At 39.5% G+C, this 230,686-nt stretch carries 190 protein-coding genes (2 of these 190 only partly in view); 94 read left to right on the forward strand and 96 right to left on the reverse strand.

Annotated features, from left to right (window positions below; genetic code table 11):
• Positions 1–1,668, forward strand: the 3' portion of a protein-coding gene (locus tag FHS59_RS08975) for a beta-L-arabinofuranosidase domain-containing protein (RefSeq protein WP_184494811.1). It extends 441 nt beyond the left edge of the window; the window shows 1,668 of its 2,109 coding nt (coding positions 442–2,109); its start codon lies beyond the left edge, outside the window; its stop codon occupies positions 1,666–1,668.
• A gap of 81 nt (positions 1,669–1,749) precedes the next feature.
• Here FHS59_RS08975 and FHS59_RS08980 read toward each other — a convergent pair whose 3' ends face one another.
• The 7 genes from FHS59_RS08980 to accD all read right to left on the reverse strand — a co-directional run bounded on the left by FHS59_RS08980 (position 1,750) and on the right by accD (position 8,921).
• Positions 1,750–3,183 carry a pseudouridine synthase gene (locus FHS59_RS08980; RefSeq protein WP_184494812.1) on the reverse strand — a complete coding sequence of 478 codons (1,434 nt, stop codon included), beginning with the start codon at positions 3,181–3,183 and terminating at the stop codon, positions 1,750–1,752.
• A 126-nt stretch (positions 3,184–3,309) separates the two neighbouring features.
• Entirely contained in the window at positions 3,310–4,125 is an 816-nt protein-coding gene (gene murQ / locus FHS59_RS08985; protein WP_184494813.1) for an N-acetylmuramic acid 6-phosphate etherase, read from the reverse strand.
• A gap of 96 nt (positions 4,126–4,221) precedes the next feature.
• Positions 4,222–5,064, reverse strand: coding sequence for an N-acetylglucosamine kinase (locus tag FHS59_RS08990; RefSeq protein WP_184494814.1), 843 nt, complete (start codon positions 5,062–5,064; stop codon positions 4,222–4,224).
• Position 5,065: 1 nt separating this feature from the next.
• Positions 5,066–5,293, reverse strand: coding sequence for a cytochrome b5 domain-containing protein (locus tag FHS59_RS08995; RefSeq protein ID WP_184494815.1), 228 nt, complete (start codon positions 5,291–5,293; stop codon positions 5,066–5,068).
• The gene (locus FHS59_RS09000; protein WP_184494816.1) at positions 5,294–6,445 is read right to left on the reverse strand and encodes a formimidoylglutamase; all 1,152 of its coding nucleotides are present in this window, start codon (positions 6,443–6,445) and stop codon (positions 5,294–5,296) included.
• Positions 6,446–6,639: 194 nt separating this feature from the next.
• Entirely contained in the window at positions 6,640–7,944 is a 1,305-nt protein-coding gene (gene nqrF / locus FHS59_RS09005) for an NADH:ubiquinone reductase (Na(+)-transporting) subunit F (protein ID WP_184494817.1), read from the reverse strand.
• Between the two features lie 134 nt (positions 7,945–8,078).
• Positions 8,079–8,921: an acetyl-CoA carboxylase, carboxyltransferase subunit beta gene (gene accD / locus FHS59_RS09010; RefSeq protein ID WP_184494818.1), complete on the reverse strand. Its 843-nt coding sequence runs from the start codon at positions 8,919–8,921 to the stop codon at positions 8,079–8,081.
• Positions 8,922–9,149: 228 nt separating this feature from the next.
• Between accD and FHS59_RS09015 the strand changes: the two genes are divergently transcribed.
• A complete protein-coding gene (locus tag FHS59_RS09015; RefSeq protein ID WP_184494819.1) occupies positions 9,150–10,784 on the forward strand; it encodes a carbon starvation CstA family protein in 1,635 nt (544 codons plus the stop codon).
• Positions 10,785–10,794: 10 nt separating this feature from the next.
• On the opposite strand, the gene FHS59_RS09020 is transcribed toward FHS59_RS09015, so the two are convergent.
• From FHS59_RS09020 to FHS59_RS09050, 7 genes are all read right to left on the reverse strand, one after another.
• Positions 10,795–11,904 (reverse strand): hypothetical protein, encoded by a 1,110-nt coding sequence (locus FHS59_RS09020; protein ID WP_184494820.1) that lies wholly within the window; start codon positions 11,902–11,904, stop codon positions 10,795–10,797.
• A gap of 19 nt (positions 11,905–11,923) precedes the next feature.
• Positions 11,924–13,462, reverse strand: coding sequence for a phosphatase PAP2 family protein (locus FHS59_RS09025; protein ID WP_184494821.1), 1,539 nt, complete (start codon positions 13,460–13,462; stop codon positions 11,924–11,926).
• A 4-nt stretch (positions 13,463–13,466) separates the two neighbouring features.
• Complete coding sequence (locus FHS59_RS09030) at positions 13,467–14,408, reverse strand: transporter (protein WP_184494822.1); 942 nt, start codon at positions 14,406–14,408, stop codon at positions 13,467–13,469.
• 128 nt (positions 14,409–14,536) lie between these two features.
• On the reverse strand, positions 14,537–15,082 hold the full coding sequence (locus tag FHS59_RS09035; RefSeq protein ID WP_184494823.1) for a hypothetical protein: 546 nt from the start codon (positions 15,080–15,082) through the stop codon (positions 14,537–14,539).
• Positions 15,083–15,464: 382 nt separating this feature from the next.
• Positions 15,465–18,365 (reverse strand): translation initiation factor IF-2, encoded by a 2,901-nt coding sequence (gene infB, locus FHS59_RS09040; protein WP_184494824.1) that lies wholly within the window; start codon positions 18,363–18,365, stop codon positions 15,465–15,467.
• A 64-nt stretch (positions 18,366–18,429) separates the two neighbouring features.
• Positions 18,430–19,674 carry a transcription termination factor NusA gene (gene nusA / locus FHS59_RS09045; protein WP_184494825.1) on the reverse strand — a complete coding sequence of 415 codons (1,245 nt, stop codon included), beginning with the start codon at positions 19,672–19,674 and terminating at the stop codon, positions 18,430–18,432.
• Between the two features lie 5 nt (positions 19,675–19,679).
• Positions 19,680–20,153, reverse strand: a complete 474-nt coding sequence (locus tag FHS59_RS09050; protein ID WP_184494826.1) for a ribosome maturation factor RimP — start codon at positions 20,151–20,153, stop codon at positions 19,680–19,682.
• A 333-nt stretch (positions 20,154–20,486) separates the two neighbouring features.
• Between FHS59_RS09050 and FHS59_RS09055 the strand changes: the two genes are divergently transcribed.
• Genes FHS59_RS09055 through rodA form a run of 5 tightly spaced genes read left to right on the forward strand, consistent with a single transcriptional unit; the run spans position 20,487 to position 25,946 of the window.
• Positions 20,487–21,515, forward strand: coding sequence for a rod shape-determining protein (locus tag FHS59_RS09055; RefSeq protein WP_184494827.1), 1,029 nt, complete (start codon positions 20,487–20,489; stop codon positions 21,513–21,515).
• Positions 21,516–21,522: 7 nt separating this feature from the next.
• A complete protein-coding gene (mreC, locus tag FHS59_RS09060; RefSeq protein WP_184494828.1) occupies positions 21,523–22,359 on the forward strand; it encodes a rod shape-determining protein MreC in 837 nt (278 codons plus the stop codon).
• Positions 22,349–22,870: a rod shape-determining protein MreD gene (locus FHS59_RS09065; protein WP_184494829.1), complete on the forward strand. Its 522-nt coding sequence runs from the start codon at positions 22,349–22,351 to the stop codon at positions 22,868–22,870. Before mreC ends, FHS59_RS09065 begins: the two co-directional genes overlap by 11 nt.
• Entirely contained in the window at positions 22,870–24,672 is a 1,803-nt protein-coding gene (gene mrdA / locus FHS59_RS09070) for a penicillin-binding protein 2 (RefSeq protein ID WP_184494830.1), read from the forward strand. Before FHS59_RS09065 ends, mrdA begins: the two co-directional genes overlap by 1 nt.
• The gene (gene rodA / locus FHS59_RS09075; protein WP_184494831.1) at positions 24,672–25,946 is read left to right on the forward strand and encodes a rod shape-determining protein RodA; all 1,275 of its coding nucleotides are present in this window, start codon (positions 24,672–24,674) and stop codon (positions 25,944–25,946) included. The genes mrdA and rodA overlap by 1 nt, the downstream gene beginning before the upstream one ends.
• 1 nt (position 25,947) lies before the next feature.
• On the opposite strand, the gene FHS59_RS09080 is transcribed toward rodA, so the two are convergent.
• The 3 genes from FHS59_RS09080 to FHS59_RS09090 all read right to left on the reverse strand — a co-directional run bounded on the left by FHS59_RS09080 (position 25,948) and on the right by FHS59_RS09090 (position 28,368).
• A complete protein-coding gene (locus tag FHS59_RS09080; RefSeq protein WP_184494832.1) occupies positions 25,948–26,523 on the reverse strand; it encodes an HD domain-containing protein in 576 nt (191 codons plus the stop codon).
• Positions 26,524–26,539: 16 nt separating this feature from the next.
• The gene (locus FHS59_RS09085) at positions 26,540–27,106 is read right to left on the reverse strand and encodes a Pycsar system effector family protein (protein ID WP_184494833.1); all 567 of its coding nucleotides are present in this window, start codon (positions 27,104–27,106) and stop codon (positions 26,540–26,542) included.
• Positions 27,107–27,255: 149 nt separating this feature from the next.
• On the reverse strand, positions 27,256–28,368 hold the full coding sequence (locus FHS59_RS09090; RefSeq protein WP_184494834.1) for a hypothetical protein: 1,113 nt from the start codon (positions 28,366–28,368) through the stop codon (positions 27,256–27,258).
• Between the two features lie 32 nt (positions 28,369–28,400).
• Between FHS59_RS09090 and FHS59_RS09095 the strand changes: the two genes are divergently transcribed.
• The 7 genes from FHS59_RS09095 to FHS59_RS23435 all read left to right on the forward strand — a co-directional run bounded on the left by FHS59_RS09095 (position 28,401) and on the right by FHS59_RS23435 (position 44,020).
• Entirely contained in the window at positions 28,401–28,727 is a 327-nt protein-coding gene (locus FHS59_RS09095; protein ID WP_184494835.1) for a 2Fe-2S iron-sulfur cluster-binding protein, read from the forward strand.
• Positions 28,728–28,730: 3 nt separating this feature from the next.
• The gene (locus FHS59_RS09100; protein WP_184494836.1) at positions 28,731–29,315 is read left to right on the forward strand and encodes a thymidine kinase; all 585 of its coding nucleotides are present in this window, start codon (positions 28,731–28,733) and stop codon (positions 29,313–29,315) included.
• The gene (gene recO, locus FHS59_RS09105) at positions 29,315–30,004 is read left to right on the forward strand and encodes a DNA repair protein RecO (protein ID WP_184494837.1); all 690 of its coding nucleotides are present in this window, start codon (positions 29,315–29,317) and stop codon (positions 30,002–30,004) included. Before FHS59_RS09100 ends, recO begins: the two co-directional genes overlap by 1 nt.
• Before the next feature lie 206 nt (positions 30,005–30,210).
• Positions 30,211–31,968, forward strand: a complete 1,758-nt coding sequence (rho, locus tag FHS59_RS09110; RefSeq protein WP_184494838.1) for a transcription termination factor Rho — start codon at positions 30,211–30,213, stop codon at positions 31,966–31,968.
• 275 nt (positions 31,969–32,243) lie between these two features.
• Entirely contained in the window at positions 32,244–35,453 is a 3,210-nt protein-coding gene (locus FHS59_RS09115; RefSeq protein ID WP_184494839.1) for a beta strand repeat-containing protein, read from the forward strand.
• A gap of 199 nt (positions 35,454–35,652) precedes the next feature.
• A complete protein-coding gene (locus FHS59_RS09120; protein WP_184494840.1) occupies positions 35,653–37,293 on the forward strand; it encodes an LVIVD repeat-containing protein in 1,641 nt (546 codons plus the stop codon).
• Positions 37,294–37,552: 259 nt separating this feature from the next.
• Positions 37,553–44,020, forward strand: coding sequence for a glycine-rich domain-containing protein (locus FHS59_RS23435; RefSeq protein ID WP_184494841.1), 6,468 nt, complete (start codon positions 37,553–37,555; stop codon positions 44,018–44,020).
• A gap of 68 nt (positions 44,021–44,088) precedes the next feature.
• Here FHS59_RS23435 and FHS59_RS09130 read toward each other — a convergent pair whose 3' ends face one another.
• Together FHS59_RS09130 and FHS59_RS09135 are read right to left on the reverse strand one after the other, a co-directional pair.
• Complete coding sequence (locus FHS59_RS09130; RefSeq protein ID WP_184494842.1) at positions 44,089–48,312, reverse strand: hypothetical protein; 4,224 nt, start codon at positions 48,310–48,312, stop codon at positions 44,089–44,091.
• A gap of 1,233 nt (positions 48,313–49,545) precedes the next feature.
• Entirely contained in the window at positions 49,546–50,580 is a 1,035-nt protein-coding gene (locus tag FHS59_RS09135; RefSeq protein ID WP_184494843.1) for an RluA family pseudouridine synthase, read from the reverse strand.
• 56 nt (positions 50,581–50,636) lie between these two features.
• On the opposite strand from FHS59_RS09135, the gene FHS59_RS09140 reads away from it, so the two are divergent.
• The gene (locus FHS59_RS09140; RefSeq protein WP_184494844.1) at positions 50,637–51,560 is read left to right on the forward strand and encodes a 1-aminocyclopropane-1-carboxylate deaminase/D-cysteine desulfhydrase; all 924 of its coding nucleotides are present in this window, start codon (positions 50,637–50,639) and stop codon (positions 51,558–51,560) included.
• Here FHS59_RS09140 and FHS59_RS09145 read toward each other — a convergent pair.
• The 3 genes from FHS59_RS09145 to FHS59_RS09155 all read right to left on the reverse strand — a co-directional run bounded on the left by FHS59_RS09145 (position 51,535) and on the right by FHS59_RS09155 (position 55,444).
• Positions 51,535–52,179 carry an AlbA family DNA-binding domain-containing protein gene (locus FHS59_RS09145; RefSeq protein WP_184494845.1) on the reverse strand — a complete coding sequence of 215 codons (645 nt, stop codon included), beginning with the start codon at positions 52,177–52,179 and terminating at the stop codon, positions 51,535–51,537. The genes FHS59_RS09140 and FHS59_RS09145 overlap by 26 nt on opposite strands.
• An 11-nt stretch (positions 52,180–52,190) precedes the next feature.
• Positions 52,191–54,233, reverse strand: coding sequence for an excinuclease ABC subunit UvrB (gene uvrB / locus FHS59_RS09150; RefSeq protein WP_184494846.1), 2,043 nt, complete (start codon positions 54,231–54,233; stop codon positions 52,191–52,193).
• 62 nt (positions 54,234–54,295) lie between these two features.
• On the reverse strand, positions 54,296–55,444 hold the full coding sequence (locus FHS59_RS09155) for an Lnb N-terminal periplasmic domain-containing protein (RefSeq protein WP_184496082.1): 1,149 nt from the start codon (positions 55,442–55,444) through the stop codon (positions 54,296–54,298).
• A 155-nt stretch (positions 55,445–55,599) separates the two neighbouring features.
• Between FHS59_RS09155 and FHS59_RS09160 the strand changes: the two genes are divergently transcribed.
• The 3 genes from FHS59_RS09160 to FHS59_RS09170 all read left to right on the forward strand — a co-directional run bounded on the left by FHS59_RS09160 (position 55,600) and on the right by FHS59_RS09170 (position 59,708).
• On the forward strand, positions 55,600–57,819 hold the full coding sequence (locus FHS59_RS09160) for a T9SS type A sorting domain-containing protein (RefSeq protein ID WP_184494847.1): 2,220 nt from the start codon (positions 55,600–55,602) through the stop codon (positions 57,817–57,819).
• Positions 57,820–57,896: 77 nt separating this feature from the next.
• Complete coding sequence (locus FHS59_RS09165) at positions 57,897–59,210, forward strand: gluconate:H+ symporter (RefSeq protein WP_184494848.1); 1,314 nt, start codon at positions 57,897–57,899, stop codon at positions 59,208–59,210.
• A gap of 24 nt (positions 59,211–59,234) precedes the next feature.
• On the forward strand, positions 59,235–59,708 hold the full coding sequence (locus tag FHS59_RS09170) for a RidA family protein (protein ID WP_184494849.1): 474 nt from the start codon (positions 59,235–59,237) through the stop codon (positions 59,706–59,708).
• Here FHS59_RS09170 and FHS59_RS09175 read toward each other — a convergent pair.
• From FHS59_RS09175 to FHS59_RS09210, 8 genes are all read right to left on the reverse strand, one after another.
• Positions 59,705–61,099, reverse strand: a complete 1,395-nt coding sequence (locus FHS59_RS09175; protein WP_184494850.1) for an MltF family protein — start codon at positions 61,097–61,099, stop codon at positions 59,705–59,707. The two genes, FHS59_RS09170 and FHS59_RS09175, sit on opposite strands and share 4 nt — an antisense overlap.
• Before the next feature lie 136 nt (positions 61,100–61,235).
• Positions 61,236–62,582 (reverse strand): TolC family protein, encoded by a 1,347-nt coding sequence (locus FHS59_RS09180; protein WP_184494851.1) that lies wholly within the window; start codon positions 62,580–62,582, stop codon positions 61,236–61,238.
• Positions 62,582–65,644, reverse strand: a complete 3,063-nt coding sequence (locus FHS59_RS09185; protein ID WP_184494852.1) for an efflux RND transporter permease subunit — start codon at positions 65,642–65,644, stop codon at positions 62,582–62,584. The genes FHS59_RS09180 and FHS59_RS09185 overlap by 1 nt, the downstream gene beginning before the upstream one ends.
• A 1-nt stretch (position 65,645) precedes the next feature.
• Positions 65,646–66,728, reverse strand: a complete 1,083-nt coding sequence (locus FHS59_RS09190; protein WP_184494853.1) for an efflux RND transporter periplasmic adaptor subunit — start codon at positions 66,726–66,728, stop codon at positions 65,646–65,648.
• Positions 66,729–66,749: 21 nt separating this feature from the next.
• On the reverse strand, positions 66,750–67,532 hold the full coding sequence (locus FHS59_RS09195) for an alpha/beta fold hydrolase (protein WP_184494854.1): 783 nt from the start codon (positions 67,530–67,532) through the stop codon (positions 66,750–66,752).
• Between the two features lie 150 nt (positions 67,533–67,682).
• A complete protein-coding gene (locus FHS59_RS09200) occupies positions 67,683–68,756 on the reverse strand; it encodes a DUF481 domain-containing protein (protein ID WP_184494855.1) in 1,074 nt (357 codons plus the stop codon).
• Entirely contained in the window at positions 68,744–69,808 is a 1,065-nt protein-coding gene (locus FHS59_RS09205) for a DUF481 domain-containing protein (RefSeq protein ID WP_184494856.1), read from the reverse strand. Before FHS59_RS09205 ends, FHS59_RS09200 begins: the two co-directional genes overlap by 13 nt.
• An 88-nt stretch (positions 69,809–69,896) precedes the next feature.
• Complete coding sequence (locus tag FHS59_RS09210) at positions 69,897–73,166, reverse strand: TonB-dependent receptor (RefSeq protein WP_184494857.1); 3,270 nt, start codon at positions 73,164–73,166, stop codon at positions 69,897–69,899.
• Between the two features lie 343 nt (positions 73,167–73,509).
• Between FHS59_RS09210 and FHS59_RS09215 the strand changes: the two genes are divergently transcribed.
• Positions 73,510–74,202, forward strand: coding sequence for a lysoplasmalogenase (locus FHS59_RS09215; protein ID WP_184494858.1), 693 nt, complete (start codon positions 73,510–73,512; stop codon positions 74,200–74,202).
• A gap of 28 nt (positions 74,203–74,230) precedes the next feature.
• A complete protein-coding gene (locus FHS59_RS09220; protein WP_184494859.1) occupies positions 74,231–74,449 on the forward strand; it encodes a DUF3820 family protein in 219 nt (72 codons plus the stop codon).
• Positions 74,450–74,472: 23 nt separating this feature from the next.
• On the opposite strand, the gene aspS is transcribed toward FHS59_RS09220, so the two are convergent.
• Positions 74,473–76,227, reverse strand: coding sequence for an aspartate--tRNA ligase (aspS, locus tag FHS59_RS09225; RefSeq protein ID WP_184494860.1), 1,755 nt, complete (start codon positions 76,225–76,227; stop codon positions 74,473–74,475).
• Between the two features lie 383 nt (positions 76,228–76,610).
• Here aspS and FHS59_RS09230 point away from each other — a divergent pair, with 383 nt between their 5' ends.
• The 6 genes from FHS59_RS09230 (at position 76,611) to FHS59_RS09255 (ending at position 82,518) form a co-directional block, all read left to right on the forward strand.
• Complete coding sequence (locus FHS59_RS09230) at positions 76,611–77,930, forward strand: M23 family metallopeptidase (RefSeq protein ID WP_184494861.1); 1,320 nt, start codon at positions 76,611–76,613, stop codon at positions 77,928–77,930.
• Positions 77,931–78,077: 147 nt separating this feature from the next.
• Entirely contained in the window at positions 78,078–78,452 is a 375-nt protein-coding gene (locus FHS59_RS09235) for a hypothetical protein (RefSeq protein ID WP_184494862.1), read from the forward strand.
• Between the two features lie 44 nt (positions 78,453–78,496).
• A complete protein-coding gene (locus FHS59_RS09240; RefSeq protein ID WP_184494863.1) occupies positions 78,497–79,615 on the forward strand; it encodes a cytochrome-c peroxidase in 1,119 nt (372 codons plus the stop codon).
• A 24-nt stretch (positions 79,616–79,639) separates the two neighbouring features.
• A complete protein-coding gene (locus FHS59_RS09245) occupies positions 79,640–80,362 on the forward strand; it encodes an MbnP family protein (RefSeq protein WP_184494864.1) in 723 nt (240 codons plus the stop codon).
• Positions 80,363–80,404: 42 nt separating this feature from the next.
• Entirely contained in the window at positions 80,405–81,463 is a 1,059-nt protein-coding gene (locus FHS59_RS09250; RefSeq protein WP_184494865.1) for a cytochrome-c peroxidase, read from the forward strand.
• Positions 81,463–82,518, forward strand: a complete 1,056-nt coding sequence (locus FHS59_RS09255; protein ID WP_184494866.1) for a transporter family protein — start codon at positions 81,463–81,465, stop codon at positions 82,516–82,518. The genes FHS59_RS09250 and FHS59_RS09255 overlap by 1 nt, the downstream gene beginning before the upstream one ends.
• Before the next feature lie 80 nt (positions 82,519–82,598).
• Here the strand turns inward: FHS59_RS09255 and FHS59_RS09260 are convergent, their stop codons facing one another.
• Complete coding sequence (locus FHS59_RS09260; RefSeq protein WP_246388380.1) at positions 82,599–83,066, reverse strand: OmpA family protein; 468 nt, start codon at positions 83,064–83,066, stop codon at positions 82,599–82,601.
• Positions 83,067–83,498: 432 nt separating this feature from the next.
• Between FHS59_RS09260 and FHS59_RS09265 the strand changes: the two genes are divergently transcribed.
• Together FHS59_RS09265 and FHS59_RS09270 are read left to right on the forward strand one after the other, a co-directional pair.
• Entirely contained in the window at positions 83,499–84,929 is a 1,431-nt protein-coding gene (locus FHS59_RS09265; RefSeq protein WP_184494867.1) for an aldehyde dehydrogenase family protein, read from the forward strand.
• Positions 84,920–85,792 carry an alpha/beta hydrolase gene (locus FHS59_RS09270; protein WP_246388382.1) on the forward strand — a complete coding sequence of 291 codons (873 nt, stop codon included), beginning with the start codon at positions 84,920–84,922 and terminating at the stop codon, positions 85,790–85,792. Before FHS59_RS09265 ends, FHS59_RS09270 begins: the two co-directional genes overlap by 10 nt.
• A 32-nt stretch (positions 85,793–85,824) precedes the next feature.
• Here FHS59_RS09270 and FHS59_RS09275 read toward each other — a convergent pair whose 3' ends face one another.
• Both FHS59_RS09275 and FHS59_RS09280 read right to left on the reverse strand, forming a co-directional pair.
• A complete protein-coding gene (locus FHS59_RS09275; RefSeq protein WP_184494868.1) occupies positions 85,825–86,058 on the reverse strand; it encodes a hypothetical protein in 234 nt (77 codons plus the stop codon).
• Positions 86,033–86,635, reverse strand: coding sequence for an RNA polymerase sigma factor (locus tag FHS59_RS09280; RefSeq protein ID WP_184494869.1), 603 nt, complete (start codon positions 86,633–86,635; stop codon positions 86,033–86,035). The genes FHS59_RS09275 and FHS59_RS09280 overlap by 26 nt, the downstream gene beginning before the upstream one ends.
• A 350-nt stretch (positions 86,636–86,985) precedes the next feature.
• On the opposite strand from FHS59_RS09280, the gene FHS59_RS09285 reads away from it, so the two are divergent.
• Both FHS59_RS09285 and FHS59_RS09290 read left to right on the forward strand, forming a co-directional pair.
• Positions 86,986–87,339 (forward strand): DUF3127 domain-containing protein, encoded by a 354-nt coding sequence (locus FHS59_RS09285; protein WP_184494870.1) that lies wholly within the window; start codon positions 86,986–86,988, stop codon positions 87,337–87,339.
• A 16-nt stretch (positions 87,340–87,355) separates the two neighbouring features.
• Positions 87,356–87,811, forward strand: a complete 456-nt coding sequence (locus FHS59_RS09290) for a hypothetical protein (protein ID WP_184494871.1) — start codon at positions 87,356–87,358, stop codon at positions 87,809–87,811.
• Here FHS59_RS09290 and FHS59_RS09295 read toward each other — a convergent pair.
• The 4 genes from FHS59_RS09295 to FHS59_RS09310 are packed head-to-tail and all read right to left on the reverse strand — an operon-like array spanning position 87,808 to position 91,465.
• Entirely contained in the window at positions 87,808–87,957 is a 150-nt protein-coding gene (locus tag FHS59_RS09295) for a hypothetical protein (protein ID WP_184494872.1), read from the reverse strand. The genes FHS59_RS09290 and FHS59_RS09295 overlap by 4 nt on opposite strands.
• Positions 87,958–87,992: 35 nt before the next feature.
• Positions 87,993–88,508, reverse strand: a complete 516-nt coding sequence (gene purE / locus FHS59_RS09300; RefSeq protein WP_184494873.1) for a 5-(carboxyamino)imidazole ribonucleotide mutase — start codon at positions 88,506–88,508, stop codon at positions 87,993–87,995.
• Complete coding sequence (locus FHS59_RS09305; RefSeq protein ID WP_184494874.1) at positions 88,508–89,644, reverse strand: 5-(carboxyamino)imidazole ribonucleotide synthase; 1,137 nt, start codon at positions 89,642–89,644, stop codon at positions 88,508–88,510. Before FHS59_RS09305 ends, purE begins: the two co-directional genes overlap by 1 nt.
• 51 nt (positions 89,645–89,695) lie before the next feature.
• Entirely contained in the window at positions 89,696–91,465 is a 1,770-nt protein-coding gene (locus FHS59_RS09310) for a MutS-related protein (RefSeq protein ID WP_184494875.1), read from the reverse strand.
• 120 nt (positions 91,466–91,585) lie between these two features.
• Here FHS59_RS09310 and FHS59_RS09315 point away from each other — a divergent pair, with 120 nt between their 5' ends.
• From FHS59_RS09315 to FHS59_RS09325, 3 genes are all read left to right on the forward strand, one after another.
• Positions 91,586–91,780, forward strand: a complete 195-nt coding sequence (locus FHS59_RS09315; RefSeq protein WP_184494876.1) for a hypothetical protein — start codon at positions 91,586–91,588, stop codon at positions 91,778–91,780.
• Between the two features lie 90 nt (positions 91,781–91,870).
• On the forward strand, positions 91,871–92,737 hold the full coding sequence (locus FHS59_RS09320) for a hypothetical protein (RefSeq protein WP_184494877.1): 867 nt from the start codon (positions 91,871–91,873) through the stop codon (positions 92,735–92,737).
• A 55-nt stretch (positions 92,738–92,792) separates the two neighbouring features.
• Positions 92,793–93,470 (forward strand): nitroreductase family protein, encoded by a 678-nt coding sequence (locus FHS59_RS09325; protein WP_184494878.1) that lies wholly within the window; start codon positions 92,793–92,795, stop codon positions 93,468–93,470.
• Positions 93,471–93,503: 33 nt separating this feature from the next.
• Here the strand turns inward: FHS59_RS09325 and FHS59_RS09330 are convergent, their stop codons facing one another.
• Genes FHS59_RS09330 through FHS59_RS09340 form a run of 3 tightly spaced genes read right to left on the reverse strand, consistent with a single transcriptional unit; the run spans position 93,504 to position 96,173 of the window.
• A complete protein-coding gene (locus FHS59_RS09330) occupies positions 93,504–94,364 on the reverse strand; it encodes a mechanosensitive ion channel family protein (protein ID WP_221444478.1) in 861 nt (286 codons plus the stop codon).
• Between the two features lie 28 nt (positions 94,365–94,392).
• Positions 94,393–95,097 (reverse strand): methyltransferase domain-containing protein, encoded by a 705-nt coding sequence (locus FHS59_RS09335; protein ID WP_184494879.1) that lies wholly within the window; start codon positions 95,095–95,097, stop codon positions 94,393–94,395.
• Complete coding sequence (locus tag FHS59_RS09340) at positions 95,097–96,173, reverse strand: type III polyketide synthase (RefSeq protein ID WP_184494880.1); 1,077 nt, start codon at positions 96,171–96,173, stop codon at positions 95,097–95,099. Before FHS59_RS09340 ends, FHS59_RS09335 begins: the two co-directional genes overlap by 1 nt.
• Before the next feature lie 92 nt (positions 96,174–96,265).
• Between FHS59_RS09340 and FHS59_RS09345 the strand changes: the two genes are divergently transcribed.
• A complete protein-coding gene (locus FHS59_RS09345) occupies positions 96,266–97,162 on the forward strand; it encodes a UbiA family prenyltransferase (protein WP_184494881.1) in 897 nt (298 codons plus the stop codon).
• Here the strand turns inward: FHS59_RS09345 and FHS59_RS09350 are convergent.
• Positions 97,159–98,274, reverse strand: coding sequence for an NAD(P)/FAD-dependent oxidoreductase (locus FHS59_RS09350; RefSeq protein WP_184494882.1), 1,116 nt, complete (start codon positions 98,272–98,274; stop codon positions 97,159–97,161). The two genes, FHS59_RS09345 and FHS59_RS09350, sit on opposite strands and share 4 nt — an antisense overlap.
• A gap of 110 nt (positions 98,275–98,384) precedes the next feature.
• Between FHS59_RS09350 and FHS59_RS09355 the strand changes: the two genes are divergently transcribed.
• Together FHS59_RS09355 and FHS59_RS09360 are read left to right on the forward strand one after the other, a co-directional pair.
• Positions 98,385–100,916 carry a zinc-dependent metalloprotease gene (locus FHS59_RS09355; protein ID WP_184494883.1) on the forward strand — a complete coding sequence of 844 codons (2,532 nt, stop codon included), beginning with the start codon at positions 98,385–98,387 and terminating at the stop codon, positions 100,914–100,916.
• Positions 100,917–101,012: 96 nt separating this feature from the next.
• Complete coding sequence (locus tag FHS59_RS09360) at positions 101,013–101,423, forward strand: Fur family transcriptional regulator (RefSeq protein ID WP_184494884.1); 411 nt, start codon at positions 101,013–101,015, stop codon at positions 101,421–101,423.
• On the opposite strand, the gene FHS59_RS09365 is transcribed toward FHS59_RS09360, so the two are convergent.
• A complete protein-coding gene (locus FHS59_RS09365; RefSeq protein WP_184494885.1) occupies positions 101,420–101,647 on the reverse strand; it encodes a hypothetical protein in 228 nt (75 codons plus the stop codon). The genes FHS59_RS09360 and FHS59_RS09365 overlap by 4 nt on opposite strands.
• A gap of 148 nt (positions 101,648–101,795) precedes the next feature.
• Between FHS59_RS09365 and FHS59_RS09370 the strand changes: the two genes are divergently transcribed.
• Complete coding sequence (locus tag FHS59_RS09370) at positions 101,796–102,269, forward strand: YcxB family protein (protein WP_184494886.1); 474 nt, start codon at positions 101,796–101,798, stop codon at positions 102,267–102,269.
• Positions 102,270–102,332: 63 nt separating this feature from the next.
• On the opposite strand, the gene FHS59_RS09375 is transcribed toward FHS59_RS09370, so the two are convergent.
• From FHS59_RS09375 to FHS59_RS09385, 3 genes are all read right to left on the reverse strand, one after another.
• Positions 102,333–103,235: an NAD-dependent epimerase/dehydratase family protein gene (locus tag FHS59_RS09375; protein WP_184494887.1), complete on the reverse strand. Its 903-nt coding sequence runs from the start codon at positions 103,233–103,235 to the stop codon at positions 102,333–102,335.
• 26 nt (positions 103,236–103,261) lie between these two features.
• Positions 103,262–106,390 (reverse strand): S41 family peptidase, encoded by a 3,129-nt coding sequence (locus FHS59_RS09380; protein WP_184494888.1) that lies wholly within the window; start codon positions 106,388–106,390, stop codon positions 103,262–103,264.
• A gap of 107 nt (positions 106,391–106,497) precedes the next feature.
• Positions 106,498–107,004, reverse strand: coding sequence for a fasciclin domain-containing protein (locus FHS59_RS09385; RefSeq protein WP_184494889.1), 507 nt, complete (start codon positions 107,002–107,004; stop codon positions 106,498–106,500).
• Between the two features lie 164 nt (positions 107,005–107,168).
• Between FHS59_RS09385 and rlmH the strand changes: the two genes are divergently transcribed.
• Positions 107,169–107,642 (forward strand): 23S rRNA (pseudouridine(1915)-N(3))-methyltransferase RlmH, encoded by a 474-nt coding sequence (rlmH, locus tag FHS59_RS09390; protein ID WP_184494890.1) that lies wholly within the window; start codon positions 107,169–107,171, stop codon positions 107,640–107,642.
• A 169-nt stretch (positions 107,643–107,811) separates the two neighbouring features.
• Complete coding sequence (locus FHS59_RS09395) at positions 107,812–108,636, forward strand: hypothetical protein (protein WP_184494891.1); 825 nt, start codon at positions 107,812–107,814, stop codon at positions 108,634–108,636.
• Positions 108,637–108,888: 252 nt separating this feature from the next.
• On the opposite strand, the gene FHS59_RS09400 is transcribed toward FHS59_RS09395, so the two are convergent.
• Genes FHS59_RS09400 through FHS59_RS09410 form a run of 3 tightly spaced genes read right to left on the reverse strand, consistent with a single transcriptional unit; the run spans position 108,889 to position 111,788 of the window.
• Complete coding sequence (locus tag FHS59_RS09400; RefSeq protein WP_184494892.1) at positions 108,889–109,404, reverse strand: FKBP-type peptidyl-prolyl cis-trans isomerase; 516 nt, start codon at positions 109,402–109,404, stop codon at positions 108,889–108,891.
• Between the two features lie 10 nt (positions 109,405–109,414).
• A complete protein-coding gene (locus FHS59_RS09405; RefSeq protein ID WP_184494893.1) occupies positions 109,415–111,118 on the reverse strand; it encodes a capsule assembly Wzi family protein in 1,704 nt (567 codons plus the stop codon).
• Between the two features lie 4 nt (positions 111,119–111,122).
• A complete protein-coding gene (locus FHS59_RS09410; RefSeq protein WP_184494894.1) occupies positions 111,123–111,788 on the reverse strand; it encodes a hypothetical protein in 666 nt (221 codons plus the stop codon).
• 137 nt (positions 111,789–111,925) lie between these two features.
• Here FHS59_RS09410 and wecB point away from each other — a divergent pair, with 137 nt between their 5' ends.
• Both wecB and FHS59_RS09420 read left to right on the forward strand, forming a co-directional pair.
• The gene (wecB, locus tag FHS59_RS09415; protein ID WP_184494895.1) at positions 111,926–113,023 is read left to right on the forward strand and encodes a non-hydrolyzing UDP-N-acetylglucosamine 2-epimerase; all 1,098 of its coding nucleotides are present in this window, start codon (positions 111,926–111,928) and stop codon (positions 113,021–113,023) included.
• A 1-nt stretch (position 113,024) separates the two neighbouring features.
• Positions 113,025–113,510 carry a cupin domain-containing protein gene (locus FHS59_RS09420; RefSeq protein ID WP_184494896.1) on the forward strand — a complete coding sequence of 162 codons (486 nt, stop codon included), beginning with the start codon at positions 113,025–113,027 and terminating at the stop codon, positions 113,508–113,510.
• Here FHS59_RS09420 and FHS59_RS09425 read toward each other — a convergent pair whose 3' ends face one another.
• From FHS59_RS09425 to FHS59_RS09450, 6 genes are all read right to left on the reverse strand, one after another.
• Positions 113,511–113,993 carry a hypothetical protein gene (locus tag FHS59_RS09425; RefSeq protein WP_184494897.1) on the reverse strand — a complete coding sequence of 161 codons (483 nt, stop codon included), beginning with the start codon at positions 113,991–113,993 and terminating at the stop codon, positions 113,511–113,513. It lies immediately after the preceding gene.
• A gap of 81 nt (positions 113,994–114,074) precedes the next feature.
• Positions 114,075–116,954 (reverse strand): TonB-dependent receptor, encoded by a 2,880-nt coding sequence (locus FHS59_RS09430; protein WP_184494898.1) that lies wholly within the window; start codon positions 116,952–116,954, stop codon positions 114,075–114,077.
• A 109-nt stretch (positions 116,955–117,063) separates the two neighbouring features.
• Positions 117,064–118,299 (reverse strand): hypothetical protein, encoded by a 1,236-nt coding sequence (locus tag FHS59_RS09435; RefSeq protein ID WP_184494899.1) that lies wholly within the window; start codon positions 118,297–118,299, stop codon positions 117,064–117,066.
• 191 nt (positions 118,300–118,490) lie between these two features.
• On the reverse strand, positions 118,491–119,459 hold the full coding sequence (locus FHS59_RS09440; RefSeq protein WP_184494900.1) for an AAA family ATPase: 969 nt from the start codon (positions 119,457–119,459) through the stop codon (positions 118,491–118,493).
• Positions 119,460–119,574: 115 nt separating this feature from the next.
• Positions 119,575–120,204, reverse strand: a complete 630-nt coding sequence (locus FHS59_RS09445; protein ID WP_184494901.1) for a pseudouridine synthase — start codon at positions 120,202–120,204, stop codon at positions 119,575–119,577.
• A gap of 12 nt (positions 120,205–120,216) precedes the next feature.
• Positions 120,217–120,393 (reverse strand): hypothetical protein, encoded by a 177-nt coding sequence (locus FHS59_RS09450; protein ID WP_184494902.1) that lies wholly within the window; start codon positions 120,391–120,393, stop codon positions 120,217–120,219.
• Between the two features lie 143 nt (positions 120,394–120,536).
• Between FHS59_RS09450 and FHS59_RS09455 the strand changes: the two genes are divergently transcribed.
• Positions 120,537–121,661 carry an amidohydrolase gene (locus tag FHS59_RS09455; protein ID WP_184494903.1) on the forward strand — a complete coding sequence of 375 codons (1,125 nt, stop codon included), beginning with the start codon at positions 120,537–120,539 and terminating at the stop codon, positions 121,659–121,661.
• Positions 121,662–121,979: 318 nt separating this feature from the next.
• On the opposite strand, the gene FHS59_RS09460 is transcribed toward FHS59_RS09455, so the two are convergent.
• The 4 genes from FHS59_RS09460 to FHS59_RS09475 all read right to left on the reverse strand — a co-directional run bounded on the left by FHS59_RS09460 (position 121,980) and on the right by FHS59_RS09475 (position 126,977).
• The gene (locus tag FHS59_RS09460) at positions 121,980–122,684 is read right to left on the reverse strand and encodes a hypothetical protein (protein WP_184494904.1); all 705 of its coding nucleotides are present in this window, start codon (positions 122,682–122,684) and stop codon (positions 121,980–121,982) included.
• 247 nt (positions 122,685–122,931) lie between these two features.
• Positions 122,932–123,711 (reverse strand): NIPSNAP family protein, encoded by a 780-nt coding sequence (locus tag FHS59_RS09465; RefSeq protein WP_184494905.1) that lies wholly within the window; start codon positions 123,709–123,711, stop codon positions 122,932–122,934.
• 335 nt (positions 123,712–124,046) lie between these two features.
• Positions 124,047–126,350, reverse strand: coding sequence for a M1 family metallopeptidase (locus FHS59_RS09470; RefSeq protein ID WP_449355835.1), 2,304 nt, complete (start codon positions 126,348–126,350; stop codon positions 124,047–124,049).
• A 45-nt stretch (positions 126,351–126,395) separates the two neighbouring features.
• Positions 126,396–126,977, reverse strand: a complete 582-nt coding sequence (locus tag FHS59_RS09475) for a HupE/UreJ family protein (protein ID WP_184494907.1) — start codon at positions 126,975–126,977, stop codon at positions 126,396–126,398.
• A gap of 81 nt (positions 126,978–127,058) precedes the next feature.
• On the opposite strand from FHS59_RS09475, the gene FHS59_RS09480 reads away from it, so the two are divergent.
• The gene (locus FHS59_RS09480; RefSeq protein WP_184494908.1) at positions 127,059–127,550 is read left to right on the forward strand and encodes a DUF6702 family protein; all 492 of its coding nucleotides are present in this window, start codon (positions 127,059–127,061) and stop codon (positions 127,548–127,550) included.
• Between the two features lie 69 nt (positions 127,551–127,619).
• Positions 127,620–128,297 carry a CAP domain-containing protein gene (locus FHS59_RS09485; protein WP_184494909.1) on the forward strand — a complete coding sequence of 226 codons (678 nt, stop codon included), beginning with the start codon at positions 127,620–127,622 and terminating at the stop codon, positions 128,295–128,297.
• Between the two features lie 330 nt (positions 128,298–128,627).
• Here the strand turns inward: FHS59_RS09485 and FHS59_RS23145 are convergent, their stop codons facing one another.
• The 5 genes from FHS59_RS23145 to FHS59_RS09505 all read right to left on the reverse strand — a co-directional run bounded on the left by FHS59_RS23145 (position 128,628) and on the right by FHS59_RS09505 (position 136,548).
• Positions 128,628–128,879, reverse strand: coding sequence for a hypothetical protein (locus tag FHS59_RS23145; RefSeq protein WP_221444481.1), 252 nt, complete (start codon positions 128,877–128,879; stop codon positions 128,628–128,630).
• A 23-nt stretch (positions 128,880–128,902) separates the two neighbouring features.
• Entirely contained in the window at positions 128,903–130,615 is a 1,713-nt protein-coding gene (locus FHS59_RS09490; protein ID WP_221444482.1) for a M1 family metallopeptidase, read from the reverse strand.
• A gap of 247 nt (positions 130,616–130,862) precedes the next feature.
• Positions 130,863–132,383 (reverse strand): RagB/SusD family nutrient uptake outer membrane protein, encoded by a 1,521-nt coding sequence (locus tag FHS59_RS09495; RefSeq protein WP_184494910.1) that lies wholly within the window; start codon positions 132,381–132,383, stop codon positions 130,863–130,865.
• 29 nt (positions 132,384–132,412) lie between these two features.
• Complete coding sequence (locus tag FHS59_RS09500; protein ID WP_184494911.1) at positions 132,413–135,505, reverse strand: SusC/RagA family TonB-linked outer membrane protein; 3,093 nt, start codon at positions 135,503–135,505, stop codon at positions 132,413–132,415.
• Positions 135,506–135,981: 476 nt separating this feature from the next.
• Positions 135,982–136,548: a 2'-5' RNA ligase family protein gene (locus FHS59_RS09505; protein WP_184494912.1), complete on the reverse strand. Its 567-nt coding sequence runs from the start codon at positions 136,546–136,548 to the stop codon at positions 135,982–135,984.
• Positions 136,549–136,652: 104 nt separating this feature from the next.
• Here FHS59_RS09505 and FHS59_RS09510 point away from each other — a divergent pair, with 104 nt between their 5' ends.
• Positions 136,653–137,567, forward strand: coding sequence for a universal stress protein (locus FHS59_RS09510; protein WP_184494913.1), 915 nt, complete (start codon positions 136,653–136,655; stop codon positions 137,565–137,567).
• Here the strand turns inward: FHS59_RS09510 and FHS59_RS09515 are convergent.
• Entirely contained in the window at positions 137,564–138,499 is a 936-nt protein-coding gene (locus FHS59_RS09515; RefSeq protein ID WP_184494914.1) for a class I SAM-dependent methyltransferase, read from the reverse strand. The genes FHS59_RS09510 and FHS59_RS09515 overlap by 4 nt on opposite strands.
• A 238-nt stretch (positions 138,500–138,737) precedes the next feature.
• Here FHS59_RS09515 and FHS59_RS09520 point away from each other — a divergent pair, with 238 nt between their 5' ends.
• A complete protein-coding gene (locus tag FHS59_RS09520) occupies positions 138,738–139,409 on the forward strand; it encodes a class I SAM-dependent methyltransferase (protein ID WP_184494915.1) in 672 nt (223 codons plus the stop codon).
• 3 nt (positions 139,410–139,412) lie between these two features.
• Here the strand turns inward: FHS59_RS09520 and FHS59_RS09525 are convergent, their stop codons facing one another.
• From FHS59_RS09525 to rbfA, 6 genes are all read right to left on the reverse strand, one after another.
• Complete coding sequence (locus FHS59_RS09525; RefSeq protein ID WP_184494916.1) at positions 139,413–140,201, reverse strand: DUF3050 domain-containing protein; 789 nt, start codon at positions 140,199–140,201, stop codon at positions 139,413–139,415.
• Positions 140,202–140,255: 54 nt separating this feature from the next.
• Positions 140,256–142,046 (reverse strand): ABC transporter ATP-binding protein, encoded by a 1,791-nt coding sequence (locus FHS59_RS09530; RefSeq protein WP_184494917.1) that lies wholly within the window; start codon positions 142,044–142,046, stop codon positions 140,256–140,258.
• 91 nt (positions 142,047–142,137) lie between these two features.
• A complete protein-coding gene (solA, locus tag FHS59_RS09535; RefSeq protein WP_184494918.1) occupies positions 142,138–143,277 on the reverse strand; it encodes an N-methyl-L-tryptophan oxidase in 1,140 nt (379 codons plus the stop codon).
• Positions 143,278–143,384: 107 nt separating this feature from the next.
• Complete coding sequence (locus FHS59_RS09540) at positions 143,385–143,987, reverse strand: hypothetical protein (RefSeq protein ID WP_184494919.1); 603 nt, start codon at positions 143,985–143,987, stop codon at positions 143,385–143,387.
• A gap of 179 nt (positions 143,988–144,166) precedes the next feature.
• Positions 144,167–145,393 (reverse strand): FtsX-like permease family protein, encoded by a 1,227-nt coding sequence (locus FHS59_RS09545; RefSeq protein ID WP_184494920.1) that lies wholly within the window; start codon positions 145,391–145,393, stop codon positions 144,167–144,169.
• 12 nt (positions 145,394–145,405) lie between these two features.
• Positions 145,406–145,789, reverse strand: coding sequence for a 30S ribosome-binding factor RbfA (rbfA, locus tag FHS59_RS09550; RefSeq protein WP_184494921.1), 384 nt, complete (start codon positions 145,787–145,789; stop codon positions 145,406–145,408).
• Positions 145,790–145,883: 94 nt separating this feature from the next.
• Here rbfA and FHS59_RS09555 point away from each other — a divergent pair, with 94 nt between their 5' ends.
• The 32 genes from FHS59_RS09555 (at position 145,884) to FHS59_RS09710 (ending at position 189,412) form a co-directional block, all read left to right on the forward strand.
• Positions 145,884–147,269: a hypothetical protein gene (locus tag FHS59_RS09555; protein WP_184494922.1), complete on the forward strand. Its 1,386-nt coding sequence runs from the start codon at positions 145,884–145,886 to the stop codon at positions 147,267–147,269.
• A gap of 86 nt (positions 147,270–147,355) precedes the next feature.
• Positions 147,356–148,735 (forward strand): hypothetical protein, encoded by a 1,380-nt coding sequence (locus FHS59_RS09560; RefSeq protein ID WP_184494923.1) that lies wholly within the window; start codon positions 147,356–147,358, stop codon positions 148,733–148,735.
• A gap of 203 nt (positions 148,736–148,938) precedes the next feature.
• Positions 148,939–149,547, forward strand: a complete 609-nt coding sequence (locus tag FHS59_RS09565; protein WP_184494924.1) for a DUF4255 domain-containing protein — start codon at positions 148,939–148,941, stop codon at positions 149,545–149,547.
• The gene (locus FHS59_RS09570; protein ID WP_184494925.1) at positions 149,544–150,671 is read left to right on the forward strand and encodes a hypothetical protein; all 1,128 of its coding nucleotides are present in this window, start codon (positions 149,544–149,546) and stop codon (positions 150,669–150,671) included. The genes FHS59_RS09565 and FHS59_RS09570 overlap by 4 nt, the downstream gene beginning before the upstream one ends.
• 14 nt (positions 150,672–150,685) lie before the next feature.
• Positions 150,686–152,428 (forward strand): phage tail sheath C-terminal domain-containing protein, encoded by a 1,743-nt coding sequence (locus tag FHS59_RS09575; RefSeq protein WP_246388384.1) that lies wholly within the window; start codon positions 150,686–150,688, stop codon positions 152,426–152,428.
• Between the two features lie 26 nt (positions 152,429–152,454).
• The gene (locus FHS59_RS09580) at positions 152,455–153,939 is read left to right on the forward strand and encodes a phage tail sheath family protein (RefSeq protein ID WP_184494926.1); all 1,485 of its coding nucleotides are present in this window, start codon (positions 152,455–152,457) and stop codon (positions 153,937–153,939) included.
• 38 nt (positions 153,940–153,977) lie between these two features.
• Positions 153,978–154,412 carry a phage tail protein gene (locus FHS59_RS09585; protein ID WP_091696638.1) on the forward strand — a complete coding sequence of 145 codons (435 nt, stop codon included), beginning with the start codon at positions 153,978–153,980 and terminating at the stop codon, positions 154,410–154,412.
• Positions 154,413–154,416: 4 nt separating this feature from the next.
• On the forward strand, positions 154,417–154,887 hold the full coding sequence (locus FHS59_RS09590; RefSeq protein WP_091696636.1) for a phage tail protein: 471 nt from the start codon (positions 154,417–154,419) through the stop codon (positions 154,885–154,887).
• Between the two features lie 3 nt (positions 154,888–154,890).
• Positions 154,891–155,046, forward strand: a complete 156-nt coding sequence (locus FHS59_RS09595) for a DUF5908 family protein (RefSeq protein WP_170857118.1) — start codon at positions 154,891–154,893, stop codon at positions 155,044–155,046.
• 12 nt (positions 155,047–155,058) lie between these two features.
• Complete coding sequence (locus FHS59_RS09600) at positions 155,059–155,850, forward strand: CIS tube protein (protein ID WP_184494927.1); 792 nt, start codon at positions 155,059–155,061, stop codon at positions 155,848–155,850.
• Position 155,851: 1 nt separating this feature from the next.
• Entirely contained in the window at positions 155,852–157,606 is a 1,755-nt protein-coding gene (gene vgrG / locus FHS59_RS09605) for a type VI secretion system tip protein VgrG (protein WP_184494928.1), read from the forward strand.
• Between the two features lie 2 nt (positions 157,607–157,608).
• Positions 157,609–157,887: a PAAR domain-containing protein gene (locus FHS59_RS09610; protein ID WP_184494929.1), complete on the forward strand. Its 279-nt coding sequence runs from the start codon at positions 157,609–157,611 to the stop codon at positions 157,885–157,887.
• Position 157,888: 1 nt separating this feature from the next.
• The gene (locus tag FHS59_RS09615; protein WP_184494930.1) at positions 157,889–158,302 is read left to right on the forward strand and encodes a GPW/gp25 family protein; all 414 of its coding nucleotides are present in this window, start codon (positions 157,889–157,891) and stop codon (positions 158,300–158,302) included.
• Positions 158,299–161,679 carry a baseplate J/gp47 family protein gene (locus tag FHS59_RS09620; RefSeq protein WP_184494931.1) on the forward strand — a complete coding sequence of 1,127 codons (3,381 nt, stop codon included), beginning with the start codon at positions 158,299–158,301 and terminating at the stop codon, positions 161,677–161,679. The genes FHS59_RS09615 and FHS59_RS09620 overlap by 4 nt, the downstream gene beginning before the upstream one ends.
• Before the next feature lie 8 nt (positions 161,680–161,687).
• Complete coding sequence (locus FHS59_RS09625) at positions 161,688–165,923, forward strand: hypothetical protein (protein WP_184494932.1); 4,236 nt, start codon at positions 161,688–161,690, stop codon at positions 165,921–165,923.
• An 11-nt stretch (positions 165,924–165,934) separates the two neighbouring features.
• Positions 165,935–169,579 carry a carboxypeptidase-like regulatory domain-containing protein gene (locus FHS59_RS09630; protein ID WP_184494933.1) on the forward strand — a complete coding sequence of 1,215 codons (3,645 nt, stop codon included), beginning with the start codon at positions 165,935–165,937 and terminating at the stop codon, positions 169,577–169,579.
• Entirely contained in the window at positions 169,579–171,141 is a 1,563-nt protein-coding gene (locus FHS59_RS09635) for a contractile injection system tape measure protein (protein WP_184494934.1), read from the forward strand. Before FHS59_RS09630 ends, FHS59_RS09635 begins: the two co-directional genes overlap by 1 nt.
• Complete coding sequence (locus tag FHS59_RS09640; RefSeq protein ID WP_246388386.1) at positions 171,081–172,484, forward strand: ATP-binding protein; 1,404 nt, start codon at positions 171,081–171,083, stop codon at positions 172,482–172,484. Before FHS59_RS09635 ends, FHS59_RS09640 begins: the two co-directional genes overlap by 61 nt.
• A gap of 95 nt (positions 172,485–172,579) precedes the next feature.
• Positions 172,580–172,759 (forward strand): hypothetical protein, encoded by a 180-nt coding sequence (locus FHS59_RS09645; protein WP_184494935.1) that lies wholly within the window; start codon positions 172,580–172,582, stop codon positions 172,757–172,759.
• A 1-nt stretch (position 172,760) separates the two neighbouring features.
• Positions 172,761–176,321 carry an eCIS core domain-containing protein gene (locus FHS59_RS09650; RefSeq protein WP_184494936.1) on the forward strand — a complete coding sequence of 1,187 codons (3,561 nt, stop codon included), beginning with the start codon at positions 172,761–172,763 and terminating at the stop codon, positions 176,319–176,321.
• Positions 176,322–176,323: 2 nt separating this feature from the next.
• Positions 176,324–177,196, forward strand: coding sequence for a tetratricopeptide repeat protein (locus tag FHS59_RS09655; RefSeq protein ID WP_184494937.1), 873 nt, complete (start codon positions 176,324–176,326; stop codon positions 177,194–177,196).
• A gap of 329 nt (positions 177,197–177,525) precedes the next feature.
• Complete coding sequence (locus FHS59_RS09660) at positions 177,526–178,989, forward strand: serine hydrolase domain-containing protein (RefSeq protein ID WP_184494938.1); 1,464 nt, start codon at positions 177,526–177,528, stop codon at positions 178,987–178,989.
• An 814-nt stretch (positions 178,990–179,803) separates the two neighbouring features.
• Complete coding sequence (locus tag FHS59_RS09665; RefSeq protein ID WP_184494939.1) at positions 179,804–181,171, forward strand: ethanolamine ammonia-lyase subunit EutB; 1,368 nt, start codon at positions 179,804–179,806, stop codon at positions 181,169–181,171.
• Positions 181,168–181,929, forward strand: a complete 762-nt coding sequence (eutC, locus tag FHS59_RS09670; protein ID WP_184494940.1) for an ethanolamine ammonia-lyase subunit EutC — start codon at positions 181,168–181,170, stop codon at positions 181,927–181,929. The genes FHS59_RS09665 and eutC overlap by 4 nt, the downstream gene beginning before the upstream one ends.
• 25 nt (positions 181,930–181,954) lie before the next feature.
• Positions 181,955–183,223 (forward strand): ethanolamine permease, encoded by a 1,269-nt coding sequence (gene eat / locus FHS59_RS09675; RefSeq protein WP_246388451.1) that lies wholly within the window; start codon positions 181,955–181,957, stop codon positions 183,221–183,223.
• A gap of 157 nt (positions 183,224–183,380) precedes the next feature.
• Entirely contained in the window at positions 183,381–185,030 is a 1,650-nt protein-coding gene (locus tag FHS59_RS09680; protein WP_184494942.1) for a hypothetical protein, read from the forward strand.
• A 55-nt stretch (positions 185,031–185,085) separates the two neighbouring features.
• Positions 185,086–185,742 (forward strand): hypothetical protein, encoded by a 657-nt coding sequence (locus FHS59_RS09685; RefSeq protein ID WP_184494943.1) that lies wholly within the window; start codon positions 185,086–185,088, stop codon positions 185,740–185,742.
• 41 nt (positions 185,743–185,783) lie between these two features.
• A complete protein-coding gene (locus FHS59_RS09690; RefSeq protein ID WP_184494944.1) occupies positions 185,784–186,131 on the forward strand; it encodes a hypothetical protein in 348 nt (115 codons plus the stop codon).
• A gap of 100 nt (positions 186,132–186,231) precedes the next feature.
• Positions 186,232–186,699 carry a hypothetical protein gene (locus FHS59_RS09695; RefSeq protein ID WP_184494945.1) on the forward strand — a complete coding sequence of 156 codons (468 nt, stop codon included), beginning with the start codon at positions 186,232–186,234 and terminating at the stop codon, positions 186,697–186,699.
• 88 nt (positions 186,700–186,787) lie between these two features.
• Positions 186,788–187,366, forward strand: coding sequence for a hypothetical protein (locus FHS59_RS09700; protein ID WP_184494946.1), 579 nt, complete (start codon positions 186,788–186,790; stop codon positions 187,364–187,366).
• 625 nt (positions 187,367–187,991) lie between these two features.
• Positions 187,992–188,630 (forward strand): hypothetical protein, encoded by a 639-nt coding sequence (locus FHS59_RS09705; RefSeq protein ID WP_184494947.1) that lies wholly within the window; start codon positions 187,992–187,994, stop codon positions 188,628–188,630.
• Positions 188,631–188,824: 194 nt separating this feature from the next.
• The gene (locus tag FHS59_RS09710) at positions 188,825–189,412 is read left to right on the forward strand and encodes a porin family protein (RefSeq protein ID WP_184494948.1); all 588 of its coding nucleotides are present in this window, start codon (positions 188,825–188,827) and stop codon (positions 189,410–189,412) included.
• Positions 189,413–189,530: 118 nt separating this feature from the next.
• Here FHS59_RS09710 and FHS59_RS09715 read toward each other — a convergent pair whose 3' ends face one another.
• Positions 189,531–189,941, reverse strand: a complete 411-nt coding sequence (locus FHS59_RS09715; RefSeq protein WP_184494949.1) for a basic helix-loop-helix domain-containing protein — start codon at positions 189,939–189,941, stop codon at positions 189,531–189,533.
• A gap of 227 nt (positions 189,942–190,168) precedes the next feature.
• On the opposite strand from FHS59_RS09715, the gene FHS59_RS09720 reads away from it, so the two are divergent.
• The 6 genes from FHS59_RS09720 (at position 190,169) to FHS59_RS09745 (ending at position 198,082) form a co-directional block, all read left to right on the forward strand.
• Positions 190,169–190,438, forward strand: a complete 270-nt coding sequence (locus FHS59_RS09720) for a hypothetical protein (RefSeq protein ID WP_184494950.1) — start codon at positions 190,169–190,171, stop codon at positions 190,436–190,438.
• A gap of 249 nt (positions 190,439–190,687) precedes the next feature.
• Positions 190,688–191,332: a DUF6266 family protein gene (locus tag FHS59_RS09725; RefSeq protein ID WP_184494951.1), complete on the forward strand. Its 645-nt coding sequence runs from the start codon at positions 190,688–190,690 to the stop codon at positions 191,330–191,332.
• 724 nt (positions 191,333–192,056) lie between these two features.
• Positions 192,057–192,842, forward strand: a complete 786-nt coding sequence (locus FHS59_RS09730; protein ID WP_184494952.1) for a DUF1206 domain-containing protein — start codon at positions 192,057–192,059, stop codon at positions 192,840–192,842.
• Between the two features lie 157 nt (positions 192,843–192,999).
• The gene (locus FHS59_RS09735; protein ID WP_184494953.1) at positions 193,000–194,160 is read left to right on the forward strand and encodes an alpha/beta hydrolase-fold protein; all 1,161 of its coding nucleotides are present in this window, start codon (positions 193,000–193,002) and stop codon (positions 194,158–194,160) included.
• 131 nt (positions 194,161–194,291) lie between these two features.
• Positions 194,292–195,926: a S8 family peptidase gene (locus tag FHS59_RS09740; protein WP_184494954.1), complete on the forward strand. Its 1,635-nt coding sequence runs from the start codon at positions 194,292–194,294 to the stop codon at positions 195,924–195,926.
• Positions 195,927–196,252: 326 nt separating this feature from the next.
• The gene (locus tag FHS59_RS09745) at positions 196,253–198,082 is read left to right on the forward strand and encodes a serine hydrolase (protein WP_184494955.1); all 1,830 of its coding nucleotides are present in this window, start codon (positions 196,253–196,255) and stop codon (positions 198,080–198,082) included.
• A gap of 105 nt (positions 198,083–198,187) precedes the next feature.
• On the opposite strand, the gene rpiB is transcribed toward FHS59_RS09745, so the two are convergent.
• The 3 genes from rpiB to glyA all read right to left on the reverse strand — a co-directional run bounded on the left by rpiB (position 198,188) and on the right by glyA (position 200,924).
• Positions 198,188–198,625, reverse strand: a complete 438-nt coding sequence (gene rpiB, locus FHS59_RS09750; protein ID WP_184494956.1) for a ribose 5-phosphate isomerase B — start codon at positions 198,623–198,625, stop codon at positions 198,188–198,190.
• 163 nt (positions 198,626–198,788) lie between these two features.
• Positions 198,789–199,640, reverse strand: a complete 852-nt coding sequence (gene tatC, locus FHS59_RS09755; RefSeq protein WP_184494957.1) for a twin-arginine translocase subunit TatC — start codon at positions 199,638–199,640, stop codon at positions 198,789–198,791.
• Positions 199,641–199,655: 15 nt separating this feature from the next.
• A complete protein-coding gene (gene glyA / locus FHS59_RS09760; protein WP_184494958.1) occupies positions 199,656–200,924 on the reverse strand; it encodes a serine hydroxymethyltransferase in 1,269 nt (422 codons plus the stop codon).
• 160 nt (positions 200,925–201,084) lie between these two features.
• On the opposite strand from glyA, the gene FHS59_RS09765 reads away from it, so the two are divergent.
• Positions 201,085–201,459: a UDP-glucuronosyltransferase gene (locus tag FHS59_RS09765; protein WP_184494959.1), complete on the forward strand. Its 375-nt coding sequence runs from the start codon at positions 201,085–201,087 to the stop codon at positions 201,457–201,459.
• On the opposite strand, the gene FHS59_RS09770 is transcribed toward FHS59_RS09765, so the two are convergent.
• Complete coding sequence (locus FHS59_RS09770; protein ID WP_184494960.1) at positions 201,456–201,683, reverse strand: hypothetical protein; 228 nt, start codon at positions 201,681–201,683, stop codon at positions 201,456–201,458. The genes FHS59_RS09765 and FHS59_RS09770 overlap by 4 nt on opposite strands.
• 103 nt (positions 201,684–201,786) lie before the next feature.
• Between FHS59_RS09770 and FHS59_RS09775 the strand changes: the two genes are divergently transcribed.
• On the forward strand, positions 201,787–202,695 hold the full coding sequence (locus FHS59_RS09775) for an AEC family transporter (protein ID WP_184494961.1): 909 nt from the start codon (positions 201,787–201,789) through the stop codon (positions 202,693–202,695).
• Between the two features lies 1 nt (position 202,696).
• Here FHS59_RS09775 and FHS59_RS09780 read toward each other — a convergent pair whose 3' ends face one another.
• From FHS59_RS09780 to FHS59_RS09825, 10 genes are all read right to left on the reverse strand, one after another.
• Positions 202,697–203,500, reverse strand: a complete 804-nt coding sequence (locus tag FHS59_RS09780) for an inositol monophosphatase family protein (protein WP_184494962.1) — start codon at positions 203,498–203,500, stop codon at positions 202,697–202,699.
• A gap of 16 nt (positions 203,501–203,516) precedes the next feature.
• A complete protein-coding gene (gene rsmI, locus FHS59_RS09785; RefSeq protein WP_184494963.1) occupies positions 203,517–204,215 on the reverse strand; it encodes a 16S rRNA (cytidine(1402)-2'-O)-methyltransferase in 699 nt (232 codons plus the stop codon).
• A complete protein-coding gene (locus FHS59_RS09790) occupies positions 204,215–204,445 on the reverse strand; it encodes a 4a-hydroxytetrahydrobiopterin dehydratase (RefSeq protein WP_184494964.1) in 231 nt (76 codons plus the stop codon). The genes rsmI and FHS59_RS09790 overlap by 1 nt, the downstream gene beginning before the upstream one ends.
• 11 nt (positions 204,446–204,456) lie before the next feature.
• Positions 204,457–204,723, reverse strand: coding sequence for a DUF493 domain-containing protein (locus FHS59_RS09795; protein ID WP_184494965.1), 267 nt, complete (start codon positions 204,721–204,723; stop codon positions 204,457–204,459).
• 80 nt (positions 204,724–204,803) lie between these two features.
• Positions 204,804–206,912 (reverse strand): peptidylprolyl isomerase, encoded by a 2,109-nt coding sequence (locus FHS59_RS09800; RefSeq protein ID WP_184494966.1) that lies wholly within the window; start codon positions 206,910–206,912, stop codon positions 204,804–204,806.
• Positions 206,913–206,996: 84 nt separating this feature from the next.
• Positions 206,997–208,277 carry a hemolysin family protein gene (locus FHS59_RS09805; protein ID WP_184494967.1) on the reverse strand — a complete coding sequence of 427 codons (1,281 nt, stop codon included), beginning with the start codon at positions 208,275–208,277 and terminating at the stop codon, positions 206,997–206,999.
• 249 nt (positions 208,278–208,526) lie between these two features.
• Positions 208,527–209,069: an LPS export ABC transporter periplasmic protein LptC gene (lptC, locus tag FHS59_RS09810; protein ID WP_184494968.1), complete on the reverse strand. Its 543-nt coding sequence runs from the start codon at positions 209,067–209,069 to the stop codon at positions 208,527–208,529.
• A 91-nt stretch (positions 209,070–209,160) separates the two neighbouring features.
• Positions 209,161–210,462, reverse strand: coding sequence for a hypothetical protein (locus tag FHS59_RS09815; protein ID WP_184494969.1), 1,302 nt, complete (start codon positions 210,460–210,462; stop codon positions 209,161–209,163).
• A 12-nt stretch (positions 210,463–210,474) separates the two neighbouring features.
• Positions 210,475–211,758 carry a hypothetical protein gene (locus tag FHS59_RS09820; RefSeq protein WP_184494970.1) on the reverse strand — a complete coding sequence of 428 codons (1,284 nt, stop codon included), beginning with the start codon at positions 211,756–211,758 and terminating at the stop codon, positions 210,475–210,477.
• Positions 211,748–212,464 (reverse strand): type III pantothenate kinase, encoded by a 717-nt coding sequence (locus FHS59_RS09825; protein WP_184494971.1) that lies wholly within the window; start codon positions 212,462–212,464, stop codon positions 211,748–211,750. Before FHS59_RS09825 ends, FHS59_RS09820 begins: the two co-directional genes overlap by 11 nt.
• Before the next feature lie 102 nt (positions 212,465–212,566).
• Here FHS59_RS09825 and FHS59_RS09830 point away from each other — a divergent pair, with 102 nt between their 5' ends.
• From FHS59_RS09830 to FHS59_RS09840, 3 genes are all read left to right on the forward strand, one after another.
• Entirely contained in the window at positions 212,567–213,640 is a 1,074-nt protein-coding gene (locus FHS59_RS09830; RefSeq protein ID WP_184494972.1) for an anhydro-N-acetylmuramic acid kinase, read from the forward strand.
• A 71-nt stretch (positions 213,641–213,711) separates the two neighbouring features.
• Positions 213,712–214,938, forward strand: a complete 1,227-nt coding sequence (locus FHS59_RS09835; protein ID WP_184494973.1) for a Glu/Leu/Phe/Val dehydrogenase dimerization domain-containing protein — start codon at positions 213,712–213,714, stop codon at positions 214,936–214,938.
• A 183-nt stretch (positions 214,939–215,121) separates the two neighbouring features.
• The gene (locus tag FHS59_RS09840) at positions 215,122–216,648 is read left to right on the forward strand and encodes a sodium:proton antiporter (protein ID WP_184494974.1); all 1,527 of its coding nucleotides are present in this window, start codon (positions 215,122–215,124) and stop codon (positions 216,646–216,648) included.
• Here FHS59_RS09840 and FHS59_RS09845 read toward each other — a convergent pair.
• On the reverse strand, positions 216,645–217,223 hold the full coding sequence (locus tag FHS59_RS09845) for a DNA-3-methyladenine glycosylase I (RefSeq protein WP_184494975.1): 579 nt from the start codon (positions 217,221–217,223) through the stop codon (positions 216,645–216,647). The genes FHS59_RS09840 and FHS59_RS09845 overlap by 4 nt on opposite strands.
• A 95-nt stretch (positions 217,224–217,318) precedes the next feature.
• On the opposite strand from FHS59_RS09845, the gene alr reads away from it, so the two are divergent.
• A complete protein-coding gene (gene alr, locus FHS59_RS09850; protein WP_184494976.1) occupies positions 217,319–218,473 on the forward strand; it encodes an alanine racemase in 1,155 nt (384 codons plus the stop codon).
• On the opposite strand, the gene purU is transcribed toward alr, so the two are convergent.
• The 8 genes from purU to rfbC form a co-directional block, all read right to left on the reverse strand.
• On the reverse strand, positions 218,470–219,324 hold the full coding sequence (purU, locus tag FHS59_RS09855; protein ID WP_184494977.1) for a formyltetrahydrofolate deformylase: 855 nt from the start codon (positions 219,322–219,324) through the stop codon (positions 218,470–218,472). The two genes, alr and purU, sit on opposite strands and share 4 nt — an antisense overlap.
• Positions 219,325–219,333: 9 nt before the next feature.
• Positions 219,334–220,071, reverse strand: coding sequence for a shikimate dehydrogenase family protein (locus FHS59_RS09860; RefSeq protein WP_184494978.1), 738 nt, complete (start codon positions 220,069–220,071; stop codon positions 219,334–219,336).
• Complete coding sequence (locus FHS59_RS09865; protein ID WP_184494979.1) at positions 220,071–221,003, reverse strand: DUF368 domain-containing protein; 933 nt, start codon at positions 221,001–221,003, stop codon at positions 220,071–220,073. Before FHS59_RS09865 ends, FHS59_RS09860 begins: the two co-directional genes overlap by 1 nt.
• A gap of 60 nt (positions 221,004–221,063) precedes the next feature.
• Positions 221,064–221,834, reverse strand: a complete 771-nt coding sequence (locus FHS59_RS09870; RefSeq protein WP_184494980.1) for a phosphosulfolactate synthase — start codon at positions 221,832–221,834, stop codon at positions 221,064–221,066.
• A 19-nt stretch (positions 221,835–221,853) separates the two neighbouring features.
• Positions 221,854–223,269, reverse strand: coding sequence for a tetratricopeptide repeat protein (locus tag FHS59_RS09875; RefSeq protein ID WP_184494981.1), 1,416 nt, complete (start codon positions 223,267–223,269; stop codon positions 221,854–221,856).
• A 132-nt stretch (positions 223,270–223,401) separates the two neighbouring features.
• Positions 223,402–224,355, reverse strand: coding sequence for an NAD-dependent epimerase/dehydratase family protein (locus tag FHS59_RS09880; RefSeq protein ID WP_184494982.1), 954 nt, complete (start codon positions 224,353–224,355; stop codon positions 223,402–223,404).
• Between the two features lie 9 nt (positions 224,356–224,364).
• Positions 224,365–225,111: a tyrosine-protein phosphatase gene (locus FHS59_RS09885; protein WP_184494983.1), complete on the reverse strand. Its 747-nt coding sequence runs from the start codon at positions 225,109–225,111 to the stop codon at positions 224,365–224,367.
• Positions 225,111–225,665, reverse strand: coding sequence for a dTDP-4-dehydrorhamnose 3,5-epimerase (gene rfbC / locus FHS59_RS09890; protein ID WP_184494984.1), 555 nt, complete (start codon positions 225,663–225,665; stop codon positions 225,111–225,113). Before rfbC ends, FHS59_RS09885 begins: the two co-directional genes overlap by 1 nt.
• A gap of 200 nt (positions 225,666–225,865) precedes the next feature.
• On the opposite strand from rfbC, the gene hflX reads away from it, so the two are divergent.
• The 4 genes from hflX to FHS59_RS09910 all read left to right on the forward strand — a co-directional run bounded on the left by hflX (position 225,866) and on the right by FHS59_RS09910 (position 229,000).
• Positions 225,866–227,131: a GTPase HflX gene (gene hflX, locus FHS59_RS09895; RefSeq protein WP_184494985.1), complete on the forward strand. Its 1,266-nt coding sequence runs from the start codon at positions 225,866–225,868 to the stop codon at positions 227,129–227,131.
• Between the two features lie 78 nt (positions 227,132–227,209).
• Positions 227,210–228,271, forward strand: a complete 1,062-nt coding sequence (locus tag FHS59_RS09900; protein ID WP_184494986.1) for a sensor histidine kinase — start codon at positions 227,210–227,212, stop codon at positions 228,269–228,271.
• A gap of 16 nt (positions 228,272–228,287) precedes the next feature.
• The gene (locus tag FHS59_RS09905) at positions 228,288–228,662 is read left to right on the forward strand and encodes a DUF7793 family protein (protein WP_184494987.1); all 375 of its coding nucleotides are present in this window, start codon (positions 228,288–228,290) and stop codon (positions 228,660–228,662) included.
• 2 nt (positions 228,663–228,664) lie between these two features.
• The gene (locus FHS59_RS09910; RefSeq protein WP_184494988.1) at positions 228,665–229,000 is read left to right on the forward strand and encodes a n-acetylglutamate synthase; all 336 of its coding nucleotides are present in this window, start codon (positions 228,665–228,667) and stop codon (positions 228,998–229,000) included.
• A 35-nt stretch (positions 229,001–229,035) separates the two neighbouring features.
• Here the strand turns inward: FHS59_RS09910 and metE are convergent, their stop codons facing one another.
• Positions 229,036–230,686 carry the 3' portion of a 5-methyltetrahydropteroyltriglutamate--homocysteine S-methyltransferase gene (metE, locus tag FHS59_RS09915; protein WP_184494989.1) on the reverse strand. It continues 653 nt past the right edge of the window, so the window shows 1,651 of its 2,304 coding nt (coding positions 654–2,304); its start codon lies beyond the right edge, outside the window; it ends in the stop codon at positions 229,036–229,038.

The raw sequence follows: 230,686 nt of genomic DNA on the forward strand, positions 1-230,686 counted from the left end.
GGAATTCAAAAAGGTCCTCGTAAAGACTGGTGGCCCAAAATGGTCATGCTGAAAGTTCTTCAGCAATACTATCAGGCTACCGGTGACGAACGAGTGATTCAGGCATTGACAAACTATTTTCATTTCCAATTGAAGGAACTGCCCAATACACCTATGGATCATCTTTCCTTTTGGGCTAATCGTCGTGCAGGAGATAATCTACAAGTGGTTTTTTGGTTGTACAATATCACTGGAGATTCCAAATTAATCGAATTGGGAGACCTGATTCAGGAACAAACTTTTCCTTGGCAAACTGTTTACAAAAATCCTGAAAATGACAGTGTATTTGAAAATATCTGGCATTATAATCAGGTGAAAGGCTATCCTTTTGACCAGGAGGAAATAAAAAGTCTTTCCTTAACCCAAGTCCCAGGTCTCCATACCGTAAATGTTGCCCAAGGTCTCAAACAGCCTGGGATTTACTATCAAAAAAGTGGGGATCAAGCTGCCATAACTTCCATCAAAACTGCTTTGGCAACTTTGAAAAAACACCATGGACAGGCTCAGGGAATGTATGGTGGAGATGAGCCATTGCATGGAAATGCTCCAACACAAGGCATCGAATTTTGCTCCATTTCGGAGGAAATGTATTCTTTGGAGAGCCTGATAAAAATCTCGGGGGACATGGAGTTTGCCGATCTTTTAGAAAAAATCACTTTTAATGCCTTGCCTACTCAGGCCTCAGATGATTACAGTTCACGACAGTATTTCCAAGCAGCAAATCAAGTTTCCCTTTCAGACCGGATGGCTGTCTCTTATGAGACAGCGAATCATGGTGGGACTGATTTCGTATTTGGCACGTTGACAGGTTATCCTTGCTGCACCACGAATATGCACCAGAGTTGGCCTAAGTTTGTACAAAATCTTTTCTATGCTACACCGGATCGAGGCGTTGCTGCACTTCAATATGCCCCTAGCACTGTGGAATTACTTGTGGGAGATCAAGCAGAATTGACATTGAAAGAAAGTACCGGCTATCCATTCAGAGATCAGGTTTCTTTCGAAATGGAACTTTCGAAAAGCTCTGAATTCCCATTTCACCTTAGAATTCCTTCTTGGGTTGTTTCTCCATCTATTCAAATAAATGGTGAGGATGTGGAATTTCAAACTAGAAATGGAGTCGCAATTTTAAATCAAAAATGGAATGATGGTGACCAGATTACTTTGACACTGCCAAGTAATCCTCAAGTGTCAAGATGGTATCAGGGAATGGCCGCAATTGAAAAAGGCCCTCTAGTCTATAGTTTGAAAATTGAATCCCAATCCACAACCAAAGATAGAAATGACAGATTTAAGGCTTTCACAGAACATGAATCAACCAGTCCATGGAATTTTGCTCTGCCTCAATCTGCGCTCGATAATTTAGCTGCTTCTTTGGAGATTAAAGAAAATGAATGGGATGGATCTTATCCTTGGAATCTGGAAAATGTTCCAATAGAAATCACGATCAATGGTATCCAATTGGATGAATGGAAAACGGTAAATGGATCGCCAATTTTACCAGAAAATCTAAGATCTGAAATCTCTCATTCAGCATGGGAAAGTGAAAATCAGGTTCTTACCTTAATCCCTTATGGTTGTACTACTTTAAGAATCACAGAATTTCCAGTCGTTAAAATACTGGAATAAAAAGTGGATGGATGAAGATTTAATTGAAAATATGTGTTTATTATAAACCAAAAAAAGCTCCCAATTGGGAGCTTTTTCCTTTTATGCAAAATATTTTAATCGAATCACCTCCTGCTCAGTAAGGAATCGATAATGACCTCTTTTAAGATCCTTCTTATCCAATCCAGCATACATCACTCGGTCCAAAGCAGTCACTTCATATCCTAGATGCGCAAAAATCCTTCTGACAATTCTATTCCTTCCCACATGGATTTCCAACCCGAGAATCTTACGATCAACAGACAATACCTTCATATCATCTACCTGCACGTCTCCGTCTTCCAAGGTCAATCCTTCCAAAATATCCTTCTCATCATTATGAGTCAAAGGTTTGTCCAAAGTGACCTGATAGATCTTTTTGATTTGATTGGATGGATGAGAAAGTTTAGCCGCTAGTTCCCCATCATTAGTGAATAATAAAAGACCAGTGGTATTTCTATCCAATCGTCCAACAGGGAAAATTCGCTCATCGCAAGCATTTCCTACCAAGGCCATTACAGTCTTTCTTTCAAGCGGATCTTCAGTAGTTGTGATGAAATCTTTAGGCTTATTCAATAGCACATAAACCGGTTTTTCAGGATTGATTTTTCTTCCCTGATAAACGACTCTGTCAGTTCTACTTACTTTATGACCCAATTCTGTGACCACTTCGCCATTGACAGAAATTAGACCCTGAGCTATCAATTCATCTGCTTCTCTTCTACCGCAAATACCGGCATTGGCTATGTATTTATTCAATCGAAGCAATCCATCTTCTGACTTGCTTTTTGATTTTTTAGCAGGAAGCTGATCGAAGTTGTAATCGGGTCTTGAGTTTTGAGCTTCAGAGTCTATTTTGACTCTTTTTCTTCCAAATCCGGTAGCATCTGCTCTACCTTCAAATTTCTTTGGTTTTCCCGGAGCAAAAACCGGTTTTTGATCTCTTCCTCTTCCTTTGTAAACAAGTCCTTCATTAGAGTCCTTGGATCCAAATCCACTTCCTTTTCCATCTTTATTAAATGGTTTGTCAAATTTGGAACCTGGCTTTTTATCAAATTTCTTTGGGCCAAATTCGCCTTTTTGAAATTTATCAGAAGAAGAGAATTTGTCTGATTTACCTTTGTAACCTGGTTTTTTGGAGAAACCAGAATCATCTCTTTTTTCAAATTTATTTCCAGAAAAGCCTTCTTTTTTTCCTCCAAATGTAGGTTTCTTCCCAAAAGATCCTTCTTCGGATTTTTGAAATTTAGAACCAAACTTTTTCTCGCCTAGAGACTTTGGGGAATTAGATTTGAAGTCTTTCTTTTTGCCAAAGGATGGCTTACCGGCTTTTCCATCACGGGAATCAAATGATCTCTTTCCAAGATCAAATTCATGATCTGCCGAATCAGTTTTTCTACCTCTACCCTTCGAATCACCTCTTCCTGTATTTCTTTGAGGTTGAGATTCGGAGTTATCTCCTTTAAAAAACTGCTTTTTTGGATTATTTCCTTTCATAAGTATGCAGCATCACTGCTGGATTTTTGTTTAAAATAAGCAATTGACTATCAAATGCTTAATTGGGGTGCAAAGATACGTCCATTCCTGAAAACTATCCCTATCCCTTTCAAAAATAAATGGAAACTAGGATTTGATATTCTTGTAGAAATGCTCTGTTGCCATTCTCACAGAGCCTTGAGTGAGCAATAATTCTTTGGCTGTCGCCTCATCGACTCCTGTCGCTTCCATGATCATGTTGGTACCACGTTGCACAAGCTTTGCATTAGAAAGTTGCATATCCACCATCTTGTTTCCTTTAACCTTTCCAAGTTTGATCATGACAGTGGTAGAAATCATATTAAGAACCAGTTTTTGGGCTGTTCCTGATTTCATACGAGTACTTCCAGTGACAAATTCTGGTCCAACGACTACTTCTATTGGGTATTCCACTTCTTTCGAAAGCGGAGAATCCAGATTACAGGTTATGCAACCTGTCAACAAACCTTTTTCACGAGCTATCTTCACTCCTCCGATCACATATGGTGTCGTGCCCGAAGCAGCAATCCCTATTACTGTATCATCTGAATTAAAACCATATTTAAGGATATCATTCCAGGCCTGTTCTGGATCATCTTCTGCATTCTCGACCGCTTTTCTAATTGCTACATCTCCACCTGCAATAATTCCAATTACCCACTCATGAGGCACTCCATACGTCGGAGGACATTCTGATGCGTCTAATATTCCTAAGCGCCCACTGGTACCAGCCCCAATGTAGATCAGTCTTCCACCTGCTTCCATTCTTGGAACGATTTTCTCCACCAACTTAGAAATCTCAGGCAAAACAGTTTTGACCGCCACAGGAACGAGATGATCTTCTTTGTTGATGTTATGGAGAAGTTCCATAACGGTCATTTTTTCGAGGTTATCGTAATGGGAGGAACTTTCGGTTACTTTCATTGAATTAGGTTTTGAGTTCAAAGGCCTTTCAGCTACTGCTGATTTTAGTGGTTAAATTCATATTTCCAGCGTAGAATGCTTTCGGACTTTCTTGTTTTACAGTTTTTCCTGATGGTAAAGTGTCAATCCAGAAATAGGACTTTCGATGATAAGGTTCGTGGATATTTGTGAATCCAAAGCGGCTTTCCGAAGAATATCACTATTGTAATAGGCAATAGAACCGACGAAATTAACCTGCTTATCTCTATAATTTTTATACTTCATTACATGTACTTTAAAAAACTCCTGAAAGGAATTATAATAAAGCATGTAGCAGTATGGGTCAGACTTATGCTCTGTAATAAATCGGCAAAAGCTTGCCATATATCTATTAGGGAAAGGCTGTCTATACACATGCTCTTGAATAGAAGTTGGGGTCAATTTCAATTTCTCCTCCAATTCTTCCTTGATGGGGATCGGCATTTCTTCATTGATAAAATCCATGAGAAATTTCCTTCCCACATAACCTCCACCGCCTTGATCTCCTAAAATAAAGCCTGGCGCCGGTCGCGTATCGATGATATCATTTCCATCATAATCGCAACTATTGGAACCTGTTCCCAGAATGCATGCAATGCCTGCCTGATGTCCACAGGTAGCTTTTGCAGCAGCAGCTAAGTCATGATCCACATTGATAGTTGCTTTTGGGAAAATGGTTCTTAGTGCAATGGCAACTTCTTGCTTCCGGGAATCAACTGAACAGCCTGCACCATAATAATAGATCTCCTGAATCTCTGATTCCAAATTGATCAGAAATTCATGGCGCATTTGAGTAGCCATTTCCTCTGAAGTCTGGTAATAAGGGTTAAAACCAACTCCTCGGTACTGGCTGATTTTGCCATCTTTATGTATGACTCTCCAATCAGTTTTTGAAGATCCGCTGTCTGCTATTAAAATCATGTTATCCTAATTGGCCTATCGCAGTGAATTTTTTAAACACCTGATTGTTATGAGGGGCATCCACAAGTTCTTCAGTCAGATCTTGTCCAGCCCAGTGTTCATAATGTTTACCATTTCTCCACATTTTGGAATGTGTCACATCATAAATCACCCCTTGATAAGCAATCCATATTTCAGGTTTATCCTGTCCATTACGTAAGGCAAGCTGCTGTTTTGTATAAACTTTCATTTAAAGAAGTTTGATCTGAGCGTTTACCCAACGTTCCGGAATTTCTCCTTTTTGGGCCATCTGGTAGTCTGCATAACTACATGGCACCGTACTTCCTCTTTCAAACTTTTCGGTTTCATTTTGCGGAACTTCCATCCACCATTTCCCACTTTTTTTACTCTTATAAAAGACAATGGTGTTAGGTTTTGAATCCAGCGAAACCGTGTATTTAATATAATCATTACTCTTAAAGGACAAGCTATCCTTTCTGGAATAAAATCCTTCGATAAAGTACCAAATCATGACTGCTACCACTTTGGCAGTCTTATTATGAGCATCATCGTAGTACGGCTCGTACCCATAAATTCCGATAGAGCTCAGTTTTTCATTTGTCCCTGCAAACCAACAAATTTGGCAAGCCTCCTCAGCTGTCAATCCAAAAGGTTGTGCATCAACAGCTCCGGGAGCATCTGTAGACTGAATGGCTGCAAGGTCAAAGCTTAAAAAGTCAGCATTTCGAATGATTGGTTCTATTTCTTTAAACTCAGACCTAACTTGCCCCAATCGTACATGCTCAAAATAAAGCTTTTCCATCACATTGATCAAAGATGGATCAACCAGAAAACTCTGATAGGCAATGTGTGAATATGAAAATAGGAAATTGGGTTGGTGAAGGATAATTTCTTGGGTATGCTTATCTGCCATTGGACCGGTTTCCTCCATATCAACTTTGGCATCTACAGTTAATAGGCTCACCAACTTTTTCATGTTTTGGTAGGACAAATATTGCCCATAATCCAAGTCGTGCGTCCCTCCTATGTAAATAGGAAGAATCTGTTGTTTCATCAGAGCCTCCCCTACTTTTTGGATTCTTTGATACGTTTCTTCCAAAGTCTCTCCACAAATCAAATCTCCTAAATCTGCTACCCGTATAGCTCCGAAGCCTCTTTTCAACTCATAGAGTTTCTCTCTGATTTCTGAACTGGAGCGATCTAGGCTTTCATATTTCTTGATTCCTTTGGTCTCTTTAAGACCGACTATCGCTATCTGAACTCCTTTTAGATTTGGGAAAGTTTCTCCATAAAAGTGAATCTGATGGAAGAAGGTATTTTCAGGATATTTTTTTTGCCAGAGGAATTCTGCAACAGGGTCAAAAAGGGATTGAATATTCATAAGGCTGTGGTGTTGGGTAAAAATAATCAAAATATGATAGGGATTTGAGGAGAATTGAATTCCAATTTTCCCGGATCAATAAATTGAATGCATCAAAATCCCTGCCTTTCTGAAGGCAATAAAAAGAGAAAAAATCAAGCTTCTAATTGTCACATACATAAGCAAAAAAAATCCCGCCGAAGCGGGATTTAATATTAACCTCCGAAATCATCAAATCGGATATTTTCTTGTGGAATACCTAAATCATCCAGCAATTTCAGAACGGCAGCGTTCATCAATGGAGGACCGCAAAGGTAATATTCAACCTCATCTGGCTCAGGGTGATTTTTCAGGTAGTTATCATACAATACTTGGTGGATAAACCCTACATAACCATCACCTTCTTTATCGTCTAAAGACTTCTTGATTTTCCAATTGTCTTCAGGAAGCGGCTCGGAAAGACCGATATTGAACTGGAAGTTCGGGAAGTCTTCTTCGATAGCTCTGAAATGAGGAACATAGAACAATTCTTTCTTAGATCTACCTCCGTACCAGTAAGATACTTTTCTTGAAGTTTTTTCAGTGTGGAACAGATGGAAAATCTGAGCTCTCAAAGGAGCCATACCAGCACCACCACCGATATAAACCATTTCTCTCTGAGTTGGATTGATATGGAATTCACCATAAGGTCCGGAAATGGTTACTTTATCACCTGGTTTTCTAGAGAACACATAAGAAGAACAAACTCCTGGATTTACATCCATCCATTTGTTATTTGCTCTATCCCAAGGTGGAGTTGCGATACGAATCGTCAACATCACGATATTTCCTTCTGCTGGGTGGTTAGCCATGGAGTAAGCTCTGAAAAGCTCCTCATCATTTTTCATGACAAGATCCCAAAGACCAAATTTATCCCAATCGCTTTGATATACATCATTCGGGTGACCCAACTCAGGATGTGGAGTAATATCCATATCCTTGAAGTTCACAGTAATCACAGGAACGTCAATCTGGATGTATCCACCAGCTTCGAAGTTCAAAGTCTCTCCCTCAGGAAGTTTCACTTTAAATTCTTTGATGAAGGTAGAAACGTTGTAGTTGGAAATAACTTCGCAATCCCATTTCTTAATACCGAAGATTTCTTCCGGTACGCGGATCTTCATGTCATTTTTCACCTTCACCTGGCAAGCCAAACGGACATTTCCTTGCTGCTCTGCTCTGCTTAAGTGGCCAACTTCAGTAGGAAGAACTTCTCCTCCACCTTCTTCAACCACGCATTTACACATAGCACAAGTACCACCACCACCGCAAGCGGATGGAAGGAAGATTTTCTGTCCACCCAATGTTGAAAGCAAGGTTGTACCTGCTGCTGTTACAATTGGGGAACTTTCATCGCCATTGATGACAATGTTGACATCTCCGGAGTTTACCAGTTTAGACTGTGCAAACAGGAGGATAAATACCAGTAGCAAAATAATTACTGTAAATGCTACGATGGATGTAATAATTACTGAACCCATGAAATATTGGTTTTACTTTTTCGTCTGGATTGTTTCCGATTTTGGAACACAAATATATTTATTAATCCTATAAACAGGTCAAAACCAAAACCAAATTTGGCTTGAAACTGCAATTCATTTGATAGAATAACTGATTAATTATGCAAGAGGTTTAGCAAAGTGGTCAATCTACTTTTTAATTGACGTCTATCGATGATAAAATCTAGGAAACCATGCTCTAAAACGAACTCCGAACTCTGGAATCCTTTTGGCAAATCTTTTCCAATTGTTTCACGAATTACCCTTGGGCCAGCAAAACCGATTAATGCCTCTGGCTCAGCGATGTTAAAATCTCCAAGCATTGCATAAGAAGCGGTCACTCCACCAGTAGTTGGGTCTGTCAAAAGGGAAATAAAAGGAATTCCCGCCTGATCAAGGAGTGCTAATTTTGCTGAAGTCTTTGCCATTTGCATCAAAGAAAATCCTGCTTCCATCATTCTGGCTCCGCCAGATTTGGAAATCATAAGGAAAGGAACCTTATGTTTTAAAGAATAATCGATAGCTCTGGCGATCTTCTCCCCTACCACGGAACCCATGGAACCGCCGATAAAGTTAAAGTCCATACAAGAAACCACTAAATCCAGTCCGTTCATTTTGCCCACGGCAGACCTTACGGCATCATTTAGTTCTGTTTTCTTGATCGTCGCCTCGATTCTCGCTGTATAAGGTTTGGTGTCAGTAAATTTTAACGGGTCACCAGACTTCATATCCTTGTCTAACTCCGTGAATTTATTTCCATCAAACAGTATTTCGAAATATTCTTTAGATCCGATTTTTACGTGAAAATCATCGTCAGGACATACGTACGCGTTGTTTTTCAACTCACGAGTATGAATGATGTTCCCATTAGGGGTCTTAAACCAAAGGCCATCAGGAGTATCCTTTTTCTCCGCAGTCGAAGTTTTGATGCCTTTGTCAGTTCTTTTAAACCAAGCCATATTGTGATGTTAGGTCGTTGTTTTGACAATTCAAAGGTTACAAATTTAGTCCTAATCTCCATTAAATAAAACCGGTAATCATTTAGGCTTATTATAATTTAGGTCGAATTTGTCTCAGATTTCCTTTTTAAATTCTTTTTTCGGAGGTGAAATATTACGTTATTTTGATAAAACAATGCGTTAAACACCAAATAAGCAGTAATTTGTAATCTGCCAAAAACCCAAATTATGAGCCTCCCATTATTATTAATTTCATCTGGAATCATTCTTTTCCTCGCATATAAATTTTACGGGAACTACGTTTACAAAAAATTTGGGCTTTCTGATGACAAACCGGCTCCTTCCCATGAATTTAATGACGGAGTAGATTACGAGCCTAGCAAACCAATTGTGGTCTTAGGACACCATTTTGCATCAATAGCTGGTGCTGGCCCTATTGTCGGCCCGATCATCGCTGTAACATTTGGCTGGATTCCTGCTGTGATATGGATTCTAGTGGGCGGAATATTTTTCGGCGCTGTTCACGATCTGGGAAGTATGGCAGCATCCCTCAAAACGGATGGAAAATCGATTGGGGTTATCATCAGAAAACAAATTGGCCCTAAGGGTAAGCAACTCTTTATCCTTTTCTCATTTTCAACCTTAATCCTGGTAATCGGAGTTTTTGCAGATATTATCGCCAAAACATTTATCAGTAATCCTGGTGTCGCTTCGGCTTCAATTTCATTTATTTTCCTTGCCATGGCCTTTGGCGCTGTAAGCAAACTAGTTGGTAACAGGAAATTAGCTTTTATCTTATTAAGTGCAGTGGGAGTGATATTGATGTACCTGTTCGTATTTGTAGGAATTCAATTTCCGATAGTTTTAGATTACAAAATCTGGATTTTGGCTTTATTGGGGTATGCATTTATCGCATCGGTAACCCCTGTCAGTCTACTGCTTCAGCCGAGAGATTACCTTAATAGCTTCTTATTGTATGGGATGATCCTTGCTGCAGTCTTAGGGATTTTTGTAGCAAATCCTGAAGTAAAAATGAGCAATGAAATTATCGCCAGTTCAGAAAGCTTAGGCTATATTTTCCCTGTCTTATTTATAACAATAGCCTGTGGAGCCATTAGCGGATTTCACTCATTAGTTGCCTCAGGAACTACCTCGAAACAACTTGACAAAGCCAGTGATGCCAAAATTGTAGGGTTTGGAGGAATGCTAATCGAGTCTTTCCTTGCAATAATTTCTGTCTGTGCAGTCATTGTTTTAGAGCGAGGAGATTATTTAAACAAGCTAACTGGTGACGGCCCTGTTGCTTTATTTTCTTCTGGATTAGGAGGCATGATTTCCAGTTTGGGAATACCTGAAGATTTTGCAATTGCCTTTGTGGCTTTGACAGTTTCAGCCTTTGCTTTAACTACACTAGACACTTGTACCCGGTTAGCCAGATTTACCCTTCAGGAATACTTTGAAGACCTCCCTCAGCCTGCGGCTAAAAAAATAGCAACCAATAGATACCTTTCTACAAGCATTGTAGTTGGACTTTCTATTTTACTTTTAGTATCAGGCGAGTTCACTACGCTTTGGCCAATATTTGGATCCGCAAACCAATTACTAGCTGCCTTGGCTTTATTAACAATTGCAGTCTGGATGATTCGGGAAAAAGTAAACGCATGGTTTGTCACGATTCCCATGTTTTTCATGTTTACCGTTACATTGGCATCGCTAGGATTATTTGCTTGGAGAAACTTTCAGGATGAGGTATATGTGCTTTCTGCAATTGCCGCTGCCTTGTTTATTCTGGCAATTTCTTTGATGGTTTTGGCAACAAAAAGTCTAAAAAATGAGGTCAAAGAGCCAGCAAAAGCACTTTGACCTCAAAATTTTATAGTGATCCAAAAGGTGAAGTTATCTTTTTAGGAATTCGCACTGCCAATGTGAAATTGATCAGATAATCTGCAAATGCAGCATCTCCGTGAACAACATCGTCAGGAGTAGAATTTTCGATATCTGTCACACTTTGGGTTCTGTTTCTGATCAAAGCAAAAGGAACATTCAAAGTCCCGGTCACATTCCCTTTCATATAACTGATTCCAGGTTCAACAGAAACAATGTATCCTGGTCTTCTAAAACCTTCACTTCCTCCAATGGCATCATGAACAGGAATGCCTTCTACACGACCGCCAAGAGAAATTCCTAAACCATGAATATTGGTAAAGGATTTGAAAAGACCAGTTCTTAGCGCGTATTGATCCGGCACACTCATGATTGCCTCATTTTCACGTCTTCTGTTGGTTGGAGTACCATTGGTTTCCTTTGGACTAAACATATAAAATCCATCATAATACCAAAACAAGGTCCCTTTCAGATTCCAAAGACCTTGAAAATCAATGATGATTCCAGTACCTCCGTCTCCAAGTTGGATCGATTGATCCACAGTCTTCACTTCTGTACCTCCTTCAGTGCCTTGGTTATAAAACGTACTAGTAGCTGCATAATCTCCAGTCGGGAATTTCAATCCTAAGCCAATAGCGGTATTCCCCTTTTTCGCCTTTTCGCCAGAAAGCAACCAGTAACCTCCACCTATTCTCATATCCCCAAAACCCTTGGAGTAAGTTGTATGTCTCTCAGTTCTTCCGTGTTCGTATAGGGAACTTCTTTCATTGTATTGGAATGGCAAAGAAACAATCCCGTAGATTCTTTCATTAAAGGCATAGCTGATATTGATATCCAAACCATGTTGATGATTGATTACTTCGGTACCATCTTCGATTCGATTTGGCTCCTCATGAGAACCTCGAAAATGTCGAAAAGACTTAAAGTATCTGTAATTAGCAGAAACATTCCATTCTCCGGGCTCGAGCATATTACCCTGACCGACAGCATTTCCTAATCCTGAAAATTGTCGAATTGCCACACAACCTTGGGCATTTGCCGATAGGTATGAACAGATCAAAATGGCACTTGATATGATTATTTTGGTAAAATTATTCATGGGTTTGTTGTTTTAATTTTTAATTATCTGCGCCATCGATTTTGGCAGCGTTAATAGTGTACTCAGCCACATTTCTTCCTTGAGTTGTCCCAACTGTGGCATCAAAAGTCCAGTGAATTCCACCATAGACTCTTGAAATGGCGGCTTCTTCTGCCCACTCATTAAATATTTCTCCTTCTTGCGGAAAAATATAGGTTAAAACCGATGCGGCTGCAGCCGAAAAGACTGAGTGTCCAGAAGTATAACTTGGGAAATTTGGAGTACCGGCAATCGTTTCAAAATCCTTAATCATCTGAATCGGTCGCGGGTAGTAATAATAGTATTTGGCATCCCAGCAGCTAACACCACCATCCATGATGGCCATATTCATATAAGCAAAAGTTCTAGCAGTCCGGATGACATTCATCTTATACTTTAGAATGTATTCCCCAGCAATGTCATTCCAGTGGCCAGGAGGAGTATAAGTTCCCAAGCCATCTTGCCAATAATTAGCAATTCTTCTTCGCTCATTCGTTACGTTATCTGCATAATCCTCAAGGATTTTGATATCCTTCTGAAAAATTTCAGATCCTGGAGCCGGAGGAATTTCAGGACGTGTTGCTTCCACATTTGGCACATTCCACATTTTCACTTTTCCAAACAATGGAGTCAAACCAACCGGCCGAACAGGGCTTTCCAGATTTTCCCATTGCCAACCGAATCTTTCAAAAGCCGCTGCTCTTAAAGAATCTGAAACTGCTTTAGGTGCCTGAGCATTTTTCATCCCGTCATTCGCAGCTCTGCTTAATGCAATGGTCGCGATTTCCTCACCAATTTTAATCCCCGCTTCTAAATCACTTGGTACATTTTCACCTGCAAGGATCAAACTTTCCAAATGCTCTTGCTCCAATTTTGAAAGGTATTCTGCCTCCAAAGGGAACATGGCCGTTAAAATCTTTCTGGCTGTAGTTGCCAAAACCGCTCCTTCTGATGGATAAGACGGAAGACCGTTCGAAACATAGGTATTCGGAATTTCTGAATCGACCAGATAAGGTGCTGGGCGATTAAATTCAAACTTATAATGCCAAGCTGCAATCAGACCATCAAATTGTGCCACCGATAAATAAGCCAATGCACGACTAGCGTATGGTGGATGCGCAAAGGGAAATGGTGGTGGACCTGCAGGATTTGAAGGATCAGGAAGCGTATAAGATTCATCCTCATTCGGTCCCGGAATCAAGTTGTATTTAGCAATTAGACCCAATGCGATTTCATTCCATCTCAACACGGAATTGTTGGTCCAGAAGTCCACTTTTTTCTTTTGGTCCGGGGTCATGGAAGCAATTTTACTTTTGACTTCAGATAATTCTGCTTGGTACTCAGCAGAGTTGGTGGCTGCAGGAGCATCCACAGAAATATCACTACCGCTCGCTAGTAAGATAGGATTCCAATCTCCTGCATCTTCATCGATCCCGGCGAATTCATAACTCTCATAAGTCAATTCGGTATTCAAATCTTTGTTGCAAGAGACCAAAACGGATATCACAACTACTATTATGGATAATTTATATGATTTCATGCTTTCAATTTTTAGGTTTAAAAAGTCCAAACTGATAAGTAACACCAGCATTAAAAGCAGCCATTTCCGGCGCATTTCTTCCGTGGATTACCTGACTAAATGAGGCTACTACGCCCAGCCCTTTTGGCTTTTTGAAAAAATATTGAGCAAAAACTCCTACTCTATCCATGTCCACCTTATTGGTTGGCTGAGGAGCATTGTAAGCACGAATATCATCACCTGAAGTGGAGCGAGAGGAATTGTAACTTAACTCAACTCGCAAGCCTTTTGAAAAAAACCAATGACCGACCACTGCTTCATAGGTCCAGGCACTTGGTACATCCATCCATGAGGTGAAATAATTCCCTTCATTGTAATAGTATTCTCTTTCAGCTTGGGTATAACCTTTCCAGGTATAGCCTCCTGAGCCTCTTAGATACAATCCTGAATTGAATTCATACTCTGCCAAAGCTCTCCATGCCAACTGGGGAGCTCCGATACCCAAACTGTAAGGCTGGTAGTCAGAGAGATAGTTTGAAGCTGGAGTTGAAAAAACCAAGGAGCCGAAAACAGACCACTGACCCTTTTCTGTTTTAGAATTTAAGGCACGGTATTTAAGTCCTAAAGTCAGGTCTTGAATTCCTGATGCTCCCGCAAATTTACCTCCATTGGGAGTTGTGGAATTTGTACTGACATAAGGTAAGCCAATGTATGCATCCAGTTTATCAGTGATTCCATATGCTGCCATCGCTAGAACAGTTCTTCGTTGAACTTTTGCGATCGTACCATTTTTTCGAAGGGTTTCTCCTTCCCAGTAATGGTCAAACTGTCCGTACTCATAGCCGATTAAGAAACAAATGTCTCCTTTGGGCATCAACAATCCGTCAGTCGGAGTTTGCGCCAAACTTAAGTATGACATTCCCAATCCTCCGACAAGGAGAATGAGTTGTCGTAAATTTTTTTTCATTTTGAATAAATAGTGATTATCAATAGGTAAAGCAAATTGACTCAGGCCCTATCGAGCAGAGATCAATAAAGTATTCAGCATTCCTATTGACCTAAATAGATCAGGAAAACCAAAACATTAAAAAACTATTAGACTATCTGAGGAGGAGGGGAATCTATGGTAAACAATGGATTACTGTAAGATGAAAAAATAAACCCTAATAAAGACTTATGTAAATCGTTCTTAAATCCTGAAAAGGAAAATAAGTCCGTTTGGATATAATCTTTGACGAAATTTTTGTGCAGGGATTTCCCATTTTGATCCTGTGGCAATTCATCCCCTAAAATCGAAGAAATCCAAGTTTGAAAGGTTTGATCTAAAACAGCCCGTGAAGTATCCGGAACGTAGATAATCTGTAAAGTTTCCTTTGTATAGCGTTGCTTAATCGCACGATAATACTTTCCGTCTTTCTCAAATTTGGTGTTAGTGACTTGAAAATCCTCTTGATAAGACATATATGGAACTGCCAAAGGCACCTCTAACATCTTTTCTTCCAATTGAGATTCTTCCAAATCAAAAATCTGCTCTTCCCACTGTGCCTCAATATGAGTCTCGTAAGAAAAATAAAACGCATAGTAGCCAAACTGATAAATGGCAAAACATGCGAGAAGCAATATGGAAGAGATTTTTTTCAATTCGGTGGACTTGCAATTCGAAATGTATTAACATTTCAAATAAAGGCCAATAAAAATATGAAAAAGGTCACTTAAAAAAATGATATTTATCGTTATTGAAATTATTTACCGTTTTTTCAATGGTTTGCAGAATAATATTTTACTATTAAATATAGTATAGAAAATAGAATGGCAGAAAAGCCAAATACCTTAATAACTTTCAACCTGTTGAAACGATCCATGAACCATAAAACATAGACAGGGCGAATCAACCCTAGGACTATTTGAAGAAGGGATAGATAAATACCCAATTTTAGGAGGACCAGAATTGCCTTGATCATATTCAAAAATAAAAAAGGAACAGCAAGCTGTTCCTTTTACTAATAAGTATTTATAATTCGAATTATTTCTTTCGCTTTACTTCTTTCATCTCATAACCTTCAATGGTATCATCGATCTCGATGTTATTGAAGTTCTTGATAGAAATACCGCACTCATAACCCGCTTTTACTTCAGCTACATCGTCTTTGAATCGCTTCAATTGATCGATTTCACCATCGTGGATTACAATACCATCACGGATGACTCTGATCTTATTCTTACGAGTGATGAAACCATCCAATACATAAGAACCAGCAACAGTACCGATTTTAGAGATTTTGAATACCTCACGAACTTGAATGTTACCTGTAATAACCTCTTCAAATTCTGGCTCAAGCATTCCTTCGATTGCATCTTTGATCTGATTAATCGCATCGTAAATGATGGAGTAATGTCTGATCTCGATTTCTTCTTGCTCAGCCAATTTCTTAGCATTTGCCGAAGGTCTTACCTGGAATCCTAAGATGATCGCATCAGAAGCAGATGCCAAAAGAACATCTGATTCAGAGATTTGACCAACACCCTTATGGATGATGCTCACTTTCACTTCATCTTTAGACAGTTTCAATAGTGAATCAGAAAGTGCTTCAACAGAACCATCCACGTCACCTTTGATAATGATATTCAACTCTTTAAATGAACCGATTGCCAAACGACGGCCGATTTCATCCAAAGTAATATGCTTCTTAGTTCTCAAGCTTTGCTCTCTCTGAATTTGCTCTCTTGAGTTTGCAATTTCTCTAGCTTCACGCTCAGTGTCATAAACCTTAATGATATCACCTGCTTGAGGAGCTCCACTAAGACCTAGTAACTGAACAGGAGTAGATGGTCCAGCGGTTTTCAGTTTTTTACCTTTATGGTCAAACATCGCCTTCACTCTACCATAGTGCTTTCCAGCCAAAGTAATGTCGCCGATATTCAGTGTACCACTTTGAACCATGATGGTGGTCACATAACCACGACCTTTATCCAAAGATGCTTCGATTACAGTTCCGACAGCATTTTTATCAGGATTCGCTTTCAATTCCAATACCTCTGCTTCCAAAAGTACTTTCTCCAAAAGATCATCCACACCTTCACCGGTTTTGGCTGATAATTCCTGAGATTGGTATTTACCACCCCATTCTTCGATCAAGAGATTCATATTAGCCAACTCCTCCTTAATCTTATTCGGATTTGCATTTGGCTTATCAATTTTATTGATCGCAAAAATCATCGGTACACCAGCTACTTGAGCGTGGTTGATTGCTTCTTTGGTCTGAGGCATGATGCTATCATCCGCAGCAATCACAATAATAGCGACGTCAGTGATTTTCGCACCACGGGCACGCATCGCTGTAAACGCTTCGTGACCTGGAGTATCCAAGAATGCAATTTTATGTCCTGTTTTGGTAGTCACATCGTATGCACCAATGTGCTGTGTGATACCTCCAGCTTCATCTGCTGTTACTTTTGAAGTACGAATGTAATCCAACAAGGAAGTTTTACCATGATCGACGTGACCCATGATCGTTACGATCGGAGCTCTTTCGACTAGATCTTCTGGATCGTCCTCCACCTCTTCTACGATTTCATCCTCAATAGATTTGGTGAATTCAACATCGTATCCAAATTCATCAGCAATAATAGTAATTGCTTCCGCATCCAATCTTTGGTTGATCGAAACGAACATACCCAAAGACATACAAGTAGAAATAATCTGGTTGACAGAAACGTCTAAAAGTGCTGCTAAGTCATTTGCAGAAATAAATTCTGTGACTTTGAGCAATTTTGTTTCTTCATTTTCCTGATCAACTTCCCTTTCTCTTTCTGCTTTCTTATCTCTTCTTGATTTGGACTTTCCTCCTCCAGGCTTATTGCCTTGAAGTCTAGCGAGAGTCTGCTTGATTTGATCCTGAATTTCCTTTTGAGTAGGTTCTGCCTTTTGAACTCGGCCTTGACCTCCTCTATTTTGGTTATTTCCTCTTTGACCACCTTGACCTTGGTTTCTATTACCTCCGCCTTGGCCTTGATTTCTATTACCTCCAGAGTTAGGTCCATTTGAACCTCCCTTGTCAATTCTCTTACGAGGTCTCTTTTTATCTCTTCCTCTTTCGTCAGAAGAAGCGACAGGACCACCTTTCTTCTTAGGCTTGTCAGCAGGTAATTCGATTTTACCCAAAACCGTTAAGCCTTTTAATGAATCTGCTTTTGCAGAGATCACCTCACTTGGCTGCGGCTTTTGAGTTTCTTCAATTTTTGGCGCTGGAGAAGTAGGTTTTACTTCTGGCTTAGCTGAAGCTGCTGGTCTTTGCTGCTGTCCTTGAGGATTTTGTGGTTTTTTCTGCTCTTGAGCAGGTTTCTGGTGATGTTGTGGTTTTCTATTATCACCACCCTGATTTTTATTGCCTTTATAACCACCTTGTCTTTGGTTAGATGCAGGTTTTTGGCTCAAATCAATTTTACCCAAAACTTTTATGCCTTCTAGCTTAGGAGCTTCAGACTCCACTTTTGGAGCTTCTTCTTTTGCTGGAGCAGGTTTAGGGGTTTCAGCCTTCACTTCAGGTTTTACCTCAGGCTTCACTTCTTCTTTCGGCGTTGGCACAGGGGCCGGTTTTGACTCAACTACAGGCGCAGGCTTAGGAGCCTCAGCAGGAGCCGGTTTTGGTTCAGACTCAGGAGCCTTTTCTTGCTTAGGAGCTTCTGTCTCCATCGAAATAGGCTCATGGCGCTTCCCTATAGAAAGGTGGGAAGCCTCTTCTTTATCCAGGGCAGAAGATTTAAATTCCTTTCTCAGCATCTCAACTTGTTCCATACTGATCTTGGAATTCGGATTATTCTCCACCTCAAAGCCCTTTTTAGCCATTGACTCAACTATGGTCGCCGTTCCCACGTTGAGTTTTCTGGCTATCTGGCCTAATCGCATCATTTTTTCTTCTGACATAAGCAAAAACCTCTTTCGAAATCTTAAGTAAAATTAGGGTATTTAAATTAGTAAATCCCTTGTATTATTGTTCAAATTCTTGTCTGAGGATACGGAATATCTCATCGATCGTCTCTTCCTCAAGTTCTGTTCTTCGGAGTAAATCCTCCTTACTTAGAGTCAACACACTTTTTGCAGTGTCCAACCCTGTTTTTTTCAATTCTTCGATGATCCATCCTTCGATTTCATCTCCGAATTCTACTAGATCAACATCTTCTTCTTCGTATTCATTCAACTCTCGGAATACGTCGATTTCATAATCCACCAATTTGCTGGCCAATTTGATATTGAATCCACCTTTACCAATTGCTAGAGAAACCTGATCAGGCTTCAAGAAAACTGAAATTCTCTTCGTCTCCTGATTTACAGTGATGGAAGAAACCTTTGCAGGACTCAATGCTCTAGTCACATAAAGCTCCAAATTATCCGTGAAATTAATCACGTCGATATTTTCGTTTTGAAGCTCACGAACTACTGCATGAATTCTGGATCCTTTCATTCCGACACAAGCTCCTACTGGATCGATTCTGTCATCATAAGATTCCACAGCCACTTTCGCTCTCTCTCCTGGCTCACGCACGATTTTTACAATCGTGATCAACCCATCATAAACTTCAGGAACTTCGTTTTCAAATAATCTTTCCAAGAAAACCGGAGAAGTTCTAGAAAGGATGATCTTAGGATTACCATTCATCATATCGACACGATGGACGATAGCTTTTACTGTGTCCCCTTTTCTGAATCTATCCTTTGGAATCTGCTCACCCTTTGGAAGGATCAATTCGTTTCCTTCACCATCCATCAATAGAATTTCTCTACCTAATATCTGGTACACTTCTGCAGATACGATTTCTCCTACCTGCTCTTCATATTTATTATAAAGGATATCTTTTTCAAGATCCTTAATTCTCTGGATCAATGTCTGACGAGCCATCTGAACAGCACGTCTTCCAAATTCTTCCAGTTCTATTTTCTCATATACTTCCTCACCGATCTCAAAATCAGGTTCGATCTTTCTAGCGTCGGTCAAGCTGATTTTATCAAAATCCCAAATATCTTCAGAGTTGTCGTCGACAATTTCCCTGATTCTGAAAATCTCGAGGTCGCCCTTGTCTGCATTGATGGTTACGTCGAAGTTTTCATCAGATTCAAACTTCTTTCTAATCATTGCTCTGAACACATCTTCCAGGATACGGATCATGGTAGGTCGATCCACATTTTTAGATCTCGCAAACTCTGCGAAGGATTCTATTAAGATTTTGGCATCCATTTGAGTTATTTAAAAGATACTTGTACGATTGTTTTTTTCATCTCTTCAAAAGGAAGTACTACTTCCTCTTCCGTGGCTTTTTTGCCTTTTTCTTTTTTCTTTACCAGCATTTTCACACCGGCTGTATTTACTTCCAGTAATTTACCGACCAGTTCTTCGCCGCTGGTCTTCAAAACTTTCAGCTCCCTGCCGATATTTTTTTGATATTGTCTCCTGCTGCTCAGTGGATAATCCAAGCCCGGAGAAGAAACCTCCAAAATATAAGCACCCGGCATAATGTCCTTTGCTTCCAATTCTTCAGACACAGCTCTACTTACGTTTGCGCAGGTCTGAATATTTAAGCCTTCATCCGCATCAATCAAGATACTGAGGGTTGTTTTCCCCGTTTTTTCTGTCATTTTTACCTCCACGATAAAGTGATTTTCATCTGGAAGATGCTTCTCGACAATTTCTTCGATGGACTGTTTCAGTTCGGACATAGTATGCATAATGAAAGAGGGGACATTGGTGTCCCCTCCAGAAACTTTCGAATACGCGACAAAGGTAAAATAAATTTGATGCAAAAACAATTTGCGTAAAAAATCTACAAAAGGTCTCCGATGTTAACACCCAAAGTGTAGACTTGGCAGATAATCGGCTCTACCAACTAAAACCTCTGCAAGCCTTTTCAATAAATAGAGCAAAAAATATCGTGTTTCTTTCAGATTTCTCCATTTAAGGTAATAATTTTGCCGACCCCCGTTTAATAATGAGTACTCAACGTACTATATTGAACAATTAACTCCAACAAATAGTCAATCAAAAAGTCAAAAATGGGATTATTCGATTTTTTCTCAAGTGATATAGCCATCGATTTGGGTACTGCCAACACCTTGATTATCCATAAGGATAAAATTGTGGTGGATGAGCCCTCCATCATTGCCATAGACAAAACTACCAACCGTGTTTTAGCAGTGGGAAGGGAAGCGATGAATATGCATGAGAAAACTCATGAGAATATCAAAACCATCAGACCGCTAAAAGATGGAGTAATTGCGGATTTCTATGCAGCTGAACAAATGATCCGTGGCTTGATCAAAATGATCCCTGGTCAGAAAAAAGGATTATTCCCGCAGTCTCATAGAATGGTGATTTGTATTCCTTCAGGAATTACTGAAGTAGAAAAAAGAGCTGTAAGGGATTCTGCAGAGCATGCAGGAGCCAAAGAGGTCTATATGATTTTTGAACCGATTGCTGCGGCGATTGGTATCGGTATCGACATTGAGAAACCTATGGGTTCAATGATTGTTGATATCGGAGGGGGTACTACAGAGATTGCTTTGATCGCATTGTCAGGAATTGTAGCAGATCAGTCGATCCGAGTGGCTGGTGATACTTTTACCAAAGACATTCTTGATTACATGAGAAGACAGCATAACCTATTGATCGGTGAGCGCTCTGCAGAAAAAGTTAAAATTGCTATCGGATCTGCCTTAACGGAACTGGATGAGCCTCCGGAAGATCATGAAATCCGTGGTCGTGATTTGATGACTGGTATTCCTAAAGTAATCAAGGTTTCTTATTCCGAAATTGCTTTTGCATTGGACAAGTCTGTTTCCAAGATCGAAGAGGCTGTTTTGAAAGCATTGGAAATTGCTCCACCGGAGCTATCTGCTGACATCTACGATAACGGGATTCACTTGACTGGTGGTGGAGCTTTGCTGAAGGGTCTTGACAAGCGATTACATCAAAAAACCAAACTTCCAATTCACATTGCCGAAGATCCACTTCGAGCAGTAGTAAGAGGTACTGGTACCGCCTTGAAAAACGTACAAAATTTCAGAACAGTATTGATGACATAAACCCTGAATGCTACGCATCCTCCAATTCCTTTATAGTTTAAGGTCATTTCTTTTATTCGTTTTGCTCGAAGTGCTGGCAATCTGGCTCCTCGTCGCAAATAACTCCCCTCAGGGTGCCGCATTCTTTAACAGTTCCACCTCCATGGTGGGATCTATTTTGGAAACTCAATCTGACGTCAGAGATTTCTTTTCCCTTGCTGAAGCCAATGAAGCATTAGTGGGAGAAAATTCCAGACTGATGGAGCAATTGAAAAGTCTCAAGACGGATCCTGACTCAGTGGAATTAACATTGGATTCTGCTTTATCCTCTCAATTTGAATTTTTGGGAGCGAGAGTAATCAGTAATTCTCTTCGATATGCCCAAAATCACCTAACCTTAAACAAAGGCAGTGAGCAGGGAGTGAAACCTGGAATGGGGATTTTCAATGAAAGCGGTGTAGTAGGAAGAGTAAAGTCTGTTTCAAAAAATTATTCTGTAGGAATTTCGTTATTGAATAATGACTTACTGATCTCTTCCATCATCAAATCGACGGGAGATTTCGGATCCATCAACTGGGATGGGAAAAACTCTCAAACGGCAAAATTACTGTATGTCCCAAGACATGTGAATGCACAAGTTGGAGACACTATTGTCACTTCTGGTTATAGCGCGGTATTTCCAAGAAACATCAACATCGGAGTCATTTCCAATGTCATCCAATCTGGAGACCCAAATTACCTGGATATCGAAGTTGCCTTGACAACTGATTTCAGTAAAGTATCATACGTCTACCTAGTAGAAAACACAGAGATCGAAGAACTGGATTCTTTGTATCAACAATCTGAAATAACTAATGAATTTTAGGAACCTAATTTCATTTATTTTACTCATTCTGATCTTAGGACTATTTCAGATCCTATTTCTAAAAAACCTTGCCCTTTTCGGTATTGCATTTTGCTTTGTTTATCTCGTAGGCATTCTGAGTATTCCTCTTCAGATCCGGGCTGTTCCTTTACTTTTGATCAGTTTTGGAATCGGTTTAATCATTGATGTCTTTTATGATACTTTGGGTTTAAATGCAGCTGCAGCAACTTTCTTGGCATTTTTAAGACCTTATTGGCTAAAAATACTCAGACCAAATGGAGGCTATGATGACTCAACCCAACCTACGCTTCAAGAGATGGGAATTGGGTGGTTTATCAGTTATTCCCTGCCACTGATATTTGCGTTTTGTTTGATATTCTTCATCGCTGACCAGTGGGGAACAGGCACATTCATCGGAGTTGTAAACAAAAGTCTTTTCTCCTCGATTTTTACCTTGGTTTTGGCTATTATTGTACAACTACTGTTCTTCAAACGCAGGAGAGGAATCTAATGAACGACCAAAGACCCGTAGCAATAATAATCTTCATTTTCTTGATCGGTTTGGTGCTTTTGACCAAACTTTTTATGATCCAAGTAATGGATGACAGCTTTATGAAAAAAGCTGAAAGAAATGCTATACAGCGAGTAGTAGATCACCCCTACCGTGGATTGGTTTATGATAGAAACGGAAAGCTCTTGGTTTATAACAATCCGATTTTCGATTTGATGCTGGTACCAAAGGAATTTGAGGTAGGCGATACCACCAGATTCTTGGAACTTTTTAAAATCAGCAAAGAAGAACTTATTGAGGCTTACGAAGCAGCAAGAAAATATTCTTATGTAAAGCCCTCCCCTCTCATCAAGCAGATTTCGACTACTGAATTTGCCCGGATGCAGGATTATCTGATCGATTATCCTGGCCTATTTATTATGACTCGATCAGTAAGGTCTTACCCTCTACCCATCGCCGCGCATGCCTTGGGCTATATCGGTGAAATCAATGCCCGTCAGCTAGAGCGGGATACGACCAATTATTATGTTCAGGGAGATTATACGGGACTCAGTGGAATAGAAAGATTTTACGAAGACGATTTAAGAGGAAGAAAGGGCGTAAAATATAAAATGGTCAATGTCAGAGGAGTGGATAAAGGACCGTTTAAAGATGGTGAATATGACACTGCATCAGTTGCCGGAAAAAACATCACCTCGACAATCGATATGGAACTTCAGCGATACGGCGAAATGCTTATGGCTGGTAAAAAAGGTTCCGTAGTAGCGATTGAGCCGAAGACAGGTGAAATTCTCGCGATGATTTCCGCTCCTTTCTATGATCCTAATGATCTAACCGGTTCTGAATTCAGCAAGACCTACAGAAGCTTAAATTCTGACGAAAGTAAACCTCTATTTAATCGGCCTATTATGGCCACATATCCTCCGGGTTCTATTTTCAAAGTGGTTCAAAGTTTAATTGGTTTGCAAGAAGGGGTATTGACCCCAGAGACCACTTTTGCTTGTAATAAATCTTTGGTCGCCTGTCATAATCACCCTTCCCCAGTCAATCTTTTTGGTGCAATCAGAAACTCTTGCAACCCTTACTACCATCAGGCATTTAGACAAATTATTAACCGTGAGGTTTCCAGCAATACATACAAGGACACTGAGATTGGGTTGAATGCTTGGAGAGAAAATGTCCTGAAATTTGGATTGGGAGGTAGGTTGGGAGTAGATATGCCAAATGAAAAAGGAGGTGACGTGCCTTCCAGTAAATACTATGACAGATTCTATGGGGAAGGAAGATGGAAATACAGCACAATTTATTCCCTTTCAATTGGTCAGGGCGAAATGCTGGTAACTCCTCTCCAAATGGCTAATCTAGCTGCGATTTTTGCCAACAAAGGCTATTATTATACCCCTCACTTGGTCAAATCAATTGATGGAGATGCGAATCAAATCCCTGAAAAATATCGAATCAAGAATGAAGTGGGAGTTGAAGCTCGCCATTTTGATATGATACAGGATGCGATGGCAGAGGCTCTTTATGGTACAGCTACTAGAGCCATCATGAAAGATATTACCATCGCTGGTAAAACCGGTACTGCACAAAATCCACATGGAGAAGATCACTCGGTATTTGTGGCTTTCGCTCCAAAAGAGGATCCGAAAATTGCTATTGCCGTGTATGTGGAAAATGCTGGTTGGGGAGGAAGAGCTGCGGCAAGTACAGCTTCTTTGATGATTGAGAAATACATCAAAGGTGAAGTTCTACGAAAAGAACTTCAAGATTATGTGTTAGCTGGAAATTTCATTTACTAATGCGGGAGTCAGATATCAACATCAATCGGGTGGACTGGATCACCGTTATGATCTATTTTACTCTTGTTATAATTGGCTGGTTTAACATTTATGCAGCGGTTTATGATGGGCAGGCAGAAAAAAGTATTTTCGATTTTTCAATTAATTCCGGAAAGCAACTAGTTTGGATCGGCACAGCCATCGCAATTATCATCGTGGTAATGGCCGCCGATTATAGATTGTATGAAAACCTATCTATTTACTTATATCTGACTTTTCTGGTTTTGTTGGTCTTGACACCTTTTGTCGGAAAGGAAGTAAATGGACAAGTGCTTTCTATTGGAGTGGGATCTTTTAGGATCCAGCCAGGTGAATTTGCCAAATTTGCCACAGCACTGGCCCTCGCTAAGTTTATGGAAAGGCCCACATTTGACCTTTCAAAAAGAAGCTATCAGCTGAAAGCATTTGGGGTTTTAATGTTACCTGTGATTCTGATTCTTTTGCAACCAGATACTGGAACTGCAATGGTTTACTTTTCATTGCTGATTATGTTTTACCGTGAAGGTTTGCCTCAATATTATTATGTTTTGGCATTTGGAGGTATTGCGGTTACTCTTCTTGCTTTAGGGATTGAAAACAATCTTTACTTATCCGGAGCCATCATCGCAATTGTAATTTTACTTATCGTTCTTGGTAAAAAATCCTGGCAGAGAATCCTTGCTTTCAGTTTGATCGGTGTTGGGGTGATAATTTATATCTACAGTATTGATTTTGTCGTGTCAAAGCTTCCTGAGCACCAGCAAAATAGAATCATGGTGCTATTTAACCCTGACCTTGATCCCCTTGGTGTGGGATGGAATGTGACACAATCCAAAATCGCGATTGGTTCGGGTGGATTGGCCGGTAAAGGATACTTACAGGGTACTCAAACAAAGTTTGACTTTGTTCCTGAGCAACATACCGATTTTATCTTTTGTACCCTAGGTGAAGAGTTTGGCTGGCTGGGTAGTTTCGTCGTGATTTCCCTTTTTGTAGCGCTTTTATACCGTCTGATCATCATGGCTGAGCGCCAAAAAACCAGATTTACTAGAATATATGGGTATTGTGTGATATCGATTATTCTCTTTCACTTTATGATCAATATTGCCATGACCATTGGCTTATTTCCTGTTGTTGGTATTCCTCTTCCGTTTTTCAGTTATGGAGGGTCCTCACTATGGTCTTTCACCATCTTACTGTTTATTTTCATTAAGATGGATTCATCCCGCGCAATGCAGCTTGGAAGACTGGGTTAATTCAGGAGTTTAATAACTGGTTAAGCCAAAATTGCTTTTTAGGCTCTCTGTTTTTAATTGCAAATGGAGTGTGAAAATGATGGGCTTTTAAAAAGTTAATCTGAAGATTTTTCCATTGTTCTTCAGTTTCCAGAACTTTCATGTATTTCAGTTCTTTAAAAAGTAGGTTACTGATTTCAGGATAATCTGACCTGCCTAAATAATCAAGATCAGCATCACAGATGATCTTTTGGATTTCATTTAGTGGAGTCTGGGGGATTTTAGTAGCCATCACCAGACCTTTTACTTCTTGGATTTGATACTCGCTCATTCCGAGATCTCTCATAATTTCAGCTGCCATTCCTGAGCCTACTTCTTCATGATTGGCAGGACCCTTTAAAAATCCCATATCATGAACTATCGCACCTGTTCTTAGTAAATATCGCTGCTCTTCCGGTAAGTCTAGCCTTTTAATGTATTGCTCACAGACATTTATAACATCCATGGTATGATCCAATCCATGATAGGATAAATAGGATGGCAAGCCTGCATCCAATTTGCTCAAAACGATTTTTCTAAGTTTTAGGTAACCTTTCATTTTATATAAAAAGAATTCAGCCTTGAAACGCAGTTCTTAAGGCATAATACAAAATAAAAACAAACAACAAGCCAATATTGAAAGAAAGAAATCTAATCGAAAGGTTAACATTACGAAATTTTGCGGCAGTGATTTTGGCGTTGATATAGACTTGTTCTCCCAATTGATCCAAATAAGGTCTTCTTTTGATGCTTATTTCTTCTAGTTTTCTCACGTATTCCTTAATAGTCCCATAAGAATGGATAATATCACCAAAGAAGAATACACTTTTATCAAACTTACTCTCGATCTGTGGCATAAAACATCTGAAGCTATAATAAATAGATGTCACACTGAACATAAACCAAAGTGAAAGAAAAATATAAATAAAGGGATCAGAGCCAGCTACTTCTATCAAATGATCAGAAAACTGAAAAAAAACATTGATCAATAAACCATAAAATGATAATACCAATCCGGCTTTAATTTCTGAAGCTTTGATTAAATCTCTTAAATAATTGATCAGGTACCAATAGTTATCGACAATATCCAGTCCTTCGTCGAACACAGGAATATCATCAATCCCTTTTTCTTTTTTGACCATTTATGAATAGGGTTTACGAAAAATAAATTCCTTTAAATTCAAAATAATCTGTGATTTAAACAAATTCTTTAATTCAGAATAGAATTTTACATCTCAAAATGAAAAAAGGACACCAAAACGATGTCCTTTTTTCTAAAAACCAGAAAAGTTTATACTTCATCAAACTTTCTATATATCAACAGCAGGAACTCCTGAACTGGCTCTGTTTCAGTTTCCCAGTTTAATTCATTTACATATCTGGCATTAACCAAATTGATAGCTTCATTAAAGCTATTGCACTCATCAATCGATTTTAAGGCATGAGTCAGCAAATCGGAGTTACCATCAAATAATTCCTTTGTAAACATAAAGCGTTGGTTTATTGCCAAACTTTCTGACAATTCCCCAATTACTCCGCGCATCCCTTTGTAGGATTCTGAAGCAAATCTAGATTTTAAAGCCTGTGGATTTATTCCTTTACCATTTGCAGATGGCGCAACCGGCTCAGGAGTAGGCGAATGAATTTTGATTTCTTCCGGTTCTACTTTTTTCTCTTCAAATGTATGAGCTGCAGGCTCATTCTCTTCCATCTGATCAAAAAATGAAGTTTCTGACTCTTCTACTTTTTTGACGGGCTCAGAATAAGAGATCGCAGGTTCTGCCTTTTCAAAATAATGATCCAGATCAAACACCTTAACATCTCCAAAAGTCGCAAGCAACAAATTCTCTGACTCAAGAGAATCTTTCACCACCTGATAATTAGCGCTGATTGCCCGCTGATATTCTCCTTTATCCAAGCCAAAACCGGCTTTATCGATCAAGAAAGTAACAGCCCGGTCATGCCATTTATAATATTTTTTATTCTCCTTCAGATAATCATTTACTTTTCCATCTGGAGCCTTTGAAATTTCAGCCTGATAAAATGAAACAGGATCCGTTGCCAGCTGAACCGCCTGAGCTACTGCAGTCTCAACCAAAGGCTGAAGATGTTCTCTCTCCACCTTGATTCTTCTGGATAGTACGTTCATAAATTGGGTCAAAGCCTCATGAACGGCAATATCTCTATAATCAAAAAACGGGTTACTCTTCAATTTTGCCAGTTCATCCTGCCAAAGCTCGAAAAGGCGTTTGATTATAAAAAAATTCACCTGAGTACTACTTGTCAGCTGGATGATATCTTGACCAGTTATGTATTGCTTAGAAGAAAAAAAGCCGTCGCAGACGATGCTGGCGTATTCTTTGGCGTATTTTTCTAAATAATTGCTGTTAATTTGAATTGTCATTGAATAGTCTTGTTTAAAAAAACAACGTAAAAATGCCGCGAATAGTCATTCAAAATCTATTTAATCGAGAAATTTATTCGAAAGCAGTTCCTCGTAAAGTTATCGAAATAATTCATGAAAATGGCATTGATTGGATGCATGCTTGCGGGAAAAAAGGGCGATGCACCACCTGCAAAATAATTGTTTTGGAAGGAGAGGAAAATTTAAGCCCGCTCACTGAGGCTGAACAAAAATTTGCGGAGCAAGGAAGATTAAAAAAACAGGAACGGCTATCTTGCCAAGCGGAGTTGGGCTCTGGCGAACTAATCGTCAGAGTAGCAGAAATCAATAAATTTCCTCATTTAGAATACAGTCATTAAGGTATGTTTATCGAACCTTCGATAGGAAGGATTAAATCCCCAGAGCGAAAAGGGCAGATTGAAGTGATTTGCGGATCGATGTTTTCCGGAAAAACTGAGGAATTGATCCGGAGATTGAATCGAGCCAAGATTGCTAGGCAAAAGGTTGAAATTTTTAAACCTTCTATCGATAAAAGGTATAGTGATTCTGAAGTAATCTCCCATAACGAAAATGCAATCCGGTCTACCCCAGTGGATTTTGCAGGAGATATCTTATTACTTAGTGGCGATTGTGACGTAGTAGGAATCGATGAAGTTCAGTTTTTTGACCAGGAGATTGTCTCAGTTGCCCAGAATCTAGCCCGACAAGGAAAAAGAGTGATTCTGGCTGGCTTGGATATGGACTTTGAAGGTCAACCATTTGAACCCATGCCTCAGCTCATGGCGATAGCAGAATATGTCACGAAAGTGCATGCCATTTGCATGAAATGTGGTGATTTGGCGGCTTTTTCCTTTAGGCTTTCTGATGCAAAGCAAAAGGTCATGCTTGGAGAAAAAGAAGCCTATGAGGCCAGATGTAGAAAATGCTTTTTTGAGGATAAACGATAATGCTTCATAAGACCAAAGGAATCGTTTTAAGTTATATCCGATACAAGGAAACAAGCATCATTTGTAAAATTTTCACCCGTGAATTGGGCTTAAAATCCTATTTAGTCAACGGAGTAAGAAGTCAAAAAAGCAAGTCCACTATTGCCCTTTACCAGCCAATGAATGTCCTGGAAATGGTCGTTTACAATAAGGACAATTCCGGGCTTCAAAGAATATCAGAGGTAAAACTTCACCAAGCCAATCAATTAATTCCGTTTGATTTTAACAGGACAGGATTGGCCATGTTTATGACCGAAGTGATTTCAAAGTCTATTTTCGAAAATTATCAAAATGAATCATTATTTGATTTTTTGGAAGAGAGCATTTTCAAATTAGATCAGAAAGAAACCTCATTATTACACTTTCCACTCGTTTTTCTAATCGAGAATGCACGGTTTTTGGGCTTTGCCCCTGAAAGTGCTGAAGAATTTTTAACCGAAAATTTAGGACAACCTTTTGAAGTTACCGAGATCCCTTTGGCGGAGAATTTTATTGAAAAACTCATCCTCCATCAATATTCCTGTGAAGAAAAAGTGTCTTTGGGGTTAAGAAGGAAGGTTTTAGACCATTTGCTGGAATTTTATAATCAGCAACTGGAAAACAACCAAACTTGGAAATCAATGACTATATTAAGACAGTTATTGAGTTGAGTACAAATCATTTGGTGGGAAAAACATTCATTTAAAAATAAAATTTGCTTAATCCAACATGATCCTTTAATATTGTGTCGTAACGTGAATGTGCAAGTCAGCCCACTTTGACTTGAGTTTTTCCTGCAGAATTTTTTTTGCTCAGAAAATCAATCACGATCCCAAATACCGCATTTTACAATATCTTATTATTTCATACCCTCTTTATGTACAACATAGAAGAACTCAGAATCAGACTTCTGTCTGAGCTGAAGGAAATCGCTGAGGAACTTGGAGTTAAAAATCACAAAACTCTGAAAAAAGACGATCTAGTCTACGCGATCCTTGATCAGCAAGCAATCACCCCAGAAAAAGCTTTGCCGAAGAAAAAACCATCTGTAGCGGAAGCTAACCCTAAAGCGGAAGAAGTCACGAAAAGTGAAAATCCAAGTAAACCTTCTGCTGAGGAACCAGAGTTTAAACCTAAGTTCAAAAGGCAAAACGTAACGGAGATTCCTAAGGAAGCTCCAACGGAAAAAGCTTCTGTAGAAGAAGTGAAAAAGCCTGAACCAAGACCTGAAAGAGCTCCAAAACGCGAGCAACCAGCCAAAGCTGAAAAATCCGGAGCTGAGCCATCCAAAGAAGAGGATGCAAAAACCTTCAGACCAAGAAAAAGAGTTTTTGAAGAAAAGGGAAATGATGAAGTTCAGACCTCTCCTAGCCCAAGCAGCCCTTCAAGTGAAAAACCAGAGCAGGAAGTAGAATTACCAAAAAGAAAAAACTTCAAATCCCAAGACGAAGTTTTAGCTCCAGCCGCAGAAACAAGCCACCATTCCAACAGAAAACGTCCTTTTGTCAACGCAAGGGAATTTGATGGCGTAATCGTCAATGAAGGCGTTTTGGAAATGATGCAAGAAGGTTATGGTTTCCTTAGATCGCTTGATTATAACTATTTGGCATCTCCAGATGATATTTATGTTTCACCTAGCCAGGTGAAATTATTTGGTCTAAAAACAGGTGATCATATCAAAGGCTCTATTCGTCCTCCGAAAGAAGGAGAAAAGTATTTTGCCCTTTTGAAAATAGAAACTGTCAATGGAAAAACGACTGATGAAATCAGAGATCGGGTTCCATTTGAATACTTGACTCCACTTTTCCCGGAAGAAAGATTAAACCTTTCTACATCACCGGATAAGATGTCCACTAGAATTCTTGATTTGTTTGCTCCTATCGGAAAAGGACAAAGAGGGATGATTGTGGCGCAGCCAAAAACAGGTAAAACTGTCCTTTTGCAGCAGATTGCCAATGCCATTACTAAAAACCATCCTGAGGTTCATTTGATGATCTTATTGATCGACGAACGTCCGGAAGAAGTGACAGACATGGCACGTTCAGTGAATGCGGAAGTTATCTCTTCCACATTTGACGAAACTGCAGATCGACATGTGAAGGTTGCCAATATCGTTTTGGAAAAAGCGAAAAGAATGGTTGAGGTTGGTCATGATGTGGTGATTCTTCTAGATTCCATCACTCGACTTGCAAGAGCACATAATACTGTGGTGCCAAGTTCAGGTAAAATTCTTTCTGGTGGTGTCGATGCCAACGCATTGCATAAGCCTAAGAGATTCTTTGGTGCGGCAAGAAATGTTGAAAATGGAGGTTCATTGACCATCATTGCAACTGCTCTAGTCGAAACAGGTTCTAAAATGGATGAGGTAATCTTTGAAGAATTCAAAGGAACCGGTAACATGGAATTGGCTCTAGACCGTAAGCTTTCTAATAGAAGAATCTATCCTGCTATCGATGTATTGAGTTCAGGAACCAGAAGAGAGGATCTATTAATGGACAAAGAAGAGATGCAGAGAGTTTGGATCCTTCGTAAACTGATGAGCGATATGACTGCTCAGGAGTCTATGGAATTCCTACTTCAGAGAATGAAAGGAACCCGAGATAACGCTGAGTTTTTGATCAGTATGAATGGGTAATTTCTTATTTTAAAATTATTTCAAGCCCTTGAGTTGAACAATTCAAGGGCTTTTTTGTTTCGAATATTATCCAAATCTCCTGAAAAGTTCGTAGATCTTGGAAAAATCAATGGTATCATCAAATAATTTAAATAGCTTTTGCATTATATGAACTACAAATTTTTGTGTAAAGGTTTAAATATTGAATTAGGAATATTTACCTTTGCAATACCCTAAATTGCTTAATCACTAATTACTTGGGCCTACCCTAGCCCTTATTTCCAACAAACTATTTGATGAAGAATAGAATTCTGTTCGTTTTTCTGGTTTTCTGCTGTGCCCAGATGTTTTGGAGTGGAGAGGTTTGGGGTCAACAGTGCACAGGATGCAGTAGCACTAAAACTTATAATGGAAAGAATTCAGGGACAGTCACAAATGGTAGCTCTAATTGGACACCTACAGGAAAAATCAATAACGGATCGTCAATCCCTCGTTTTGATGGGACAAATGCTACCTATCATTGGGAAGAAAATGATTTAGAATTAGGGGGAGTAATATTGGCAAACGGAGCCGATTTAAGTTTAGATAGAGGAAATGAAGGAAATAACCCAGGCTTTAGCATCCAAGGAGGTTGTATTGTAATTGGAAGTGGTTCCACTTTAAGTTTGGTTTATATAACAGAATTAACAAACGTTACAATATGTGTAGAAGATGGAGGAAAGTTAATACTCGATTCGAGAGAATCGAGCCGAAATGATTTTACACTTTCTGGGGTTGAAATTAATCTACAAGGCCCCAACTCAGAATTAGTCATAGGTGAAGCTGATATTTTTATTGGTACTGGAGGGGTGAATATTACAGGTTGGACTGGAGATGCAACTGACCTTTGTCCAACTACTGTCTCTGGAGTCGCAGGTAGCTCAGGGAATATTTCTTGGACTTCCGATAGTGATGGTTCAGAAATATGTAAAATCTTAAATGCAAACGCTGGTTGTGGGCCCGCAGGATGTGATGTTATTGTAAATGGAAACACAATAACTGGAACGATCCAAAATGGGGCTACCATTTGCATTAGAGGCAATCGAAGCTATGCTATTGATCTTCAAAACAGAAGTGATCTAACTATCTGTGTTGCATCTGGAGTTACATTCTCAGGATTCTTTACCAATTATAATACATCTAATAAAATCACTGTCAATGTTTACGGAACTGTACAAGGTGATTTGACCTTAAACAATTCCCAAAGCTCTTTCAATGTATTTTCCAGCGGACGGTATAATAACTATGGAACCCTTAACATACAAAACGGTACGGCTTCCAATCAAGGAACGGTTTCGAATTCAATAAATGTGAACACAAATTCTTCTTATTTTAATTCAGGAACACAATCTGGTCAGGTAACTTTAAACAATTCCTCAGTATACACTAGTAATGGAACACAATCCGGACAAGTGATTGTTAATAACTCTTCCACCTTCACTAACTCCGGAAACTCTTCCAATACAATTACTCTTAACAATATCGGAAGTTATAATAATTCGGGTATTCAATCAGGAAATGTTACTATGAACCACCCAAATACCACCTTTTCGATTGCTAGTGGAGGGAGTCAAACAGGCGGAGTAGTTACTATTAATGATGGTTCATTTGTGAATAATGGATCCATCACAAGGCCTGTGACAGTTTCAGGTACAGGCTCTTATATCAATAATAATACTCATATAGGTAATTTATCTATAAATGGTAGTGGGTCAGTTACCAATAATGGAACGTTAAATATTTCCACCCTTAGCTTTGATACAAATGTGGCGACGATGACTTTTAACAATTCTTCATCTAGCACTTTAAATGTAACTAACTCAACCATAATGGCTGGCACGATTTCATTAAATGGGACCGCAACATTTAATAATGACGTAACTTTTTTTACAAATAATGATCCTACAAGTGTTATTCTAAATGGAAAAGCCACATTTAATAACAATTTAACGCTTCTAGCAAATAACGGGTCAAATGATGTAACATTAAATATTGGTGCAACAGGAGGAATTGAGGTAACCAATACTCTTAGTATTTCGAGAAATGGAATAATCAATCTGTCAAATGATTCTAATCTTACCCCTCTGCCTTATATTATTGCAGGAAACCTCACTTTTAGAGATGCCGGTGGTAGGGGAGGGATTTTAAATGCAAGAGAAAATACAGAAATATCTATTAATCAGACTTCTATAAATGGAGCTACAGGGGCTGAACTTAACATATATGGAAATTATACGACTAATTCAATAACATCTGGCGGTAGTGGTGGAAAGTTAAATTTAAGTGAAACTGGTAAATTATCTATTGCTACTAATCTAAATTTAGATGGAAATCTTACTGTGGATATTGCAGGTGAACTCTCGACAGGATCTATTACTTCAAATGGATCAGGAGGAAATTCTATAATTGTGAAAACCACAGGGAAAGTAACTACAACAGGTGATATTAATATAAATGGGTTTCCTTTCTCTTCAGAAGGAATGGCAAGTATTAGGGTCGGCAATGATTTAAAAGTTACAAGCTCTGGTCAATCCAAATTTTACGTAAATGACAATTCAGACATTTATGTTTCTGGGAATACCACAATCGATAATCTGTTTCAAATAAATGATGATGCTTTTGTCACATTTCAGGGAAGCGTCAATGTTGGTAGCTCAGGTTCTGCTTCCCTTACCCTAAATGACAATGCAGACATTCTTATCCAATCTAACCTAACTAAAACAAGCTATTGGAGTGGATCTGTAATTGTAAATGGCTCGAGTCAATTAGTAATATGCGATCAAAGGCGTCCTAGCGGCTCAATAACAGGAAGCTATCCTGAAGATTTATCAAATGATCAAATTTATGTTAATTCGAGCCCTGCCTACTACGGTGGCTGTCGAATTCTCCCTGTTGAATTCCTTAATTTTTCTGCAACTTATCAATCTTCAGAGCACCTAACTTCCTTGAATTGGTCTACAGGTAAAGAATGGGAAAATTCTCATTTCGAAATTGAGCGAGCTATTAATACTGTTAGAGAATGGGAAGTAATTGGTCGGGTAGAAGGCAATGGTTATTCAGATGGACCGGTTGAATATAGTTTCGAAGATCTTAACCTCCCTTTAAGTGGTGGATATGTCTTTTATAGAATAAAACAAGTAGACATTGACGGAAGCTATAGTTATTCCAATACTAGATCAATTAACATACCAAAGACTAATGCGGAAAGTATTTGGAAGATCTATCCAAATCCCACTTCAGGACAAGATTTCAATTTGCGCTTATTTAATTCAACTTACTATTCAGATGAGCTTATCCAAGTAAGGGTTGTTTCAGTATTGGGAAATTATAAGACGTTCTCCAGTTACAGCATTTCAGAATTATCAGTTCATATTGGAGATTATTTCAGTACAGCTTCAATAGGTATATATACCATTGAAATAACTTGGGGAAATCAAATAGAACTTCATAAAATCATTAGAAATTAATCAGTTGAGTTTTATTTTTTTAAAAAAATCTGAAAATTCATATTGATTTATTTAGTTTTTTACCCTCATTTGCACCAGTAAAATCAAATAAATTGAATTTTACTGATATAAACTTAAATATTTCAAACATTAAATCCACATCTGTGTATATAAAAAGCAGAATTTATTGTTTGACAAATAATTCACTCCTCTAAATAGAATGAAAAAACATGTACTTCTCTGGATTTGTTTGGCAATGGCAATTTTCTCATGTACCAATGAAACAGATCCTCTTCTTCAAGATTCGATTTTAATTAACAACGACTCAGAGTTATTGAGTCAAAGAATGTCCAGAGAAGGTTCCGGAGTTATAGGAATCACTGATCCAACACTGGAATCTGGAAGAATTTCGGAAGACGAAATCCCTGCATCTGAACTTCCATTGGTTTTAATTTCCCAAGTGACAGCTCCTGTGTATGATGGAAATACACTGAAGGCAACTCATGTCGATATTGATGGAAATTATGCCTTTGTTTCTTACAATACTGAAGGTCCTACCTATTTAGGTGCTATCGAAATTTTTGACATTTCTGATATTTATAATCCAAAAATCACTTCCCAAGCTATCTTTACCGATACTGATATAAGCTCTGTAGCTTATAAAAGCGGGAAATTATACTTGGCAGCAGCAGTTAATATTGATGCCAACTCAGAAGTGTCTTCACCAGCCAATTTAATTACCGTATCTGTTTCTGCAGGACAGTTCACTTCGGATTTTAATTATACTTCAGTTCCAGGTTTTGTAGCTACTGATGTCGCACATACAACAAATAACACTGCTTTAACCAGCGGAAACCCTGGAATTATTGGACTGTTTGATGTTTCCGATACTCCAGGGACTTCATCCGAAATGGAAGATCTGAGAGCGGTGGCATTTGGTAATGATAAATTGGCGGTATTGAGTGGCGTTTCAGGTGTTCATATTTTGGATCCAAATTCTCTTTCAGAAGTTCTTACGATTCCAATAAGCCTGGATGTGGCAGGAGCCAAAAGAACCATGGAAATCGAAAATAATCACCTATTTGTTTCTGAAGGAGCAAAAGGTGCAGGGATCTATGAAATGTCTGATGGTTCTTTGATCCAAAAACTTGCAATTCCAATCAATCCAGATGATGTAGAACCTGGAGATATTGTCACCAATGCAGTTTCTGTAGACGAAGGTCTATTATTTATGGCCAATGGAGCAGCTGGAATTTCCATTTCTGATGTTTCTGAAATCTCTTCTATCAAAGAATTCGGTGTACTGGACTTAGACGGATCCTCCAATTTTGTAAGAAATGAAGAAGAGTTTGTTTTTGTTGCCACCGGCTCCGGAGGATTACAAATCATGAAAATCAATGTTCAGGAAGAGACCCCTACTCCACCTACCGGATCTGGTATCAATTGCGAAGGTTTATCAGCTTATACCGGAAGCAGTAATCTTAATATCAATAGTAATGAGTCCCAAGCTTATACTGGAGCAGCATCACTGAAAAATGTCAATGTCGGCGGAACTTTCTTGTTTTGCGGATCTCTTGCTGTTGAACAAAATTTGAATATAAATAGCAATGGTTTAATGACTGTAAACGGTTCTTTCGCTTTTGGGCAGTATCGTAAAAATTCAACATTGAATATCAACAGCCAGTCGAAACTTCAACTTCATGGCAGCACTGTGATCTATGGTGATCTGAGACTGAATAGTGGAGCAACGCTTGAGTTTGTAGGTGAAGGGAATAGCATCACTGTATACGGAACGGTTACTGTCAATAGTGGGGCACAGATAACTGGAAGCTACACTGATACTGAAGGTAAACTAAATTAAACGAACTCCTTTCAATCCATCACGAAAGCCAATTTTTAATAGATTGGCTTTTTTTATCACCTAATTAAATAATTTTTATGAATTAATATGTAATACAGTCTATAAATACTATTTTCCCTCAAATTTTCAATATTTATTAAATGAGAACATATTTATTTTTAGCTAGTTACATGAAAATTTGGTAGAAATCTAATCAAAACCTGTTAAATTTGAAATGCAATTTTGTTTATACGAAATTTAATTTATGAATTAAGTTTTAATGAGTAGAATTCTATACCATTGTATATTATTATTCTTACTGATTTTTGTCGGGTGGGATGCGTATGGGCAATGCCCAACAGTCAATACATATACTTCGGGATCGAATACAATCATTATTCCCAGTGGGGTAACTTCAATTACGGTTGAAGCTTGGGGAGGAGGAGGAAGGGGCGGTTCTTGGTCTGGAACTGGTGCAGGAAATCAAGGTAAAGGTGGAGGTGGCGGAGGTGGAGCTTATTCACTATCTGTTCTAACTGTTACTCCAGGGGAAACTTATACTTATGTTGTCGGCTCAGGGAGCAACACCGCATCCTCTGGAGGAAATTCTAGATTCTATTTAACATCTTCCCCGGGTACAGACCTAGTTAGAGCAGTTGGTGGAAATTCAAGTGGTGATAACTCTTCTTTAGCTGGTGCTGGAGGAAGTGCAGCAAGCGGAGTAGGAACTATTAAATACTCTGGAGGAAATGGAGCTAATGGAACAAGTTCCTATGGCGGAGGTGGAGGGTCTTCATCAGGAACATCACTACCAGGTGTAACTGCCAACAATTTAAATGGGGCAACTGCTCCTTCAGGAGGAGGAAATGGCGGTAATGGTAGATCAGGATCAAGAGGTGCTGGTTCTAGTCCAGTTTCAGGTCCAGGAGGAGGTGGAGGTGGAGCATTTAAAGACAATAATACAAATCAACCAGGAGGATCAGGCGCGAATGGCCAAATAACTATTTCCTACTCACTTCCTGCAAATACCGCAATAAGCGCCGCCCCCAATCAGACACAATGCATTAATACAGCATTAACACCAATTACCTTCGCCACAACAGGGGCAACGGGCATAGGGGCTGCAACAGGTTTACCTGCCGGAGTTACCGCTAACTGGGCAAGTAATACAATTACAATTTCTGGAATACCTACAACAACAGGAGTATTTAGTTACTCTATCCCAATGACTGGTGGATGTATAACTGGTCAATCCCCAGCGACTGGAACCATCACTGTTACTCCAAACAATACAGTTTCAGCTGCATCTTCTACACCGACTCTGTGTATCAACGACCCATTAACCAATATCACACATACCACCACTGGAGCAACTGGAATCGGTGCTCCGACTGGATTGCCTGCTGGAGTAACAGCCGCCTGGGCAGGAAATACTATAACCATTTCGGGAACACCAACTGCTTCCGGTACCTTCAATTACTCCATCCCGCTTACCGGGGGATGTAACAATCCGGCCGTTAATGCTACTGGAACCATCACTGTTACTCCAAACAATACTGTTTCAGCTGCATCTTCTGCACCTACTCTATGTATCAACGAGCCATTAACCAATATCACACATACCACCACCGGAGCAACTGGAATCGGTGCTCCGACTGGATTGCCTGCTGGAGTAACAGCCGCCTGGGCAGGAAATACTATAACCATTTCGGGAACACCAACTGCTTCCGGTACCTTCAATTACTCCATCCCGCTTACCGGGGGATGTAACAATCCGGCCGTCAATGCTACTGGAACCATCACTGTTACTCCAAACAATACTGTTTCAGCTGCATCTTCTGCACCGACTCTGTGTATCAACGACCCATTGACCAATATCACACATACCACCACCGGAGCAACTGGAATCGGTGCTCCGACTGGATTGCCTGCTGGAGTAACAGCCGCCTGGGCAGGAAATACTATTACGATTTCAGGAACACCAACTGCTTCCGGTACCTTCAATTACTCCATCCCGCTTACCGGGGGATGTAACAATCCGGCCGTCAATGCTACTGGAACCATCACTGTTTCTCCAAATAATACTGTTTCAGCTGCATCTTCTGCACCGACTCTGTGTATCAACGACCCATTGACCAATATCACACATACCACCACCGGAGCAACTGGAATCGGTGCTCCGACTGGATTGCCTGCTGGAGTTACAGCCGCCTGGGCAGGAAATACTATAACCATTTCGGGAACACCAACTGCTTCCGGTACCTTCAATTACTCCATCCCGCTTACCGGGGGATGTAACAATCCGGCCGTCAATGCTACTGGTACGATTTTCGTCAATCCTAATGCATCAATTGATAATTTTGACATTAATCTTTGTACAGGGGGTTCATTTTCTATTACTCCTTCAAATGGTACAGATGGTATAATCCCGGCAGGAACCACTTATTCTTGGAATCCGCCGGCAGTAACAGGAGGGATAACTGGTGGAGCGTCAGGGACTGGAGCAAATAGTATTTCTGGTACTTTGGTTAACCCAACGGGTTCTTCCCAAACTGCAACTTATACTGTTACTCCACTCAGCGGAACATGTGCAGGAATGCCTTTTACTATTACTGTTACCGTAGATCCAATTACTGCGATTACAACTCAGCCAGATAATACTGACCGTGTTGAATGTTTTGGAGATGGTTTTAACCCATTAACAGTCGTAGCAGAAGGTGGAGACTTAAGTTACCAATGGTATTCTGTTCCAACACAAACAAATTCAGGTGGTACTGCAGTATCTGGAGCTACCTCTGACACATTTACTCCTCCCTCCACTACAGAAGGAATTTCCTTTTATTATGTTGTTGTTACAGGAAATTGTGGAATTGAAACCTCCACAGTTTCGGGAGAATTTAGAGTCAATCCTCCCATAACGGTCATTGATCTTGATCCATCCACTTCAGATGAAACAGAGTGTTTGGGAGATCCTTTTCCAACATTATCCGTTTTAGCGTCTGGTGAAGGAACTGTCACTTATCAATGGTACAGAAATACTTCAGATTCAAATACAGGAGGAACCTTAATATCAGGTGCCAATAGTGAGGATTATACCCCATTATCAGACGAAGTCGGAACATATTATTATTATGCAGTAGCTTCAAGTAATTGTGGAACGGTCCCATCGGCTGTATCCGGAGCATTCACAGTAACACCTCCAACTTCCATTGATAGTGAAGAATTAGGTGGACAGACAATTTGTGATGTTGATACGTTCGATCCTATCTCAGTTGATGCCATTGGAACTGGCACGCTGCATTATCAATGGTATAGCAACACCACAGCTTCCAAGACTGGACCAGATGTTACAGCTGTCGGAACAGATTCGGATACATTTACTCCCCTAACCACAGCCCAAGGAACCACCATGTATTATTTTGTTGAGGTTTCTAGTGCTTGTGGAACTAATGTGATTTCAAATCTATCTGGAGCATTTACAGTTAGTATTGATAATACTGCAGCCGCTCCATCTTCTGACCCAACAGTTTGTATTAATACTACTTTGCCAAGTGTTACTATTGCCACCACAGGAGCAACAGGTATTGCAAATGATGGCGACAATTCAGGTGTAAATGGACTTCCAGTAGGGGTTTCCGCAACATGGTCAGGTGATATAATTACCATCTCAGGTACACCATCAGAATCAGGAACATTTAATTATGCTATTCCTTTAACAGGAGGTTGTGGAATTGTTGAAGCAACAGGAACAATTACTATAACACCTGATAACACTGCTGCCGCACCTTCATCTAGTCCAACACTTTGTATAAATACTGCCTTGACTAGTATTACAATCGGAACTACTGGAGCAACAGGTATTTCAAATGATGGTGACAATACGGGCGTAAATGGTCTTCCAGCTGGGGTTTCTGCAACATGGGCCGGTAATACTATTACCATTTCTGGAACTCCTACAGTTTCTGGAACATTTAATTATTCCATTCCGATGACAGGAGGTTGTGGAACTGTGAATGCCACAGGAACCATCACAGTTACGCCGGATAATACTGCCGCTGCACCTTCTTCTAGTCCTACACTTTGCATTAATTCTCCTCTTTCAGCTATTACAATAGCTACGACAGGGGCAACGGGAATTGCAAATGATGGAGACAATACAGGCGTAAATGGTCTTCCAGCTGGAGTATCTGCAACATGGGCTGGTAATACTATTACCATTACTGGAACTCCAACCGAATCTGGAACATTTAATTATTCGATTCCAATGACAGGAGGATGTGGAACTGTCAATGCAACTGGTACAATTGAGGTTACTCCATTAGCTACAGTTAGCGCTCCTTCTGTATCATTCCCAAGTGTATGTATAAGTAGCCCAACACTTACACCATTTACTCAAACCACATCAGGAGTAACAGCTATTGATCAAGACGGAGTGCCTGGTGTAAATGGATTACCTCCCGGTATTTCTGCTACATTCTCTGGAAATACAATCACTTTTTCTGGAACAGCGACTACTACAGGGCTTTATACCTATAATATACCATTAACAGGAAGTTGTATTAATGGCCTGACAGCCACGGGAACAATAGATGTTACTCCCGATTATGAATTGACTTCAGTCTCCTCTGTATCTGCAACTGTGGCAGGAGGTTCTGCGAATATTACGATTAATGGAAATCTAGCTAAACTTCCCAATGGAATTTATGAAGTCACTTATATCCTTGATGATGGTATAAATCCTCCCGCCGAGTACACTTCTTCTTCATTTTCGGTATCAAATGGCAGGGGATCGTTCAACTCCATCCCACTTGATGATGAAGATGTAGATGTCTATACTCTTACTATAAAAAACATTAAAAAAGTAACAGACGTATGTACGATAGACTTGGATGTTAATGACCCAGTCAATACCACCTATTTCAGCGTTTGCGGCGCTCCGTTTAATTCAAACGGAACATTTTATGTCCCTGCAGGGATTTTAGAGGTGACTATTCAGGCTTTCGGAGCTGGAGCAAGTGGAGAATCCAAGTTAATTACGATTCCTGTGACTCCGGGTGAACCCCTAGGAGTTTTTGTTGGCCAAAATAATGGGTCCCTTGTTCCAAATGGGAGAAATACTTACGTTACCCGCGATTCTTCACTTCCAGACGCAGTAACAAGCAGCCTTATCTATGCCGCTGGTGGAGGTGGTGCCGGAGACAATGGACAGGTTCTGATATCTTATTCATGTCCTGACGCAAACTCCTTTGATTGTATTGAGGTCATTGATGATGGAGCTGTAAGTGGGATTGCTGTTATTGAATTTATTTGCGACACAGATTGGGATGCTCCTCAAGGCTTGACTGAATTTACGGTAACTTCTGTAGGTGGCGGTGGTGGTGGTGGAATGGGCAAAGCTGCTGGTGGAGGTGGAGCTGGCGGATTTGCTCAAACTACGGTAAATGTAAGTAACCCTTATGGCTTACCCGCAAGCAGTACATTTGATATAATTGTTGGTGATGGTGGTAGCGGAGCGACCTCAACTTCAATGAGAGGTTTTAATGGGGATAGTTCCTCTGTAACTGGAATTGTTGACGGTAATCCATTCATTCTTAGTGCAAAGGGTGGCGGCGGAGGTGGATCAGATAATTTACCTGCTGGAGGGTCCGGTGCTTCTGGCGGAGGAGGTGCCTTTAACGGAATTCTCACAGGAGCTGATGTAGTGAATAATAATGGAGGTAGTGGATCTACTGGTTTTAATGGAGGTGGAAGTGCAAAAAAAACCTTCACTAATGATCCAACTAAAGGTGCCGCAGCTGGTGGTGGTGGTGGAGGTGCAGCTTATACTCTTCAAAAAGACCTTGATGGCCAAGCTGCCGGAGCTGGAAATGCATTCGGTGGTGAGGGAGGAAATGGATCTTCTTTCACACTCGGTGGAATTACTTACTACTTTGGTGGTGGTGGTGGTGGAAATGGATTTAACTTTGAAGGTAATTCACAAATGCAATCTCCGGGTCCAGGTGGCGAAGCGCCAGACGGTAGTTTATTAGGTGGAAATGGTAGCGTCACAGGATCAGGAACCAACGGAGCATCTCGCACTGGATCTGGTGGCGGAAGCGGAACTGGTGGTGGAGGATACGGTGGAACAGGTCGCGTTTTTATTACTTATCCTGTTTTCCGCATCCTCCAAGTCGAATACCAATCTTTTGAAGCGAACTTCAATGATGAAAATCGAACTGGAGAACTAAATTGGAGAACCTCTAAAGAATGGGAGAACTCTCATTTTGAAATAGAGAGAGCTGTTAATACTACCAATCAGTGGCAGAAAATCGGTGAAGTCAAAGGTCAAGGCTATTCTGAATCTCCAACTGAATATGCATTTATAGATCAAACTCTGCCTACGACCGGTGGGAATGTATTCTATCGATTAAAGCAGGTGGACTATGATGAATCGTTCTCTTATAGTGTGACAAGATCTATTCAGGTTCCTGGACTCAAAGGAAAAACCAATTGGATCATTTATCCTAACCCAAGTGAAAACAGAACATCTGTGGTAGTAGGACTATTAAATACTGCCAAGTACAATGATGAACCAATCATTATTAGAATCTCGGATGTAAGAGGCGTGGTGCAAACCTATACAGCAGCAACACTTGAAGAAGTTAACACTGCAGTGAATTCGTATTTGGAAAATGCCATTTCTGGAATTTACATCGTCCAGTTTATTTGGGGAGATCATTCTGAACAAATCAAAATCGTCAGAAAATAAATACCCATTAAAAAACTAAGCCCTTTGAATATTTTTCAAAGGGCTTAGTTTTTTATATTTCTCGAATTCTATTCATCTTCTTCTTTCCTTCTGGGAGCCTTCGCTTGACCTAATCCCAAAGCACCTTTCAATCCACTAAATGTAGCTCGCCACCAACCACCAAAAATAAATTTCGACTGATCTCTCTCATAATAAATTCTAGAAATAACCCGCTTGTTCAAAAACTTTCTCGGATTATCATTTTTAACAATCGTATTAGCCAAAAATGTCAATAGGTTGAGTTTACCCGTTCCCCTTTCCAAAGTCAAACTATCTAAAAACTCAATTTTCAAATCTTCATATTGAAAATCCATATCCCCTCTGGCCACATCATCATCGACAGTAAAATTCCATTTTCCATCAGTCACTTTTCCGTCAAGAACTTTTACAAACACTCCTCTAGACACCATATTGTTAATTGAGGTAAGATCAAATTCTCCCATCTCTATCTGAACCTCCATTGGGTAAGGATCTTTATAAAACAATTTAGCATGAAGGTTGATTTCTCCCTCTCCCATCAACTTGGTATTGGCTTTCACCTGAGTAAACTCGTAAGGAAACTCTTCCTCTTCTTTAGTCATCACAAATGGAGACATGACCATATTTAAATCCCCAAAGTAAATTGCCCCTGGAAGCATTGATTTTGGACCAAACTCTTGGTAACGGATAATTCCATTTCTAATCTTGACAGAATCTATTTCCAAATCAAAAGAAGCATTCCTAAGCAAATCCTGAGGCATGGGCTTATAAACCCCTTCCTTTAAAGGAAGTCTTTTATCCCTAAAAACATCTAATTCCAAATTATCTAAAAAGATCTGTTGAGCTCTGATTTTTTTGTTTTCAAAGTACTCCTTGAAATCAATATTCTCCAAAGTGACTTTTTTAATCAATCCATCAATAGCATCAGATTGAAATCCTTGTTGGTTCAAATAATTATAACGCCCGACTGATGGACCAAAACTGATATTTTCTACAATCAGATCATTATCCAGAAAACTAATTTTCCCAATTTCCACCTTATTCAGACTATCCTCCGATAATAGATGATAATTTGACAAGGAAAGATTCAGATCTTTTTCAAGTAATAACTGCGGACTTATGCTTTGATTTTTACCAATTAAATCGAGGTTTAGATCATCCAACTCGAAATTTACACCATCAAAAGATAATCGATCAATTGGTCCTGTTTCTTTATTAAATAAAGAGATTTTGCCATTATTGATTAAAATATCCTGTAATAAAATAGACTGGATTAATCCGGGTTTATCTTTTGGTTTTGACTTCTTCTCAACCTTTTCTTTCTCTGCTGAATCCAAATAGATTTCAAAAACAGGATTTGTCAGAATAATTTTCGTCAAATCAAAAACTCCAGTTTCCTGAATCTCTTTCAGAGTATTATTCTGTAGAGATAAACTTTCAATTTTGGCAGAAATGATTGGAGATCCAGGCGCAATATTGGTTTCCTTTGGAATGACTTCAAAATTTGAAAATATAGTTGCGTCAAGTGTGTTGTCCACATCTACACTGGAAAACTTGATGGTATGCAAACTATCAGGCAAAGTAAACAAGAAGTCCTGCAGTGATAGATTTATCTGAGAAAACAAACCGGAAAGGTCTTCTCTGGTATTTGAGGCAGAATCAAAAGTAAATCCTTGGATCCCCAAGTCAAATTTTGTTTGAATAGACTGAGCTTCCCTGGTTCCTGATCGAAAATTGATACCCAAAGTGGAATTAACAGCTTCAATAGAATCTATCTTCAGAAATTCAATGGATTTTGGAAGCGCTTTTTTTACCTCCTTTTTTGATTCAGCCTCATCCTTTTTGAAATCCCTGTCAATTTCTATGTTGATTTCACCACCTGTCACTGAAAGATTTTCTAAATCCAACATATTTTCAAACAGGAAAGACTCAATATCCACTCCTTTAAATGCGACTTGCGGAAGGGAAAGAGATAGTGCAATTTTGCTGTCCAAATTAGCTCCTGGCATCAATTTCAAACTGTCAATAAGTATGGTTTGATCAAGAGAATTATAGCTCAAATTATTGGTAGTAGCCACATAATTGCCCCCGGCAAGATTAAATGCATAATTATCTAATATTAGATCAATCTCTTCCGAAAAGAATGTCTTGTTTTCGGAATTTGTCCCAGATCGATCTACATAGAAATTCAGGAGACTTAAAGAGAAATTATCCTCCTGAAAAGCTATATCCTTGGAACCAGAATAATTTTCATATTTTATTTTACCCTGAGAAAAGCTTAAAGAATCAATTTTGAGAACATTAAAATAGGATGTCAACAGATCAACGATTTCTCCGCTGGATTCTATTGAAGCAGTCCCTTTTGGATTTTGTTTCTTCCGGAACCTTGTCATTTCCAACTCCGGATTAGGGATTAGAATTTGTTTGATTTCTAACCTCTCCTCTTCAAAAGCTGCCTTCACATTAAATCCTTCTGCTCTAAACTCCGGTATATGGAAATCCAAAATCACACTTTTGCCATAAGCATCTAATACTTGTTGAACTTGATCTGGATTTTCCGGTTTGATAACCAATCCTTTGATGGACAATAGAGAATTTTTTGAATCAATGGTCACATTATCGGCCATGAAGTCATGTAAATTATCTCTAAGTTTTAGGTGATATTTATCCAAACTCAAAACCAGATCTTTAGCAAAGAATAATTCACTGATACTTTGAGAAGAATTTGGCTGAATAAAAACATCATCAAGCTCGAGACTAAAGCTTTCGAATCCAATATCATTGCTTCGCTCCCCAGCTTCATTCTTAAATTGGATCTTGCCATTATCCAAATCAAATTTGCCGATCTTGACTGTTGATAAATACCCTTCCAATAAGTCTTTAACTGTAACTCTCTTCTCAGAAGCACCTTCCTTTTTTCTCAATTCTGTGATCTCCACTTCTGGTGAATTGAGCATCAACACATCCATTTCAAAATCTCCTTCATTATAAAGGAGTTTTAAGTTGGCTTGAGTCAACTCCATTTTGGGAAGAGAAATTTTTATGACATGAGAGGGATCTTTACTTTCCACAGCGCCATCTCTGGGCTGTAAACTGACATTTTCGATCGCTATTTCATCTTTGAAAGAAGAAACGCTTATTCGTTCTCCATTGATCAAATGAACCTCATCAGACAAGTATAAACTTCCATTTCGGATTTCCATAGAAGCATCCTCTCCATAGAAAAATTGGTTTTGTTTTTTTTCTTCATCTCCACCCAGATAAAACTCAACCATTTTAAAATCAAGACCTTCTACATCTATCCTGTTTTTCAAAGTATCATAAGCATCTGAGGAAATAAATTTTCCATTATTAATTGCCAGTTCTTTGATAGAAATGGATTCTAACAAGCCCTCAATTAATTCATTAAGATCGCCTGTTCCAGCACTGTCTTTCTGGGTCTTTCCTAATTTTTCAACTTTGAAATGTGGATCATCTAAAACTATTTCATCTATCAAAACCCGAGAAGTCATAAAAGCCTGGTTCAAATCGACATTTCCGACTCTCAATTGGTTTAATTCTGCCGTATAATAAGACTTACTCTCTTTGTCTTTATTCGGGGACAATTTAAAATTCTCTAGATCCATTTGGTTATCCAGCGAACTGATAAATACTTTATCCGCAGTAATTTGATGTACATCATCTGGCAAAGGAAAATTGACATCCTCCAAATCAAATTCAAAGCCTCGGGCATTGAAGGGCGTTTCCCATTCTTCTTGAGTCGTAAGATTGATGTCCCGAACTAGCAACTTTGTGTTTTGGGCTTTAAGAGAATTTTGACTTAAGAAATTCAGGAAAAATAAATCTGCATGATTGATTTCCAACTCCCTAACAAACAAAGCATTCAGCTTAATTTTGGCTATACTTTTCTGAATTTCCTCCTCTAGTTTTTTGATTGGAGATTCTTTTTTAGTTCTCAAAGAATCTGACTCGGAAACCTCAGTATCAGCATTTTCCGGAAGATTCATGCTGATATTTGGGTTATCAAACTGAAGTCTTCCTATGTAAAATATATTATCAGAGAAACTATACCATAACCCTTTAAAGGCTAATTCATCAAGTGAAAAATCAAAAAGTGTCTGTCCGGGTTTCGCCCCAATTTCATCCGCAGGCTTCATAATTATCCCATCGAGATACACTCCTCTACGCAAAAGAGAAAAATTGATCCTGTTGAATTCTACGTTATAAACATCCGAAGTAGCGTCGTTGATTTTGGTTCTTGCCCAATTTGACAAAAAGAGATTAGATCCAAAATAAACTATAAATTCCAAAAATAGGAGTCCCAAAAAAGCGAACATAACCCATTTCAGAATTTTCTTTCGAAAGGGATGGGACGATTTAAATTGATGTTTTTGTTTTAACATTCGCTCTAAATTTAACCTAAATTACCCAATTTGAACAAAAAATATATTTTGGTAAAAGTGTCGGTAAACGAAAAAAAGCAACGTGGTAGCGTTGCTTTTTCTTGCTGTAGGAGAAGGATTCGAACCTCCACGGGGTAGTTAGGCAATAGTCCGGTTTGAATTACGCTTTGTTCAGTTCCAGTCCCGAAATGAATCGTGACGGATCCCCACCCCCGAGACAGGAGGGCTTGTCTGCCAATTTCAACATCCTACAATGAATTAGGTAAATAGGTTTGAGAGCGAATATATTTTTCGCCTTCTAGTAAATAACAACCCTTTATTAGGAATCAAAAATGAAAACAAATCCTTTCTGACCGAATATGAATTTTGGGTTTTTTGTATCAACTTCTTTTAATTGATGCACCAAAATTAGAAATACCATTGGTTTATTAAAATTTTGACAATAAAATATTTTATTTTTTACATTATTTTAAATGTATAGAATATTTTTTTATCAATTATAAAATTACAGTCCAGATTTAATATTGAAATTTACGAATTTGTTAATCTTTTACTATCTAATTGTTATGCCATATATTCTATCGCATAAGAACTCAAAAACCAAATAGTATTTACTTTGAAAAAATTTGGGCATAAAAAAAACCATGAAACAAAATTTCATGGTTTTAGTCAATTAACAATAAACCCAAAATAACCTGCTGTAGGAGAAGGATTCGAACCTCCACGGAGTAGTTAGGCAAATTTACGAGCTCGCTAAATGCTTTATCCCATGACCTCCACCCCCGAGACAGGAGGGCTTGTCTGCCAATTTCAACATCCTACAGTATAAATCGCTAGAGACCTTTTGTCTTTGTTGATGATTCAAATATAGGTACGCTTGACTTATTTTTGCAAATTATCTAAAAAATAAACTGAATATTTACAGTATTTTTAATGAAAACGATTGAAAAATATTATTTTGAAAATATAATAGCTAATTCATAGTACTATTTTACCGATTTTTCAATAGGAACGAACAAGATTGATTATTTAATTAAAAAACGATCCTTATTTTGAATATTCAGCAACAAAAATTACTTTTTATTAACGAATTGATCGACATAATTATTCAAAATTTACATATGCCCCCCATTTATCAAGCACAGATTGGAAATCTAATGGAAGCGGAACCTCATAATAAACCTTCTCTTTTGTAATTGGGTGGATAAATCCAAGTGACATTGCATGCAATGCTTGCCGGGGCATTAGATCAAAACAGTTCTGTACAAATGTCTTATACTTTGAAAACTGCGTTCCTTTCCGAATCTTATTTCCTCCATACATCTCATCATTAAAAAGTGGATGTCCAAGAAACTTCATATGTGCTCTAATCTGGTGGGTACGACCTGTTTCCAGATTGCATTGAATCAATGAGACATATCGAAGTCTTTTCAATACTTTCCAATGCGTTACGGCATGTTTCCCCTGACTTCCGTCTGGATAAACATCCATAACTTTTCTGTTTTTGGCACTTCTACCCACATGACCAGTAATAGTACCTTCGTCTTCTTCAGGCTCTCCCCATACTAATGCCAGGTAAGTTCGATCGATCGTATGATGAAAAAATTGCTCGGCAAGGTTCGTCATTGCCTCCTCGGTTTTGGCAATCACTAAAAGACCAGAGGTGTCCTTATCGATACGATGAACCAATCCAGGCCTACCCGTATTACCCTTCATTTCAGGTAAATTTTCGAAATAATAAACCAGCCCATTTACCAAAGTACCTGACCAATTGCCGTGAGCCGGATGCACCACCATGCCAGGAGGCTTATTGACAATCAAAAGATATGGGTCTTCAAAAATGATGTCAAGGGGAATGTTTTCAGAATATACCTCTGTCTCTTTTGGAGGACTGGCAAGCATCACTTGGATATCATCCTTGGGCTTAATCTTATAATTTGATTTGGTAGGCTTCCCATTTACCAAAATTGCTCCATTGTCTATTGCCTGTTGAATTTTATTCCGGGTAGCATTTGCAATCTTGTCGCTTAAAAATTTATCAATTCTGGTTAGCGCTTGACCTTTATCCACCAAAAGCCTAAAATGCTCAAACAATTCGACTTCTTCCTCTTCAAAGTCTTCTTCCCGATTTATATTCATGACACAAAAATAAGAGGTTCACACTTAACTTTGTCAAAATCCCAGAAATCAAGCAAATGCTAAACGCAAACCCTGTCCTCAACCAACCGATAAATGATCCTATTTTGGATGCGAAAGGGATAAAACTGGTTGTAAAACGCCTTGATTTGATCCATCCAGAAATCTCAGGAAACAAATTTTTTAAGCTCAAATACAACCTCGAAGAGGCTAAATCCCAAGGAAAAGACACCATTTTGACATTTGGAGGAGCTTATTCTAATCACATTTCTGCAACAGCATCAGGTGCGAAAGCAGAAAATCTAAATGCGATTGGAATTATTAGAGGGGACACAACCACTACCCTTAACCCTACTCTATTGGAAGCACAATCCAAGGGAATGGAACTTTATTTCGTCAGCCGAGAAGAGTATCGAAAGAAGGGAAACTTAGAGTTTATTGAGAATTTAAAAGAAAAATTCGGGGATTTCTTCTTGATTCCAGAAGGAGGAACAAACAAATTTGCCATTAAGGGAACTACCGAAATTTTGCAGAACCAAGATGAAGAATTCAGCCATGTCATCTGTTCCATCGGGACAGGAGGTACTTTTGCAGGACTAGCAGCTTCCATAAAACCTTCTCAAAAGTTGATTGGGATTTCTTCATTGAAAGGAGAATTTATCCATCAGGAAATAAAGAACTTACTGGATAAACACCATATTTCCCCGGCAGGTATAATGGAAATCAAAAGTACCTTCCATTTTGGGGGATACGCCAAATACAATGAGGAATTGATCGATTTTATTTGGGAGTTTTATCATAAAACCCAAATCGTTCTGGATCCGATTTACACGGGAAAATTAGCTTTTGCAGTTTGGGAGATGATTAAGAAAAATGAGCTCGAGAATGGAGCAAAAATTCTAATGATTCATTCAGGTGGTTTGCAGGGAAACAGAGGATTTACCGAAAGAACGGGAATCAAACTCCCTGTTCCCGTAATGTGAAATAATCCTCAGATTCTTGAGGATGAATTCTTAAAACGTTTGCTAAAACCAATCTGACCAATGTTTTGGATGCTAAAAATTTGGGGATTTTTGCCAGTTTGGAATATTCTTTAAGGGTTATTTTTTCGCTTTCAGCCAGATATTTCAATAAAACCTCCTCTTTCCTTCCGTAGGTAAAAACGGTGTCTTTTGGATTCTTACTTCTTTTGAGAATTTCCCAAACTTCGATACTTGCCTGCACACTTCGGTCTTCCACCCGAATAAAAGAATGCCTTTTTTTATCAACCTTCAAAAAATGTGGACGGTTAGAGCTCTTCTCAAGCTTAAAAACTGCAACTCCTTTTTTTGCATTTAGATCTATCCGAAACAGCTCATAATCCAGTTTTGGGAAAATCAGCTCCTGAATTGCTTTTTCCATCACATAAATCTCCTCCTCAATGAATTTCTGACCAGAAACTGTCCCATCATCATCTACACCAATCATCACCACACCTCCTGCCGTATTGGCCAGCGCAATGAATTCCTTCACAATCTTCTCAGGAAATGCAGCTTTCTTTTTGAATTCTATCTTCAAGCCCTCTCCCTGTGAAGCCAAATATTTTACCTCCTGAAGAGTCATTTTCTATTTCTTCAATTTCCTGGACCTCTAGATAATTCTTCCAGACGTTTTTTCTGAGATTGCCATTCATCTCTTAATCTAGCAGCTTCCATAAAGTTTAATTCTTTGGCAGCTTTCTCCATTTGTTTTTGAGTTTGCAAAATCAGCTTTTCCAACTTCTCCTTACTTAGGTATTGAACCACCGGATCAGCGGCCATTACTGCTTCGCCTGGCATAGGTTCGGCATAGATTTTTGCATTTCTCTTCGAATCAGCAACTTTCGTCTGACCCATGATTTTGTCTCTGGACTTGATAACGGTTGTTGGAGTGATTCCGTTTTCTTTATTGTATTCAATCTGAATTGCTCTCCTCCTTTTGGTCTCATCAATCGCCATTTTCATAGAAGGAGTAATCTTATCAGCATACATAATTACCCGGCCTTCTTGATTTCTCGCTGCCCTACCGATGGTCTGCACCAAGCTTCTTTCATTTCGAAGAAAACCCTCTTTGTCTGCATCCAAAATTGCTACCAAAGAAACTTCAGGTAAATCCAGCCCTTCTCTCAATAAATTTACTCCAACCAACACATCAAAAATCCCCAAACGAAGTTCTCTAAGAATTTCTACCCGATCTAGCGTTTTCACTTCTGAGTGAATATACCTGGATTTCACCCCTGCACGTTCCAGATATTTTTGGAGTTCTTCGGCCATCCTCTTTGTCAACGTCGTCACTAAAACACGCGCATCGGTTTTGATGGTTTGATCAATTTCTTCCAGCAAATCGTCAATCTGATTTTGGCTAGGTCGTACATCAATCGTAGGATCTAGCAGACCGGTAGGTCGGATAATTTGCTCCACAATCTCTCCTTCTGTCTGAGAAAGCTCATAATCAGCAGGCGTTGCAGAAACATAAACCACTTGATTGGTCAGGTCCTCGAATTCTTCAAATTTCAATGGTCGGTTATCCAAAGCTGAAGGCAATCGGAAGCCAAAATCAACCAAATTGACCTTTCTGGATCTATCTCCGCCCCACATGGCTCTTACTTGCGGGATCGTAACATGACTTTCATCAATCACTAATAAGTAATCATCCGGGAAATAATCCAGCAAACAGAATGGTCTTGTACCCGGAAGTCTTCTGTCAAAATATCTGGAATAATTCTCTACACCGGAACAATAACCCAATTCACGGATCATCTCAAGATCGAATTCAGTCCGCTCTTGAAGTCTCTTTGCTTCTAGAAATTTGCCTTCTTTTTCAAAGAAATTCACTTGGGCCACCATATCATCCTGAATCTCATGGATTGCAGTATTGATGGTATCTTTTCCTGTTACAAACAGGTTTGCAGGAAAAATAGAAATGATCTTCTCGTCATTCAATTTCTTCCCTGTGGCAGGATCAATCCGTTGAATCGCTTCAATTTCATCGCCCCAAAAGAAAATCCTATAACCCCAATCCGCGTAAGCAACAAAAATATCAACGGTATCGCCTTTCACCCGGAAAGTACCATGAGTCAAATCCTGCTGGGTTCGGCTATAGAGAATATCCACCAATTTGAAAAGCAATTGATTTCTTGGAATCCTATCTCCTTCCTGAAGTCGAATGACGCTTTTACCAAATTCCTCAGGGTTTCCGATACCATAAATACAAGAAACAGACGCAACTACTATCACATCTCTTCTTCCGGTCAATAAGCTCGAACTGGCACTTAATCGAAGTTTTTCGATCTCTTCATTGATCGAGAGATCTTTTTCTATGTAAGTTCCTGAACTGGGAATAAAGGCCTCCGGCTGATAGTAATCGTAGTAGGAAATAAAATACTCTACCGCATTTTCAGGAAAAAACTGCTTAAACTCTCCGTATAACTGAGCCGCCAAAGTCTTGTTATGGCTCAAAATCAACGTGGGTTTCTGAGTCTGTTGAATCAGATTGGCAATGGTAAAAGTCTTACCCGAGCCCGTAACACCAAGCAGCACTTGAGCTTTTTCTCCGGAATTGATTCCTTCGGTTAGCTTCTCAATTGCTTTTGGCTGATCACCGGTAGGTTGATAATCTGACGTTAATTTAAAATCCATAGCTCAATCTATCTTCTCCTAACACTTCTAAGTGCCCAAATAGTTTATCTAAAAAAAGATTTTCAGGCAGCGCCTAATTTATAACGGGCGACATTATAATAAAGGTAATTTGTCCTTAAAATAATGACCAACAAAAGCGGAATCAAACTTGGATGAAAGGACTGCCAACCTAAAATCCAAAACACCACTGCGGCATCTGCTAGTATCAATGCGAATAGCAAATACGGTCTTAGCCAAGGTTTCAAGGTTTTGGACAGCAATCCTGGAATCAAAATTAAATGGCCTGGAAATGCCCATAAAATATTCCAGTTCCATTTTGTGGAAGGGATATCTGACCCTAGCCAAAGTGCGGTCATCACGAGTCCGATGATTCCCAAAATCCCAAAAAACACCAGATCAAATCCGATATAAAGCTTCTTCTTTCGGAAGCCTATAAAGGTAATCGCTGTAAATACAATGGCAAGGATCCAGAAAAGCAAATAAGGATTTATGACACCCAATGACTCATTTGCTGGCTGAAAATCCAAAATCACCCGTTCATTCTTTACTAAAGGGCGGGTAGGTCCATCCCCTTCTATCATTGCTCTTGCAAAAGCTTCTTCCATATATTCTGGAAGAAATTGCTCTTCTCTAGGAGTGGCATCCCGATCCAACCGTGAACCCAAAGCCAAATCTATCCCCAAGTCTGACCAAGGCATGTAAAATACTTTTTCATCAATCAGCTGGCGAAAGGATTTATCCACTGCCTCCTGCTCCTCGTCATGCCATACCAATTGATTGCCTAAAATCTCCTCCATGACATCTCTGATTCTAGTCGCACAGTTGTCAAAGAAAAAATCGTAGCGATAATTTCTGTTTTCGGGAAGGTAATTGGTTTCCAGAAAGGCAATCAAAGCCAACTTCTGTTCCTGGTTTAAATCCAGTTCCTGCTCTCGCACGGAGCGATGGAAGTAATTGTATTCTGCAATAAACCGGTCAAAAGTAGACACCGAAAGAAAATAATCCAGTCGGCCTCCGGCAAAGTTCAGGACAAAATTAGGCGCCCCAAAGTCAAAAGTACCATAGTTATACACCCGATCCCTTCCGGTCTCCTGATCCAATACCCGAATGGCACTATGCCCAAAGGAACTATAGATCTCCTCACCTGGATCACAGGTCAGTAAGCTGACGCGGTATTGCTGGGCGAAAGAGTCAGTTAACCCAATGACCATCAATACAAAACCAAAAAATAAATGAATGAAAGTCTTCTTATTCAAAATTGATTTTATTATATTAGTTACACTTTTTCAATAGTTTTATTATGCTAGCAAAGGCTACATACCATCCTTTTAGGAGTTTTTTAATCTGCCGAATATACAAGTTTCTTTTGGCAGTTATAATCGTTATTGCCCATTGGCAAGATCTCCTTTCTCAAGAAGTAGGCGCTTATAAAACAGTTCAGAATGGAATTTTTTCGAATCCATTAACCTGGAATGTTTTTGATGGCAGCATTTGGATTCCTGCTTCAGTAAAACCTAATCTTCTAAACGATATTTATATTGATCAAACGCACACTTTGATTTTAACATCTAATGAATCGGCAAAAAATATATTCATTAATTCTGAAACTGGAGCTGGACAAAAATTAAATCTGAACGGATTTTCTTTGGAAGTATATGGTAGTTTAAATGCATTTTCCGGGCCAGCTCCTGGAACACCAACCGGCACTTGGAACAGTCAAAATTGGATTGGAAACTCGATCTCCAGTAAACTCATTTTTAGGGGGAATTCCCGGGTCATTATTCCTGCAAATGCCTGGAGCGGTTTTACCACAAACAGTAGATATTCCGTAGAATTTGACCCAGGACCTGGTATCATTTTACAGGTCAACGAAACATTCAAAGCCTTAAAATTCACTATTAAGTCGGGAACCGTTTTACAGACAATTGATACGAGTGTAATTCCAAATACATGCGCTTCTTTTTCATTTAATAATGAAGCAATGTTTGGTTCTAGCTCTTTTGGAGATTTTATTATCGAAAATGGAGGTACCTTAATTTCTCAATGTAATTCTGGGATTTTGTTCCGGTCAGGAACTTCTGGAACCCCAAATAGTGCATCTACTTTTATTATTGAAGATGGAGGAGAATTAATATTAGAAGGCGATAGCCCAAAAATCGAAGCCGCGACTTTCCAATTGGACGGAAAAGTGATTTTTAGAAATTATACTAATCCACAATCCTTCTTAGGAAGCACCTATGCGGGTTCAGTTACTCCAGACACTTTTCATGATTTGGAGCTCCAAGGATCCCAAAACTTGTCATTTCCATCTTATCTGAATATTTCAGGAGACATTGCTCAGACCGGAACTGGAACTTTTCTTGCCAATTCCACAGAAATTGAATTTTCTGGAGCTGAAGATCAAAGTGTTGAAGGCTTCCCAATGATTGTTGGCAACCTTACTCTTAATAAAGTATCCTCCAGCGTTTCCTTCGAACAAGACCTGATAGTCCTGAATGATTTGGAAATGATTTCAGGACAAATTGATTTACAGAATAATGACCTTTCAATTAACACATCTTTGACAGGAGAGCTAAAGTACACAAGTGGTTCTTGGAGCAATGTTAACAACTTCACCTATTTCGGTGTACCTACGACTTTAGATGCCACAAATGGTACCTTTCCATTTGCTGATCGGTACCATGGCGGGATCAGAAAAATTCAAATGCTGGGAACCTCCGCTGGAGGAAACTTACAAATCAACTTTACGGAATACCAAGGAGCAGAATACAACTCCTCCTTTTCTGATAACGATGCAACTCAAATACTTTATAGACTTTTCAGCTACTTCCAATTTTCTGGCTTGAATCCTAGTTCAAACCCTTTGGAATTAAGGATTTCAGCAGACAAATTGATTGTAGACCAAGTGGATGATTTAAGAATTGTAGGAACAGGGTATGCCGCCCCAGGAACTCATTTACCAGGCTTGGATCCGGGCCTTTGGGCAAGAAGGACATTGACTTTTGATGATTTAGCAGGAGTGAATTTTACCGTTGGTAGTTATAGAACTCTAAGTATACTTCCCATCAGATGGAGAAATGTAACTGTAAATTGGAAAAATGGTCTACCAAATATCAAGTGGGAAATGGAGGGATTAAATGAATGGTCGGTCCTAGATATTTTGAGAATTCATGGGACTGACACGACAAAAATCCTTTTAAAGTCTATGCCTTATCCTTTTCCAAATCCTGGTGAATATGTAGATTCTTTACCCTTACCACATGGAGAGACTTATTATCAACTAAGATTGACTGATTCACATGGAGTGACCTACAGTTCTGCCGTGCGACTTCCGAAATCGAAAGAATTCCAGGAAATGCTTTTTCCAAACCCAAGTCAGACCCATGAAAAACTATACTTAAAACTCCCAGCCGAAGCATTGAATTCCCCTATCCAAATATTCGGAATGGATGGAAAATTGATCTTGGAGAGCAAGTATGAAAATATTGAAATCACCTCTCTGACTGAAGGGCTAGGAACCGGATATTACATTTTAAGAGTCATCGGTAAGGATCAAGTTTTTGTTTTCAAACTAATTAGAAATTAAATCAGGCATATTTCCATTCTCAAAAACGGTCTTTCCCTCATTTTTTTTATCTTGGTCGTTAAACCCAACCTCAACCTATGACCATTTTACTTGTTCTGCTCAGTATTGCGATTTTGGTAATATTGATAGTCTGGGCGAAACTCAACCCCTTTTTAGCATTTATTATTTCGGCCATTTCTGCTGGATTCCTTTTGGGATTACCAGCTGATCAGATTGCCGGATCCATTCAAACGGGAATGGGCAATCTTCTCGGAGACCTTGTCATTGTCATCGTCATGGGCGCAATGCTCGGCAAATTGGTGGCAGAAAGCGGTGCCGCCCAACGAATCGCAGGGTTTCTGATGGGAATCTTCGGAGAGAAAAATATCACCTGGGCCATGTCCATTACGGGATTGGTTGTAGGGATTCCTCTTTTCTATAATGTAGGATTCGTATTGCTGGTACCTCTGGCTTTCACTGTCGCTTATCAATATAAAATCTCGGCAGTTTATGTGGGGATCCCTTTATTGGCAGCCTTATCTGTGACGCACGGGTTCTTACCTCCGCATCCTTCCCCTGCAGCTTTGGTAGCTCAGTTTGATGCCAACATGGGTCTGACCTTATTTTATGGTTTTCTTATTGCCATCCCCACGATAATTATTGCAGGACCGCTTTTTGCCAAAACTCTTAAAAACGTCCACGCAAATCCGCTCAAGACTTTCCAAGCTGAAACAAGACCTGAATCCGAATTGCCTGGTTCTTTCAATAGCTTTTTCACAGCACTTTTGCCGGTATTTCTTTTAGTCAGTACCACTGCGCTGAACTTAAATATTGCACCGGAAAGTGCAATGGCACCTTTGATCAAGTTTGTAGCCAACCCAGGCATAGTCATGCTGATTTCTGTACTTGTCGCTACGTATAGTTTGGGCTTGAGAAGAAAATATTCCATGACTCAGCTGATGGATATCTATACCGTAGCTACGAAAGACATTGCAATGATTCTTCTCATTGTTGCCGGTGCAGGCGCATTAAAACAGATTTTCACAGATACAGGTGTTAGTCAGGTTATCGCAGATGGACTGAGTACTTGGGATATTCCACCATTGATTCTAGCTTGGATCATCACTGCAATCATACGCGTCTGCGTAGGTTCGGCAACAGTAGCTGGTTTGACTACTGCAGGCATTATTGCTCCTTTGGTCACGACCATGAATGTGGATCCAAACCTTTTGGTATTATCCATCGGCGCAGGAAGCTTGATGTTTTCTCACTTCAATGACGGTGGATTCTGGATGTACAAAGAATTCTTCAATGTCAGTATCAAGGACACGATTAAAACCTGGTCACTTATGGAAACTTTGGTGGCAGTAATCGGATTGATTGGAGTCCTTATTTTAGATCTTTTTGTCTAATTTCACCTTTTTAAAAATCTCACTATGGATACTCCAGAAAGTAGCTTTGCAAAGCTAGGACTAACTTTGCCTCCCGCCCCTAAGCCATTGGGCGTTTACAAACCTTGTCTTATCGACGGCAAATATCTTTACCTCTCAGGACATGGAACGGTTCAGGAAGATGGCTCTTTGATCATTGGAAGAATAGGCGTGGATATGGATATGGAAGCTGGTAAACTTGCTGCAAGACAAGTTGGTCTGGCGATGCTTGCCACCATCAAAGCTAATCTTGGATCTCTAAATCGCGTAAAGCGGGTAATCAAAGTATTGGGAATGGTCAATTGTAAGGAGGATTTCTTGAAACATCCTTACATCATTAATGGCTGTAGCGAGTTATTTGCAGCGGTTTGGGGAGAAGAGCATGGCATCGGCGTGCGTTCTGCCGTAGGAATGGGTTCTTTACCAGACAATATCCCTGTTGAAGTTGAGGCGATGTTTGAATTGCACGAAGGAGCTTAAGGCTCCACCAAAGCTTTGTAGGAATCAAAAATACTCAAAACATCTTTGACATAATTGACTGCTAAATGGCCTTTGGCAAAGCCACTTTTCACAACAGGATCTTTGTAATATTTAGGATCTGATTTCAGTTCTAGGAATTCGGAAACAGCTTCCCAACTTTGGGTATTTCTGCCAAATTTCATTGCCAATCTCCAGGCATCCTCTACGTGACCATGGCCTATGTTATAGGATGCCAGGACAAATTTGATCCGTTCATTCGTCTCTGGAACTCTTTCCATCCAAAACTTATCGAGGTAGCGAAGATACCTGACTCCTCCAGTCAATGACTCGATTGGGTCATGAGGGTCTTCCACTCCAAATCGCTCTAAAGTAACAGGCATTAATTGTAACAAGCCAGTAGCGCCAGCATAGGAAGTAGCTGTCGTATCAAATCTGGACTCCTTATAAACCAAAGAAGCCAGAAGTCTCCAGTCCCAACCCAATTGTTCCGCACCATTTTTGATGATCTCATCAAACTGGGAAATACGGTTTCCGGCCAAGGATGAAAATGGGCTATTTGATCTGAAATAGCTGTTTTTTGAATTCAAAAAGTATTTGGCATATAAGTCTGGAATAAACCTTTTTTGTTTGTCTTCCAGCCAGTCATTTAGGTTGGACAACAATTTCGGAGAGTTATTTCTAACCACCCATGAAACTTCCCCTTCCTTTTCGACTTTCCAAGAAATATCCAGACCATCGTAATAGGTGGCATTTGCCTGCGCAATATTCTGATCTGCTACAGTCCATTTAATTTCATTTTTGACGACCTGATCTATTAAGCTTTCTTCATGCTCAGGTTTTTCAATGACAGTAAAAGAAACCTGCATGGAATCTTTAATAGCGCAAAGCTGTGATTTGTAGATGGATCCTTGGCGCACGGTAATGGTATCACCTTCGATATCCTGCCACGAAGTCACTCTACCTGAGGACTTTCTACCCACGAGAACTGTACTCATTTTCCCCAAAGGAGTAGAAAAAGTAGCACGTTCACTTCTTGTCAAGCTCTCCTCCAGATTCATCGCGATGATATCGACCTTCCCGTTTTCCAGATAGTCAAATGCTTTGTCGATGTCGGAAATCAGGACGAGATGTAGCTGAACATCGAGTCTTTTCGCCAAATCACGAAGCAACTCGTATTCATATCCCATTCTTCGGCCACGGTATATATAATAGCCAGTAGAGCTGTTATCAACTGCTGCACGGATAAATCCCCTGGCAGTAATTCCAGGCATATCCAAAATATATTCTTCCCTCTTATTCTTAATTCCGAACTGTTTTTCCAGAAAAGTACATTGTACTCCAAAGACCAAAACGGTTATAATCGAAAATAAAAGAATGACTGCTTTCTTCATGCAAATGGCCCTGTTTGGGGCCGGATGTTTCTCGATTGCAGGATTTGGCAAATGCTATGCCAAAAGAATAAATAGGGATTTCTTAAAAAAAGCAAATAAAAAAATGAGCCTGATCAAATCAGGCTCATTTCGTTTTTTAATCTTCTGTAGGCAGGTTTAAATCCTCAAAACTATTCTGGAAAAATATCCTTCCGGAAAGCCGCATCAATTCTATCTCCATCTCCTTAATATTGAAGATTGAGGTAATCAAACGATTCTCCGCAGTCAATAAATTGACCTGAGCATCACGGAATTCTAGGTATGAGGAAATACCCAACCTGAATCTTTCTAAAGCGATATCGGTGTTCTCTCTGGCTACTTCGTAGTTCTTTTTCTCAATCTCCAATAAGTCCCGATTTGTCTTATAAGTATTGAAAGCTCTGTGAATATCGGACTTCAACTGAATCTCATATTGATCCAAAGCATAACCTTGCAGCTTTTGCTGGACTCTCGCATTCTGAATTCTTCTGTTGAGTGTAAATCCACTAAAAAGATTCATTGTAATGTTCCCACCGAAATTAAAACCTTCTCTTTGGTTTTGAAGCAAGAAACCCGCATCTGAATTTGAAGTATTATTCACATAACTACCATTCAGATTGATTTGAGGCAAGCGTGAAGCTTGCAATTCTCTCATCTCAAGAAAGGCAACGTTTTCCTGACGCTGGGTGATCAGCAACTGTTTGTTATCGATAAAGGCATTTTCTTCCAGATCCATCAACATCAATGGCTCTCCCACTGTGATGGTATCATTGACTGCAAATTGGGTATCCGGACTCAATGCCATCAATTCATTCAAGTTAATTCTTGCTGCATTGATGATCTGTTCTTGATTAACCAATAATGTCAAATCCGAATTGTAATCTACTTCGGCAGTTAGAAAATCTCTTTTGCCTGCTCCACCCAACTGGTATTGAGCCTCAGCAATATCCAATCTAGACTGGCTGAGCTCCAAGGTTCTTTTTAACACCTCATACCTCTGAAGTTCCAGAACCAAACGATAATAAGCAGATGAAATAGATGCTACGGTATTTTCTACGGCAATCTTAGCATCTAATTCAGAGATCTCAGTCAACTGACCCAATCGCTTCATTGTCACGATGGATTCAGGTTGGAAGCCATAAATACCGACTACCGTAAAGTTCTCGTTTCTAGATTTTGCGTCATTGATAGTCCGAGGTTCTGGCTCATTTACAAAACGCTGCTCAACATCCTCCTTACTGAAATTCCTGGTATAAGTTGCATCCAATTGAGGAAGAAAAGATTCCCCAAATCCAATTTTTTCATTCCCTTCGGTGAAGCTGATATTCTCAACAGCAATTTTAATTTGAAGATTCTTCTCCAAACCGATCTGAATAGCTTTTTCCAGATCTAAAGCTTCTTCACCTTGGGCATAAACTACGGAACCTAGCATGCTCAAAAAGAGCACAGTAATCAATTTCTTCATCAAATTCTTGCTAATCTTCCTTCTTTGGAAGTGAGATATGTGTAAATGGCTGGGATAACAAACAGTGTCAAAATGGTGGCAAAAGTCAAACCTCCGATTACGGCTGCTCCCATTGGAACTCGGCTTTCTGCACCTGCTCCCAATCCCAAGGCAATTGGTAAAATACCTAGGATAGTGGATAAACTGGTCATTAAAATTGGTCTGAAACGAGCTACAGCAGCTCCATAAATCGCCTCATAAATTGACATTCCTGTAGCTTTCCTCTGATTGGCAAATTCCACGATAAGGATACCATTTTTCGTCACCAAACCTATCAACATAATAATACCGATCTGGCTAAAGATATTCAGCGTAAACCCTAAAGCCCAAAGTGTAAATAAGGCACCAAAAATTGCCAATGGAACAGTAAACATGATTGTTAATGGATCCATGAAACTTTCAAACTGGGCAGAAAGAACCAAATAGATCAGAATCAATGCAAATAAGAATGCAAAAAACAAACTATTAGAACTCTCTCTAAATTCTTTGGAAGGACCTGAAACATCTGTGGAAAAGGAATCATCTAAGACTTGGGCAGCAATTCTATCCATTTCCTCCAGTCCATCACCAATAGTATATCCTTCGGCAAGGTTAGCCGAAACTGTACCTGCCACAAATCGATTAAAACGGTATAATTGAGGTGGAGTACTTTTTTCTGTAACTGTAACCAGGTTATCCAACTGAACCAAGGAACCGTTTTCCGCACGCACATAAAGCATTCTCAGGTTCACCGGCTCATTTCTATCCTCCAATCGCATTTCACCTACTACTTGATATTGCTTTCCGTTTTTAATAAAGTAAGCGAATCGCTGACCAGAGTAGGATAGCTGTAATGTTCTGGCAATTTCCTGAACAGAAACTCCTATGTTTCTTGCTTTTGCTCTGTCGATCTCTATTTCCAATTCAGGTTTGGTGAATTTCAAATTGATATCAGAGAAAATAAATACAGGGCTTTTTCCTACTTCAGCCATAAATGTTGGAATTACTTCCTTCAATTTATCCATGGTTGGCGCCTGCAAAACATACTGAATAGGAAGACCTCCACGGCTATTACCGATCGACTGAGCCTGGGAAGCAAAAGCTTTCACCCCAGAATATTTCTTCAACTTCTGGTTTATTTCATTGAAATATTCACCCTGGGTTTTCTCCCTGTTTTCTGCATCTGTGAGAATAAAGCGAACAAATCCGGAATTTGTACTGGATGAGCCAAAACCTGGAGAAGTTACAGAGACCATTCCCCTAACTTCATCCTTTGGATAATCTGCTTTAAAATCCGTGACCATCTGATCAATAATCTGATCCATATAACTAAATGTCGCGCCCTCAGGTCCACTCATTCGGATTACAATTTCCCCACGATCTTCTGTAGGTGCAAGCTCCGTAGGAATTTGATTAAACAACCAATAGATCCCAAAACCCATAAAACCAATTAGAATAAATGAAACCCAACGGAATTTCATAAATCCACTAAGCATGCGGTCGTAGCCATCATTTAGCCAAACAAAAATCGGCTCTGTCAGATTGTAAAATTTGTTATGTTTTTCCCTCTTCTTAAGAAACTTGGAACTCAACATTGGCGTCATGGTCAAAGCCACAAAAGAAGAAATAATCACTGCCCCAGCTACGACAATTCCAAACTCACGAAAAAGTCGACCAGTGGTACCTGTAAGGAAGATCACAGGAAGAAATACAGCCGCCAGTGCAACGGTAGTAGCGATTACAGCAAAAAATATCTCCTCTGAACCTTTTTCTGCTGCTTCTTGAGGATTCTCGCCTTTTTCTATACGTGAATAGATATTTTCTAACACCACAATTGCATCATCTACCACCAGACCGATGGATAATACAATTCCCAAAAGCGTCAGGACATTGATAGAGAAATCCATCAGGTACATGACAAAAAACACCCCAATCAATGAGATAGGAATAGTTAAAACCGGAATAAAAGTGGTCCTCCAGTCTCTCAGGAAAAGGAAAATGATCGCAACTACAAGAATAAATGCCGTGATAATAGTTTCCTGGACTTCGGCAATAGAGCTTCGGATATAGCTGGTTTTATCAAATCCAATCTCCAAACCTACATCTGAAGGCAGGTCCTTCTCTATAAATTCCAGCCTTCTATAAAATTCGTCAGCAATCTCTATACTGTTTGAACCAGGAAGAGGTACCAAAACCACCCCTACCATCGGCACTCCGTCTCGCTTCAAAATACTTCTTTCGTTCAATGCTGCCAGCTCGGCCTTACCAATATCCTGAAAGCGAACAATATTGTTTTGATCTTCCTTGATAATTAGATCATTGAATTCCTGGGGAGTACTCAATCTACTTTTGGTACGAACCGATAACTCTATTGTCTCTCCCTCAATTTTCCCAGAAGGCAATTCCACATTTTCGCTTTGTACTTTTGACAATACGTCCAAAGGAGTTACTCCATAAGATGCCATTTTCAATGGATCCATTCTCAGACGGATCGCATATTCTTTTTCTCCCCAAATCTGTACTCTACTGACTCCTGGGATGGTCTGAAGCCTTTCTTTAAAAATATTCTCAGCTATATCAGAAAGATCCAAAAGGCTTCTTTCATCACTTTTCACATTTAAGAAAACGATCGGCTCAGAATCTGCATCTGCTTTGGAAACCACAGGCGGTTCAGCATCTGGCGGTAGATTCCGTTGCGCACCTGATACTTTATCCCTTACGTCATTTGCCGCTGCTTCCAAATCAGCTCCCACATCAAATTCAACAGTAATACTACTACCTCCGTCATTACTCGTCGATGTTAAAGATTTGATACCCTGGATCCCGTTTATAGCCTCTTCTAATGGCTCGGTGATTTGGGCTTCGATCACATCTGCATTTGCCCCAACGTAAGTGGTTCTTACGTTAATTACCGGAGGATCGACACTAGGGAACTCTCTAATTCCCAAAAGGGAAATCCCTATGGCACCAAAAAGCATGATGACCAAAGACATCACGATAGCCAGTACCGGTCTGTTTACACTAATATTTGATAAACTCGCCATGTTAGTTGATTTGGGTAAATTCTACAGGAGTGCCTGTAGCCGCTTGCAATACACCTGTGGTAAGCACCAGATCACCTTCATTTAAACCACTAAGGATTTGAACTTGAGTGTCTGTACGTGTACCGATTTCAACTGATCTCTCTTCAGCTTTGCTATCAGCACCAACGACAAAAACTTTGTATCCCTGAAGTTCAGGAATAATTGCCTCAGAAGGAACCATGAATGCATCTTCAGTCTCGCCTAATACGTAGCGAATACGAACGAACATTCCTGGCAAAAACTTTCTTCCTTTATTAGGACTTTCAGCTCTTAATTTCAATGTTCGGGTAGCCGCATCAATTTGATTTTCAAATGCATATACTTTTCCTTTTACTTCTTCCTGCGCCGCCTCATTGGAAAAGAAAATTTCAGATCCGGCAGTCACTTGATTGGCATATCTTTCAGGAATGGAAAACTCGATTTTAATCGGATCGATATTCACGAAGTTTGCAATGATATCACTGGTTCCAATTACACTTCCCTCACTGACCTGTCTTAATCCCAGTATACCATTAAACGGTGCTCTCACGATGGTTTTTGCCAATTGAGCCTCCACCAATTTCAGATCGGAAAGAGTCGTATTATATTGATTCAATACAATGTCATACTCTTCCTGGCTAATCGCTTCTCTGGCCAACAATTGCTTTTGTCTGTTTTCCTGGCTTTCAAAAAGCTTCTGGGTATACTCCAATCGCTGATGCTGCGCCTGCAGTTCATCATCATTTAAATAAAGTAATGGAGTTCCTTTGGTTACATACTGACCTTCGTTGAAAGTAATTCTAGTAACAAGGCCTGAAACCTCAGGTCGTAAATCCACTGATTCATTTGGAAGGATGGTACCTGTTACAGAAAGCTGATTTCTCAATGTTTCTTTTTGAATTTTCACCACTTTCACCGGCAAAACAGTAGGGGCACCCGGTCCTGCTCCTGAAGCAGCAACACTTGCCTCGTTGGAATTACGATTGTCCAGCCTTGGATATAAAAAAGCTGCAATAACGATGAGGATGATCCCGACAATCAGGATAATCTTGGTCTGGTTTTTCATAAATAATGAAAGTACTCCGGTTTAGGTTTGTCCTTTAATAAATGTCAAAGCATACTGATTAAATCGTTTTGGCTGCTCCACATTGACTACGTGGCCACATTTCTCTACAATTTTCAGTATAGAATTTTTATGAATTTCAACGATCTTCTTTACTGACTCTAAAAACATCACATCTTGATCTCCCATCACATACAGCGTAGGAATATCAATTGCTTTTTCCTTAAAGAATTTCAACAAAGGGTTGATATCCTTGGTCAGTTTAAACCAGCGGATAAATTCCTTTTGGCATAACTTTTTAGCCTCTCTAATAAATAGATTTCTGGATTCTTCGTGTTGCTTTTTTGGCATGATGATAAAAGCAAACAAGCTGTAAAGCCACATGTAAGGAATAAATCTCTTAAATGTATTGCCAAGAAAAACCAGAAATCTGGACTTGATATTCAACTTGGTAATGGCTCCAGCCAGCACCAATGATTTTACCCTTTGTGGTTCCATTTCTGCCAGATTTCTAGCCAGAATGGTTCCTAAAGATACACCAGCAAAATGGGCCGGAGGTATCTCTTTTTCATCCAACACTTCAATAATATCCCGGGTAATTTCCTGAAAAGTATATTCCTCGTTCCAGATGGCCTGGGGTAGATCCGATGACTTTCCATGGCCTCTAAGATCTATCAGCAACAAGTTGAAATGCTGTTTGAATTCTTTCAACTGTTTAAACCAAACTACCGAAGACCCGCCGGCACCATGAATGAAGACTACCCACTCCGAACTTTGAGGATGAATATAACTTTTACTATAAAGCATACAGTTCTAACACCCGAAGGATAATAAGGTTGTCGGAATTTAAATTTAGCGGGATAATTTTTGATTAATGGCAAAAAACATACTGGAGGCAAATCTTCACCATCAATGGAAAAAAAAGAGGATGTTTTATTTCGTAATTCTCCGAAAAACTTAAAATTTCCACCCAAGGGTACTTTGTATCACATAATCAAAATCTGTGGCGCCTTCGGCAGGCATATTATCATAGTTCATGGACACTCCTAATTTCAGAAAAAAGTCATCGATAAAGTTATAAGTCACATTGACTCTGGCATCAGTACGATATCTCCCTTTATCCGAAAAACTTTTATAACCTATCAAACTTCCTGTGAGGTTAAAAACTCCCACATCAAAAAAGTTTAAATCCGTGGCCAGAATAGCCTCAATACTTTGATTGGCCGGAAGTTCACTCTGAAATTTTTCGCTGTTGTTATTAACCCCAGCCTGCAAATTCCAATAGGAATGATTGGTATGAATCAGGTATTTACCTAAACCGACTACTGTGTTTGATCTGAGTTTCAACAACTGCTGGGTATTGCTCAATAAGTATTCAGATCCAAATAAGAACCAATCATTTGGAAGAAAAAACAAAACCATCCCACCTACTTCATATCTCTTAATCGCTGAGGTAGATTCCTGAATGGATCGAATGGCATTAAATGAAAAAATCCCAGCCCAGCTATTCCCATTATAATTTAAATGGCTTAAAACAGAAAATTGCCTGAGCTTATTAGAGCGGGCCAAGTTAAAGCCCAAACTGATGTCTCCATTTATTCTGCTGACTGATGATTCATTGATTTTATTCAAGAGAACCAGCTGATCTTTTTCCAGAACAATCTGATTTTGATCATCCAGATCTATCATTTTTTGAGCTCTGGAATTCGGGTTTATTGCTGTTATTTGAATGGAATCTTTCGAAATTGAATTCACCGACCCCTCTAACCTTTCCCCATTCTCTAATGAAATAAAAAATATATTGGGGCTTTTGATCGAGGAAACCTCTTTCCACTTAACCTGTATATCTACATTGGAATAAACTGTTTTGATGAAAACAATCCCCTTATCCAAATAAGAAATCTTTCCTACAATTATATCCTCATTAGAAAGTCGAAGGGTGTCATTCTGAGCTTGAAGTGAAAAGCTAAACCCTCCAATAAATCCTATTAAATAAAAGAAGGGGATTAACCTTCCTTTTACAAACTCCATCCGACCGTAGTTTGAAATATATAATCGAGTTGGGTGGCTCCTTCAATAGGTCTATTATCATAGTTCATGGTAGTGCCCAATTTTACATAGAAATCATCCAAAAACTCGTATTTAACATCTAGCCTGAAATCCGTTCTAAATCTGCCGGATTCGGAAAAGCTCGGATAGGCTATTACCTGACTGAATAAACTCAAATCACCAATGTCATACAAGTTTAACTCCGACCCAATAAATGCTTCCCCTGTCTTTCTGCTTGGAGTATCATCCAAGTAAGTTTCATTGTTAAAGTTGACCCCTGTCTGAAAACCAAAGTAAGTTCTATTGGTATGAACCACATATTTACCAATACCGACTTTATTACCTGTTCTAAGTTTGATCAACTGTTCGGTATTCGATAAAAAGGTGATGTTGTAAAGTAAAAACCAATCTTTAGGCAAAAAATAGTTAAAGGTAAAATCCGCATCGGTTCTTTTGACAGGATCTACTTCATCTTGGTTAGAACGAAGGGAATTGAAGGTGGCATTTGCTTTCCAACGATCAGCCAAATATCCCAATCCACTTCTGACGTTAAATTGTCTCAGATTATTTGCTCTGGTCAAGCTCCAACCCAAATCAATATTTGCTGAAAGTCGACTCCAAAAGCCATCATCAAGCGCATTTAAATAAACTACATCGGCAATTGGTACCGAAGCCTTTCCCCCACCGAGATCCTCCGTGTTTGATTTTTTTCTACGGAGTCTCAGAATATTTTCTGGATCATACGTATCTATTTCTATGGTCTCGGCATCGATACTATTAATGGTTCCATTATAACGCTTACCATTAGTCAGTGTAATCAAGTATTTGGTTTTTGAAAAAATATGAGAAATACCATCCCAGGAGATTTTAAAGTCAGAATCACTGTAATCTGTTTCAATAGTAAGGACACCTTTATCCATACTTTTGATTTCACCGATTATGACATCTTTATTTTTCAGAATTAAAGAGTCGGTTTGAGAATAGACTTGAATAGAAAAGCCAAAGGCCAAAAGCATCAGTAAAATTCTTCTCATAGTTGAATGGTTCTAAAAATTATAATGATAAAAATAAAAAAAAACACCTCTAAAAAGAGGTGTTTTTTAAAATTGTTTTGATTTTCAATTAGTTGAAAATGTATCTAACACCAACTTGCATTCTCCAGGTATCACCAATAGAAGTGGTATTTCGGAAAGTTTCAGTTGGGAAATCACTTGTCCCTGGAATTGTATTTAATCTATATTCTGGTTGACCAGCACTATTTACTCCTCTATAGTTAAGTAGGTTCTGCTGATAAGCGAATTTTTGGATTCCCCATGAGGAATTAAACATATTTCCAATGTTTAGGATATCAATAGAAAGTTGAAGCTTATTTTTTTGATCTTTAGATAAAACAATATCCTCTGTAATTCTTAAGTCAAATCTATTTACAAAAGGTCTAACAGCACCATTTCTTTCTGCGACTGAACCTCTGTTTTCGCTTAGGTATTCATCTTGATCAATATAATCATTCAGCAACTGAGCTTGCTCTGCTGCTGTCACAGTTCTACCTCCAACAGTAAATTCCTGAAAGTTCAACTCATTGGCATTGGTTGGAATGTACATCAGTCTGTTAGATGCGTCTCCAAAGTTTCCAGAATAAGTGTAAGAGAATCTTCCGGCATCCGATCCTTCATAGAAAATGGATATGGTTGTATTATCTGTCTGATAGGCCAAATTGGCGATAACTCTATTAGGAATATCAAATCCTGCAAAACTTAATTCAGGATCATTTCGGTCAGATTGTACTGTCGCTGGCCACAGAGAGATAGCTTGAGATCCACTGGATGCATCTAAATCTCTAGATCTTGATCTGGTATAAGCAACCATTGTAGAAAATCCATTTTCAAATTGCTTTTGAAGTTGTGCAGTTATAGAATAATAATCTGCTTTTCTCTGTGCATTTGTTAAATAGAATACATTTCTAAAATCATCATCATTGGAATAGTTACTTCCTTCCCAATAAGGTCTCTGATCTGGACCTGTGAAAGTTCCATCTGGAGTTCTTACTACAGGATTGTATGCAATTGGTGTAGAAACATCTTTAGAGTAAATGAATTCTAAAGTACCGATAATTCCGAAAGGCAATACCTGATCAACTGCAAGGTTGGATCTCCAAACTTGTGGAAGTTTGAAATTTTTATCAGTTAGGTTCAATTCATTAGATAATGATTGACCTGGGTTTTCCGGGTTACCGTAGGTAACGTCAGGATTGAAAACATAGTTAGGACCCAAAGCCTCTACTACATCGTCTCCTTCATATCCAAGACCGCCTCTCACTACACCTGAACCGTTTACTTGATTGGATAACCAAACAAAAGGAATTCTTCCTGAGAAAATACCTGTACCTCCACGAACTTGGGTTGTTCTATCACCTTTCACATCCCAGTTCACTCCCACTCTTGGAGACCAAAGAGGATTCACTTTTGGGAATTGACTTACATCTGGTGTAATAGTTCCATCAGGAGTTTCAAAAGTTTTGTTCAAATCATCCAACAAATCATTGGAAGGGATGTCAATTGGATAGAATGGGAAATCAATTCTCAAACCTCCAGTAACCTTTAAATTCTGAGTTACTTGATATTCATCCTGTACGTAGAATCCGATTTGACCAAAATTAGTATTATCCACTGGTGGAGTGGTGGAACCATCCAATGCATATCCTTTAGCAAACGCTTCTGGGTATGCACCAGGAGTTTTATTAATTACAGAAGCTACAAAATCATCATAGGAATTGAATCGGTAAAATCCATTAAACACAGGGTTGAAGGCATTTTTGAATGTCATATACTCAAAATTGACCCCAAAAGTGTAAGTATGATTTCCTTTATATAGAGAGAAATTATCAGTGAAATTGAAGATATTATTTTCCAACAAGTTACCAACAGTAAATAACTCATTTCCCATAGACATATAATATAGTAAGTTACCAGATGCATCTGGCTCCAATACTTCAATAAATGGAAAATCTTGTCCGCCTGGGATTCCTCTCTTTGGATCAGTAATAGATGTATATCCTACGTTGACTTGATTGGACATATTTACACCAATTCTAGAGTTAAGTTCTGCAACCCAAGACTGTACTTTTCTATCATTAGTATAGTTTGCATTCCTGAAATTCATTGCTTCAATTCCAGTTCTATCTGTATTTCTATATCTGGTAGATATATATCTTACTGAGTTACCGTTTGTTGGTACATCAGTAAATGCTGAGTAATTATTGTATCTAAGAGAAACCTTATGATTGTCATTAATATTCCAATCCAACCTTGCATTGAATCTTTCCTGCTCTGAAGCAAAAGAATAATTCTCATAAGGACCAGCTTCATACCCATACAACTGAGATAGGCTTTCTCTAACAAAGTCCAATTGAGAAGCTGGAACTCTTGAAACAGTCAAACCATCCGGTTCTAAACCTGGTCGAGAAGCAACTTTTGTAAAGCTAGGAACAGCTTCCGTCTCCTTTTCATAAGAGACAAAGAAGAATACTTTGTTTTTAATTATTGGTCCACCTAATCTAAATCCGGCAATTTCATTTTTTGAATCACCAACATTTAGTCTGGTATCCCCCACCTTATCACCGATCATTTGATCATTTCTTAAAAAATAATAGGCTGATCCTGAAAAATCATTTGTACCTGATTTAGTAATTGCGTTCACAGATGCTCCAGTAAAACCTGCTTGTCTAACATCAAATGGAGCCAGATTAACCTGCACTTCCTCAATTGCATCAAGAGATATTGGGTTAGCTCCTGCGAATTGACCGGATCCTAGTCCAAAGTTATTGTTGTAAATATTACCATCAATGGTGTAATTATTAAATCTGCTAGAAGTTCCCGCAAATGAAGTCCCATTAGATTGTGGAGTAAGGCGGGTGAAATCATTTATACTTCTGTTCACTGTTGGCAATGAATTGATCTTTTCATTGTTAAGGTTCAAAGATGCCCCTGTACGATCCGAATTCATAATCGCATCTTTACTAGCGATCACCTCAACAACGTCTAATTCCATTCCATCGTTTAACTGGACATTCAATGTATACGTTGATCCTAAACCTAATACAATGCCATCAAACGATCTTTCTTCATACCCTACAAAAGAAACAACCACATGGTATGGCCCACCTACTCTCATGTTTGGAAGAAAAAATCTTCCTTCTAAGTTACTAACTGCACCATAGCGCGTACCTGATGGTTCGTGTGTAGCTACAATATTAGCACCTGGGAGAGATTCCCCCGTTTCGTCAATGACAGATCCTTGAATGTTAGCTGTTGTAACGCCTTGGGAAAAAGCGGTACCATAACTCACCACAAGGAAAATAAATGACAACAAATTCCTCAGTAAATTTTGCCTCATAATTAATTTGTTTTGATATAAGTTGGTTTTGAAATGTAATTCAATGCAAAAGTAATTTTGTGAATCGGCAATCTTGGGTACTTACTGTTAAGTTTCACGGTACGAATTTCACACTTTTTAACATTAATTTAATATATGAAAGCAAATTATATTCTATAATTTTTAAATTTTCTGTCAATTTTTTATTGATTAGATCAATTTTTTACTGGAATATTGAAATAATCAATTGAAAATTGAAATTGTCCAAATGTAGAAAATATCCAAAAAACCAAAATACAATTTCGCGACAGGCCTCATTGCCAAAAATTTCAATTGAATACCCCGTAAAAACAAATCATCCTTCATGAAAAGAAATAAAAATTTTGCTTGGCTTTATATCTTTCTATTTGCCACATTAATTGACATGGTTTTTCTTCTTGAAGGGAAAAATGAGTTTAGATATTTTTCTAAGCCTCTGATTTTGGCGGGTTTAATTTTATATTTTTTTAAAATCACCAAACCGATTGCCAGCACTTTACTGACCAAAACCGTCTTGAGTGCTTTGATTTTTTCATGGATCGGTGACATTCTTTTATTGTGGCCACAGTTATTTGCTTTTGGCTTAGGTGCATTTCTAATCGCTCATGTATGCTACATCATTGCTTTTAAAGTCGCTCAGAAAAACCCAGGTCATATTGGCCAGGTAAATTTCATCAAAACATTCTTCTTCAACCTCCCCTTTTATATCCTTGCGGCATTTGTTTACTATCTGATCCAACCGAATCTGGGAGTATTAAAAATTCCAGTGATCATTTATGTAATTGCTATCGTATCGATGGTCACTACTGCCAGAGAGCGATTTGGAAAATCCCATCATTCAAGTTTTTGGCAAGTAATGATCGGTGCCGCTTTATTTTTTATCTCAGATGGAATTCTGGCGATTGATCGATTTTACATGGGATTTCCAGAAGCCGGGATATTAATTATGGGAAGTTATGCTGTTGCCCAGTTATTGATTGTGATGGGAATTCGAAGTCATTTAATTCAACCTCAATAAGAAAAATTGCATTTCCAGCTTTTATAAAATGGACAAACAAATCCTGATAGATTTAGTCACCAAGACCATGCCCTATGGCAAATACAAAGGAAGGCTTCTTTGTGATATCCCGGAACATTATCTGGTTTGGATGCATGGTCAAGGGTTCCCCGAAGGAAAACTTGGGATGTGGCTTCACACCCTTTATGAAATTCGACTGAATGGATTAGAAGATATTTTGAGAGAATTGAGGAAAAATTATAGATAAAAAAAGAGGCCGAAGCCTCTTTCTTAATTTTTCAGATTGACGAGAATCGAAAGCTCTTTCAATTGCTCATCGGCAATGGTACTTGGTGAATCAATCATCACGTCTCGTCCAGAATTATTTTTAGGGAAAGCGATGTAATCTCTAATGGAATCAGACCCTCCAAAAATTGCACAAAGGCGATCAAATCCAAAAGCAATTCCACCATGCGGAGGTGCTCCATATTCGAATGCTTCCATCAAAAACCCGAACTGCTTCTGCGCTTCTTCATCAGAAAAGCCAAGATGTTTGAACATCAACTGTTGGGTACCGCGGTCGTGAATTCTGATAGATCCTCCTCCTATTTCCACTCCGTTGATGACCAAATCATAGGCATTGGCACGAACAGCTCCTGGATCTGTATCCAAAAGCGGAATGTCTTCTTTCTTAGGTGAGGTAAATGGATGGTGCATGGCATGGAAACGGTTGGTTTCCTCGTCCCACTCCAAAAGAGGGAAATCTACCACCCAAAGTGGTTTGAAAACATTTCTATCTCTTAGTCCAAGGTCTTCACCCATTTTAAGACGAAGTTCGGAAAGTTGCTTTCTCACCTTATTTGCTTCACCACTTAGGATCAACATCAAGTCGCCCGGCTCAGCTGAAAAAGACTCTGCCCAAGCCTGAAGATCCTCGGCTGAATAGAATTTATCAACTGTTGACTTTATGCTACCATCAGCATTGTATTTGGCATAAACCATGCCTTTGGCTCCGATTTGAGGTCTTTTTACCCATTCCGTCAAAGCATCTAATTGCTTTCTGGTATACTCTGCAGCTCCTTTCGCACAAATCCCTACTACTAATTCAGCATCATCAAAAATACCGAATCCTTTTCCTTTAGCTACCTCATTCAGCTCTACAAATTTCATATCGAAACGAAGATCCGGTTTGTCATTACCGTAATATTTCATCGCATCAGCAAAGGTCATTCGCTTCACCTCTTCCAACTCCACTCCTTTCACATTTGCAAAAAGATGCTTGGTCAATCCTTCAAAAGTAGAAAGGATGTCTTCCTGCTCCACAAAAGCCATCTCGCAGTCAATCTGTGTAAATTCCGGCTGACGGTCCGCTCTCAAATCCTCATCTCTGAAGCATTTCACGATCTGGAAATACCTGTCAAATCCTGAAACCATCAACAATTGCTTGAAGGTCTGCGGAGATTGAGGCAATGCATAAAATTCTCCTGGATTCACACGGCTTGGAACAACAAAGTCTCTGGCTCCTTCCGGAGTGGATTTGATCAAAACCGGAGTTTCCACTTCAATGAAGTTTTGAGCGTCCATGTATTTACGGGTCTCCTGCATCATTTTATGACGCAGTTGTAGTTTTTCCCGAACGACATTCCTTCTCAAATCCAAATAACGGTATTTCATTCGCAGTTCATCACCCCCATCAGTCTCATCCTCAATGATAAAAGGAGGGACTTTGGCTGCGTTTAATACTTCAAGCTTAGAAACTTTAATTTCAATTGATCCAGTTGGAATCTTATCATTTTTGGAAGTTCGCTCAATGACAGTTCCAGTTGCCTGTACGACAAATTCACGTCCTAACTCGGCAGCTTTTTCAAGTAATTCTTTCTCACTGGAATCTTCTTCAAAAATCAACTGAGTCAATCCATAGCGATCTCTCAAATCAACCCAGATAAGGCCACCTTTATTTCTGACACGCTGAACCCAGCCAGCAAGTGTAACTTCTTGATCAACGTTTTCGAGGCGCAATTCGCCGCAAGTATGCGTTCTAAGCATGGTTTTAGTTTTTTTGGGAGGTCAAAGATAAAGAATTGAGGTTGAGTACACCATCATCTTTTTGGGATTCCTCATTTTTTTGGACAAAACTCTATGAAAAGCATTTTATTCCGGTGAATTCATTGAATTTTTTTTAATCTTTTTCAGATTAGGCAGGGAATTAGATAGGTGTAAACTGAAAATTTTAGATCGATCAGCCTAAGAAGTATCATCGACTGTAAAATTTATTTTTAGTGAATAATTAAAAATATTGCACAGTAGATTTTCGTTGGCATTATAGTTGGGCAAAAGGGGACACGAAGGAAATTGTCCCAAAACTTGGAAAATATTCCCTTTTTTCCTTGATTGAAGGTTATTCTATCATCCCAAAACTTTACAGATTAATGAACAAAAAATGGATCGTTGCTTCATCAGTGATTTTGACACTCGGTGCAGCGGCAATATTCCAATATTTAGGCTTTCCCTTAGAGAGTAAACCTGTATCGGTTCCTACCGAAGAATTGGTTGTAGAAGATGTTTCAAATGAAGTTTTTCTTTACGGAATCAATGTCACCGGACTCAATATTGTCGAGGGAACTGTCAGCAAAAACCAAACACTGGCTACCATTTTAGCCCCATTTAATGTTCCTTATCAAATCATCGATGAAATTGCCAAGAAATCAAAAGAGGTTTTTGATGTAAGGGGAATTGCTACCAATAAAAAATTCACGGTACTTACTCCTGCAGATACAGCTCAAGCACAGTTTTTTATTTATGAGCCAAATCCTGCAGAATATGTAGTATTCAATCTAGACTCCATGAATATCTACAAGGCTGAAAAGCCTGTGGAGTATGTACAAAAAGAAGTTGCTGGAATCATTGAAAGTAATCTTTCATCTGATATGTCAAAGCTAAATGTAGGCTATGATATTGTCGATCAGTTCGCGGATTTATATGGCTGGTCAGTAGATTTTGGAGCACTTCAGAAAGGCGATAAATTTAAAGTCGTTTATGAAGAGAAAATGATTGAGGGGAACGTAGTGGGTGTTGGTGATATCAAACTCGCTTACTTCGAACATCGTGGAGAACCTTTTCACGCCATCCCATTTGAGCAAAATGGAGAAATGAATTTCTTTGATCAGGACGGAAATAGTTTGAAAAAAGCGTTTTTGCGCGATCCTGTCAAATATACCCGAATCAGTTCCCGATACAATTTGAGAAGATTTCATCCAGTGCAAAAGAGATACAAAGCTCATTTAGGAACTGATTATGCTGCAGCAAAAGGCACAGAAATTCGTTCCGTTGGCGACGGAGTAGTCACTCATGCGACTTACACCTCTGCAAATGGAAATTATGTGAAAATCAAGCATAATGGAACTTACACCACTCAATATCTTCACATGTCAAAAATTGCTTCTGGTATGAAGCCTGGGCAGCGTGTTAAGCAAGGTCAGGTGATCGGATATGTGGGAAGCACGGGATTGGCGACAGGAAATCACCTTTGCTTTAGATTCTGGAAAAACGGCAAACAAGAGGATTGGTTGAGAGAAAAAATCCCACCTTCCGAGCCTATATTAGCTGCAAACAAAGCTGCTTTTGATAGCAAGAAGTTTGAATCCCTTCAGTTACTCGCCAATATCACTTATCCTGGTGAGGCTAAAAAGCTAGTGGCAAAAGCAGAGGAAATTCCTAGCATTCCTACTTTGAAAACGAAAACGGATTAAAATATTTTCCCAGAAGATTAAAAAAAGAGAAGCCTTTTGGCTTCTCTTTTTGTTTTAGAAAGAATCGGTTAAACTTTTTAAAGATTTTTTTAAAAAAATGATATCGGTCACATCTAACTGAAATTTTCTTCACTAGATTTGCGCCCAATGGTGAAAAGCACATTCTACATATGGCTTTGCGCTGTTCTAATGATGAATAGCATGGTGTATTCGGTGATCAAAGTGAGTTTCACGATGAACCAAAAATACATTATTGACAATTTCTGTGTCAATAAAGATAAGCCAATGATGAACTGTGATGGTAAGTGCTACCTTGCCACCAAGCTAAAAGAAGAGCAGGAAAGACAGGAAAATAAAACTGCCATCAGCTTTAGCCAGGATTTCGGGATTTACATCCAGCAACAATCCCTAACTTATCTTCATCCCACGAATTCCATTGAGCAGGTAGCTCATACATCTTTTTATCAAGACTGGTTTGGCCAAACCGAAAGCAAAGAAATCGACCATCCACCGCAAGTGTGATTTTTTGATCGAGTAACTGATTTCTTTTATAAAACCTTAAATACATGCGAATCCAAATTCCTGCTTGGCTGGGATTAGTCTGCGTGTGTGGCTTGATTTCCTGTGGAAATGAAATGGAAAGTCCTGTATCTGGACCAACTCAAATCTCCCTGAACTCACCGGATTATTTTCCGAACAATGTAGCCATGCCTGCTGACAATCCTTTGACGGAGCAAGGAGTACAGCTTGGGCGGATGCTTTTCTATGAGAAAAAGCTTTCTGCAGATGGCAGTATCTCCTGTGCCTCCTGTCACCAGCAACAAAAAGCCTTTTCAGATGGCAAACAATTTAGCTTTGGCGTCAATGAAGCTAAGGGTGATATGAATGCAATGTCGCTTTCCAATCTTCATTGGCAAAATCGATTCTTTTGGAATGGACGTGCAAAAACGCTTGAAGAGCAGGCTGTACAGCCCATTGAAGACGAAAGGGAAATGAATCTTCCAATTGAGGAAGCTGTCAAAAGGCTGGAAGCTGACACCAAATATCCCGCATTATTCAAAAATGCATTTGGCACTGAGGACATCAATGCTGAGTTGATTGGAAAGGCCTTGGCTCAGTTTGAACGAACGCTAATTTCTGCCAATTCAAAATTTGATGCCTGGATCAGAAATGAAGTTGAGCTTAGCCCTGAGGAAAAGCTGGGTATGGAGCTTTTCTTCACACATCCGGATCCTAAGTTGCAGCTTCGTGGTGGCAATTGTAGCGATTGTCATTTGGGTTTTCTAACTGCAGGAGATCCGAATGGATTTACAGGTTTTCACAATAATGGATTGGATGCTGAGGAGCATCTGGCCTCTGGTCTCCAGTCTGTAACTGGAAATCCATTTGACAAAGGAAAATTCAAAGCCCCAGGGTTAAGGAATATTGCATTGACCGCCCCTTATATGCACGATGGAAGATTTCAGACTTTGGAAGAAGTACTCGATCATTACAACGATCATATTCAAAACAGCCCTACACTGGACGTGTTGATTTTGGAAGCCAGCAATGAGCTTCCTGATGGAAGTGATGCCGTCAAACTGCATCTGAGCAAGGATGAAAGAAAGGCTATTATATCCTTTCTACACACCTTGACAGATCAGGAATTTATTACAAATCCAAAATTTTCAGACCCTTTTAATTAATTCTGATTTACAAAATTTAAACAAATGAAAAATCTATTTTATACAGCATTATTCGGTTCATTATTGATTTTCTCCTCATGTAAAGACGAGGAAATCCCAGCTACAATGGCTATAAATATTGAACTGGAGCATGTGCTAGCTGGCCAAACTTTAGAACTGAACGGAAAATCATTTACGCTTCCTTCAGGAGAAGACTTCACCCCCAAAAAGTTTAAATATTACATCTCCAATGTGGAATTAAAGAACTCAGCCACAGGAGAAACTTATGTAGAACCAGAAAGCTATCACCTGATTTCAGAAGATGGAAACAAAAGCATAGACTTGGGAATGGTACCCTCTTCTGACTATGACCAATTGGTTTTTTCCATTGGTGTAGACGAAGTAGCCAATGGAAAAACAGATCAAACAGGTGACTTAGATCCAAACTCTGATATGGCTTGGAACTGGAATACTGGTTACAAATTCCTAGTTCTGGAGGGTGAATTCACTAATAGCAAGACCAGCGAAAGACAAGGTCTGGTAATGCACATTGGTACCAATGCCAATTACAAAACCATCACCCAAAATCTGTCTGGGGTAAGAGCTGGAAAAAGCACCACTTTAATTCTAAGCTCAAATCTTGACGAACTATTCCTGGATCCAAATACTCTTCAATTGAGCGAATTGGAAAGCACCACAATCATGTTTGGTGAGATGGCCGGAAAAGTCGCAGAAAACTATTCTGATGGTTTTATTACTGTGAAATAATCAATATTGACATCCCGGGGATCATAGTCCCCGGGTTTTCTAATGAAAAATTACCTCAAACTTCTTTTGATTTCAGGGATATTGCTTGTTTCGGCTTGTTCTCAGGATGTAGATCCTGTTAAGAAAATCAACACGCTGAACTACTTTCTTCCTAAGATTTCTTCTACGCTTCAAGTGGCAGGATTTCCACAACCGGAAAGAAACCTTCTTTCCGAAGAGGGAGTCACTTTGGGGAAAAAACTGTTCTTCGACCCCAAATTATCAGCAAATGGACAGGTCTCCTGTGCCACTTGCCATAGCCCCTCATTGGCATTTACAGATGGGATTTCATTGGCAGATCATGGAGTATCAGGTAATAAATTACACCGAACTGCACCCTCGATTTTCAATTTGGCCTGGCAAAGAAATGGGCTCTTTTGGGATGGTGGAGCAAACGATTTAGAGTCTTTGAACTTTGGACCACTAACACATCCAGATGAGATGGGGGCTGATCTCGATGATGTAGTTACCTATCTGGAAAGTGATGCAGAATATAGGTCTCATTTCAATTTAGTCTTCGGAGAAGAACAAATCCAAAGTGCCCAAGTATCAAGGGCAATCAGTCAGTACGTGAGAACCTTGATTTCTCAAGATTCAAAATATGATTATTGGAAAAGAAATGATGCACAATTGACAGAGTTGGAACTCAAAGGTTATCAAGTTTATAAAAACAACTGTTCCAGCTGTCATGTCGAGGGACTTTTCACGGATGGTGACTTTCATAACAATGGGCTGGATAAAGAATATCCAAATCCACCAGAACTCGAAGGACTATATCAGGGAAGGTATAGAATCACTTCCAATCCTGAGGACTTGGGAGCATACAAAACCCCAACTTTAAGAAACATCTATTTGACTGCTCCTTATATGCATGACGGAAGATTCCAAACGATAGATGAGGTACTTGACCATTATCAAAACGGCGTTCAGGTCAATGAATCATTGGCTCCCGAATTAACTGAAGGTGTTGCCTTCAATTCTCTGGAAAGAGAAGCCCTCAAAGCCTTTCTGCACACTTTGACAGATTCGGTATTTCTTCAAAAACATCAACAAATAAACTGATGAAAGTTATTTACAATAAAATTTTCGTGTTGAGCCTTTTTTGCTTTTCCTTTCTATGTATTCAAAAGAGCTATGCATGTGACAGTTGCAATTTCTTCGAATATAGCTTGCTCCAAAACAAAAGTTACCTGGGAGTTTTCTATAGATATCGAGGGTTCAATGATTACAAAAGTTATACTTCTGTATCTCCTTCAGCGCAATCTATTCTGACTTACCCTCAACAACTTTCTACAAAGCTGCTTCCCGGAAATTATCCGATCGTAATGCATGAGCCCGAAGGGAATAATCTTTATGTGAAGAAATCCAAAGAGGATTTTGAAACTTATCAGACCATTGAAATAAGAGGAAATATAACGGTCAGAAATAAATGGAACTTCACTGCTGTTTTGCCATATGAGTTTAACAAAGTTTACTATGAAGAGTATCTAGACTTACCAAATCCAACAAGAGACACTACTCTTTTTGTCCAAGGTTGGGGAGATCTGACTTTAGCAGGGGATTATATTTGGTTGATTTATAAGCAAAAATCCCGGCATACTATTCGGCCTGGATTTGCTATTAATCTTCCCACTGGACAGGCATTGATCAAATCCAATAATGAATCGGATGCATATTTTGATCCTATCATTCAACCTGGAAAGAAAGCTTTCGCCTTTATACCAAGAATCAACTATCAATGGTTTTTAAACAATCAAGGGGTGAATGGTGGAGTAAGTTATCAATTGAGTACTGAGGGTGCCCAAAACTATCAGGCTGGAAATAGTTTCAATGCTTATGCGATTTATTTCCACCAGTTTCAGGCAGGTGAAAAGATACTTTTAGCTCCAAATGCTGGGTTCTATTATGAAGCTTCGCAAAAAGATTTGTGGCAAGGCTTAGAACAGAATCTGACAGGAGGAAAGATAGCATTTGCACAAATCGGGCTAGACCTTAACATGACCCAAACCACACTAAATCTGGTTTATCAGCATCCAATTTCCCAGAATCTTAATGGCAATCAAATTCTTCATTCGAGTAGATTAAGTGTGGGGATCATCCGAAATTTTAAGCTTTAAAATTGGAATTGAATCAAAACAAAAAAGGCCTCGATTGAGGCCTTTTCGTTTATTTTGTATTCTATGTAATCGGATGGATTTTACATCACGTCTACTTTTTTCTGTCTACCAGAGTAGGTAAACTGGGACTTGCCCACTCTCAGTTCGGTCCTTCTGTTCAGCTGGTGCATCGCAGGGGTACAGGTCACCTCGTTGCAGTCATGCACCGGTCTGGTCTCCCCGAACCAGGTCTCTTCCATCCTGTTCTCCTCGATTCCTCGCTTGGTCAGGTAGGCTTTCACTGCATCCGCTCTTCTTTCCGATAAGGCCTTGTTGTATTCCTCATCTCCCCGCTGGTCGGTATGCCCCTCGATGTACAGCATCAGGTTCGGCATGCGCTTCAGCATGATCGCCGTACGCTCCAGCTCCTTCTTGTGCACACTTCTCAGCATGCTCTTGTCAAAGTCAAAATAGCGAAGACTTGAGATTGGATACAATTGAAGATCGAGTAATTCAGCAAAAAATTCTAAATGTAAAAGGGCTTGCTTTACAATTTGATACCAAAACAATTCAACTAAACAAGAATTTTTGAAAATTAGGAATTTCCACAGGTAAATTCCATAAGAAAAAGAAATTAATACTTACAAATCTGCTTCTTGATTCAGGAAAATCTGTGCATGAGTTAGCCGTTCAGGTAAAGAATTTTCCATATTTTACTAGAAAGGAATTTAACCTGTAAATCTATGTCATTCTTAAAAAAATCAACTTCATATTTTTAAGATTTCATAAAAACACTACTTGGACATGCATTGTGTCCATCTATTTAAAAAATATCTTTTCACTCCTGAAACGCTCCTATTTAGAGTTGAAAAATCCCGATTTGATTTCTATCAAAAAAAATTATACCTATTCTCTTTATTACCTCTAAAAAATTAACTTTTACCAGAATAAATATCCGATTAGATAATTACCAAAAAATTAAAGGAGTGAAATAATGTAGCATGCCTGAAAAACAACATCCCACCTTGGAAGAACTACGAAATATCTTTGATCTACAATTAGAATCTTCTTTAAAATGGAGACAATCCACAGCCGCAGATCGAATTAAAAAACTCGAAACAATTCGCAAATGGATCTTTAAAAATCAGAAAAGGATAAAATCTGCGCTTTATGAAGATTTTAAAAAACCATTCCCAGAAACTGAACTCAGCGAGATATTCCCAATTACTATTGAGATAAATCATGCAATAAAAAATCTTAAGCATTGGATGAAACCAAAAAAAGTGGATTCCAGCCTATCAATGTTGGGTACCAAAGGCAAAATTTATTTTGAACCTAAAGGTGCTTCTTTGATTATCAGTCCATGGAACTATCCTTTTAATCTCGCGATTGGACCATTGGTTTCAGCTCTGGCTGCAGGATGTCCAGTAATACTAAAACCATCGGAGCTGACCCCCCATACATCAGGTTTGATCGAAAATATGATTGACGAGCTATTTGATAAATCTGAGGTTGCTGTTATTCAAGGAGGAGTTGAGGTTTCTCAAAGGCTTCTTGAATTACCTTTCGACCATATTTTTTTTACTGGTAGTCCAGCAGTTGGCAAAAAAATAATGGAGGCCGCTTCCAAGAACTTAAGTTCCGTGACTTTAGAATTGGGTGGAAAATCACCAACTATCGTGCATAATACAGCTGACATCAAAGATGCAGCAGAAAAAATTGTGTCGGGCAAATTTCTGAATTGTGGACAGACTTGTATCGCTCCGGATTATCTGCTTGTTCATGAAGAGGTAAAAGAACACTTCATGATGGAATTAAAAGTTGCTATCAAAAAGATGTACGATCCTGAAATGAAGGGTTTAGAACATTCTGAAGACTTGGCCAGAATCATCAATCTAAAAAACTATCAACGCCTGCTGACTTTATTAAATGACGCCAAAAATAAAGGAGCTAAGATTGAATTTGGAGGAAAAAGCGATCCGGAGACATTATATATAGAACCTACATTGGTTGGTGATTTAAACGACTCAATGACAATCCTTGATGAAGAAATTTTTGGTCCTATTCTTCCAATTCTAACTTATAAAAAACTCGAGAAAGCAATTTCACTTATCAATTCAAAACCAAAACCTCTGGCACTGTATTATTTTGGAAAGGACGATGAAGCATATAAAGAAGTGCTACATCAAACAAGTTCAGGCAATGTCATGCTAAATGACTGTGTACTTCATTTCCTTCACCCCAACCTTCCATTTGGAGGAGTCAATAATAGTGGCATAGGAAAATCACATGGGTATTTTGGATATCTTGCTTTTTCCAATGAAAAAGGTGTTTTGAAACAACGGGTTGGTTTAAATAATTCGACTCTCATCAAACCCCCTTATGATCTTAAAACAAAAAAAATTATTTCAACTTTAATCAAATGGCTATGAAGATCCATGTTTTTAAAATTCGCTTTTTACTGATTGCCTCACTTTCAATTCTCTTTTTTACATGTAACAATGATTCTGAATCCCCTTCCAAAGAATTAGAGGCAATTGATATCCTTAATGAATCTTATGGAACAGATGTGGCAAATTCAATGGATGTTTATCTTCCTGCTGGAAGAAGCACTTCCGAAACACCACTCTTTATATATATACATGGAGGCGGATGGAATAGTGGAGACAAAAGCGAAATCCTTGTTTTTAGAAGTTTAATCGAATCAGCCTTCCAAGGGTATGCAATTATCTCATTAAATTATAGTCTATACAACTTAAATACAGGTACGGGGCAGTTTCCAGCTCAGGAAAATGATGTCATGGACGCAATCAGCTATATCTTATCCAAAACCGATGAATGGAACGTTTCTAACAAAATCATCCTTGCCGGCGCTAGTGCAGGCGGACATTTAGCGCTACTTCATAGCTATAAACATCAGAATGTCGGAAACATCCAAGCTGTTTTGGCGCTTTTCCCGCCAACAGACTTAACAAGCCTATTCGAATTCAACACCCTTACTCAGCAGGGGCTTCAATTACTATTAAGTGGAACTCCTGAAAGTAATCCCGATGCTTATGCGATGTCAAGTCCAATTACTTATGTGACGCCAAACAGTATTCCTACTGCCTTTTTTCATGGATCTGCAGACGTCGTAGTACCTGTTTCACAAAGTGAGCTTCTGGCAGAAAAATTAGAGGAGAACAATGTCTCTTATTATTTTGAATCCTATCCTGGGGAGGGCCATGGTCTGGATTTTAAATCATATGCCGAGGCCATTCAAAAAGCCGCTGATTTTATTAATGAAGAGCTATAAAAAAACCCCGCTTTTTGCGGGGTTACCTTTTTTCAGACTCTTTCTAGTCCCGTAGACTTTGCCCTCGATTTGATGGCAGTTACTACTTTTTCCGAAGGTTGAAGCTTGATTTGGTCCAATTGTTCCAAAGTGCTCAGCATTTCCACATATTCTTGCATCAAAGACTCATCCTGATGCAAGGCTTGCACTAATTTCTCTTGTTCAACCTCCGTCATTTCCTGATAAATATATCTTATCAGGTCATTTGGGGTAAATAGTTTTATCATAGGCTACATTAAGGTGTTTCATCTTTTTTCTTAAATGTATCAAGGCATACCGCATTCTTCCTAAAGCGGTATTAATACTTACTCCTGTTTGATCTGCTATCTCCTGAAAACTCAAATCCAAGTAATGTCTCATTATGAGCACTTGTTTTTGAGCTTCTGGAAGTTCTTCGATCAGCCTCTTGACCAATTCGATGGTTTCATCTCTCATTTGCCGGTCTTCAAAAGTTTCTTCGGCAAATCTTAGAGAGTTGAAAATATTGGACCCATCTTCCATTTGGATCATCGGATACCTTTTAGCTTTTCTAAAATGGTCGATCGCCAAATTATGTGCGATTCGCATCACCCAAGGCTGGAACTTCCCTTCCTCATTGTATTTGTCTGAATTGAGTGTTTTCACAACTTTTACAAATACTTCCTGCAACAAATCTTCAGCAATTGCCTGATCCTTAACGATCAGGAAAATTGTGGTATATAACTTACTCTGGTACCTATCTACCAAAAGATCAAAGGCAGCTTCGTTTCCACTTCGATACTGAGCGATCAACTCGCTGTCTTGAGGTCCTTTTCTTTTACTCATCTTCAGTTGGTTTATGAACAACGTAGAAGTCTATACCATAGTATTTATTTAGTATGAAACATAATGAAACAGTTTTAAAAATATGATTTCAAAATCTTCCCTGCAAAGAAAGCCAAGTTTTTTACTCAAGCAATTTTCATAAAGGACTCAAACAAAATTTCCTTTTGAGAATTATCAAAAAGACACAATTATTTGCCTACTTCTTCGGGAATGGTTTTCACAATTACCCAATGACCATGCCAAAAAATGTTAAAATTTGGTCAAGATCTATACTAAATTCCCCTCCTTCAGTCGGGAGATTTACTGACCTTTGATTACCTTCGTGATTATTAAATAAAAAAATTTAGAAGATGGAATTAAGCGGAAAGATCATTCAAATATTACCAGAAGCAGGTGGTAATTCCAGAAATGGAAATGCATGGAGAAAGCAAGAATACATTTTAGAAACGGGTGGAAATTATCCTAAAAAAGTCTGCTTATCCATTTGGGGAGATAAAATTGATCAGTTCGCAATTCAAGTAGGTGAGCAAGTTACTTTGGGAGTTGATGTAGAAAGCCGTGAATACAATGGCAGATGGTATACAGATGTTAAAGCATATAAAGTAGACCGAACTGGCGCAGGAGCTCCTGCCCCATCACAGAATTCAATGCCTGAAGTCAGCAGTTTTCATTCTGATAGCGACGAGGACACTTTGCCATTTTAATTAATTAGAAGTACTCATGTGGGATGATTTTGATGAAAATTCGGACTGGGATGAAGATGGCGAAAGCTTTGAAGAGGAACAGAACCGAATTTACCGTCATCCTTTGATGGTAAAAGCAAAAGACATTGTAGGATTGACGCATGCCTTGGTAGGAAGTCTCGATGAAGCCAGAAAAGAGTTGTATGGCGGAATCATGATGGAGGATGCCACCTTGATGAGCTCCAAATTTGCCGGAGCAGAGGCAATCGATGATTATGTTGCCAAAATGGAAAATGCCACCATCATGAAAGTTCATGCAAAAAGCCTAAGAGCAATGACTTTTCAATTAGCAGTAGAATCCACACATGCAGAAGAGCATCTTCAGTTATTAAGAGATGCAATCGAGGATTATAGGAAACTGTTTGTGGATTGGGTAAGAGGATTTGACTCGACAGAAAAATACGATGATGGCTGGGGAATCTTTACTGATTAAATTTTCCCTCCACCGAAGCTAAATCCCATCCAAGCTCCAAATCCCATGAGGATTAATGTGATGGCCACAAATAGAATGAGGATATTTAAAGGGACTTCCCAATCTTCACCCCCAACTTTAAATCGAATTGGTTTTTTCCAGTTCATATGATAAAGAAAATGCGGCCTGAGAGCCGCATTTTTTATTTTTTCAAAATCTCTTTCCAGCCCTTTTCTTCGATTTGAGCTGCTGAAGCTTCTACTTTTTCTTTTAAAGTTGCTTTAAAAGAATCCATTTTAGCAGCTACTTCAGAATCAAATGCTCCGACTATTGAAGCTGCCAAAACCCCTGCGTTTTTGCCTCCATTCAAGGCCACAGTAGCCACTGGAATCCCAGATGGCATCTGGAGAATTGATAATATACTATCCCAGCCATCGATAGAGTTGGAACTTAAAATTGGGACTCCTATTACTGGAAGGCTTGTCAGAGATGCAACCATTCCAGGTAAATGTGCTGCTCCTCCAGCTCCTGCCACGATCACTTTTATGCCTCGCTCTCTGGCAGAACCAGCATAGTCTATCATTCTTTGCGGAGTTCTATGTGCAGACACTACTGTCAGCTCATATCCTACACCCAGTTCTTCCAAAAATTGAGCTGCTTCAGCCATGATAGGAAGATCAGACTGACTTCCCATAATTATTCCTACAGATGGTTTCATTAGTTGGATTTGATTTTAATAAGATCCTTTATTTTCATGGCTTTCGCCTTCAGCTTTGTTACATCTTCATCAAGAACAGTCACATGCCCCATTTTTCGAAAAGGCTTTGTCAATTTCTTTCCATATAAATGGATGTAAACACCCTTCTCTGCCAAAGCAGTTTCTTGACCTTCTACGATTGCGGGGCCAGTAAACCCTTCTTCTCCAAGCAAATTGATCATGGCTGCCGGGCATCTTAAATCAGGACTACCCAATGGCCAGTTCATCACTGAACGCAAATGCTGCTCAAACTGCGAGGTGAAATTTGCCTCAATCGTATGGTGCCCACTATTATGTGGACGCGGCGCAATTTCATTGACTAAAATCTCACCTTCTTTGGTGACAAACATTTCAACAGCCAGGATCCCAACCATTCCAAGTTTTAAAATGACATCTTTTGCTATTTCTTTGGCCTTTTCTTCAACCTCTTCAGAAATATCCGCTGGCGCAAAAAGGAATTCTACCAAGTTTGCTGTCGGGTGAAAAGCGCATTCCACTGCTGGGTATACTGTTAATTCTCCAGCAGCATTTCTAGCAACTGTCACCGCAATTTCTTTGTCAAAGTCAATCAACTTCTCCAATAACCCAGGAGCATCAAATGCATTATCCAAATCTGCTTCACTTCTCAATACTTGAACACCTCTTCCATCATACCCTTCTTTTCCTAGTTTATTCACAGCAGGAAGGAAGGATTTATTGTGGATAACTTCTTCTTTATTTTCAGTCAGAATAAATTCAGCAGTAGGTATTGCATGTTGTTGATAAAATTGCTTCTGCTCTCTTTTATCTTGAATAAGCTTTAGAATATGAGGCTGTGGATAAACTTGTTTTCCCTCAGACTCCAATTTCATAAGTGCTTCGGTATTAACACTTTCAATTTCGACAGTGATCACATCACAATCTTGTCCAAACGCATAAACCGTATCAAAATCCTTTAAAGAACCTACTGTAAATTTCTGACAAAGGTCTTTACAAGGAGCATTGGGATCCGGATCCAAAATGTGGATATCTTGGTTGTAATTGATTGCTGATTGGATCAACATTCTTCCTAATTGTCCTCCACCGAGAACACCTAAAATTTGAGATTGACTAGCCATACGAATTATTGAAGCCCAAAAATACGAGAATCTAGGCGAAGGAAAAACCCTTTATTGATCTTGGAATTTTATGCCCATCAATTCCATGAGTTTATGTGCGTTGAAACTCGGACATGGGCCTTGCTTTAATTTATAATCAAAGTTGATGGTATCGTCCAATATCTCCGAATGAAAACTCCGGTTTTCTACTACTTCAATTTTGCCTTCCAATGCTGATAATTCAATGTCATGGGTACTCACTATTCCAAAGCCCGGCGTTTTGGCAACTTGTCGGATCAGTGCCTCACTGCCGGCAATCCTGTCTTCAGTGTTGGTTCCTTTGAGAATCTCATCCAACAGGAAAAAGATCTTTTCTCCATTTTCCAACCGCTCAATCAACGTGTGAATTCTACTCAATTCTGCATAAAATGAACTGACACTTTCTCCAAGATTATCGGTATTTCTCATACTGGTATACAATTGGAAATTACCCATTGTAAAATTGGCATCATAGGGTTTCAATCCCATATTCACCATTACACAATTGATACCTAGAGTTCTCATGAAGGTTGTTTTGCCGCTCATATTTGCTCCAGTAAGCAGCACAAATCTTTTTAAATCGCCCAATCGAAAATCATTTGAAATAGCCTTATCCGGATTCAATAATGGATGTGAAATATTTTCGACAAAAAGGTTGGCATCATCTGTCCATGTTACTTGGCTTTGAAAACCAATCTCTTTTTCGAAAGCGCCTAAGGAGACAAGCAATTCCCAGTCTTCCAACAGTTCGGGAATTTTGGACATTTCTTCACCGTGTTGATTGATCCATAATTGAAGTTTCCTAGCTAAAAATAGATCTGTCCAGAGTAATAAGTTGAACGGTATGTAAAGAATGTTAATCCTATTATCTATCCACAGTCCTAATCTATCCAACTGATTAAATAACTGTGAAGCACTGATCTCATTTCTTAGAATATGATGTTGCTTCTCTTTCAATAAAGAGGAATCAAAATTCATTTTCTCCAATTCTCTTAGCCAAGTAGAAAATGCTTTAAGCTGACTTCGGGATGGCAGTTTATCTGATGCCTCTTTCAAACTTTTGAAAACAAAACCAAGCGGGATAAACCCAATTAAAACCCAAAGCCCAAGAAGTGCTGATGGAATTAGTCCTAAAGCGACCAAGATTATTACAGTTAGACCTCCTATTGAGCCAACAAAGGCAAGAACAGAGAGGATAGGTGAAATATCCTTTTTGTTTCCAAGCCAATTCTGCCAATTCAAATTCTTTTTATCTTCTGAATAAAAAGCCTTCCCGCTACTTTCAATTGCTCTTAAAAACCCCGGATTAAGAGAAAGTTCTTGACTGGCATCCTGAAGCTTTTTTGCCATTTCTTGATCAAATGGAGATTTCATCAAGTTGGAGAGCTTCACTCTCGCACCTTTGGTTACGGTATGATTGACCAGCTGGAAAAGTGAATGATCTCCGAAAAGATCCAAATCATTCGCAAAAGGATGGCTTTTATCCTGAAACTCAATGCCGTTTTCAATGGATTTAAGATTTCGAGCAATTCGTAATTCCTCCTTTGCAAGAATATCTATCAAAGCCTGATAAATGGCCTCCTGATCTTTCAAAAAATTGTACTTCTGGATAGAAACCACAAAAAAGCCAATAATGATTAGGAAAGGAATAGCCCAAACCAAAGTCTGGGAGATGCTCAGAATTCCTGTTATTCCAATTCCTACAAATAGCAAAAGCCTCAAAAATGACAGGCTTCCTGATTTTTTCTTTATTTCTGCAATCTTTCCGGATAAATCCTCCGTACCAAAATCAAATTCCTTCATGCCCAAAGATAGTCAACCCTACCGTTTTTAAATGAACCATTAGAAACAGGATTTTTCAACTTCAGATTCATTCTCCCGTACTAAATACTAGTTAAAGCGAATGTATTATTTCAAGAACTGATGAAGAAATCAAAAAAAACAAGTCCCAAAAAAGAACCAGAAAATGAAGCTTATTCTGAGGAATGGGAAATTGGTATTGGTATGGGCATTCTTCCAGAAGATATTCCTTTTACCCAAAACATAGGCTGTGTAGGTGGAAAGACAAAATCCTCCAAAGTCAAAAATGATGATCCTACTAAGGAAAAAGACAAGTAATTTCATTTAAGGTCGGATTTCATTACTTTTATCAAAATAATTCAATTTGCATTTCTGAATAAACCAGACGTGATTTTTATAGTCTAAGAAATGAATTCATTTTTCATCCCAAACCTCAAACTTTCTATGTATCGCTTTGTAAAATTTCCACCATTCCTATTGATTGCATTATCTGCTTTTATAGGATTTTCTTGTTCGTCAGGTGATGACGATGAACCAGTCGTAGCAGACACTACCATCGCTACTGAATTCTCTGAAGTCAATCAAAAATTTGAAGACCTAGATAATTTAACTCTTGCAGTTTTGGAGGAATCTGGACTTGGGGCAAGAAAAACTGAAACCAACAGTCCTGATTTTTGTGCATCCACAGAATTTGTAATGGATGAAGCCAATAAAACCATTGTGATTGATTTTGGAGATGGTTGTGTCAGCCCAAATGGCGTTTCCAGAAAAGGGAAAATCATGATCAAATACTCAGGAAACCTACTCATTCCAAGTGCCAATATTGTCACAACTTTTGATGGATATGAGGTAAATGGTTACAAAGTAGAGGGAACCAGAACCTTAACCAATATCGGTTTAGATTTAGTTTCTAGCACAGTGACCATCGCAGTTAAAATCGAAAATGGAAAGATTACTTGGCCTGACGGAGGTTTTGTAACGATCAATTCCAATGAAGTCAGAGAAGTAAAGTTGGGTAGTTCGGGTTATGAAGCTACTATTACCGGTACTGCCAGTGGAAATAGCAAAGAAGGAAGCGGTTATACTGCTGAGATTACTGAAGCATTGAAATTATCACAAAGCTGCATCGAATCAGGAGTTTATAATCCAACCAGCGGTTTGATTGAATTTACCTATAAAAGTGTCAAAATGACTTTGGATTACGGAACAGGAACTTGCGACAAATCTGCTACAATTTCCTATCCAGGTGGAGTTAAAGAAATCACCTTTGATTAAGGCTTGAAACATTCTTTTAAAAACGGCTATCTTTAACGGTAGCCGTTTTTTATTTATGGATAAAAAGAAAATAGACGGATTTGATCATGTCCGTTACCACAAAACCCAAGTAAGTCCTGATCAACTCGTCAAAAATTCTCAGGAATTTTTCCAAATGATGGATCAAAGAAGAACTGTCAGGGAGTTTGACCCTAGGCCTTTTCCAGAAGAGATAATGGAAAACATTATCAAAACAGCAAGCACAGCACCTTCTGGAGCACATAAACAACCATGGACTTTTTGTTTGATTTCCAACCCAGAAATCAAAAGAAAAATCAGGGAGGCCGCAGAAGAAGAAGAGAAAATCAGTTATTCAGGAAGGATGAGTGATACCTGGAAGGAGGACCTGAAACCATTAGGAACAAATTGGGAGAAACCATTTTTAGAAGAGGCTCCCTATCTTATCGTCGTCTTCAAGCAGTCCTACGGAATGGATCAAGGAGAAAAAGTACAACATTATTATGTCAGCGAATCCGTTGGAATAGCCTGTGGCTTTCTCATTGCAGCAATTCATCAAGCAGGTCTTGTTGCTGTGACTCACACACCAAGTCCGATGAACTTTTTAAGCCAGATCTTAGAAAGACCCTCAAATGAAAAACCCTACTTGCTTGTTCCAGTTGGGTATCCTAAGCATGAAACTTATGTTCCAGACATAGAGCGGAAAAAATTAAATGAAGTTTTGATCAGGTATTAAAAAAGGCGATCCAATTGGATCGCCTTATTGACTTTATTTCGATTCAGCCTCAGCTTCTGCTTTCATATTATGAACAACGCGCTGTGGGAAAGGAATCTCTATTCCATGTTTTTCAAATTCAGTATTGATAGCTTCCATTCCTGCGAAATACATAGGCCACATATCCGCAGACTTTGCCCATACACGCACCACCATATCCAATGAGCTATCTCCAAAATTGTTCAATGCAACAAAAGGAGCGGGATCTTTCAAGGCTCTAGGGTCATTTTCGAAGATGTTTAAGATTATTTCTTTGGCTTGTTTGATGTTGGTTCCGTAAGCTACACCCACATTGAGTTCCGCTCTTCTGGTCTCCTGCGTACTCATATTGACAATATCATTATTTGCCAAAGTCCCATTCGGAATAATTACTTCTTTATTATCAAAGGTCATCAAATGGGTATATAGAATCTGTACTCTAGCTACCGTCCCCGTATGCCCTTGAGCCACTATGACGTGTCCTACACGGAAAGGCTTGAAAGCCAGTATTAATATACCTCCTGCGAAATTGGAAAGTGAGCCTTGCAAAGCCAGACCAATAGCCAAACCAGCAGCACCAAAAATCGCTAAAAATGAAGTCGCATCGATACCCAACGTGACTGCAACGGCAATGAATAATGCGGAAAACAGCATTACTTTGGCGAAGCCTAAAAGGAAATCATTCAATGAAGGAGTATCTTCTCTTTTTTCTAATGTCTTCTTGATAAAATTGAGAAGCTTTTTAACAATAAAGCGGCCTATAAAATAGACAAAAGCGGCTGCAATAATTCTTAGAGCTACCTCTACTGCCAAACTAATCCCATCAGCATAGAGTCCGTCGATGGTTTCCTGAGAAATTCCTAATTGTTCAATCATATCAAATATTGGTTGGTTTGATTTGTTACTAAAATATAATGTTCACTTGCCACCGGAATGCCCAATGCCAACTGATGCTAAAATTTTTGATCCCAGCCTGGACCAAAATTCTCTCCCAATCTTTTCTGGAAAAACTTCTTAAAACTGATAATGAAGCGTCATTCCGTACCATTGCAGATTTGCTAAAAACTCGCGTTAGGATTTTGATACTATAAAAAGCAAACCAATGTCTATGTAGATCATTGATTACAATTCCCAATCGAGACTTCGATCGAAGGGACGTCAAAAGTCCTACTAATTCGCTATCCGTAAAATGATGTGTAAAGAGCGTGCAAGTAGAAATATCTACTTTATCGTCAGAAAAATCTGGATTAAAGACATTCTGAACTTTCCAGGAGACTTTGGGCAGGTCAGTTAATCTAACTCGAGCCAGGTCAATAATGTTCCTGTTTGCATCGATTCCTGTAAAATTAACAGGTTTTTTCTGATTTTTGGCCCATTCAGCCATTACTCTGATCATATCTCCACCCCCACATCCGATATCAGCTACGGAATAAGAATCCTGTGGATAAACTTTAAAAATCTTGTTTAAACCGGAGGTCGTGACATAATTTCCGCCCAGCCATTTGTTGATTGTTTTGAGCTCCTTGAGTGTTTGCAAAAGTTCCTCACCAGAGCAGTTCAAGTCATCCATCAACTCTTTCTCTGTACTTCGCTGCGAGAACTTACCCATTACTTTTCCAGATGAAGCGTTTCCAAAGTCAATCCAGGACCAAAGCCCAGAGACAAAATATCTCCATTCACCAATGGATCATGAAGCATTTTCTCAAGGACAAATAAAATAGTGGCCGAAGACATGTTCCCAAAATTCTTCAATACTTCCAGAGCATGAAAATTCACTTTTGGGGACAATCCAAACGCTTCTTGTACTTTAGAAAGTATTTGCTTTCCGCCTGGATGAATTGCAAAGTTTTGAATCTGCGACACTTTAAACCTCTTCTCAAAAAGCTCTCTCAATTGTTGAATCCCTCCATCTAGCAAGCTCGGAATGTATTTGCTCAGCTTCATTTCAAAGCCGAAATCACCGATTCCCCAAGCCATATCTTTCTCTCCCTCCCTTATCACCTGACTCATATAGGATTTGATTTTAAGACCTTTATTGGAGTTCTCTAATAAAGCTGCTGCAGCACCATCGCCAAAAAGTGAATTAGCAAGTATATTATCCTCCACGTATTCTTTCTGAAAATGGAGTGTACATAATTCCACCGAAACCATCAAAACCTTTGCCTGGGGTTCCGCTTTCAAAATTTTATCCGCCAATTTAATCCCTGTAAAAGCCGCATAACAGCCCATAAAATGGATGCAATAACGCTCTACGGTATCTGGCAATCCCAATAAACTCATCAATTCCAACTCAACCCCTGGTGCGACCATTCCAGTACAGGAAACCAAAATCAAATGCGTGATTTCCCCTGCATTCGTAGTGGCTTGATCTAGGCATTTTTTTGAGGCTTCAAAAGCGAGTTTAGGAGCTGCCTTCGTAAAAACCTCCATTCGGGATTTTGTCCTTGGGAAAGGCTTTAGTTCTTGATTGGCAGGAAAAAAAGTAAAATCAGAAGGATTCTCTTTCTCAAAATCCAATAGCACGCTGTGTCTCGTCTCGATCCCAGATTTCCTGTAAAGAAACCGAAGCTTTCTAGCCTCCACTTCATCAAGTTGATGGGCAAATTTCATAAAGCTTGCGATGGAAGCTTGCTTGATTGGCAAACCCGGATTAGCAAGACCAATGCTCACGATGCTAGAATTCATAAGATCAAGTTACAGGATAATTTCTAAATTGGATGCTAGCTTTAATAACCTTACCATTAAGATAAAGTTATTAGAAACAAACTACCTACGAAATGATCACTGCTTCCAGTTTAAGGCATCTTCGAATTCCATTTTCATTGTTTTTGATGCCGGTCTTCTTTTTTGCATTGGCATTGACACCTAACCACAACGAATCCAGGATTTTATGGGTCTTTCTAGCACTACATTTGTTTTTATATCCTTCCAGCAACAGTTACAATAGCTTCTATGATCGGGATGAGGAAAGCATTGGAGGATTAAAAACTCCTCCCAAAGTCACTCCAGATCTATTTTGGCTATCCATGGTGTTTCTAGGAATTGCAATTGGCCTAGGGTTACAGATAAATTGGGAGTTTGCAAGTATGATTTTGGTATACGCCCTTGTGAGCATGGCCTACAGCCACCCCAAAATCAGGATAAAAAAATACCCTTGGGGAAGTTGGTTCATCGCAGGTTTTTTTCAGGGATATTTCACTTTTGCGATGGCTTATGCAGGTCTAAGTAATCTGGACTGGTCGACCTTTGTAAAACCACATGTATTAATTCCAGGAATGTTGACAAGTTTGATGCTTTGGGGTTCCTATCCTCTCACACAAGTGTATCAGCACGGGGAAGATTCCAGACGTGGAGATCAAACTTTAAGTCTAAAACTAGGAATCAAAGGCACGTTCCTCTTTGCAAATGCATGTTTTTTGATCACGGGAATTGCTTTCGTTTGGTATTTTATTTCCCGAAACCAAGAACCAATAATCTGGGTCTACTTGGGTGCCATGGCCCCGATCATTTTGTATTTTCTGATCTGGTTTAGCTTTATTCGGACAAATCCTAAAAAATATGCTTCTTACAGTTGGGCAATGGGAATGAATACTATTTCAGCGCTTTTCTTGAATGCTTTTTTCATTTATTACTTTTTCGAAAACACTCAAATCCTTCAAGTATTTGGGTATTAGAATGGCGCTCCATGCGTGTTTTTCACAATAAACTCTGCCAGTTTCGGGAGGTTTTTAATTAATCTACCGGCCAAGACTGAACTGTTTTTTGTCCCAAAAAGTAGTTGGGCTTTTCTACCCACCCAAAGTCGTCTTTGAAACAGTTTTTCCCATTCTCGTCGGTATTTTTCCTCAACCAATTTTCTTTCTCCGCCAGCTAAGATGCATTCCGCAGCAAGTTTTCCAGATTGGATCGCCATTGCCATTCCATTTCCACAAAGTGGAGTAATCAAACCAGCAGCATCACCAGCCATCAACACATGGTTTTCAACAGGCTTTTTGGGTTCAAAATTTATCTCATTGATAACCTCAGGTCTTTCCAATAAAAATTCACTTTCTGAGAATAAGGACTTCAAATAAGGATTTCGCCAAAGGATTTCCTTTTCCATTTCCTCCAAAGAGCCGTATTCCCTCAACTGATCCCTACTTCCTAAATAGCAAATATTAAACTTCTCCTCCTCAATTGCATTAATTCCGCAATACCCTCCTTCGAAATTATGTAGGGCCACTGTATCTCTAAAAAAATCAGTTCTGACATGGTATTTCACTCCGATATAGGGACTCCTTTTTTCAATAAAAGGCCGATTCATAGCTTTGTCCAGCTTGGACCTTTTTCCAAAAGCCCCTATCACAAAATCAGAAACTAAGACAGTTCCGTCTGAAAGTTCGAGCTGAAACTGATTTTCACTTTCTTGAAAATTGATGTCAAAAACCTGAATCCCTGTTTTGATTTCAACTCCCACTTTTTTGGCTTTCTCAAACAAAAAATGGTCAAATTCATATCGGCTGACTCCAAACCCACCTAGGTCTAAAGGAAGAGTCACAGGATTTCCTAGGGTATCAGAAAACAAAAAATTCTTTATCTCCGGAAGGTTCAGATTCCCGGGAAACAATCCTTCTCTTTTTAGAAAACCTTTGGCTTCATTGGATATATATTCACCACAAACACGGTGAAATGGGTAGTTCTTTTTTTCGATCAGAAGCGTGGAATGTCCGCTTTTGGCTAGCAAAAAAGCTGAAACCAAGCCTGCCAAACCTCCTCCTACGATAGCCACTGATGATTTATTGCCCACTTGAATACCTTTAACTTTAGGATTAAACCGCTTATCAAATAGTATGTTTTGACAAGGACTCAATCGTGAAAATGAAGTTTATTTTTGACGGTTAATGAATGCTTAAACTAATGAAAATTATGCAACCCAAATTACTACGGAGATTTACCTTGTTGCTTTGCATCTTAGGAGTCTTTATGCATGCGGAGGATTCTTTTGGACAAAAGAAGAAAAAGAAAAACTCCAAAAATGCTCCAGCAGTAACTTCTGCACCTGCAAAACCCGCCAATGGCGGTCCAAAGAATGGTCCAAAACCTTATTCTGAGGTGATCACCAAAGAAGCAAAATCCAAAGATGGATTATTTAAAGTTCATCAGATCGAGGATAAATATTACTATGAGATTCCTGAATCCATGTTTGGAAAGGATATGCTCATGGTGACTACAATCGCCAAAACTGCTGATGGAATCGGCTATGGTGGCGAGCGTACCAACACCTTAATGCTTAGATGGGAGAAAAACGAAAATGATGTTTTACTGAAAGTAGTTTCCGTAAACAATTTTGCTGCTGATTCTTTACCGATCTCTATGGCAGTTAAAAACTCGAATTTTGAGCCTATCCTTCAGAAATTCGATGTGAAGTCAAAAGCAACTGATTCTACTGGTGTAGTCATCGAAGCAACGGATTTATTCAGTAAAGATGTTCAGGCTTTGGGTTTACCAAGAAATAGAAGAACTGGTTTCAAAGTATCCAGATTGGATAATGAAAGATCTTACATCAACCATATCCATACGTATCCAATCAACATTGAGGCAAGATATACTTTGACATATAATGCTGCTGAGCCTCCATCAAACAGTTCAACTGGTTTGATCACATTGGAGATGAATTCTTCTATGATTTTACTTCCAGAAGAGCCGATGATGCAAAGATTAGGCGACAGACGTGTTGGCTGGTTTAGCAGATCAATTGTGGATTATGGTTCTGATGCTCAAAAAGCTTCCAACAGAACTTTCCTTGACAGATGGAGACTGGAAGTGAAGGAAGAGGACATGGAGAAATTCAAAAGAGGAGAATTGGTTGAGCCGAAAAAACAAATTGTTTATTACATCGACCCGGCAACTCCTGAGAAGTGGGTTCCATATTTAATTGCAGGCGTAGAAGATTGGCAGGCAGCTTTTGAAGAAGCTGGCTTCAAAAATGCGATCGTAGCTAAAAGAGCTCCAAGCAAAGAAGAAGATCCTGATTGGAGTCCTGAAGATGCACGCTATTCAGTGATCAGATATTTCGCTTCTGACATTCAGAACGCCTATGGACCACACGTTTCTGATCCTAGAACAGGTGAAATCCTGGAATCAGATATCGGATGGTATCACAATGTGATGAACCTTTTGAGAAACTGGTTCTTTATCCAAACTGCTGCGATCAACCCAGATGCAAGAAGCGTCCAGTTCAAAGACGAAGTAATGGGTAGATTGATCCGATTTGTTTCTTCTCACGAAGTAGGTCACACCCTAGGTTTACCTCACAATTTCGCTTCTTCTCATGCTTATCCTGTAGAAAAGCTAAGAGATGCTGAATTTACCAAAGCAATGGGTACAGCTCCTTCTATCATGGATTATGCGAGATTTAACTACATCGCCCAGCCAGGAGATGAAGGTGTAAGCTTAATGCCAAATGTGGGCCCTTACGATAAATATGCTATCGCTTGGGGTTATAGACCTATTCCGGATGCCAAAACTCCAGAAGACGAGCAAAAAACTTTGGACGAATGGATTACTTCAAAAAATGGTGATCCTGTTTACAGATATGGACGTCAAGGAAATAGCTACGACCCATCTGCACAATCTGAAGATCTTGGAGACAACTCTATGAAAGCTTCTGAATATGGTATTGCCAACTTGAAAAGAATTGTTCCAAACTTGGAAGAATGGACTGCTGAAAAAGACAAGCCGTTTAAAGATTACGAAGACTTGGAAGAAATGTACGGTCAAGTGGTAACACAATTCAATCGCTACATGGGTCATGTGAGAACCAATGTTGGAGGTGTTTTGGAAGTATATAAGTCTTCTGGCCAGGATGAGGCTGTTTACACCCATGTATCTAAAGACATTCAAAAATCAGCTGTTGATTTCTTGAATAAGGAGCTTTTTGCGACACCAACTTGGTTGATGAATGATGCGATCTTTGCTAGAACTTCAGATTTCGGAGCATTGGAAAGAATCAGAGGAGTACAGGCAGGCACATTGAATGGAGTGCTTGATTGGGGCCGTCTTGGAAGAGTCATTGAAAATGAAGCTCTAAATGGCGCTGAAGCTTACAACATTATCCAATTATTTGATGATTTGAGAAAAGGTATCTGGACTGAATTACCAAGCGGTAAAACCATTGATGTACACAGAAGAGCATTGCAAAGAGCACATATCGAAAGACTTGAAACTTTGTTGAATGAAGATGAACCTAGTGTCCCAGCTGCATTCAGAAGATATGTAGGTCCACAGATCAACGCTTCTCAATCTGACATCAGACCTGTGGTAAGAGGGGAATTAAAAACTCTTCAAAGACAGATTAATGGTGCGATTGGAAGAACATCAGATTCCATGTCTAAGCTTCATTTGCAGGACCTTTCTGCAAGAATCGATGATATTTTGGATCCAAAATAAGATCAACTTAATGAATGGAAGAGGCTCCTTTTTGGAGCCTTTTTCATTTTAGCGCTTAGAATTTTTCTTGTAATTTAGCGCTGAAACAAAAAACCCATGAGTTCTCCACTTTCCATATTACAAAGTCATAAACTCCGGATCACCGATTGCAGGCTGGAAATCATCCGTGAATTTCTGGATAAGCAAGTTGCCTTATCTCATGCCGATTTGGAAGGAAGTCTCGACAATCAATTTGATCGGGTGACGATTTATAGATCTTTAAAGACATTTTTAGATAAAGATGTCATTCATAAAGTGCTTGATGATAGTGGCGGTGCTAAATATGCACTTTGCTCCCACGAAGAACATGAAGAGCACAGTCATGAACATGTGCATTTCAAATGTGAAGTTTGTGGAGAAACGACTTGTTTGGAATCAATTACCCTTCCTTCCATTAAACTTCCCAATGGATTTCAGAAAAAAGAAATGAGTTTATTAGTACAGGGGATTTGCGAAAAATGCCATTAAAGTTCAATCGGCTCAGGCCTTGAACTACGAGGCACATCAGAAGGCCAGATCACACCAGGAGGCAAATCAATTTTAGGCGGAGTCAAATTCTCCACTCCTCCATCTCCATCATCTCCGTTACTGTCCCGCTTTTTCAGAGAGTTGCGAGTCAGGGTGGCTACAAAGTAAATCAAGATCACATAAGCCAACCCGCAGAGCACCAGATCTATTACTAAACTACTCATGGCTAAAAATTTTATTTAAGATAATCCAATACATATTTTAAATCAATGCCTTTTGCAAATTGTTTCTTAGAAATCATGCTTTTATGATTTTATTCGACTTGTTTAATCCCTCGGATACTAGGATATTTGCGCACTGAAAATAAAAGTGATGATAGTAAAGACGAAAAAATACCAACTGGAAACAGGAACTTATATTAAAATGGGATTAGTCAGCATTCTCAAAGAGCAGTGGTGGGTAATCCTAATTGCTTTGGCGATCATGTGTGGCTATTTCTGGATTCCTTCTATTTGGTGGATTATAGGAGCATTGATAGCCTATGGATTGTATGTGTTGTTTTGGGCAATCCAATTTACCGGAGTCACCCAAATGGAGCAAAATAAGACCATCTTCGAAAAAATGGCTTATGAGATCGATAGCCGTCAGATTTTAATGAAAATTAATACCCGTCAGGGAATGCCTGTTCAGTGGAACATGATCAAAAAGGCTGAGATCAGAAAAGATGCTTATGTGCTTTATTTATCCAAAGCTCAATTTATACACCTCCCATTCCGTATTTTCAATTCTGAAAATGAACGAAAGTTTATGGAGACGATCTTGAAAAGAAAAGAATTAATCAAATAAGTCTCACCTAAGAGATCAAAAAAACTCCCGGTTTCCCGGGAGTTTTTTTGTTTTTAAGAAGATTCAATAACCTTTTACATATTTCCTCCAATAGTGCTGCTCTTTGAAGCCCAATACTTCTTTGATCTTTCGATTTGAAAATAACGCTTCATGCTGTCCCAATTCACGAGAGATCGGTACTCCTGGAAAGAAACGCTTAGCCAATTCTTTACTCGGAATAATCGCACCATTATGATCATTACCCGCGTTGAAGACCTGAAATCCCAAGCCATCTTTTTGAATACATAAATCTACTATCTGTCCCAGATCACGGGCATCTATGTAGCAAAAGGCATTTCTCCTTCGCACCTCAGGGTGCTTGAAGTAATGAGGAAATAGCTCCTCATATTCATGTGGCTCTATGACATTACCGATTCTGAGGGCATAAATGTCATAGCCTGACCTTCTCTGAAAGGTCCGAGCAGTCTTTTCATTGACTACTTTGGACAACCCATAACTATCCATCGGGTCCACATCGTAATCCTCTTCCAGTGGAAGCACTTTTGGATCTGTTTTACCATCTGAAAAGCAAACACCATAGGTGGTTTCAGAAGAGGCAATGATGATTTTCTTAATGCCCATCTTCACTGCTGCTTCAATCACATTGTAGGTTCCAACCGTATTTACCCGAAAAGTTTCATTATCTGGATTGATCAAAATTCTTGGAACTGCAGCGAAATGTACCACTGCATCAAACTTTGGTACACCATTTCCATATTCCAACTCATCTAAACCGGCATAAGTGCGCATGGCATTAAACATCTGTCCGGAATCAGTGATATCTGCGATTAAATTATCGACTCCTGGATGATCCAGAGGTTTCAAGTCTAGATTTAAAACCCTATATCCTTGATCCAATAAGTAAGGAACTACATGTTTTCCTGCCTTTCCTGACCCTCCTGTAAATAGTATTCTCTTCTGTGTCATTTAAATTAATACCCATCATGGGTTTTTTACTTCTTTAATTGTTCCATAATCACTTCAATAGCCTTATCCAACTGCTTTTGATTTCCTTCCATTCTATCCACAAAATTTTCATTCACTCTAATATCTGGACTTACGCCTTCTTTTTCCAGATTTCTACCATCTAAGGTATAACAGCCCCATGAAGGTAGCCTGTAAAAGGAACCATCCACCAAGCCTTGGCCTGAGGTGAAAATGATCCAACGATAGGTTTCTGTTCCCACAATTGTCCCTAATCCCAATTCTTTAAAACCAGCAGCAGTCATTTCTGCGTCGGAAAGTGATTGCTCGTTTATCAACAACACAATAGGCTTATCCGAAGGAGAAAAGTTTGGCTGGTTTGTTAACTCACCATCCCTGTATTTCCACTGCAAATACGCTCTTTGACTAAGGAATTGAAGGACTGGATCATGAACGTTTCCTCCAGTATTATAGCGAAGATCTAAGATCAAACCCTCACGATTTCCTTTATTGGAAACCATGTACTCCAAGAAATGTTGAAGTTCGCCTCCACCCATATTTTTCATATGGACATAAGAAATTTTATCTCCAGTTTTCTCATCCACATAGGCTTCGTTTTGATCCATCCATTCATCATAAAGCCAAGTTTTCAATGCTCCATAAGAAGTCGGGTGAACCTTCACTTTTACTTCTTCCCCTCCCCTTTTAAAAGTCATTTCCAATTCATTTGAAATCGTTGGTCCGACAAAAAATGAATTTCTGTTTTTGGACTTATCCACATTTTTACCATTTACAGCAATCAACTCATCACCGGGCAAAACTTCTGAAGTTTCTAAATCAAGTGGAGAGTCTTTTACCACTTTATCCACAATGAATGGATTGTCATTTTTAAAGACAATCCCAGTTTCCATAGAGCGGGTCCCTAAGTAAATATCATTTTCTGGACCATTGCTATTAAAACCAAAATGTGAGGTATTCAATTCTCCCAACATTTCATTGAAAATCAAGGTCAAATTGGCTCTACTGCGCACAAAGGGAAGGAATTTGGCGTATCGATCTCTCAACTCCTGCCAGTTTTCACCATGGAAATCACCGTCATAAAAGTTCTGCTCCATCCCTGCCCAAGCTTCGTAATACATCTGCTCAAATTCATCTTTCAGATTTTTTGAGAACTTCGCATCCAATTTTATCTCCTCTATTTTTCCACTTGATGGATCGAGTGTATTGACTTTTCCACTGGAAAGCAGATAAAGTTTATCCTTGATATCCACAATGTCAAACCCACCCATTCTTTGATCTCCGACTTTTTCTGTTTTGGGATTTTCAAAATCTTCTAAAGTAGTTTTCCACAATTTTGGAGTGCCTTCGTCATGATTAGAAATATAGAAAACTGTCGTCTTTCCATTCTTCTGATACACGTAAGGTGAAGACTGCTGACCGAAGGTTGGGCCTATCAATTCAAGCCTGTCCATAAAGTCCGAACCAGTAATTTTCACTTCCACTTGTTCGTCTTTTTTGTCCTCCTCCTTTTTATCTTTTTCTTCGAAAAGTTTATCCACTTCATCAGATTTAAAGAGCTCTGCAAATCTTTCCAATTTCATTCGATAAAGATGTGCTTCGGTAGTCCCATAGGGGTAACTTGGATGAATTCGATCAGAAACAAAATAAATGTATTTGCCATCTGGTGACCAAACAGGATTCGTTTCTGTTACTCTAGTTTCTGTTAGATTGATCGTCTTTTTACTTGGCCTATGGTACACAACTACCTCTCTTTCGAAATTTCTTATCGGAGAGAAAACCACATATTGATTATCCGGAGAAAAATATGGTTTCGGAGTATATAATCCCCATAGTTCATCTTCAACCAATGTAGTACTGGCCATGGATTTGAGATCAATTTCTCTCACTTCGTTTCTTCCACTGACATAGACCCCTAGACTTCTATCTTTATTTAATTCCAGATTTCGGTTTTTATCCTCATCGCTGGTCAACTGCTTTTCTTCGCCTGGATTTTGGGCTGAAATTGTAAAGAGGTTATGATAACCTTTCACCGTTCGGGTATATAACAAGGTTTTGTTATCGGCTAACCACTTCACTTCCTCGACAGCTTCCTTAGGATCTGTTGGTATTTGCTTTACAAATTTTCCTTTGATATCGGATATGAATAATACTCCTCTGGAAACGAAAGCCATCTTCTCTCCGTCCGGCGAAATGTCGAAGTAACTGACCTTCCCGCTGACTTCAAGAGGAATCTCTTTTCCTAAGGTTTGATTTTGGAAAAGTGTAAATTTCGGTTGGGTTGTCTCTCCGGAAGCAACGTCATAAACATAAACCTGATAATCCTTCTGAAAGACGATCTTTTCACCATTGGCACTTACTTTTGGCCACATCACGGAGCTTTCAAAGTCTGTCAACTGCGTTTTCTCGCCATCCTTCAATGTGTATAAATTATACTCCCCATTTGCTTCATCTGACATGAAGAAAACATTCCCATTCTGGTCAATCGTCACACCAAAATCTTTTCCTTCATAATCCGTGTATTGTTTGTAAGCTTTTGTGGTTGGATTGTAAGATTTAATATCAGGGTTGTATTCACCTTTGTAACGCTTACGGTGGGCTAAATTTTTGCTTTCCCAGGTTTCATTAAAAAATATTTCGCCGGTTTTAGGGTTTTCTGCGGTGTTATGAACTGTATTAAAATAATGTGGGAACAATCGCTTGGGGGTCGCTCCGTCTAAACCTATCTGAAAAGAGGTGTAACGGTTGTATCGATCTGAGTTGAAATAAATAGTTTTACTATCCCAGCTCCAGGATTCCACCTCATCATTAGCTTCATGATATGTTAGTTGCTGAATTTCTCCACCCTCCATTGGCATGATGAAGACATCCATGTTTCCAAACTGTTCGGCTGAAAAGGCCAGCCATTTTCCATCAGGTGAAACTGCAGGCAGCGTCTCTTCCCCATCCATAGCTGTGAGTCGTACAGCCTGACCTCCTGAAACAGGAACTTTCCAAAGATCTCCCTCATAACTAAATATGATAATCTGACCGTCTGGAGTAAGGGTCGGTCGAAAAGTAAAAAATGGAGTTTCATTGGTCTGCGCATTTCCTGTAAATGCCAAGAACAAGGCAAAAAGCAACAAAGATAGTTTTCTCATAACACGGTGGTTTTGGATTATTAAGCTTTTTAAAGTTAAAAAACCATCTTCAATAAAAAAGCCCATCCAATGCGGACAGGCTCTTTAAAACGTGTTAAACAACTAAATTACATCGGAGGCATAATCACTGTGTCAATAACATGCACTACGCCGTTATCAGCTTCAATGTCTGCCGCTGTAACAGTCGCGTTATTGATCATTGCTTTGCCATCTTTTAATGTCACTTTAATCTCACTTCCTTCCACAGTCTTAGCCATTTGTCCATTCTTTAAATCTGAAGACATCACTTTACCTGGCACTACATGGTAAGTAAGAATTTTTACTAATTGAGCTTTGTTTTCTGGCTTTAATAAATTCTCAACCGTACCTGCTGGAAGTTTAGCAAAGGCATCATTGGTTGGAGCAAAAACCGTAAATGGTCCATCTCCTTTTAATACATCCACCAAATCTCCTGCTTTAACTGCAGCTACAAGTGTGGTCAAAAAATCCTGAGAAATTGCCAAATCAACGATATCCGCTTCGACTTTATTCTCATGAATTGTATTTGTTTTTGGGGTAAAAGATGAAACTACAAATAGCATCATCACCATAATTAATGTTCCTAAATTTTTCATAATTGTTAATTGAAATAGTTAAAATTGGTTAGTATGGTAGAAACAAGTGCCGTAAGTATTTGTTTTTCAATAGATTGAAAACATAGTCAGAGCATGATAAACCATCCTTCAACCTGTTATTTTCAGCCTTGAACTGATAAAAAAGAATTTTTGGATATTTGTATATGCAAATCAAATTGATCGCCATTGGCAAAACGGACAACAATGCTATCCAATCTCTCATCGAAGAGTACAGCAAACGACTGAATTTTTACATCAAATTTGATTTTGAGATCATTCCGGACCTTAAAAACACCAAATCCCTTTCTGAGAGTAGCCAAAAGGAAAAGGAAGGAGAATTGATTTTAAAGAAGTTAGTCCCCTCAGATGAGTTGATTCTATTAGATGAGAGAGGCAAAAGCTATAGTTCTATTGACTTTTCCGAATACCTTCAAAAGAAGATGAATTCTGGTTTGAAACAAATGATCTTTGTCATTGGAGGACCTTATGGATTCTCTGATGCTGTCTACTCCCGGGCAAATGGAAAACTTTCGATTTCAAAAATGACTTTTTCGCATCAGATGATCCGACCATTTTTCATTGAGCAACTTTACCGTGGGTTTACCATTCTCAGAAATGAGCCCTACCATCACGAGTAATTCAGTCAACTTCTTGGTCTTGAAGGGATAAAGGCCCTCAAAACTTAAACAATTCTCAAAAAAATTAGCTTTAAAAATTACCAGAATGTTAAGATTTGGATAATTTTGTTTGCTAATGTTACCAAATTGTTAACTTTACCGTACATGGATAACATAGGCTTCACGCAAAATGAAACATTTGATTCTCACATATTTGACTTTAATCGGGCTTAGCAGCTTTGCTTTAGCGCAGGAAAAGTCATCTGTCAGTGAGAATTTATTTTTTGAAAGCCCATTAGAAGCCAAAATCTGGGAAGAAGCCCAAGATGAGCCATTAAACCTATTTATGGCTGTACATGCCGATGAAATTCAAGAACAGAAGTGGAATGAATTGGTTGAGATTCTAGATAAAAAAAGAAGCAAGACAAAAAATGATTTAAACTTCTTAAGAGCAATTTTTCAAAAATCCCATCAACAATTATTGAAAGATTATGTGAAGCATTCCACTTTTAACGAAATGCTGGAGTCTGGGAAATTTGATTGTGTCAGTGGCTCTGCCACATTAGGAATGCTTTTGGACAGATATGGATATGATTTTGAAATTGTAGAGACCGATTACCATGTATTCATTGTCACAACTGTAGATGAAAAAGAAATAATATTGGAAAGCACACTTCCAATTGGAGGAATGATCACCAGTCCATCTGAAGTGCAAGATTATCTAGAAAGCTATAAGCCTGTAGAATTTGCTCAATTGGCTTCCTTGACTGAACGATTGGGAAGTGCTGATCAAACTCTTTCTGATCATGCGATTTTCAGAAAAGTATCATTGACCCAACTTGCAGGCTTGCAATATTACAATGACGCAATTACCCATTTCAATGACCAAGCATATGGCCTTGCTTCCAAGCAACTGAGCAAAGCTTTGGTACTTTATGAATCTGAAAGAATCAAAAACCTGAAAGATTTGGCCAAAGAACAGGCATATAAAGTCTACGGTTACGACGTCAAATAAAAAAATGGCTTCTCTATTTATAGAGAAGCCTCACTTGCATTGATCCATCACCCCAAGAGATCAATAGCCATCAAAAAATCCTCAATCAAAGAAGAAAAGCCAGAATGAACGCCAATAGCGCGGTAATTCTAAGGATGGCTATAAATGTTTTCATAACACGTTACTTAATATTCAAACATAGAACTTTAAGTAAAATGACACCATACGACAAATGCCCTATATTTCTATAGGGCATTTGATGTTTTAGTGATTTTAATGGTGATGGTGACCATCAGGGCCATGTACATGTCCGTGGTCTATCTCTTCCGGCTGGGCGTCTCTAATAGAAACAATTTTCCCGTCAAACTGCAAGTCATGGGCTGCCAAAGGTGGGTTAAAATCCATGTGAACACCCAAATAATCGATCTTAGTTATTTCTCCTTTGATCTGATTTCCATTATTGTCCTGCATGGGAATAACCGCTCCTACCTTTAGTAGATCCTTTTGCTTCTTGCCTTCTTGTTTGAAATTGGCCTTTGGGATGATGGTCTTTCTCTCTTCGTAATAATCCCCGTATGCATTTTCGAAGTCGATAAAAACAGAAAATTCATCTCCTACCTTTTTCCCTTCCAAAGCTTCTTCAAACTTTGGGAAAACTGCATCTGAACCAAATAGGAACAGGAAAGGCTTGTCTTCAGGAACTTGTTCAAAGTCCACCATTCCAGATTCCCCATCATCTACCTTTAGATGATAGGCGATTCCTACCACTTTATTTTTTTCTACAATCATTTTTAAGAAATTATCTGAATAGATAAGCAACACCGATTTGGGCAACAAAATTCTTTCTATCATAACCAGGAACAAAATATTGATCTGGCTGATTTTCTAAGAACCATTTGTAGTTTAAGGTATTGACATATTGCATTTTTCCGCTGAGCAAGAAATCTCCGACTTTCCAGTCCCCAACTAGGGATGGAACAAGGTCCACGTATTTATTCCTCCAATCTTTTGAAGCTTCATACCTGAAATAATAAAAGTCATTATTATAGACAATTCGCTCCATCTGGAATCCAAGTCGGTTCATTTTATTAACCCAGGCAAATTCCACAAAAATAACATTGCTGCCAGGGCCATTACCTGCTCCCAAAACTTGACCTTTATGAGTATATCCATCTTTTACATGATCGTGGATATACCAAGTTTTCAAGTCTCTGATATCTTCTCTGATTGTTTGACCCGTTTGGGTCATTTCTGAACTTATCTGGAAATAGTGTCCAGGTTTTTTCAGACTCATCAAATGTGAAAAACCAAAAGTAAAAGCTCTTCCAGATTCTGGCTCGATCATAAAATCAGAGAGTCTTCTGTTATTGTCTCTCGTCCCATACTCACCATAAAATTCAAAATGACCTTCTGGACTCAACCACCTGAAGAACCCAGAACTGAATTGCTGTCTTTTATCACGGATTGGATCAATAACATTTTCTGGCCCTTTTCTTCCGCTAAAAATCGGAATTAGATCTCCCAAAGCAGAAATGTCTTTTCGATACAAATGACTTACAGAACCATAGCCAAGGAAAAGTCCCGGAACCCACTTGGGTTGATAAGTTAAAACTAAGCCAGACAAGTACCTTTTACTGTTCTCAGGTTTAGGAATGTAAACCGGATTCTGCTGGATCGAATAATCAGAAAGTGGAGGAAGGAAACCACTAGAATTTAAAAAGCCTCCAATAAATTGGCCTTCAAATGATCCTATTTTTGTCTGGATAGGCTTTCTGGTATTTGCTGTAAAGTGAAAAAACCCAGGAGCATTATTACTCATCAATAAGGAAGTCCTTCTGCCAGGTCCCCACCACAGGTTTTCGGTTGAGACTCCAACTGAAACGTCCTTGAAATTATACCTAAGACTAGATTGGCCTCCATAAATTTGATTATATCCTTTATCCCCAAAACGCTCAGGCATATCAATTCTGTTCATGTATTCATAATAAAACAAAATTGTCGCCTGATGCTCAATCGGGAATCCTTGGTAATCTTTATTTTGAGCCAAAAGAATTTCTGGCTGAAACTGAAGGCTAAAGTTTCCAAACTCCGCATATATTCCCGGGCTCAGAATAGCCTGCATCCCACGATTGGGAATAAAAGCACCATCATTTACCCCAAAAGCATATGTAGAATTGTATTGGGTTTTTAAAACTGCAGGGAGCATCAAAAACTTCCCTTTATTGTCTTTTCCAAAATTTCTGTGGACAGCAGATAAGTCCATATCTACCACAGAACTATCTAAATCAAACCCATATTTAATTCCAAAAGCTTCGGTTGGATAAATAGGTCTGATCATAAAAGACGAACTGGAATCTACTAAACCCAGTAGCTGGGCTCTTCGGACATAATTATCCAAAACCGGCATACCAACAGGCACTGTCTGTGCAAAAGAAGCTTTTGCTGACAAAATCAGGCCTACAATCAAAAACAGTCTACTTAAATTTCTCACAAGTTTCTTCATTGGATTAGTTCAGTGTGAGGGCTTTAATTTCAATTTTGGAGATAGACCAGGACTCATCGCAAACTGGATCTGGCGAATTATTGGCAACAAGGTCAGAATTCATGTAAATTCTGGCTGTGGCATTGCTATGATCAATGATCTTGGAAATACTATATCGGGTTGAATAGCTATTAAAAGCTCCGAAGAGGCAAAGACCGGGAAGATTGGTTTGAATTGCTCCTGTTTTAGGAACATTTTGCCTTGCATAGTTATCTGGGTAGGATTGATAGAGGCAGTATGTCGACTCGCATGGAGAATTAGAAAAAGTAGTCCGGAATACTTCCAGATTATCCACACCAAAGAACCATTGATCAGGACCTCCCACGCCATCATCTGGGTTTCCATCCCAACTATCATGAACAATAATTTCTACCGTAACTTTGAGCAAATTATGATTTGGAAGATCGCTCACATTGACTGCCACTTCCTCATTATGATAAAATCCGGCAAGGGTATCATTTTCAAAAATAAATAGCCTTCCATTCTCGAAACCAGCTAAATTCAAATCCGAAAAATCATTGGAATAAACGATAGTTTCAGATTCTAAGGTATCAGTACAGGAGGAAAAAAAACCGAAACAGGCAATCACTGGAATAATTCCCCAGTTTTTATACCATTTACGAATTGACATGAATACTTATTTACAGATAAAAACTATTGGCACAAAGAAACAAAAAACCAGCCAAATGAGGATTATCTAAACTTTCCTATTTTTCTGGCTTTAGCCAATAAGTAATTTTTATTTTTGGGTAAATTTTCAAATTCATTATGAGCAATTTTACGATTGTCGCAGGAGCTCGACCCAACTTTATGAAAATCGCACCGATTATCCACGCGATTCAGAAAGAACAAAAAGCCGGAAAACAAGTGAAATTCAGATTGGTTCATACGGGACAGCACTATGATAAAAAAATGTCAGGTGATTTCTTTGATCAACTGAATATTCCTGAACCAGATGCAAATCTTGGTGGAGGCGGCGGCACACAAGCAGAACAAACTGCAGCAATCATGGTCGCTTTTGAAAAGGAATTGATGGAAAATCGCCCCGATTTAGTCCTGGTAGTTGGGGATGTTACCAGCACTTTGGCTTGTTCCATCACAGCAAAAAAATTACAGATTGATGTTGCTCATGTAGAAGGCGGAATCCGTTCTGGAGACTTGACGATGCCTGAAGAGATCAACAGAATGGTGACAGACAGCATCACGGATCATTTTTTCACTACCTCAGAAATAGCCAATACCAATTTGAGAAAGGGAGGTTTTTCCGAAGATAAAATCCATTTTGTGGGGAACACCATGATCGATACCTTAATGGCTCAAATGCCGAGGTTCCAAAAGCCAGAAGGAGAAGTTTTTGAAAATTTAGAACCCGGAAACTACTTTGTCATGACTATGCATAGACCTGCCAATGTAGATCAGGAACATTCGTTAAAAGCGATGATTGATGCTATTTTGGAAGGTACCGGTGGTTTGCCGATTATATTTCCTGTGCATCCCCGAACTGCCAAAAACCTGCAATCAATCGGTATTGATGCACCCAATTTGATTATGGTTGAACCTTTGGGTTATCTAGAGTTTAATTACTTGGTGAAGAATGCCAAAGGAGTGATAACCGATTCGGGAGGCATTACAGAAGAGGCTTCCGTGATGAATGTTCCATGTATCACTTTACGTGACAATACAGAAAGAGCCGAGACCATCCACCTTGGCACCAATGAACTGGTCGGAACTGATCCAGCTAAATTGAAACCTTACTTGGAAAAAGTGATGAAAGGAGATTGGAAAAAGTATCAGGGAATTCCTCTTTGGGATGGAAAAACTGCTGAAAGAATTGTCTCTATTTTAATAGAGAAATACCCTGAATAAAATGGAAACAGGCGAAAGAATTCAACAATTGGTATCCGAATTACAGCTCCTCCCTCATCCTGAAGGGGGATTTTATAAGGAAACCTACAGATCGATTGACCTAGTCAAAACTCCAAATGGAGAGCGGAATATCTGTACAGTTATTTACTTTTTGTTGACTTCAGAAAATGTCTCCAAATTCCATCGGATCAAAAGCGACGAACACTGGTTTTGGCATGAAGGGAGTCCGCTGACTATCCATATTCTAGATCAAAAAGGTCATCAGAAATTACTTCTTGGACCTATCAATGGCTCAGGTTCCCAACCACAACATATGGTCCAAGCTGAGAAGATTTTCGGAAGCACTGTAGATGAAAAAGTTGGCTATGCCTTAGTTTCTTGTGTAGTAGCTCCAGGATTTGATTTTGAGGACTTTGAGCTCTTTAGTAAGGAGGAACTGTTACATGATTACTCTGATCATGAAGCTATTATTTCCAGATTGACTTAATTATTTCGTAAGAGAAAAAATAGAGGCCGTTTCTAAACTTTTGGTGTCATAAACAAGGTCATCCTGATACCAAACTTTGGTCAAAATGATACCTGAGTCTCCGAGTTTCTTCATTTCACTTACGAATGTATCACTTTCGTCCTTATTCCATTCGATAATGGTCTCTCCGATTGGGTAGTCACCACCTAAGAAAACCCTCATGACATAGTTGTCATTTTGTTCATCTTTATAAATGAAAAAGTTTTTTGGGTGATCTAATCCTCCATTAAATACTCGCACCTTTTCCCCTTCCTCCATATAGTAAAGGTTGATGAATTCCTCCTTAAAACTATTAGGATTATTTTGATCCAATAAATCATTTCCTTGGTCATCGGTAACTGTAAGATCAAAGCCGATATCTATTACTGTGCAACAAACAGGATTCTCTTGGCATCCAACCAACAAGAATGTAAAGAGGATTAAAACAATTTTGTCAAGTCTCATTTTGAAATTTAACTAAAAAACCCTTAAACAAAAAGAGGCCCCAAATGGAGCCTCTTTTAATATTCATTGTGGTGGTATTTCTTAGAATGAGAACGCTGCTCTCATGGTAATTTTCGTACCTGGAGTCAAGCTTGTAAAGATCTGATCTTGTGCTTGGTAAGATCTGAAGACCATTTCTTTCTTGTCATTAAGTATGTTTTGAACTCCAAATCCAGCTTGGAATCTCTCATCAGCTCCGAAAGTCTTGTTGATATTCAAGTTCAAGCTGTGGAAAGGTACCGTGTAAGTATCTGTTCTGTTTCCAAAACCTACATAGTTTAGAGTTGATCCCTGCACATTATAGAAGATCCCAGCTTCCAAACCATTTACAAATGACTGATAGCTCAATCCAGTGTTGATGATATATGGAGCCTGTCCTGCCATATCTCTTGTATCCTTAATCTCCTGACCTTCTCTAGCAGTCAAAGTTCTTGATCTGAATTCAGACTCAGACATTTTAATCTGAGATTTTGTCACAGTCACGTTAGTGTTCCAGTTGAAGTTCTCCAGTTTTGGAGCGATGAATTTCAAAGACTTTCTGAATTCAAATTCCAAACCTGCTACACTACCATTACCCACGTTTCTTGGCTGGAACGTTCCTGGGTCAGCAAGGAACTGAACCATTTCGATAGGCTTATCAAAAGTCTTATAGAATGCACTTACTGAGAACATTTGACCTCTGTCCTGGAAAGCTTCCCATCTCAGGTCAAAGTTGTTGATTCTTGTAGATACTAAATTTCCATCCCAAAGAACCTCTGTTCCATTGTTGGTAGTTTCTGGGTACAGACCACCGATAAATGTTCTACCGGTAATTGGATCCAAAATTTCTGCATAAGACAATTCTTTGAAAGAAGGTCTAGCGATCGTTCTGGAAGCAGAGAATCTCAAATTCTGCTTTTCTTTCAAGTTATAAATCAAGTTGACAGTTGGGAAGAAATCCAAATCGTCCAACATGGTCACCAAATCATAATTGATTGTTCCTGTCTGGTTTGTTCCAGTATAGAATTGGTTGAATTTCTCAACTCTTAGTCCAACAACAGCTTTCAAGTTAGTAGCAGGATTTGCCTCAACAGATGCATATCCAGCCACATTTGTAGCAATTGATTCGTATTTATTTGGATTGATCGGAATAAAATCCGCATTGTATCTCACACCGTTTCTATTGTCTGCGGCAAACAAATTCTCATCCAAAAGGATTTGATTTGGATCACCTGTAAACTCAGTACTACCTGTTGCAAACTGGAAACTCTGGATATCGAAATCTCTGTATTTGAACACGTAATTCGTTCCGAATTTCACTTTTGCATCTCTTTGGAATAGAGAAAGCGCTCTAGCTACGTCCAGTTTACCTACCACACTGTATTCCTCTAGATTTCTCCAAATTCTAGCTGGAAGACCCACTTCTGTAGAGATTGTATTTTCAGGAACTCTAAATCTTGTAAATCTGATATCTGGATCCTGAATCGTAGATCTTGTTGGAGCCAATTTCCAGTTCACTTCCCAGTTTCTTCCTGCAAAGTAATGAGTACCTCCCAAAAGCACACTTGTCAAAGCTCTTTGGCTGTATTCCAAGTTGTATTGCTTCGCAGTGAAGTTTGCTCCAAGGTTTGTGTTTTCAAAATCAAACTCACCCGCTTTGGATTCGCCGTTTTGAAGGTGCATTAAGTTTAATTTATACTTAGAGTTGTCAGTTTTCAAAGCAATTCCTGCCAATCCACCTAGCAACACATTGTTTACTCCGTAGTCACCTCTTTGTCTTTCCAAAGCTTCCAGTTCAGTAGCGCTGGCATCTCTTGGTTTTGCAAAAAGGTTGAACTCTGCATCCTGATAAAACTCAGTTTCGTTTTTGTAAGTCAAAGCGAAATTATATCCCCAAGTAGCTTTTGTTCTTGCAATCTGATTTCCCAAAGAGAAACTCACACCTGCATCCATCAAACTGTTGGTTCTATATCCACCCAAAGTTTTGTTGAAATCTCCCAAGATCTGTTGGTATTCCATTCCTTTAGGACCATTTGGATTACCTACTGCATCACCATATTGAGGGATATCAGTTCTTCCATCTGTTGGGATAGCTCTTGTTCCATCGTCAAAACCTAACCAATCTGTCTTACCACCATCGTATTTCAAATAGTTTGAGTTAAAGTGCATGGAAGGATTGATTCCTCCACTCAAGCTCAACTTCATGGATTTTTCTTCAGGAAAATCTTTTGTCTCGATATCCACTACACCACCAGTGAAATCAGCTGGAAGCTCGGCAGTGAATGATTTAGAAACGATGATGTTGTCAATTACATTGGTAGGGAAGATGTCCATTTGGATAGAGTTACGATCCGGATCCAAACCTGGGATATCCACACCGTTCAATACAGTTTTGGTATATCTGTCTCCCAAACCTCTTACATAGATGTATTTGCCTCCTTCGATAGAAACCCCAGTCACACGCTTCACAGCAGAAGCTGCATCTCCATCACCGATTTGACGGAAAGTGCTGGCAGAGATACCATCCAATAAGTTGGCAGCATTTCTTTTTACAGACATCAAAGCTGATTCTGTAGTTCTGATTGCAGTAGCTGCAATGGTTACGGTCTCCAATTCGGAAGCTTCTTCCGCCATTGAGATATCGTTTAATACGTTTACTTCACCTGCTTTTACCTCTAATCCTGTCAGTTCGATAGTAGAATAAGAGATGTAAGAAATCTGAAGTGAATAAGTTCCTGGCTCAACCTGAATTTCGAATTTTCCATCGAAATCAGTTACAGCACCAGTTGAAGTTTCTTTGACCAAAACTGAAACACCGAATAGTGGCTCACCTGATCCTTCTTCGAAGATGGTTCCTCGAATGGTTCCTTTTTGTGCAAAAGCGAATCCCGCGATAACCTGGGATAAAACCAGAATAATCAGGACAACAATAGTACGTGTCATGAACGGGTTTGTAGATTTATTTTTCATACAGCAAATAGATATTACTAATTCAAGAATTGGGAAGAAAGACACCTTGCAAGTCCTTTCTTCCCTTTTCTATTTTTTGTTATTATTTGAAGTCAGCTAATTCACCGGCTACAGAAGCCCAAGTCCAGCTAGCAAATACTGACTTGTCAGCTCCTACAGTGTTTGCTCCGGCAGCTACTGCTGTAGCGAAGTCCACTGTTCCACCTTTAAATACTGTTTCAAGAGTTACACCTTCAGCAAGAGTTGCTTCTAGGTTCATGAATTTCAATGAGCCACCTTCGAAAGTTGCCATAGTTTTGTCACCGCTTAGTGAAAGGTCACCTCTACCATCTGTAGTAGCCGGATCAGCAAATCCGAAGAAATAGATGTTTTCGAAAGTACCTCTTGCTCCATCTCTGAAGTCACCTAATTCAGCAACATCATTTCCTTTGATAGAACCATTCTTAAGAGTGTGTCCCGCAGTAGCAGATCCTTCAGGACCATCGATTTCTAGCGTGTGATCAGTTTCACCACCTGCGATTACGATGAAGTTATCCAACGTACCAGCCCAAGCTTGATCCGTATCCATACCGTCATCACCTGGATTCCATACTAGCGCATTTTTCACGTTTACAGTACCACCGAACCATTCGATTCCATCATCTTGGTTACCGATTACTTCCACGTTTTCGATTACTGTTCCTGATCCTACAGCACCAAGTGTAAGACCGTTGATTTCGTTTCCTTCACCGATGTTAGCACCTCCGTGACGGATAGACACATATTTAAGTGTTCCAGAGTTATCAGCATCATCAGATCCTCCATAGAGGCCATTTGTATCTGATGGTGGAATACCTTCAATTTGAATTTCAGTAACATCTCCAGCGAAAGAACCTTTTGCATTTCCTAGGATGATCAATCCACCCCAAAGTCCTGAAAGGTTTGGCTCCAAGTTTGGAGAAGCGATTTCTCCTGGTTTAATTTCATCAGCAACTGTTGTAAAAATGATTGGAGATGCTGCTGTTCCTTGCGCGTCAATTTTTGCACCTCTTGCGATGATCAATGCAGTCGCATTTGAACCAGTTCCTACTTCACCTTTCACTACTACTCCTGGTTGGATAGTCAATGTGTTTCCAGAAGTAACAGAAATTCTACCTCCTAGTACATAAGTCTTACCTGTTTCCCAAGTAGTATTGGAAGAGATGTTTGAACTTACCAAAACACTATTAGAAGTATCTGGATCAGTTCCTGGATCTGGCTTATCATTTCCTTCGATACAGCTAGTGAATCCGAACACTGTCACTGCAAAAAGGATGAATAATGAGTTAAACTTTTTCATTGAGTTATTAATTGAATTGTGGTTTTGTCAAAGTTTGATGATGCAAAACTGCTTCAATTAATCAGCACAAGAGAATTATTTGAATTATGCTTTTTTTAAAAAATCTGACAGAATTTAATATTGAATTAATAGATCTGACATAAAAAAAGGCTTCCCTCGCAGGAAGCCCAATAAAACAGGTTCTAATGTTATTAGAATGTTACCGACTTGTTTATCGGCACTTTTTCCATTAATATTTTTACAAGGTGCCTTGTATTAATCCCATCTGCTTCAGCCTCATAATTCAGGATGATTCTATGATTTAACACATCTTCAGCGATTTCTTTGATGTCTTCAGGCAGCACATAATCTCTTCCATCCATAAAGGCTACAGCTTTTGCAGCTAGGTTTAAATTGATGCTGGCACGAGGAGAAACACCAAACATGATGTACTTGGCCTCGTTGCTTAAGCCGTACTGAGTCGGGAATCTTGTTGCGAATACCAATTCTATAATATAATGTTCAAGCGGCTCAGCAATTTTCACCGAGTTGATCATATTCCTGATATCAAATACGTCTTGCTTCGAAAGAATTGGATTCACCTCATTAGTAAATGACATATTCGCCATTCTTCTCATGACTTCCATTTCATCGGCTTTGCTTGGATAATCAATATGAACTTTCATCATAAATCGATCGACCTGCGCTTCAGGAAGCGGATATGTTCCTTCCTGGTCTACCGGGTTTTGTGTTGCCAAAACCAAAAATGGTCTGTCCAACTGAAAAGTGGTCTCACCAATAGTTACCTGCTTTTCCTGCATTGCTTCCAAAAGAGCCGACTGAACTTTTGCCGGGGAACGGTTTACTTCATCTGCCAAAATCAAATTGGAAAAAATTGGACCTTTCTTTACTTCGAAATCTCCAGTTTGCTGATTGTAGATCATCGTACCGATCAAATCAGCCGGAAGCAAATCCGGAGTAAACTGAATTCTGTTAAAGTCCAAGTGCAAAACCTTGGCAAGGGTGTTAACAGTTAAGGTTTTTGCCAAACCTGGTACACCTTCTAATAATATATGTCCATTTGTAAATAGGCCTATTAATAGTCTGTTGACCATACGGTCCTGACCTACTACTACCTTTTTTACTTCCTGAATGACTTCTTGAATTTTTTCCTGATGCATGGATGAGGATTTTTATTACAAAGCTGAGGGACTAAAATAACGTAAAAAGTCCCAAAGGACAATCTTAAATCTTAGAAGCGGTAAAGCCTCGTGTGGAAAGGAAATTTAGGATTTTTTAAGACCTTTTGGGTCTATGTTGTTTTTGATTGGCTGCTTCCTTAAATCCCGTCAAACCTAGTTTATGATAAACTGTATCTTGATCAAGCTCTTGGACATCACCTACCTTAAACCCTAAGATATTGATTTTCTCCATGGATTTTCGCACCAACCGAAGGGTAGGAAAACCTACTGCAGCGGTCATTTTTCTGACTTGGCGATTTTTCCCTTCTATTAAAGTCAATTCTATCCAGGAATCTGGAACGTTCTTTCTATAACGAATAGGAGGATCCCGATCCGGGAGTTCAGGGTTTTCAGGCAATAATTTGGCAATGGCAGGTTTGGTCAAATACTCTCTCCCATCTACACTGATCCTGACTCCATTTCCCAATGCCTTTAAAGATTCTGGAGTTGGAATTCCCTCCACTTGTGCCAAATAAGTTCGCTGATGACCGAATCTAGGGTTCAGCAAATGATGATTGAGCCACTTATCATCTGTAATCAGCAGCAATCCTTCGGAATCTTTATCCAATCTTCCAACAGGATATACCTCCTTTGGAAAATCAAAAAGAGAGGCAAGTGTTTGCCCCTCTCCTGAAAATTGGCTTAAAACCCCAAAGGGTTTGTAAATTATAAAGTATCGTGACACTTATTTCGGATTTTAACTTCCGCAACCGATGCAATCAATACTGGAATCCATTGGCTTTACACCTTTCAATTTCATTTCTAGATTGTGAATCTTGTCTCTCACTTCCATATCGGCAAACATATCACCGGTCAATTGGCTTTTGAGGGCTTCAATCTGTGCTTCTAGGTCTTGTAGTTGTACTTCGCTCATAAAAATTCTCTTTTAAGGGTTAAAGTGATGTTCTAAAATAGCGAAGGAAGAGTGAAAAGTTCCTCCCTTCAACGAGATTTTTTTGGCAAAAATGGTTCCAAAAGAAAATCAGGACTTTACCTTGGTGGAAATTTTCTATAAAAATGCATTTAAACCAACTTATCCAATTACGTCAGGAACTACATCAATCCCCCGAAATAGCAGGAGAAGAAGGAAAAACCGCGTCCAAAATCCTTTCTTTCATTTCAAAATTAAACCCGGACGAAATCATAGAAAATCTTGGAGGATCGGGGCTGGCATTTATTTTTAAAGGAAAATCTCCTGGTCCAAGGACACTTTTCAGGGCCGAATTGGATGCACTACCAATTCAAGAAACCGGTAATCCTTCTTACAAAAGTACAATAGATGGCAAGGCACATTTGTGCGGGCACGATGGTCATATGACCATTATTTGTGGACTAGGAGAAAAAATAGCTGAAAACAGACCAGAAAAAGGGGAAGTAGTTCTTCTTTTCCAACCAGCAGAGGAAACAGGCGAAGGAGCTAGAAGGATTTTGGATGATCCTAAATTTGAAAGAATCAAGCCTGATTATGCTTATGCTCTTCACAATCTTCCAGGATTTCCGCTACATCAAGTGGTCGTTAGAAAAGGGACTTTCGCAGCTGGAAGCACGGGGATGACCATTTCTTTGACTGGCAAAACCTCACATGCAGCCCATCCCGAAGCTGGCATTAACCCTGCTAATGCATTGATGCATTTAATTCAAACTCTTCCGAATCTTCCTAATCATTTTAAAAATTTTGCACTTGTTACTATTATCCATGCTGAATTGGGTAGCTTGGCTTTTGGTACCAGTGCTGGAAAAGGAAGCTTGAGTGTGACAATCCGAGCTTTTGACCAACAAGACTTGGATGGCCTAATTGAAAGAGCAATTGCCGAAGCAAAAGGAATAGCGAAAATTGAGAAGCTTGGTGTAAAATTCAGTTTGGTTGAATCATTTGCAGTTTCTAAAAATGACCCAAAAGCAGCAGAAATAGCTGAAAGTGCGATGAAAGATCTAGCAATGGATATTTCACAAAAGGCAGAACCTTTCCGCTGGTCTGAGGATTTTGGTTTGTTCAGTCAATCTTGTCCTTCCTATTTGTTTGGATTGGGTTCAGGAGAAAACTGTCCACAACTACACGAACCCACCTATGATTTTCCGGATGAGTTGATTGAGACAGGGGTAATGGTTTTTGAGAAGATTGCGAGGAAAATCAATTCATAAAAAAAGCCGACTCTCGTTGGCTTTTCAATTATAAGTCTGAATAGTTTGTCGGATACAATAATCAGCTGTTCAGGATTTGCAATCCTGAACTTATTTCACATGATTTTTATCCGATTACATTGGTCAATTAACATTCAAGTCAGCGACTTTAAATCTCCTTTAAAGATTAAAAATCTTCGGATCTAGCTTCGAGGTTTGTAACCTCGAAGAGCCGCTGTCCACCCATTCTTCCAAACTGGGAATGCTATTTTGATTCATTGTATTTGAAGCCCAATCTAGGAACGGGCTGGATATAGTTTTTTTTAAAAAAAGAATGTCTTAATCTTCAAAGGGACCTGGCCATTTTTTATAAGGAATCTCAAAAGGTTTAAATACTATTCCCCGATCCATTCCTAAGGATTTAATCTTCGCCATGACCCCCTCATTAATCACAATGCTGTATGTATTCATACTTCTGAAGGTTAGAATAGGAAAAGGACAGGCTTCTTTAATTTCAATAGTTACGAAGGATAATTTACTAAGGTGATTTGGACGGTTATATTTAAAATCACACAATTCATCATAATTTTTGAATTTCATCAACTCCACATTATCCTGATACCTTTTGGTATTAGGAGCTTCACCCTCAATAATTTTAACATCGTTAAATTCAAAAACGGTTTTTCCAAAATCAATCCATTCGTCATCAAAGACCACTATATCAGTGATCCAGTAATCATTAATATCTTTTATCCCGTGCTTTAGTGGGCAGGGGTAAAACCTGATATTTCCTTCTCGGAGGCTTTCTAATAGCATCCTAGCTCTATCCGAAACTATATGTCGCATCGCCAAATCTGAAGACGGATAATAGAAATCAGCAAGTTTAAGATTGCCTTTTACTAATTGGGTAGGAATCTTAAGATCACTTAAATCCTTAACTTCAAGTACCTGATGCCCTAAACGGTTCTCATCCAAATAAACCGGATCATCTTTCACTGAAGATTTAGCCGTATTATAAATTGGTAGTAAATCAAAGTATTTCATTAGAAAATAAGTCTGTCAATTGTGCTGTTCAGGATTTGCAATCCTGAACCAGGATCTTAGGATTTGTAATCCGAATACAAGATCCAATGAACAAATGATCCAATCTTTTCAGATTGCTTGAAGATTAAAAATCTTCGGATCTAGCTTCGAGGTTGCAAACCTCGAAGAGCCGCTATCTTTCTCTTTGCGATTTCTTTGTGGACTTCGTAGTTAAAACCAAAAAAGCCGACTCCCGTCGGCTTTTCAATTATAAGTCTGAATAGTTTGTTGGATATAATAACCTTGTGTCGTTTCGAGAAACAGTATTTTTATATTCCTCAAGGTCTTTCATCGCAGCCCAAGCAGGATCAACTCCAAATTGCTTCCAATGCTCATTTCTGATCTCCATATTTTCATGGGTAGTCATATACATCAAATTCGGCATATTGGCTCCAGCGATTGTCTCTGCATAGAAAATAGGGCTACAGTTTAACCGCTCGAAAATATCCATTTCACCAGAATTAAACATTTTCACTTTTTGACGATACAATCTTTCAGTAGGGCCTTCGTAGCTTCTCAACTCATAGACTCTGTCTTTTTTGTCATTGGTCAATTTAGATGACGCAAACTTCGGATGCTCCGACATGCCACGTAAAATCGCAGTTTCGATTCTTTTGTAAGGAGGATTGTCAAATGCTGCATTGATGTATGAATCTCCGTCTTTTAAATACGTCTGATCTTTTAATAGCTTACCTTCGAAAGCTTCAAATTCATCCAAAGATTTAAATGGGATGAAAACATATACTTTTTGACCGGCATCAGGCTGGGATGCTATTGGCTTAAAAACTCCTACTTTATCCACGCCATGGCGATGAGCAGCAGGAATAAAGGCTTTTTCCAAATAGCTATCTAGCATGGCTTCCTGCGCTGGCGTTTCAATATGATAAGTTTTTAGCTCATAAATGTCTCTTTTTTGAGCCATCAAATTTGAACTTAGAAATAGGCAAATTGCGAAAAGTCCGAAAGACAATGTTTTAAATTGTTTCATTTTCTAGGTTTTAGGTTAGGAATGGGTAATTGAATTCTAATCTAAGGCAAACTTCTTATTGAAGTGTCCTGTTCGTGGAATTCTAAGAGAAATTTAAGATTAGTGAGCTTTTATGCTGTTCAGGATTTGCAATCCTAAACTATGATCATAGGATTTTTAATCCGAGTCATAGAAACAATGAATAAATTATCTAGTCTTTTCAGATAGCTAAAGATTAAAAATCTTCCCATCTAACTTCGAGGTTGCAAACCTCGAAGAGCAGAGTGTGCTTTCTTTAAGAGCTGAAAACAAAAAAAGCCGACTCTCGCCGGCTTTTCTTATATCTAATAACAATCTTAATTGTTTTTTGCTCTCTTCATTGGATTGCTTCCGGTAGAAGCTCCTCTTGCAGCTCCCGAACCTTTAAACAATTCAAATCTTGTTGGCTGGTATTGTCTTGGCCAGTAGTTACTGCTCTCGTCGATATCAGCTGTTTCTCTCAAAGGATCCAACACAATCTGCTTCACTTCTTTTTTCTTGGCAAAAACCTTCGTTACCTCAGTTTCATTCATTCTCCAGATTTCTGCAGGAATTCTATCGATCTCAGAAGTTCCGTCTGTATACTGCCATTCCAAAATAATCGGCATCACCAAACCACCGACATTTTTGAAGTTGATTTCATAAAAATTCATATCCGAGTTCAACAACTCTTTCTCTTTTGGAGAAAGGCTTGCCATAAAATTCTTATAAGCTTCCTCATCTGCCGGAGTAACCGTAAATGGATTGTAAGTGGTATAGAAATCTCTTGTTGCAGGATTTGCTTCAATCACCGTCTCAGGAACATCTTTCATGTTTGCAGTTCTGGAAACGTTCGTTTCGTCATAATCAGCTTCTGCTTTTGCATCGGCAGCTTTCTCCGCAGGAGTTCTTTGATCTAGCTTAAACCAGGAGACATTTTCAATGGAAATATCCACCGGCTCAGTTCCGTAAAACCAACCTCTCCAGAACCAATCTAAATCCACGGCCGAAGCATCTTCCAAAGTTCTGAATAAATCATCCGGAGTTGGATGCTTAAACATCCATCTTCTTGCATATTCTTTGAAAGCATAATCAAATAGCTCACGACCCATTACTGTCTCTCTCAGGATATTCAAGGCAGTTGCAGGTTTCGCATAGGCATTTGGACCGAACTGAACAATATTTTCTGAATTGGTCATGATAGGCTCCAAAGTATTTTTCTCGCTTCTCATGTAAGGAACGATTTTATGAGCTGGACCTCTTCTGGAAGGGAAATTACGATCCCATTCCTGCTCTGCCATATATTGCATAAAGGTATTTAAACCTTCGTCCATCCATGTCCACTGACGTTCGTCAGAGTTAACAATCATCGGGAAGAAATTGTGACCCACTTCGTGGATAATCACGCCTATCATTCCGTTTTTCACCGCTTCAGAATAAGTACCATCTGAATCAGGACGACCATAGTTGAAACAGATCATTGGGTATTCCATTCCGTTTGCAGCCTCCACAGAGATTGCCGTTGGATAAGGGTAATCGAAGGTATGGCTAGAGTAAGACTTGATGGTATGAGCCACTACTCGGGTAGAATATTGACCCCAAAGTGGATTGGCTTCCTTGCCATAATAAGACATCGCCATCACATCTTTTCCGCCTTGCTTTACAGCCATGGCATCCCAGATAAACTTACGGGAAGAAGTCCATGCAAAATCTCTCACGTTTTCAGCTTTAAACTTCCAAGTCTTCTTCTCTGTGGATTTTCCTTTTTCTAATTCTGTTGCTTCTTCCTGCGTTCTGATCACGACAGGAGCATCATAGGTTTGCTTTGCCTTGTTCCAACGAGACAATTCTGTTGAAGAAAGCACCTGACTTGGGTTTTGTAAAACACCGGTTGCACCGACCATATGGTCCGCAGGTACCGTGATATTCACTTCATAGTTTCCGAAAACTAATGCAAACTCCCCTCTACCTAGGAATTGCTTGTTTTGCCATCCTTCGAAATCAGAGTAAACAGCCATTCTTGGGAACCACTCCGCCATGGTATACAAGTAATTTCCATCCCCTTCGAAATATTCATATCCCGGGCGACCAGCGATATAACCTACTCTATTGGTGATGTTGAAAGACCATTCCACGCCAAAGGTGAACGAATCACCTGCTTTCAATGGAGTTGGCAGATCAATTCGCATCATGGTTTGGTTTACGGTCACTGGAAGTGGATTGCCTTTGGCATCTTTTACCTCCAACACTTTATAGCCAAAGTCCTCATTTGCCCAGATGATACCTTCCAAAGTGCGAAGGGTCATTCTGTTATTGATTGAACTTTCTGCAACCTTAGGTGTATTGGAATCTGCTCCACGCTGATTTTCTTCCAATTGTACCCAAAGGTAGGTCAGTTGGTCAGGTGAGTTATTGATGTAAGTAACTTTTTCAGATCCTTTGATAGATTGGTTTTCGTCATCCAATTCCACATTGATCACATAGTTTGCTTGCTGCTGCCAGTACATATGGCCAGGAGCTCCAGATGCCGTTCTGTAGACGTTAGGTGTTCGAAGCATTGGGCCAAGCTGCTCAAAGCGCTCCGCGTGATTTTGCTCAGATCGATTTTGAGCAAAAACACTAGCCACACTCAAAAGAGCCATGGAAGCAATTAATCCTATTTTCTTCATATTACTAAAGGTGATTTATTACCAAAATTTCATTTCTAACATTAACATAAGCGCAATTCCAAATACAAAAGAGGAAACGATCAATGTCCATTCTTTTCTACTGACACCTGCGATACCTACCAAGATGGAAGTCAAAAGCAAGTAAGCTCCGACAATCACAATCTGTCCCAATTCTAAGCCTAAATTAAAAGCCAAAAGCGGTTGCCAAATGGAATTTTCCTGACCCAGTAGGCTTCTGAGATAGTTAGAAAATCCCAGTCCATGGATCAAACCAAAAAACAGAGCAAAGAAGTAATTGATTGTCACACCTTTTCCTGAAGCTGGTTTTGGCCTTAGCAAGCTGATAAAGGCAGTAATAGCAATGGTCACAGGAATCAAAAACTCGATCAATTCCGTATTTACCTGAATCACTTTGAATGTAGCCAGAGCTAAGGTCAATGAGTGACCGATTGTAAACGCAGTGACAAGCACCAATATTTTTTTCCAATCTCTTGGAATAAATACTGCGCAAAGCGCCAACACAAATAAAATATGATCGTAACCTTGTATGTCCAGAATATGCTGAACACCCAGGCGAAAGTACAATTGAAAGGAACTCATATAGGGTAGAATACTTCAAATGAAGTAAATTGCCGCAATTATACTGGATTATTCCCACAAAAGACAAAAGACTCTGACCAAATGCACCATCTTTATATATGCTTGATTTCTTGGGGATGGTTGGCTTTTGCCCATCCGTTTTTTATCAGCCTTACCGAGATCAGGTACAATGATAGCAGCCAAAAATTAGAGATTGCCCAAAAGATATTTTGGGATGATTTGGAGGTTTCTCTAGCAGGCTACTTTGATACATCCATTGATGTGTTAAACCCTAGCGATCAAAAAATTCTTGATAAACAATTCTCGGATTACCTGATGGCTCATAATAAGATTTCTATCAATGGAAAGTCTGTCAAGCTTAATTTCATTGGTTACGAAGTGGAAGAAGAAGCCATTTGGTTTTATCTCGAGTCAGAACAAACCCAGTTCGAAAAATCCATCCAAGTGGAAAATTCAGTTTTGATCGAAGATCATGATTCCCAGCAAAACATTGTCCATGTATACATCAATGGAGGAAGTCCAAAAAGTTTATTGCTCCGCAAAGACCATGAAAGGGAAACATTGAATTTTTAAAAAAAAACTTTAGGAATACTATTTTGGCATGTCCTTCGTCAAAGAATCAGAAGCCAAATTAAAGATTCCTTGATTCGCCTTTTGTTTACCTCCACATTTCTGATTGCTCCTTTTTTTCTTTTAGCCCAAAACTGGACTGATAAGGACTACCAAAAATATACTGTTCAGCAATTCTTCCAGCTCAAAGCTATTTATCAGCCCATCGATTTTGAAAACATTGATCGTCCTTTGCTGAATGCAGCAATTTTTTATGTGACAAACGAGATGCGGCAAAAACGAAGACTCCCGCTTTTCAAGCATGATCCCCGAGTCGAAAAAGTAGCTCAAGACCATGCCGACGATATGGTGAACTATGATTTCTATTCTCATTATAGCAAAGTCCCTGGCAAAAAAATGCTGACCGATCGTTTGAAAATCGAAGGGCTTGATCCTTACTGTTATGCGGAAAATATCAGCTCAAGTAATGGCCTCCAATACGAATATGGAAGGAAGGTAAATCCACCGGGTCCAAGTGGGACATTCACCTATGTAAGCAGATCAAAACGGGAGGAAATTATCCCACATACCTATATCTCATTTGCACGCGCGGTACTGATCTTGTGGATGAATTCACGAACACATAAGAACAATATTATAAGCACTTGCTACCAATATTTGGGCAGTGCTGCAGCATATTATGGGGATGATACATTTTACGACATGCCTAACTTCATAAGCGTACAGTATTTCAATAGCGAACAAAAGTAAAAAACCTACTAAAAAGTCATTTATATAAGTTTAAGCCCGATTGGAGGGGATTCTTACCTTAAATCATAAATGATAATCATACCCCAACCTTGTGTTCTTATTTCAGTATTTAATTGAGCAATGACAAGGATTTGTCTTGCAACTCATACGGAGAGTAAGGCTTTTCTTAGTTTAGTTGATACCTATCGTCATTGTCAATAAAAAGGCTCCAAGAAATTGGAGCCTTTATCATTTTTAGTCGTTTCCATGTGTAGAATCTCCACATTTTATCCTTCTGGGGAACAGTGATTTCACCTTAGGAATTCAAGAATTTCTATAGACAAAAATTTCTTATTCTCTCGGCCACACGTTGTCTTCAATATTTTTATCAGGGAATCTACCATGAGGATCAAGGGTGATTTTTTTGATTTTTCTAGGACCAAAATCTAATTCCGCGTCATAGGTTCTGCTTCCATCAAACCAAACAGTAACAGGCCAAGTTACCTCTGCGGTAGTTGGATCAAGCATTGCCGCATTTGCCATTGGCTTGATAGCTTCTCCTGACTCCTCAAATTCCACTTTCAAGACTATCGGAGAAGGCATTTCACCGTCTTGTCTTACCGTTACTATAGTTTTACCATTAGAGACTCAACTCCTTCTATGGAGCCTTCTACAGACTCTGTGGTAAACAACCAGTAATACCAAAACCAATCTAAGTTTTTACCTAGCTCATGGTCCATAAAGAACATATAATCCCAAGGCGATGGATGTTTGTAGGCCCAAGTAGCGGTATACTTTTTCATGGCATTGATGACGGCTTCATCTCCCACTATACCACCGAGCATCGATAACATCAAAGGTGTTTTTTGGTAAGTTTGAAAACCATATCCAGTACCAGCATAGTTTGCACTCCACATCAATGGAGCTTCATCCTCACTGCCACTTACCCTACCATAGCTTTGTCCTAATCCATCAAGATCATAAGGTTTTCCAGCTGCATCTGCAGCTGAGAGAATATTCATGTATTGGTTGAATCCCTCGTCCATCCAGCCATATCGTGTTTCATTGGTACCAAGCATCATCGGCCACCACTGATGTGCGGTTTCATGATCGGCTGCCCCTTGGTTGGAATTGATTACCATCGGATATTCCATGCCAGCACTTGGCCCATCTTGCATAGTCAATTGAGGAAAAGGATATGGTGCCCAAAGTTTTGAGTAAAACTCCAAAGCATGTCGCGTTCTTTCGGCTGCATTTTCGAAATATTTTGCCCGCTCAGGAATGAATACCATATGCAATGGAATTGGACCTTTTTCTGGAATCATGGCTCTGGTAGCTTTCCAAATAAATCTATCTGAAGTAGCCCATGCAAAATCATTGACTTTGTCTGCTTTAAATCTCCATGTCAGCTTATCTCCATCTAATGTGGACTTTCCAGGACCCTTTTCTTCCTCTCCGATGATTGTTAATACTTCATCGGTTGTCAAAACTTTTGAAAGCTGCTGAATGGCTTTTGGAGTCAAAACTTCTTCAGGATTCTGCAAAACACCAGTTCCGGAAACAATCCAACCAGCCGGTACTGTCAAAGACACATCAAAACTTCCAAAATTATTGAAGAACTCTGCCGGTCCTAAATAGTCATTGGTTTCCCAACCTCTCAAATCATCATACTTCGCTAATCTTGGAAACCATTGAGTCGGTTGAAATAAGGTACTATCAAATCTCTGGGTCATTCGATGACCTCTCCCATTTGTCCCTCCTGGTAATTTGGTATGCCAGTTAATCTCTAATTCAGCGGTTGTTCCGGCTTTGATGGGATTTACCAGATAAATGGTAGCAACGGTTCTGGTTAATCCTGAGACACGGAGCTTTGGGGGATCATTTCTTCGAACTGGACCAGACTCTAGATCAACTGGCTCTCCAGCTACTTTGATGGAGGTCACAATCATCCCTTCTGTTTGCTCTGCTGGAGTGGAAAAGCCTCTCGGCACATCGGCACGGAAAATATTGTGATCCAGCCGTAAAACGATTTGAGTCAAATCATCCTTGCTGTTATTGTGAACCAAAATCTTTTCTGATCCTGTGATAGTCTGAGTGGAAGGATCCAAACTTGCATCAATCGTAAAATCAGTTTCCATTTGCCAATAATTTGGCCCTGGCTTACCAGAAAAATCCCGATTACCTTCTTCAAAGGCTTTGCGAATGGAATTGGTCATAGGAACATCCTGACGGATGGCTCTTGTATCAGTTTTGATCGAAGATCGGATCGGTTTCAAACCATTTTGCTGACCAAAGGCAAAAGTGCAAGTGAAAAGAAGGAAAAAAAGAATAGAACGCATGAGTTGAGGTTTTTATTCGAAGTAGAAAACGTAGTGAAATATCCAATAATTGGAGCAAAGATTGAAATTGAATCTGAAGTCAATTGACTTTTTTGCTGAAATTTTCAGGAGAAAATTCAAAATCCCTGAGTTAGAAAGTCATAGACAAATTTTATAAATATTCGATTTTTAGATAAGGATTGAGGTAAAAATAAAAAATCCGGCCTTTCGACCGGATTTTAAAACACTTGGTATAACAGGTATTGAATTAATAACCTGGGTTTTGCTCGATTGGAGCGGTATTGTTAGTCTGCAATTCAGCCAATGGAATTGGCCATACAAACAAGTTGCTGCTATATGGAATAGCGTGATCCATTGGAATCGCAGAAGCACCAGTATAGAAATCGATGCTAGTGATAGATCTTGATGTTGCTTTTAATGGCACTCCATCCATTTTGCCTTCACCAGATAATCTGTGGATATCAGCCCATCTTCTACCTTCTGCCAAGAATTCAATTCTTCTTTCGTTCCAGATAGCAGTTAAAACGCCAGCCTCATTTCCTAATCCAGCAACTGTATAAGCAGGAACTGAAGCTGGAAGCGCACGGCTTCTTACAGAGTTCAAAAGAGTTACTGCAACGTCCAATTTACCAGTTCTTGCATTTGCTTCAGCTGCATTCAAAACAACTTCAGCATATCTCAAGATCACATTAGGATCTGTATAAGTAGTAGCATCTTGATACTTGTCTGTGAAGATACCTGTAGAGCTACTAGTAGTCATGGTAGTTCTTCTCAAATCATCTTTGTTCCAGAAATCAGCAGTCCAAATAACTGGGCTGATTTTCACCAAACCACGAGCACCTAAATCTGGGTTACCATACATAGAAGGCAATGCACCGTTTACACCTGGGTTAGCTTCAGCAGAGTTAACAAAAGAGAAGATGTTATCAGAACTGTTTCCACCTCTAAATGGAGTAGCTGGGTTAGCAGTTACCGCATACATAGAAGTCAACTTATTATATTCTGTCAAAACACCAGCCCAATCACCCATATGCAATTTGATTCTGGATTTCAATGCGATTGCAGCACCTTTATTAGCTCTGAATGCTCCACCTTCTGGTAAGAAACCTTCAGCAGCATCCAAGTCAACCAATAATTGAGTGTAATCTTCACCTACAGTAGTTCTACCTACTGCTTCACCTTCAGGAACCTTAGTCACATCGTCGATACCGAAAGTTCTGTAAGGAATACCCATAGAAGAAGGATCATCAGAGTAAGGTCTTGCAAAGTGAACCAACAATTCATGATGAGCCAAAGCTCTCAAGAAAAGCATTTCACCTTTATAGGCGTTTCCATCTTCTGAAGTCAAAACTCCATTAGCTACAGCCTCATCTAAATTATCCAAGATGATGTTCAATCTGTTGATCATTCTGTAAAGAGAGATCCACATACCTGAGTTGTTCGCAGAGTTAGGGCTATAAGAACCTACATAAGTGATTTCGTAGAACAACTGATCGTTGTACATATCCTCACCACGCATGTCGCCTTGCTCCACGTTAGCAGCACCAAAAGGATACCCTCTTTGTACAGCTCCACCGTAGAAACCTCTTTGAGCAGATTCATAGACACCAAGAACGGCTGATTCCACTCTGGCAGCAGTAGAAAATGCTTCAGAATCAGGGATCAAGTTAGCAGGAGTCAATTCTGTTACATCACAAGCACTGGTAAAGCCAGCAACGGCTAGGGCTACCAGGCTCATTTTGATATTTTTTATTGTGAATTTTTTCATAGTAATTCTTCTTTTTCGGTTTTTTTAAATTAGAAACCTACGTTTACGCCAAGAGTATAGGTACGAATAATCGGAGCTACGTTCCAATCCACACCAAATTGTAGCTGGCCTGAGTACTGATTAGATTCTGGATCCAATCCAGAATAACCTGTGAAAGTAAATGGATTCTGTACTTGTGCGAAGAATCTTGCATTAGAGATAGCTCCTTTGAAAGCAGATGTCAAAGCAGCTTGAGGAACTGTATAACCCACTACGATATTTTGGATTTTCACGAAGTCACCTTTCTCAACGAATCTTGAGTTAGCAGCAGAGTTTTGCCACATGTTCTGATCCTGACCAGAGTAAAGCTTAGGTACATCAGTTACCTGACCGCTTTCAGTCCATCTGTTTAGGATACTTGCATGGTTATTAGAGAAACCTTGCCCCAAAAGACCTCTTAAAGATTCGTTCATTAGGTAGTTTCCACCAGAGAATCTAGTAAAGATTTCAGCATCGAAGTTCCCAAACTTGAAGTTGTTTGACCATCCACCTTGCCACTTAGGAAGGGTATTACCCAGATAAGCTTGAGTTGGAGCAGAACCGGTCACAGAAACATCTCCAGGGTTAGCTGGGTCATATGCTTTATAGCCTAGCTGTGACACACCATTAACGGAAGGTTGTAAGTTGTATTGAACTATCACATCACCAGAAACATACAGAGGGTTACCATTTGCTGGGTTTACACCAGCCCACTCATAACCGTAAAGTTGAGCAATCGGATTACCTACCTCAGTTCTGTTGTAAGTACTAGTTAAAGGAGAAATTAATTCATTCACTTCATTTTTGATGAAAGTGATGTTGAAGTCAGTATCCCAAGAGAATTTACCTCTGTTGATTACGTTTGCATATGCTCTGAATTCCAAACCAGAGTTGGTCATAGAACCGATGTTTTGGCTGATGTTGTTACCTGGAACACCTAGAGAAAGTGCAGTTGGAGCATCAAGGATCAAACCATCAATGTCATTTTTGAAGTAATCAGCAGCAATAGTTACACGACCGATAGTCATGTCCAAACCAATGTTGAACTTCTTAGAAGTTTCCCACTGAAGGTTATTGTTTGCGATAGCAGCATAACCAATACCAGCTCCAGCACCACCCAATACAGGGCTATATCCACCGTAAGCAGCGAAAGTACCGATTTCAGTGTTACCAACTTCAGCATAAGAAGCTCTTACTTTAAAGTCAGAGATCAATTCAGAATTGAAGAAAGATTCGTCAGAAACTCTCCATCCCACAGATCCACCGAAGAAAGTACCTCTTTGGTTTTCAATCGCCAAATCAGAAATCCCGTCATTTCTCAATGTGAAAGACGCCAAGTATTTTCCTTTGTAGCTATAGTTGAATCTTCCGAAGTAAGAATCAAATCCTCTTTCAGCATAAGATCCACCAGAGAACTGGTTATTGTAAGAACCAGAAATGATGTTGTTCAATCTGTAGAAGTTATCAGAGATATCAGTACCAGAAGCGTTGAAACCATAGAATCTTGTGAATTGGTATTCTAGACCTGCAGTCACGTTCAAGTTGTGATCATCAGCAATTACTGTCTGATAATTCAAAGTGTTTTGCCAGTTCCAACGGAAAGCTGGGTTAAAGGCCATATAAACAGAACCGTTTGAGCTTCTTCCATCACCATGTCTTGGATCCAAAGATTGGAAGTCATCATTCATAGTTAAGTCAATACCGATTTGAGTTCTTGCAGTCAAACCTGTTACGATATCTACTTCACCATATGCATTACCAATAGCTCTATGAGTACGGCTTCTATAAAGGTTGTTTTTAATTACAAAACCGATGTTAGGGATATTGTTATCTGGTCCAGCAAGGTTTGCACCGAATCCAGTTGTAGCACCGTTTGCAGTTACGTTAAATCCATCAAATGCAGCATTTTCAGCATCGTAAATTGGAACGTTTGGCAAAGAACGGGTAGCATTGTAGATCGCACCAGAAAGTGAGTTTGCACCGTTGTTCAAACCGTAGATTTCAGTGAAAGAATAAGAAAGAGAAGTTCCAATTCTTACAGCTTTAGAAATACTGTGGTCAATGTTAGCTCTGAAAGAGTATCTGCTTAATTCATTTGGTTTTACAGGAGACTCTTGATCAGTGTAACCCAAAGAGAAGAAGTACTTTGTAGCTTCAGATCCACCTGCAATAGATAGGTTGTGCTGCTGAGTAAATCCTTTTCTGAAGATTAGGTCTTGCCAATCAGTATTTACACCTGGATTAGCCAAAGGAGACTGATTTGCATTCGATCTTTTTTCATTTGCAATAGTCACCCACTCATCACCGGTCAACAAATCAAATCTGTCCACTTCCTCGTTGAAACCCATGGAAGTGTTATAAGAAACTTTTGCTTTACCAGTAGAACCTCTTTTAGTAGTGATCAAGATCACACCGTTAGCTGCTCTAGAACCATAAATAGCAGATGCAGAACCATCCTTCAATACTTCGAAAGAAGCAATGTCAGCTGGGTTGATGTTTGCCAATGGGTTAGCAGCGTTTACTGCAGATCTATCGCTGCTTACTACAGGTACACCATCGATTACGATCAATGGACTTGCACTGGATGAAATAGAGTTTACACCACGGATTCTGATGATCGGTGCAGCACCTAAAATACCAGAAGGAGTAGTAATCTGAACACCTGGTGCTCTACCAGCTAGCTGAGATTCGAAAGATGGAGACACCAAGTTTTCGATTGCCTTGCTGTCGATTGAAGTCACAGAACCTGTGATTTCTCTTCTCTCTTGAGTACCGTAACCTACTACGACTACTTCATTCAATGTTTTCACATCCACATCCATGACCACATTGATCACGCTGTTGGAACCAATAGGCATTTCTTTAGTAAGATATCCTACAAAACTGTAAACCAAAGTGGTAGCTTCACTTGGTACTTGGATGGAGTAAGACCCATCTATGTCTGTAATTGTCCCTTGTGTGGTACCTTTCACCACCACACTAGCACCTGGCACCCCTTCCGGCTCTTCAGCCGAAGTAACCCTACCAGTGATTGTTTTGCTTTGCGCCAATACTGACATCACAGTCAAAATTGATAACGCAAAACCTAATAAAACTTTCTTCATAGGTCGTTAATTTAGTTTAGTTTTAACTATCGAGTAGCGAATATCTTCTGATTAGAATGAAATAAAAAAAATTAGAATCGCTGTCTAAAGCTTATACGGGGCAATTTTCTATGGTTTTTATGTTAATTTTTAATTTTTTAATTGGTTTGAAAATCCAATCATTTAAAAACCATATAAACCATCTATTAAAATGTTAATTTATTTATTTTTATTTGGTAAAATGATAAAAATAATATTTTTGTATTGTATCTAGAAATAATCCTATAATCATCAATTAGCCTTTAATCAGTCAAATCAATATAAAATTTGCTCCTACAGGTTTAAAAAATAATTATCCCCAATTTAATTTTGACTTTACTAAAAAGGTCTTTCATTTTTTCAAAACATTTTTCTGATATATTGAATAAAACAGAATTTTATATAAAATTCACTTTTTTTATAAATGGCGCAGGTTTTTGACATTAATCTAATATTTTCTACCATTTAGCAGGATTTTCAGCCCTAAATGGAATTTTTTTGCAAATATCCCATCGACCATCTATCCTTTTGAGCAAAAAAAGTTGGTTTACAACGAATTTTTCTAAAATAGGTTTTTCATTTAATACTTTTATAATATTTGGTATTGGAGTTTTTTTCAAATCTTTAAATGCCATTGTCATATGCGGATGAAAATTTCTATCGCTTAATTCATCAATTAGCTTCAATTCTATTTTGCAGAACTGTTTCAGATTTTTTTGTAATTCTATCAATTCCTGGGATTGCTCTATCCCCAGATAAACCACTCGGTCACCAAAGGTTTTAACCCCGGAAATCGCTAAAGGAAATTCTTCATATCTTGACAAAAACATTGTCAACCGATTAATCAGATTTTCCTCTTTTGCCTCGTTAAAAGTAAAAGGCATCTTCAATGTCACATGGGCAGGAGATTTTAAGGCATACTTGATACCGAATCGCTCTCGAAGGAGCTCCTTTAAGTTGGTCAATCTTACTTGTAATTCACCTTCAGGAACTACTGCCAGAAAATATTTTTGAAAACTTGCCATCACTCAATTTTACCTCGGATTTACTCCAAATCTCTAAAAACAAAAAAACTATTCGATTTCCTCAATCAAAACATTAAATTGTTCATCTCAAATACCAAACAGCTATGAAATATTTTTCTAAGGCCATGATCGGCCTCGATTTGACTGAAATGGACGATATCCTTATCAAGAAAACAATTGTTTTCTTAAAATTCTTGGGTATCGACAAATGCTATTTCGTTCACGTTGCAAAAGATCTAGCCGTTCCTCAAGAAATATTAGATAAATATCCAGACTTAATGGCACCGGGAGATGAATCCTTGGAAGCTTTGATCAAGGATAAATTAACCCAGTATAACTTTCCTGAATCGATCGAGATCGAAGTTTTCGCTGAAGAAGGAAATCATCCCTTGGATACATTCCTAAGATGGGCTAAAATCAAAGATGTCGATTTGATCATCATGGGTAGAAAAGAAACTTTGGAAGGTAGCGGCTCACTTGCTAAAGGAATTGCTAAAAAAGCTCCATGTTCTATTTTGATGCTTCAGGAAAAACGTCCTCCTGGATTACCTAAAAAGATCATGATCCCAAGTGATTTCTCTGAGCACACGCATATGATTTATGATTTTGGGGAGAGAATTTCCGATGAGCTCCACGCAGAATTACTTCCGGTTCACATGTATCATGTGCCTCATGGATATTCCAAAACTGGAAAGACCTTTGAGGAATTTGCAGAAATCATGAAAGAAAATGCGAGACATGATTTTCAGAAATTTGTGAGCAAACACAATCATCCGGAGCTGGAATGTCATTTTGTACTCAATGACGGACAAGATGATGGTAAAGTCTTATTGGATGAAGCAGTAAAACTAGGAGTGGACATGGTCTTACTTGGCTCCAGAGGTAAAACCAAATCAGCGGCAATCTTATTAGGTAGCGTTGCCGAAAAACTGGTAATGGTCAATAATATATTACCGATGATGATTTTCAAGAAAAAAGGAGAAACCATGGGCTTTTTTGATGCCCTATTCAAAATTTAAAAAGGTTTACTTAAGTAAAAACATACCTGATCCCCTTTGCCCTCTTGGTTTAACCAGAGGGCTTTTTCTTTAAATTCAGCCATTTCCTCTTGACTAAATATCCCCTGAACCAATTCTGGATTTAAAGGCAGTCCCTTTTTGTAAATTTCGGTGCCCCAAAACTGGAAGCCAGTGGAGTCAAACTCAATTTCGTCCAGATTAAATCCCTGCTTCTTGGCGGAAATCGCCATACCTTCGGTAGAAGGGATAATTAAATGTCTTGGCGCATCTAACTGAACCCAATAAACCCCCTCCTCTTTCCAAACCTGTGAATCAGTAACTGGAGTTCGGATCAACAACTTCCCTCCCGGATTTAATTTTTCGAAGCAAAGCTTCAGGATATGATCGGGATCCTCCATATGCTCAAAGGAATGGTGCATCATGATCAGATCAAATTTAAAATCTGATTCTTCGATCCCCTTTTTCCAAATCGTTAATTCCTTAGAAATCACTTTGGTTTCCTTAATAAAAGGATCAAAACCATGCAGATTCTGATATCCCCCCGCATAGAATTCATACAGCAATTGTCCAGTGCCACATCCAATATCCGCAATGGCATCAGTCATTTTTGGTTTGACTTTTTTAAGCCAATAACCATAACTAGGTTCAAAAAACTTCCCTCCGGAGGCCAGAAAGGTTTTCATTCTAATCCTTTTCAGAAACTGTCGAAATCCCGAGGAATAAACCAAATCTGTGAAGGAATAATAGTCTCCAGAATAAAAATCGGAAAGATTATCCGGGACATCTTTGATTTGAAGAGAGCCGCATGAGTCACATTCCAAATACCAAAACTTTTCACCGCTACCAAACATACGCTCTTGAGCATGGTGCTTTTTATGGTTTGGTGATCCACAAAATTTACATTTCACTTCCTGCTCTGATGTCAAAGCCATGTATTTATTAATTATAAATTGGAATGTTTATTTCGGTCAATTCCTGAAAGAAACTATAAACTTTCAAAATTAAGGGTTCATAAAGATTCACTTTGGCAAAACTATTGGCTTATCTCTGAAAAAAGAGATGTTTTGAAGGAATCTTAGACCATTTCCTGAAAAAATTAATCAAAGAATCGACGAGGCTGATTACTTTTGGCTTTTAATACCTTTAAAAAATCGCTCCCCTGAGCAAATTATGAGTTTCATTACCGATTTATTCGCGGCATCTGACAATCCCAATTCTTTAGGAGCAAAGCTTAGAAATAAAAGACAACATGCATTCGAGTCTCTTTTTTTCAATCGGTTCAAAGATTTTGAAACCATAAAAATCCTCGATGTAGGAGGTACCGATTATTTCTGGAAAGACAGTTCTCTCCCGGAAAACCCAAAGATAGAAATCACACTTTTAAACCTAACCGAGGAAAAAACAAATCATCCTAGGATCAAAAGTGTCATCGGAGATGCCACAAATATGCCTGAATTTGAAACCAATAGCTTTGATCTGGTATTTTCTAATTCAGTCATAGAGCACCTTTACACTTGGGAAAATCAGGTGAAAATGGCCAATGAGATCCAGCGTGTCGGCAAAACCTTTTTTATCCAGACTCCAAATAAGTATTTCCCGATCGAGGCTCATTACGCCATACCTTTTGCACAGTACATGCCCAAATCAATTATGCTTCCAGTGCTCACAAAAACACGTCTGAGCAGATTGAAAAAATGGGATGCAAAAGATGCTGAACAGTATTTGGATGAAATCCTTCTTATTGATGGAGCTGGGATGAAAAAACTATTCCCAGGCGCTTCAATTTACAAAGAGCGCATGCTTGGCATGGTAAAATCCTTCTCTGCTCATAATCTGGCCTAAAGATCAGACCAGATTAAGATTTTTCTTTTTAATCATTTGATGGATTCCGTCCCAAAGACCTTTTCTAGCCACTAAAGCTTCTCTGGCAGCATTTTCTGACTCCTTCTGTTTCTCAGGGTCATCTCCCATTAACAGGCTCATCATTCTCCATGCTAATGGACCATGCTCCTCTTCATCGAGGTGAATATGACGATCAAAATAATAAGAAAGGGTACTTAATTTCTCAGGCTGATTTTTTACCAGTTCATCTACCAACTTCCTGAAAAGATCCGGAATCAAATCTTCCCTTCCCAAAGTAAAAGATGCTGCGATTTCATGAGGCTTTCCCTGCATCACCATTTTGTAATTGACAAGAAGGAAAGAAGTCACAAAATCTGGTAAATCGAGATTTTTTATAGCCTGCTCAAAATCTACTCCCTTCTCTAGCTCAGCTGTTAAAGCATTTATTTTATCCGTAGAAGCACCTGCTTCTTTCATGGCGGTCAGATACAGTTCAAAATGACTGCAAAACCCACCATTCCCATCTTCATCACTTTCCTCCGCGAGAACAATGTCATTGATAAGACGTGCTGCCATAGAATCCTTTGCTGGAAGCCAAGGAAGAGACATTCCTGTCAGTCTAAACTGTAGGGCCTTGAGTAAACTCATAAAATCCCAAACAGCAAAAACATGGTATTCCATGAATTTCTGAAAATCAGAAAGAGACTCTAAATCTTTATAAATAGGGTGACTTAGTAATACTTCGCGTTCAGGATGAACCGATTGTATTAATCTATCCAATGGTGAACTCATAAATTTTTTGGAAGATATACGAAGATGTGTTTTTTGTGGATTTCTAAGAGAAAATCAATTTTCGGCAAATTGAAGTCTAACCAAGTTGGCGTAGAAACCTTCATCCTTTTTAAGAAGGTCCTGATGGTTTCCTTCTTCGATAATTTCTCCGTCTTTTAGAACGTAAATTCTATCTACTTTACGGATGGTAGCCAATCGATGTGCAATAATAATGGTGGTTCTACCTTTCATCAATTCATCCAAGGCTTCTTGTACCAAAGACTCAGATTCTGCATCCAACGAAGAGGTTGCCTCATCCAAAATCAAGATTGAAGGGTCTTTCAAAATGGCTCTGGCAATGGCTACTCGTTGTCTTTGGCCACCAGATAATTTTACCCCTCTCTCACCAACCAAGGTTTCCATTCCTTCAGGAAACTGATTTATAAACTGCCAAGCATTTGCCTTTTTCGCCGCCTCGATAATTTCCTCCTCAGTCGCATCAGGCTTTGCATAAGCGATATTCTCACGGATAGAACCTCCAAAAAGTAGCACTTCCTGTGGAACAATACCCACTTTGCTTCGAAGTGCCTGAAGATCCCAATTGTTGATGTTTTTATCATCCACTAGAATACTTCCTTCCTGGATTTCATAAAACCTCAATAACAATTGGATGATGGTGGATTTTCCAGCTCCGGAATGTCCGGCCAAAGCCACTTTTTCCCCTGGATTCACGTGGAAAGTAAGATCTTTCAACACCTCCACTTCAGGTCTGGTAGGATAATGGAATTTGATATTCTTGAAATCGATTTTTCCCCGGAAATTCATAGCCACGTCGCCACCTGCGGCTTCCGCTTCCTCTTCCAAAATCTCCAACACTCTTTCTGAAGAACCGATCGCTTTCTGAACTTGTCCATAAATGTCTCCCAAACCAGCAATGGAACCTCCGATAAAAGTGGTGTAAAGCACAAATGAAACTAACTCGCCCACGCTCATGTCTCCTGAACCTACTAAGCTTGCACCGTACCACATCACAGCCACAATTCCCCCAAACAATGCAAAAATGATAAAGGAGATAAAAGCCCCTCTATATTTTGCCTGACGTAAAGCCACTCCGACAACGGAATTTAAACCTTTGCCATACCGCGCAGATTCGTAAGCTTCACCTACAAATGACTTCACAGTACTGATTGATTGAAGTGTTTCTTCCACAATCACATTGGCAGCAGCCAATTCATCCTGAGTCTTTTTAGAAAGCTTTCGGATAAACTTTCCGAAAATCATGGCAATCAATACCAACACCGGGAAAGTTCCCAGCATAAACAAGGTAAGCTTTGGAGTATTGAAAAGCAGAAATGCGACTCCAGCGATCAAAGTGATGATCTGTCTGAAAAATTCTGCAAGTGTTACGGAAAAGGTATCCTGAAGCAGACTGACATCTGCAGTGATCCGGGAGATGAGTTCGCCAGTTCTTCTTTTATCAAAGAAAGTCATTGGCAATCTGACCATTCTGGAATAAAGAGCCAATCGAATATCTCGCATGGATCTCTCAGAAACTAACGCGAATAGCCAAACTCTAAAAAATGAAAATATACTTTGGACAGCTAAAATGCCAACCAAAATCAATGCGATAGAATTAATATCTGTAACGATCCACTCAGTACCCTGAGCCGCATCAATCAGCTTTCCAGCGACAAATGGAAAGGTCAATAAAGTGAGTGATGAAAGCAGGAGAAAAACCAATCCCAAAATAAATGCCCATTTGTAGGGCATCAGAAATCTGAATATGGTTCCGATTTTCTCTAAATTCTGCTTCGACAACTTCCTCTTTTCATGCTCTTCCAAAGCAGTGCCTCTTTGTTTTGCCATTAGACTTATGTGGTAATTGAACAGACAAAAGTAAGGGTTTTTGAATGTTTATCCTCTCCAATTATAGAATTCCCATCTATGAGGGCTTTTCTTAATCAAATTTAAATCTCGTGGGCTTTTCTGTAACACAATCAGCCAAGTATTCGCCTAATGCTGCCGAATGCTTGAAACCATGGCCTGAGCAGGCAGAAACCCACCATTCATTCGCAATTTCGGGGTTTTGCTTAACCATAAATCTGGCATCCTCTGTAACCGTATAAAAACATACAGTAGACTTTAAAAAGTTGTTTTTCAAGCCGGAAACACGGTTTTCCACTTTTTCTTTCCAAAACTTTTGTTGCTCTTCAATACTAACTTCCCTTTCTATCAAATCCGGATGGGATACCTCGAAAAAGGACTCTGTAGCCATCTTGATTGACTTTCCATCCAAACTTGGAAATCCATAGATAAAATCTTCCGGATCGGCTCCAATCCCCCACATAAATACAGGTGAATTTTCCCAATCTTTATCCTCAATTTCTATCCAGTGAAGAATTTGTCTGCAAATCTTCAGCTTCTCTTCCTCTGCCCTTGGTAAAAAATCCTTGATCCATCCACCGGAACAATTGATGACTTTCTCTGTATAAAATTTTACTCCTCCCACATTCACTTCAATCTCATTTTCAGATGATCTGCTGACCGTGGTAACAGGACTATTAGTGAGAATTTTTGCTCCATTTCGCTTAGCAAGATCTAATTGCGCCCGAATTGCCACTTCTGGTTTTAGGTATCCCGCTGTGGGCTCAAAATATCCCGACGCATTGGCTTCCAATCGAAAGTTCGGATATCTCTCTCTAAGCTCCTTTGCATTTAAAAGTTGATGAGCTATTCCAAATGCTTTTGCAAAATCAACTGTTCTTTTGAAAAAACCGTCCGATCCATGCTTTGACCAAGGAGATTTTCCCGAGTCCATCAAAATTCCTCCACAAGAAGTGAAAATTTGAGTATTGGATTCTATTTCTATTGTTTTCCAAAGCTCATGAGAGCGCATCACTATCGGAACATACTCTGGAGATTCCCCCACAGCCAATCTGGTAATCCGCGTTTCTCCATGAGAAGAACCCAAGCTATGCGGAGGATCGAAGCGATCAATCCCTAAAATTGACAAGCCACGCTTAGAAAGTTGGTAAAGGGCCGCAGAACCTATTGCGCCCAAACCAATGACAATGACATCAAACTTTTTAGAAAGCATAGAATCCAAACGCTAATTAGTGGCTAGTTGGCACTGAAATTAAAAAAAAAGGCAATAATCTGAATTACCAGTGTTATTGCCTGTCTTATATAAACTGAGGTATGCTTCTACTTTTTGCCCATTTGAGCATCAATCAATTCTCTTTTCAATTTACGCTCACGCTCCAATGTATTTTTTCGATGGGCGTCAAATTCTTCCTGAACTTCCACCAAATCGTTTTGTGCTTTTTTGATTTTCTTGAAACTACGGAAATACTGAAAGGAGAAAAAGCCCAGTGCCGCAGCCAAAATAGCGACCAGTAACCACATCATAGAAGAGTAAACCGCTTTATGAATTCCCATCCCTAAAAAGGTGAAATTGTCTTTGGCAGCGATCGCCTCTTCCTTTTCCATTTCTGCTTGCTCCAAGTGGGAATTCATACTCCCGATGGAATCTTTTTGACTGGTAATCTGATTATTAAGATCCAAAACTTCCTGTCTCATGGTCCGCATCGAATCAAGAATATTTGATTTGAGCTTATCCAAATTGGTTCGCTTTACAACTTTATATTCCTGAAAATTATTGGACACATTATAGATGTAATCAAATTGGCTATCGATCGTGCCACTGTTTAAAGATCCCTTGTCTGTGTCATCACCTTGAGCGAATGAAAGGTTTCCAAATCCTATCAAAACGTACAGCAGACAACTAAGGGAGAATAATCTTAACATTGGGTATAATTTTAACAAATTGGGGGATTCGCTTCGGGCTTCAATAAACATGCCCTCGGACAAAAATAGACTCATTTTTTTAAAAAACTCCCCAATTTCTTTTCAATTTTACGGGTTACCGATTGGTCCTCAAACCAATACATGATTTTGCTTGAGGTTTTTGGAAAAATTCCCGAAAATCAGATCTCCTTTACCGTATCTACTTTTGATGCAATAAAGGCAGGTCTATAGCTCGCTAGAAGGGTGATTCCCACCACTGCCATACTAATCCAAACGAAATCTGTCCAGATCATTTTTACTGGATAGGCATCGATTACAGCAGAGGAAATTCCCAAGGAAACCAAGCCAAACTTTTCCTGAACAAGGCAAATCAAAAATCCTAAAATCAATCCAATTAAGGCACCGCTGAAAGCAATCATGGAACCTTGTTTTAAGAATATTCTACGTATCAATTTGTCAGGAGCTCCCATGGCTTTCAATACTGCGATGTCCTTTTTCTTCTCGATGGCAAGCATACTGAGAGAAAAGAAAATATTAAAAGAGGCAATCGCGAGAATGAATGTGAGCGTCAAAAACACAAAAAGTTTTTCAAGTTTAACTGTTCGAAGTAGCCCAGCATGCTGCTCATCGGTGTTTTTCACCAAAAACTTTCTCCCCAATAATTCTTTCAATCTAGCCTGAACCGAATTGATAGATTTACCTTCCTCCACTTTAATTTCCAGTGAAGTCCTCCTATTCCCATAATTCAGGAGGTTTTTAGCAAAATCCAGCGGAGCAATAACATATTCATCATCAAATTGGCGATCAATGCTGAAAAATGCAGCAGGGTCTAAAATCGCCGAAGAATACAATTGATTGGGATCAATCGTGGCTGCAGACCGAGGAGCTTTTGGATAAAAGACTTTTAATGGGACATTGATGTCATTCAGGTTGATCGAAAGATAAAATCCGACTCCCCGGCCTAGAATTGCTGCAGGTCTCAGCTCAGTCCCCAAAGTCGTATCTCCCCAAAAATACCCTCTTGAGAATCTTCCTTGATCCAGAAAATTATCAGAAACACCTTTCAGTCTAGCCACCATTTGATTTCCATTGTAATCAAATAGAGCATTGTCTTCAATAACTTCCGTCAAAATCTCCACTCCTTCGATTGACCGAATGCTGTCTAGCCAATCTTCTGTCACTTCAAAGCTTTTCCCCTCAGCCACTTCGATTTTCAGCTCTGCATCAAAGCTTGCAAAAAGTCCTCTGATCAAATCCTCCAATCCATTAAACACAGACATGACAATCACCAAGGCCATGGTGCCCACAGCGACACCTACCATCGAAATGGTCGAAAGTATCGTGATGAAATTCCGCTTCTTTTTGCTTCGGAAATATCTGCCTGCTATAAAAAAACTAAGGTTCAATCTGGCCTATCGTTAATCTTCTGAATCCTCTTCCTCTTCTTCTGGAGCTTCCGGGATGTTCAAATCAGAAATCACCTTATCCATGTGCTGTGCATAAGATGCCGAATCATCCGGGAAAAAGGCGATTTCAGGAATTACCCTAACAGATTTTCCAATTCTTTTGGCTAGCTGATGCCTGATTTCTTTTTTATGCTCATTGATCAACTTAAAGGTCGCATCAGGATCGCACAGCAAAAAACTGAGATACACTTTTGCAAAACCTAAGTCTGGACTCACCAAAACACGTGTAATGGTAATCATCGCTCTTCCTACAAGATGCTTGGCGTCTTTTTGAAAGATGTCTCCAAGTTCTTTTTGGATTAATTTGGAGTATTTTTGTTGTCTTTTACTTTCCATGTGAAGTATTTGTGGTACAAATTTAGCGAAATAGTTGGGCAAGCTTTAATTTCGGGCTGTCACATCCCAAGTCAAACTCAATATTCCGAACATCTTGCTTCAATTTTTCAAAGTCAATGACCCTTTTAGGCTGGTAGGATTAGCAGTTTACCTGCTTATTTTCACTACGCTTTATCTTGTTTGGAACTCTACCCCTTTAACTTCTCTTCAGTTGACCTGGATGGTTTTAGGAGAGAGATTAGGCGAAGGTTTCTTTCTATATCAAGATATTATTGATGACTCTGGCCCCCTTTCGGCAGGATTTTTTACAATGGTGGACTTTCTATTTGGTAGAAGTCAACTCGCCTATGAATTAATCGGAAGAGTATTTATTCTGTTTCAAATTATTTACTGGAACACCATTCTGATCAAATATAGAGTGTTTGATGAGAACACCTACCTCCCGGCGATCATAATGGCGGCACTTTTCCATTTTTCATTTGACATGCTGTCGCTAAATCCAGCGATGCTAGGAAGTACATTTTTGATTTTGGCTTTGGGACAGCTTTTTTCTCAAACAGTATTACAAAAAGAAACCAGCGAATCAACCTTACTGATAGGGATCTATGGCGGTTTGGCTGCCGGATTTCATCCAAGTTATTTGCTTTTCCTTCCATATATGATCATCACTGGCATTGCCATCAGTGGTTTTTCTTTTAGGCAATTGATGCTTTCTTTGGTAGGATATGTGCTTCCGATCTTATTCATCATCGTTTTTTATTATTGGAATGATGGCCTACAGGAAGCAATAGATATTTGGCCAATGATCTTGGTATCAGAGAAAATCTCCTATCAATCTGTCTGGAGTTGGCTGATCTTGGCTTCTTTCCCAATAATCCTTTCAATGGTTGGCTATTTCTTAAGTGCTGTTTTAAAAGGCTCAACCATCAATCAGCAAAAACAAAGACAACTCATTATCCTGTGGCTGATATTTGCAGCTGCTGAATTCTTCTTTATCAAAAAACAAGCGGCCTTCCAACTGATCATTTTTATACCGGGACTTACCTACATGATCACGCAGTATTTTCTGTATCTGAAAAGAGGATTGATTTCCAATTTGAGTTTTTATCTATTGATTTTTGGATTGCCAATAGGTGCTTGGTGGTTTTGGCAAACGAAGGTGGATAACCCAAAGTACTTCGTTTCTGAGCAGATTAACCCAGCTTTAAATGGAAAAGAAATCATGATATTGGGTCCGGACATTTCCGATTATCAAAACTCCAAATTAGGAGGCCCATTTTTAAATTATTCACTGAGCAAAGTGTACTTGAATCAGGATCGGGATCTTCCGGAAAAAGCACGGCTTTATCAGATGTTACAAAACCAGGAACCCCAAGTAATCATTGACCAAGAAGGACAGTTTGAAGCAATTTTAAATGATTTTCCTGAATTGAGTAGGCATTATGTTTTAGATAAGAAGGGTGTATTTGTTTTAAAATAGAAGGGTAGATATTTGACATTCAGATAGATAAAGGGTATTTTTAATGACCCTTTTTTTATTTCCATTTTTCAAATAACTCACTTTTCATGCATACGATTGGCCAATTGCTGGAATCATGTTCTATCAATGAAAAGAACCTGCTTCTCCAATACATTTCTATTAAGAACTCACCGAGTTCTAAAAAATATCGGCTTTTAAAATTGATGATCAAAAACCCGGAATTGAAAGATCCTGAGTTTGCATCCATTATTTATGATTCATCAGAACATTCTGCCTATTCTCAATTGAAAAAAAGGCTAACTGAAGAATTGATTTCCCATATCAGTTTGATCAAGAAATCCAGCTTTCAAAAAGAAAACTGCAAACGAATGCAGGTCATCGAATTACTTCAAAAAGGCCAGCATTTTCTACATCTTGACCTTCAAAAAGAAGGGGTGAAATATCTAAAGAAAGCCTTGGAGCTTGCTGGAAGACAAGGTTATACAGATTTGGTATTATGCATTCATGAGACTGCCAGAACGGCTGGAGTAGCAGAGCCATTGAATTACGATGAGCTTTTCCGGTTGAAAAACGCTCTTTGCAAACAATTAGAACTAACCCTGAATAATTCTAAAGTAGAGCCAGAGCAAAATAAAGCGAATTTGATTTCTCTCAAGAAATCTGTCTTGCAGACAGAGTCAAATAATGAGGTGTTGAACTTACTTGAGAAAAGCGAAATGTATTTAGAGCAAAATAGTCTTAAAAAGGCCTCAATTGCTATACAAGATGCCGAATCCATTCTTTATTCCTACCCTTCTATCCATCAGCCAGAAATAGTTTGGAGATTGAATTTGACACAACAATCGGTGTTATTGAAATATGGAGCTTATGAAGAATTGATTAATAATTGTCAAAAAACATTACAGATAAAAGGGATACCGGATCATGTGAAGGTTGAGGTATACAAGAATGAATGGTTTGCGGCTTTTTATCTCGGATATAATGAATTGGCAAAAAAAATACTTTTAAAGTTAGCACAATACCGAACTCAGTTGAATCAAAATATCTGGCATTATTATGAATCTTACCTTTTATTTCAGGAAGGAAAATTTCAGGAATCCCTGCACCTGAATCACGATTGTCAGCGCTTACTTAAATCAAATACGGATTACTTTTTAGGGTCGAAACTTTTTGAAATGATGATTTTAATCGAAAGAAATGAATGGGATTGGCTAGAGTTTAAGTTAGAAAATTTTCGAAAGACACTTTATGCTACCAAAAGCAAAACCAAAAACAGAATTCAATCATTTTTCCATTGCCTTCAGCATCTCCAAAAATTAACCGATTCCTCACGTTCAATGGAGTTAAAAAAGTTTAGGCATTATCAATTATTAACTAGTGAAAACGAATCCTTTTCCTGGCAACCTGGAACATTTGAATTGATACCTTATCATCAGTGGATTGAAAAATTGTTGAAGGTGAATTGATCCTTTATTCACCTAAAAACCACTTGACTTAAACCCGGATTTTAGTCATTACTAAGAAATTATTAAATTTTAAACATCTGATTTTTAGTTATTTAAACAAATGATTGCATAATATTTTGTGTCAATTTTTTGAAATCCTTCCTTTTGTTAGGCTTTTAGGAATAGTAAATTTTATGCATTCATAGTGATCTATTTTTTTAAAGATGATTTATTCAGCGTTAGAATTTTTAACTCAAGAGCTCAATGCCTTTATCAAATTAAAGGTGGGTGACCCTGTAGGAGATAGAATTGTTCTGTCCTCTGTGACAAATGAAACCGGGATCATCATTCCAGACAAAAGTCTTGGTTTATCCCTGATCAATATTGAGGAAGAACGGACTATCAAGGAGCAGCGGAGCACCTATATAAATGCTGTTGGAAAAACAGAAAAAAGAAACCCTGATATCCAACTCAATCTTTATGTACTGATCACTGCCAATTTTCAGAACAAAAATGCGAATGACAGTACCGATGATTATGTGGAGGGGTTGAAACAGCTCGGTTATGCCATCTCTTTTTTTCAATCTAAAAATGTTTTTACCAAAGAAAACAGTCCTTCACTTTCCGGAAAAGATCCTGGACTTACCAAAATTGTAGTAGAGCTCTACAGCTATTCATTTGAGCAGCTTTATAACTTCTGGACTGTCGTTGGCGCCAAATATCTTCCCTCTGTCCTTTATAAGGTCAAAACCATTCGTATTCAGGAAAACCAACTTCTGGAAAGCGGTGATCCAATTGAAAAAATTCATCTTAATTCCCTGCACAAATCATGAGCATTATCTACACACGCCTAGGCGAAGTAGCGCTTCGCCATGATTTCTATCAAGATGGTATTGCCAAAGGGATTCAAATTCGGCCTACTCAAGAAACTATGGGGCTACTAAAAAATGGAAGAATCCTTTTTAAAACTACTCTTGGTGGAGCCGTATTACTTTATCTAGCCGAGGAAGATGAAACCACACCTCTCAGTCCTTTAAAAGTTCCTCTTTCATTTTTCTTTTATCTGTATCCTGAGAATGTAGGGTCATTCTATCAGATTACAGATCTGGATGAAGGCAGCAAAAAATACGAAAGCGGAAAAATCCCTTTCTTTTACAATACTCCTAACCAGGCATCTACAGATTCTGCCTCCCCGGAAATTCTTTCCTATCGACTGTTGGATGGAGCCCCGAGAAAAGTTTTTTCATTGGATGTAAAACTAAATCCCGAACCTGCTTCGGTCAGACTCAAGGTTAGAAACTCAAAAGGAGAGGTTATTTCTGCCGCTAGATCTTCGACTGGTGAATGGCTCCCTGATTTAACCGAAATCTTTCCTGACTCTCAGGGGAAATTCCGTCTGGTTTTTGATCTATCAGGAAAGGCGGAAGGACTTTACACAATAACGCTTCGGGATGAGGCAGATAGTACAGACCTTTGGTCCAAAGAGTATTTTTTGGCAGATGATTTCCCTAGTTCTTGTATCGGACTTTTTGAAATCAAATATGACCCAGCACCTGCTCACCTATATGGCCCCAAAGAATATTATCAACTCAATTTTACAAGCCTAGAAAGTCTTTGGACCTATTTCATAGTAAATGGGAATGAAAAAATTGATTTGGTCACGAGTAATCTATCTATTCAGGATGACGGGAATGAGGGATCTGTCCCATACGGCACTTACAATTTCAATCAAATAGGGGCGAGTCCAAATGTGGATATCAAACTCAATGGAAAAGAAACGGTCGTTTTCCGCTCCCAATCGAAGATTCCCTACTTCGAAATCCCTAAGCTAAATCTCAAGCTGGTCAAATCACCAGGAAATCAAGTATTGATTCCTAACCTACCCAATCCCTCTAGATCAGCGGCAACAAAGGATTCCGGTGGTGAAATCAACACAGAAATATATGTATACATCTAGTAAATAAATCGAAAATGGCAGACTTTAAAACCCCAGGGGTTTATGTTCAGGAAATATCAACCCTCCCCGCATCTATTGCTCCGGTTGCCACGGCGATCCCGGCCTTTGTCGGTTATACCGCATCGAGAACAAAGAATGGAGAAACTCTCCCGATCAATAAACCGGTGCGTATTACCTCTTACCTCGAATACAAAGAGATTTTTGGAGAATCTTATCCTGAAGATTATGGTGTTACATTGACATTAGATGCAGATGGGAATACCCAGGTCGCTATCAATGATCCGACTAATTTTTCTCCATACCGGATGACCTACCAGCTTTATATGTATTTCAACAATGGAGGCGGTCCATGTTATATTGTGTCAGTAGGAGCTATGGATCCTGGTCCAAATCCTGCCCCAACATCCATTGTAGCTACGGCTTTGGCTGCAGGAATAAAAGCCCTGGAAGAAGAGGATGAACCAACACTTTTAGTGGTTCCTGAAGCTGTGATTTTAAGTACAGTCGATAGAAAAACGATACATGACAGTCTTTTAGCCCAGTGTGAAAAGCTTCAAGATCGATTTGCGATTATGGATGCTCTTCACATTTCAGGTCAAACTGTAGCTGAAGATGGTGCTACTTTTAGGTCAGAGGTAGGAACGAGTGATTTGAAATATGGAGCAGCCTATTATCCTTCTCTTAAAACTTCACTTTATAAATATTATTCAGAAAGTAAGCTTACCATTACAGACAATCGTGGTGGAGCTGGACTAGGTCCATTTCACAACAAGAGTCTATTTGCATTGGGAAATGGAGATGCCTTTGCGACAGCCACAATACGAATAAATAATACTCCAAATATTACAGGTGATGTATTCACTATTGGAGGCACAGCTTATACTGCAGGCACTTCTTTTACTCCTGGAGCTACAGACATCAATACAGCTGATGCGCTGCTAGCTGCAATCAATGCAACGGCAGACCCTCTTTTTACAGCATCCCGTACACCTTCAACCTCCACACTTACATTAGTTGCTACTAATTCGGGAATCGATGGAGCTTCCATTCCTTTGACTTATGTGGATGATAGCGATAACGGTGGAGCGGTGGTATCTGGAGCAGGCACTTTTTCTTGGCAAGCTCCAGACAAAACACTTTACAATACCATCATAGCCAAGCTTCAGTCCAAAAAAATGGAATTGTATCCAAGTGCTTCTATGGCCGGAATCTGTGCCAGAGTGGATCGTCAGCGCGGAGTATGGAAAGCTCCTGCCAACGTGGACGTTCGCGGGGTAAGTAGACCTGTTGTCCTTGTAAATGCCGAAGATCAAGGTTTGCTCAATGTGGATCCAACTTCCGGAAAATCTATCAATGCCATTCGCTTCTTCCAAGGAAAAGGAAACTTGGTTTGGGGAGCAAGAACCTTAGCCGGAAATGATAATGAGTGGAAATATATCCCAGTTAGGCGTCTTTACATCTTTGTTGAGGAATCCGTGAAAAAAGCTACCGAATTTGTGGTTTTCGAACCCAATGACGCAAATACTTGGCTACGGGTAAAAACCATGATTGAAAACTTCCTAAGCAATTTATGGAGGGACGGAGCATTGGCGGGAGCAAAGCCAGAAGATGCATTTTTTGTAAACGTAGGGCTTGGCAAGACCATGACAGCCTTGGATATTTTGGAAGGCAGACTCATCGTAGAAATCGGAATGGCGGCAGTAAGACCGGCAGAATTCATCATCCTGAAGTTTTCTCATAAGCTACAGGAATCCTAATCTTTTAAACATTAAATAAACAAGCCATGGCAAGTCAATCTACCCCCGGTGTTTACATACAAGAGATCACCACACTTCCTGCTTCTGTAGCATCTGTGGAAACTGCCATCCCTGCTTTTATCGGACATACCGAAATCGCTATCAAGGATGGAGAAAGCGTCAAAACCATTCCAACACGCATCACCAGCATGCTGGAGTTTGAAACAATTTTTGGCAAAGCAAACCCCGAAGCTTTTACCATTACTGTCGAAGACACTTATCCGGGCTCCCAGGGAACTCCTGGAAAGATGGAAAGCAGAAAAGTCAGTGCAGTTCCTCCAGCAACGCCTAGTCCCTACAAGCTTTACTACTCCTTACAGATGTATTTTTCGAATGGTGGGGGACCTTGCTACATCGTCTCAGTCAATGACTTCGGCAATTTGCCTGCAAAAGGTGATTCCACTGATGAGGATTCTCTTTTGGGTGGTTTGGAAGCATTAAAAGGAGTGGATGAACCAACTTTGATCGTCTTTCCTGATGTCATTGAGGCGGTACTCCCAGATACAACGGGATCTGTATACAAGGACATTTACGATGCTGCATTGGCACAATGTGAATCTTTGAAAGACAGATTCGTGATAATCGATGTAAAAGATGTTACCGCAGATCCATTCGCCGATGCCCAGAATTTCAGAGACAATTGCATTGGTATTTCAAATCTAAAGTATGGAGCAGCCTATTATCCTAACCTAAGCAGTGCATTAAATTATGCCTTCTCTCCTACTGATCAAACGATCACCCACACCAATATTTATAACGGAGGTGGGGCTAATGACGCAGGAGTTCATGATACTTTGCCACTGGAAGCAAGCAATCCTGCAGATCCAAGTGTTCTTAAAAACGATCCAAGTTTGTACCGATCTATTATTGCCGAAATCAATAAAAGCTATATCACTTTACCTCCTTCAGGAGCAGTTGCTGGAATCTATGCAAGAGTAGACCGTCAACGTGGTGTTTGGAAGGCTCCTGCAAATGTAGATGTAAGAACAGTCATAGGGCCTTCCAGAAAAGTGTCTCATGATCAACAAGCAGACCTAAATGTGGATGCCACTTCAGGAAAATCCATCAATGCCATCAGAACTTTTACTGGCAAAGGGACTCTCGTTTGGGGAGCAAGGACTTTAGCAGGAAATGATAATGAATGGCGATATGTCCCTGTAAGAAGACTCTACATTTTTATTGAGGAGTCAGTCAAAAAGGCAACTGAGTTTGTGGTCTTTGAGCCAAATGATGCTAATACCTGGCTAAGAACCAAAACCATGATAGAAAACTTCCTCTCCAAACTATGGAGAGATGGAGCTTTGGCCGGAGCAAAACCGGATGAAGCATTTTTTGTAAAAGTTGGATTGGGACAGACCATGTCAGCACAAGACATTCTGGAAGGTAGACTGATCATAGAAATCGGATTGGCAGCAGTTCGTCCTGCCGAATTTATTATCCTGAAATTCTCACATAAGCTTCAGGAATCCTAAACTTAAAAATCAAGAACAGAAATTAAAATCATACAATTATGGCAGTAGCATATCCAGTTTCCGTCTTTCATTTTCAGGTAGAATGGGGCGGTTCACGCATCGGTTTCACAGAAGTATCTGGCCTGACTGTGGAGCTTCAAAGCATAGATTACCGGGAAGGTAGTTCCCTGGAATATCATGTGAGCAAAATGCCAGGTATTCCCCAATACTCAAACATTACTTTGAAAAGAGGCATTTTCCGAGCTGACAATGAATTTTTCCAGTGGCTCAATACCGTCAAAATGAACAACATCGAAAGACGGGATTTAACCATCAGCTTACTCAATGAAGAGCATGAGCCGGTAATGGTTTGGAAAGTCAAAGAAGCTTGGCCTTGCAAAGTGGAAGGTCCATCTCTGAATTCTACTGGGAATGAAGTGGCCATAGAAAGCATTGAGCTATGCCACGAAGGCCTGGCTATAGAGACTCCATAATTCTATGGCTTTATTTTATCCACCTACTGGCTTTCATTTCCTGGTTCGCTTTGAAGGGTTGCTACTAAAATATCCAGCAATGCCGGATTTTGGATTCCAGGAGGTTTCCGGTTTGAGCGTAGAAATCGGGGTGGAGGAATATGCGGAAGGAGGAGAAAACCGCTTCAAACATAGAATGCCAAATCCGGTCTCCTACCCCAACTTGGTATTAAAACGGGGGATGGCCATCAGCTCCCAGATTGCAAAATGGTTTAAGGACAGCGTGGAAGGCTTTGAATTTGAAGCGCAGGACATTACGGTTATTCTTTTGAGTCCCGAAAAACTGCCTTTGCAAGCCTGGAATTTTGTCAATGCCTGGCCAGTGAAATGGTCCATCGAAGGATTCAATGCGATGGAAAACACCATGATGATCGAAAACATAGAATTCGCTTATCAATACTATCGAAGAATCAGTCCAGACGATCTTTTGCCATAAATCATGCCCATAGAAATCAAAGAGCTAATCATTAGAACCACTGTGGACGCTGCAGAATCCAGTCCCACTGGAAAAGGTAATAAGAAACCTGATACCAGTGCTGTAATGGATGGAATCCGCGAACTCAGCAGATTGATCAAAGAAAAGAACGAAAGGTAAAACAAACTCAGCATGTCACTGAATGATATTTTTTCTCAAAAAGGAGGTCTTGAAAAGCTAAAAATCACAGCTTTTAAGGATGAGGAGTACAATGAAGCCACTGCTACCTATGTGGTCATGTATAATCCTACCACCTTTTCGCAGGAATTCAAGTCCAAGTGGATTCCCGAAGAAGGTCCTGCCGACGGTAAACAATACCAGTTCAGAACATTGGAGTCAGATTCAGTTTCTTTCGAATTTCTTTTTGACGCCAGCGCAGCTTCCCCTCCAAGTGCTGATAAACCGGGAGATACAAATTTTGATTATCTGGGTGATGATAAACCTAATCTGGAAAGCATCAGTGGGAATAAAATCAATGCGATTGACATTATCAGCAAAGACAAGCATGTGGATGGGGCAATCCGGAAATTTCTGGATATCACCCAAAACATCCAGTCTGATACCCACAAGCCAAATTACCTGCAGATCAATTGGGGGGCCTATCAATTCCGGGGAGTTTTGGCCACCGCAACCATCAATTACAAGCTTTTCAATGCATCTGGTTTACCGATAAGAGCGACCGTTTCTGCAAATTTTGACCAATCACTTTCACGACAGGAGCAAGCCGCGACCACAGCCAGAAACTCGCCTGACCTAACTCATGAAAGAACCGTGAAATCAGGAGACACGCTACTTCTCATGTGCAAAAGAATTTACGGAACCCAGGAATATTACCTAGAAGTCGCCAAAGCAAACAACCTTAAAAATTTCAGAAAACTGATCCCAGGCCAGAAACTCATTTTTCCACCCTTAGCGAAATCGTAATATGCCATTAGTACCTACATCAGCTGAAACACAGCAGGACTTAGCCACCTTTAAGATTTTCTCAGATGGTGAGCAAGTACCACCATCTGTTGGGGTGGCGATGATCGCTGTGCGCAAAGCTGTAAACAAAATTCCAACAGCCAAATTGGTGCTTTTTGATGGTGATATTGCTACAGGAGAGTTTCAATTGAGTGAAGGAGAGCTTTTCAAACCAGGGGTTAAGCTTAAAATTGATGCGGGATATCACAACTTAGAAGAGACCATTTTTGAAGGAATAATTATCAAACATGGTTTGGAGATCAATCCTGAAAAAGCTTCCAGATTGATTCTCGAGCTTCGGGATCCTGTCATCAAAATGACAGTGGGGAGAAAGAACAAGTATTTTTTTGAGAGCTCTGATAGCGATGTCATGGAAGAACTGATCGGAAAATATTCAGATCTCTCAGCAGATGTAGAAAGCACCAGTTTGACTCATGCTGAAATCGTGCAATACCATGCAACGGACTGGGATTTTATCATGAGCAGAGCAGATGCAAATGGGAAAATCATTACCACAGAAGCAGGAACAGTCACTATCCAAAAGCCTCAGACCAGTGCGGATCCGGTCCTAGAACTCCAATACGGAGATAATGTAGTAGAATTTGAAGCTGACATGGATGCGCGACAGCAGTACAGCGCTACTAAAGGCCTAAGCTGGGATTTTATCAAGCAAGAAATAGCCGAAAAAGAAGGAGCTGATCCCGGCAATATCTCTCCTGGGGATATCAGTGGAGATGATCTCGCAGCCGTGATTGGCTTGGAATCCTTCCAAATGCAACATGGAGGTCTCTTAGCAGATGAAGAATTACAGGCCTGGACGGACGCAGGATTAATGCGGAGTCGATTGGCAAAAATACAGGGAAGAGTCAAGCTCCTAGGTGACAACACAGTGAAGCCTGGGGATATGGTGGAGCTTAAAGGTTTTGGAAGCAGGTTCAATGGAAAAGCATTTGTTTCCTCTGTTTACCACGAGTTTTCACCAAACCAAAAATGGTTTACACATCTGGGCTTAGGCCTAGATCCGAAATGGTTTTCACAGGAATATGACGACATCATAGATGTCGCTGCTTCTGGCTTGTTGCCAGCGGTAAAAGGACTTCACATCGGAATAGTTACCGCCTTGGAGGGAGATCCCGATGGGGAAAATAGAATTCAGGTAAAGCTTCCCATGATCAGTTTAGAAGAAGATGGAATCTGGGCTAGATATGCATCTCCAGACGCTGGAAATGAACGGGGAATTTACTTCAGACCAGAGTTGGACGATGAAGTAATAGTAGCTTTTATCAATGAAGATCCTAGAGATCCGGTGGTTTTGGGAATGCTTCACAGCAGTAGCAAACCAGCACCTTTTGAAGCCGCAGATGACAATCACGAAAAGGGAATTGTGACGCGGGAAAAACTCAAAGTAGTATTTAATGACGAAAAGAAAACCATAGACATAGAGACTCCTAATGGGAATAAGCTACAGTTCACTGATGAGGATGGAGCCATTCTTTTAGAAGATGAAAATGGAAATAAAATAAGCATGAATGCAGATGGGATTACCATCGAAAGTGCCAAAGATCTGATTTTAAAAGCCAGTGGTGACATCAGCATGGAAGGCACAGGAATAGAAATAAAAGCAAGTGCACAACTGAAAGCTGAAGGATCTGCCGGAGCAGAAGTTTCATCTGGAGGTCAGACAGTCATATCAGGATCATTAGTACAAATCAATTAAATATGCCAGCAGCAGCAAGATTTGGAGACTTAAGTACACACGGCGGATCGATTATCGGTCCTGGAGTTCCCACCGTCTTGATCGGGGGATTGCCCGCAGCAGTCATGGGAGACAATCATTCTTGTGCCTTACCTCCCAATGCACATCAGCCTACCGTTAGCCCGTTTTTGGCAGGAAGCGCCACTGTTTTGATTGGCGGAGTGCCCGCATTAAGAGTTGGTGATTCATGCGTTTGTGGCGCCTCACCGGCGGTAGGAGAACCAACTGTAATCATAGGATGACATGGAAGAAGAAAAATCATTTTTAGGGAGAGGTTGGGCATTTCCGGTAAGTTTTAGTCTGGAAAGTCAACAAGTCCGCCTTGCAGAAAACGAGGAGGATATTCAGCAAAGCCTGATCATTTTGCTCAATACAACTTTGGGGGAACGTGTCATGCGACCAGATTATGGCGCAAATATGGAAGATCTGCTCTTCGAAGCGCTCAATGTCACCACGGCAAATATGATTGCGAACCGGATAAAACAGGCGATCCTTTACCATGAACCAAGAGTGAAAACAGAGGACATTGATTTAAGGCCGAATTATAATGAAGGTAGAATTGAAGTAGTAGTCAGCTATCTGATAATCGCCACCAATAATAGAAGAAACCTAGTCTATCCATACCTCTTTACCGAAGCAACTGATCTGAAATTATGAGCAAAGATTGCAACGATCTTACCCTTCCAGGAAACGGCACCAGCCGGGCACAGCGACTTTTGAAAAGTCTGCTTCCGGAATACGTGCGTGTAGACGAAAGGAAAATGGAGGATCTGCAGGATTTCGCTGTAAACATTGCAAGTGAATTAAAATTCATCAATTCATCCAATACTTGGAATGGTGATGACTGGAGCGGATTTTTTGATCAAAAAATTGAGGAAAACCAAGTGACGAATCCTCATTTCGCCCTGTTTCTGGCATTTTTGAAACTATTCAGCTTTGCGCAGGAAGATATCAATACACTTACCCAAAGACATCTTGATTTCTACTACCGAGATGTATTGAGATTGAAAGAAAAAGCAGCTGTTGAAGATCAGGTATACCTGATTCTAAAACTTGCTAAGCATATTCAAGCGCATTTATTACCATCCGATACTGCTTTCAAAGCAGGGAAAGATGACTTAGGAAAGGAAATACTTTTCCACACAGAAAATCTGAATGTTCTAAATAAAGCCGAAGTCACTTCGATTTTTGCACTATATAAAGATCAATACGGCAGGTTTTATAAATCCCCCATTGCTAATTCTTCAGATGGTATCGGCGGAGAATTACTGACCGAAGAAAAGCAATGGAGAAGTTTCGGTAGACCAATCGAATTATTTCCAGACCAAGACCGGGAATTGGCCACCATTGGTTTTGCGGTGGCATCCCCTATCCTATTGCTTGGAGAGGGTAAAAGAAAGATATCTCTAAAACTTACATTCCCAATTGAAGAAGGATTGCTGGAAAAATTGAGTTTACTTCCACTGGATGAAACTTTTGAAATCTGGTTTAGCGGAGAAAAAGATTGGATACGTGCAACCATCGGTTGGGAAAATGAGGAAGAAGATCTTGAAGGAAAGATTCTTGATTTTTTAAATGGCGCTACAAAATGGCAAGACATTGCTGGAGTAGAACCTGTGATAGGTCCTGTCCTGGATGACCCGGAAGAAGGAATTCACAGACCTTTTAAAGGTTATGATATCGGCGAAATCACGGCCAAAAATATTCTGAGTAGAAGAAATTCACTTTCCGGTGGAAGGTTCTCCCATGTAAATCAAGTCAAAGCAGTAAGAGGCATGGGTGAGGACAAATGGCATGACTTGGAATATACATTTCGGCTTTCAAAGCATGAGTTAAGCAATGATGGGGATGGGATTTCTTTGACACTGAAATGTCAGCTTTTACCTGAAGACCCTGCTGTAGTGAATTATTCGGAGGAAGTGCTACTCCAAAAATTCAGAACTTCCTCTCCAGTAATGAAAGTCAATCTTGCTAACACCTCACAAAGCTATGGGTATGATATCCTGAAGGATTGTGAAGTAAAAAATGCAAAAATTAAAGTAGAAGTCGAGGGTGTAGAAAATCTCATTCTTCAAAATGATCAAAGCATTCTGCCGATTGGTAAAAACATCAAACCCTTTGGTTTCAGGCCAGTCAAAGGCTCTAATTTTTACATTGGCAGTAAAGAGGTTTTTGGAAAGAATCTGAAATCACTGGATCTAAATCTCCAATGGCATGGTCTCCCAGAAGATCCAAAGGGATTTGATGATCATTATGGAGCTTATGGTGATACACCGGTAAGAAAAAATCAAAGTTTTACTGCTGCTGTGGATTTCCTAGAGAAAAAAGAATGGAAATCAATCAGTTCTACAAAAACACTATTTGCAGGGGCTAATGAAACTTTGCTAAATCCAAGCAAAACCATTTCTCTAGCCGGAGAACTTTGGAAAGAAATCAATGCCAACCCAAAATTGGAAGAATTCAACGAATGGTCTCCCGGTAGCAACAGAGGATTTATCCGTCTGAAGCTAAATTCTCCGGATTTTGGGCATAAAGATTATCCTTTAATTTTCGCCAGAGAGGCATTAGTTCCAGATGGAAAAGGAAATTTACCAAAAGAACCCTATACTCCAGAGCTCCAATCAATCAGTTTGGATTACAGTTCGGAAGAATCCCTGGACATTTCCGAAAAAGAGATGGAAGGATTTTTCCATATTGGAGCATTTGGAGAGGCAAAAATGCAGGGTGAAAAGGCAATTCCACTTTTGGCAGAATATGAAAATGAGGGTGAGTTGATGATAGGTCTGAGTGATCATCAAAAAGCTCAGAATATCCAACTTTTAATTCAAGTCCTTGATGGCACTGCAAATCCTGAAAAGCCTGTTCCCGATGTCAAATGGAGTTATTTGACGGGTAATCAATGGAAAGAATTCGATCAATATTCCCTGCTCACAGATGAAACGAATGGGTTGATCCAAAGTGGTCTTTTGGCTTTTGCGATGCCTCGGGAAGCGGATACCGCACACACCATTCTTCCTGAATCTAAAACATGGATCAAAGCTTCAGTCAGCACAGATTCAGATGCCATTCCGGATTTCATCGCGGTATTGGCCCAAGCGGTCAAAGTCACTTACGAATCAGACGAAAATGATCCTCTCCGAATAGCGAAATCCATTCCAGCTGAGACAATTTCCAAACTGAAAATCGGAAATAGTGCCATCAATAAAATTCAGCAGCCATTCTCTTCTTTTGGAGGAAAAACAGAGGAATCTTCCGAAAATTTTTATCAAAGAATCAGCGAAAGACTTCGTCACAAGCAACGGGCAATTACTCTTTGGGATTACGAGCATTTGGTTTTGGAGCAGTTTCCAGAAGTTTATCAAGTGAAGTGCCTCAATCACACTTCCTATGATGGAGACCTGACCAAATACAAAGCTTTGGCACCAAGAAATGTAACGCTGGTCATCATTTCCAATGTGCAAAACAAAAATGCCGTGGATCCTCTAAGACCCAAAGCAAGTGTCGCACAAATTGAGGCAATTCGGGAATTCATCACAGCTATTTACCCTCCTGCAGTCTATCTCCATGTGGTCAATCCGGTCTTTGAAGAGATTCAGGTAAAGACCAAAGTGAAGTTTCATTCCTGGGCAGACAAAAACTTTTTCGCCAGAAAACTGGAAGATGATCTCAAAGCATTCCTCTCTCCTTGGGCATTTGAGGCTGATTTCAATTGGACTTTTAGCGAATCACTTCATAGTTCTGTGGTTCTACATTTTGTCGAAAAACTGGATTATGTGGATTATCTAACCTGCTTTGAATTGTATCATTTAGTGATTAATCCGGTGTCCGGAGAACTCCTTTCCCGCACCCGGGTCGAAGCTGCAAAAGGAAGCCGAGGGGTTTCAGTTTTAGGGTCAGTGGGAACTTTAGGAAGCTATGGTGATCATTTGATCGAAGTTTTGGAGACTGACGATTGTCTGTGTGAGGATAATGAAATCAAACCTGCTGCGAGCATCGCATCGGTAGAAGAAGAGGATTTGGATGAAGAATTTTGATCAGGACTATGGAAAAATCAATCACCATATCGAAAGCTAAACCAATCCAAAAAAGCATGGATTATGAGCTATTGCGCTCAGAAGCCATCAGCTATATCCAAAGGATTTCAGGGAAAATCTGGACTGATTATAACAGCCATGATCCTGGAATCACGATTTTGGAAGTGCTTTGCTACGCAATAACTGACTTGGGATATAGAAGCAATTTTCCTGTTCAGGATCTATTAGCGGATGAAAATGGAAGTTTAAGCAATCAATTTTTCAAGGCTTCAGAAATTCTCCCCAGCACACCAGTTACCATTAATGATTACCGCAAGCTCCTGATGGATGTGGAAGTGGTGGATGAGGAAGATTTGATTTGCCCCCAAGCGGGAATCAAAAATGCCTGGATCATTATCCGGGACTCTAATGAGATTAAAATATTCCCAGATAGAAAAGAAAAAAAGCTAGCCTATAAACCATATCCGACCAGTGAAGAAGCATTGAAACTGGGGATTTTGTATGATGTTTTGCTAGAATTTGATACCACAGAAAACCTCGGCGATCTCAATGAAAATAAATTGAGCATGGAAATCGAGGTGGACGAACATCCGGATATAGCCGGGGTAGTAATCGACATCCAAGTGGAATTTCCAAGATGGGATTCTACAGAAGTTGATTGGAAAGATCCTGTTTCGATCCGAAAGAACATCCATAGCATAGAAATCCAATTTCAGAATGTACCGGATGATATTACCATGGATTTTGACCTCAGCCCCAGTAATCTGATTGAGATCAAAGGGACCAAGTTGGTAGCGGAGGGTTTGGATCCATTGGAAGGTCTGGCAGCATTGACGACCCAAGTCAACCAGTTCGTTTATACTAGCCCTGAAGGTATTCTTACTTTATATCTGGCCAAAGTGGCTAAGATCAACCAGATTCTCGATGCTGCAAAATCAAGCCTACATGCCCATCGGAATCTATGCGAAGACTTTGTGAATTTCCATGCCTTGCGGGTGGAAGAAATCCTCGTTTGCGCAGATATTGAGCTTTCCCCAAATGCTCCCATCAATGAAACTGAAGCCTTGATTTTTCAGGCAATCAGTGCATTCCTTTCACCTCAGGTCAACTTTTATAATCTGGAAGAAATGCTGAATCGATGCAAAGATGAAGCACTTCCTATTTCAAAAATTCAACAAAACCCAGCCAAAATCTGGATAGAAATCCCAAAAGAAAGCTACCCAAAAGCTAAGTCCAAAGTAAGCATTATTGGCTCTGGAGGTAATGTGGGCATTTATGAAATTTTAGAACTCAAAACTGATCCAAAAAACAATGCACTTTGTGAGATTCTTCTGACTCCCAACTTTCCATCACCAGTTTTGATGGACGACGATCAGGTATATCTGGGAAATTGGGAAGAAACACAGTGCATTCCGACTGAGGAGCTCTTTGAAGGGCCATTACTGAAACATGGATTTATTGATGAAGAAGATCTGGCAAAAGCGGATAGAAAATCCAGCATTCATGTCACCGATCTCATCCATATCATCATGGATATAGAAGGCGTGGAAGCGGTGAAAAGCATTCAGATTGCCAATAAGCCCCAAGACAATGAATCTGGGGAAATCGCTTCGAAAAGTGTCAGATGGTGTTTGGAATTGGCCATGGACAAGTTCTATGTGCCAAGGCTGAATACCGAGCTTTCGAAAATCACTTATTACAAAGAAGAACTTCCTTTCCGGGCCAATCGGGAAAAAGTTGAAGATCTTTTAGCCGAATACCGAGCATTAGAACGCCGACAGAAAATCTATTATCCAAAACTGGATTTCGATTTACCTCGAGGCAATTATAAAAACCCTGGAGATTACGAATCCATCCAAAATGATTTCCCTTTGGTCTATGGAATCACCGAGGCAGGCATGCTTCCTAAATCACAAGGAAGACCAGATGCTGCCCAGGTGAAACAGCTAAAGGCCTTTCTGATGGTTTTTGAACAGCTATTAGTGAATTACCTCAGTCAACTTGCAAATGTTCGTCATCTTTTTTCCATCAATGAGGAAAAAGACACCTTCGGGAATCCATTGATTAATGCCACTTATTTCTCCAAGAGTCTTGAAGGCTTGGTTCCAGATGCAAATCCACTTTGGAAAGACCTGATTGGACTGAAAAATTCTGTGGCTGAAATCACCGAAAGCAAGGAAGATTTTTACGTGAGAAGAAATCGCTTTCTTGATCATCTCCTGGGCAGATTTGCAGAGCAGTTTACAGATTATGGTCTTTTGGCTTTGCGACTCAACCCCACCGAAGGACAGACAAGACTGATTGAAGATAAACTGGCTTTTCTCAATTCCTATCCAAAAATTTCTTCAGAAAGAGGCAAGGGATTCGATTATAACATTGCAGATAACTTCTGGCACCAAGATAATCTCTCGGGATTGGAAAACCGGATTCAGGGACTGATGGGAATCAGGAAAAAACCAATTTCTTGGCTTCGATTCTCGCCTGCTTTTGAAATTCTTGAAGTTGGAGATGCTTGGAAAGTACAGGTGAAAAATGAGCTGGACACCTTGATATTTGAACTTTCGGCTGATTTCCCAACTAAAGACCAAGCCACTTCAGCATTGGAAATAGCTTTGCTTTTAGGTTCAAATCTGGAGAATTTCCAGATCAGTTTAGGAGATGCTGGATTTTATTTCGAACTGGTTTGGGAAGGAAATTTAGTCGGAAAAAGTACCAAAGTTGACTTTGGTGACGATACACCCGGAGGAGATGCAGATCTTGCTCAAACCGAGCTTTGGGGAATTCTAAGGGATGAATTTCTAAACAATCCTTTAGCAAACCGAAAGAATTTAAGCTTGGCCTTAGAAGCTTTTTGGGAGGTTACAATTACAGTGAATTTAGCTCCAGCTCCTCCAAAATACTTGTTGGAATATGCACTATTCGATGCGCCATTTGGAACTGGAACTCAACTTCTCGAAGGAAGTCTTGAGGTGGAGGTACTTGATGCTACTTCGGAACCAGAACTTCAGGAATTGGCAGAAGAGCGATTGGAAGAACTCATTTGGCAGATTTGCACTGCTGGTGTAATTGACTCGGCCTATGTTCCTGATCCAGCTCCTTTTTCTTCGCCCTATAGATTCTCCTTAACTGATCCGATTCGAGGTGGAGTTTTGGCAAAAAGCTTTGATTCTGATTTCAATGAACCATTGGCCACAGCCATTCAAAATGGCGATTGGGGAGATGCCTGGCTTGTTCAAGGTGGGTTCGAACCTTTAGAATTGACTATATCAGAGGCAATTTCCAAGGGTCCATTTATAGATTTAAAATCTGCACCATTCCCACAAAAAGGAGATCAGATTCATTTCGAACGAGCCTTTGAAATAATCGCACTAGATCTACCAAAACATCAGATAATCATAGCGGGTCTTCATGCATCCTTATTTGAAAATTTCGAAGATTTTGAGGTTCAGTTTCTCTTGGGAGAAACCGAACATTTGGTGTATTACACCATTCATGAAGTGACTGAATCAGAGGGAAACACCATTTTGGTGACCAAAACCGAACCCAGAAAAGATCTAATCGAAGATCCGGAAAACCCGGAAGAACAGCCGGGCGGAATGGTGATTTTAACCAGACAATTTGAAGTTCTTTCTGTCTCTGGAGATCAATTCCGAATTTCCGGTGGAGCAGAAAAAATAGCCATACAGAAAGTACAACAGTTTTTCGTCAGGGAATTTTTCAGCCATGAAGGCACACATTTGATTGAGCACATTTTACTCCGTCCAAAGGTCAAAGGGAAGTTCAGAGTGCCTGATGGAATGGGTGGTTTGGTCACTGAAACCATAGAGGATCGCTTATTGGATCCACATTCGGAAGATGAATGCGTCTGCACCTTGGATGATCCCTACACCTGCATGGCGCATGTGATTCTTCCCTATTGGGCAGGAAGATTTACAAGTACTGATTTCAGGAGATTTCTTGAGAAAAAAATCAAGCGGGAAACTCCGGCGCATGTCTTTTTGACGATTTGCTGGATTCATCCAACTCACATGAAAGAGCTGGAATTGGCCTGGAAAATATGGCTGCTGGAATCTTTGAAGGTCAAGAAAGAGCCCAAAAAGCTCTCTGAATCACTTACAGGGCTGATTGAAGCCTTGGCACAAATCCGAAATGTCTATCCTGTCGGTACACTGCACGATTGCGATGAGGATGACAACTTGGAAAACTCCATTATTCTCAACTCTTCATCATTGGGAGAATTTTAAAAACTACGATTATGAGCCAGATCATTTCAACTTATCCGATTTTTGAAGGTAGCCAGGTGCTCACCAGCACTCAGCTCAACCAACTCGCAGCCTATTTAGATCAACAGGGAAGGCTCACCCGATCGAAGTTGATCGGTATGGGAATCGTCTGCGGGATGCAGATTCAACCTTATCCGCAAGGTTTGCAAATCACCAAAGGTTTGGGAATTACTTCCGAGGGTTTTCTGATCCAAGCGGGAACTTTCAATGCCACACACTACAGACCCTATTCTCTTCCAGAAGGGGTAGCCTACAAACCGTTCAAAGACGTAGATCATGAGGTAAGCCTTTTTGAATTGCTTACTGAAGTGCCTACAGATAGCACAGGCGTTAAGAAACTGACAAATCCAGCCAATTTTCTCAACGATAAATATGTCCTGATTTTTATTGAGATTTTCGATAAAGATCTCAAATCCTGCCTTGGTAATGCCTGTGATGATAGAGGGCAAGACCGGCTTTTGACGCTCAGAAGATTGGTGGTAAACGGAAGCGATCTGGATAAGATTCTGACGAAATCCTCCAATGTCAAATCGCCTTTTCCAAGCGTTCTGGATTTGCCGGAATTCTCCGTTCAAAAACCCCTTTTCTATCCTGGAAAACCTGAGTCCAATGAATTTGGTGCTTTTGTCAAATATTACCAAAAATTTATTGGGTTAACACTTTCCAAAGAGTTTTTTGAGGCATTAAACCTTTCTTATAAGCTTTTTGAGCCGATTTTAAGCAAAAGTTACAGCTTCGCAAATCCCCTGGAAACAGGTACTATTCAGGACAAAATCGCTGAAATCATGGGTTTGGCAGAAGCAGATCCAAATGATATACAGGGAATTCAATATCTCTGGGACTTTGCAAAAGAACTGGTCAAAGCATACAGCGAATTCAGAAATTCGGCCATGGAGCTTTGGTACAACTGCGTCACTGACAGCTCACTTTTCCCACTTCACCTCATGCTAGGAAGGGCTAGGACCAGTTCAGAAACGCAAGGCCAATTCTTGAAATATAGACATGGATTTGTTCAGCCGCCGATTTTCAATCTTCAAAAGCTTTTGGCGGAAACCTGTATTCAACGACATCGCAGGATGATCATGTTACTTGAAAAGCTTGAGACAGGAATATTCAAGAAAGGAGAAAGTGAAAAATTCCCTATCAAAATCACTCCTTCAGGAGAAAAACTTGGAAAATTAGGCGATCGAGCCATTCCATACTATTACGAAATCAAGTCGCAAAGCTCCGTTTCCAATTGGTTCTCTCTGGAAGATAACTGGGTGGATCCTGGGAATTTGCAAATGCATTCCACCTACAAAGCAGGTGTCCAGTCTTATGATAATCAACCTGATGAAGAAGCGACAGAGGCAAAATCATGGTTAGAAACACCTCTGTTCTATGACATTGAAGCTTATCCATTTCTTAGAATCGAGGGGCATCTCAGCAAAGAGTTGGATACAGCAGTCAACCAGATCAAGAAATTGATTCGTCAGTTCAATTTACCTATCCATGTGGATGTGCTGCATCTTGGAGAAAATGAAGGATTCGATTTTCTAGATGACTGTGGATGGAATGACCTTCAGGAAGACTATGCTTTCCAACGCTATTTTATGGTTGGGATGATTATGGAGCTCAAACAGCTTTTTGATTATGTGACAGAATTTGCCCAGGAAGCTGAGGAAGAAGACATCACCAGCAATGAGTTCTACAAAAAAGCTTCAGAGGTTCTGGATATGCTTTTGGCAATGGCAGAAGCTTTACCCGAGTGTATCAAAGATCTAAATTGGAAAGCATTCCAAAACACTTACAAAAATCTTCTTCAGTTATTGATTGACTTTGTTCTTTTGGAATCTGGACTTTTAAAAGAAGTGGAGGCTAATCCGGAAAAGGAAAAAGAGCTGGATTTCTACAATGGAATTCTAATGCGGCTTTCTCCGATTCTTTATAGAATATTGGATTTATTTTTCTTCACAAAGCTCCAGCGAATTTACACCAGTTACGAAAACCGAATTCAATTACTCAAACAATCGAATCAATTTGCGGACTTTCTGAAAAAGCATCCTGGATTGACTCATGAAGCAGGTGTACTAAAAACAGGTACTTTTTTCTTAGTACATGACCCAAATCAAAAACTGATCATCGGTGATTTTAGCTTGCCTTATTATTGTTGCGATTGCAGCCCATGCATAGAACCTTGTGGGGAAACGAGCTTTTCATTGCCTCCATTTGCAAGGCCTGATTATGCCATCGCCTATACCGAAATACCGATCAAGCTAGAGATTACGCTAAATGATGCTTTGGTATCGGGTAGGACTTATGACGTTTTCCCAGTAGGGTCCTCCTCCGTACAGAATGGAAAGGTGGAAAAAGATCCAGATACCAATGTTTTAAGATACACCTCTGCTGAAGGATTTACTGGAATTGACAGTTTCCAGTATGTATTAAGAGATAGGATCACCAATCAAAGTGATCAAGGAAAAGTAAGCATTCTTGTGAAAGGAGCTCAAGGATGTTATTCAATTGAAATATTGAGGTGCTGGGGAATTGAATTTGTCAGCCAAACTTTGGAATCAAGACAGATAGAATTCAATAAGGAATCTGACACCGAACCGTATGAAAAATTGCTTGAAAGCTTAAAAAAATCCAATGGATTTACGCTAGAGGAATTACGATCAGGAGTTTTGGAAGAAGACGAACAGCGGTTAAAACTATTAGAATGCCTGGGGCTTCCAAATTCAAACTTGAGTTGGGAGGAATCTGAACGAGCGATTCTTGACCATCAAGCTAAGAATTGCGGATCCATTGTCACCCCAGAATGTACTTCATTAAGTGTAAAAGGAGTCGTCAGAGCAGATGATGGAACTCCTATTTCTAGGGTGAAAGTAACTGTGAAGAAATCGACTATTGAAACTATCACCGATTCATCTGGGATATACGAAATACAATTCGAAACTCCAGGACAGACATTAGTATTTGAACGAAATGGTTTTGAAAATCAGGAGGCTATAATCTGTAGCCAAACGGAAGCTAATATTACCTTGGTTCGAAGTGAGATTCCAGCCCTAGAGTGTTACTCGATTAGCATTATTTCAAATTGGCCAGAAAACTTTGTGCGGGTGGTCGCCAGAGATCGACAACTAGAGAAACCATCAGGAAATCTACCGGATGTGATTGTTAGTCTCTTGGAAAGTTTAAGGGAAACCAAAGGGTTTACTTCTACGGAATTGAGGGAAACCACCCTAAAAGATCCTGAATTACAGAAGCTGATCTTGGAAAGCGCTGGGATGAATCCTTCTTCTATGCAGCCAGAACAATATGCTGCCGCAATTGAATCTTATCAAAATCAAAATTGTGGTTTTAGAAACGAGGATGTCATCGTAGTGACAGCATCAATAATTCCCGAAGATGAATTGAGAAAATATTTAGATGCCAATAAGGTGTCTTATTTGCCGGGAGCTGACAAAACTGTTTTGGAAGAAACTTTCAAGGCCTCCACTACAAATTCTACAATTACCAAAAGAGACCTAGAATTGTTTAAAAAGGATACCCTTTTGAAAATTACGGAAGAGAAAGCCATAAAAGTGAGCTCATCAGATACAAAAGCAACACTGATTGAGAAAATCATTAGGAAATAATGGGAAATCATTTGATCCATACACAGGTAATAGAAGCTGAATTTGGAAACAAAACAGCCGCTCTGCAAGGACAAAAGACCCTTCAGGAAATCTATTATCAACATCTGATTCCGGTAATGGAGGAAGTGATGGATGAATATGATCAAATGGGAACCCCGATCCGAATTGAAAAACTAGACTTGGATCTGGGAAGAATTCCTAAAAATTTACCGGTGGATCTTATCAAGCATAGATTACGGAAAGCCCTTGAGGAAGAATTACGGAAAATCTATGTGGAACAAACCTACTTTTATCCAAATGATTTCAAAGGGACTACTACTACAAACAAGAGTGGGAAAGAATCCTTGGAATCTGATTGGGAAATCCTGATTTATTTCCTTCGAAAAGGAAGATTTCCATGGTTTGCAAGTTCCAAGATTGGATTCTCTATTGATGAAATTTTTCAAAGGATTCTTGATCAAAACCCCAATCGGCTTAAGACTTGGTTAGGCAAAAATCCTATTACATGGATTGTAGCAAAAAGAATTTCAAACCTATGCAAGGGACATAACCAAAAACAGATTTTTGGTCTATTTTTAAAAGAAGCTATTTCTGAAAATGATTTTAAAATCCTTTACAAAATTGTTTCCAAAATCGGAGAAAGTAAAGGGATATCAACTCCAACAGCAATCCAAAATTCGAATGCAATTTTGATTTATTCTTCCTTTGGAAAATCCAGTGAATTCAAAGGCCATTTAAATAAAATCTTACAGGTAATTTCAGAAAACTCAAGCAAGGATATTCAAAAAAATGCAGAATTTCTAATTCAACTATTGTGGATAACTTTTCATTCTACATTTGGATCAGCATCTAATTATGAAGCTTTCTATAAGGAGTTTGTACAAATTATCAAATCTCCAAAAACATTCTCAAAAGAGAATTTAAGCACATTTTGGAAAGAATTGATCCATTTTGTGAAGATAAATAAGTTTAAGAAATCAGACTTATCCACATTTGAAAAATTGTATGCTAATCAACTGGAAAGAGAAAAAGCTCATTTAAAAACCCAAAACCTCCAAGACGAAGAGAAGGTAGTTATCCACAATGCTGGGCTGGTTTTAACAGCGGCATTTCTACCTCGGTTTTTTGATAATATTGGCTTGGTCAACAACGGGAAATTCGTCTCAGAGAAAGTAAAATCCCAGGCAGTCATTCTCCTCCAATCCATGATGCCTGAGCAATTGGAATGGGAAGAACCAGACCTACTCTTGAATAAACTTATGTGCGGTATGGAGCCTGCCGAAACTGTGGAATTCTCAGGAGATTTAGACCCTAAATTGATCCAAGAAACCGCCCTTCTTTTGGAAAGTATGGCAATTCAATGGACCGCCTTAAAAAGCAAATCTGGTAAAATGGTTTCGGAAGGATTTTTTACTCGGGAAGGAGTATTGAAAAAAGCACAGAGAGGATATCACCTTCAAATCCAACGGTTGGCTTTTGATATTTTATTAGACAGACTTCCATGGAGTATCGGCATTATCAAATTGCCATGGATGGAAGAAATAATATCGGTAGAATGGTAACTACAACGAAACATAACGCATCCACGATCCAACAAGAATTGGATTGGCTTCAAAGTATTTTAAAAGCCAGATCGGCGATGAATGCTAATCCGGGAAATCAAGTCCGGGACGTGTTGGAAATTCCCGCCCCTGAGTTCAATGATCCACTTGGGGCTTATGCACATTTTGTCAAAAAATTATCGCTCACAGAAGCAGAACGATTTCTGTTGATTTTGGCCGCTGTGCCACATATCAAGCCTCAGATGCTGGATATGTTTATGGGAAAAAACCAGTTGACCCAGCAGATTTTCACAGAATTTGGGGGAATGAAAGGCAAGAACCATAATGGCTTTATTTCCACAGGAGAAACGGTACTTTTCATTCTTGCAGGAAGCAATCTTGAAAAACGATTTCAATACTTGAGTCTATTTGATAAGAATTCCAGGCTTTTTAAAGAAGGTCATCTCCAATTGAGCGATACAGAAAACGATGAACCTTATCTGAACGGAACATTAATTATCAACCGTGATACACTTCAGGAAATCACTAGTGGAACAGTTCGAAAGCCTGATTTCAGTGCCAATTTCCCTGCCCAGCTTCTACAAACTGAGATGGAATGGGAAGATTTGGTTCTTAATCCACATACCGAAGAGGAACTGAGGGAAATTGAAATTTGGCTGAAACATAAAGATCAATTGCTTCATACCTGGGGAATGAACAAGAAGTTAAAACCAGGTTTCAAAGCCTTATTTTACGGACCTCCAGGCACAGGCAAAACCTTGACGACCACTTTGCTAGGCAAAAAACTGGGGCTGGATGTTTATAGAATTGATCTTTCCAGAATAGTCTCCAAGTATATAGGGGAAACCGAAAAGAACCTAGCAAAGATCTTTGATCGGGCCGAGCGCAAAGGTTGGATTTTATTTTTTGATGAGGCAGATGCCCTTTTTGGGAAGAGGACCTCAGTTTCTGACTCTCATGACCGCTATGCAAATCAGGAAGTTTCCTACTTACTACAGCGGATCGAGGAATATGATGGGTTGGTCATATTGGCAACCAATCTCAAAAGCAATATGGACGAGGCATTTATGAGGCGTTTTCAGGCCTCGGTATTTTTCCCAATGCCACAACCTGAGGAACGGAAGAAACTTTGGCAGAAGGGATTTCCGGAAAAAGTCGAACTGGACAAGCGGATTAATTTTCAGGAATTGGCAAAAAGCTATGAACTGTCCGGCGGTTCGATCGTGCAGGTGATCCAGCATAGTTTGCTGAAGGCTTTGGACAAAGGAAGCAATCAGGTCATGTTGGGTGATTTACGAGAAGGAATAAGAAGAGAATATCACAAAATGGGGAGGACTATATGAAATCGACACGATTAAAATCATCATTAAAACACAGAGCAATGTTGATTTTAATCGTCAAAGATTCCATGTGACCATAAAAAATCTTTTATAAACACATGAAAAAGAAAGTCAGAAAAAAAGCAGATCAGGAGCCTGAAAAAGAGGAAGTGGTGATTGTGAAAGAAAAAGAAGAAGAGAAAAAGCCTGATGTAAAAATGACCCCTGTGGAAGAGGAACAGGAGCCTATGACTCCTTTGGCGGCAGAATCTCCTATGAAGACCGAAACCAAAAAGTAACATGAGCGCTTTAGCTGAACGTAAGCCTATGCCTTCGTCATTTCATAATGGCCCGGCATCGCTTAGCATTCAGCCAAGCCTCAAAATCGGCAGACCGGGAGATAAATACGAACAGGAAGCCGAAGCCGTCGCTAATCATGTGACGATGGCTCCTGCCCATTCCGAGCCAGCTTTGGCCATGAGCCCTGCCAGTTCGGATACTTTTCAAATGCAACCCGAAGAAGAGGAAGAATCTCTTCAAATGATGCCTCTTTCATCCACTGGGCCTTTTCTACAGCTAAGTGCTATGGAAGAGGAGGAAGAAACTGTGCAACTCTTTCCTGAAAACACCAACTTCTTACAAAGACTCGAAGAGGAAGAAGAAAGTATCCAACTATCTCCAGATGGTGGCATGACAGCTTCTCCTTCCATTTCTGCCCAGATTTCCAGTTCCAAAGACGGCGGGCAAAACCTTCCAGCTCCAGTTCAATCTGAAATGAGCAGTAAAATCGGAGCGGATTTCAGCGGTGTAAGAATTCATTCTGATGCCAATGCGGCGCAGATGAGTAGCGCAATCGGAGCGCAAGCCTTTACACATGGCAATGATATCTATTTCAACGAAGGAAAATATCAGCCAGAATCCTCTCAGGGAAAGCATCTGCTTGCCCATGAACTGACACATACCGTGCAGCAGGGAGAGGCAGAAGTGCAAAGAATGCCGATGGTGCAACGGGAAGGTGAAGAAGAAGCCTCCGCTGCACCAAGCTCTCCTGGCCAACTTTCCACAGGTTTAGTAAACAATACTTCTCACACAATAACCTATTCCAGTATTCCTGTAACGGCCTTCAAGACTACTGGTGGTAGGGAAGTGCTTTATCAACAACATCGACTCCGGAGAAAAAAGAACTACTCCGGAAGTAGAATAGGCGTAAATCAAAGAGATATTTGGAGAAGAGAAATAGACTCAACTGAAATCAGAAGAATCCTGCTTGAAAAATACAATCAAGCGAATGCTGTCGAAACTTCCCGTTCTGGCAGCCATACGATATATGCTTTTAAAGTCAGAAATTCAGATAACACCTACCTCACTGGAACATTAGAAAATGTAATTAGAGAAGCGATAATCCCAAAATGGGATATTAGAGGCAGAGCTCCAAAACACTTTCAAGTTGATCACATTGTAGAAATGCAAATCTCTGGCTTTCCAGAAGATACTTCAGTAAACCAAATTGACAACCTTGAGTTGCTTGAACCCAATTCTAATGTCAATTCAGGTGATGTAATCAGAGAATCAGTGGAGTCCAAAGTCGGGCAATCTCTGCGGCAACAAGACTCTTTGGCCATGATTGAAGCTGAACTACCCCGCCTATCTGAGTCATCAAGAAATGAGGATAAAATAAGACAAGTAAAAAATCACTACGACCTCATTTTTAATGATTTTAGTGCCGGAGGAGGCCCAAGAAGAGTGGGCACAGATAAATATTGGATCAGGTCCCAAATCGAGCAAGGTGATCATCTAGAGCATATTATTCCAGTGAATATGAGTGAGCTAGGTTCTGAAGGCCAAATGTTAGTTTTCCCTAGAAGATATTACCAAGTAGGAAAGATTTTTTCATGGAATGGTAGATCAAATTCACCTAATAGAAATGAACGAAATTGGTTTAGACCTTGGGTAATAACCAACAAGACTTTTTATAATGATCCGGAAAGTGATATACTTGGACATTTTGTTTTGGAGTTTCCAAGTGAAGACCCACTAATTCGAGCCACAGGAGGAACCGTTGAAATTAAGAAACTTCCTGGAGCTCAATTTGCTGGATATGTTGATAATGTAGAAGGTGAAGCTGCTGCAAGAAATTCGATAATCAGTGCAGGCAACATCGCCGCAAAACAATTTAGTCCAATAGAAATAAATTCTATCGATTACGAAGAGGGAGGGGTAAGAATTGTAGGAAAGGTTCTACCATCGATTCCTTTTATCCAAAACTCCCAATTGGACTTACTTTTTGAAAACGGAGACATTCAGATTTCCAAGACATTTTTGGGAACTGATTTTTCCCTTCCATCACCCTTCGAACTAAGGCAGACAAGTTTAACTCTTTTTGCAAGCAGTAGAAGAGGTCTTGGAATAGAAGGCCAAGTTGATTTCGGCATCCAGAGTGTAGGTGAAGGACATATAGCTGCCGCAGCTTCCACTTCAGGAGGTTTTGAGTTGGAAGGAGCTTTTAACTTTGACTCTGAGCTCTTTGATCCTGCTTCAATCATCGTTTCTTACCGAAATAGTATTTGGACCATCGGTGGTACGATAGGTATCCCTGAGGGAAAAATCAGAGGAGTAAAAAGTGCAACCATAACTGCCACTTACAGCGAAAATATTTTCTCAGCGGAAGGGGTAGCCGAATTGGATATTCCAGGAATTGAAGAAGGAAGAATGTCCATCGAATACGGCGAAAATGGCTTCTCCATTGGCGGTAGTTTCAATCTAAGTAGTGATATACCTGGAATTACTGGCGGAAGTGTAGAAGCCAGAGTCTCCAAACAAAATGGGGAAGATGAATACCATGTTTTTGTTTCGGGTACCGCCCAGCCAGATATACCGGGAATCAATTCTACTCTCTCAGTCACCTATGAAGATGGTGCATTGACTATAGAAGGGTCTGCAGCATACCGTCGAGGAATGCTATCTGGTCGAATAAACGTGGCTGCGACCAACAGGGCACTTGGAGAAGATGGCCAGCCAACCGGTGAACCTACTGATGAAATATTAATCTATGGAGGAGGAAGTCTAACCCTCCAAATTACCCCTTGGCTGGCTGCCACCGCTGAAGTCCAGTTCCTACCAAATGGTGAGTTGGTCGTTACAGCGAGACTTTCTTCTGACGAATATGAAGTGTTTGGAAGAAGGGAAATCAATCGAAATCTCTTCAGAGTACCAACCATCGAAATCCCAATATTTGCAATTCCATTAGGGCCCAGAAGTATAGGGCTAGTGGCTCAAATAGGTGGAGGACTGGATTTTACAGCAGGTTTTGGTCCAGGTGCTCTCCAAAATATGTCTGCAGAAATCACCTATAATCCAGCCCATGAAGAAGAAACAACTTTAAGAGGTCATGGAGAATTTGTGGTACCTGCAGATGCAGGTTTGACTTTGCGGGGAGACCTGAGTTTGGGAGTAAGTGCTGGAATCGCAAGTCTGACAGGAGGAATCGAACTTGAAGGTACTCTAGGTCTTGAAGGACAAGCTTTGGCTTCTGTGGATGTCAATTGGAGTCCTCTTGAGGGGCTTACAATTGATGCAAGTGGCAGGATCACTGTTAATCCCAAATTTATTTTTGGCATCAATGCCTTCGCAAGAGCAAGTCTCGGGGTAGGATTCCTTTCTGTTTCCGAAACTTGGAGACATAACCTTGCCTCCTATGAATGGGGACCTGACATCCAGTTTGGTATTGTCTTCCCGATCCATTACCGAGAAGGTGAGCCATTTAACCCATCCTTTGACGACATTGAGGTGATTTATCCGGACTTGGATGTGGTCAATATGGCTGTTGGTCTCGCAAGGGACATAAAAGACGAAATTTTCTAAAAATGGAAACAAATACATCAAAAGACTTAAATAATAAGGGCGTCCAGTTTTTTATGAATGGGGACTTGGAAAAGGCAAAAAATTGCTATCAAAAAGCTTTGGAAACTAATCCAGAAAATGCCACCTCACTTAATAATCTTGGTCTACTTTTGCATCATGAGAAGTCATTTACGGAGGCAATTGAAAATTTTTCCAAGGCAATTTTGATCGAAAAAAAACCTGTTTATTTCTTAAATGCTGGCAATAGTCACGCCATGAAAGGCAATTTGGCAAATGCTGAAAAATGTTACTTGGAAGCATTGAATACCGATCCAAATTACTACAATGCCTGGATAAGCCTTGCGAAGCTCTCAAATCATCAAAAAAAATATGATCAAGCCATTCGTTTCTGGAAGAAAGCCTTTTCTATTGACCCAAAACCTGAATATCAGCTGGAAATAGGGAAAATCTATATACTTGTAAAGGATTATGAATCTGCACTGACACTTCTTTCAGGAATTCAGTTGGTTGACAGCCCAGCCTATTGGTTTTTGATCGGTAAATGTGAGTATGAACTTCGGAATCATGGTCTTGCCGAAAAAGCATTCAAATCTGCTCTGGCAATCCAGCCTGATAGTTTGGAGGCCCGTCAATTTTTAGGTTTGAATAATTTTGCCACTGGAAAAATTGATCAATGCCTTGAGCAATACGATTTCATCTTGAAAATGTATCCTTCCAACCACAAAATGCTAACAGAAAAAGCTGTTATTCTTTGTAGCATATCGTCCTTTGAAAAGGCATTGACTTTAGTTGAAAAAGCCCTGACTTTAAAACCAGACTATCCAAAAGCTATTCACTACAAAGAATTGATACTGACCTCTAGGGAAGCGTTTTAATTAATCTGGACTTTTTCTAATGCAAAATCCTTAATACATTCACTTTTTCATTGGAAGTTCACAATAAACCCTCCTCCAAATTTAGATGGTTTTTCAGCGATAAATCTGAGACTTTAAACTCTCTTTTCCCGACCTCAAAACCGTCTTGACCAAAGCATGTCCATAAAAATCCTGAGATCAAATAATCATACTACTTGAACATTTGGAAAAAGAATAATTGGCATTACAAATTCGGAATGAATTTCAAAAGCTTCCCTTTACAACCACTATTAATTTTTTGATCTTCTATTGATTCTAGCTAACTTTTAATTCCCTCAAAACCAGCTAGAATGAAAAAATCACTCCTTTTTCTCCCACTTCTTTCCTTTGTCATTTTTGCCTGTGAAAAAGATGAAACTCAATCCGACTCCATCCAGGATGAAATCTCCGCTGTAGAAAACGGACTACTCCCTCCTTTTGAAGTCAAAGGAGATACCTCGATGGGGATGAATATTTATGATCGAATGGAACATTATCACGTGCCGGGAGTCAGCATCGCAGTAGTCAAAGATGGAAAATTGCTTTGGGCCAAAGGCTATGGCATAGCCAATACAGAAACAGGTGATTCCGTGACTACAGAAACGATTTTTCAAGCAGGATCCATCAGCAAACCTCTTGCTGCTTTGGGCGCTTTGAAATTGGTGCAAGAGGGAAAAATGGATTTGAATGAAGATATTAACAGCTACCTTATTGGATGGAAAGTCCCTGAAAATAAATTTACCGAAACTGAAAAAGTCACGCTTGAAAGACTGTTGACGCATACCGCCGGCATGACGGTTCATGGCTTTCCGGGTTATTCCCAAACCGACACTTTTCCAGATATTATCACAGTTTTGGAAGGGAAGGGAAATACTCCTCCGATTTTTGTAGACACAATTCCTGGTAGCATTTGGAGGTATTCCGGTGGAGGCTATACAGTAATGGAGAAGGCAGTGGAGGATGTTTCCGGGCAAGCTTTGGAAGTGTTTTTGGAAGAAAATATCCTAAAGCCCATCGGGATGACGTATAGTACTTATTCGCAGCCCCTATCCAAATCTTATCAAGCTAATGCCAGCGCCGCTTATGATGGGGATGGGAAATTATATGAGGGATTGTATCATAATTATCCTGAACAGGCAGCTGCAGGGCTTTGGACCACACCTTCTGATTTAGCGAAGTATTATCTCGAGATCCAAGCTATCAGAGCCGGGAAAAAAGATCGAGTTCTATCCAAGGAAATAGTGGATCAAATGCTGACCGAACGCAAAAATCACTGGGGATTAGGACCTGCTTTGGGGGAACGAGACGGAAAGGTTGTTTTTGCTCATGGAGGAAAAAATGCCGGTTTCAGCAATGATATGATGGGCTATGCGGATCAAGGAGATGCGATTATCGTGATGACCAGTGCGGATCGGGGAACGCGCCTAATGGCAGAAATCATGCGGGGAATTTCTGATTATTATCAGATGAATTTGAGAAAACCAACAGAGGTAGAGTTGGCGGATTTATCCCAAGAAGAATTAGAAAATCTGGCAGGATCCTATCAATTAAACAGGCCATTAGATGGAATTGAAAATTACGTGGTGGAAGTAAGTGTAAAAGGGAATAAGATTTTTGTCTACGACCCAAATAACGGAGACGAAAATCTTCTCTCCCCAACTTCTGAGACTGATTTTGTAGATTTAAATACAGGCGATCGAGTGGAATTTCAAATCACCCAAAATCCTGTTGGAATGCTTTGGGGAGGTAGTTTTCAGTTTAGAAAAGTTAATTAACCAATGAATTGGTGAAATATTCCTCAATGTCATCTTAGAATTCTTTCTTGCTGAAGTATTGCTTTAGACACGAATAGATTTTTTGTCGGTGCGGTGGGAGGATTTGGCAGCGGGGTGAGCGTAAGATTTGTGCGGCTGAAGCTTTGCCAAATCTTGATCTTTTGCCTGCCTGCCGGTAGGCAGGGTCCTTTTGTATCAAGACAAAAGGACATAGAAAAAGGCTTTTATGAATAAAATAATCCCTCTTGAGAGATTAGCAGAATTTATTACACCTATAATTTTTAATTAAGATCAATACTATCATTTAAAGTCCGGCTGAGCACTTGAGAGACGTGAGTCTCGAAATCGAAGTCTGGACTTTAACTGTCCTCGACTCCCTGCCCTCCGGTAGGATGGCGCTATCAAGGACAGATTAAATTAAAATTCGAAAAATCAATTATTTCAAAATTATATTCCTTCCTATTGGAAATTAGTTTTAGCTAAATTGAAAAAGCTACTCCAAATAAACATTTTACTTTTTTCTCTTTGTTCTTTTGCCTTGAAGCAAAAGAACCAAAAATTCAAGACGCAGCAAAGCTTCAACCGCACAAGGCCATACGCCTGCCCCGCTGCTGCGTCAGCCCACGCGCATTCCAAAAACAATACGCCTTCAAATAATCCGATTCTTTTTAGAAAAGAATTGATTTAGCTAGCTAATCGCCAAACTTACGGCAGGCTGGCGTTCGGACTGACAAAAAATTTCTAACAATTCAAAAATCCCTAACTCATCCACATTTCCATTGGAAAACTTGAAATAAATCCCCACTTTAATTAGATGGTTTATCAGCATTCCGTCGGAAACTTTAACTATTCTTTTCCCGACCTCAAAACTGTTTTGGCAAAGGCTACTCCCGAAAAATCCGGAGACCAACTTGCTGGTTTGGCTGCCCAAAGCGAGCAGGAACGAATTGCCGCCAAACTGGTGCTTGCCGATATTCCTTTAAAGCAGTTTCTCCGGGAGGAAATCATCCCCGCTGAAATAGATGCGGTATCCCAACTCATCCAAGACTCATTTGATTCCAAAGCCTTTCAGCCCATTTCACATCTGACAGTGGGTGGATTTCGAGATTGGTTGCTAGACTACCAAACGGATGGAGAAAAAATCACTCAAATCAGTCCCGGACTCACACCCGAAATGGTCGCTGCGGTTTCTAAAATCATGGCCAACCAGGACTTGATTTTAGCAGCTTCCAAAATCCGGGTCATCACCAAATTCAGAAATACATTAGGCCTGAAAGGTCACTTTTCCACCCGACTTCAACCCAATCATGCCACCGACGATGCCAAAGGAATTATGGCCTCCACCATCGATGGCTTGCTTTACGGTGTTGGCGATGCGGTGATCGGAATCAATCCGGTTTCGGATTCGGCAGAAACTACCCTTCGATTGCTCGAAATGCTGGAAAAACTACGACTCCAGTACGATATTCCTACGCAATCCTGCATTCTTTCCCATGTGACCACCACCTTGGAATTGATTGAGAGGAAAGCGCCAGTGGACCTGATTTTCCAATCCATCGGAGGGACGGAAGCCACCAATACCAGCTTTGGCTTTAGCCTGGACACCTTGGATGAAGCCTACCAGGCAGGCAAAGAATTAAATAGAGGAAGTATCGGAGATAATTTTATGTACTTCGAAACGGGTCAGGGAAGTGCACATTCTGCGAATGCACATCATGGCGTGGACCAGCAAACCTGCGAAGTCCGAGCCTATGCCGTCGCCAGAAAATACCAACCCTTACTCGTCAATACCGTGGTCGGATTTATCGGTCCGGAATATCTCTACGATGGCAAACAGGTGATCCGAGCCGGTTTGGAAGATCATTTTTGTGGAAAACTGATGGGTTTGCCTATGGGCTGCGATATCTGCTATACCAATCACATCGATGCAGATCAGGATGATATGGACAACCTCCTGACTTTGCTCGGCGTGGCCGGCTGCAACTTTATCATGGGTATCCCTGGCGCGGATGATGTGATGCTGAATTACCAAAGCACTTCCTTCCACGATCAACTCTACATCCGACAGGTGTTGGGACTGAAAAGAGCACCTGAATTTGACGAGTGGCTGATGAAAATTAATCTGACAGACTCCACTGGAAAAGTCTTGGAAGTCAAGGGAAATAAATTGCTGAAGCTATGAGCGAGGTGTCCAATCCCTGGGAGAAACTCAAAGACTTTACCGATGCCAGAATAGCTTTGGGAAGAACGGGTGGAAGCCTCAAAACCCAAGAACTCCTGGCTTTCCGAAAGGATCATGCCCTGGCCAAAGATGCGGTTTGGGCAGATTTGGATGTTAACTCTTTGCGAAAGCAACTGGAGGATTTACAAATTCCCAGCATGCTTCTCTCCAGTCAGGCAGAATCCCGGGAGATCTATATCAAACGTCCCGACCTTGGCAGGAAATTAAGTGAGACATCCAGTGCAGAGATTCAGAATTCGAAGGTTCCAGCATCCGATATTTCCATTATTCTGGCGGATGGATTAAGCGCAAATGCCATTTTCCTACATGCCATCCCCTTCTTACAGGAATTTTTACCCAAAATAAAAGGGCTTTCCACTGCTCCCATTTCCATCGTCAGCCAAGGAAGAGTGGCCATCAGCGATGAAATAGGCGAAAGCTTCTCCAGCAATATTTCCATTATTCTGATCGGGGAAAGGCCCGGTTTGAGTTCCCCGTACAGCATGGGGATTTATTTGACATACAACCCAAAAGCAGGAAATACAGACGAAAAGCGAAACTGTATTTCCAATATCCGAACCGGCGGTTTGCCCTATGCCTATGCAGCGGAAAAACTCGCCTTTTTATGCTCAGAAGCACTAAGATTAAAATTATCCGGTGTCCACTTGAAGGATACTTTTGACCACCACTCACTTAAAAATGAATCAGGAAAAAACTGAATTAAAACGCACGCTAGGGCCATTTATGCTTTGGGGGCTCGGCGTCGGCTATGTGATTTCGGGAATGTATTTTGGCTGGAACCTCGGGCTGGCCGAAGGCGGAACCCTCGGACTGGCAGTAGCCACACTCTTTATCATCATCATGTATGTCACCTTCACCTTTAGCTACACGGAGATGGCCTGTGCCATTCCCAAAGCCGGAGGAGCTTTTGACTATGCCCGTTTGGGCTTGGGAAAAAACTGGGGATTTCTGGCAGGAATCGCCCAAAGTATAGAGTTCATCTTCGCCCCGCCGGCCATCGCAGCAGCGATTGGAGCGTATTTTAATGTGTTTTTCCCGGAAATCAGCATTACCACAATTGCGATTTCCGCCTATCTGATTTTCACGCTGATCAATATCTCCGGGGTGAAGTTTGCTGCCTACTTCGAACTGGTCATTACCATTATTGCGGTAGCCGAACTCCTACTTTTCTCAGGAGTCAGCTTTACCGAATTCAAATTTGAAAACCTTACCCAGAATGCCCTGCCTAACGGTTGGGGTGGTGCTTTTGCAGCGATACCTTTTGCGATCTGGTTTTTCCTGGCCATCGAAGGCGTCGCCAATGTAGCCGAGGAAGCCAAAAACCCGCAGCGGAATATTCTGATAGGATTTGGTTCGGCGCTTTTAACCTTGGTGATTTTATGCTTGCTCACTTTCACTTCCTCGATCGGAGTGGATGGCTGGGAGACGATCGTCTATCCTCCGGGAAGTACGGCACCCTCAGATTCTCCCCTGCCTTTGGCTTTGGCCAAGATTGTGGGCGAAAGCAATATTCTCTACCACCTGCTGATTACCGTGGGCTTGTTTGGGCTGGTGGCTTCCTTTCATGGAATTATCCTGGCGGCAGGTCGATCTACCTTGGAACTGGGCAGAGAGCGTTATGTGACGCCTTTTGTGGGGAAAGTCCATGCCAAAACCAAGACTCCTGTCAATGCCCTGCTGGTCAATATGGGCATCGGGATCCTGGCCTTGCTCACAGGTAAAACCGGTGAAATCATCACCATCGCCTGCTTTGGAGCTTTGACTTTATACATCGTATCGATGATTGCCTTTTTTGCCTTGCGAAAGAATCATGCGGATCTGGAGCGCCCTTTTCGGGTTCCGTTATTCCCCTATTTCCCAGCCATCGCCTTAGCCATCGCCATTATCGCGATGGTCGCCATGAGCATTTACAACCTGGCTTTAATGGTTATTTTCTGGGGATTGGTAGGATTTGGGTATGTGAGTTTTACATGGTATCAGATTAAAAAATAGACCACTTTTCCAGATAATACACTGATTTTTAATAAAATAAGCTGAAAATACCCAGTACTGGGTATTTTTTACTCTATCTTTCTTTTTACCTTTATTCGGTAACCACTAATTAATTGCAAAGTCTTTTTTAAAACCAATTAACAAAAATCTGTTTATCATGAGAAAAATCATTTTTACTTCAATTTTATTACTTATATCTATAATTGCAAAATCCCAATCAATAATTGATATGGAAAGTCCTATATCCAGAATTGATGTAGGTTATTCATTAGATGATAATTTAATTTTTACAATTGTTTTAAATACAAAGGAAAACACTCAGAATTTACAGAATTCAACTCCAATAAATTTTAAAGCCTCAATAAAAGGTCTAATAAACTGGGGAGAAAATATACAAGACCCTAAAAAAAAGATTCTGGTTGCAAATTTTCAACAAGCTTCATCGAATTCGCCTTTTACATACATTTCAGATGCAAAAGATGGAACTACAGCTCTGGTCCCAAGTCCAGCCAAACGTAAATGGAAAAGTATAGAACAAGCCAAACTTACTTTTGAAATTGATGGTAAGTTTTTTGAATTACCTTATTTAACAATTTATCCACCTTCAATTGAATCCTCAGAAAAAAAATCCGAGGTAATAATTTCAACTCAAGCAAAAATGCTTGGAAAGAACATAGGCGAGATAAATGTAAGATCCTCAGATGGATCAGCTTTCGAAATAACAAGTTTAGAAATAGAGAAGCAATCTCCTGCTGGAACCACCAAACACGAAATTATTGGAAACAATTTGGGTAATTCCAGATTTGCAAATAGTGGGACAATCGATCTTTTGATAAATACTCCTTTTGAAATTGACAACAATGCTACATATATAGCTAAGGTTAACGCAAAAAAAATAGGAAGTTCAGAAATAATACCTTCCAATTCTAATAATATTGTATTTATTGATGCAATCCCTTTATATATAATTGGTAAATCTCCTAACTATTCTATTTCAATCGATGACAAAGATGTCATATTTGATGAAGTTCGAACAGGTGGCAAAGGCGAGCTAGGAATTAGGTTTGCTACCAAAGAATTTTCCGATAAAATTAGAATTTCAAGAGAGAGTTTGGGAGGAGGTACATTTAAATTTACTTATGAAGGACTAAATGAATTACCAGATAATTCATTTTCATATTTCTACTATACAAGAGACGGTATTGATCTACCTCAACCATATTTAATTACAAAAAAATCTCCAGTTGTAAGTGATTTCAAATTTAATGGAACTAAAGAAGAAAATATTTTAATAGAATTCAGACTTCCACAATATGTAAACAAAGAATTAATTTCAATTAATATTATTGGAAAAGATGATAATCTCGAAGTAAAAGGAACTACTATATTGAAACCGGACCAAACTGATCAATCAAAATTTCAAGCAATTTTATCCAATGACCTTACAGAGCTAGTTTCGAAAGATACTTTGATTGATGTAAATATTATTATAAAATACAATAATTTACCATTATATTCTCTTGGATTAGCAATATTCAATCAGAAATTGTTAAATCAGAAAATGGGAGAACTTATTGCTGAAACCGCAAATAAACCTAGCAAGAGAGATCCAGAAAAAATAAAATCCATTGTGGAAGATATTGTAGAAATTGGTAAGGCAGTTGGTAATTCAATAGACGATGAAGAGATGAAATCAACAATTGAAACACTTAGTGGTGATAACAAAGAAAAGATCCAAAATACAATGTCAGATATTGGTAAATGGGCATTGATTTCTGGTAAAATTGTATTACCTCTTCTATTATAGAATTTAATCAAGATAATATTTGTCTTTCTAAAATATTAAAATTACATATTATTTTATGACATCTATTTTCACTCCTGAAGTGCTCAAATACTTAGTCTCAGTCACTGGGTTAACAGGATTAGCAGGGTTAATAATTTACTTTGCTAAAAAATTCATTGATAAGTTATTAGATGTAGGAGTAGACCATTTTAAAAAAGATCTTCAAAAAGAACTAGAAAATTATAAGCATGAGCTTGAAAACAAGAATTTTGAATTCCAAACAAAATTCTCATCTCTACACTTAGAGCGGCTGGAAGCAATTAAGAATCTTTATTTAAGGCTTCAAAATTTTAAAAGCAATTTATCACATGTGCTAATTCATTTAAATATGATTCCAGCGCCAGAGTTGAAGGATGAGGTTGGTTTTAAATTGAGTGAAGATCTTTTTAATTCGTATTCGGAACTGATCGAGTTTTTTTCAACTCATAAAATCTTTTTTTCGAAAGAAATAGACGAGAAAATTGGAGCTCTTGACAAATTTTTCGTCGAACATAATCTACAAAGCATAAATGTCCAGACTTGGGAGAGTAATAGAGCTTTAAGGAATTCAAAAGAATTTGATGAATTTCTAGAAGATGAATATCAAAAACTCATAGGGCTACATAAGATTGAAATAAATAAAGTTCTTTTGGAATTAGAAGACAAATTTAGAGAGATGCTTGGCGTGAATTAATTCCCCCTTGTAAAGGATCGAATTTTGAACTACCTACAAAAATGGAAAGAATCAATCCATGGACGATTGGGATTATCGGATTAGGTGCTTTCCTTTATTTAGCCTGGAACAATTTTCAAATTCCTTTTGGTTTTTGGACTTCGACAGCCGAAACAGAAGCTATTGTTACAGAAACAGCAATAGGTTATGGACCGAAGGGAATGGGCTTTACCCAGATTATTACTATTCAATATCAAGTTGGCGATTCAGTCTATATTAAAAAGAAAAAACTTTCCCAAAGAGTTAGTAAAAAGGAAATTGGGTCTGAAGTTTTAATCGAATATGCTATCAGTGACCCAAATAAATACGAAATCAAAGGATTTATTAAGCCAAAAAAACCTGGCGTTTAGGATTTGTAATCCTCACTAGGTGTAGTTTGCAAAACACCTTTCTATTTTTCTGGATTGGCAATTCAATTTCTTCTTTTAAATTTCCTAGAACTTGAATCACATGAAACCCACCTTATTATTTATCATTTTCACGCTAATACTTTTGGGCTGTAATTCATCCGATCATCAATCCCTAACATTTGAAAAAATCGAAGGAAATTGGTACTTCATTGATACCATATGTGATCCTGATCCAAATGCTGAAAACAAAAACTATGTAGAGTTAACTTTTACAGATTCACTTCTGATCTATTATGCATTTTACCCTGGCTTGGGACCCATGTATTGGCCTTATGAGCTTACTTCAGATTCGTTAATTATTAATGGTGAAGATACAGTATTCATCAAGCTGATCGATGATAATAAAATTTCTTTAGGCGTTTATTGTAACCCTTCTTTAACATATGAATTACTAAGAATGCCGGATTCAGAAAATACGCTAAAAGAATGTAAAATTGAGTGCGACCTTGATGATTTTATCCAAGCGAATTATGAGCGTCGGATGCAAGTAATAACAGATCTCCTTTAAACTTATCTCCCCCTCTAGGTGTAGTTTGTCCCGACAATTGTCATGGACTACGCCTTTCTTTTTATATTGGTGGATTGATTTATCAAAAATGAAAATTCTTCCATTTTTAATACTAGTTCTAACTTCACTGAACTCTTTTGGGCAGATTTTAGAATTTGATTCGAACGTAAATGAGTCGACAGAGGATCAATCTTATGTATACAAGAAGTTTTACCCTGACTATGAATTTATTTTAGCTTATGCCCAGAAATCATTCTGGTTTAAACGGCAAGAATATTCCGTTCTAACCTATAATGGATCCGATTGGGAACTCAAAAAATGGTCGTTTGAACTTAAGGAAGAAAAGATTAAAAAGTCTAAAGTGAAATCTCGAATCCTTGAGAAGGAAAAAGTTATAGAACTTTTAAATGTCCTAGAATCCAAAGGCTTTTTTTCTCTTAATCAAGACTCGTTGAATTGGGCTAAAAAAAATTTAGGGAATGGAAGAATGCTCCATCAATCAATCTTGGATGGCGTTTCTGAATACTTTGAAGTTATTAGCTCTTCTGGTCATAGAATCTACTCAGCACATGAACCTGTCCAAAAACAAGAGTTCGTTTATATTGGACAACGTGAGATCTTTTTAGATTGCCTTAATAAATTTCTGGAATTGATTAATACTAAATAAGCTGACTCCACCCGCTAGGTGTCCAAAACACCTTTCTATCTTCAAAATTTTCAATTCAAGCCAAATCCTCAATAGACCATCAAAACTTTAAAACGATTTTCAATCATTTCATTGGTTGTCTTTTTCCTTTGGATCTCAGTTTATTTGACTATTGGGAATCAATTTCTTGAGCCTTACTGGTTTATGATTTTTGTCTTGGGTATACCAAATTATGTTTCAACGATCATTTATTCGGTTGATGGTAGAAATAAATCATGGAAGTCTATTTTGCTAGGTGTTTCAGGGCTTCCAATCGCTTTTCCTCCCTTATTTTTCACCTACTTATCACCACTGATTTTAGTCTACCTCTATTTGTCCATTGATTTGTTTATCCGAAAGAAAGGCTAATCTCCTCCCTGCTAGCTGTAGTCCGCTCCAGTTGTCAGGAGTAAACCCTTCCCTATTTTTTGAAATCATTCGCCCCACCAGAAAACCACTGATTCCCAATACCATAGAAGATATTCTAAGTCCTCAATTTATTGCATAGCCCAAAAAAATAAGCTATCTTTTTTAGACAAGAAATTTGGAAAGAATGGTATCCAATCAGGATACGAATTAGCCAAGCCCATTTTTAAACAAGCTTATTATGTCAAAGAAACAGTTTGGAAACATTGGAAAATTCAGCAGCAAAAACCTGAAAATAAAACCTATTGATATCAAGGTTAACCCATCAAATCGAATCTCGAATGCCCAATTGAAAAAGCTTGACCCAAAGGGTATTGCCAGCATTCCAGCGCTTTCTGTAAACAGGAATGACTTGTTAAACTTGCAAGCCAACGAGTCTTGGGAAATCACCGCTCAAAAGTTGAAGGATAAGGATATGTATGTCGCTGAATATTTCGGATGGTATAGATCCGATCAAACAAGCATTGATGTACATCCGGAAAACAAATACTATCCTAGATTAAATAATGGCATGGCTGGATTTCTACCTGAAATGAGATACTTGGTTTTACGATTCAGACCCGAAATGGGTAAGCGGTATCGCGTGACCATTCAGTTAAAACCAGGTTCCTACAGAAATAAAAAAGTCATGACCAATATCACGGGTAGGTACAATGACACAAGGTATATCAATTATCAATTTAATGAGTTGATGTTTGATTTTTTGGCCTCATCAAATGAGATAAAAATAAGTCCTATTATCGCTGGTTATGAGAATTACTATGTGAAGTATCAGCCTTTGCAGATTGAGAAAATTAATGTGGATAAGGTAGGGGATTAATCCAGATCAGGGAGGATTATTACTTTACTCACCCTTCTTGGTTGAGTCGTAAAACACCATACTATTTTTTGGAATTGAAATTCACGCATTTTTTGGGAAATGTCCAAAACTATTAGGTCATGTAAACGTATGTACCTAAAAGTATAATCCATCAATTTTTATTTTCCTTTTTTATAACCAATAAACCACTCTTTATGCGCAATGTTCTTTTAGTATTAATTGCATTCCTCTTTACATTTAGCCTGCAGGCTCAAGACCTAAACTTTGGACTAAGGGGAGGGCCTAGCTTCACCACCTTAGGAGGGGAAGAAGGTGGAGATGGTTCCAAATTCAAGGTTGGATTCCATATTGGAGGTTATATCAACCTTCCTTTGTCAGAGACTTTACAGTTCGAGCCAGGAATTCAATTTGCAACTAAAGGTGCTAAAGGCACAGAAGCAGGGACTACTACCAGCATCCGAAATGGCTATCTGGATATTCCTTTGCTTTTGAAATACCAAGGTGCCGGAAATTTATTTATCCTGGCTGGAGCACAACCATCCTTTCTGATGTCTTCGGCACTGATTGTTGGAAATGGTGACAATAAAGTAACCGTTGACGGAAAAGATACCCGAGACCTATGGAAAGGGACAGACTTTGCTGCTGTAGTAGGTTTTGGCTTCAACCTTGGAAGTCAGATGAACATTCAGACTACTTACGAACATGGCTTTGCAAACGTCAGTGAATTTTCTGATACAGTTTTCAATAGGGGCTTCAAACTCAGCATAGGAAAGAGCTTTTAGCCTAATGACAAAATAAATTCTCCTCCTTCAGTCGTCGGGAGCAACTAGGCTTTATTTTCATATAGAATTTGTAATTCTGAGGATAATAAAAAAAAGCTGATGGCAACAAAAAGGACCATTACTTCTCCAACATCCTCTTCATAATCTCCACTTTCTCCCGCTCCGATTCCAAAAGCCGCTCATAAAGCTTTTTGTTTTCTTCCATAGACTCGATCAATTTATCGAGCGGATTAAATGTTGGGTTATGATTATAAATTAATCCAGTTGCGTTATCGTGAGAAGTGAAAGAATTGGATATGATATTTACTGCCTTTTCCTCATTAAAATTTTTAATCGCCTCCGCAGGCACTTTCAGAATCTCAGCCACCTGTTTCAGCAACTCCTCCTCCACTTCTTCCTTTTGCTCCAGTAAACTGACTTTCTTCTGGGACCAGTCCTCCCCCAGCTCAAAAGCCAAAGCCTCCTGCTTGATGCCCATCATTTCCCTGAAGCGCTTGATATTTCTGCCGTGGTGGATCTTCTCGTTCATAGTGTAAATATTAGATATGGAAATTAAGAAATTCTCCCGAAAGAGTTGTAACTAATTTATTCTGATCAACTGAAATATTCAAATCAACAGTTCGGATAATGCGACAATTAAGGTCGTAAAGATTTTTGAAGAATAATTTATTCCCAAAGCTTTCTAAAACAGCTTTTCAGGGAATATCAGATCCCATTAAGATTCAATAATTTGATACACACCAAAATTCTATCGCCATGAATCTTCAATTTGACCATTCAGAAAATGCCCTCTTCGAGTACTACTCAAATCAGGATATCAGTTTATTTCTCTGGGAAATGTATCAATGCTGGATGCTGGAGCTTTCACAAATGGATAAAACCCATTTAGAAGTAAGCAACAGACAATACTTTTTTGAGCTCCTGACTTCCCAGGTTTTTCAACAAGCAGTACCTCCTATTCAAGCCCCCTCTTCTGACACTTCCCAGGCCATTTCCCCAGCGGATTCATTTCAAAACTCAGGATAATTCATCCTTTTCATTAGCTAATTTTCTTACTCTCAATCCCAAGTTTCCCGAATCAGAAATTTGATCAAAAACCAGGTTTATACAGGGTTTATTCAAGGTTAATACAGGGTTTAAGGAGCTTTTATATAAAAATTTTCTGCTTTTACCCTGCATCATAACCCTTAAAACCCTGACCAGTAGTTGCTTTATAACTACCTTTTTATTTAATTTAATTACTTTTCTTATAGTTAACCTTTAAATTTCTTACATATGGCTACTCTTTCAGATTCCAGCGTAATTCAGCCTCAAGGGAAAGTGGGAGGCTTTACTTTTTACAAACTCAATGGCAAGATCATTATGAGAAGTCTCCCTCGGGCTCCCCATAAGAACGGAACAGACCCTACCCCACTTCAGAAAGTCTATCAAAACCGATTGGCAGAAGTGAATTCCTATCTCCGCTCTCTTTCTCGGGTTCTGGATTTTGGTTACCAGAACTTCCTAGACCAAAAAACAGGGGTGAATTGGGCTCACACCAATGTATCTACCAAAGGCTATAATCATCAAGCCAATCCAAGAATCAATCCTGCCTTTTTACAGATCAGTAGAGGCAGTCTTTTGGGGGTAGAAGACCCATTGGCTGTCCGAACAGCAGATGGGATTTCTATCTCCTGGAAAAACAATTCCATAGAAGGAAATGCCAGTGAAGGAGACAGTGTGATGATCCTTTTAAACCAACCGGAATTGACAAAGCATCATTGGATTAAAGAGGCAGGCAGAAGAAGAGATCTGCAAGCCTTGGTGCCACTTGATGCTGAAAACCTGGAAAAAGAATGGGAAGTTTACTTGGCTTTTTACAGAACTCTGAATCTCAAAAAAACAATGATTTCAGATTCAATGTATTTGGGTAGGGTTTAAGGAAAGGAAAATAAAATTGGAAGTTGGCAGTCGCAGTGATCAGTCGCAGTCGTAGGTTGTCATTCGGAGATAGGTGAAAAAGCCGAAATGATGGAGGAAGTTGGAAGTTGGCAGTCGCAGTGATCAGTCGCAGTGAACAGTCGCAGTCGTAGGTTGTCATCCGGAGGTGTGAGCCTTTCGAAATTTTCGGTTTTGTACTGCATAGAACACCGTTAAGAAAATGACTTAGCTCGCGCGGTACAAGCGAGATCCAGTCATTTTTAGGGGTGAAAGGCAGTACAAAATTCCGCTGGTTTTCTGTTTAAAATGAATGAAAAACGGTATCAGCGGAAAGAAAATATCGAGGCTCAGGGCTTTTTGGTTACTTTTTGGCCGCCAAAAAGTGACAAAGTTAAAATCCCGAATCCGCTGTTCAGGATTTAAAATCCTGAACTTAGATCCTAGGATTTTTAATCCGGTATATTTAAAAAAATAACTTGATTTTTAAGATTATAAATCTTCTGATCATATTTCGAGATTATATCCATGATATTCATCGGAACTTGAAGAGCAGGTTTTTTTATACTACTTAAATCTCGGTTTTTTTCAATGCATTATCCTGAAAAAATTAAGCTAACCAAAGGTAGAAATCATTTATAATACCCAAAACACAAAAACTCTACAAAATCCCCTAAATTGGATAGAATAGCATTTCTGCCGAATAGGGGCAATTTTTGAATGAAGAATGGATTTTAACAAAGAGAGTATTGCGCGTTTTGGCATTGCCACCAAGGGTTTTGTTTACATCTTGATTGGGGTGCTGACGTTTATGGCTGCGATCGGAACTGGGGGCTCCAAATCAGGGAGCAGTGATGCAATGAGATCCCTCCAGAATAACACACTTGGAAGTATTTTGCTCGGAATCACAGCAGCAGGACTGGTCGCTTATGTATTCTGGCGTTTTTATCAGGCCATTATGGATCCTGACAAGGAAGGGAAAGATTTAAAAGGAATAGGAAATCGCTTAGGCTTCTTTTCCAGTGGAGTTTTCTATGGTCTTATGGCATTTTCAGCAATTCAGATTCTAATTGGATCTGGTGGAGAATCTGGAGACGGGCAGGAATCTTTAATTGCAACTGCCTTAAACAGGCCAGCTGGGCAGGTCATCGTACTCATTATAGCCACCATCTTTCTGGGAAGAGCCATTTTTCAAATGGTCATTGCCTACACTGAGTTGTACAAAAAGAGAATAAAAGCTCAAAATTTGGATCCTAAAATACAGAAATTGATGGTTACCCTAGGGAAAATCGGCTATACCTCTAGAGGAATAGTCATTGGAGTGATCGCTTTTCTGACATATAGAGCCGCCTTTTCCTACAGTTCTGAGGAGGCTGGAGGGACCAAGGATGCGTTTAGTTTTCTTCAGGATGAATTCGGAACACTTGTCTTATCCTTGGTTGCTTTAGGCCTGACTATGTTTGGCATATTTTTATTAATTAATGCCCGCTATCGTGATATGAAGAGCGTATAGGGAATGCCTGCTAATCATAGATAGGAAGAGTTTGCTTTTTTTTCAATCTTACCCAACCTTCCTCTTTCAAAAACCCGTAAAGGATAAGACCTAAAATAATTTTGTTTCCGTTCTTCATGGCTTGGACTGGAAATTTTTGATTGACCTAACTAGAACCATGCATAAATATCACCTCCTACTGATCCTCTTTCTTTTTGGAATCAGACAAGCAAAATCTCAAGAAACAGGGAACATTGAAATCGGCAGTACTCATACTATCCACTCCAGCATTTTGGATGAGGACAGAAGTTATTGGGTCAGTCTTCCGGAATCTTATGGCAATCCAGAGTCCTCTTATAAAGAATATCCCCTGCTGATTGTATTGGATGGAAGCAGCTTTTTTCATCCGATTAGCGGTATGACGAACTATATGGGTAGCATTGGAAGAATTCCCGAGATGATTGTTGTCGGCATTCAAAATGTAAGTCGAACCCGGGATTTCACGCCCGATAAGATAGTCACGGCTAGGGAGAATGATTTTGGAGGTGGAGATAATTTCTTGGCATTTCTTGAGGAGGAGCTGATTCCAAAACTGGATCAGGAGTATCGGACGGTCCCATATCGAATTCTTTTTGGGCATTCGCTTGGAGGATTATTGGCTGCCCATGCTTATATGAAAGAAAACACCATTTTCAATTCCTTCCTGGCTATTGATCCAAGTATTGGCTCCTGGGATGCCGAAACCATGGACAAAAAATTAGAGGCAATAGGCCCTAATTCATTTAAGAGATACATCTATTTCGCCACTGCGAATTGGGGCAAAAGAAATATCAGAAACCGGGACCGACATGTGCGATTGTATGAATCGCTCAACAGTAACTATGATGGAGTATTTCCTGCGAAATTGGAATATTTCGAAAATGAGGATCATAGTTCCGTTCCCATGATTGCTTTCCACAATGGAATCAACAGTATTTTTGAAGGCTATGGGATTTCTTATCGGGATGTGGATAACTTAGAGCAACTCACCCAGCATTTTCAGGATATTTCGCATCGGCTATCCTGGACTTTTGCTCCGCCAGAAAGCCTCGTGAACCGCATTGCATACAGTAAACTTCAAAGCAGAAACGAAGCTGAGAAATCGAAAGCATTGGATTTCTTTATTTTAAATACTGAGAATTATACTGACTCCTACAACGTCTTTGATAGCTTGGGAGAAGCTTATGAAGTATTAGGTGACACGTCAAAAGCAATTGAAAACTATGAAAAATCCCTTTCCCTAAACCCAAATAATGGGCATGCGAAAGCGAAGGTAGAGGAATTGAAAAGGAAGGAATGATCAGCTTGGCGAAGAATGAAGAAATTCCAACTACCATTCAAAATTGTCCACTCAAGTAAAACAAAGAATACTTCACGATTTTTAACACTCATTTTTCCTCTCTGTTTTAATTGAGAGCGTTACTTTTAACTATGATTAAAAGCAAGATTCAAATTTTGGCAGGTCTAGGTATTGGCCTGATAGTGATGGGATGTAATTCCTCATTAGTATTGACGGCTCCTCCTATCAGTTACACAAACTCTAGCCCCAAAGTAGCAGAACTCTCAGATCAGCAATCCAGGCATTGGGGTCATCTGGATTTGCAAAAAGATACCATCCCGGGCATGAGCGTGGATCGTGCCTACGCGGAGCTTTTGAAGAAGAGAAAAGGGGAAGAGGTGATTGTTGCTGTAATAGATTCGGGCATTGATCTGGATCATGAAGACATCAAAGATGTACTTTGGACTAACCCAGGCGAGAAAGCAGGCGATGGCATTGATAATGACGGAAATGGTTATATCGACGATATCCATGGCTATAATTTCCTGGGCGAATCTTATAACGAACAGATGGAAATGACTCGAATTCTTCGTTTAAAAATCGGTGATGAAGCCTATCAAGCTGCTGCCAGAGAAAAGCTCAATGAAAAACTCCCTGAAGCGCAAGCTGCCTTACCTCAACTCAAGCAAATCGAAGCCATGGTAACCATGGCAGACAATAACATCAAAGAAGCTTTAGGAAAGGAGAATTATACTCTCGCTGATTTGCAAAACTATCAGCCTAAAAATACACAGGAGGAAAGAACTGTGGGAATGCTGGTGCAGGTGATGACCATGGGAGAGGAAGTTCCGGCGGCGATCAAAGATCTTCAGCAGGGAATTAAGTACTACGAGGCGCAAGTGAATTACAATCTGAATGTGGACTTTAATGGTAGAACTCCGGTGGGAGATGACCCGTATGACTACACCGATCAGGATTATGGCAATGGAGATCCGAATATCAGAGTTTCGGATGAAAGCCATGGTTCCCATGTAGCCGGAATCATCGCTGCCACCCGAAACAATAAAAAGGGAGTAGATGGAGTGGCATCAAATGTAAAAATCATGTCAATCCGGACTGTACCAAATGGTGACGAATACGATAAGGACATTGCATTAGCTATTCGTTATGCAGCTGATAATGGTGCCAAAGTGATTAATGCGAGTTTTGGAAAGGCATTTTCTCCGAATTCGGAATGGGTGTATGATGCCTTAAAATATGCAGCTTCCAAAGATGTTCTCTTTGTGCATGCGGCAGGCAATGACGGCAATGATCTCGATTCTCCAGAGAACCCAAATTTCCCAAATGATCATCCACAGACCAATACCGATGAATTGGTTGATAATTACCTAACTGTAGGCGCTTTGACTCCCTACTATGGTTCAGAGATGGTTGCAGTTTTTTCCAATTATGGAAAAGAAAATGTAGACATCTTTGCTCCTGGTGATGAGATTTATTCCACCATGCCTGATAATCAATATGAATTTCAAGGCGGTACTTCGATGGCGGCTCCGGCAGTAGCTGGCCTAGCAGCCATGATCCGATCTTATTTCCCTGATCTCACTGCTGCACAGGTAAAACAAGTCATTATGAAGTCAGGAATTGCTCCATCTATTAAGGTACAGGTTGGTGGTCCTGAAGGGCCTGAGAAGTCCTTCTCAGAAATCTCTAAATCCGGCAAAATCGCCAATCTCTACAATGCCTTGATTTTAGCAAGTGAAGTAGCTAATGGGAAGGCAAGTTTGTAAAGACCTTTTAATATCTAATGAAAAAGCCCAAACTAGAGAGATTCTGTTTGGGCTTTTTCATTAATTATTTCTGAATTTTTCAAAGCAACAAGTTGGCGTAATTAGAGTTTGGACTTTTTATCCGAAAAAAAACTTATTTGAAGATCAAGCAAAGCTTCTTTCACAGAACAATATTTCGCCAAACTAACTGTATTTCAGTTGTTTATAAATTCAAATTGCTTGTATATATGGAAATTAATTTCTAGATTTTGGTCCACTTTCTAAGGCGATCTTAGCAGTTTTTTAGGGAAATTTTTCGAGTATTTTTCACATAAACCCATTTGATTATGCCAGTACCATTTGTCGCCTATCACGGAGTCACTAGCTCCCAACATCAGGCAAAGTTCAACAGTTATTCCGGCTCAGGATTCCGAATGATATCTTTGAGCGTATATGGCTCAAGTTCAAGTCCTCGCTATGCTGCAGTTTGGGTAAAAGAAGCAGGGCCAGCTTATGCTGCCATCCACGGCGTCAATGCCCAGGGATATCAAACTTTTTTTAATACCTGGAACGCCAAAGGCTATGTACCCACTCTCATTTCAGCTACAGGATCTGGGAGTTCGGCAGTTTTTGCAGCGGTATTTGAGAAGAGAAGTTTTCCTGCTGTAATTGCAAAACATGGAATGACTAAGGCGCAATTTGATTCTCAAAATGCAGATGCAAAAGAAAAAAATCTGATCCTTCGTGCCTGTGCTGCATATGGATCCTCCAGTTCAAGATTATATGCCGCTACCTGGGTCAGCAATATCGGCAATACGAAATGGTTGGTTTATTCAGATCTTACAGCATCAGAGTACCAAAAGAAATTCAGTGCATGTATACAACTTCCATATTATACACCTGAGATAGTTTCTGTTTTTGAAGATAACCACTACTGTGCCTTGTTTACAGATCGCATTCGGGGAACATTTGTAGCCCGTCATAATATTGGTCCCACTTCCTATCAGAAAACATTCAATGATCAGGTAGCTGCTGGAAGGATTCCCTTCACTGTAGATGCCGGTGGTGTGGGAAGCAGTGCAAAATTTGCAGTTGTATTCGCAGAAACACACGCTCCAAAACCGCGAATTTGGAGGACAAATGGCCCTGGAACTTCGGCTACCAACGGATTAGATGCAATTTTTAAGAAATTTATGGTTAAGCATGGAGTTCGATATGCCCAACTCTGTGTAGGCAAGGCAGGAAGCATTAAATACAACAAAGCATTCACTTGGGCAGAAAGTAATTACAAAACAGCAGACAATTCAGACCTTTTTCTGCTAGCAAGTTGCTCAAAACTCTTTGTGCATGCCGCAATCAGGGAGCTTTATAATAAAAGTCCCAAAGTGCTCGACCCGAATGACAAAGCCTATAAGATCCTTGGATTCAGCGGTCCAAAAGACAGCCGAAGTGATGATATCACAGTAAAAAACCTGCTCGAAAACAAAGGAGGGTTTGATGCAAAAGGATATGACTGCACCTACGATATGCGGAATGTGGCGATTGCACTTGGTCTTAATCGAGCGGTTACAAAAACCGAACTAGCCAAATACATGTACAAAAACAAAAAGCTGAAGGATGATCCAGGCAAAGTTGATAATTACTGCAATTATGGATATGTCCTGCTCACCTTGATTATTGAGAAAGTCAGTGGTAAAAACTATTTTAATTATTTAAAATCTGCTGTTTTGGACAAAATAAATGTGACAGAAGTAAAGGTTTGGCCCACTGTAGCTTCGCCAAGGCCTAGTAATGAAGTTGCTACAGAAAGCTCTGCCTTAGGTTTGAGTGCAGTAAAAGTGACAAGTAAAGATGAAGTGCCAAAAGTATTTGGTGGTGACGGAATGATCAAGGAAGTTGCCGCAGGAAGTTGTGGCATGGCCTCATCTGCATTGGCAATGGTACAGACCATCCGAAACTATGCAGTTTGGGGTACAGGAGGAAGAGCAAACGGATCTGCCAGATCGGGAAGTACTCCTGGATCAAGTACATTGGCAGTATCCAACGGAGATAATATGGATTGGGCCTACACGATTAATACTAGGGATTTTCTGAAAGATGGCGGCAAAAATGAGCAGTTAAAAGAATTAGGAGATGCAATCACAAAATTTCTTTCAGATAACAAATCGAAAATCTAATTCAGGTAAGGAAAATTATCCTTAATAACTTCAAAAAAAAGCCCAAACCTGAGAAATCAAGTTTGGGCTTTTTACATCGGACACCGGACATCCAGCATCCTACACTTAACTACAAGCAATTTTATTTACTCTGTTAAGGTGTCTTCCTCCTTCAAAATCCGTAGTCAGGAATGTCTCCACCAGCTGTTCTGCCAATTCGTAGGCGATAAAACGTGCAGGTAGGGCAATTACATTCGCATTGTTATGCTGTCTTGCCAAAGCTGCCAGTTCATTATCCCAGCAAAGCGCTGCACGGATTCCCTGATGCTTATTGGCAGTGATAGCAACACCGTTTCCACTTCCACAGATGACAATCCCAAGTTCGAACTCTCCTGCTTCTATAGCTGAACACAATGGATGTACATAGTCTGGATAGTCCACAGAATCTGTTGAAAAAGGACCAAAATCCTTTACCTCATATCCTTGAGATTCCAATTTGCTGACCAATTTAGCTTTGTATTCAAAGCCTGCATGGTCTCCTCCTATTGCTATTTTCTTTGACATAATTTTTTTTTTAAAAGACGGAAGACAGAAGACCGAAGACCGAAGTCCTGACCTTCCAATTTTATCTCAAGCTGTAGAATATTGACTTTAGCTTCTTAATTATAGGCTCTAGATTCTAAAATCTAGCTACTTGATACTTGTTACTAAAATCTAATATCTAACCTTAAAGTGCATCATCGATCTCTTCCTCAGCTCTCTTCAGTGCACGTTTCTTTTCCAATCTTTTTGCAATCTGAATACCTGCTTCATAAAGCACCAAAATCGGCATTGCAATTAAGACCTGGCTGATTACATCCGGTGGAGTAATAATTGCTGAAAGCACCAAGATCACCACAATCGCATGCCTTCTATACGCTTTGAGCATCCCTGAAGTCACCAAACCCGACATTGCTAAGAAATACACTACCACTGGAAGTTGGAACATAATGGCAGATGCCAAAACCAACATCGTCAAAGTGGAAATGTAGGATGTAATATCAAACTCATTCAGAATAGATGGGTCCAACTGATAGTTTGAAAGGAAATTGATCGATAAAGGCGATAGGATATAATAGCCAAAAGCTGCTCCCATAAAGAATAACAAGCTGACGAAAAAGACTGCTCCTCTTGCTGCTCTTCTTTCCTGATCATACAAACCAGGGCTGATAAACCTCCAGATTTCCCAAAACACAAATGGAAAGGCAGCGATAAAACCTACCACAAAACTGGAAGTCATGTGCATGGTAAACTGCCCTGTCATCTGCCTACTTTGGATCGTGAACGGCAGTTCGTCTATACATAGCGCCGGAATGCCCAGGTAATCACTGACATTGCAAAGCCAACGATAAGTCACAAAGTCAACCTTGGAAGGTCCAAGGATAACGACTCCAAACACAAAGCTTTTTGCAACAAAAGCTGCTACAGATAGGACTAAAATTGCAGAAATGGAACGAAGAAGGTGCCAACGAAGGGCTTCTAAATGGTCCAAAAAGGACATTCCTTCTTCTTCCTCATCTTGATATTGATCTAACGCCACAGGTGGTAATTAATTCTAGTATAATGGAAACTGATTCATCCAGGCATTTACCTCTGCACGGATGTTTGCCAATTCGGCATCATTTGTATGGTTTGTCAACGCTCTATCGATCAAATTGACAATCTTTACCATATCTTCTTCTTTCAAACCTCTGGTAGTAACAGCAGCTGTTCCTACTCTCATCCCGGAAGTAACAAAAGGAGATTTGGTATCAAAAGGAACCATGTTTTTATTGATGGTGATATCTACTTTACCAAGGGTTTCCTCAGCGATTTTGCCGGTAAGCTCCTTGTTTCTAAGATCGATCAACATCATGTGATTATCTGTTCCTCCAGAAATAATCTGGTATCCAAGACTTACGAACTGATCCGCCATTACGGATGCATTCTTTTTCACCTGAAGGACATAATGCATGTAATCATCAGATAGTGCCTCTTCGAATGCAATTGCTTTGGCAGCAATAATATGCTCCAAAGGTCCACCTTGAGTACCTGGGAAAACTCCCATATCCAACAATGAAGACATTTTTCTGATTTCTCCTTTTGGAGTAGTCAATCCCCAAGGATTGTCAAAATCTTCACGCATCATGATCAAACCTCCTCGAGGTCCTCTTAGAGTCTTATGCGTGGTAGTGGTTACAATATGGCAATGATCCAATGGATCGTTTAATAAACCTTTTGCGATCAAGCCTGATGGATGGGAGATATCCGCCAACAAAATAGCACCTACCTCATCCGCAATTTCTCTCAAACGCTCATAATCCCAATCACGGCTATAAGCGGAAGCTCCACAAATGATCATTTTTGGAGAAACAGCCAAAGCCTTCTCTTCCACTTTGTCATAATCGATTCTTCCTGTCTCTTCTTCTACACCGTAAAAATGAGGTACATAAAGCTTACCTGAAAAGTTTACCGGAGATCCATGAGTCAAATGACCACCATGAGACAAGTCAAAACCAAGGATAGCATCACCAGCTTTTAGGCAAGCTAGCATTACAGCAGCATTTGCCTGAGCTCCAGAGTGAGGCTGAACGTTTGCCCAAGTAGCTCCAAAAAGTTGCTTGGCACGATCGATCGCCAACTGCTCGATTTGATCCACTACTTCACAGCCACCATAGTATCTTTTGTTTGGCAAACCTTCTGCGTATTTGTTTGTCAAAACGCTCCCAGCAGCTTCCATTACTTGCTTGCTAGTGAAGTTTTCTGAGGCAATTAACTCGATTCCTCTTTTTTGTCTGTCCTCTTCTTGGTTAATTAGGTCAAATATTACCGTATCTCTTTTCATAATCAGGGGTTTGAAAGCGGATTTACTGTTGGAAAATGAGCTACCGAACGCAGCTCAAAAACGAGCCCAAAAATAGCCTGAAACAATTGATATTCCAATCCCAATAAAGCATTGATCAAAGATTAAAGCATTCCTTTGCCGGATTCACTATTTTAGCGTCATGTTTGATTTTAAATTCACGCCGGAATCCTATTTTGAGAATGAGGTGACTTCTGTTTTACTGGTAAAGCTCCAATATCCGGAAAGTCAGTGGGGAGAGCAGATTAGCATTTATGCCCATTCGATTGAGGGAAAAATCCAGTTTGAGGCAGTGGATTTTTATGGAAATGAATTTATTCTATATCCTTCTTCCAGTTTTGAACCCTTAAGTTTTGAGGATTTGGTGTATATGCTGGAAGGAATTCAGGTAAATCAGGATGAAGTAGAGGGAAATGTCGAATTCACCCTGTATGGTGTTCCAGCAGCGGAAAGTTCATTCTATCCCGAGGTAGAAAAATATTTTGATGAAAAAAGGGAAAGTGCCGGATTGACTTAAAAGTCGAACACATTATGACTTCCGGTAGTCTCCTGATGAGATCTAAACCAAAATTCATAAGTAGAGAAATCCACACATTCGTTGAGTTCAATTCCCTGAAAAGGAATTTTCTTCAAACTATTTACCGGCAACCAGGATCTGAATTGTTTGGCATGTTTCGAACTTAGCTGAGAAAGCTGAATCCATTTTCTGCCTGCTATGGAAATAGGTACAAGTTTAGTCATAGGAATTGGTTTGATCGCTTAAAAGTATACTGATTTACAATACGATACAATATTTTAAAATTAAATCTATGTTAATAACCATTACCTTTTATCCTAAAACCCCATGATACCAGTCATCATTGCAGTTTTGGGACTTTTTTTGGGATTATTTTTACAAAACCGGAAGGATTTCCCTACCGAAAAAGCCATCAAATGGACCAATTACTACCTTTTGAATATTGTCCTACCAGCCTTGGCTTTGCTCTATATTCCCCAAATCAAGGCCGAATGGGCTCTTTTGATCCCCATTTCAGCAGCTTGGTTTACCTTTATTCTTTCTTGGATTTTATTCGGAACCCTAGGGAAAATCTTTAACTGGGACCGTGGACTCACCGGATGCCTGATTATCGTTTCCGGACTGGCAAATACATCTTTCCTGGGCTTTCCAATTGTAGAAGGACTCTATGGAAGGGAAGGAATGCCTATCGCTTTGCTGATAGATCAGGGAGGATCATTCCTTTTGGTTTCTTCGCTATCGATTTTGGTTGGATCATTATATAGCCATCAAGAAGGTAAATTGAGCAGTATCCCCCTAAAAATTATAAGTTTCCCGCCTTTCGGATTTTTGGTAGGAACCATGATCATGAGCATACTGGAGATTCCTACACCGGAATTTTTACTACCCTTGTTAAAAATCATTGGAAGAACCATGGCACCACTTGCCCTCTTTGCCATCGGGATGAAATTCTCACTGGATTTTGATTCTCTTAAATCCAGGTATTTTTGGATGGGTATGGGGTATAGACTGATTCTTGCCCCACTTTTGGTTTGGTTGGTTTACAGAAATTTTCTTTCCGAGGAAAGCCTGACTTTCAAAGTAACAGTCCTAGAAAGTGGAATGGCGCCTATGATCACTGGATCTATAGTCGCCATCAATTTCAATTTAAGACCAAAACTAGCCACATTATTAGCTGGATTGGGGATTCCTATTGCTGGGATATCCCTTCTGGCTTGGTATTATTTGTTAGGATAAATTAATTCCAGATTTCCTGTAATTCCTTCGTAAACTCCTCCTGGATTTTTCCATTGCAGGCAATGATTTCTCTTCCGAAAACAAAGTTCTTTCCCCCAGAAAAATCAGTGACTGTACCACCAGCTTCCTGAACGATCAAGGCACCTGCTGCCACATCATAGGAATTGAGATTGTATTCAAAAAACCCCTCTATTCTTCCTGCAGCTACATAACAAAGGTCTGTCGCAGCACTACCAAACCTTCTCAAACCATGAGTCTTTTGCATCATGGATTTCAAAGCTGCCAGATACTTATCGATCAGCTCAAAATTATAGTAAGGAAACCCTGTGGCAATCAAAGAGGCTGACAAATCCGGAGCAGGACTTACTTTAATCGGAGTATCATTACAAAATGCACCTCCACCTTTCATGGCGTAAAAGCACTCATGTCTATTTACTTCGTAAACCACTCCCAGCACCAACTCATCATATTCCATCAAGGCAATGCTAACCGCAAAAACAGGAATTCCGTGAATAAAATTGGTAGTTCCGTCCAAGGGGTCGATGACCCAGTTAAATCGATCCGCTTTGGTGGTATTGGTTCCTTCTTCGGTAATAAACCCAGCTTCAGGAAGAATCTTAGAAAGTGCCGCAACGATTTTTTTCTCTGCTTCCTTATCCACATAAGAAACCAAATCATTGAATCCTTTGTGCTCGACTTTCTCCACATCAAAATGCTGTCGCTCTTTACGAATAAACGAACCGACTTGCTTGGCAATTTCCTGAGTCTGCTCTAGCAGATTGCTTAAATGCTCTTGGGTATTCATAAAATTTGTAATTGTCTTAATCTGACTTTGGATTCTTTCCTGCCACTACCAATACAATCTCACCTTTTATCGGATGAGTTTGGTAATAGTCAATAAGTTCGGCTAATGTTCCTCTTGCATTTTCCTCATGCAATTTGGTCAATTCTCTGGAAACACAAGCTTGCCTTTCCGGGCCAAAAGCCTCTGCGAATTGCTCCAGTGTTTTTTGGATTCTATGAGTGGATTCATAAAAAATCATGGTTCTGACTTCCTCCATCAACCCCTCTATACGGGTTTTCCGACCTTTCTTATGAGGTAGGAAACCTTCAAACACAAATCTATCATTGGGAAGGCCACTATTGACCAATGCCGGAACGAAGGCTGTGGGACCAGGAAGACATTGTACGTCCAGCCCAGCTTGTAAAACTTCTCTAACCAATAAAAACCCCGGGTCAGAGATTGCCGGAGTTCCTGCATCGCTGATCAATGCAAAATACTCTCCAGCCTTCATTCTTTGCACCAGCTTTTCTACAGTCTTATGCTCGTTAAAGATATGATAGCTCTGCAATGGCCGGGAGATTTCCAGATGTTTCAGCAACTTCCCACTCGTACGGGTATCCTCTGCCAAAATCACATCCGCTTGCTTCAGCACTTCAATCGCTCGAAGCGTAATATCTTTGAGGTTGCCTATAGGGGTAGGCACCAAATACAGATTGGGACGGGAATCTTCGCTCATCAAACCAAAGAGTCAATGGCTTTTGCCAGGGAATAATCTTTTTCAGTAACCTTATTTCCCACATCATGTGTGGTCAACTCGATAGTCACTTGGTTATACACATTACTCCAGTTGGGATGATGCTGGGCAGCCTCAGCAAGAAATGCCACTCGGGTCATAAAAGCAAAGGCTTCCTGAAAATCCGCAAACTTGAATGTTCTTTTGAGTTTATTGTCTTCTTCTTTCCACATCTTTTCCTTGTTTAAAGCGAAATTACTCCTTCGATCTTAGCTACTTTTTCATAAATCCCAATGATCTGGTCAGATGTTTCCATCATGGCCTGAATCGTGGTGCTGACGTATTTACCTCCGGAACTTGGCTTGATCAGTACTTCGTTTTTAGGAAACAAAACTGATATCTCCTTTTCCTTCCCAGCTGGAACTATAAATTTAAACATATATAGCATGGGAAACTGTCCCGAAGCCTCTAATTTTTCTTTGAAGTTTTCTTTATCAAAATTTCGATCCATGAAATTCTCCTTTTTAACTTTTCAATTGCTTCAAACAAAGAACCCATGCTGGTAGGCATGGGTTCCGATGTAGATCTTATTTAAAAGAATTTATATCGATAGTCTTTCACATCCGCGAGATCCTGAAGGGCCATCATGACCTGGTAGGATGTCCTCTGTGCGGCTGACTGTGTCAACTGTCTCTGGAATCCGGAATAGTCTCCGATTTCAGCTGCAGGAGTCAAAGAATTTAACTTTGCTACGATCACTCCGACATCTTCTTTTACTGGTGCAGTCATTTCGCCTGCGTTTTTCAAACCAAATACTGAACCGATAGCTTTAGGAGCAAAACCAACACCTGGAATCACAGAAGCGCTCAACTTCAAGTCTGGAGTGGTATTAAGAGAAGCTTCAGGGAATACGCTCTGCATTTCTTCCAAAGTCGTTTTTCCTTTTAGCTTTTCAGCGATCATCGCCGCTTTCTTATCGTTTCTTACTTGAGTTTCTACTTGAGCTCGAACATCTGCCAATTCTGCATCGCCTTCTTCTTTCTTGCTGATCAAAGAAGCCACTACATAATTATTGTCCAATTCGAATACTGGAGAAACTTCGTCTTCTGACGCTTCGGAGAATGCCCATCTAACGACTTCTCTTGCATTCTGGATGTTATTGATGTTTCTGCTAGAAGCATCTACGTTGCTCGCTTCTAATACTCTGTATCCTTGCGCAGCAGCATTTTCTTTAAACTGGTTTCTGTTTCCGCTTTCAGCAGCAAAAGAATCAGCATTTCTGAATGCCTCGTTTCTTGTAGCATCACTAGCTACCAATTCAAGCTCTAAAACAGCAAGTTTAGTATAAGTAGTCAAAGGCAAGCCAGTAACTTCGATGATATGGTATCCATAGTCTGTCTCCACTAGGTTATCGATCAAACCAGTAGATTTCTCAGCGAAAACTGCATTTGCAAATGGCTCTACGAAATCTGCCTGTGCAAAATATCCAAGATCACCACCATTTTGAGCAGAACCATCCTGACCATATTGTTGTGCTGTAACTGCGAAATTAGCTCCACCTTTCAAATCCGCTAGAACCTGCTCAGCCTGTGCTTTTACATTTTCTTTCGCAGCATCGTCCATTCCTTCTGTGCTAAACAAAATATGAGAAGCTCTCATTCTTGGAGCGCCTTCATATTGATCAGAAATCTTGTAAGTCACATAAGTAGAATTAGGAGTTACAAATGGTCCATAAGTAGCACCATCTTCAATCTCGTCTACATTAGATGTCAATCCTACAGGAAGGTCTGTTCCTGGTACGTAAGTAAAGAATGGGAATTGAGACTCAGAATTTCTTGCAACAAATACAGAATCGTTATCAGAGTTTCTCAATTCTTCCGTCAAAGACTGAATTTCAGAAATTACCTCAGCAGAATCCTGGCTGCTTGGCAAAATGCTAAAGCTTACATATTCAATATTTGCACTAGAACCAGTTCTGAATTTGCTCTGATTTTTGCTCAAATAATCTTTCATTTCGCTTTCGCTTACAGAAACTGCAGAATCTGCAATCGCATAATATGGAACGAAAAGATGAGATACGTCTGCTGTAGTGTTTGCAGCTTGGTATTCGTGTTTCGCTTCTACAGAAGTAGTGTACTCTGAGAAAGCCAACATGTTGTCATATTTGATTCTCAATCTGGAGTCAGCAAATAATTGCTCCTGCTGTGCCCAGAAAGCCTGCTGAGTTGGATCAGCATTCTCCAAAGACTGAAGGAAAGAAACCAATTGAGATTTATCGAATTGACCAGTTTGAGGGTTTACCAATTGCTGACGAAGCTCGGCAACAATGTTTTTACCCTGAACCATATCTACTAATTCTGCATCAGAGATAGTCAGACCTAGTTTTTCGTATTCTTCTTTGAATACTTTTTCTACGATCAATGCTTGCCAAGCCTGCTCTCTTACAGAAAACATTTCTGGCTCTGAAGGCGCTCTTCCAGTTCTTTGCTGAAAGGCAGCTCTAAACTGCTCTACACTTGCGACGTATTCCTCGTAGGAGATTTCTTCTCCTGCGATTTCACCCACTATGTTTTGATTTGAATTGAGTAAGGAAGAATTTGGACTTAGCAAATCTCCACCCAATAGGAATAAAATCAACCCGCCGGCAATGACACCGATTGCGAGACCCGTTCTCTGTCTTATTTGTTTAATTAACGCCATTTGTATTTCTACGCTTTTTTAGAAGTGTCGCAAAATAATAGCATTAGGGTCGAAATTCAAAATATATTCTGAATCAAACCTTTATCAAAAAATCCCTGAGCTATTGATTTTTAGTTTTACTGAGTCAATTCTATGGTCTTGTTTGGTCATAATTGTAAAAGTATATGGCCCAAAAACGACCGACTCGCCCTTCTTGGGCAGGTTTTCGGTTAAAGAAAGAATTAATCCCGACAAGGTTTCAAAATCTCCGTAAGGTAATTCCCATCCATATTTATCATTTAAATAATCTATTTCGTGACGGGCACTTAACAAATATTCATAATCTCCGGTCTTCTGTTCGATCAAATCATCGTTATCGTACTCATCTTCGATCTCACCAAATATCTCTTCGATAATATCTTCCATGGAGACAATTCCACTCGTTCCACCGAATTCATCCACTACCAAAGCCAAACTTTTTCTTTCCTGAATAAACTCAATCAAGAGTTCATTTGCCAATGCGGATTCAGGAGCAATAATAATTGGAGTTAAAATTTCCTCTATCGTTTTTGGCTTCTTAAATAATTCCAACTGATGGCAATAGCCGATCACATCATCGATGGTTTCCCGATAAACAATTACTTTGGAATGCCCACTCTCAGCAAAAACTTCCTTCAACTCTTCGATTGAGTCTTCGATTTCTACAGAGACGATGTCAGTACGAGGAACCATACATTCCCTCACACGCACAGTTTTGAACTCCACCGCATTGTCAAAAATCTTGGTATCGATATCAACTTTTCCTTCTTCCTTCTCCTGATTCAAATGGTTTTGAATAAAACTATTCAGATCAGTCACGGTAAAAACAGGCTTATCTTCGCTGTATTCCAAACGCAGAACTTTGGTAATAAAGAATCTGGAAAGTCCCACAACCGCCCAAACGATCGGGTACATGACGAAATAAATTGCCAGGAAAGGGATCGCAAAAAATGTCAACATGCTATTTGGATTTAGCATAAAGAGACTTTTTGGGATAAACTCGGCTGTTATTAATACAATGATGGTAGAAACCACCGTCTGCAGAACCAGTATAAATGCTTCATTATTAAACCCTTCCGGGAGAATCATTTTTAATGGATCCTCAAGAAGAAAAGCCATAAAAATACCATAGAGCACCAAGGAAACGGTATTTCCCATTAATGTGGTGCCGATGAACTGGCCGGGCTTATTTACAAAGGTGCTGAGTACTTTTCCTACCAGAGATCCCTGTTTTCTTTGCAGTTCTATCTGAAGCTTATTAGATGAAATGAAAGCTATCTCCATTCCGGAGAAAAAAGCCGAAAAAAGCAATGTAATGATAACGTAAATCAGATAAGAAATATCCATGCTTAATGCTTTTTCCTCTTGGTTGACTTTTGCTTAGGAGATTCGGGTTCTTTGGGTTTGTTTGTCCTCCTAAATTGAAACCAAAATAACAAGGCCACTGCAAACATAAAAATTGGATAGGATACTTCCACACCTTGAGTAAGACTGAGGTGAATTCCTATGATAACCAATGCCAGGCCGAGGGATAGAATTAGGACGTCGGGTAATTTCAATTTATTTCTGTTCTAAGAATTCAAAGATAGGATGATTTTATTTTTCTTCACCAGGAAGCAAAGTTCTACTATCACGAATGTCTTTCAAAACGTAATTGGAGAATGAATCGTCGGCTTCCAATCCTGTTCCGTTGAAAAGTGTCTGCCCATCCCTTACCGTTACAAATTTCTCCGTATAGATTTTCTTTTTATTTGGATCCCAAAAGATTTCTTCCGCTTTAAGAGATTGGTCTTTTACCCGGTTTTCTACCTGCACGTCACCCACTCCTTTGTATAAATTCTCATCCCGAAGGTAATAACCTCTGTCTGCTCTCATGGTGGTGGTCAAATTTCCATCCACATCAAAAAATTCAATATTGATCCCTTCAGGAAATTCCAAGTTGCCATTTTCGTATTCCAATTGCTTTGGAGCTTGAATAGCTGACCTGACGATCGCAGAATCACTCTGTATCAAACTTACATTAATTGAGGTATTGACAGGTCCATCATATACCTGAAGCGCCGAAGCATCTACGTCTTCTCTACAGGAGCTGAAGCCAATCAATAAAAAGGAAATAAGAATTAAAAAAGATCTATTCATCAGAGTTCAAAGATAATTGAAAATTAAATGATAAGTAGACAACGAAAAAAGGGCAGCCCTGGAGCTGCCCTTTCTATAGTATTAACTAAAATTAATCTCTAGTTGCCAAAGTAACGGTTTCACCTATCCAACATCCAGTGTTGATAGTGCCGCCCACTTGTAAGCTTTCTGTAAACAATTCCTCTTTGGAAGGGAATCTTTGTCTTGCCTGAGCCATACCAGTGTTATCTCCTGCTCTTTGGTAAGCATTGTATGCAGCGATATAGATAGAGTAGTCTTTTGCACGGCTAACTCCACCTTTACAATCGTTGGCAGAACCCATGTACAAGTCACCGATCAATTTCCAAGCATCCTGAGATTTAGCCTCGTCCAAAGCAGCAGCCTCTTTTGCTGCAGCTCTTGCAGCAGACTTCTGACCTTTTGCTCCGTAGATTTTAGCAAGTTCAAACTTAACTTCTGCTCTTTGAGCATCGTTTTCAGCAAGAGTCATTGCTTTGTCCAATACAGGCTCAGCTTTCTCGTAATCTTTCTCCTGTAGGTATCTCATTGCTCTTACCTGAGAAGTTGCGAAGGTAGGATTGTTAGTATCCTTGATCTCCAAAGCTCTCAAGAAGGCATCAGAAGAGAAACACTTATACTGTACAGAGTAATTGAAGATCTGATCAGCCAATTTCTCATTGGTTGGATCTGCAGCTAGCTTAGGACCCATGGTATTTTCGATGAAATCACAATCGATCAATTCCATAGCAACCAACAATTGCTCCATATTACCTTTTTGGCTAGTTACATCGGAACCTTTTGCTGCTTCAGCATCCAAAATTGCATTTAGCTCATCATACATATTAAGGATTTCCTCGCCTGTGTATGCTTTGTGGTATGCAAAGTTTCTATAGACCAAGTTGAAGTATGCCGGTACTAACTGATAGTTAATAGAACCATTAATTTCAAGTGCTTTCTCGAAATCTGCTACTGGAACTTTCAATTTTTCCTTGTCATCTTTATAATACTGATAGCCGTAATAAGCTTTGTTTTCAATCCACTTAGATTCATTGTCATAAAGCTCTCCACGTTTTTCGTAAAGGGTGATTACAGAATCCTGATATACTCTTTTTTGAGCCTCATCACTTACAGCACCCGCAGCACCATCATAAATTTTGGTACCGTTGATGTATAAAGATTCATTTAGCTGAGGAACATTTACTAATAGCCAATGTAAAGGCTTAGTAGCTTCCACATACTGTTCTGATTTCATATAATCAGTGTATGCGGCGTTCAATTCTCTTGCTTTGGCTTCTTGCTCAGCATCAGATGGCCAATTCCATCCATCCTGAGCTTGAACCATGCCAGCCATTAACACGGCGGCCAGACCTAATAGGGTTGATTTAATTTTCATGGTTATTATGCTTTATTCAAATACTCGTTTATAAAACCAACTGTTATCGTTTAGTGAAAATCCAAATGTGAGGTTCACATAACGTTCTTGGATGAGGCCATTATCGGTGGTTCCTCGTTGTCCCATTTTCACAGCGAAATTCACTAAAGAAAGTTGATTCACTGGAAATGAAGCTCCAAAGTTAATGCCAATATCATTGATATTTGTTTGGTTCAGGTAGTAAGGAGTCTGCTGATATTCCAAACCAAACCGGTAAGATGTTCTTTTTAAAGTATTATCAATTGCTTGATAATCTGGAACAATCTGGAATCCCAAACCAAATTTTATCGCTTCTCTGAGTGCCAAAGTCTCTCCGAAGAAGGATTTAAACTTTTTAAAATCCTGATATTGCCCCTCAAAACCGAGGGCGAATTTATTCATTTTTTCAAATGTTACCCCAAAACCCATTCGATTTGGGATGTATATACTGCCTTTTTCATCATTGGCGATCAAATCCCCGTCTGAATCCAAATCGCTAGCTTCACCTAAAGCAGCCAATTTGGCAAAAGTTTTTCCACTAACATCCCCAAGACTCTGATAAATGGCGCCGAAGTGCAAATTATTCTTTTCTGAAAGCTTAACCATGTAGTGCCCTCCTGCTTTGAAGCCAATATCACTAACTGTTAATCTTTCATAATATTCTGTAGAGTTACCAACTGGGTTGTCATTATCATTCAAAAGTGATAATTGATTGTTCCGGATAGTCGACCCAAATAAATAAGATCCTTGCACACCAAGACTGAAATTTTTGGCTACTCGAACACCAAAATTTAAATATGCCTCAGAAATACCCCCATCACCCTGAATATAATTATAGGCAGTCAGGTCAGAATTTTCTACCTGGCTCTCCAGCTGAAGTCGGTAATTCACGGAGGTGATCTGATTCAATCCCATCCCCATGGTTACTTTTCCTGATTTCAAAGGAAGCGACATCGCTACATAAGAAAGACCTCCACCATCTACATCAGAAGTTTCAGATCCATTATTCGCTTTGATGTTTTTATAGTTCAAAGCCGCCTGGAAATTGAAAACTGTGTTATAGGTAGTAAGTGCAGGATTGACAACATTAACATTCCAGCCAGTTCCATAACTGATGCCAAGACCTCCCATGGCTTGGTTTTGGGTAAGTCCGGAATAATTAAATTCTCCAATACCTAAGGCACTGTAAGTGGAAGCTGAGGACTGCGCCTGAACTTCAGAAAATAAGAAAAGGGTGCAAAGGACACCCAGCAATTGCAATTTGATTTTACTCAACATTGTGGTTTAGAATACAATTCAATCCATGCAGGACTAAATTTTTGACTACAAATATGTGGTCTTTTGCTAATGATTCAAAAGATTGAGCGTCTCCACCACAAACAAAGACCTTTATTTGAGGGAATTTTTGCTCATATTTTTTTATTTGACCGAGAATTTCGAATTCAACCCCATACCAAATCCCAATTTGCATACAGGTGATGGTATTGGTGCCAATGAAATTTTCCGGCTTTTTGTCTAACTCTACCATCGGCAATCTGGCTGTCAGACTATTCATGGCTTTGGCCCGCATCATAAATCCCGGACTGATTGCTCCTCCCCGGTAAATATTTTCCTCATCCACCAGATCAAAGGTCATACAGCTCCCCAGATCTATTACCAAAACAGGACCTTGGCCAGCCATTTGCCAACCCCCGACAGCAGCTGCTAATCGATCCAATCCCAAAGTTGCAGGGCTGCCATAGCCATTACTAATTGGAAACTTCAGATCATTCTTAAGAAAGAGGAAACTAAAGGGAAGTTGAATCCTCAAATCCTTTTCACTCCACTTGACAGAACTCACCAGACATTGATCAAAATCTGTTTCCTTCCAGCTGGGTAATGCCTCTTTCAAATCTGTGAATACCGATTCACTGATCAATTCCGAACCTTTAAACAAGGCGGATTTAATTCTGGTATTGCCGATATCAATGATTAGATTGTTCATTTCGTAAAAAGGAGGACTGCAAATTAGGGATTAAAAAAAAGAGAGCATTTCACCTGCGGCAAATTATCTTTGGAAACTTCAATACTTAACAATCTTTAACCCATGAATTACCCCAGCTACCATGTCATAGGCTTGATGTCAGGCACTTCCGGAGACGGATTAGATTTGGCTTACTGTCATTTTGAAAAAAAAGAATCCTGGGAGTTCAGCATTCTGGATGCCGTCACCATCCCTTTTCCCATTTCACTTGGAGAACAACTCAAGAACTCTCACTTGCTCAGCGCTTTAGACCTGAATCTGCTGGATGTGACTTTTGGAAAATGGATGGGAGAAAAGGTCCAATCATTCTGTAAGCAAAAGAAAATAACTCCAGAGGCTATTTGTTCTCATGGCCACACTGTTTTCCATCGACCACAAAAAGGACTCACCTTGCAAATAGGAAATGGCTGGGCGATGCAAGCTTCTTCTGGAATGAAGATCATCAATGATTTCAGGATGCGGGATGTACAACTCGGTGGTCAGGGGGCTCCTTTGGTACCAATTGGGGATAGATTACTTTTTGCAGATATGGATTTTTGCATCAATCTCGGAGGCATTTCCAATATCAGTATGGAATCCAATGGAAAAAGAGTGGCTTTTGACTGCTCTCCTTTTAATCTACTGCTAAATCCTATCGCCGAGAAATTAGGAAAACCTTATGATGAAAGCGGAAATTGGGCGAGGGAAGGAAATATTGATCCTGATCTGTTGAAAGAATTAAATGAAGTTTCTTTTTATCAGATTCAGGGCGCAAAATCATTGGGAAGAGAGGATATGGAAGAGGTTTTTCTTCCAATTCTGTCTAAAAGTGAATCGCCTGAAAAGGATAAACTGGCGACATTGACTGAGCATTATGCATTTCAGATTGCTAAGGTTATCCAAACGTTTGCTCAAGTTGATTTTCCAAATGTCTTAATTACAGGAGGTGGGGCATATCATACCTATTTTTTGGAGCGACTGGACTTTCATCTTCAATCCAAATGGAAAAAATTTCAAGCATCCAATGAATTGATAGAATTTAAGGAGGCTTTGATTTTTGCTTTCCTGGGAGTATTGAGGTTGAGGGGAGAAAACAATTGCCTAGCTTCTGTCACCCATGCGATCGAAGATTCCTGCGGAGGAACAATATTTGGCTAAACAGCCAAATAACAAATTATTTTAGGGTCAATTTTTTTCTATTTTTGAGCAAAATATAAACCCAAAGAGTAATGCAGGAATTATTAAAAAAATTTGAGAATAAGCAGCCTGAAATCGTTTTTGAATGGAGTGATAATGAGTCAGAAGCAGAAGGCTGGGTTGTCATTAATTCTCTGAGAGGAGGAGCTGCGGGAGGCGGAACTAGGATGCGCAAGGGACTGGACAAGAGAGAGGTAGAATCTCTTGCCAAAACGATGGAAGTGAAATTTACTGTTTCCGGTCCTGCCATTGGAGGTGCCAAATCAGGGATCAATTTTGACCCGAATGACCCAAGAAAGGGAGAGGTTCTTCAGCGCTGGTACAAAGCCGTGATGCCACTTTTGAAAAATTATTACGGTACAGGAGGGGATATGAACGTGGATGAAATCCATGAAGTGATCCCAATTACGGAAGCATATGGGCTATGGCATCCGCAAGAAGGAATCGTCAATGGGCATTTTCATGCCACAGAACCAGAAAAAATAAAAAAAATAGGACAGCTTCGCCAAGGTGTTTCTAAGGTCTTGGAAGACCCGCATTTCACTCCAAACGGCGACAAAAAATATACCGTGGCAGATATGATCACGGGCTATGGAGTGGCAGAAGCGGTGAGACACTATTACAAAATCTGGGGTGGTGAACTCAAAGGAAAAAGAGCTGTGATTCAGGGATGGGGAAATGTAGGAGCAGCTGCAGCATGCTTTCTCGCAGTAGAAGGAGTCAAAGTCGTTGGGATTATTGATCGGGAAGGTGGAATCATCAGAGAAGAAGGTCTGAGTCTAGATGAAGTCCGGGAATTGTTCTTGAACAGAAACGGAAATAAACTGGTAGCACCTGATTTAATCCCGTTTGAGGAGATCAATGAGCAGATTTGGGATCTTCCTTCTGAAATCTTTATACCGGCAGCAGCATCCCGATTGGTCACCCAGAACCAAGTAGAGCGAATGGTCAATTCAGGACTGGAAGTGATTTCTTGTGGGGCAAATGTACCTTTTGCAGATTCGGAGATTTTCTTTGGCCCGATCGGTGTCTGGGCAGATCAAAGGATATCCGTTATCCCGGATTTCATTGCCAATTGTGGTATGGCTAGGGTATTTGCATATCTGATGAGTAAGAAGGCTGAAGTTACTGACAAAGCGATATTTGATGATGTTAGTAAAACTATTGCCAATGCCCTAAAAAAGACTTATACTGACAACCCAAATAAAAAGAACATAGCTCAAAACTCCTTTAAAATAGCTTTAGCACAACTCGTATAAAAAAGAGTAGTAAGAAAGGCCGGCATCAATTAATTTTTGATTAATTATCGCCGGCTTTCTTTCACTGCTGGTGACTTTCACCCAAAATCAGTAGTTTAGCAAAAGCCAATTTGGTCGGCCTACCGCCAAAAATAATTTTAATAATTAACCGAAAAGATTGCCCAGCAGAACCTATTTAGCCTAATGAAGAATATTATCTTAAGTTTATCTATACTTTTCGGAATACTCTTTCTTGGTGGATTACAACCTCAGCTAAGTTATGCTGAGGAGCGTGAAACAAAAGAAATGTTTTTAGCTCAGTCAGATCAAGGTGCTGCTGAGCACGCAACTGTGGACCATGTTGCTGCCGAAGATCATGGGGATGAAGCCCATCACGTGGCTCCAGCCTGGTTGGTTATTCCTTTCGTAGTGTTGCTATTGATGATTGCCACTGGTCCCTTGTTTTATGAGCACTTCTGGCATAAAAACTATCCAAAAATAGCCATAGGACTCGCCATTTTGGTAGTCTTTTATTACCTGTTTATCCTTCAGAATGTCCATGCGCCGGTTCATGCCATGGCGGAATACATTCAGTTTATAGCATTATTGGCATCACTCTATATTGCTTCGGGTGGTATTCTAATCGAAATTGATAAGAAAGCCACTCCTTTTGCCAATGTCTCATTGCTTTTGATCGGAGCTTTGATTTCCAATTTGATCGGTACCACAGGAGCTTCAATGCTGCTAATCAGACCATTTATCCGATTAAACAAAGGGAATATCCAAGCTTACCATATCATCTTCTTCATCTTTATGGTAAGTAATGTGGGTGGTTCTTTAACACCGATTGGGGATCCACCATTGTTCTTGGGTTTCCTAAAAGGAATTCCGTTCTTCTGGACTTTGGAGCATAACTGGCCTGCTTGGATTTTTGCTTTATCCTTACTGGCAGTAGCCTTTTACTTCATCGATAAGAAACTTGGAAAAGCTGCTGACGACGAGGTGGAATTAGAAGAGATTACCTATACAAATAAATTCTCTCTAATCGGAATGAAGAATTTCGGTTGGTTATTCATTATCATTTGTTCGGTTTTCTTAGACCCTAATGTGATAGAGGGCGTTCCAGCCATCGTTTATGATGGACAAAAATTCTCCTATCTAAGAGAAGTTATTATGCTTACGGTAGCATTCCTTTCTTACAGATTTGCAGATAAAAGAGCGATCCAAGGCAATGAATTTAACTTTGAACCGATTCGTGAAGTAGCCTTTATCTTTATTGGTATTTTCGGTACCATGATGCCGGCTTTGGAACTGGTTGGCAACTTTGCAAAATCTCCAGAAGGAGCTTCGCTGATCACGCATAACACTTTGTATTGGGGAACAGGCACGCTTTCTGGCTTCTTGGACAATGCTCCAACTTACCTGAATTTCTTGGCAGCAGCCATGGCTTCGAAAGGAGCTGATATCAATAATATCGAGCAAGTAAGACTATTTGCAGCTGATGGCTTCCATGACTCTGCCTTTGAGTTGATGGCGATCGCAGTGGCTTCGGTATTCTTTGGAGCGATGACTTATATCGGCAACGGACCTAACTTTATGGTGAAATCCATCGCCGAACAAAGCGGAATCAAAATGCCATCCTTCTTTGGATACATTATCCGATTCTCCCTGCCGGTTTTACTTCCGATTCTGATTTTGGTCTGGCTGGTTTTCTTCGCCTTTGTAGGTTAATAATCCTGAACTTCCGAGTACCTAAAGCAATCCACCAAATGGTCATTTACGAGTCCTGTGGCCTGCATGTGCGCATAAACTGTTGTACTCCCTAAAAATTTGAATCCACGTTTCTTGAGGTCTTTTGCCAGCAAGTCAGATTCAGGTGTGGTGGCAGGAGCAGGATTTCCTTTTTTCAATTTGTTCTGAATTGGCTTTCCACCCACAAATCCCCAGATGTAATCCGAAAAACTTCCGAATTCCTTCTGCACTTCCATAAAGCGTTTTGCATTATTGATCGCCGCACGGATTTTCAATTCATTTCGGATAATCCCCGGGTTTTGTAAGAGTTCCTGCACGTATCCCTCCGGAAATTCTGCCACTTGCTTGTAATCAAAATTAGCAAAAGCATCCCGATAGCCATTTCGCTTTTTGAGAATTGTCGCCCAGCTAAGTCCTGCTTGCGCACTTTCCAAAATTAGAAATTCAAAATGGATTTGATCATCCCAAACAGGTTTCCCCCATTCTTCGTCATGATAAGCGATGTATTCGGGGAAACCCAAACACCAGGAGCAGCGGGATTTTTGATCATTCATTTCTTAAAATTTTAAAGGTTTTGGAATAAAAGTAAGGGAGAATTGGGATAAAGTTACAGCATGTCTTACTTTTTCATTTCATTAATTTAAAACTCATGATCGCTACGTCCTATCTGGAAATAAGCGCCAAAGCGTACCGCCAAAACATCCGATATATCCGATCCGAAATAGGTCCGAAAACAGTGATATCTGCCGTAGTCAAAGGAAATGCATATGGTCATGGAATCCAGCAAATGGTAGAAATTGCCGAAAAAGCAGGAATTCGCCATTTCAGCACATTCAGTTCTGATGAAGCTTGGGAAGTGTTGCGCTACTCCAAAAAGAAATCTGAAATTATGATTCTCGGAATGCTTTATCCCGAGGAAATGGCGGAATTGATCAAAGCTGGAATCAGCTTTTATGTTTATGATTTCCAGAGACTCGATCTAGCAATCACGATTTCAAAAAGTTTGGGCATTCCGGCAAAAATCCACATCGAACTTGAAACTGGATTTCATAGAACAGGATTTGAATGGAGCTCCAGAGAGCGACTTGCCAAGGCCTTATCCGCAGATGCCGCTCATTTGGTTTTGGAAGGATTATGCACCCATTACGCCGGGGCAGAAAGCATCAGCAATTTTGTCCGGGTAAAAAATCAGATCGACGTCTACCATAAATTCAAGGAATACTTTCTTCAAAAAGAAATCCAATTCAATAAATATCATACCGCTTGCTCGGCTGCAACATTGATTTTTCCGGAGACGATCATGGATATGGTGCGAATAGGAATCGCAGGTTATGGCTTTTGGCCAACCAAAGAAACTTTTTATGCAAAATTGCATTCCCTACCGAAAGCAAACAAAAACCCACTTAAGAGGCTAATAACCTGGAAAAGTACCGTGATGAGTATTAAACAAGTCAAAATGGGCGAATTTATTGGTTATGGAAATAGCTTTATGGCGCTAAACAACATGAGATTGGCAATAGTCCCGGTAGGATATGGACATGGATATAGTCGCTTATTGAGCAACCAAGGACAGGTGCTTATCGGAGGACAATATTGCCAAGTGGTAGGAACTGTAATGATGAATGCCATTGCATTGAACATCACAAAATTGAAAAATATCGAAGTAGGGGATGAGGTGGTTTTGATAGGCAAGCAAGGAAACAAGGAAATAACTGTGGCGTCATTTTCAGAATCTACTCAACAGGTAAATTATGAGTTGCTAACTCGTCTTCCAAAGGACATTCCTCGAAAGATTATCCCTTAATAGAAAATCACTGTCTTGTTTTTGAATGCCAATACCTTTCGGTCCAAATGGTATTTAATCGCTTTGGAAAGTGTCACTTTCTCGACATCCTGACCAATCTGCACCAAATCGGAAATGGTATTATGATGCCGCACTCTCGCTACTTCCTGCTCGATAATAGGTCCTGCATCCAGTTCTTCGGTGACATAATGTGCTGTGGCTCCAATAATTTTTACTCCACGCTCATAGGCTGCATGATAAGGTTTTGCACCCACAAAAGCAGGTAAAAATGAATGGTGGATATTGATGATTCGATTCGGGTAATTCTTGATAAAGTCAGCAGAAATAATCTGCATGTATCTCGCCAAAACCACAAAGTCCACTTCATTTTCTCGAAGCAGTTCCAGTTGTTTTGTTTCTGCCTCTACTTTGGTCGCAGCAGTCACAGGAATATGGTAAAACGGAATCCCAAATGCTTCAACTACTGACTGGAGATTTTGATGATTGGAAATGACCAATGGAATATCCACTTCCAGCTGTCCGGCGTGATGCCTTCCAAGAATATCGAAAAGGCAGTGAGATAATTTACTGACAAAAATTGCCATCCTTGGCTTCGGAAAGTTAAAATGAAGCTTGAATTCCATATTGAATTTGGCTCCAACTTCCAGTTCAAACCGCTGGCTAATTTCCTCCTTTTTTAATGAAAAGGAGTCCAATTCCCAAGCTGCACGCATAAAAAACAAGCTCAATTCCTCATCCACATGCTGGTCGATTTCCAAAATATTTCCATTATAGGAATAGAGAAATTTTGAAACTTCCGCTACAATTCCCTTTTGATCGGGACATTGAATTAAAAGAATGGCTTTGTTCATGGCAGTTATTTATTCATTCCAGATCTTCCAGGCGGCTTCGGCTTGTAGCTCTAGCATATCTTGACCATTTTTTGCTTTGCCTCCAGCATCAAGACAAGCTTGCATCAGGGTAGTTACTGCAGGGTTATAGACTAAATCATAAACCAAATGCTCAGAAGTCAATTTCTCAATAGGAATCTCAGGCATACCCTCTACCTTCGGAAAAGTCCCTAGAGGAGTACAGTTAATAATCAAGAGATGGTCTTCCAAAATGGATGGCTTACCTTTTAAATCTTGGTAAGTTATCTGATTCAGCGCCTCCGTTCTGGAAACTAAAAGATACTCGATCCCCAAATCTTTCAAAGCTTGGATTACCGCTTTAGAAGCTCCTCCTGTGCCTAAGACCAATGCTTTTGGACGGATATTTCCCATCCAGTTTACTAGGGAGTTTTTAAACCCAACATAATCCGTGTTATACCCTGTGAGTTTATGATCCTTTATTTTGATGCAATTGACTGCTCCAATTTCCTCACAAGCTGGATCCAATTTGTCTAAAAACGGAATTACCTGTTGCTTGTATGGGATAGTAACGGCCATGCCTTCGAGCTCTGGATTTTCAACTAATATTTCTTCAAAATCTGAGATAGTAGGAATCTCATACAGATCAAACTGACAATTTTGAATCCCTTCATTCTCAAATTTTGCAGTGAAATATTTCTTTGAAAAGGAATGGCCTAAAGGGTAGCCGATTAATCCAAATTTTCTCATCACTTATTAAAAATAGCCGCTAATCTCTCTATTCCGATTACCAGGATAATACCAAATAAAAACGCTCCGATCGCCAATCCAAGTTTTGGATCTTGACCTACTTGGCTGAGATATTCTCCCGGCCATAGATTTTCCGTCAAAAATGGTTTTTCCTCTCCACTAGATGAGGTTCTGTAGGCCGTCACAATCTTCCAAGGCCATAATTTATTCATAGAACCGAGCATAAAACCGGAAAGTAAACCGATGGTGACAGAATAATATTTTTTTAATAACCATGAAATAACCCGGCTAAAGGAAAGAATCCCAACCACACAACCAGCAGCAAATACGCCTAAGGTCACAACATCACGCTCTGAAACTGCATTGAGAATGGTTTCATATTTTCCCAAAATCAAAAGAAGAAAACTTCCTGAAATACCTGGAAGGATCATCGCACAAATCGCAATGGAACCTGACAGAAATGTAAACCAAATCGCATCTGGAGAGCTGACAGGTGGTAATTCAGTAATAAAATAGGCTGAAACTGTACCTATTAAAATTGCAACGATCACTCCCAAATGCCACCTATGGATCCCTTTTAGAATCACAAAAGCACTGACTAAGATCAATCCACAGAAAAATGACCATAGCGGAACTGGATGCTCTTCCATCAGGAAAGTAATCAACTTTGAAAGAGTGAAAATACTGGTCAAAATTCCCAAGAAGAGACTCAACAGAAAAGTCCCATTTACCGCTTTGTAGAATGGCTTAAACTGAAGGGAAAGCAACAGCTTTAGGTTTTCACCATTAAAAGAATTGATGCTATCGAGCAGTTTTGAATAGATCCCTGTGATCAAGGCAATCGATCCGCCAGAAACACCAGGTACGATATCTGCCGCACCCATCGCCATTCCTTTGAGGTAGTTCAGGAAATATTTTTTGATAAGATCCATAGGTAAAAATAAAGGCTGACCGGAAGCATTACCGATCAGCCTCTACTGGTTTTGATCCAATTATAATTTGATTTCTCCTATAAAATGGTCGAAAGTATCGCCTCTCAATCCCAATCGAATAGTTTCCAAAGGAATAATTTCAGTAGGACTGATATTTCCAAGGTTTACGTTTGTACCCAAAAGTTTGATAAACCAAACCTGCTGGGCTTTTATTGGAGCTTCCCAAATGATTCTTTCTTCAGGAATCTGCGTCAGAATTTCTTCTACCAGACCTTGTCTCACTTCACCGGAGTCTCTGAATAAACCCACATTTCCACCTTCTCTGGCTTCTCCGATTACTTTCCAAGCTCCAGCATCCAATTCTGTCTGCATTTGCTCGATCCATTTGTAAGGAGGGATAATTTTAGCAGCGTCCTTTGATCCAACTTCTGATAAAACAGTAACATCCTTTGCAAGCGTAGAAATGTATTCACACTTCCGATCATGATTCAAAGAGATCGATCCATCAGAAACTTCACAGTATTCCAATCCATATTTATCCAAAACTCTTCGATAATCATCGAATTGATCTCTGACGATAAACGCTTCAAATAGAGTTCCTCCTAAATAAACCGGAATGCCAGCTTCTCGATAAACAGCAATTTTCTCAGCAAGATTTTTAGTCACATAGGAGGTTGCCCATCCTAGTTTGACGATGTCTACAAAATCGGAACAGCTATCGACAAAATCCTCTGTTGCTCTAAGGCTCAGACCTTTGTCCATGGCCATAGTAAATCCCGTGGTACGTGGCTTTTCAGTACGTACAGGGATGTTCTTCAGCTCATAATTCATTGGCTAGGTATTATTAAGGTTAGTTCTCGGGATTTTCTTCCCGATACTGGGCGATGATCTTGGACATTGCTTTTTGCTTCTTCAGCTCAGGCATTAATTCGTACAAGACCACGTGCCTATCGTAGGCCAAAGTTAATGCATTTTCCAAATATGAAAACGCTTCTTTGTAATTGGCCATTTTGATTTGGAAAACTACCATCCTATAATAAAGCTCTGCCTCCTCTGGAAGCTCCTCAATTCCCTCTCTGACCACATCTATTGCTTCCTCAAATCTATTTTGGTCAAAATAAATCAAAGAAAGGTTGATATAAGTCTCTAAAATACCGGGTTCCAGATTGATAGCTTCTTCATAAGCCTCAGAACTCGCCTGTAAGTTTCCAAGGTTAAATTCAGCATCTGCCAAACCTACCCAGTAATTCGGACTCTCTTTATTGAGGTTCAAAGCCTTTTTGAAATAATGAATGGCTTCAAAAAATTTCTCTTTTTTTAACATACACATGCCCAGTCCAAACCAAGCATCGTCATATTCTTCATCCAGTTTAGCAGCTTTTTTGAAATATTTGAAAGCTTCATCGATTCTACCCAGCTTTTCGTAGGCAGCACCCATGTAGCAGCAATTTTCTGCATTGGCTCCCTCGCAATTGATGGTGTTTTGATAGGCTTCCAGAGCCAGATCAAACTGCTCTGTGTTCATCAATGCATTCCCAAGATTGAAATAGGCTGAGGCAAAAGAATCATCGATGATGATCGCATAATCGTATGCTTTAATCGCTTCTTCAAATCTTCCCAATCGATTATAAACCACACCTAGGTTATACCAAGCTCCAGCACTGTAAGGATCTTGATCAATGAATTCTTGATAAAACTGGAGAATCTCATCAAAAGAACCCTCTTCTTCCGTGATCATTGCCAACTGGAAAAGGGCATCTTCGTGATTGATTCTGAGTTTTACAGCTTCTTTGAAATAATAGGATGCTTTTTTGTTATCATTGGTGGCTCGATAGAGATTCCCAAGGGAATAAAATACTTCCGCTTTATCTTCCGCCAAGGGAATAAAATTCTCCAATAATTCGATTCCTATCTGAGGACTTCCCGCTAAAATATGAGCATTGGCCAAAGCCAAAAGGATCTCTTCATTATTAGGGGAAATGTTATTGATATTTTCCAGAATGCTCAGTCCTTCTTCCAATTCATCATTGAAAATCAAGCACTGCGCCTTCAACAGTTTTATTTCTACTGAAAAGGGAAATTTTTCTAAAGAGAACTCACTCGCTCTGAGCGCCTTAAGAAACTTTTGCTGATCAAAATAAAATCGGATGATATCTTCCAGTTCCTCCTCTTCAAAGTACAAATCCAAATTGGATTTCAGGGAATTTTCAAAACGCTCAACGAGTTTTTTGTCATTTTCCCAATCGTGATCGTGATCTCCAGTCATTAGGATGAGTTAAGTTTATTTAAGATACCAAATAAATCGGTCTCTCAAAATTCGGAATTGTTAATTTTTGCTTCAAAATATCGATTTAATTTCGATGCGTTAAGATGCCAACGATCGGCGCAAAAAATAAGTTTATTTTGCCCACAAAAAGGTTTCCTCCAAAGGAATGTATTGATAGTCCAGTAACTCCTTGATTTTCTTATTTTCAAAAGTAATATCCTGCTGTGAAATCATCGCCGTTTGCTTATTCAGCGGGTTTTTTGTCAGTCCCAGACTTCTGCCCAATGATAAAAACATCAATCCAATTTTAAGAAGAAAATCAGTAACAGGCTTAGAAGGCGCTTTTTTATCAAAAGCTGAAGCCATTTTGCTGAAAAACTCCTGATATTTTAAACTCTCTTTGTTTAAAATAAATCTATTTCCCCAACTACCTTTTTCAAACAACATTCTCATCAATCTTGAAGCATCTCTCACATCGAGGTAATTAATGCTTCCTTTCGGATAGTAGGTTGAATTTTTCAACACATAGGAATAAATAGAGGTACTGCTGCGATCATCTTGGATTTTTCCCAATAAGACTGAAGGATTAACTACAATGATGTCCAGTCCTTCCTGCTCACCTCGCCAAACTTCCAGCTCTCCCATGTATTTCGAAATACCGTATTTGGTATTAAATGGAGATTCGGCCCATTTGTGGTTCTCGTCAACTACTTTTTGTTCTGGATTTCTTCCCAAAGCAGCCACTGAGCTTACATGGATCAATTTCTTTACCCCGGAATACAGCATGGCATTCACGAGATTGGTTGTTCCTTTTACATTGACATCAAAAAGCTGATCTTCGTCTTTTGACAAAAAAGAAACCAATCCGGCACAATGAATCACTAAGTCTATTCCTTCCAGCGCCTTATCTATCGAATCAACATCGGACATGGATCCTTCATGCCATTGAATCGGAAAATCAACATCTTCTAATAATCTCAGCGAAGAACTTGATCTTTTGAAACCATGGATTTCCCCTAAAGGAGCAAATTCCTTTGCAACGTAGCTCCCTAAAAGTCCAGTGATTCCTGTGATAAAAATCTTCACTTTTTTGATTTATAAACCTGAGTTGAGTACCTGTAGTTCTTTGATTTTTTCGTAGGATTTGGACCTTGGCAAGGTTTCTAACATGTCCAAATACCTCGGATTGTGACAATCTGTTCCAAAAAATTTGATCAGTCCTCTTTCCAAAAGCATTTCTGCAAAATCCTTTACCTGCTTCGAATAAAAACCTGTCAGCGACAAGAGATTTACCTGAAAATAAATCTGACGGTCAACCAAGTCTTCCAATAGTTTTTTATCCCCTATGAGGTATTGATATCGCTCGGGGTGAGCAAAAATCGGTTTATATCCGGCCATTTCCAGTTGGAAGAAAGTCTCCAAAAGCATCTGAGGTCGGTTTATAAAGCCAGTTTCTACCAAAATATGATTAGGACCAAAAGTCAACAGTTTTTCGCCATTCACCACCTTATCAAGAAATACCTCATCCATGTAGTATTCTGCGGCAGCATCTATCTCGATGTTGATTCCTTCTTTTTCTACTGATCTGCGTAGATCAGCCAGACCCATCTTGATGATTTCGGGAGTATTTCGGTAATACTCTGACATGATGTGAGGTGTGGTAATGATTTTTCGGAGACCATAATCTGATAACCTCCGGATCAAATCCAAAGATTCCTCCATTGACTTGGATCCATCATCGATTCCTGGGATCAAATGCGAATGCATATCCACTTGCATCCAACCCAATTCAAGGTCTTCGTATACTACTTCCTTTTTTTTGAATAAATCAAAAAGCCCCATTACAATCCTCCTTCGCTATTCGCTTTAAATTCCTCTATCGTTTGCCATTGTGTATCTTTTTCAGAAATGATAGGATCATTTACCATCCAATCTATCTGAAGGTGAGGGTCATTCCATAAAATCCCTCCCTCGCTTTCTTTATTGTAATAATTGGAGCATTTGTAAACAAAAACAGCATCCTCCAATACAGAAAATCCATGTCCAAAACCTGCAGGAACATATAGTAGATTGTTCCTTTCGGAATCCAGAATGGTAGAATAATTTTTTCCAAAAGTCTCTGAACCTTTTCTTAGATCAACCACTACATCCAGTACTTTTCCCCGAACTACCCGGACTAGTTTGGCCTGAGCATAGGGTTCTCTCTGAAAGTGTAATCCTCTTACGGTACCTTTCTGAGAATAAGACTGATTATCCTGAACCCAGGTTTCATGGACACCTTCTTTTTCAAGCCAGTCAGCACGGAAAGACTCAAAGAAATATCCTCTTTGATCTTTAAAAACTTTAGGAAATATCTCTAAAACTCCTGAAAGCGGTGTCTTCTTGATTTCGGCCATGGGTAATAAACTTATTTGGCAATTAATCGGTAAAATAACCAAGGCATTATGGAGTATCCTAATCTAATTTGAGGAAATATCCCGAACTTTGACCAATAATAGAAAGCATTTAGAAAATTTTCTGTCACAATTCGCGGATTTTGGCCAAAATGAAACTAAATCCGCTCTAATTGCTTTTTAGTATCAGATAACTGAATTACATGGGTAAATTTTCAAGAAAGCTTCAAAAACTACACGACACCGCTCCAAAAGTGGATACTGCGGTTTTGGTGAGTATCATACGTCAAGGACAAACAGAACGGGAAACCGAAGAGCATTTAGATGAACTGGCATTCCTGACAGAAACGTTGGGGGCGAAAACAGTATACAGGTTTACCCAAAAAATGGAAAAACCTGATATTAAAACTTTTATCGGATCCGGAAAACTGGAAGAAATCCAATCTTATATTGAGCATTTTGAGGTGGACATGGTTATTTTTGATGACGATCTTTCTCCTTCGCAGATGCGAAACCTAGAGAATGAACTCAAAGTAAAAATCTATGATCGCTCGCTTTTGATCTTGGATATTTTCCTAAATAGAGCACAAACAGCCCAGGCAAAAACTCAAGTGGAACTGGCAAGATTCCAATATCTCTTACCAAGGTTGACGAGGATGTGGACTCACTTGGAGCGTCAGAGAGGTGGAACCAGTACCAGAGGTGGTGCCGGTGAAAAGGAAATAGAGACGGATAAACGAGATATCCGAAACAAGATTTCGCTTTTGAAAGCCAAACTTCGGGATATCGAAAAACAAGGAATAACCCAAAGAAAGGGAAGAAAAGGAATCGTCAGAGTAGCTCTTGTAGGATATACCAACGTAGGCAAAAGTACTTTGATGAACCTGATCACCAAAACAGATATTCTGGCGGAAAACAAGCTTTTTGCAACGGTAGATTCTACAGTAAGAAAAGTGGTTTTAGAGAATGTGCCTTTCCTTCTTTCAGATACAGTAGGATTCATCAGAAAATTGCCTACTCACCTGATCGAATCTTTCAAATCAACATTGGATGAAATCCGGGAAGCCGATCTTTTGGTGCATGTGGTGGATATTTCCCATCCCAATTTTGAAGACCATATCAGCGTGGTAAATCAAACCCTTCAGGAAATTAAAGCCGGAGATAAACCTGTCCTACTGGTTTTCAATAAAATCGATTTAGTGGAGCAAATGCCTGATGAAGAGGGCATCATGAACATGACCGAATTGGAGTTAGAAGAGGCCAATTATTTGGATTTCCCTTCACTATCAGATGCCTACGAGAAAAAAACTGGCATCAAACCGGTATTCATGGCAGCATCCTCTGGTTTGCATGTTGATGAATTCAGACAGGCTTTGATTTCCGAAGTTAAAAAGGCCCATAGAAAAATTTATCCGCATTATTTAGAGGACGAAGTGGTGGATTGGGAACTTAAAGACTTAGATACCTAATAGATTGTCACTTTGATCCTTAAATTTCCTCCTCTATTTTTACAGTGATCCCTGAGAATGGGTTTCCACATTTGATCTATGAATAATAATTCTTTTGAGTACGAGCGTTTCTTTGAGCTGACGCCGGATTTGTTATGTATTGCCGGATATGATGGGTATTTTAAAAAAATAAATCATTCTGTCTCCGAGACTTTAGGTTATACCCAGGAAGAATTATTCTCTAGACCAATCAATGATTTTGTATACCATGAAGACCAGCAGGTTACTTCTGATGCTAGAGATGAGATCATCAAATCAAGACCGCTTTTAAATTTTGAGAACAGGTACGTTCATAAATCCGGAGAAATCATCTGGCTTTCTTGGACCTCTCAGCCAATTGATGATCAAAAACTCGTTTTTGCGATTGCAAAAGACATCACTCATAAAAAACGGATCGAAAATGAGCGAAATTCACTTTTAGAGAAAACATCCCGAATCAATCAAAATCTCAAGCAACTAAGTTTTACTACCTCGCACGATTTGAGATCTCCAGTGAATAATCTCTTATCGATCATGCAACTTATTGATAAAAGAACCATTGGTGATCCCGAAACTAGGGAATTGATAGATCTGTTGGAATACGGAATTGGCAACCTTAAATCCACTCTCAACACATATGTGGATCATCTTCAGCAAAGCCATAATTCCAGCGCAAAGAAAGAACCTGTTTTTATCAGCAAAACAATCCAAGAAGTTTCCCAATCCATCAAATCATTGATTCAATCTTCCAAAGCCGAAATTGAGGTAGATCTCCAGGAATTTGATGAAATCAGCTTTAATAAGCCTTATTTTGAAAGCATCATATTAAACTTCCTGACCAATTCGATTAAATATTCAAAGCAAGGTCACCCGCCAAAAATTAAAATTAAGTCGACGATCCAAGACAGAAAAAAACAACTGATCATTGAGGATAATGGACTTGGGTTTGATGCCAAAGACCTGGAACATAAAATTTTTGGAATGGGGGATAAGTTCCATGAGAATGCGGATAGCAAAGGAATTGGGCTTTATCTGGTTTATAGTCATGTGATGAATATGGGTGGAAAAATAGAAGTCGAAAGTAAAATCAACGAAGGCACGAAGTTTACAATTACCTTTTAAACCAATTCAAGGGATCATGAAGGATCGAATCTCAGGAGAAATTGCAGATTATGAATTAAAGGAATCTGGTATTCTTATTTCATATTCAAAGCCCATCAAGAGAACTGTTCCGCTAATCAGTGCAAATGTCGAATTGGTAAAAAAAATTAATGGAGGAAGGCCTGTTCCACTATTGATTTACCTTTGTGACTCTCCGGTTCCGGATAAAGAAACCCGGAAATTCAGCATCGAAAAGCTCCCGGAAATTTATTCAGCGATGGCCGTGGTTTCCAAACCGGGACTATCTGCTTTTATCATGAAAATCCTTTTTAAATTTCAAAAACCTCCGATTCCGATGAAATCATTTACGGATGACCAAGAGGCGGAAAAATGGTTGAATCAATTTATTTGAAAATGAATTACCAGGGCAAATCCTTCAGACCTGTAAGCAATACAGAAAATGGGGAGACTTCATCAGAAACACTTTTTTTATACCAACAAGAAGGAAATATTCTCACTTGCGAATACGCTGGTGGAAAAATCCTAAAGGGTCATCTGATCGGAATTGTGAGTGAATCAGGGGAAATTACTATGCGATACCATCAAGTAAACACCTCTGGGAAATTGATGACTGGAGTCTGTCGTTCTGTTCCTGAAATCATGGAAAATGGCAAAATCCGCCTCCACGAAACCTGGCAATGGACATCGGGCGATTGCTCAAAAGGGAATTCAGTTTTAGAGGAAATTTAAAAAGCTGCCCCAAAATAGGAGCAGCTTTTAATAAATTAAGCTATTGGACTAGTAATCACTTCCCTCATTTCCTGAGCAGCAGATACCATTTCAGTCAAGGCCTTTTTTGTTTCATCCCAGCCGCGGGTTTTTAAACCACAATCCGGATTTACCCAAAGTTGAGTTTCTGGAATGAGCTTCATTGCTTTTTCAAGCAAATCAACCATTTCCTGTTTAGAAGGGACTCTAGGAGAATGGATGTCATACACACCTGGTCCAATTTCATTAGGATAATTGAATTCCCGAAATGCGTCCAAAAGCTCCATTTGTGATCGTGAACATTCGATAGTAATCACATCCGCATCCATGTCTGCAATATGTTGGATGATATCATTGAATTCAGAATAACACATATGGGTATGAATTTGAGTTTCATTCTTCACCCCGCTGGATGAGATTCTGAAAGCCCTAACTGCCCAATTCAAATACTGCTGCCATTCTGATTTGCGGAGCGGAAGACCTTCCCGAATAGCCGGTTCATCAATCTGAATAATTCTTATTCCAGCCTTTTCCAAATCAGTTACTTCATCTCTAATCGCTAATGCAATTTGAAGACAGGTCTCTGACCTTGGCTGATCATTTCTGACAAAACTCCATTGCAAAATCGTTACTGGACCAGTTAGCATTCCTTTCACAAATTTAGAGGTCAAAGACTGCCCAAAAGCAGTCCAGTCCACAGTCATACTTTTCTGTCGAGAAACATCTCCGTATATAATCGGAGGCTTTACACAGCGACTGCCATAAGATTGAACCCATCCAGTTTTCGTGAAAACAAAGCCTTCCAATTGCTCGCCGAAATATTCAACCATATCATTTCTTTCAAATTCTCCGTGTACCAGCACGTCCAGCCCAATATTCTCTTGCCAGGATATCGCCTTTTTGGTTTCTTCCTTTAGAAAGTCCTCATATGCTTTTTGGGATAAGGAACCTTTTTTGAACTTAGAACGCCATGATCTCACTTCTGCAGTTTGCGGAAAAGAACCAATTGTCGTGGTTGGGAATAATGGCAGTTTCAACGCTTCTTTTTGCTTAACCTGACGAACAGAAAATGGACTCAATCTATGATCATGCGAATCAGAAATGGTCTGAACACGTTTTTTAACAGCAGGCTTATGGATCAAAGGAGAACTGTTTCTACTCTGAATGGCTTCTTGATTTTTCTTTAATTTTTCATTGGTCAACTCCTTTAGATCTGCAACTTCCCGAAGTTTTTGCTTCGCAAAAGACAGCCAGTTTTTGATTTCTGAGCTTAAGCTTTTTTCATCGGTTTCCAGGTCCAAATCAATCGGTGAGTGAATTAAAGAGCATGAAGGAGCAATGAATAATCGATCCTTCCCTATGGCTGAAACTGCTTTTTGAATAGTTTCATTGGATTTTTGATAGTCATTCTTCCATATATTTCTTCCATCTACCAGACCAAGAGAAAGGTGCTTTTGCCCTCCAAGTTTCCCGGATTCCAAGATATCATCCAATTGGGAGGAACATCTTACCAAATCCAAATGAAGGGTATGAACCGGAAGTGATAGAGCCGTCTCCAAGTTTTCTCCAAAGCAATCAAAGTAGTTTGCCAAAATGATTTTCAATGAGGGGAAAGCCTTTTTGATTTCAGCGTAAGCAAACTGTAATGCCCTCTTTTCTTTTTCTCCC

The sequence above is a fragment of the Algoriphagus iocasae genome (assembly GCF_014206875.1).
In the GTDB taxonomy this organism is placed as follows: domain Bacteria; phylum Bacteroidota; class Bacteroidia; order Cytophagales; family Cyclobacteriaceae; genus Algoriphagus; species Algoriphagus iocasae.

Excerpts from the sequence above, each read along its gene's own strand:
- FHS59_RS09795 (WP_184494965.1), bottom strand. The coding sequence starts at position 204,723 with ATGGATCGAAATTTTGATAAAGAAAACTTCAAAGAAAAATTAGAGGCT.
- FHS59_RS09360 (WP_184494884.1), top strand. The coding sequence starts at position 101,013 with ATGAGTTCTCCACTTTCCATATTACAAAGTCATAAACTCCGGATCACC.
- accD (WP_184494818.1), bottom strand. The coding sequence starts at position 8,921 with ATGGCTTGGTTTAAAAGAACTGACAAAGGCATCAAAACTTCGACTGCG.
- FHS59_RS09025 (WP_184494821.1), bottom strand. The coding sequence starts at position 13,462 with ATGAAATCATATAAATTATCCATAATAGTAGTTGTGATATCCGTTTTG.
- glyA (WP_184494958.1), bottom strand. The coding sequence starts at position 200,924 with ATGAAAAGAGATACGGTAATATTTGACCTAATTAACCAAGAAGAGGAC.
- FHS59_RS09745 (WP_184494955.1), top strand. The coding sequence starts at position 196,253 with ATGCCAGTACCATTTGTCGCCTATCACGGAGTCACTAGCTCCCAACAT.
- solA (WP_184494918.1), bottom strand. The coding sequence starts at position 143,277 with ATGCTTTCTAAAAAGTTTGATGTCATTGTCATTGGTTTGGGCGCAATA.
- FHS59_RS09175 (WP_184494850.1), bottom strand. The coding sequence starts at position 61,099 with ATGAAGAAAGCAGTCATTCTTTTATTTTCGATTATAACCGTTTTGGTC.
- FHS59_RS09570 (WP_184494925.1), top strand. The coding sequence starts at position 149,544 with ATGAGCATTATCTACACACGCCTAGGCGAAGTAGCGCTTCGCCATGAT.
- FHS59_RS09380 (WP_184494888.1), bottom strand. The coding sequence starts at position 106,390 with ATGAGAAAACTATCTTTGTTGCTTTTTGCCTTGTTCTTGGCATTTACA.
- FHS59_RS09500 (WP_184494911.1), bottom strand. The coding sequence starts at position 135,505 with ATGAAGAAAGTTTTATTAGGTTTTGCGTTATCAATTTTGACTGTGATG.
- FHS59_RS09245 (WP_184494864.1), top strand. The coding sequence starts at position 79,640 with ATGAAAAATCTATTTTATACAGCATTATTCGGTTCATTATTGATTTTC.
- FHS59_RS09625 (WP_184494932.1), top strand. The coding sequence starts at position 161,688 with ATGGAAAAATCAATCACCATATCGAAAGCTAAACCAATCCAAAAAAGC.
- purU (WP_184494977.1), bottom strand. The coding sequence starts at position 219,324 with ATGAACAAAGCCATTCTTTTAATTCAATGTCCCGATCAAAAGGGAATT.
- FHS59_RS09135 (WP_184494843.1), bottom strand. The coding sequence starts at position 50,580 with ATGAATATAAATCGGGAAGAAGACTTTGAAGAGGAAGAAGTCGAATTG.
- FHS59_RS09845 (WP_184494975.1), bottom strand. The coding sequence starts at position 217,223 with ATGAATGATCAAAAATCCCGCTGCTCCTGGTGTTTGGGTTTCCCCGAA.
- FHS59_RS09340 (WP_184494880.1), bottom strand. The coding sequence starts at position 96,173 with ATGAATTCTAGCATCGTGAGCATTGGTCTTGCTAATCCGGGTTTGCCA.
- FHS59_RS09410 (WP_184494894.1), bottom strand. The coding sequence starts at position 111,788 with ATGTCAATTCGTAAATGGTATAAAAACTGGGGAATTATTCCAGTGATT.
- FHS59_RS09860 (WP_184494978.1), bottom strand. The coding sequence starts at position 220,071 with ATGAGAAAATTTGGATTAATCGGCTACCCTTTAGGCCATTCCTTTTCA.
- FHS59_RS09495 (WP_184494910.1), bottom strand. The coding sequence starts at position 132,383 with ATGAAAAAATTCACAATAAAAAATATCAAAATGAGCCTGGTAGCCCTA.
- FHS59_RS09690 (WP_184494944.1), top strand. The coding sequence starts at position 185,784 with ATGGAAAGAATCAATCCATGGACGATTGGGATTATCGGATTAGGTGCT.
- FHS59_RS09165 (WP_184494848.1), top strand. The coding sequence starts at position 57,897 with ATGACCATTTTACTTGTTCTGCTCAGTATTGCGATTTTGGTAATATTG.
- FHS59_RS09250 (WP_184494865.1), top strand. The coding sequence starts at position 80,405 with ATGAAAAATTACCTCAAACTTCTTTTGATTTCAGGGATATTGCTTGTT.
- FHS59_RS09375 (WP_184494887.1), bottom strand. The coding sequence starts at position 103,235 with ATGACACAGAAGAGAATACTATTTACAGGAGGGTCAGGAAAGGCAGGA.
- FHS59_RS09115 (WP_184494839.1), top strand. The coding sequence starts at position 32,244 with ATGAAGAATAGAATTCTGTTCGTTTTTCTGGTTTTCTGCTGTGCCCAG.
- FHS59_RS09265 (WP_184494867.1), top strand. The coding sequence starts at position 83,499 with ATGCCTGAAAAACAACATCCCACCTTGGAAGAACTACGAAATATCTTT.
- FHS59_RS09490 (WP_221444482.1), bottom strand. The coding sequence starts at position 130,615 with ATGCGTTCTATTCTTTTTTTCCTTCTTTTCACTTGCACTTTTGCCTTT.
- rho (WP_184494838.1), top strand. The coding sequence starts at position 30,211 with ATGTACAACATAGAAGAACTCAGAATCAGACTTCTGTCTGAGCTGAAG.
- FHS59_RS09170 (WP_184494849.1), top strand. The coding sequence starts at position 59,235 with ATGGATACTCCAGAAAGTAGCTTTGCAAAGCTAGGACTAACTTTGCCT.
- hflX (WP_184494985.1), top strand. The coding sequence starts at position 225,866 with ATGGGTAAATTTTCAAGAAAGCTTCAAAAACTACACGACACCGCTCCA.
- FHS59_RS09580 (WP_184494926.1), top strand. The coding sequence starts at position 152,455 with ATGGCAAGTCAATCTACCCCCGGTGTTTACATACAAGAGATCACCACA.
- rlmH (WP_184494890.1), top strand. The coding sequence starts at position 107,169 with ATGCAAATCAAATTGATCGCCATTGGCAAAACGGACAACAATGCTATC.
- FHS59_RS09100 (WP_184494836.1), top strand. The coding sequence starts at position 28,731 with ATGTTTATCGAACCTTCGATAGGAAGGATTAAATCCCCAGAGCGAAAA.
- FHS59_RS09425 (WP_184494897.1), bottom strand. The coding sequence starts at position 113,993 with ATGAGACTTGACAAAATTGTTTTAATCCTCTTTACATTCTTGTTGGTT.
- FHS59_RS09740 (WP_184494954.1), top strand. The coding sequence starts at position 194,292 with ATGATTAAAAGCAAGATTCAAATTTTGGCAGGTCTAGGTATTGGCCTG.
- FHS59_RS09230 (WP_184494861.1), top strand. The coding sequence starts at position 76,611 with ATGAACAAAAAATGGATCGTTGCTTCATCAGTGATTTTGACACTCGGT.
- FHS59_RS09210 (WP_184494857.1), bottom strand. The coding sequence starts at position 73,166 with ATGAGGCAAAATTTACTGAGGAATTTGTTGTCATTTATTTTCCTTGTG.
- FHS59_RS09480 (WP_184494908.1), top strand. The coding sequence starts at position 127,059 with ATGCACCATCTTTATATATGCTTGATTTCTTGGGGATGGTTGGCTTTT.
- FHS59_RS09180 (WP_184494851.1), bottom strand. The coding sequence starts at position 62,582 with ATGAAGAAATTGATTACTGTGCTCTTTTTGAGCATGCTAGGTTCCGTA.
- FHS59_RS09295 (WP_184494872.1), bottom strand. The coding sequence starts at position 87,957 with ATGAACTGGAAAAAACCAATTCGATTTAAAGTTGGGGGTGAAGATTGG.
- recO (WP_184494837.1), top strand. The coding sequence starts at position 29,315 with ATGCTTCATAAGACCAAAGGAATCGTTTTAAGTTATATCCGATACAAG.
- FHS59_RS09015 (WP_184494819.1), top strand. The coding sequence starts at position 9,150 with ATGAGCCTCCCATTATTATTAATTTCATCTGGAATCATTCTTTTCCTC.
- FHS59_RS08980 (WP_184494812.1), bottom strand. The coding sequence starts at position 3,183 with ATGAAAGGAAATAATCCAAAAAAGCAGTTTTTTAAAGGAGATAACTCC.
- FHS59_RS09800 (WP_184494966.1), bottom strand. The coding sequence starts at position 206,912 with ATGGCGTTAATTAAACAAATAAGACAGAGAACGGGTCTCGCAATCGGT.
- FHS59_RS09765 (WP_184494959.1), top strand. The coding sequence starts at position 201,085 with ATGTTTGATTTTAAATTCACGCCGGAATCCTATTTTGAGAATGAGGTG.
- vgrG (WP_184494928.1), top strand. The coding sequence starts at position 155,852 with ATGCCATTAGTACCTACATCAGCTGAAACACAGCAGGACTTAGCCACC.
- eat (WP_246388451.1), top strand. The coding sequence starts at position 181,955 with ATGCTTTGGGGGCTCGGCGTCGGCTATGTGATTTCGGGAATGTATTTT.
- FHS59_RS08990 (WP_184494814.1), bottom strand. The coding sequence starts at position 5,064 with ATGATTTTAATAGCAGACAGCGGATCTTCAAAAACTGATTGGAGAGTC.
- FHS59_RS09400 (WP_184494892.1), bottom strand. The coding sequence starts at position 109,404 with ATGATTGTAGAAAAAAATAAAGTGGTAGGAATCGCCTATCATCTAAAG.
- FHS59_RS09510 (WP_184494913.1), top strand. The coding sequence starts at position 136,653 with ATGAAATATTTTTCTAAGGCCATGATCGGCCTCGATTTGACTGAAATG.
- FHS59_RS09305 (WP_184494874.1), bottom strand. The coding sequence starts at position 89,644 with ATGGCTAGTCAATCTCAAATTTTAGGTGTTCTCGGTGGAGGACAATTA.
- FHS59_RS09505 (WP_184494912.1), bottom strand. The coding sequence starts at position 136,548 with ATGGCAAGTTTTCAAAAATATTTTCTGGCAGTAGTTCCTGAAGGTGAA.
- FHS59_RS09285 (WP_184494870.1), top strand. The coding sequence starts at position 86,986 with ATGGAATTAAGCGGAAAGATCATTCAAATATTACCAGAAGCAGGTGGT.
- FHS59_RS09450 (WP_184494902.1), bottom strand. The coding sequence starts at position 120,393 with ATGAGCGAAGTACAACTACAAGACCTAGAAGCACAGATTGAAGCCCTC.
- FHS59_RS09885 (WP_184494983.1), bottom strand. The coding sequence starts at position 225,111 with ATGGGGCTTTTTGATTTATTCAAAAAAAAGGAAGTAGTATACGAAGAC.
- FHS59_RS09000 (WP_184494816.1), bottom strand. The coding sequence starts at position 6,445 with ATGAATATTCAATCCCTTTTTGACCCTGTTGCAGAATTCCTCTGGCAA.
- FHS59_RS09020 (WP_184494820.1), bottom strand. The coding sequence starts at position 11,904 with ATGAATAATTTTACCAAAATAATCATATCAAGTGCCATTTTGATCTGT.
- rodA (WP_184494831.1), top strand. The coding sequence starts at position 24,672 with ATGCGGGAGTCAGATATCAACATCAATCGGGTGGACTGGATCACCGTT.
- FHS59_RS09840 (WP_184494974.1), top strand. The coding sequence starts at position 215,122 with ATGAAGAATATTATCTTAAGTTTATCTATACTTTTCGGAATACTCTTT.
- FHS59_RS09640 (WP_246388386.1), top strand. The coding sequence starts at position 171,081 with ATGGAGTATCGGCATTATCAAATTGCCATGGATGGAAGAAATAATATC.
- FHS59_RS09595 (WP_170857118.1), top strand. The coding sequence starts at position 154,891 with ATGCCCATAGAAATCAAAGAGCTAATCATTAGAACCACTGTGGACGCT.
- FHS59_RS09905 (WP_184494987.1), top strand. The coding sequence starts at position 228,288 with ATGAAGGATCGAATCTCAGGAGAAATTGCAGATTATGAATTAAAGGAA.
- FHS59_RS09600 (WP_184494927.1), top strand. The coding sequence starts at position 155,059 with ATGTCACTGAATGATATTTTTTCTCAAAAAGGAGGTCTTGAAAAGCTA.
- FHS59_RS09435 (WP_184494899.1), bottom strand. The coding sequence starts at position 118,299 with ATGAAAAAGTTTAACTCATTATTCATCCTTTTTGCAGTGACAGTGTTC.
- FHS59_RS09335 (WP_184494879.1), bottom strand. The coding sequence starts at position 95,097 with ATGGGTAAGTTCTCGCAGCGAAGTACAGAGAAAGAGTTGATGGATGAC.
- FHS59_RS09780 (WP_184494962.1), bottom strand. The coding sequence starts at position 203,500 with ATGAATACCCAAGAGCATTTAAGCAATCTGCTAGAGCAGACTCAGGAA.
- FHS59_RS09315 (WP_184494876.1), top strand. The coding sequence starts at position 91,586 with ATGAAGAAATCAAAAAAAACAAGTCCCAAAAAAGAACCAGAAAATGAA.
- FHS59_RS09875 (WP_184494981.1), bottom strand. The coding sequence starts at position 223,269 with ATGACTGGAGATCACGATCACGATTGGGAAAATGACAAAAAACTCGTT.
- purE (WP_184494873.1), bottom strand. The coding sequence starts at position 88,508 with ATGAAACCATCTGTAGGAATAATTATGGGAAGTCAGTCTGATCTTCCT.
- FHS59_RS09645 (WP_184494935.1), top strand. The coding sequence starts at position 172,580 with ATGAAAAAGAAAGTCAGAAAAAAAGCAGATCAGGAGCCTGAAAAAGAG.
- FHS59_RS09095 (WP_184494835.1), top strand. The coding sequence starts at position 28,401 with ATGCCGCGAATAGTCATTCAAAATCTATTTAATCGAGAAATTTATTCG.
- FHS59_RS09290 (WP_184494871.1), top strand. The coding sequence starts at position 87,356 with ATGTGGGATGATTTTGATGAAAATTCGGACTGGGATGAAGATGGCGAA.
- FHS59_RS09460 (WP_184494904.1), bottom strand. The coding sequence starts at position 122,684 with ATGAAATACTTTGATTTACTACCAATTTATAATACGGCTAAATCTTCA.
- FHS59_RS09055 (WP_184494827.1), top strand. The coding sequence starts at position 20,487 with ATGGGATTATTCGATTTTTTCTCAAGTGATATAGCCATCGATTTGGGT.
- FHS59_RS23435 (WP_184494841.1), top strand. The coding sequence starts at position 37,553 with ATGAGTAGAATTCTATACCATTGTATATTATTATTCTTACTGATTTTT.
- FHS59_RS09565 (WP_184494924.1), top strand. The coding sequence starts at position 148,939 with ATGATTTATTCAGCGTTAGAATTTTTAACTCAAGAGCTCAATGCCTTT.
- FHS59_RS09630 (WP_184494933.1), top strand. The coding sequence starts at position 165,935 with ATGAGCCAGATCATTTCAACTTATCCGATTTTTGAAGGTAGCCAGGTG.
- FHS59_RS09560 (WP_184494923.1), top strand. The coding sequence starts at position 147,356 with ATGCATACGATTGGCCAATTGCTGGAATCATGTTCTATCAATGAAAAG.
- FHS59_RS09720 (WP_184494950.1), top strand. The coding sequence starts at position 190,169 with ATGAATCTTCAATTTGACCATTCAGAAAATGCCCTCTTCGAGTACTAC.
- FHS59_RS09705 (WP_184494947.1), top strand. The coding sequence starts at position 187,992 with ATGTCAAAGAAACAGTTTGGAAACATTGGAAAATTCAGCAGCAAAAAC.
- FHS59_RS09255 (WP_184494866.1), top strand. The coding sequence starts at position 81,463 with ATGAAAGTTATTTACAATAAAATTTTCGTGTTGAGCCTTTTTTGCTTT.
- FHS59_RS09825 (WP_184494971.1), bottom strand. The coding sequence starts at position 212,464 with ATGAACAATCTAATCATTGATATCGGCAATACCAGAATTAAATCCGCC.
- FHS59_RS09140 (WP_184494844.1), top strand. The coding sequence starts at position 50,637 with ATGCTAAACGCAAACCCTGTCCTCAACCAACCGATAAATGATCCTATT.
- FHS59_RS09470 (WP_449355835.1), bottom strand. The coding sequence starts at position 126,350 with ATGGCTCTTTTGAGTGTGGCTAGTGTTTTTGCTCAAAATCGATCTGAG.
- FHS59_RS09870 (WP_184494980.1), bottom strand. The coding sequence starts at position 221,834 with ATGAATTATGAGCTGAAGAACATCCCTGTACGTACTGAAAAGCCACGT.
- FHS59_RS09590 (WP_091696636.1), top strand. The coding sequence starts at position 154,417 with ATGGCTTTATTTTATCCACCTACTGGCTTTCATTTCCTGGTTCGCTTT.
- FHS59_RS09050 (WP_184494826.1), bottom strand. The coding sequence starts at position 20,153 with ATGTCCGAACTGAAACAGTCCATCGAAGAAATTGTCGAGAAGCATCTT.
- FHS59_RS09275 (WP_184494868.1), bottom strand. The coding sequence starts at position 86,058 with ATGATAAAACTATTTACCCCAAATGACCTGATAAGATATATTTATCAG.
- FHS59_RS09190 (WP_184494853.1), bottom strand. The coding sequence starts at position 66,728 with ATGAAAAACCAGACCAAGATTATCCTGATTGTCGGGATCATCCTCATC.
- FHS59_RS09185 (WP_184494852.1), bottom strand. The coding sequence starts at position 65,644 with ATGGCGAGTTTATCAAATATTAGTGTAAACAGACCGGTACTGGCTATC.
- FHS59_RS09695 (WP_184494945.1), top strand. The coding sequence starts at position 186,232 with ATGAAACCCACCTTATTATTTATCATTTTCACGCTAATACTTTTGGGC.
- FHS59_RS09235 (WP_184494862.1), top strand. The coding sequence starts at position 78,078 with ATGGTGAAAAGCACATTCTACATATGGCTTTGCGCTGTTCTAATGATG.
- FHS59_RS09900 (WP_184494986.1), top strand. The coding sequence starts at position 227,210 with ATGAATAATAATTCTTTTGAGTACGAGCGTTTCTTTGAGCTGACGCCG.
- FHS59_RS09065 (WP_184494829.1), top strand. The coding sequence starts at position 22,349 with ATGAATTTTAGGAACCTAATTTCATTTATTTTACTCATTCTGATCTTA.
- FHS59_RS09815 (WP_184494969.1), bottom strand. The coding sequence starts at position 210,462 with ATGAAAATTAAATCAACCCTATTAGGTCTGGCCGCCGTGTTAATGGCT.
- FHS59_RS09540 (WP_184494919.1), bottom strand. The coding sequence starts at position 143,987 with ATGTTAAGATTATTCTCCCTTAGTTGTCTGCTGTACGTTTTGATAGGA.
- uvrB (WP_184494846.1), bottom strand. The coding sequence starts at position 54,233 with ATGGATTTTAAATTAACGTCAGATTATCAACCTACCGGTGATCAGCCA.
- FHS59_RS09665 (WP_184494939.1), top strand. The coding sequence starts at position 179,804 with ATGGTTTATCAGCATTCCGTCGGAAACTTTAACTATTCTTTTCCCGAC.
- FHS59_RS09455 (WP_184494903.1), top strand. The coding sequence starts at position 120,537 with ATGCATTTAAACCAACTTATCCAATTACGTCAGGAACTACATCAATCC.
- FHS59_RS09685 (WP_184494943.1), top strand. The coding sequence starts at position 185,086 with ATGACATCTATTTTCACTCCTGAAGTGCTCAAATACTTAGTCTCAGTC.
- FHS59_RS09370 (WP_184494886.1), top strand. The coding sequence starts at position 101,796 with ATGATAGTAAAGACGAAAAAATACCAACTGGAAACAGGAACTTATATT.
- FHS59_RS09770 (WP_184494960.1), bottom strand. The coding sequence starts at position 201,683 with ATGACTAAACTTGTACCTATTTCCATAGCAGGCAGAAAATGGATTCAG.
- FHS59_RS09710 (WP_184494948.1), top strand. The coding sequence starts at position 188,825 with ATGCGCAATGTTCTTTTAGTATTAATTGCATTCCTCTTTACATTTAGC.
- FHS59_RS09525 (WP_184494916.1), bottom strand. The coding sequence starts at position 140,201 with ATGAGTTCACCATTGGATAGATTAATACAATCGGTTCATCCTGAACGC.
- FHS59_RS09080 (WP_184494832.1), bottom strand. The coding sequence starts at position 26,523 with ATGAAAGGTTACCTAAAACTTAGAAAAATCGTTTTGAGCAAATTGGAT.
- FHS59_RS09715 (WP_184494949.1), bottom strand. The coding sequence starts at position 189,941 with ATGAACGAGAAGATCCACCACGGCAGAAATATCAAGCGCTTCAGGGAA.
- FHS59_RS09615 (WP_184494930.1), top strand. The coding sequence starts at position 157,889 with ATGGAAGAAGAAAAATCATTTTTAGGGAGAGGTTGGGCATTTCCGGTA.
- FHS59_RS09270 (WP_246388382.1), top strand. The coding sequence starts at position 84,920 with ATGGCTATGAAGATCCATGTTTTTAAAATTCGCTTTTTACTGATTGCC.
- FHS59_RS09405 (WP_184494893.1), bottom strand. The coding sequence starts at position 111,118 with ATGAAGAAACTTGTGAGAAATTTAAGTAGACTGTTTTTGATTGTAGGC.
- FHS59_RS09620 (WP_184494931.1), top strand. The coding sequence starts at position 158,299 with ATGAGCAAAGATTGCAACGATCTTACCCTTCCAGGAAACGGCACCAGC.
- FHS59_RS09325 (WP_184494878.1), top strand. The coding sequence starts at position 92,793 with ATGGATAAAAAGAAAATAGACGGATTTGATCATGTCCGTTACCACAAA.
- FHS59_RS09385 (WP_184494889.1), bottom strand. The coding sequence starts at position 107,004 with ATGAAAAATTTAGGAACATTAATTATGGTGATGATGCTATTTGTAGTT.
- mreC (WP_184494828.1), top strand. The coding sequence starts at position 21,523 with ATGCTACGCATCCTCCAATTCCTTTATAGTTTAAGGTCATTTCTTTTA.
- FHS59_RS09205 (WP_184494856.1), bottom strand. The coding sequence starts at position 69,808 with ATGAGAAGAATTTTACTGATGCTTTTGGCCTTTGGCTTTTCTATTCAA.
- nqrF (WP_184494817.1), bottom strand. The coding sequence starts at position 7,944 with ATGGGTTCAGTAATTATTACATCCATCGTAGCATTTACAGTAATTATT.
- FHS59_RS09585 (WP_091696638.1), top strand. The coding sequence starts at position 153,978 with ATGGCAGTAGCATATCCAGTTTCCGTCTTTCATTTTCAGGTAGAATGG.
- FHS59_RS09145 (WP_184494845.1), bottom strand. The coding sequence starts at position 52,179 with ATGACTCTTCAGGAGGTAAAATATTTGGCTTCACAGGGAGAGGGCTTG.
- FHS59_RS09195 (WP_184494854.1), bottom strand. The coding sequence starts at position 67,532 with ATGCTTTATAGTAAAAGTTATATTCATCCTCAAAGTTCGGAGTGGGTA.
- infB (WP_184494824.1), bottom strand. The coding sequence starts at position 18,365 with ATGTCAGAAGAAAAAATGATGCGATTAGGCCAGATAGCCAGAAAACTC.
- FHS59_RS09680 (WP_184494942.1), top strand. The coding sequence starts at position 183,381 with ATGAGAAAAATCATTTTTACTTCAATTTTATTACTTATATCTATAATT.
- FHS59_RS09090 (WP_184494834.1), bottom strand. The coding sequence starts at position 28,368 with ATGACAATTCAAATTAACAGCAATTATTTAGAAAAATACGCCAAAGAA.
- FHS59_RS09320 (WP_184494877.1), top strand. The coding sequence starts at position 91,871 with ATGAATTCATTTTTCATCCCAAACCTCAAACTTTCTATGTATCGCTTT.
- FHS59_RS09355 (WP_184494883.1), top strand. The coding sequence starts at position 98,385 with ATGAAAATTATGCAACCCAAATTACTACGGAGATTTACCTTGTTGCTT.
- FHS59_RS09280 (WP_184494869.1), bottom strand. The coding sequence starts at position 86,635 with ATGAGTAAAAGAAAAGGACCTCAAGACAGCGAGTTGATCGCTCAGTAT.
- FHS59_RS09155 (WP_184496082.1), bottom strand. The coding sequence starts at position 55,444 with ATGGTCATTGGGTTAACTGACTCTTTCGCCCAGCAATACCGCGTCAGC.
- FHS59_RS09240 (WP_184494863.1), top strand. The coding sequence starts at position 78,497 with ATGCGAATCCAAATTCCTGCTTGGCTGGGATTAGTCTGCGTGTGTGGC.
- FHS59_RS09790 (WP_184494964.1), bottom strand. The coding sequence starts at position 204,445 with ATGTGGAAAGAAGAAGACAATAAACTCAAAAGAACATTCAAGTTTGCG.
- FHS59_RS09575 (WP_246388384.1), top strand. The coding sequence starts at position 150,686 with ATGGCAGACTTTAAAACCCCAGGGGTTTATGTTCAGGAAATATCAACC.
- nusA (WP_184494825.1), bottom strand. The coding sequence starts at position 19,674 with ATGGATGCCAAAATCTTAATAGAATCCTTCGCAGAGTTTGCGAGATCT.
- FHS59_RS09520 (WP_184494915.1), top strand. The coding sequence starts at position 138,738 with ATGAGTTTCATTACCGATTTATTCGCGGCATCTGACAATCCCAATTCT.
- FHS59_RS09830 (WP_184494972.1), top strand. The coding sequence starts at position 212,567 with ATGAATTACCCCAGCTACCATGTCATAGGCTTGATGTCAGGCACTTCC.
- FHS59_RS09775 (WP_184494961.1), top strand. The coding sequence starts at position 201,787 with ATGATACCAGTCATCATTGCAGTTTTGGGACTTTTTTTGGGATTATTT.
- FHS59_RS09345 (WP_184494881.1), top strand. The coding sequence starts at position 96,266 with ATGATCACTGCTTCCAGTTTAAGGCATCTTCGAATTCCATTTTCATTG.
- FHS59_RS09835 (WP_184494973.1), top strand. The coding sequence starts at position 213,712 with ATGCAGGAATTATTAAAAAAATTTGAGAATAAGCAGCCTGAAATCGTT.
- alr (WP_184494976.1), top strand. The coding sequence starts at position 217,319 with ATGATCGCTACGTCCTATCTGGAAATAAGCGCCAAAGCGTACCGCCAA.
- FHS59_RS09610 (WP_184494929.1), top strand. The coding sequence starts at position 157,609 with ATGCCAGCAGCAGCAAGATTTGGAGACTTAAGTACACACGGCGGATCG.
- FHS59_RS09515 (WP_184494914.1), bottom strand. The coding sequence starts at position 138,499 with ATGGCTTTGACATCAGAGCAGGAAGTGAAATGTAAATTTTGTGGATCA.
- FHS59_RS09200 (WP_184494855.1), bottom strand. The coding sequence starts at position 68,756 with ATGGAGTTTGTAAAAGGAAGGTTAATCCCCTTCTTTTATTTAATAGGA.
- FHS59_RS08995 (WP_184494815.1), bottom strand. The coding sequence starts at position 5,293 with ATGAAAGTTTATACAAAACAGCAGCTTGCCTTACGTAATGGACAGGAT.
- FHS59_RS09725 (WP_184494951.1), top strand. The coding sequence starts at position 190,688 with ATGGCTACTCTTTCAGATTCCAGCGTAATTCAGCCTCAAGGGAAAGTG.
- FHS59_RS09430 (WP_184494898.1), bottom strand. The coding sequence starts at position 116,954 with ATGACACGTACTATTGTTGTCCTGATTATTCTGGTTTTATCCCAGGTT.
- eutC (WP_184494940.1), top strand. The coding sequence starts at position 181,168 with ATGAGCGAGGTGTCCAATCCCTGGGAGAAACTCAAAGACTTTACCGAT.
- wecB (WP_184494895.1), top strand. The coding sequence starts at position 111,926 with ATGAGCAATTTTACGATTGTCGCAGGAGCTCGACCCAACTTTATGAAA.
- FHS59_RS09220 (WP_184494859.1), top strand. The coding sequence starts at position 74,231 with ATGGACAAACAAATCCTGATAGATTTAGTCACCAAGACCATGCCCTAT.
- FHS59_RS09700 (WP_184494946.1), top strand. The coding sequence starts at position 186,788 with ATGAAAATTCTTCCATTTTTAATACTAGTTCTAACTTCACTGAACTCT.
- murQ (WP_184494813.1), bottom strand. The coding sequence starts at position 4,125 with ATGAAAGTAACCGAAAGTTCCTCCCATTACGATAACCTCGAAAAAATG.
- FHS59_RS09440 (WP_184494900.1), bottom strand. The coding sequence starts at position 119,459 with ATGCATCAGGAAAAAATTCAAGAAGTCATTCAGGAAGTAAAAAAGGTA.
- lptC (WP_184494968.1), bottom strand. The coding sequence starts at position 209,069 with ATGAATAGATCTTTTTTAATTCTTATTTCCTTTTTATTGATTGGCTTC.
- FHS59_RS09910 (WP_184494988.1), top strand. The coding sequence starts at position 228,665 with ATGAATTACCAGGGCAAATCCTTCAGACCTGTAAGCAATACAGAAAAT.
- FHS59_RS09650 (WP_184494936.1), top strand. The coding sequence starts at position 172,761 with ATGAGCGCTTTAGCTGAACGTAAGCCTATGCCTTCGTCATTTCATAAT.
- rpiB (WP_184494956.1), bottom strand. The coding sequence starts at position 198,625 with ATGTCAAAGAAAATAGCAATAGGAGGAGACCATGCAGGCTTTGAATAC.
- FHS59_RS09310 (WP_184494875.1), bottom strand. The coding sequence starts at position 91,465 with ATGAAGGAATTTGATTTTGGTACGGAGGATTTATCCGGAAAGATTGCA.
- mrdA (WP_184494830.1), top strand. The coding sequence starts at position 22,870 with ATGAACGACCAAAGACCCGTAGCAATAATAATCTTCATTTTCTTGATC.
- FHS59_RS09465 (WP_184494905.1), bottom strand. The coding sequence starts at position 123,711 with ATGAAACAATTTAAAACATTGTCTTTCGGACTTTTCGCAATTTGCCTA.
- FHS59_RS09085 (WP_184494833.1), bottom strand. The coding sequence starts at position 27,106 with ATGGTCAAAAAAGAAAAAGGGATTGATGATATTCCTGTGTTCGACGAA.
- aspS (WP_184494860.1), bottom strand. The coding sequence starts at position 76,227 with ATGCTTAGAACGCATACTTGCGGCGAATTGCGCCTCGAAAACGTTGAT.
- FHS59_RS09475 (WP_184494907.1), bottom strand. The coding sequence starts at position 126,977 with ATGAGTTCCTTTCAATTGTACTTTCGCCTGGGTGTTCAGCATATTCTG.
- FHS59_RS09805 (WP_184494967.1), bottom strand. The coding sequence starts at position 208,277 with ATGGATATTTCTTATCTGATTTACGTTATCATTACATTGCTTTTTTCG.
- FHS59_RS09530 (WP_184494917.1), bottom strand. The coding sequence starts at position 142,046 with ATGGCAAAACAAAGAGGCACTGCTTTGGAAGAGCATGAAAAGAGGAAG.
- FHS59_RS09820 (WP_184494970.1), bottom strand. The coding sequence starts at position 211,758 with ATGTTGAGTAAAATCAAATTGCAATTGCTGGGTGTCCTTTGCACCCTT.
- FHS59_RS09420 (WP_184494896.1), top strand. The coding sequence starts at position 113,025 with ATGGAAACAGGCGAAAGAATTCAACAATTGGTATCCGAATTACAGCTC.
- FHS59_RS09330 (WP_221444478.1), bottom strand. The coding sequence starts at position 94,364 with ATGATTGAACAATTAGGAATTTCTCAGGAAACCATCGACGGACTCTAT.
- FHS59_RS09735 (WP_184494953.1), top strand. The coding sequence starts at position 193,000 with ATGCATAAATATCACCTCCTACTGATCCTCTTTCTTTTTGGAATCAGA.
- FHS59_RS09365 (WP_184494885.1), bottom strand. The coding sequence starts at position 101,647 with ATGAGTAGTTTAGTAATAGATCTGGTGCTCTGCGGGTTGGCTTATGTG.
- FHS59_RS09865 (WP_184494979.1), bottom strand. The coding sequence starts at position 221,003 with ATGGATCTTATCAAAAAATATTTCCTGAACTACCTCAAAGGAATGGCG.
- FHS59_RS23145 (WP_221444481.1), bottom strand. The coding sequence starts at position 128,879 with ATGCCTTCTCCGATAGTCTTGAAAGTGGAATTTGAGGAGTCAGGAGAA.
- rbfA (WP_184494921.1), bottom strand. The coding sequence starts at position 145,789 with ATGGAAAGTAAAAGACAACAAAAATACTCCAAATTAATCCAAAAAGAA.
- FHS59_RS09635 (WP_184494934.1), top strand. The coding sequence starts at position 169,579 with ATGGGAAATCATTTGATCCATACACAGGTAATAGAAGCTGAATTTGGA.
- FHS59_RS09655 (WP_184494937.1), top strand. The coding sequence starts at position 176,324 with ATGGAAACAAATACATCAAAAGACTTAAATAATAAGGGCGTCCAGTTT.
- rsmI (WP_184494963.1), bottom strand. The coding sequence starts at position 204,215 with ATGAGCGAAGATTCCCGTCCCAATCTGTATTTGGTGCCTACCCCTATA.
- FHS59_RS09660 (WP_184494938.1), top strand. The coding sequence starts at position 177,526 with ATGAAAAAATCACTCCTTTTTCTCCCACTTCTTTCCTTTGTCATTTTT.
- FHS59_RS09395 (WP_184494891.1), top strand. The coding sequence starts at position 107,812 with ATGAAACATTTGATTCTCACATATTTGACTTTAATCGGGCTTAGCAGC.
- FHS59_RS09030 (WP_184494822.1), bottom strand. The coding sequence starts at position 14,408 with ATGAAAAAAAATTTACGACAACTCATTCTCCTTGTCGGAGGATTGGGA.
- FHS59_RS09730 (WP_184494952.1), top strand. The coding sequence starts at position 192,057 with ATGGATTTTAACAAAGAGAGTATTGCGCGTTTTGGCATTGCCACCAAG.
- FHS59_RS09215 (WP_184494858.1), top strand. The coding sequence starts at position 73,510 with ATGAAAAGAAATAAAAATTTTGCTTGGCTTTATATCTTTCTATTTGCC.
- rfbC (WP_184494984.1), bottom strand. The coding sequence starts at position 225,665 with ATGGCCGAAATCAAGAAGACACCGCTTTCAGGAGTTTTAGAGATATTT.
- FHS59_RS09120 (WP_184494840.1), top strand. The coding sequence starts at position 35,653 with ATGAAAAAACATGTACTTCTCTGGATTTGTTTGGCAATGGCAATTTTC.